Genomic DNA, 230,686 nt, shown 5'->3' with positions numbered 1-230,686 from the left:
CGAGGATCGGGTGCCCTGGTAGGTAATAGTGATCGGTGAGGTCACTCCACCGTCCGGGCATGAGTAGGTGAGCCTGTGGTCACGGCGAATGGTCGTTGTGAGCGGGTCGGTGCCGATGGCCCGTTGGTGTACGTTGCCGAAGTTTATGTCGATCGGGTTGTTATTGTTGATCGTGCACGTTGATGGGGAAATGGAGAAGTTGTTGGCCGCCGTGTACGTCAGGGCCAGCGTTGAGCTGTTGGGACTATTGTTGTTGGTCTGAAGGAGGTTCAGCCTACCGAGCGTGTCCCCTATTCGAATGTCGATAGGGTTGGTCGGGCTGTTGCGAACCAAAATATAGGGGGTTACATCGACCGGAACACCAATGGCGTTATCGGGCATGGTAGACACCCGAATATTATCGGGAACCGGGGTATTTCGGTACGTTCCGTTTATTCGTAAGCCCGTACCTTCGCGGACGAATTTGGGGCCTGGCACCCACGCTGGGCCGACCCTTAACGACGTTGACCAATAGTCTTCCCACGGAGATGGCGTGAAATCGCCGGGGGTGAACCGGCATTCCAACCTCACGCCTTCGAGCATGATTCGGGTTCTGTCCGCACCCAGTTGAACATTGACAGGGACTTGCAAGTTAAGCGTCCCGCCTGCACCTACAAATATCCAACCGCCGCCATTCACACGGCAATCAGTTGCCTTCGCGGTCGTTGTAAAACCAATCAAGACAAGAAGCACCATGGCTCCATAAAGTCGTTTCATTTTGTTCTCTCATTGCGCATCTACCCAGGCCTTGCCCTGCGGGCAGCCTGGATAGAGTTGAGGTTTGTCTGAGGCGCTTACGGATAATCCAGCGTAAACGTGGAGGTCACCGTATAGGTGCCGTGCCCGATGGTCTGATCACTGATGGCTTGCGGCTCACCCTGCACATAGGCCTTTAGCTCAATCACGTTGCTGCCATTGCTCAATACTTGCTCATCGCTGACCGAATTCACGGGTAATGGCTTATTGCTTGGCGTCTCCAAACCGACCCCGATACCCGAGGCGCCACTGCCACCATCGAGCGCGAAAAGCCCTGGCAGCGCGGAGTTTTCCCTGCCGCCGAACTGGATGGTGACCGTGTTGCCAATCGTGGTGTCGCAGTCCTCCAGGTGCAGTTTGAAACCTTTGCCCGGCGTGCGCGTGTTGATGTAGAGGTGCTTGCTGGTCACGTCCCAGAGTTCCAACGTGATAGCCTCGTCACCGGGGCGGATTGTGCAGGCTTCTTCCACCAGATTGCCTTGCAAACGCAGGTTGTCCGCCGCCTGCCCATTGGGCATCAGGCCGCAGGTCAGCAGTAACGCCAGCCCGGCACATGACCAAGCCTTACGAACCGTTTTATGTCGCATAAGCTCAGCTCCTACTCGTATTCGGCCAACAGTGTGGCCACCGCTGTAAACCGTGCGGGGGCCAGAACGGCACCTGGCTGTTTGACGGGTACAACTTCCAATACCGGCGGTGACGGCAGGGTGATGTCCAATGGTGTATTGAGCGCAAACGGCACGTTGTTCTGATACACCCGAATGCCCAACGCAGGCACATTGGTCTGCACCGCGGCACCGTCAAATGTCGTGGGGGTGCCATTAACACTCAGCTTCAGTTCCCACGGCAGCGTGGCCGGGCCGCAGCTGATGGTGTACGCGAGCCCGCGGCGATATTTCACGCCATCGACGCGCTTGACCCCGACATCGCCGAAATCCACTTCAATCGTGTTACCCGCGTCGATCGTGCAGGGCGGTGGCTCGTTCAGCGTACCGCTAAAGGTGAGGTTGGCCGACGCTGCACTGCACAGGCCGATGGAACACAAGGCGAGCAACGCTCGTGGCTGCCAAAAGGTCATTGATCATTCCTCGTCATTGATAGTCGACCACCAGGGTGGCGGTCGCATCAAAGAGCCCTCCCGTCAGTGTGCTGCCGGCACGTTTAACGGGCACCGCCTGCACCACCGGAAAGTTTGGATAGGTAAAATTCACTGCGGTGTTGAGCGGCCAGTCGGCACCATTCATGAACAGCTTTACCCCGAGGTCCGGCTTGCGGGTCACGAGCACGCGGTTATCGAACGACGCCCCTGTGCCCCTGAGCTCCAGGATCAAGGCGTTGCTGAAGGGCGAATCACAGGTGACGGTATAAGGCACGCCTCGACGGTAATTCACCCCGTCGACCCGTGACGTCAGCAGGTCATTGCCAAACGGCACATCGAGCGTGGTGCCGTTGTTGATGACGCACGGCGGCGGCGCGATGATGACCGCGCGGATGGTCAGGCTGGTTTCAGCCTGCACGCCCTGGCAGACAGCCCACAACACGCCGCCGCCGATAAACATGGCCCATGGGCCGGTTAACGTTGCCATCGTTCTGCCCTTACTCATAATTGAGCCTGAAATCCACCACGGCCCGAAACGCCCCGCTGGTCAACGGTGCGGCGGTGCGTGTGGGCTGCACCAGCCACGTCTGGGTGTTACTGCCCAGAGGCAAAAACACCGGTTCGCCCCGTGAGCCCAGCTGTACGTCCCGCCCCAGCGCATCGGTCAATTGCAGGCCCATCCCACTGACGCCTTGCACTTGCACCAGCCGTGGGTCATCGGGATCGGCAGGCGCGAAAAACGCCACCGACAACACGGGTTGAAAGGCACTCCAGGTGAGGTTGCCCGTGCGTTCACTGCGGATGCTGCCAGCCGTGCGCTGGCAATCGGTAAACCGCAGTTGAAACGACATGGGTTTTGCCTGATCACCAGGCCGTTGCAACTGGCTGGCCGACACCGCACCCAGGTCAATGGTTTGGTGCAGCGATGTCATCTCCAGGCTGCAAGGGGTTTCATGCATGGACCCTGTTATGTTCAGCAGCCCATTCATGCCCTCGATATCCTCGGCGTGCGCGCTCCTGACCAAAGCCAGTAACAGACCGCCCAAGACCTTCACAGTGTGCGACTTCATGAGGTTCTCCAGCAGCAGGCGCTACTTGTCAGGCGATACTTGCGCGCTCACGGTGCAAGCGCTGCCGGTGCAGGTGAAGGCCAGCAGCGGGCGGCCACCGTAATCGTTCACGTAGGCAAGATGAGGCGTTGCGCCGAGCGCCTTGGCCGTTGGCCCCAAGGTGAGCGAGCCTTTGGGCGGCACCATCAGTGGCTCAAAGCCCGACACGGTTTTGCCGTCTTTGCTACTGCGCGCATCCACCAGGGTCACGTAATAAGGCGTCGGGTTGTTCACCTGATAACGTTCGCCTTCGACGGTAAGCGTGAGCTTTTCCTGCCAGGGGTTGGACAAGTCTTGCTGGCTCGGCGCAATGGCTTGCGGCCGGTAGAACAATTTGATCCGGGTTTGCAGCGCAATTTGCAGGGTGTTGGCCTTGTCGCTGCGCGGCGGTATTTCCCTCAGGTTGAAGTAGAAGACGCTTTCACGATCCTGCGGCAATGACTTGGCCGCCGGCAGCGCCTGCACTTTCACCTGGCTCTGCTTCCCAGGCTCCAAACGCTGAACCGGCGGCAGCACGATCAAGGGCGAGGTGATTTTCTTGCCCTCCTCGTCCTCGATCCAACCCTGGGCCAAGTACGGTAACTGGGTGTTGTTGTTGGTGATATTCACGCTGGTGGCTTCTTTGCCGCCATCAAAAATCACTCGGGTACGATCCAGGCCGACAGCGGCATTGGCGCTCTGGCTCAAGCCCAGAGCCAACAGCATGAAAGCCTGGAGGGTGAGACGCGTATTGAGCATCATGAGGATGTGTTCTCCGTATCGGTACGCTGCCCGGTCAGCGAGGCTGGCTCGGGCGATGATTGATCGTTGGCTACCACTTGGCAGCCCAGTTGCAGGGCATCGGTCAAGCCATCCGCAGGCAAGACGTCGGGGAGCGTAAGGACGCAGCGCTCGAACCCGCCCCAACTGACGGTCATCGCTTCGCCGGCCTGGATACCGCTCAGGTAGACCTGCCCGCCGTCATTCACAATCCCGGTGTCTTGCTGCTTGATGTTCTTCACCACCGCGCCGAAGGGCGGTGAACTGCCGTCCGGCAGTCGCAGTACCACCATGGCCTTCTCACCGGCAATCACGTCCAGGGATCGATAACCGATAGCCCCTTCGGTGAGCGTCAGTTGCGTGACCGATTGGGTGGCCTCGACGTTGCCCGGCAAACTTTCCAGATCGACACTGGCCGCCGTACGCTGATAACTGCCGACATCGGAAATGACCGCCTTGCCGAACACGTTGCTGCGGGTCGGCGTGCCGTAACCGCGAACAGGCACATCGGGCACCCCACCGGTGTCCACCATCAAGCGAGTTCCGCCAGTACTGTTGGTACGGTGCAGGGCTGCACCGTGTTGCGTTAGCGTGCCACCGCCACGAGCAGACACACTGAGGCTGGTGTAGTTACCTTCCTGCTGGCTTGCGGCAAGGTCGATGTCGATGTCGGCATAATCACCGACGTGACTCAGGTAACCACTGGCCGCTTTGTTGCTCGCATTGAGCTGGTAACTGTTGCGCTCATCAAAGCGATCGCTGTAGCGCGTTGAGTAACGGTTTTCGCCTGCGGCCCTGTTGGCGTCCAGCGACAGTGTGCCGGTGCGCCCCAATGGCAGGCTGACCGTCAGTGCCATGCCGTTGTCCTTGTAGTTGTAATCCAGCGTGCGATACAGGTTCAGGGACAGGCTCAGGTTCTTGACGGTGCCCACATTGAAGTAGCGTGACACCGACACGTTCCAACGCTGAGTGGCCGGCCGCTCCCAATAGGTTTGTTTGTTGTAGCTTGCGTAAACGGTGGCGCCCAGATCACGGAACTGCTTGTTGACCGTGGCCGTGTACAGGGCCTTGCTGCCACCGATGGGTTTCCAACTGCCGTTCTCGTCGATCCCGGCGAGTTCGCCGTTGCGCCCGTAATGGCGCGCATCAAGGTACTCGCTCATGCTCAGGTAGTTCTTCTCGGAAAACCGATAACCGGCGAAGGTGACCTGGCTGTCGTACTCTTCAAAGTGCTTGGAGTATTGAAGGCGGTAGGACTTGCCCGAGAGCGTCTCATCCCACACCCGGGCGTTGGACTGAGTGGCATCGAGCGATACAGCACCAAACGCCAACAGGTCACGACCCACGCCGACCGATAACGCACGGTAGTTGTTATCCGTGATAGCGCCGCCAAACAGCGACCAGCCGTTACTGACACCCCACGAGAACTCGCCACTGCCGAAATAGTTTCCATCGGCGCCGTACTGAAGATTGGACGGGCGCCCCGTCGCCAGTTTGTAACGAACCTGCCCGGGGCGCGTCAGGTAAGGAACGCCTGCGGTATCGACCTGGGAGGTATGTACCGTACCGTCCTGTTCTTCTATGCGCACATCCAGCCTGCCGGAGACGGCGTCGTTAAGGTCCTGGATACGAAATGGCCCTGCCGCCACCAGCGTTTCATACAACACACGGCCCTGCTGGCTGATGATGACCCTGGCATTGGTCTTGGCGACCCCGACCACTTCCGGTGCATAACCGCGCAAGTTGGGCGGCAATTGGCTTTCATCGGAATTGAGGGCCGCACCGGTGAAACGGAAGCTGTCAAACAGGTCCGAATACAGGTAATTCTCGCCCACCACCAAGCGCGCCTTCAGCGAAGGGATAGCGCGGTAAGCGTAGTAACGGCTCCACTCCAGCGTCGAACGCCTGGACGGCTGATCGCGGTCCTGGTCGACGCGCCCCTGCCAATCAGCCCGCAAGCGCCAGGCCCCGGCATTGGCGCCCAGGGTTCCGTTACCACTGACGTTATTGCGTGTCCCGTCATTTTTCTGGTAGCTCGATTGTGCTGTCATGTTGTAGTCAACCAACAACCCAGGCACTCCGTCGTCCCAACGAGAGGGCGGGTCCCAGTTGATCGTGCTGTATTCAAGGTAGGCTTGGGGCAAGCTGATGTTCAGCGTGGACGTCGCCAGGTCTCCACTGACCTCCATACCGGGCAGGCCTTGAATATCCAGACACTCCCCGCCTTTCCACCAAGTAAGCTTGTCAGCACCGGACGCTTTTAACCCCAACTGTTCCACAATACTTTGTGATAAACAGGCTTTACTTCCTTTGGGGTCATCATCGGGCGGATAAAACGCCACCGATTGCTCAGCAACAACTTGGCTATTGATCTGCACCACCATCGAATAAGTGCCAGGCAGAATGAACCCACTGCGGGCAAACTGAGACAAATCAATATTGGTGCGATCACTGAGATCAAGAACGTCGGTATTAAACTCGATATCCCCTGCACCCCATGCAGTGCCTGCCAAGGACATCAACCCAACCACTAGACCCGGGCGCAGCGTTTTTTTGATCTTCGACGCATTCAACATGAAAGCAACCCATCAATGTTCAAAAGTATTCCAACTTGAACCGCACTGCGGCTGCGTGAGCCCCAGGCGCCAACGGCAATCCGTTACCTACCAGTCGAAGCGTGTAGTGAAGGGTCATGTCACCTTCAGCCAACGGGCGCAGCGCCATCGGCTCACCCGGAACGCTCTCCTCACCCGCCGAATCCCAGATATGCAAGGCAACGCCCTGGGAATCACCAAAGGCTGCAAAAGAGCGCCCTCCCCTGTCGGCAGCACCGTCAAACGTCACGCGCAGGTGCTCCCAATCCGGCAAGTTGACGCCTGGGCGCAATGGGTCAGGGCGGGTCAATGAGCAATTGACCAGACGCAATTGGAAGGGGTGCGGGGCTCCCAGCGTGTTTCGCAGAAGCCGGCCAATGGGTTCGGGCGTCATATCGATGGTTTGATCAGCACTGGCCAGTTCCAACCCGCACGCTGAGTCCATAACCTGCCCCCCCAGCATGACGATCCCATCCCCTTGCGGCGACGCCTGTGCGAAAACCCAAGGGCTGACGCACATTGCCGATAAAGAGGTAATAGCGAGGCTTATGAATATTTTCACCTTTATCTCCCGCCAGCTTTCCCCCGCCACCCAAGGTGGCGGGGGAAACGCTTACTGATAAGCCAAGGTGAAATTGGTGACCGCGCTGAAATTGCCAGGGACGATAGTGCCCGTGGCAGCGCCCTGCACATAGGCACCGAACTCCAACGTGTTATCACCGGCGACAATGGCCTGTGGAGTGGTCGGGACACCCAGCTCAACGAGCTTGCCGCCATGGGTCATCATGATGCCCACGCCACCCGCACCACCGACGGTACCAATCGCACCAGGAACAACGGTCGATGGCGCGCCGGTGAAGGTCGTGGTTACGGTGTTATCGGTCAGGCCCGTCAGGTCGCAACCCTCAAGCTCAATACGCACAGGCCGGGCTTCAGACTTGCCACCCGACTGCAATTGATGCTTGGCAATCGCCCCCAGGTGTACTGACTGGTCCACCGATTCAGGCTTGATGGAGCAGGCACCCGAATGGACCGAGCCAATAAACGTCACCGTCCCATCAGCCGCATGAACAACCGATGCCGAACCCACCAGCAGACCTACCGACAACAGCACAGTTTTCATTTTGGTTTTCATTTGCAAGCACTCACATAGTGTTAGAAAAAACCCCGTCGCAGTGCTGCGTAGGGTTTATCAGTTAAGCGACGATCCGGTTGTAGCCCCTGATTAAAAAGCTCAGTTCACAGCGCGATGCGCAAACTGTCTTTCCAACTAATTGCATTGCAAATAGGAACCCGTTCGAAGCGAAGTAAGTGTCGACGTTCAACTTGAGAATGTAAGCCGGGAAATTCAACGCACCGCGTAGCCGCGTTACATCAGGACACATAGGAGATTTATGGCAATTTGCCAAAACTTAAAATACAGCTGTAAGAATTAGGCTACATGCGCCTTAATGAGAATACTTTAGTGCAGACCAGGTATGTAAGAAGCGGATAACATTAACTTAAAAACATTAGTATTCATTGAATGATGAGCAACTAAGGCGTTAAAAAATGTTTGAGCCGCGGCGGACCGCTCGTCGGGAGCGCTTGCGCGCTGCTTAAGATATATCTTACGTTATATCTAGACACACACAGAGGCTCCCACGATGCGAGACCATCCTCACCCACGCGACGGCTTTGACCCTCGCTCTGGCCGCGGTCGCGGCCCCCGGGTATTTGCGCCCGGCGACCTGAAACTCTTGCTGCCGGCGCTGATCGCCGAACAGCCATGCCACGGCTATGACTTGATCCGCCAGATCGAAAGCCTGTTCGACGGCGCCTACACCCCAAGTCCCGGCGTGATCTACCCCACCCTGACCTTCCTGGAAGAAAGCGACTTGATCCAGGGCGATGCCGATGGTGGAAAAAAACGCTACACAATCACCGACGCCGGTCGTCTCTACTTAAGCGAGCAAGCGATTGCCCTGGATGGCGTACGCATGCGCATTGACGTGAGCAAGCGCTCCTTGCGTGGCCAGGACCGCCCACCGCAAATCCACGAGGCCGTGCACAACCTGCGCCATGCCTTGCACTCGCACCACGGGCGCTGGAGCCCGGAAGAAATCGTTCGTGTCGCGGCGCTGCTCAATCGCACCGCCCAAGCCATTGCCGACGGGAAAGACCAATGAATACTCAAACCATTCACCGCGTGACCCACGAAATCAAACGCCGCCGCCTGGACGTGCTGCGGGTGGTCGACATCACCCCACGCATGCGCCGCATCACCCTCGGCGGGCCTGAACTGGCGGGGTTTGTCAGCCTGGGCAGTGACGATCACATCAAGCTGCTGTTCCCGCAGAACGCCGCCGAACAGGCCGCACTGGAAAGCCCGACCTTCAGCATCAAGGGTGACGGCCCGCAACCGGCCATGCGCGACTACACGCCTCGGCATTTCGACCTGAGCATTGGCGAGCTGGACATTGACTTCGTGCTGCACGGCGATGGCCCAGCGTCCACCTGGGCCGACCAGGTTCAAGTCGGCCAGCACCTGTACATCGGCGGGCCACGGGGCTCGATGATCGTGCCGGATATGTTCGACAGCTACCTGCTGATCGGCGATGAAACCGCGCTGCCCGCCATTGCGCGGCGCCTGGAGGAATTGCCCGCTGGGCGCACGGTGCTCGCCGTTATTGAGATCGCCAATGCGGCTGAAAAGCAGGCGCTGCAAAGCGCTGCCAATGTTGAAGTGATCTGGGTGATTCGCGGCCAGGATGATTTGCTGGATACGGTGCAGAAACTGACGCTGCCGAGCGGCTCGCTGTACAGCTTTGTGGCGATGGAAAGCAAACTGTCGCGCCAGGTACGCCGGGTGTTGTTGGATACGCACAAGGTCAACGAGGAATTCCTCAAGGCCGTGGGCTACTGGCGCGCAGAAGGCAGCGAAGAAGGCAGCGAAGAAGCCTAAGGTTTGACTCGGTCAAATGTGGGAGGGGGCTTGCTCCCGATAGCGGTGGTTCAGTCATTAAGGTATTGACTTACACACCGCTATCGGGAGCAAGCCCCCTCCCACATTTTGTCCTGTGTCCACTTCAGGTTCGAGGTGATTTCAGGAGCCTATCCAACCCCACCACCGCCACAGCAACCAGCACAAACCCCGCCAAAATCCCCCCGGCATTCACGAACACCTGTGGGTAACCGAGGGTGCCCACATCAATGAACGGGTATTGATACTGCCCGAGCAAATCCCCCCGCAGCAGCGCATAAGCGAAATACACCAACGGGTAAATCACCCAGGCGCCGATATCTTTAAAGCGCAAATCGCCCTTGGGCACACACCGCCACCAGTAGATAAAAAACAGCACCGGCATCACGTCGTGCAGCAACTCGTCAGCGATAAATTGAAAGCCTTCAGGTTGCCACAAGTGCCGCAGCAGCACGTTGTAGGCCAGGCCTACCACCACGATGCTCACGGCGATGCCACTGCTGATTCGCGGCGCGAGAAAAAACCGCTGCACGGGTGATTCACGCTTTACCAGCGCATAGCTCAACACCACCACCGCCAGGGTGTTGGTGAGTACGGTGAAGAAGCTGAAAAAGTTGATCAGCCCACCCATCAGGCTGGCGCCGGAGGCCCAGCGCGAATAGAAAATCAGGTATTGCTGAATCGCCAGCCCCAGCCAACCCGCCAAGGCGGCCGCTGCGATAAACCGTTTCACAGGCTCAATCCAGCGGGCGTTTGGTGCGCATCAGTTTCACGTACAAACTTTCGACTTTCTCACGCGCCCAAGGGGTCTTACGCAGGAAGGTCAGGCTCGACTTGATGCTCGGGTCACTCTTGAAACAACGCACATCAATGCGCTCGGCCAGACCTTCCCATTCGTAGTGTTCCACCAGGGTGGTGAGGACGTGCTGCAGGGTCACACCGTGGAGTGGGTCGTTGCTTGTCGCGGTCATGCCGGGCCTTTTACAAAAAGTGGAGAGACAGCCGCGCACTTTAGCACGAACAAAAAAGTTCCCGCCCTTGGCAAAAAAGTGATGTTATATTGTAACTATACATATCAAATCTTTTCGTCGTTTTGCCAAGGAATGTCCGATGTCCCTCTCTTCTCTGTGGCGCTTGACCCCGCTTGCCGCCGCCCTGCTGATTTGCTCCGAAGCTCACGCCCTTGAGCTGCAACCCCAAGTCATCACCGGCAACCCGCTGGGCAGCGAACAACTGGCGTCACCCACCACCGTATTGGAAGGCGACGAGCTGACCCTGCAACAAAAAGGCAGCCTGGGCGAAACCCTTAACAAGCAGCCAGGTGTGTCGTCTTCCTACTTTGGCCCGGGTGCCAGCCGGCCCATTATTCGTGGCCAGGATGGCGACCGCATTCGCATCCTGCGCAATGGCGTGGGCGCATTGGATGCCTCGTCACTGTCCTATGACCACGCCGTGCCGCTGGACCCGATCAACGTCGACCGCATCGAAATCGTGCGCGGCCCGGCCGCCTTGCTGTATGGCGGCAGCGCCATTGGTGGCGTGGTCAACACCTTCGACAACCGCATCCCCACCGAAGCCATCGAAGGCATCCACGGCGCCGGCGAACTGCGCTACGGCGGCGCCGACACCACCCGCAGCAGCGCGGGCAAACTGGAAGCCGGCAACGGCACGTTTGCCTTGCACCTGGATGCCAATGCGCGGGAGTTCAACGACCTGAAAATCCCTGGCCAGGCTCGCAGCCGTCATGCGCCAGAGAGCGACGACGCCCCCGGCAAAAACGGCCGCCTGGGTAACAGCGACGGGCGTCAGGACGGTGGTGCAGTCGGCGGTTCCTACACCTGGGACGACGGTTACGCCGGGCTGTCCTACAGCAACTACGACAGCAATTACGGCTCCCCCGCCGAGCAGGCGGTGCGCATCCGCATGCAGCAGGAGCACTACGCGTTCGCGTCCGAAGTACGCAACCTGCAGGGCCCGTTTACCTCGGTAAAAGTCGACGCGGGCTACACCGATTACGAACACCGCGAGATCGAAGACGGCGAAACCGGCACGATCTTCAAGAACAAAGGCTATGAAGCCCGCGTTGAAGCCCGTCACCAGCCGATCGGCCCGTTTAACGGTGTGGTCGGTGCCCAAGTCACGCGCAACGAGTTCTCTGCGTTGGGTGAAGAAGCCTTCGTACCGCAAACCGACACCAACGCCGGCGCGCTGTTTATCCTCGAAGAGATGCAAGCCACCGAGCGCCTCAAGCTCAGCCTCGGCGGGCGCCTGGAACACACCAGCGTCGACCCGAACGCCAAAGGCAACGAACGCTTTGCCGGTGCCGACAAGTCCAACGATTTCACCGCCGGCAGCCTGTCGTCGGGCGCGGTCTACACCCTCACGCCGGTTTGGTCCCTGGCCGCCACGCTGGGCTACACCGAGCGCGCACCGACCTTCTACGAGCTGTACGCCAACGGCGCCCACGTCGCCACCGGCACTTACGAGTTGGGCGATGCCAACCTGAAAAAAGAAAAAGCGGTGTCCAGCGACCTGGCCCTGCGCTTTGACAATGGCACCCACAAGGGCAGCTTCGGCGTGTTCTACAGCCACTTCTCCAACTACATTGGTCTGCTGGGCAGCGGTCGTACGCTGAACGATGAAGGTGAAGAAGATGCGGATGGCATCCCTGAGTACACCTACTCTGGCGTGCGTGCCCGTTTCGCAGGCTTTGAAGCCCAGGACCACTGGAAGCTTGGCGAAAGTGCCTACGGCAAATTTGCGCTGGAACTGTCGGGTGACTACACCCGCGCCACCAACCTCGATACCGGCGAAGCCCTGCCCCGCATCGCCCCGCTGCGTTTGAACAGCGGGCTGTTGTGGGAATTGGACCGTTGGCAGGCCCGCATCGACGTAGAACACGCCGCCGGCCAAGGCCGTATGCCGGATAACGAAAGCGGCACCGATGGCTACACCACACTCGGCGCGAGCGCGGGGTATCGCTTCAACGTAGGCGGCAGCGAATGGCTGGCGTTTGTGAATGGTGAAAACCTGACCAACCAGACCGTGCGGTATGCCAGCTCGATCCTGCGCGACATTGCCCCGGCGCCGGGGCGCAGTGTGCAGTTCGGGATTCGCACCACGTTCTAACCTTCACTGCATAACCAATGTGGGAGGGGGCTTGCCCCCTCCCACACTCATTTTGCAGCGACACTTAGTCACTGTTACCAAATCAGAAATGATGCATATCGCTATTTACCCTTTCTCTCTGCGCCCACTCCCTTTATCCTTGCCGGCAACAATCTGAAACGTTTCACCTCCCGGTCGACCCCATCTTGCCGAATATCTCTTCACGCAAAGACAGCGCTGTCTTACACCCCGCCGCGCCTGGGGATAAATCGCCCGCCTGTGGATAACCACCCTTATCCCCAGAAAAACCAAATAACGCTGAACCAAGCCTGTGCCGAATCGTCATCTACAGTGAAGAAGCATCGGGTTACATAATTCCAACGTAACGGAGAAACACACTATGAGCACTGATGGTGCTTCGAGCCAAAGCCGCCTGCTGCCCAGGCTGCTCGGCGTCTTGCTGCTGATCATGGGCCTGGCCTTGTTGGCCGGGGGTATCAAGCTGACGATGCTCGGCGGGTCGCTGTACTACCTGCTGGCCGGTATCGGCATCGCCTTGACCGGCATTTTGCTGCTGGCCAACCACCGCGCTGCGCTGGGCCTGTACGCAGTGGTGCTGTTCGCCAGCACGGTGTGGGCCTTGTGGGAAGTCGGCCTGGACTGGTGGCAGTTGGTGCCGCGCCTGGCACTGCTGTTCGCCCTGGGCATCGTCATGCTGCTGCCGTGGTTTCGCCGTCCGTTGGTGCGCACCCAGCCTGCTCCAATGGGCACTGGCGCGCTGAGCGTTGCTGTCGTGCTCGCGGGTGTTGCCGCACTGGCCAGCCAATTCACCAACCCAGGTGAAATGGTCAAGACCGGTCAACTGGACCGCGATGCCGTACCAGGCATGGCCAGCGCTGCACCGTCCCAGGCCGATGGCGACTGGAACTCCTATGGCCGTTCGGCCTTCGGTGATCGTTACTCGCCACTGGCGCAGATCACCCCGCAAAACGTCAGCAAGTTGGTGCCAGCCTGGACCTACCGCACCGGCGACATCCCTGGCCCTAACGATCCGGGCGAGACCACGGCGGAAAACACCCCGCTCAAAGTCAACGGCATGCTCTACGTGTGCACCCCGCACAGCCAAGTGATTGCCCTGGACCCGGACACCGGCAAGGAAATCTGGCGTTTCGATCCGAAGATCAGCAGCCAAGGCGCTGAAAACTTCAAGGGTTGGGCCCACATGACCTGCCGTGGCGTGTCGTATCACGATGACGCTGTGTACGCCTCCGAGCAGAGCCCAACCGGCAGCGCCAGCCCGGCCACCGCGCCGACGGCCTGCCCGAAACGCATCTTCGTACCAACCGCCGACACCCGTCTGATCGCCCTGAACGCCGACACCGGCAAGATGTGCGAAGACTTCGGTGACAAAGGCCAGGTCGACCTGCGTGCCAACATTGGCAGCTTCGCCCCAGGCGGTTACTACTCCACCTCGCCACCGGCCGTGACCAAGAACCTGGTCGTGATCGGCGGTCACGTGACCGACAACGTCTCTACCGACGAGCCAAGCGGCGTGATCCGCGCGTTCGACGTGCACACCGGCAAGCTGGTGTGGAACTGGGACAGCGGCAACCCGGACGACACCACCCCGTTGGCCGAAGGCAAGACCTACACCCGCAACTCGCCGAACATGTGGTCCATGTTCTCGGTGGATGAAAAACTCGGCATGCTTTACCTGCCGATGGGTAACCAGATGCCCGACCAGTACGGCGGCGACCGTACCGATGAGTCCGAGAAATACGCAGCGGGCCTCACCGCCCTGGACATCGACACCGGTCACGTGAAATGGACCTTCCAGTTCACTCACCACGACCTGTGGGACATGGACGTAGGCGGCCAGCCATCCCTGATCGACATCAAGACCGCTGACGGCGTGAAGCAAGCGGTGATGGCGTCGACCAAGCAAGGCAGCATCTACGTGCTCGACCGCACCAACGGCCAGCCGGTGGTTCCAGTCAACGAAATACCGGTTCCTCAGGGCGCAGTAGCGGGCGATCGTACCTCCCCTACCCAACCCAAGTCCGACCTGAACTTCATGCCGCCGCCGTTGAAAGAACGCGACATGTGGGGCGTAACGCCGTTTGACCAACTGATCTGCCGGATCGACTTCAAGTCGATGCGCTACGACGGCCCGTTCACCCCGCCGTCGCTGCAAGGCTCGATCGTTTACCCAGGTAACTTCGGTGTGTTCGACTGGGGCGGTATCTCCGTCGACCCGGTTCGCCAGATCGCCTTCGTGAACCCAAGCTACATGGCGTTCAAGTCCAAGCTGATCCCGGCCGCCGACATCGCCAAGCAAGGCCCACGTGTCAGCGAAACCGAAGGCGTGCAGCCGAACAAAGGCGCGCCATACGGCGTGATCCTCGAAGCACTGCTGTCGCCGATGGGCCTGCCGTGCCAGGCACCGGCCTGGGGCTATGTGGCAGCGGTCGACCTGACCACCCACAAAACCATCTGGATGCACAAGAATGGCACCGTGCGCGACAGCTCGCCGGTTCCAGTCCCGCTGACCATGGGCGTGCCTAGCCTGGGCGGTACATTCACCACCGCGGGTGGCGTGGCGTTCCTCAGCGGTACCCTTGACCAGTACCTGCGTGCCTACGACGTGAAAAACGGCAAGCAACTGTGGGAAGGCCGCCTGCCAGCAGGCGCGCAGACTACACCGATGACCTACACCGGCAAGGACGGCAAGCAATATGTGCTGGTCGTGGCGGGGGGTCATGGTTCCCTGGGTACCAAGCAGGGTGACTATGTGATGGCGTTTAAACTGCCGGATTAAGCAATCCCGGTAGCAAAAAAGGCGGCGACCTGTTGAGGGTCGCCGCCTTTTTCATGTCTGGCGAAGATCAAAATGTGGGAGGGGGCTTGCCCCCGATGGCTATGTGTTGGGCGCTAGAGGGGTTTGGGCGGGGTACATATCCGTTATTTGGGTGAAGGCTGATATTGGTTTCGCCCTTACGGCGAGTCACTTTGGAAGAGCCCCAAAGTAACCAAAGGGCTCTTGCCCCACCACTCGGCACCTCGCCTAGGCTCGGTGTGCCCTCACTCCGGCCAGCGTGGTTAACGGGGCGCCTAAGGTCAAGATCAAAAGCCAGAGCCAGAGCCAGAGCCAGAGCCAGAGCCAACCACCCTCTACCTGATGTATGGGGGCAAATGTGGGAGGGGGCTTGCTCCCGATGGCGGTGTGTCAGTCAACAGATGCAGTGACTGACACTCTGTCATCGGGGGCAAGTCGAATCGTCGCACCGCCCCTCCCACATTTAAACCTCATTGCCTGGGGGATCAGTGTTCTATCACTTCTGCGCGCATCACCGCCAATCGGGCAATCAGGCGATTTTGTACGGGCACCGAGATGCCCTCTTGATCCATCGCCTTGATCAAGTCTTCCACCAACGCATTGAAATCACTGCGGCTCACATTCTGGCCCTTGTGACTCTCCGCCATGCTGTCGCCGGTATAGGTGCACGGCCCGCCCGCCTCGACGCAGAACTGCTCGATCAGTTTGTTGCGCAAGCGTTGGATATCGATGCGCCGGAAGCGCTCAACGATGCGTTCGTCCCGTGCAATGTTGAGCAGCATGCCTTCGACAACCCGCGTAATACCCGGCATCGCGCCGAGGTCGCGGTAGAGGCTGTCATCCTTGGGGGGTTGCTGGGCGCAGGCGCTGAGCAACAAGACGAACACCAGGGGTAGTACGCGCATTAGAAACTCCCCTGCACAGACAGGTAGGTGCCGTTCTGGTTATCCAGCGTGGCGATTTCGCCCAAGCGTGCGTAGGCCAACACAAACGACACATGCTTGTTCGGGAAGTAACCGACAAACACATCCGCCCAATCGCTCTCACCAGCAAACGACAGGTTGTCGGGCTTTTCGCGGTATTCCACGCCCAGCGCCCAACGCGGGTTGAACAACAGCGCCACCGAGCCTTCCTTGAGCAGGCTGCGGCTGTCGCGACGGTCGCCGCCAAAACCCAGCAGGCCGGTTTCATTGGCGCGGCTGTAGCGCAGGCTGCCGTTGACCAGCACGTTGTAGCCAAAGGCGGCGCCCATGAACAAGCGGCTGGCGGCGAGGTAGCCTTCGACGTCGCTGTCGCGCTTGGCGCCTACCAGGTTGGGGATATCGAAATTGGTCTGGTGTTTGTATTCCAGGCCCAACGAGACCTGGGGCAAGGTGTCGTAGATCACATCGCCAAACAGCCGCACCTTAAGGCCCAGCACGTCCTGGCCGAGGTTGTCTTCGGGCAGGTTCAGTTTGTGCACGAGGGTGCCAAGGTCGAAGCGTTGGCGGGCGAAAGACAGCTCGACCCGGTTGTCATAGGCCAGCGCCAGCCCGGCCACGTCCAACCGATAGTCCGGCAGGTTGACCGTGGTGGCGAACGCTGTAGCGCCCCACTCACCTTGCTCGCCATAACCGGCCAGCACCGCCCACGGGGTGATCCCGCCGCCCGCCGTGCCTTCGATACTGCTGGCGCCGCCGGTGGCGATCAGGCGGCCGTTATCGGCCCACGCCGCTTGCAGGGTCAGCGCACCAAGGCAACCGATCAAAAAAGAAAAACGCACGTTCATGCCACTCAATGAACCAGGGAAGTTTGTGCACTGAGGGGCAACGCCACCCAGGCTTCGAAAGCGTCGGCGCTCAAGGGCCGACTGATCAGGTAACCCTGGGCCGTGTCGCACTGCCAGCGCTCCAGCAGGCGCAGGCTGTGGGCGTACTCAACGCCCTCGGCGACCACCTTGAGGCCCAGGTTGTGGCTCATCTCGATAGTGGAACGCACGATCACCGCGTCTTCACTGGTTTCATCAAGGTTGCGCACGAACGATTGGTCGATCTTCAGCTCTTGCACCGGCAGGCGCTTGAGGTGCGCCAACGATGAATAGCCGGTGCCGAAGTCATCCACCGACAGGCTGATGCCGCAGTCACGCAGCAGGTGCAGGACTTTCAGGGCCTTTTGCGGCTCGCGCATCACCGCGCTTTCGGTGATCTCGAACAGCAGTTGCTCAGCCGGCAAGTTATAGCGTCGCAACAATGCCGAGACCCGATGAGCCAGCTCATCACCCAGCAAATCGTCTGCCGAGATATTCAGCGAGAGCTGCAAGTACAAGCCGCGCCGGTTCCATTCACAGAGCTGGCGAATGCCCTCTTCGATCACCCAGTGGGTCAGCAATTGAATGCTGCCCGAGCGCTCGGCCAGGGGGATGAATTCAGCCGGCGAGACCATGCCGAACTGCGGGTGCTGCCAACGCAGCAAGGCTTCGGCCTGGCGCACGTGGCCTTGGCGGATATCCAGCTTGGGTTGGTAATGCAGCAGCAGCTGGCCTTGGCTCGGTGCGTGGCGCAGGTCGCGGATCAGGGTGATCTGGCGGCGGTGCGCGAGGTCGCGGCCCTGCTCGTAGATCTGTAGGCGGCCCGGCATTTGCGCGGCGTCTTTCATGGCAATGGCCGCACGTTCAAGCAAGGTGTGTGCGCTTTCGCCATCGGCCGGGTACGCGGCGATGCCCAAGCGGCAATCGAGCGCGAGGTCGTGGCCGTTGATGCGCTGCGGACGCAGCAGCAACTGCTGCAGTTTGTCGGCCATGCCCACCGCTTCATCGCTGCCCGCGCCATCGAGCAGCAAGAGAAATTCGTCGGCAATCAAATGCGCCAGGGTATCTCCGGGGCGCAATACGGCCTCCAGGCGGCGGCTGGTTTGCAGCAACAACTGATCGACCGCATCGAGCCCGGCGGTTTCGCTGGCGGCGCGCAGGTTGTCGATACCCAGGTAGATCAACGCCATCGGCCGTTGCGTGGCGATGGCACTGCCCAGGCGCTCCATGACCAATGCGCGGTTGGGCAACCCGGTGAGACGGTCATGCAGGGCGTTGTGCGCCAGTTGCAACTCGCGCTCGGCGATGCCGCTTTGCATCGAATTGACCGCCAACGCTAAACGCCCCAGCTCATCGCTACGCTCCAGGGTGACAGGCGTGTGATAGTCGCCCTGGCCGATACGTTCTGCCGCCAGCGCCAGGGCCTGAACGGGTCGCGACACCCCACGCGCCAATAACAAGGCACCGATCAATGAGGCAATCAGCGCGATCAAGGCAATGCCCAGAATCTTCTCGTCCAGCGGCACGAACGCCTGCATCGCCGCGTCCAGCGGACTTTGCAGCAACGCCAGAACCTGACCGTCGGCGTTACTGGCCAACACCAGCGATTGGCTGAGAAAACTGTGGTCCTGGTGTTCGGTGGTCGACACGCCGTGGCGGGTGCCTTCCCCCCGCATCAGGCTGGCAATGCTGTCGCGCAGTACCTGAGGCTGAGTGCTGACCAACTCGCCCGGCTGCTGACGATCAATGCTCAGGAACGACACTTCCAGATTGCTCAGCGAGCGCAGTTCTTCGGCGAACGCGGTGTCCATGCGCAGGCCCATGACCACCCGGGCGATTGGCAGCGGCGCCAGCACCGGCGCTTCGACCAACAAGTGCGGCATGCCTTGCAGCGGCACCATCAACATGGCCTGGCGATTGCGCCGGGCATCGCGCAGCGCCTGGTCATAACGAAAGGTCGAGCCCTCGGGTACATCGTCGAGGGTGCTGGCCAGAACGGTGCCGTCCATGCCCAGCAGGATCATGTCGCTGGCATTGATGCGCTTGCCGTGGTTAAGCAACACCGAGCGCATGGTCGCCGAATCGCCGCTGGCCACCGCGTCGCGAAAACCGAAGTCTGCCGCCAACAGTTGCACACCATCGGCCAAGCGCCGACCGCGCACATCGAGCAAGCGCTCGAAGACCCGCGCTCCCACATCCAACTGCGCCTTGGCCTGGCCGCGCACGGCGTCGCTGGTGGCCGCTTTCACGCTGAAGTACAGCGCACCGATCACCACCAGCAACAGCAGGATCAACACACTGGCGACACGCGCCTGGAAACTACTGCGCAGTTTCACGGGCGGCTCGATTGAAGGCATCGCCAAACGCGGTCGGCGTGGGTGCGGGTGGCAAGTCAGCCGACGGCGGCTCCAGGCTCAACTGCACGGTGTGGCTCAGGCCGGTGGCGGGAATGTTCAAGGTGCCACCGTCCAGAGGCTGCATATCAGCCAGTTGCGGGTGCCACAGGGTGACGTGATAGGCACCGGCCGGCAGGTCGCTCAGGCGCACGCGGCCTTGGGCATCGCTGACGCCGAAGCGCGGGTCGTCGGTCACGTAGATGTAGCCGAGCATCCAGTCGTGGATATTGCAGCCCAGTACCACCACGCCAGGTTTGTCGAACAGCAACGGGTCGGTTGGCGTGCCTTCGTACAGGCGCAGTTCAAAGCGCTTGGCGGCGGAGAATGAGTAGACCTGATGGCGAATGTTGTCGCCGTTGGGGAAGCGCACCTGAGTGCCGGTGTGCACCGCCAACACATGGGGGGCGAACTTCTGGTCGCGTTGGTCCATGTCGGCCTTGAGTGTACCGGCGGGCGTGCCCACCGGGCCTTGCAGGGTAATCACGGCGTCGCTGACCGGTGTCTGGTCGGCCTGGCGCATCAACACGTCAAGCGTTGCTGCGCCGGCCACGTCATGGGCGCACAACATCACGGCGGCGAAGGAAAACTGCAGAAAAATTCGATTCATCAAGGGTCCGCACGGCAATAGAAAAAAGACGGCCTGCCTTGGCACACAACGACGGTAACGGCACAGATGATGACGCAAACAAGGCAAATTGCCACCATTGAATTTGCAACGAGCTACGACCGCTGGTCGGTAAAAACCTATGCAAACGGTCAAGCCTTGTAGGAGATATCGGCCCCAGCCAAAAAATCTGTAGGCAATACCAAGGCCTTTTCTAGAGGGGTACCCGCTCGCGACGCATCCACATTTCAAATGCCATGGCGGTCAATGGCCGACTGATCAGGTAGCCCTGGGCGGTGTCGCAGTTCCATAACTTGAGGAGCTTGAGGCTCGGTGCGAACTCCACCCCTTCGGCCACCACCTTGAGCCCCAGGTTGTGGCTCATCTCAATCGTGGAGCGCACGATCACCCCATCGCCGCTGGTGCTGTCGAGGTTGCGCACAAAGGACTGGTCGATCTTCAGTTCCTGCACCGGCAAACGCTGCAATTGCGCGAGCGATGAATAGCCGGTGCCGAAGTCATCCACCGACAGGCTGATGCCACAACCGCGCAGTTGCTCCAGCACGCTGAGGGCTTGCTGCGGGTTATGCATGATCGCGCTTTCGGTGATTTCGAAGATCAATTGCTCCGCCTCCACCTGGTACTGCATCAACAAGGCGGTGACGCGAATCGCCAAGTCATCATCGGCCAGGTCGTCCACCGAGATATTCACCGACAGCTGGATAAGCAGACCGCGCTGCGCCCACTCGGCAATCTGGCGCACGGCTTCTTCGATCACCCACAAGGTCAGGCCGCCCATGCTGCCGGTGCGTTCGGCCAGTGGGATGAATTCGGCCGGCGACACCTGCCCCAGCGTCGGGTGCTGCCAGCGCAACAACGCCTCGGCCTGGCGAACGTGACCGTTCTTGAGGTCGAGTTTTGGCTGGTAGCACAGGAATAATTCGCCCTCCACAACGGCGCGCCGCAGGTCACGGATCAAGGTGATCTGGCGCTGGTGGGCCAGGTCGCGATCCTGTTGGTAGATCTGCAAATGCCCAGGCAGGCTCGCGGCATCATGCCGGGCGATGGCGGCACGGTTGATCAACTCTTCCACCTGTTGGCCGTCAGCCGGGTAAGCGGCAATGCCTATGCTCACCTCGTGGCGCACCTCGTCATTGCCGATGCGCTGGGGTTCGGTGAGCAGCGCGTAGAGGCGGTCGGCACGGGCCACCGCGCGGTCGATCTCGGTGTTTTCCAGTAACACCAGGAACTCACTGCCAGCGATACGTGCCGCCGTGTCACTGGCCAACAGGCTCATGGCCAAACAACGGCTGGCTTCGCGCAGCATCTCTTCAACGCCCTCGGGGCCGAAGCCTTCGTTGATCACTCGGTAGTTCTCGATGCCCAGGTACAGCAACACCACGGGCCGGCGCGCGCTGATCGCACTGCCCAGGCGCTCCATGGCCAGCGCGCGATTGGGCAGGCCGGTCAGTGGGTCATGCAGGGCGTTGTGGGCCAGTTGCCGTTCACGCACGGCGATGCCGCTTTGCATCGCGTTGAAGGCGCGGGCGAGCAAGCCGAATTCATCATTGCTGCGCACCCGCACCGGAGTGCGGTAGTCACCGGCACCAATACGCTCGGCCGCCTCTACCAAGGCCGTGAGCGGGCGCGACACGCGCCGCGCCAAAAACAATGCGCCGGCCAGCGACACCAGCAGCACCGCCAGGGCGATCCCCAAAAATTGCCGGTCGAGCGGCGCAAAGGATTCCAGCGCATGGTCCAGCGGGCTTTGCAGCAGCACCCGCACTTCATCGCCATCGTCGGTATTGGCCAGCGGCAACACTTGGCTGAGTACTCGCTGGCCATAGAACAGGTTGATCTGCGCCTCAGGGTTGATGTGTTTATCACGCAGCAGGCTGATGAGGGTGGCCTGGTAAGCATCCGGCTGGGTGCTGTACAACGGGCCGGGGCGGTCGTTCTGAACGCTGAGGAAGGACACCTCCAGGCTGCTCATGGACCGCAGTTCATCGGCAAACAGTTTGTCCATGGGAAAGCCCATCACGACGCGCGCAATAGGCATCGGGTCGAGCACTTCATCCTGCACCAACAGATACGGGCGCTCGTCCATGGCCACGATGAGCATCTGCAAACCCCTGCGCCGGGCTTGGCGCAGGGCGTCGCCATAGGGGAACAACTGGTCGCGGGCAAACACCGGCAAGGTGCTGGCCACGACCTTGCCATCCAGGCCCAACACAAACACTTCACTGGCCCGAATACCGGTGCCGTGCCGACGCAGGGCCGCCAGGATCGACACGGGGTTGCCCTCGGCCACGGCGTGTTTGAACGGGATATCGACGGTGAGCCAGTCCAGCCCGTATTGCAGGCGGCGCCCACGCAGGTCCAGCAGGCGCTCGAACACCTGGCTACCGGTTTTCAATTGGACTTGTGCCTGGTTTTCCACCGCACGGGTAGTGGCGACCTTGACCGCGAAGTAGGTGGCGGCGACCACCACCAACAGCAACAGCGCCAGCACCCCGGCGATACGGGTCTGGAACGTATGGCGCCATCTCATTGCCGTGCCCCTGGACACCGCTCGCCGCTCTGCGCCACTAGGTCCCTTTGTCATATGCTTTCCTGGCAATCTGACCAACCGTCAAAAAAATATCCATTTGAGTGGAATATTCGGTTAGAGCAGATTAGCTGGGACAAGCCATATGTGCACCCAATAAAACCGGGGATTTTACTGCCATTTTATTGGCGACAATCATCAGCCGCGGGCCCGCATAAAGTCCCCCCAGCGCCGCACTAAATAGTTGTGTTCATCCATCACCGAGTTCCACACCGCGATGTGGCCCATGCGCTGTTCGTACGAACCACCGTCGCGCACTTCGCCGATATCGATCAGCGGCAAACCATCACTGCCCAATAACTCTTCGCGCGCAGGTTTGCCGGCGTACCAATAGTCCCACTCGGCACTGCTGAGGTGGTCACGGCTACGGGCCGGGTTGCCGATGTAGTAACCCTGGCGCGCCATGACCGCGCCGGGCCAACCGGACAGCCACCAATTCAAATAGGCATACGCCGCATCCAGCACCGGGCCTTGAGCATGCCGCGACAGCGACAAGCCGCCAAACCAGGCGCGATAGCCTTCACGCGGCACCGCCAAACGGTATTTGACCCCGGCACGGTGCAGGCGCATCAAGGTCGGCGACCACAGGCTCTGGATATCGATGCTGGGGCTGAGCATCAATTGCGCCGCCTCTTCGTCATCGGACCAGAACGCTGCGAAGTGGCCCTCTTTCTGCTTGCGAACCAGGATGTCGGCGAGCACGTCGATCTCCTCGATGCTCATGTTGCCGATGTCGTTGAACTGCGCCAGCCCCGCGCCCTGCACCGCCAGTGCGGCATCCAGCGCGCCGATGGCGGCGTCACTCTGCAAGGCCGTGCGGGCGCTCCAGGCCGGGTCGAGCAGCCAGCCCCAGCTTTCATTGCCGTGGCAAAAACCTTCGGGCAAACGCTCGGGGCGGTAGGCAAAGCTGTCGGCGTTGTGGGTCAGGGGCAGCATGCTGATGCGCTCGGTCACGGTGCTGGCGAGGCTGCCATCGTGCTGCACGAACAGGCGCTCGCTGGGCACGCTACCGCCGCCAAGGCGGTCACTGGGTGAAAGGCGCCCGCGCTTGGGCAAGTCGTTGATCTCGTGCCACAGCGCAATGCGCCGGGTGTCGATGGGTTGGATCGCCCGCGCCGGCCACACGAAGTCGACATTGTGGAACCACTGGTCGTACAGGTCGTAGCTGTCGGGCTGCATCACCGCAATGCGCTGGGCCTGTTCGACGTCATGCACCTGATACACCAAGCGAATGCCCAGCTCCTGCTCAGCCCGCACACGCAGGCATTCCAACAAAGTCACCGAAGTGCCCAGCACGCGCAAGGTGATCATGCCGCGAACCGCCGCGAGAAGGCTTCAAACGAACGGCGCAGCAGCGCAGGGTCGAGGCCACGCAGGATAAACACCAGGCGCGATTGCCGATCAGTGCCCGGCCATGCAGGCAGGTGCACCGGCGCGTGCAGGCAATGCTGCACACCATGGATGACGATGGGGGCGTTACTGGCGTTCACGTTGAGCAGTCCTTTGACCCGGAGGATTCGTTCGCCGTGGCATCTTAACAGCATCGACAACCACACCCCGAAACCGACCCAGTCCAGTGGCTGGTCGAAGGTCAGGCTGCACACTTGCGCGGCGCCATGGGTGGCCGTGGTGGATCGATGCAGTTGCCAGCGGTTGACCTCGACGGTGGGCTCGGCGCTGCGCAAACCTTCGCCGAGTAACAGTTGGTCGCCGCTGTGGATAGCATGGGTATCGAGGATCGGCGTACCGGCATTCAGCGCCTGCAAGTGCGCGCGCAATGCCGTGCAATCGCCGGCCAGGTCGGTCTTGCTCAGCAGCAGGCGATCTGCCGCTGCGACCTGGGCCAGCCACTCCGGGTGCAGGCGTTCTTGCAAGGCGGCGTGGCTGGCGTCCACCAGGGTGACCACCAGGCCGATATGAAAGCGCCCGCGCAGTTGCACGTCATTGTTCAACGTGGCGAGAATCGGCGCCGGGTCGGCCAGGCCGGTGGTCTCCAGGATCACGCGTTTGAATGCAGGAATTTCACCGCGCTCGCGGCGTTGCAACAGACCGAGCAGCGCGTCTTTCAACTCGCCGCGTATCGAGCAGCAGACGCAGCCGCTGGGCAGCAGCACGGTGTCGGGTGCGACTTCTTCCACCAGCAGATGGTCGATGCCGATGTCGCCGAATTCGTTGATCAGCAGCGCGGTGTCGCCGAGGCTTTCGCCTTGCAGCAGGCGCTTGAGCAAGGTGGTCTTGCCGCTGCCGAGGAAGCCGGTGATGACGTTCAGCGCAATACTCATAGTCGTCTCTCATTGTGGCGAGGGAGCTTGCTCCCGCTGGAGTGCGCAGCGCTCCCAAGCTTTTGGGGCCGCTGCGCAGCCCAGCGGGAGCAAGCTCCCTCGCCACAGTCAGTGTTCAAGATGGTCGAGCAGTTGGGGGTCGAGGGGGTCCAGCGGGCGGCCGAGCATGGTTTCGGCGGCTTGCCAGAGTTGATCCAACCCACTAGCCAGTTCCTGCTTGCCGGTGGCCCCGAGCAACAGGTATGAAGCGCCCTGGAAGTCCTCGACCTTGAGCCGGAACACCGCCAGCACCTGGTTGATCGCCGCTATCCGGCGCAAGCGTTCGCGGCGCCTGGGCAACTCATCGCCCAGGGGGTCGCTCCAGTGCAGGTCTTCGCCGAGCAACCCGCAGAGTCCGCACATGGCTACACCCCGCTCATGGCATGACATCGCCGGAGTTCGGGCCCAAGGTCTGGCCGACAAACAGGTTGCCGCCCGGTTCGCTGGCCAGCAGCACGGCGGTGGGCCCCACTTCATCGGCCAGGCCGAAGCGGCCCAGGGGCAACTCCTTGGCCTTGGCGCGTTTCCAGTCGTCGCTGATGCCGCCCACCAACGGTGTCTCAATGGGGCCTGGGGCGATGGCATTGACCAGCACATTGTCCTTGGCCACTTCCAACGCCAGGGATTTAGTGAAGCCGATCACGCCAGCCTTGGCGGCGGCGTAATGGGTGAGTTCAGCACCGCCCTTGATGCCCAATTGGGACGCCACGTTGATAATCCGCCCCCAACGTTGCGCGAGCATATGGGGCAAAGCGCGCTGGCTAGCGATGAAGACGCTGGTGAGGTCAACGCGCAACATGTCGTTCCACATCTCGAGGGTGAGGTCGACGCAACGCGCCTGAGTGAGCATGCCGGCGTTATTGACCAAAATGTCGATGCCGCCGAAGTGTTCGACGCATTTGTCCACACTGGCCTGGGCGCCTTCAACGGTGCCGACGTCGCCCAGGCATTCGAACACCTCGGCGCCGAGGTTGCGGCAGGTGATCGCGGTTTCGGCGAGGCTGGCGGCGTTGCGGTCGGCCAGCACCAGGCGGGCGCCTTCGACGGCGTAGGCGCGGGCGATGGCGGCACCGATGCCGCTGCCGGCGCCGGTGATGACGGCGCGGCGGTTAATGAGTTGAGGCATATACACATCTCCTACAGCAAACACAGTTCCAATGTGGGAGGGGGCTTGCCCCCGATGGCAGTGTTTCAGATAAAACACCTGTGACTGACACACCGCTATCGGGGGCAAGCCCCCTCCCACATTTGGATGAGGTACACCCGTTAGTCTGGCCAGCGCACGGTCAGGCCGCCATCGATCACGATGCTTTGGCCAGTCAGATAACTCGACGCCTCACTGGTCAAAAACTGCACCAACGACGCCACTTCATCCGCCCGCCCTACCCGGCCCAACGGGATTGCCCGCGCAGCCTTGGCCAAACCTTCCGGCCCCAGCGAATTCTTCGCATCCAACGATTGCGGCGTCTCGATCAACCCCGGAATCACCGCATTGCAGCGAATGCCCTTGGCAGCCAATTCCACCGCCAGCGAGCGGCACAACCCCGGCACACCGGCCTTGGCCGCCGCGTAGTGGCTGTGTTCCTGCCAGCCATACACGCCGCCAGCAATCGACGAGATTGCCACCAGCGCGCCGCCTTCGTGCATATGTCGCGTGGCCGCGCGGAAGGTGCGCATCACCCCCGTCAGGTCGACATTGAGCATCTCGTCCCACAGTGCGTCGGTCATTTCCAGCAGCGGCGCACGGCGTAGCAAACCGGCGTTGGCCACGGCGTAATCAAGGCGACCGAAGTGCTGCACGGCTTGCTCGGCCAGGGCATCCACCGAGGCGGTATTGCCCACGTCCAGCGGCAGCATCAGGCACTCGCCGCCGGCTTCTTCCACCAACGTGACGGTGGTTTGCGGGTCATGGGGATCGGCCGGGTAATACCCGCCGACCACCGCCACACCGTTGCGCGCGTAGGCCACGGCGAGGGCTTGGCCGATGCCGCTGGCGGCACCGGTAATCAAGGCAACTTTACGGCTCATCTAAAACTCCTTACTGAACGGTTTCCGGACGCACATGGCGTGCGGCAAACATCAACATGCCCGACAGGAAGCACGGCACCGCGCCGAACCACAGCGCGGCGGTCTGCCAGTCGCTGCCGGCAGACAACACCTGAGTCGCGCCAAAGCCTGCGACCACGGCACCAATCGGCCCCATCGCGTGGATGATCGCGCCACCGGTGGCACGGATGCTGGTCGGGAAACTCTCGCTGATAAAGAACAACGCCGCCGAGTACGGCCCGATCAGGAAGAACAGGCCCAAGCTGTACAGCCCCACCACCATCGCCATATTGCTCGGGCCAAACAGCATGCCGGCAAACGCCAGGCCGCCAAGCATCCAGCCCAGGCCGATCACATTGCGACGGCCGATCTTGTCACCCATCCAGCCGTGGCTGAGGTAACCGCAGTAACCCACCAGGTTCGACAGCACGAGAATGATCAGCGAGTTCTCGAACGAGATGTGGTGCACGCTGACGATCACCGAGGTGCCCAATACGCTGAACACCTGGATCGCCGCCCAGTTGAGCAACAACGCTGCACCGATCACCAAAGTGGCACGGCGGGCCGGGCCACGGAACGCGGCTTTCAGGCCCGCCTTGCTGTGTTCGTCGTAGTCCACGCCATAGGTCACGGCGACGTTTTGCGCTTCGGTCACCGCGCCGCTTTTGCGCAGTTGGCTGATGCGTTCATGGATCTGGAACTGCGGGCTCTCCTTGAGCTTGCGCGCCATGATCGCGATCACCACCGCCGGGATCGCGGCAAAGATGAAGCAGCCCTGCCAGCCGATGATCGGCAAGAGCAGCGCGGTCAAACCGGCGGCGATCAAAGCACCCACCGGCCAGCCGCCCTGCACCAGGCTGTAGATAAACCCGCGACGCTTGGTCAGGCGCGGGTCTTCGGAGGCGCCATACAGCTCGGTCAAATAGGTGGCGTTGACGGTTTCTTCGGCGTAACCCAGGCCGCCCAGCGAACGGATCAGAATCAGCGGTGACTTGCCCCATGCGCCGCCAATCGCGGTCAACGCCGAACACAGCGCAGAACCGGCCACGGTGAAGATAATCCCTTTGCGACGGCCCAACTTGTCGACGATTGGCCCGATGGCCAGCGCAACGACGGCGGTGCCCACGGCAACCCATGTCGCGATCTCGGCTTGCTCCACTTCACCCCAGCCAAAGTGCCGGCCGATCTCCGGCAGCAAAGTGCCAAAAAGAATGAAGTCATACACCGCAAACACCCAGGCGAAAAACGCGATCCAGGTGGCAAAACGTACCTCCTTGGAGGTCAGTTGCCGGGGTTTCCAGCCAGTCAGGTCAAGCTTGTTGTAGATGGACATGAGTCGCGCCTCGGGGGTGGGGGCTGTTTTTTTAAGGGTCAGGTACGCGGTTGACGGCGGATAAAGTCATCGGCGATTTCGTCAAAGGTGACGAAGCGCACGCCGGCATGGCTCTGGATGTGTTCGATCAAACGCTCAAGCATCAGCAGCACTTGCGGGCGGCCGGAGACATCCGGGTGGATGGTCATGGTGAACACCGCGTGTTCGTGTTCGCGGTAGACCCAGTCGAACTGGTCGCGCCACATTTCTTCGAGGTGACGCGGGTTGACGAAGCCGTGGCTGTTGGGGGCCTTTTTGATGAACATCATTGGCGGCAGGTCGTCCAGGTACCAATTGGCCGGGATCTCCACCAGGTCGGTCTCTTCGCCACGCACCAGGGGTTTCATCCAGGTGTCGGGGTGCTGGCTGTAGTCGATCTTGGTCCAGGTATCACCCTTGCGTACGTAGTAGGGGTGGAAATCGTTGTGCATCAGGCTGTGGTCGTACTTGATGCCTTTTTTCAACAGCAGCTCGTTGGTGACCTTGCTGAATTCCCACCACGGCGCGACGTAGCCCGTTGGGCGCTTGCCGGTAACCTGGGTGATCAGCTCGATGGATTTATCGAGCACGATTTCTTCCTGCTCGGCGGTCATCGCAATCGGGTTTTCGTGGCTGTAGCCGTGCACGCCGATTTCGTGACCCGCGTCGGCCACGGCCTTCATTTGCTCGGGGAAAGTTTCCATCGAGTGACCGGGAATAAACCACGTGGTGCGCAGGCCGTAGCGCTCAAACAACTTGAGCAGGCGCGGCGCGCCGATTTCACCGGCGAACAGGCCGCGGGAGATGTCGTCCGGCGAGTCTTCGCCGCCGTAGGAACCGAGCCAGCCGGCGACGGCGTCAACGTCGACGCCAAATGCACAAAGGATGTCTTTAGCCATGATGTGTCTCCTTAAACGTTAAGTACGGATTCGACGGACAACGCGGCACGCAACAGGCGCGCGTCTTCCCCCGTCGGGGCGCTGAGCAGCAGCCCAGTGGGCAGGCCCTGGGCATCGCGGCCGCTGGGCAGGGTCACGCCGGGCATGTCCAGCAAACTGCCGGGCATGGTCAGGCGCAGGGTGGCGAGGTTGGTTTTGACGAAGAGGTCATCGTCGGCTTCCAGCGGCGCCAAGGCGGGCGCAACGTGGGCGACGGTGGGGGTGATCAGGATCGCGCCGTCGAGGTCGTCCACCAGTTGCTGTTGCAAGCGGCGGCGGGCGTCGATCAGGTGCAGCAGTTGGCTGGCAGGCAACGTGCGCGCCGCTTCGAGGCGGCGGCGTACGCGGGGGTCGAGTTGTGCGGCGTCAGGGCTGTCGAGCAAGCCTTGGTGCAGGGCGAAGGCTTCGAACGAACCGAGCCAGCCGTGCTGACTGATCAGCTCAAGGGCGGCCTGGAACGTTGGGCATTCGCGCTCGTCGATCAGTGCACCCTGGGCCTTCAACTGCTCCACGGCGCGCAGCAGGTTATTGCGCACGGCAGGTTCCACGTCTTGTTGCGCCAACACAAAGCGCTGGCCCTTGAGGCTGCGAGCGCTGTGGGTTTGGCGGCGGCCGTGGAGCAGATCATCGATGGCCAGCGCATCGCGCACGCTGCGGGTGAGCGGGCCGAGGCTGTCGAGGGTATGGGCCAGCGGGAATACGCCGTCGCGGCTGTAGCGCCGGCAACTGCTGCGGTAGCCCACCAGGCCGTTGAGGGCGGCGGGAATGCGGATCGAGCCGGCGGTGTCGGTGCCCATGGCGATGGGCACGATCCCGGCCGCCACCGCCACGGCCGAACCCGAGGACGAGCCGCCCGGGATGCGTGGTTGATCGCTGCCATGGGGGTTGTGGGGCGTGCCGAAATGCAAGTTCAGGCCGAGGCCGGAATAGGCCAGCTCGCTGAGGTTGGTCTTGCCCACGCTGACCATCCCGGCGCGGCACAACAAGCCGACGCTTGGCGCATCGAGCAAGGCGGCGGGCGCGTTGCGACGATAGGCAGCGCCAGCGGTGGTGATGCTGCCGGCGACGTCAAACAGGTCTTTCCAGGCCAAGGGCACGCCATCCAACACACTCAATGGCTGGCCAGCGCGCCAGCGGGCGGCGGCGGCTTCGGCTTCACGGCGGGCACGCTCGGCGGTCAGCGAGATGAAGACGCCTGCCGACTGACCGGCCTGGGCAAGCGCCTGTTCGAGGGCTTGCACCGGGTCGTTGCGGCCGCTGGCGAAATCCTCGGCCATTGAAGTGGCGTCTGACATCAAGATGACCCTCACAAAACGTACATATTAATAAAATGTACATTTAATAAAGGCAGCTTTCGTGCCAGCCTGAATCGATGGCGGTAAACGTAGTTTGGCGATTTCTCCCAGAGCCACGGGATAGATGGTCTTGATCGCTAGAAAAAATTCTTGCCTGAACGCTGAAGAGCGCTTTCAATGAAATAATGTATCTTTTATTAATAAGTACATTTTGGTGCAGAAAAGTAACATTCCTACATTCAGAGCCCCAAAAAAGTGCCACTGATGTGGCGCAAGGTGACAGGCGCAACTTATGAGAGAATCCCCGGCCACCGTCCTACAAGCCCCTGAGAAAGCGATGAAAGCAGTGTCCGCCTCGGCCTCCCGTTACGCGATGATTCACCAGGTATTGCGTGACGCGATTGTCAACGGCACCGCCCGCCACGGCTTGGTTTTACTCGAAGCCCCGCTGGCTGAATTGTTTGGCACCAGCCGCGTGCCGGTGCGCAAGGCGCTGGACCTGCTGCACGCCGAAGGCTTGATCTGCCGCTTTAACGGCCGGGGTTACCTGATCAACCCTGAAGGCCTGGCCATGGAGCCGTTGCGCCTGCCGTTGAGCCACACGCACCTGGGGCTCAACGGTGAAGATGAACTGGTGGACACGCGGCCCTTGGGCGAGCGCATCGTCGAAGAGATCGGCGCGGCGCTGTCTACCTGCATTGCCTTCGGCCATTACCGCCTGGACGAGCAAGCCGCCGCCGACCACTACGGCGTCAGCCGCGCCGTGGTGCGTGAAGCGCTGATGCGCTTGCGCGACCGTGGCCTGGTGGAAAAAGAGCCCTACTCCCAATGGCTGGCCGGCCCGCTAACGGCACGAGAAGTCACCGAAGACTACGAACTGCGCGCCTGCCTCGAACCCGAAGCCCTGCGCCAAAGCGCGCCGAACCTTGACCGCGAGTTGCTCGAAGCCATGTTGCAACGGGTGCTGGACGCCCAGGAGAGCCCCCATTGCAGCCTGGAGGCCATCGAGCAGATCGAAGAGGACTTGCACCAACGCTGCCTCGCCGGGTTACAGAACCGCAAGATCGCCGCGCTGATTCGCCAAGGCCAGAGCCCGATGATCATCAGCCGGATTTTCTACCGGTTGCTGGGGATAGGCGCTGATCCGGCGATGTTGGCCGAACATCGGTTGATTCTGGAGTTATTGCTGCATGGGGCGTTTGATGCGGCGGCGTTGAATTTGCGTGAGCATTTGCAGCGGGCCAGGCAGCGGATGTTGCAGCGGTTGAAGGTGTTGTCGGTTCTACCGGAACAACCACTCCCCTCCTACCTCCACAAAATCAGCTGACTCAACACAATTCAAAATGTGGGAGCGGGCTTGCTCGCGAATACGGTGTGTCAGTAGATACATCTTTGACTGATCCACCGCATTCGCGAGCAAGCCCGCTCCCACATTTGGACCTGCGGCGTTCTTAAAAAATCATGCAATATGTTGCTATCTGCCCCCCACCATTGAAACCACCGCCGCCCTGCCCCATCTAACCTGCATACTTCCTTATGCAGGTGCCCCATGAGCGACCAGCAAGCCTTCCCTGATTACGACTTGAACGACTACGCCGACCCCGAAAACGCTGAAACCCCTTCGTCCAACACTGGCCTGGCCCTCCCCGGGCAAAACCTGCCGGACAAGGTCTATATCATCCCGATCCATAATCGGCCGTTCTTTCCGGCGCAGGTGTTGCCGGTCATCGTCAATGAAGAGCCGTGGGCCGAGACCCTGGAGCTGGTGAGCAAGTCCGACCACCACTCCCTTGCCCTGTTCTTCATGGAAACACCACCTGAAGACCCACGGCACTTCGACACCTCCGCCCTGCCGCTGTATGGCACCCTGGTAAAGGTGCACCACGCCAGCCGCGAGAACGGCAAACTGCAATTCGTCGCCCAGGGCCTGACCCGCGTACGCATCAAGACCTGGCTCAAACATCATCGCCCGCCGTACCTGGTGGAAGTCGAATACCCACACCAGCCCACCCAGCCGACCGACGAGGTCAAGGCCTACGGCATGGCGCTGATCAATGCGATCAAGGAACTGCTGCCGCTCAACCCGCTGTACAGCGAAGAGTTGAAGAACTACCTCAACCGCTTCAGCCCCAACGACCCCTCACCCCTCACCGACTTCGCCGCTGCGTTGACCTCGGCCACCGGTAACGAGTTGCAGGAAGTGCTGGACTGCGTGCCCATGCTCAAACGCATGGAAAAGGTATTGCCGATGCTGCGCAAAGAAGTTGAAGTCGCGCGCCTGCAAAAAGAACTGTCGGCCGAGGTGAACCGCAAGATCGGCGAGCACCAGCGCGAGTTTTTCCTCAAGGAACAGCTCAAGGTCATCCAGCAAGAGCTGGGTTTGACCAAGGACGACCGCAGCGCCGATGTGGAACAGTTCGAGCAACGCCTGGAAGGCAAAGTGCTGCCGCCCCAGGCGCAAAAACGCATCGATGAAGAACTGAACAAGCTGTCGATCCTCGAAACCGGCTCGCCGGAATACGCGGTCACACGCAACTATTTGGACTGGGCCACCTCGGTGCCCTGGGGCGTGTACGGCGAGGACAAACTCGACCTCAAACACGCCCGCAAGGTGTTGGATAAACACCATGCCGGGCTGGACGACATCAAGAGCCGTATCCTCGAGTTCCTGGCGGTGGGCGCCTACAAAGGCGAAGTCGCCGGCTCCATCGTGCTGCTGGTGGGCCCGCCGGGCGTGGGCAAGACCAGCGTGGGTAAATCCATCGCTGAGTCGCTGGGGCGGCCGTTCTATCGGTTCAGCGTCGGCGGCATGCGCGACGAGGCTGAGATCAAAGGCCATCGCCGCACCTACATCGGCGCCCTGCCGGGCAAGCTGGTGCAGGCGCTCAAAGATGTTGAAGTGATGAACCCGGTGATCATGCTCGACGAGATCGACAAGATGGGCCAGAGCTTCCAGGGCGACCCGGCGTCGGCCTTGCTGGAAACCCTGGACCCGGAGCAGAACGTCGAATTCCTCGACCACTACCTCGACCTGCGCCTGGACCTGTCCAAAGTGCTGTTCGTGTGCACCGCCAACACCCTGGACTCGATCCCCGGCCCGTTGTTGGACCGCATGGAAGTGATTCGCCTGTCGGGCTATATCACCGAAGAAAAAGTCGCCATCGCCAAACGCCACCTGTGGCCAAAACAGCTGGAAAAAGCCGGCGTGGCCAAAACCAGCCTGAGCATCAGCGATGGCGCCCTGCGTGCATTGATCGACGGTTATGCCCGTGAAGCCGGGGTACGCCAGTTGGAGAAACAGCTGGGCAAGCTCGTGCGCAAGGCGGTGGTCAAGTTGCTCGATGAGCCAGACTCGGTGATCAAGATCGGCAACAAAGACCTGGAAAGTTCCTTGGGCATGCCGGTGTTTCGCAATGAGCAGGTGCTTTCAGGTACCGGTGTGATCACCGGTCTGGCCTGGACCAGCATGGGCGGCGCGACCTTGCCAATCGAGGCGACGCGCATCCATACGCTCAACCGTGGCTTCAAGCTCACCGGGCAGTTGGGTGAGGTGATGAAGGAGTCTGCCGAAATTGCCTACAGCTACATCAGCTCGAACCTGAAGTCGTTTGGCGGTGACCCGAAGTTCTTCGACGAAGCCTTCGTACACTTGCACGTGCCGGAAGGCGCCACGCCCAAAGACGGCCCGAGTGCCGGGGTGACCATGGCCAGTGCGTTGCTTTCACTGGCGCGTAACCAGGCGCCGAAAAAAGGCGTGGCCATGACCGGCGAACTGACGCTGACCGGGCACGTACTGCCGATTGGCGGGGTGCGTGAGAAGGTGATTGCGGCGCGGCGCCAGAAGATTCATGAGCTGATCCTGCCAGAGCCGAATCGGGGCAGTTATGAAGAGTTGCCGGAGTATTTGAAAGAAGGCATGACCGTGCACTTTGCCAAGCGGTTTGCGGATGTGGCCAAGGTGCTGTTCTGACAGTTATGTAGCGCCTGGGCTGGCCTCATCGGGGGCAAGCCCCCTCCCACAGTTGACCGTGTTGTCATGAACAACACCGATCCCTGTGGGAGCCGGGCTTGCCCGCGATGGCGTCAGCCGCCATAACGCAACTCCCTCCTGTCACACCTTGTCTCATCTTCGGTTATGCTCGCCCTTCGTCGTGAATGAACGGAGCCCCCATGACCGCTGCCCGTCTGCTTCTCCCCTTGAGCCTTGCCCTGCTGGCCGCGTGCGCCAGTGCGCCGAAGCAAAACGTCACCGTGGACAGCCAGAGCGCCTGCCCACTCCAGCTGAAATCGGGCCAAAACCTGACCCTCACCCTACCCAGCAACCCCACCACCGGCTACCGCTGGGCTATTCAGGATTCCGCCGGCGGCGTGCTGCGCGCACTGAGCCCCGAGGTCTACAGCAGTTCGGAGTCCGGTGTGATCGGTGGTGGCGGCCAGTCCACCTGGCGCTTCCAGGCCTTCGCCGCAGGCCAGGGTCGCTTGCGCCTGACCTCCCAACAACCTTGGGAGCCCGAAGCCGAACCCGCCGACACCTTCGACTGCGCTATCACGGTGAACTGATATGCCATGGCTGATTCTTGCATTGATGGGCGCCGGCACTTTTATCTACGGCCTGGCCACTCATGCCACATTGCTGTGCCTGCTGGTCAAGCCGTTACCGGTGCTGGCACTGCTGGGTTGGCTGCATGACGCGCCGCCCACCGACTATCGACGCTGGATCAGCCTGGGGCTGATTTTTTCTGTGGTGGGCGACGTGCTGCTCGCCTGGCCGGGCGACCTGTTTATCTTCGGGCTCGGCGCTTTCTTGTTTGCGCACCTGGCGTACTTGAAGGCCTATTTGAGTGACTGCCGTCGGTTGGCACTCTTGCCATTGGTATTGGCGCTGGGCGTGGGCGCGATCCTGTTGAGCATTCTGATCTCCCACGGCCTGGGTGACTTGCTGATTCCGGTGGTGGTGTATGCACTGGTGATCAGCGCCATGCTGTGGCGGGCGTTGGCACGACTGGGCAGCGACGTATCGAAGCGCTCGGCCGTATTGGCGGCGGCGGGTGCGGCATCGTTCGTATTTTCCGACACGCTCATAGGCATCAATCGGTTCGTGGTAGCGTTCGATGCGGCGCCATATTGGCTGATTACCACTTACTGGCTCGGCCAATGGGGTATTACTGCATCGGCCTTTGCATCGCAGCAGGTCTTGAAGATGCAGAATAAGAGATAACCCAAAAACTGTAATATCCAATCCTTCTAAAACACTGTCATTTATGACAGTTCACCGCTCAAATCCATCTGTAGTGTAATTGCTGCTCCCGACACATACACGCAAGGAATGGCCATGAGCACTACAGAGCAGGAAGAGGCAGATTATAAAGTTTCTCTGTCAGCTAAAACGAACTTCACCACGCCCCACGCGGCGAAGTTCAAAAGTAGCCATATCGAACTGCACTCACTCTTCGGTCAGCTAGATTTCGTCATCGACCTCAACAAAAGCTCCCCTCAAAGTCATAGAAGTCTTGAGCTGTCGTTTAGCAAAGATATCCCGACAGGTACCTATTCGGCGGACGGATCGGACGGCTTGTTTTACCAATTGTTGTACAGGGAGTACCGCGGGCGAGCTGACGATTCAGAGGGCACGGACTTTCTTGCAAAAAGCGGCAAGGTCCGTATTGAGACCACTTGGTCTGGGTACTCCACGCGTTTCATACTTCGTTACGACGTCATCACAAAAAGCGCGGAAGGAAAATCGATCAGCCTCAAAGGGAAGACCGTTATTTACGCCGAGTTCTTTCCATAACGGCTAACCAGACCATTCCACGTGGTAATCCTGTGCGATTTATCACGTGACTGATCTGACAACCCGCGCACGCGAGGGCCAACTTGGCTAAAATGCCGGTCTTTCCCCTTCGTCGCCGGAACAACCGTGAGCAAAGAACCCGATCGCCTATTCGCCCAGCCCCTGCCCCAGGTGCCGGACTTCGCCTTTAACGAGGACGTGGTGCGGGTGTTCCCCGACATGATCAAGCGCTCGGTGCCGGGTTACCCGACCATCGTCGAAAACCTCGGTGTATTGGCGGCGCAGTTTGCCCAGCCCAATAGCGTGCTGTACGACCTGGGTTCGTCCCTTGGCGCCGTCACCCAGGCGTTGCGCCGCCATGTGCGCACCGACGGTTGCCGAGTGATCGCTGTGGATAACTCGGCCGCGATGGTTGAGCGCTGCCGAGAGTACCTCAACGGCCAGGACTCGATGTTTCAGGAGTTGCTGCCGGTCGAGGTCATCGAAGGCGATATCCTCGCCTTGCAATTTGCACCGGCCTCGGTAGTGGCGTTGAACTTCACCCTGCAATTTATCGCCCCCGATGAGCGCCTGGCGTTGCTCTCGCGCATCCGCCAGTCGCTGCTACCAGGCGGTGCGCTGATTCTCTCGGAGAAGCTGCGCTTCAATGATCCCGAAGAACATGCGCTGCTCACCGATTTACATATCGCGTTCAAACGCGCCAACGGCTACAGCGAACTGGAAATCGCCCAGAAGCGCAGCGCCATCGAAAACGTCATGAAGCCCGACAGCCTCGAAGAACACCGCGAACGCCTGCTGGCGGCCGGGTTCTCGACAGTCGTGCCGTGGTTCCAGTGTCTTAACTTTGCCTCGTTGATTGCCTTGCCATGATTGATCTCTCCCCCCTCGCCCGCCATTTGGTCGGCACTCCTTTGGCCGTGTGGGCCCAGGGCCTGCAAGCGCAACTCGATAGCAAGATGGAAAAAGGCCATGGCGACCTGGAGCGTTGGCAGAGTGCCTTGGATGCGCTGCCGGCCATCCAGCCCAGTGAAGTAGACCTGTTGAACGGCCTGGTGCTGGACACCGACTGCGACGACGCCACCCGCGCGCAGATGCACACCGCACTGATGGGCCTGAGCCCTTGGCGCAAAGGCCCGTTCCACCTGTTTGGCGTGCACGTGGACACCGAATGGCGTTCGGACTGGAAGTGGTCCCGCGTTGCGCCGCATTTGAATTTGAAGGGTAAGCGCATCCTCGATGTGGGCTGCGGTAACGGTTATTACATGTGGCGCATGCTGGGTGCGGGCGCCGACAGTGTGATTGGCGTGGACCCAAATTGGTTGTTTTTCTGCCAGTTCCAGGCAGTGCAGCGTTACTTGTCCGAGCCTAAAGCGTGGCACTTACCGTTCCCGTTTGAAGACCTGCCGGCGAATCTGGAAGGCTTCGATACGGTGTTTTCCATGGGGGTTTTCTACCACCGGCGCTCGCCCATCGAGCATTTGCTGGCGTTGAAAGACACCCTGGTCAAGGGCGGCGAGTTGGTATTGGAAACCTTGGTCGTCGAAGGCGATCAACAGCAAGTGTTGGTGCCGGAAGATCGCTACGCGCAGATGCGTAACGTGTGGTTCCTGCCCTCGGTGCCGGCGCTGATGCTGTGGCTGCGGCGTGCGGGGTTCAGTGAGATACGGTGTGTGGACGTGAGCGTGACCACCGTCGAGGAACAGCGGGGTACGGAGTGGATGAAGTATCAATCCCTCAGCGATTTCCTCGACCCAGAAGACCACAGCAAAACCATCGAAGGCCTGCCGGCGCCGATGCGGGCAGTGATCATCGCTCGCAAATAACCGTGCGGTTTCTCTGAATAAATAGAGATCAAAACTGTGGGAGCTGGCTTGCCTGCGATAGCTATCTGTTAGTCACTGATGTGTTGACTGACAGATAGCTATCGCAGGCAAGCCAGCTCCCACATTGGTTTGTGCAGATTAGTTAGATTGTGGCTTGGCCCGGCGGGCTTTGAAGAACTCACTCAGCACCGCGCCGCACTCTTCGGCCAACACCCCACCTTCAAACAACACCCGATGATTCAAAAAACCCTGGGTAAAAAACTGCCCCTGGCTCTGCACAATCCCAGCCTTGGGCTCAAGCGCGCCATACACCACCCGCGCGACCCGCGAATGCACGATCAAGCCGGCGCACATGCTGCACGGTTCCAGCGTCACATACAGCGTGCTGCCCACCAGGCGATAGTTGCTGATGGCCTGGGCGGCATTGCGGATGGCGACCATCTCGGCATGGGCGCTGGGGTCGTTGCCGCTGATGGGGCAGTTGAAGCCGCGGCCGACGATTTCACCGTTTTGCACCAGCACAGCGCCTACAGGGACTTCACCCAAGGCAGCGCCTTGGGCGGCGAGCGCCAGGGCTTCGCGCATGAAGTCCTGGTCGCGGCTGCGGTCGATGATGGAAGCGGGGCGAATCTGGCGCATCACGCCACCTCGATAGCGGCCATCAGGCCGGTTTCCATGTGGTCGATCACGTGGCAATGGAACATCCACACCCCCGGGTTATCCGCCACCAACGCCACGCGGGCGCGTTCGTTCTTGCCCAACAGGTAGGTGTCGGTGAAATACGGAATCACCTTGTGGCGGTTCGAGGCGATCACCTTGAAGCTCATGCCGTGCAGGTGAATCGGGTGTTGATACTGGGTCATGTTCTTCAATTCAAAAATGTAGCTCTTGCCCTTCTCAAGCTTGGCGATGGGACGGTCGGCGCAGGTCTTGTCGGTAATGTCCCAAGCCTGGCCGTTGATCTGCCACAGGCTCGGGGGCCGGCCATCGTCCACGGAGACCGTGCCGACCCACTCGAAATTGAAGTTGAGTTTCTCGGCATTGGCCAGGTCGGGTTCGGCAATCGGGTTGGCGGGCAATGCGGGTGGCCATTCGGTGGGCGCATCAGTGCTGGCCACGGAGCGGAAAGTGCCCAGGCGTACCGGGCCGTTGCGGATCGACAGCTCTTCGCCAACCGGCGGCGCCTTGATCGCCAGGCAAATACGCATGCCGGGGCCCAACCAGTATTCCTTGCCCAATGGGCGCGGCTCCACCGGGTTGCCATCGAGTGCGTAGATTTGCGCTTCGGCGTCGGGGATGTTGATGCGATAGGTCAGGGTGTTGTCGAGGTTGAGCAGGCGCACGCGGGTGATCTGCCCGGCTGGCAGGTCGATCACTGCCTGGGACACGCCGTTGATGGTCGACAAGCGCCCGGCGGTACCGCCACGCGCCGCTTCACGGGGGATGCTGAACGCAACAAAGGCACCCTCCTCGTCCACGTGCCAACTCTTCAGACTCAGGGTGCGTTCGTGCTTGAAACCGGTAGGCTCGCGCTCTTCGATGATCAACGGGCCGACCAGGCCACGGCCAAGTTCTTCGCTGCTGTTCACATGGGGGTGATACCAGTAGCTGCCGGCGTCGGGCACGCGGAATTTATAGTCGAAATATTCGCCAGGCAGTACCGGCAATTGGGAGACGTAGGGCACGCCGTCCATTTCCAACGGCAGGCGGATGCCGTGCCAGTGGATGGTGGTGGCGACCGGCAGGTGGTTGATAAAGCGCACCCGCAGCCATTCGCCCTGGCGTACGCGCAACTCAGTGCCCGGCGCCGACGGGCCAAACGCCCAGGCCTCGGTTTTGTGACCGGGTACCAGCTCTACGTCAAGCGGTGCGGCGATCAACTCGTAATCGTGCCCAGCCTCGGCCTCGGCGACTTTCCCTAGCCAGTAGCGGTAGGCGCCACCGGCACCAACGCCTACGACGGCTAGGCCTGCAAGACCACCCAGGATTTGTCGACGGGAAAAGGATCGGGACACAACAACCTCACGTATCTGCCGCAGGCCCAGGGCCTGCAAAGGGCAGATACGATACACCTGCATCGGCTAAACAGTAAGGCTTCGCATTGCCGCACGGCTGAATTCAGCGGGTTTAGCTAGGTGGTCACAGCTATGAATACACCACAGATCAACTGTGGGAGGGGGCTTGCTCCCGATTGCGGTGGGTCAGTTAGTAAATAGGTGACTGACCCACCGCTATCGGGAGCAAGCCCCCTCCCACATTTTGAACTTCAGTGATTTTTAGAGCGTGTTCGCTTAGGCCTTGGCAGCCGCCAGGATGAGGGCTTTCATCTCGGCAACCGCGCCTTTGAAACCGACGAACAGCGCGTGGGCCACCAGCGCGTGGCCGATGTTCAGCTCGTTGATGCCCTTGATCGCAGCCACGGCTTCAACGTTGTGGTAGTGCAGGCCGTGGCCGGCGTTGACGATCAGGCCTTCACGCAAGCCCACCGCAACACCGTCGATAATGCGTTGCAGCTCATCCGCCACTTCGGTCGGCGTGGTGGCATCGGCATAACGCCCGGTGTGCAGTTCGATGGCGGGCGCGCCAACGCGGCGGGAGGCTTCGATCTGGCGCTCGTCAGCGTCGATGAACAGCGAGACTTCGCTGCCGATCTGCGACAGGCGATCCACCGCGGCCTTGATCCGCGCTTCCTGGCCAGCCACGTCGAGGCCGCCTTCGGTGGTGAGTTCCTGGCGGGTTTCCGGCACCAGGCAGATATGCGCCGGGCGGATGCGTTCGGCGAACGCCATCATTTCTTCGGTGACGCCCATTTCGAAGTTCATGCGGGTTTGCAGCACGTCCTTGAGCAACAGTACGTCGCGCTCCTGGATGTGCCGGCGGTCTTCGCGCAGGTGCACGGTGATGCCGTCGGCGCCCGCTTCTTCGGCGTCCAGCGCGGCCTTGACCGGGTCGGGGTAACGGGTGCCCCGGGCCTGGCGCAGGGTAGCGACGTGGTCGATGTTGACGCCAAGAAGAATGCGATTACTGGTGCTCACGGAAGCGCTCCTGAATAGGGAAAGAAACGCTGCACAGCATACACGGGGTTGTCAGGGCTTTCGAAACAACTCGCGACTGACCAGTGGCCGCCCGCCCAAGTGCACGGCCAGGGCCTGGCGCATTAAACGCTTGGCAGCAGACAAGGCACCGGGGGCACTCCAGTCGGCTTCGCTCATGGCGAGCAATTCGGTGCCTTGGAACAGGCCCGGTTGCAGCAGGTAGACGCGCTCAAGGCCGGCGTCCACTTGCAGGCGGTACATGCCGTCGGCGGCGACGGGCTCGCCGTGCAGGTCATTGGCCAGTTCGAAACCGTAGCCCAGGTCGTCTAGCAGGCGCCATTCAAAGGCACGCAGCAAGGGTTCCAGCGGTCGGCCTTCGGCGAGGGCGAGCAACGTGGCGGCGTAATGATCGAATACCGCCGGGTGCGGGTCTTCGGCGGGGAGAAGGCGGATCAGCAGTTCATTGAGGTACAGACCGCTGAACAGCGCTTCGCCATTGAGCCAAGCGGAGGTGCCGACGCTTTCCAGGCGGCCGACGTTTTTCAGCTCGCCCTTGCCGCGAAATTCCACATCCAATGCCACGAATGGCCGCGCCTGTGTGCCGGCCTTGCCCCGCGCACTGCGCAAGACTGCGCGCAGGCGGCCTTGGGGCGTGAGGAAGTCCACCAACGCGCTGGTCTCGCGGTAGGCGCGACTGTGCAGGACGTAGGCGGGTTGGCTGAGGGGTTGGGACATGGGGTCTCACTGCTGGAATGCATTGTTGAAAACTACACAAACCGAATGTGGGAGGGGGCTTGCCCCCGATGGCAGTGTGTCAGTCACTTATATGTCAACTGAACCACCGCTATCGGGGGCAAGCCCCCTCCCACATGTGTACTGCGGTGCGCTTAGAGGTCGCCGTAGCCCAGGGAACGCAGTGCACGCTCATCATCCGACCAACCACCCTTAACCTTCACCCACAGGTTGAGCATGATCTTGGAATCGAACAGCAACTCCATGTCCTTGCGCGCTTCGGTGCCGATGCGCTTGATGCGCTCGCCCTTGTCGCCAATGATGATTTTTTTCTGGCCATCACGCTCGACGAGAATCAGCGCATGAATGTGCAAGGTCTTGCCCTGCTGCTTGAACTCTTCGATCTCGACGGTGATCTGGTACGGCAGCTCGGCGCCCATCTGGCGCATGATTTTCTCGCGCACCAGTTCGGCGGCAAGGAAGCGGCTGCTGCGATCGGTGATCTGGTCTTCCGGGAAGAAGTGCTCGTTCTCCGGCAGGTAACCGGCGATCACGCGCTCCAGCGCCTCTAGGTTGTGACCGTGCTGGGCCGAAATCGGCATGATCTGGGCGTTCGGCAGTTGTTCCTGCAACCAGGTCAGGTGCGGCATCAGCTCGGCTTTGTCTTCGATGCGGTCGGTCTTGTTCAGCGCGACGATCAAAGGGCCAGTGACGTACTGCACACGCTCCAGAACCATCTGGTCTTCGTCGGTCCACTTGGTGCGGTCGACCACGAAGATCACCACGTCGACGTCTTTCAACGCCGCTGAAGCGGTCTTGTTCATGTAGCGGTTAAGGGCTTTCTCGCCGCCTTTGTGCATGCCTGGGGTATCAACGTAGACCGCTTGCACGTTGCCTTCGGTCTTGATGCCCAGCATGTTGTGGCGGGTGGTCTGCGGCTTGCGCGAGGTAATCGCGAGCTTCTGCCCCAGAATGTGGTTCAGCAGCGTGGACTTGCCCACGTTCGGGCGGCCGACGATGGCAACATAGCCACAGCGTGTTGCGGTTGAATCAGTCATGGCCATTCTCCACGCCCAGGGCAATCAGTGCTGCAGCGGCCGCTACCTGTTCGGCAATACGACGGCTCACACCCTGACCTCGGCTTTTTTCGTTCAATAAGGTGATTTCACATTCCACGAAAAACACGCGGCAATGGGGCTCACCCTGGATGTCCACCACTTCGTAGCGTGGCAGTTCGCAACCACGGGACTGCAGGAATTCCTGCAGGCGGGTCTTGGGATCTTTGTTGGTATCGACCAGCGTCAGGCTTTCGATCTCGGAGTTCAGCCAGGCAGTCACCCGCTCTTTGGCCGCTTCCATGCCGGCATCCAGGTAGATCGCACCGATCAACGCTTCGAGGGCGTCGGCCAGGATCGATTCACGCCGAAAACCGCCGCTCTTCAACTCGCCGGAACCCAGGCGCAGGTACTCGCCCAAGCCAAAACCGCGGGCCAGTACGGCCAGGGTCTCACCCTTTACCAGGCGTGCACGCAGGCGCGACAGCTGGCCTTCACGGGCTTGAGGGAAACGCTCGAACAGCGCTTCACCGGCGACGAAATTGAGGATGGCATCACCGAGGAATTCCAGGCGTTCGTTATTGCGCCCTGCAAAGCTGCGGTGTGTGAGGGCAAGGACCATCAGTTCCTGATCCTTGAAGGTGTAGCCGAGCTGGCGCTCGAGACGTGCTAGAGAAACGGTCACGGTTTATCCATATCTAGTTGGTGGCACCGGCGGCCATCGACGATTGACGCAGTGTTCAAATTCAAATCCTGGTTGGTGCTGCATGAGACCGGAAAATGTCCAAGCCCCAGAAAAGCATTCGGCGCTGTGTGAACAGCGCCGCTTGTATTACTTGATCAGCCCGACCCGCGAGAAGTTCGGCAGGTGGCTGAGCTTGGGCTCCGGCCAACTCATCCAAACTGCAAAGGCCTTGCCGACGATGTTTTCGTCGGGAACCATGCCCAGCAGGTCCTTTGGAATGGAAGGGTCATTCCAGTACCGGCTGTCATTGGAGTTGTCGCGGTTGTCGCCCATCATGAAATAGTGCCCGGCTGGCACTTTCCACTCACCGCCAGGCTGGCGGTAGCGCGACATTTCCTTGCGGATCTCGTGCTCTACCGCGCCAAGTTTCTCCTGGTACAGCTCGGCGCTGCCCAGTGAGTTCGGCTCGGAACCAATCAACTTCTCGGCCACCGACTCACCGTTGATGAGCAGGCGCTTGTCACCGGTGTAGGTGATCACGTCGCCCGGCAGGCCAACCACACGCTTGATGTAGTTGACGTTCGGGTCGCTTGGGTAGCGGAACACCATCACATCGCCACGCTGCGGGTCACCGACTTCGATGACTTTCTTGTCGATCACCGGCAAGCGAATCCCGTAGGAAAACTTGTTCACCAAGATGAAGTCGCCCACGTCCAGAGTAGGCTTCATCGACCCCGACGGGATCTGGAAAGGCTCCACCAGGAACGAACGCAGCACCAACACGATGAACAACACCGGGAAGAACGACTTGCCGTATTCAACCAGCAAAGGCTCTTTGTTGAGCTTCTCGACGACCACGGCATCGGGCTGGCTGACGCTGCCCTGATAGGACGCGATAGCCGCCCGACGACGCGGGGCGAAGAACACCAGATCGAGCAACGCCAACAGACCGCAAACGGCGACGGCAATGACCAGCAACAGCGGGAAATTTAGTGACATAGGACCTAACTATCCAACCTGAGCACCGCAAGGAAGGCTTCTTGTGGAATTTCCACGTTGCCCACTTGCTTCATGCGTTTTTTACCGGCCTTTTGCTTCTCAAGCAGCTTGCGCTTACGGCTTACGTCACCGCCGTAGCATTTGGCCAGTACGTTCTTTCTGAGTGCCTTGACGGAGGTCCGTGCAATGATCTGCCCGCCAATGGCGGCCTGGATCGCGACGTCGAACATCTGGCGCGGAATCAGTTCTTTCATCTTTTCGGTCAGCTGGCGACCTTTGTAATGCGCGTTGTCCTTGTGCACGATGAGTGCCAGGGCATCGACCTTGTCGCCGTTGATCAGCACATCCAGTTTCACCAGATTAGCCGATTGGTAACGATCGAAATGGTAGTCCAGCGAAGCATAGCCGCGACTGGTGGATTTGAGACGGTCGAAGAAGTCGAGCACCACTTCGTTCATCGGCAAATCGTAAGTCACTTGCACCTGGGTACCGAGGAACAACATGTCGTGCTGCACGCCACGCTTTTCGATACACAAGGTAATCACGTTGCCCAGATGCTCCTGCGGTACCAGGATATTGGCCCGCACGATCGGCTCGCGCATGTCTTCGATGGAGGACAGATCTGGAAGCTTGGACGGGTTATCGACGTAAATCGTTTCACCGGTTTTCAGCGCCAGCTCAAAAATAACGGTCGGCGCGGTGGTGATCAGATCCAGGTCGTATTCGCGCTCAAGGCGCTCCTGGATGATCTCCATGTGCAGCATGCCCAGGAACCCGCAGCGGAAGCCGAAGCCCAAGGCGTCGGAGCTTTCTGGGGTGTACTGCAACGACGAGTCGTTGAGGGTCAGCTTTTGCAGCGCTTCGCGGAAATCTTCGAAATCGTCGGAGCTGACCGGGAACAGACCGGCATAGACCTGCGGCTGGATGCGTTTGAAGCCCGGCAGCACGTCGACATCGGGGGTGCTGCTCAAGGTCAGGGTGTCACCTACTGGTGCACCGTGAATGTCCTTGATACCGGCAATGATGAAGCCTACTTCACCGGCCTTCAGGTCAGTGGTAGCCGTATGTTTCGGGTTGAATACACCGACGCTGTCCACCAAGTGGATCTTGCCGGTGGACTTGACCAGGATCTTGTCGCCCTTCTTCACACGGCCGTGGCGCACGCGTACCAGGGAGACAACGCCCAGGTAGTTGTCGAACCAGGAGTCGATGATCAACGCTTGCAGCGGATCTTCGTAGTTACCGGTAGGCGCGGGGATAGTCTTGACCAGGCGCTCAAGCACTTCGTCGACGCCCAGGCCGGTCTTGGCGCTGCACTCGACGGCGTCGGTGGCGTCAATGCCAATGATTTTTTCGATTTCTTCTTTGACGCGGTCCGGGTCGGCCTGTGGCAGGTCGATCTTGTTCAGCACCGGCATCACTTCCAGGCCTTGCTCAATCGCGGTGTAGCAGTTGGCGACGGACTGGGCTTCTACGCCCTGGCCGGCGTCCACAACCAGCAAGGCGCCTTCGCAGGCGGCCAGCGAGCGACTGACTTCGTAGGTGAAGTCAACGTGGCCTGGGGTGTCAATGAAGTTGAGCTGGTACTTGATACCGTCTTTTGCGGTGTAGTACAGGGTAACGCTATGGGCCTTGATGGTGATGCCGCGCTCACGCTCGAGGTCCATGGAGTCCAGTACCTGGGCTTCCATTTCACGCTCGGCAAGGCCACCGCACATTTGAATGAACCGGTCGGCCAGCGTCGACTTGCCATGGTCAATGTGGGCGATGATGGAGAAATTGCGGATATGACTCAAATCACTCACGGATCAACACTCAAAAAGGCTGCAGGCAGATTGCCCGCTGAAAAATAGCCGGGAATTGTACCTGAAGGTCGGCCCGGACGTCATCTTTGCTGACCAGAACAAAAATGCCCCGATCGCTCGACCGGGGCATTTTTTGAACATAAGCGCGGTATCAGCCGGCTCGGCGCAACAGCCAGAACCCGGCCAGGGCGCAGATGGCGGTGGGTACCAGCACCGCAAACAGCGGTGAGAAACCAAACACCAAGCTCGATGGGCCAAGCAGATCCTGGGCGATACGGAAGGTGAACCCCACCAATACCCCTGTAAATACGCGCTGACCCAGGGTCACGGAGCGCAACGGGCCGAAGATGAACGAGATTGCCATCAACACCAACGCGGCGGTCACCACCGGCTGCAACACCTTGACCCAAAAAGCCAGCCAGTAACGACCGTTGTTCAGACCCTGTTCCTTCAGGTAGTGGATATAACCCCACAGGCCGGAGATCGGCAGGCTTTCAGGGATCATCACCACCGTACTGAGCAATTGCGGCTTGAGGGCGATATCCCACTCTTCGCTCGGCGCATTGATGACTTCGGTGCTGGCCTTGGTGCCCTGGCCGATGTTGCGGAAGTAGGTGGTGGTGATATCGCTCAGTTGCCATTTTTCGCCACTGTACTGCGCACGTTTGGCGAAGCTGGACGACAGCAGGTGACGTTCTTTATCAAAGGTGTAGCGCGTCACACCAATCAACAGGCCACCCGGCTGCACGGCGTTGATGTGAATGAACTCGTCACCCTGGCGGTGCCACAGACCGTGCTTGGAGCTTTGCGCATCGCCCGAACCCTGAGCCAAGGCGCGGTTGGCCTGGGCGGTGGTTTCAGCCGGTGGCGCGACGTACTCGCCGATCAATACGCTGCACGCCATCAGCAGCAACATCGGCTTCATGACCGCCCAGACGATACGACCGATAGAAACACCGGCGGCACGCATGATGGTCAGTTCGCTGTTGCTGGCCAGGCTGCCCAGGCCGATCAGGCAGCCGATCAGGGCGGCCATTGGCATCATGTCGTACAGGCGACGCGGTGCGGTGAGGGCCACGTAGCTCAGCACGTTCCACACGGTGTAGCTGTCGGTGACGTTGCCCACCTCATCGATGAAGGCAAACAACGACGCAAGCCCCAGGATGATGCCCAATACCGCCAGGATGGCGATCAGTACGCTGCTACCAATGTAGCGATCGAGCTTAGCCACGAGCCAACTCCTTCTGGCCACGACGGCTCATCATTTTCAAACGGATCGGTTCCCAATAGAGCAGCCCCAGGCCGATCATCAGGAAGATCCCGTGCACCCACCACAGGCCCAGGGTCGGCGACAGCTTGCCCTTCTCCAGGGAGCCACGGGCAGAAATCAGGATGGTCAGGTAAGCCATGTACAGCAGGATCGCCGGCAACAGCTTGAGGAATCGGCCCTGGCGCGGGTTGACGCGCGACAGTGGCACCGCCATCAGGGTCACGATGAACACTAGCAGCGGAAGGGAGATGCGCCATTGCAGCTCGGCGATGGAGCGCCGGTCGTCACTGCCCAGCAGCTGCGATGTCGGGATGGCGTCACGGTCAGTGACTTCGTTACTCACGTCCGGGCGAGCCAGCAGCACGCCGTAGGTGTCGTACTGGATAGCACGGTAGTCGGCCTGGCCAGGGCTGCCGTCATAGCGGTAGCCGTTTTCGAGGATCAGGTAGCGGCTGCCGTCCGGGCGTACTTCCTGGCGGCCTGAATTGGCTACCAGCACGGAAATGCCACGGTCTTTCTTGTCCTGGCCCAGGCGCTTCTCGGAGATAAACACGCCACCGAGATTGGCGCGGTCTTCGGTCAGGGTCTCGGTGTAGGTTACCCGCGTGCCGTCATTGAGGGCCTGGAAGCGGCCCGGTTCGAGGGTGTCGAACTCGGTCATCGCGTCCTGCTTGTTCAGCACCAGTTGAAACTGCATGGCACCCTGCGGCGCCAGGCTCAGGCTCAACCAGGCCACGATCAGCGCGACGCCAGCGGCCGGGATCATGGTCATGCCCAGCAAGCGTTGCTGGCTCATGCCGGTGGCCGAGAGCACGGTCATTTCGCTTTCCAGATACAGGCGGCCGTAGGCCAGCAGGATCCCGAGGAACAGGCCCAGCGGCAAAATCAGCTGCAAGAAGCCCGGCAGGCGAAAGCCCATGATCAGGAACAGCGAGCCTGGGTCGAGGGCGCCGGAGGCAGCCTGCGCCAGGTATTTGACGAAACGACCACTCATGATGATGACCAGCAGCACCGCACTCACGGCACTCAGGGTCAACAGGACTTCGCGGGACAGATAACGGAAGACAATCAAACCAGACACTCCAGGGTTGTCAGGCTAAGGCGGCCAAACAAGCAAGCTTACCGAGTCAGCCCGTTTGAAGGGGCCGGCTAAAAAGATGGCGCATTATCCTGTGATTGGCCGTGCCTGTCACGGAGCTTGCTCATACACGCGTACAAAGCGTGCACCAAGGGTTGTCAGGCTCCGCCGCCGAGGTTCAAACTGCGGCCTTTGTCGCGGGCGGCTTACACCGCTGCCCTGCATTAAAGCCTGCGTACAGACGCATCGCTATCAGACCTTTATAAGGGACCCGAAAATGGAATTGGTTGTAAAAAGCGTTAGCCCCGAAACGTTGAAAACCGCCACCCTCGTGGTCGCCATCGGCGAAGGCCGCAAACTCGGCGTGGCCGCCAAGCAACTCGACGAACTGAGCGGCGGCGCGATCAGCGCGGTCCTCAAGCGCGGCGACCTGGCTGGCAAAGTCGGCCAGAGCCTGCTGCTGCAAAGCCTGCCAAACCTCAAGGCCGACCGCGTATTGCTGGTGGGCGTGGGCAAGGACGCCGAATTGGGCGACCGCCCGTTCCGCAAAATCATCAGCAGCATCCTCAGCACCCTCAAGGGCCTGGGCGGCAGCGATGCAACGCTGGCGCTGGATGAAATCGTTGTAAAAGGCCGCGACAGCTACGGCAAGACCCGCCTGCTGGCCGAAACCCTGGTGGACGGCGGCTACATCTTCGACCAATTCAAGAGCACCAAGGCCGAACCCCGCGCCCTGAAGAAAATCACCCTGCTGACCATCAAGGCCGCCCAGGCTGAAGTGCAGCGCGCCGCCACCCACGCCACCGCCATCGCCAACGGCATGTCGTTTACCCGCGACCTGGGCAACCTGCCGCCGAACATCTGCCACCCAACCTACCTGGGCGAACAGGCCAAGGCGCTGGGCAAGGAGTTCAAGGGCCTCAAGGTTGAAGTCCTGGATGAGAAGAAGATCAAAGAACTGGGCATGGGCTCGTTCTACGCCGTGGGCCAGGGCAGCGACCAGCCGCCACGCTTGATCGTGATGCAATACAACGGCGGCAAAAAAGCCGAGAAACCTTACGCCCTGGTGGGTAAAGGCATCACCTTCGACACCGGCGGCATCAGCCTCAAGCCGGGTGCGGGCATGGATGAGATGAAATACGACATGGGCGGCGCCGCCAGCGTGTTCGGCACCCTGCGTGCCGTGCTGGAGCTCAAGCTGCCGATCAACCTGGTGTGCATCCTGGCGTGCGCCGAGAACATGCCGAGCGGCGGCGCGGCGCGTCCGGGCGACATCGTCACCACCATGAGCGGCCAGACCGTCGAGATCCTCAACACCGACGCCGAAGGCCGCCTGGTGCTGTGCGATGCCCTGACCTACGCCGAACGTTTCAAGCCGCAAGCCGTGATCGACATCGCCACCCTGACCGGTGCCTGCATCGTTGCCTTGGGCTCCCACACCTCGGGCCTGCTGGGCAACAGCGATGAGCTGATCGAGCAACTGCTCAGCGCCGGCAAGGCGGCCGACGACCGCGCCTGGCAACTGCCGCTGTTCGATGAGTACCAGGAGCAGTTGGACAGCCCGTTCGCCGACATCGCCAACATCGGCGGCCCGAAAGCCGGCACCATCACCGCCGCCTGCTTCCTATCGCGCTTTGCCAAGAACTTCAACTGGGCTCACCTGGACATCGCCGGCACGGCCTGGACCAGCGGCGGCAAAGACAAGGGCGCCACCGGCCGTCCGGTGCCCCTGCTGACCCAGTACCTGCTGGATCGCGCCAAGGCCTGAAACTGAAGATGCCGGGGCGGCCGCTGTGCCGCCCCGGCCTCAGGAACCGCAATGACCCAAGTCGACTTCTATATATTGCCCAGCGCCGACCCGCTCGCGCGCCTGGACTTTGCCTGCAAGCTCACCGAAAAAGCCTGGCGCATGGGCCACCGTATCTACCTGCATTGCAGCGATACTGCCCAACGCGACGAGCTCGATGCCCGCCTGTGGCGCTTCAAGGGTGAAAGCTTTGTACCTCACGGCCCTGCCGAATCTGAACCCGAAGGCCTGGTCGTACTGGGCGTGGGCGACAGTTGCGGCGACCACCACGACCTGCTGGTCAACCTGGACCTGAAAGTGCCGCCCTTTGCCAAGGCATTTGCCCGTGTGGCAGAGGTAGTAGTAGAGGACCCGGCTATTCGTCAGGCCGCGCGGGAGAGTTTCCGTTTCTATCGCGAACAGGGCTATCCTTTGCAGGATCACCGGCTACAACGACTTTGAGTAAATGATGGACACTCCCAACCTTAAAAAAGACGACCACCTGCTGGATGACCTTGAGTCGATCCGTCAGTTGCTCGGTGATGATGATTTGCAACCGCCGCTGCTGACCGAAACGGTCGAGGCCGAGCCGCAGATCCCGATGTTGTTCGATTTGGCGGATGGAAAACCCGCTGCACCAGAGCCCGCGGCTGTCGAAAAAGGCCCCGACGCACTGCTGCTGCACCTGGACAACGAGCTGCGCGCCGCTGCGCAGTTGATCATGCAAGACGTGATCGACGACTTTGCCCCGCATATCGAAACCGAGATCAAGCGGCGGATGGATGCACGGATGGAGCGGTTGCTCAGCCAGTATCAATCCTGAGCCTTGCATAGATTCCCTGTGGGAGCTGGCTTGCCTGCGATAGCGGTTGCTCAGTCAACATCTTCACTAACTGAGGCTCCGCAATCGCAGGCAAGCCAGCTCCCACATTGGTTTTGCATCGACCTTTAGCCTGTCTTCAACTCGCCCTCCTCGTCCTCCCCCGTTATACTTGCCGGCTTTCCTGAATTAATGCCAACTAGGGTCCCGCCGCGCATGGATAAGACCTACCAGCCGCACGCCATCGAAACTTCCTGGTACAACACCTGGGAATCCGAGAATTATTTCGCCCCGCAAGGCGCGGGCGAGTCCTACACCATCATGATTCCGCCACCGAACGTCACTGGCAGCCTGCACATGGGCCATGGCTTCAACAATGCGATCATGGATGCGTTGATTCGTTTCCGCCGCATGCAGGGCCGCAACACCCTGTGGCAACCGGGTACCGACCACGCCGGTATCGCCACCCAGATGCTGGTGGAACGCCAACTCGAAGCCACCGGCCAAAACCGTCATGACCTGGGCCGCGAGAAATTCCTGGAGAAAATCTGGGAATGGAAGGACCAGTCCGGCGGCAATATCAGCCGTCAGATCCGTCGCCTGGGTTCGTCCGTCGATTGGAGCCGCGAGCGCTTCACCATGGACGACGGCCTGTCGGAATCGGTGAAAGAAGCCTTCGTGCGCCTGCATGAAGACGGCCTGATCTACCGCGGCAAGCGCCTGGTCAACTGGGACACCAAGTTGCACACGGCGATTTCCGACCTCGAAGTGGAAAACCACGACGAAAAAGGCTTCCTGTGGAACCTCAAGTATCCGCTCGCCGACGGTGCCAAGACCGCTGAAGGCAACGACTACCTGATCGTCGCCACCACCCGTCCGGAAACCATGCTCGGCGACGCCGCCGTAGCGGTTAACCCGAACGATGAACGCTACCAGGCCCTGATCGGCAAATTCGTCGAGCTGCCGCTGGTTGGCCGTCGCATCCCGATTATCGCGGACGACTACTGCGACCCTGAATTCGGCACCGGCTGCGTGAAAATCACCCCGGCCCACGACTTCAACGACTACGAAGTCGGCAAGCGCCACAACCTGCCGCTGCTGAACATCTTCGACAAGAACGCGGCCGTATTGCCGGCCTGCCAGGTGTTCAACCTGGACGGCACGCTGAACGAAAGCATCGATGGTAAGATCCCGGCCGAATACGCCGGCCTCGACCGCTTCGAAGCGCGCAAGCAGATCGTTGCCGCCTTTGACGCTGCCGGCCTGCTGGTCAGCGTTGACGACCACGGCCTGAAAGTACCGAAAGGCGACCGCTCCGGCACCATCATCGAGCCGTGGCTGACCGACCAATGGTACGTGTCCACCAAGCCGCTAGCAGAACCTGCCATCGCTGCCGTGGAAGACGGCCGTATCCAGTTCGTGCCAAAACAGTACGAAAACATGTACTTCTCGTGGATGCGCGACATCCAGGACTGGTGCATCAGCCGTCAGCTGTGGTGGGGCCACCGTATTCCGGCCTGGTACGACGAGTCGGGCAAGGTCTACGTAGGCCGCGACGAAGCCGAAGTGCGCGCCAAGCACAACCTCGGTGCCGACATCGCGCTGCAGCAGGACAACGACGTACTGGACACCTGGTTCAGCTCGGGCCTGTGGACCTTCTCCACCCTGGGCTGGCCGCAGCAGACCGAATTCCTGAAGAAATTCCACTCCACCGACGTGCTGGTCACCGGCTTCGACATCATTTTCTTCTGGGTTGCCCGGATGATCATGTTGACCATGCACTTGGTGAAGAACGAGGACGGCACGCCGCAGGTACCGTTCAAGACCGTGTACGTGCACGGCCTGGTGCGTGATGGCCAGGGCCAGAAGATGTCCAAGTCCAAGGGCAACGTGTTGGACCCGCTGGACATCATCGACGGCATCGACCTGGAAACCCTGGTGCAGAAACGCACCTCGGGCCTGATGCAGCCAAAACTGGCGAAGAAGATCGAGAAGCAGACCCGCGACGAATTCGCCGACGGCATCGCCAGCTACGGCACCGACGCCCTGCGCTTCACGTTCTGCTCGCTGGCGTCCACCGGTCGCGACATCAAGTTCGACATGGGCCGCGTCGAAGGCTATCGCAACTTCTGCAACAAGATCTGGAACGCGGCGCGCTACGTGCTGGATAAGGGCGAAGACTGCGGCCAGAACGGCGAAGCCTATGAGCTGAGCCTGGCGGATCGCTGGATCATCTCGCAGCTGCAACGCACCGAAGCCGAAGTGACCCGCCAACTCGACCAGTTCCGTTTCGACCTGGCTGCACAGGCCTTGTACGAGTTCATCTGGAACCAGTATTGCGACTGGTACCTGGAACTGTCCAAGCCCGTGCTGTGGGACGAAAACGCGCCGGTCGAACGCCAGCGCGGCACCCGTCGCACCCTGGTACGCGTGCTGGAAGTGGCTCTGCGCCTGGCCCACCCGTTCATGCCGTTCATCACCGAAGAAATCTGGCAGCGCCTCGCGCCGCTGGCCGGTATCGAAGGCAAGACCATCATGTTGCAACCTTGGCCAGTGGCCAATGAAGCACGCATCGATGAGGCGGCCGAAAGCGATATCGAATGGCTCAAGACCCTGATGCTCGGCACGCGCAACATCCGCGCCGAGATGAACATCGGGCCGGGCAAGCCTTTGGCAGTGTTTGTGAAGAACGCCAGTGCCGAAGACCAGCGTCGTCTCACTGAGAACGATGCGCTGCTCAAGAAGCTGGCGAAGCTGGAGTCGATCACCGTATTGGCTGACGGCGCCGAAGCACCGCTGTCTGCCACCGCACTGGTGGGTGATATGGAAGTGCTGGTGCCAATGGCCGGCCTGATCGACAAGGGCGCCGAACTGGCCCGTCTCGACAAAGAGATCGCACGCCTGCAAGGCGAAGTGCAGCGGGTGGGCGGCAAGCTCTCCAACGCGGCGTTCGTCGACAAGGCGCCGGCTGAAGTGATCGAGAAAGAACGCGCCAAGTTGGCCGAGGCCGAACAGGCCTTGGGCAAGCTGGCGGAGCAACATGCGCGGATTTCCAGCCTGTAAGCTGCAATCTGTGTAGAAAAGAGACCTTCGGGTCTCTTTTTTTTGCCCAAAATACCCCGGTGCCAGGCTGGCAATACAGTCAATGTGGGAGGGGGCTTGCTCCCGATAGCGGTGTGTCAGCAACCTACAAATTGGCTGATACACCGCCATCGGGGGCAAGCCCCCTCCCACAGTTGACCGAGTTGCCTCCAAGATGTGTGACAATACCCGCCACATTGAGCCAACCCCAGAATCATCATGACCACCCCCAGCACGCCCAAGCCTCCACGCAAGAAGCCTAAAACCGCCGCCACGGCCAAGCCCGTCGCGCCGCGCAAAGAGGCGACCCTGCACCCACGCAACCGCCACACAGGCCGTTACGACTTCCCGGCGCTGATCAAGACCACGCCGGAACTGGCGAAATTCGTGATCCTCAACCCTTACGGCAAAGAGAGCATCGACTTCGCCAGCCCGGATGCTGTGCGCGTGTTCAACCGGGCGCTGCTCAAGTCGTTCTATGGCATCCAGCATTGGGACATCCCGGCGGATTACCTGTGCCCACCGGTGCCTGGGCGTGCGGACTACGTGCACTTCCTCGCCGACATACTGGCCAGCGTCAACGACGGCAAGGTCCCGCGTGGCTCCATCGTCAAGGTGCTGGATATCGGCATGGGCGCCAACTGCGTCTACCCGCTGATTGGCTATATGGAATACCGCTGGAACTTCCTCGGCTCCGAAGTCGACCCAATCGCCGTGGCGGCGGCCAAGGCCATCGTGCAGTCCAATGACCTGAGCAAGGTTATTCAGCTGCGCCAGCAAACCAACCCCAAGCAGATCCTGCTGGGCCTGTTGGAGCCGGGTGAGCGCTTTGACCTGACCATGTGCAACCCGCCTTTCCATGCGTCCATGGATGAAGCGACCAAGGGCAGCGAGCGCAAATGGCGCGCCTTGGGCAAGGCAGATCCGAAGCGCAAATTGCCGGTACTGAACTTCGGCGGCCAGTCGGCTGAACTGTGGTGTGAAGGCGGTGAAGCGCGTTTTGTCACGCAGTTGATCGCCGAGAGCGCGCACTTTGCCCACAAGGTGTTGTGGTTCAGCACCTTGGTGTCAAAAGCGTCGAACTTGCCTGCGATCGAGACGGCCCTGAAAAAGGCTGGTGTGTTGGAAAGCCAGGTGGTGGAAATGTCCCAAGGGCAGAAACAAAGCCGCTTCGTGGCCTGGACCTTCCAGACCAAGAACGAACAGCAGATCTGGCGCCAGCGCTGGGTTCGCGACTGACTCACTGTTGTGAGCGGGCTTTCTGTGGTGAGCGGGCTTGCCCCGCGCGGGGCTGCGAAGCAGCCCCACTCGGAGCACCGCGTTTCTCCAACCTAACCTCATTGCCGGTTTGGGGCGGCTTCGCCACCCCGCGCGGGGCAAGCCCGCTCACCACAACCAAGCCTGCGCAGGCAAATCGCAGGCAACAAAAAACCGTGCCCGGATCGCTCCGGAGCACGGTTTTTTTTGCTGCGTCTTACTTGTTAACAGCGTCGGTCAGGCCTTTGGCCACAACCAGCTTGATAACTTTCTTGGCAGCGATTTCGATGGCAGCGCCAGTCGAAGGGTTACGGCCAGTACGGGCAGGACGCTCGGTCACTTTCAGTTTGCCAACGCCTGGCAGAGTGATTTCGCCGCCGTTTTCCAGCTGATCAGCAACAACTTGAGCCAGTTGGTCCAGCAGAGCGCGCACGGTAGTTTTCGGTGCGTCTACTGCTTCAGCCAGGTCAGCGATCAGTTGGTCTTTAGTAATAGCCATTGTGGTGTTCCTTCCCTATCAAATTCATATGGATTGCAGAGTGCAGTGTCAGCCATCGAGCCCGACCATCAAGGCCTGGCACCCCAGGCCTACAACCACGGAGATCGGGGTTATAGATGCTTGAAACGGGGATTGGTTCGACCTGACAGATGCTGAATGCACGCTTAACGCCGAGACTTGGCGTAAGACGGGGCAAAACTAGCACAGAGACGGGGAAATATCCGCCTCTACCTACCCTTTTGGTCAGCTTTATCGCTCTAAACCGTGAAAAAAAGGCATATGGCCCGTCGGAGAGCGTCCAAAATGCCCTACAACACGTGTCTTGGCCAATGGGTGCGGTACACTGGGCGACTTTTCGGGGAGGCCAACCGCTCCCCTTCAACCAGCCGAGAAGCCCATGCCGATCCGTCATTGCATCGTCCACCTGATCGACAAAAAACCCGACGGCACACCCGCAGTTCTTCATGCCCGCGATTCAGAGCTGTCCGAATCCGCCGCCATCGAGAACATGCTTGCCGACCTCAACGAGAGCTACAACGCCAAACAAGGCAAGGCCTGGGGTTTCTTCCATGCCGAGTCTGGCGCGCACCCGTTCAGCGGCTGGTTGAAGGAGTATTTCGACGGTGGTCAGGATTTCACCACCTTCAGTCGCACGGCGGTCGAGCACCTGCAGAAGCTGATGGAAGAGTCCAACCTCTCCACCGGCGGCCACGTGTTGTTCGCCCACTACCAACAAGGCATGACCGACTACCTGGCCATCGCACTGCTGCACCACAGCGAAGGCGTGGCGGTGACCGATGAGCTGGACGTGACCCCTTCACGCCACCTGGACCTGGGCCAGTTGCACCTGGCGGCGCGCATCAACGTCTCCGAGTGGCAGAACAACAAGCAGTCCAAGCAGTACATCTCGTTCATCAAGGGCAAGAATGGCAAGAAGGTCTCGGAATACTTCCGCGACTTCATCGGCTGCCAGGAAGGCGTCGACGGCCCAGGCGAGACCCGCACCCTGCTCAAGGCCTTCAGTGACTTCGTTGAAAGCGAAGACCTGCCGGACGAGTCCGCCCGCGAAAAAACCAAGACCCTGGTGGACTACGCCAGCAGCCAGGCCAAGCTCGGTGAGCCCATGGGCCTGGAAGAACTGTCGGGGTTGATCGATGAAGATCGGCCTAAAGCGTTCTACGACCATATCCGCAACAAGGACTACGGCCTGTCACCGGAGATCCCGGCAGATAAACGCACCCTCAACCAGTTCCGCCGCTTCACCGGTCGCGCCGAGGGTTTGTCCATCAGCTTTGAAGCGCACTTGCTGGGCGACAAGATCGAGTATGACGAAGCGGCCGGCACCTTGATCATCAAGGGTTTGCCTACCCAACTGACTGACCAGCTCAAGCGCCGTAACTGATGCTCGGCGGGGTTTTAAAGAAAGTCCTGCTGGTGTTGTTGGTCGTCGTGGTGATCCAGAACTGGGGCAAGATCGAGCGGGTGTTTAACCCGTCGCAGGTGGTTTCGGAACAAACCCGGGCTTCGGCGCGGGTGGTGCTGTATGCCACCGAGTGGTGCGGGTACTGCAAGCAGATCCGCCGCTTCCTGGACCAGAAGGGCATCCCTTACCAGGCGTTTGATATCGAGAAAGACGCCCAGGCGCGCAAGGCGTATGAGGCATTGGGCGGCGGTGGAATTCCGTTTGTGGACGTCAACGGCACGCTGATTCGCGATTACAACCCCGAAAGGATCATGGCCGCGCTGAAGTAATCAGCGCACCACGATCATCCGCCCGAGCACATTGTGCTGCTCGAAACCCAGCACGGCCTGCAACGCATTCAGCACCGCCTGCGGGTCTTTGCTCGGAAAGCTGCCACTCACGCGCTTGGCGCCCATTTCGTCGTTGAGCAACAAAATGCGGCCGGGGTAGTAACGCTCCAGGTCCTTGACCACATCGGCCAGCGGCGCCTTGTAGTAGTTAAGCCAACCGTCGCGCCAAGCCAGGCGTGATTCACTGTCGACCGGGTGCATCGGATCGGCGATGCCATCGGCGTAGGCCACTTGCTGGCCTGCCGTCAGAATCTGCTGCTGGCCGCTCTTGGAGGGTGTTACCCCAACGCGTCCAGACAATACCGTCACCTGCGCACCTGCCGGTTGCAGGCGCACTTCAAACTGAGTGCCCAGCACCCGCGCTTCCCCCGTGCCCGCTTGTACTACAAAGGATTGGCCCGTGTGGGTCACGCTAAAAAACCCCGCGCCACGACGCAATTGGATATGTCGCTCGCCGTGGCTGAAATCCACAGCAATCGCGCTGTCGGCGTCGAGGGTGACCAGGGATTGATCGGCCAGGGTGACGGTTTTCACTTCCCCCGGCGCAGTCACGTAGTCGGCGCCAAAGTCATCGACCCAGCGTAAAGGTTGCCAACCCGCGCCCAACGACACCATCAGCAGCAAGCACGCGGCCATCGCCAAGGCACCAGACCAACGCACCACCCGCGAACGCCTGGAGGTGTTCATCGCATTGAGGTAGCCCTGTAATGCCAGCGCGTCTTCGTCTGCCAGTTTACGTGCCGGTATTTCGCTCAACTCCCACAGCACCTGGGCCTGTGAATAAGCTTCTATGTGCGCGGGGTCGGCCCGCAGCCACCGGCTGAACGTGGCTTGGTCACCGCTGCTGGGCTGATCGTGCAGCAGGCTCAGCCAGGCCAGGGCGGCGTGTTCCTGGTCGGGCGTGGGGGTGCGGTTCACGGTGCTTTCCCTGGCGTGCGTGGGGGTGAGGGTCCACGAAGGCTGGCCTTGCAGGCTTCGAGGGCACGCATCATATGTTTTTCCACGGCACTTTGGGATAAACCCATGGCCTTGGCGATTTCGGCGTACTTGCGGCCATGAATGCGGTTGAGCAGGAAGATCTGCCGAGTGCGTTCCGGCAAACTGCGCAGCGCGGCTTCGACATGGCGCAGGTCATTGCCTGCTTCAAGCGCGGCCTGGGGTTCACAGCTTTGGTTATGTTGCTGCTCGGGCATCCAACTTTCGCTGTTGCGCGCGCGTGCGCCTTCACTGCGCAGATGGTCGATGGCAATGTTGCCAGCGCAGCGCAGCAGGTAGGTGCTGAGTTCTTCGACCTGCACCAACGGCCGACGCCAGAAGCGCAGGAATAAATCCTGCACCAGGTCCGCCGCCGTGGCGCGACAGCCCACACGCCGGCTGACCAGGGCTTCCATCTGCGAACGCTGGGAGAGGAACACTTGCAGAAAGTGCGCACGCCCGCCCGCCACATCAGCCTGCTGGCTGTCTTGGGATTCGGGCGGGGTGCTGATCATCATGAAGGGGCGCTCAGAGGGTGGCGAAAGCCGCAACAGGGCTGGCCAGCAGGCCGACGCCCGCCAACATCAAGGCCAGCCTTGGCCGATACGGCAATAACAGCACCAGTAGCAATGCGCTGAGCATCAACACCGCGCACCACTCCACCAGGCCCCGGCTCCAGCCAGCGATGGTGACGGCTGGCCAGATCGAAGCGGTCAGCAGCAACCAACCGACGGCACGTAGCCCCAGGCGCCGACGGGGCGACGGCTTGCTGTGCAGCAGCTCGCCATGATGACGGTCGGTGGCCAGGCACAACGCGGTAAACCCCGCGTAACACATCAAGAGTGCGAGGAGCATTCAGTTCGCCTCCTGCTTGAAAGCCAATGGGCGTGCGCGTTCGGCCTTGGGTTGCGCGGCGGTACGATGCTGCATCTTCCAGGCCGCCCAGCCGAGGAATACACCGCTGGTCAGGCACGTCAGGTCGAAACCGGCCATGGCCCAGTCGCCCGTCGCCAGAGAAACACCCAGATGATGCGAGGTTGTAAGTGCATTGAGCACGGGAATCGCCACAAACAGCAGCGCGCCGCAGCTCAGTTGCTCGACCCAACCCTGGCGACCGCGACGCACAATCGCGTGCAACAGGCTTACGCCCCAGGCAATAAAGAAGGTTTGCACTTCCCAATCAGAGCGCTCGGCAACACTCACCGGCAGCAGGCGATTGGCCCAGAAGAACGCAGCGATGGCGATCATCAGCCCGGACATGCTGGCGATGTTCAGCACCTCCACCAGGCGCAATTCAAATGGCATCACGCCGGTCTTGGCGTGCTTGAGCTGACGTTTGCCCAGCCAGATCACCAGGCCGGTGCCAATCATCGCGGTGCCCGCCAGGCCGCAGATAAAATACAACCAGCGCAGCACCGGGCCGGCGAAATGGCCCATGTGCAGGCCGTAGAAACTGCCACCGATCACTGCCGGCAGCGACTGCTCGCCGCTGGCGCGTAACAACTCACCGGTGTTGCCGTTGAACGACACGATACTGTCGAATTCATGCACCACGTTGTCGGAACTGGCGCGATACACATTCACCGAGGCGTTCACATCACCGGGGTTATTGACCCCCAGCCGCCCGACATGGCCACCATCCCATTGCGCCCGTGCTTGCTCGTACATCGGCAACAGCGGCATCAACGTGCCTGGCTGGCCCAGCGCCGGTGCGTTGTTGGTGGCGGGGAACACCTCGTTGAAGAACGCGCGGGTATCGCCACCATATGAGGCCAGGATCGGCGCCGGCATCACCATGCTCATGAAAATCACCAGGCTGCTGTAGGTGATCATCAAGTGGAAAGGCAGCACCAGCACACCCACCGCGTTATGCCCGTCGAGCCAGGAGCGCTGGCCCTTGCGGGGGCGGAAGGTGAAAAAGTCCTTGAAGATTTTTTTGTGGGTGATGATGCCGGTGATCAATGCAACAAACATCACCATCGCGGCGATCGTCGACAGCCAGCGGCCCCAGGGGTGGGGCATTTGCAGTTGAAAGTGGAAGCGATAGAAGAAGTCGCCACCCATGCTTTCGCGGGCCTGCACGTCTTGGCCGGTCACCGGGTCGAGGGTTTTGCGGGTGAAATTGCCGCGCTTGCCGGGGTCGATCTTGTCTTGCCACATCACCGTCAGGGCGGGGTCGCGGCTGTCTGGCAAGTTGATAAACCAACGTGCGGCGCTCGGCGCCACTTGCTGCAGATAGGTCTGCGCAACGTTCAGGCTGCGGGCATCGTCCAGTGGATACGCCTGCATTTCGGGCTGCATCCAATGGCTGATCTCATCCTTGAAATACGACAAGGTGCCCGTCAGGAAAATCGCAAACAGCAGCCAGCCAAAGATCAGCCCGGCCCACGTGTGCAACCAGGCCATCGCCTGGCGAAAGCCCTCTTTCATGTGCGCACCATCCACAGCCCTACGCCTGCCAGGGTGGCAAACGCGGCGCTGGGCAGCATCACGCCAAACCAGGCACGCCATGCCGTACGGCAGGCAAAGCACCAGAGCACCGCCAGCAGATAGAACACAAACGAGCTCATCATCCCGGTGATCACCGCATCGGCGCGGGACGTGGGCATCCATAACGCCAGGCAGATGGCGGCCAGCGAGGCCATCAGGTAGCCACCGACCACCGCTGCGAGCACGCGCGAAGTGACAGCCAAACGGTAACGTGCGGGAAGTGAGGTTTTGCTTTTCATGCAGGAGGCGCCAGGTTCATCAGCCAGCAATATTAATGATAAATATTCTCATAAGCAAAACAGAACAGATGAAACACCTGCGCTGACGCATTGCCGAACCCCACCCAGCCGCCTACAATGCGAACAATTCTTGTTCTCTAACGTATGCCGATACGTGTGGAGTATTCCCGTTGCAGCCGTCCAACACCGTCGAAGTTCTGTACAACGACCATCACCACTGGCTCACCGGCTGGTTGCGACGCAAGCTCGGCTGCCCGCAAAGCGCCGCAGACCTGGCACAAGACACCTTTATTCGTGTGCTCACCGCCCGTGAAACACCCACACTGATCGAACCCCGCGCCTTCCTCACCACGGTGGCCAAGCGCGTGCTGTTCAACTTCTACCGCCGCCAAGACCTGGAACGCGCCTACCTCGACGCCCTGGCACAAATGCCTGAGCACGTGGCGCCGTCAGAAGAAGAACGCGCAATTATCCTGCAGACCCTGGTCGAGCTGGATCAACTGCTCGATGGCCTGCCCGTCCAGGTCAAGCGTGCGTTCCTGTTGGCCCAGCTCGATGGCCTCACCTATGCGCAAATTGGCGCGCAATTGGGTATCTCCATCGCCACCGTCAAACGCCACCTGACCAAGGCGGCCATGCGCTGCTATTTCGCCCTATGAATTTCTCGACCCAAGTCGCCGAACAAGCCGTGAATTGGCTGATGCAAATGCAGCAAGGCGCACTTAACCCGCGCCAGCAAGCGGCCTGGCAGCAATGGCTCAATGCCCACAGCGAACACCAGCGTGCCTGGGACCACATGCAGCGCGTCAACCAACGCCTACGCGGCATGCCCTCGCCCCTGGCCCACGCCGCCTTGAACGCGCCGACCTCCACCAGCCGTCGCCAGGCGCTCAAGCTGCTGTTGATCCTGGGGGCCGGTTCTGCCGCCGCGTGGAGCCTGCGCCAGCACCATATCCTGCCGCCACTGACCGCCGATTACCGCAGCCCGGTGGGCCAACGCCGCAAGGTGCAATTGGCGGATGGCAGCCAGTTGCAGCTCAATACCGGCAGTGCGGTGGATGTGCATTTCGATGGCCAGCAGCGGCTGATCCGCCTGCTTGAAGGCGAAATACTGCTGACCGGCGCCAAAGGCAGCACACCGCTCAACGTATTGACCGGCCAAGGCCTGCTCACCAGCCAGACGGCGCGGTTCAACGTGCGCCAATTCAACGACCACGCCCAACTGGCAGTGCTCGACGGCCAGGTCGAGGTGATGCCCAACACCTACAGCGGGCTGCCGCTGACGGTGCAGGCCGCGCACCAAGTCAACTTCACCCGCAAGGGCTGGGACACCCCGCGCCCTACTGATGCCAACAGCGGCGCCTGGGCCGACGGCATGCTAGTGGCTGCCCACATGCGCCTGGAAGATTTCCTCGGCGAACTGGGCCGTTATCGCCGGGGCCAGGTTAACTGCGACCCGCAGGTAGCCAACCTGCTCATCTCGGGCAGCTACCCACTGGACGACAGCGAGCGCATTCTCGACCTGCTGGAAGTCAGCCTGCCGGTCAAGGTGCGGCGCTTTACCCGCTATTGGGTCACCGTGCAGGCACGGGTTTAAATTCATTTGATAAAAGTGTGAGCCGTTTTCCACACCTCGCGTGACAGAGAAGGAAAGCCACCTTGATCCTTCCTTCTCAGGACCGCTCTTCATGCCCCAGCAACCGACGTTTCTTGCCCGTACTGTGCGCCAACTCCTACTCGGCGCCAGCCTGAGTCTTACTGTGCTGCCCGCAGCAATGGCCGCTGACGCCAAGCCCTATCACATCGCACCGTCGTCGCTGGAAGCCGCGCTGAATCAATTTGGCCGCGAAGCCGGCGTGTTGATTTCCTTCGGTTCCGAGGTGACTGCGGGCATGCAGAGCCGTGGTCTGTCGGGCAATTTCAGCACCGCCGAAGGCCTGCAAAAACTGCTGGAAGGCACCGGCCTGCAAGCCCGCGCCGAAGGCGACAATGCCTACAGCCTGCAACCGGCCAACGCTCCCGCGACCATCGAGTTGGGCACCTCCAGCGTGGTCGGCGACTGGCTCGGCGACGCCGCGCAGACCAATGTGTTCGAACACCCCGGCGCCCGTGATGTGATCCGCCGTGAAGAGTTCGAACGCCAGGGCGCCACCCAGGCCCGCGATGTGCTCAACCGCATCCCCGGCGTCAACGCCCCGGAAAACAACGGCACCGGCAGCCACGACATGGCGCTGAACTTCGGCATTCGCGGCCTCAACCCGCGCCTGGCGTCGCGCTCCACGGTGTTGATGGACGGCATTCCGGTGCCCTTCGCGCCCTACGGCCAACCGCAGCTGTCGTTTGCGCCCATCAGCATGGGCAATATGGACGCCGTGGACGTGGTTCGCGGCGGCGGCGCGGTGCGCTACGGCCCGCAAAACGTCGGCGGCGTGGTCAACTTCGTAACCCGGGCGATCCCGGATGCACCCACGGTCAAAGGTGGTTTCCAGACTGAAACCAGCCCGTCCTCCAGCCACGATGGCTTCAAGACCACCGCCAACCTGCTGGCCGGCGGCACCGCCGACAACGGCCTGGGCGGCGCGATTTTGTACTCCGGCACCCGTGGCGGCGACTGGCGTGAAAACAGCAACACGCGCATCGACGACCTGATTCTCAAGGGCAACTACCAACTGGACGAAGCCAACAGCTTCAACGCCATGGCCCAGTACTACGAAGGCCAGGCCGATATGCCTGGGGGTTTGAACGTGGCGGACTATAAGGCTGACCCGTATCAGTCCACCCGCCCCTACGACAAATTCTGGGGCCGCCGTACGATGTTTAACGCCGGTTACCGCTACGAAGAAGACCGCCGCGAATTCACCGTGAGCACCTTCTTCACCACCACCTTGCGCAACGGCTACCTCGACCAGACCCGCTTCCTGTCACTGTCACCTCGCGAATACTGGGTGCGCGGCCTCGAAACCCGCTTCGCCCAAGGCTTCGACCTTGGCAATACCAGTCACGAAGTGGGCGTGGGCTATCGCTACATCAACGAAGCCGGCCACGAGCTGCGCTACACCACGCCGATCGCGGCCGAGCAGCAAATCCCCAACACCGGCAGCAAGAACGACCGTGACACCCGTGGCAGCACCGAAGCCAACGCGTTCTTCATTGATGACCGGATTGATATCGGCAAGTGGACCATCACCCCGGGCATCCGCTACGAAATGATCAAGTCGCAGCAGACCGACCACATCAACAACCTCAATTACAAAGGCGACTACAGCACCGCGTTGCCGGCATTGAACGTGCTCTACCACCTCACCGACAGCTGGAACCTCTACGCCAACACCGAAGGCTCGTTCGGCAGCGTGCAGTACAGCCAGATGGCCAAGCGCGTGCCCAGTGGGCAAGTCAAACCGGAAAAGGCCCGCACCTGGGAAATCGGCACGCGCTATGACGACGGCACCCTGCGTGCAGAAATCGGCGCCTTCCTGATCAACTTCGACAACCAATATGAAAGCAACCAGACCGACGACTCGGTGATCGCCCGTGGCGAGACTCGCCACCAAGGTATCGAAACCAGCGTCAACTACGCCCTCGACGGTTTGAGCCCGGCACTGGCAGGGTTTGATGTGTACGCCAGCTACGCCTACGTCGATGCCACCATCCGCGAAGACGGCCCAAACAAAGGCAACCGCGTGCCCTTCTCGTCCAAGCACAAAGGCACGATGGGTGTGGGTTACACCGAAGGCCGTTGGAAACTCAATGTGGACAGCAGCTTCCAGAGCAGCCAATTCGCCGACAACGCCAATACCCAGCAGGAAAGTGCTGACGGCAGCACCGGACGCATCCCTGGCTACATGCTGTTCAGCAGCCGCGCCGCGTACGATTTCGGCCCGCAACTGTCGGATCTGAACGTGGCGGTGGGTGTGAAAAACATCTTCAACACCCAGTACTTCACCCGCTCGTTTGATGACAACAACAAAGGCAAGTACGTGGGTGAGCCGCGTACGGTCTACGTGCAGACCTCTATCGCGTTCTAGCCACACATCAGTTGCCTGCCAGGCAACTGGGGGTGGCCGCTACCAGCGCGTCGATGGCGCAGCGGGTTTTGGCCGGCATATGGGGTGCGGTCGGCCAGAGCACGTGAATCGGCGCAGGCTGTTCGCGGTACTCCGGCAGCACCGCTTCGAGTTGACCGCGCAGCACGTAATGGGCGATCAGCCAACTCGGCAACCACGCCAGGCCAACACCTGCAATGGCGGCATCGGCCACGGCCTGGAGGTCGTCCAGCACCAGCGGCGATTTCATCCGTGAGCGATGAGGGGTGTTGGTTCTGTAGGCAATGCCTCGATGGCCTGTCAGATCATCGCTGGACTTAATTCGACCCACGCGTTGCAGATAGGCCGGTGATGCGGCCAGGCCCATGGCCTGCTCCCCCAGACGGCGTGCGTTCAGGCGATCGGTGTCGGGTAATGAGCCGATGCGCACGGCGATATCGAAGCCTTCCTGCACCAGGTCGGTCATGCGGTCAGAGAATGAAATCTCGATCTCCAACTCTGGAAAACGCTCCATCAACCCCCACAGCGCAGGCGCCGCATAGTGATGCCCGAACGCCAACGGCACGCTGGCCCTCAAGCGTCCCCTTGGCTGTTGCCGACCGCTTTCCAGTACCGATTCGGCAGCTTCGAGTTCTGCCAGTGCGCGTAGGCAATGCTCGTAGTATGCCTGTCCATCTTCGGTCAGATGTTGGCGTCGGGTTGAGCGCTGCAACAGGCGCGTGCCCAAGCGTGCCTCCAACCGCGCCAGGCCTTTGCCGACCGCGGAGCGCGTGAGGTTCAGCCGCTCGGCGGCCTCCGTCAGGTTGCCGCTTTCCACAATGTGTAGAAACAGTTCAACGCCGTCAAAACGTGGGATGGCCATGGTTGGATTGTCGCCCTTGATTCCCCTATTAACGGAAAACTTATCACGAATAAATCGCTGAATTCCCCTGAAAATAACGGCACGTCATCTTTCAGGAGAATCACATGCCCCCCGCCGCCACGTTATCGGCCCGCAGCACGCCAAGCACCACCAGAAACGGCCTGGCCCTCACCGCCGTCTGCCTGGTGGCCCTGATGTTCGGGCTGGAAATCTCCAGCGTGCCCGTCATCCTGCCCACCCTCGAACAGCAACTGGGCACCGGCTTCCAGGACGCCCAATGGATCATGAATGCCTACACCCTGGCCTGCACCAGCGTGCTGATGGCCGCCGGTACGCTGGCGGATCGCTTTGGCCGCCGGCGCATGCTGGTGCTGTGTTTATGGCTGTTCGGTTTCGCTTCGCTGGCCTGTGGGTTGGCCAGCGATGCTTCTACGCTGATCACGGCACGTTTCGTACAGGGCGTTGGCGCTGGGGCGATGATGATCTGTCAGTTCGCGATTCTGTCGCACCAATTCCGCGAGCCGGCAGCACGAGCGCGGGCCTTTGCGGTGTGGGGCGTGATCGCCGGCATAGGCTTGGGGTTCGGGCCGATGGTCGGCGCGTTGATCTTGGCGGTGGCTGACTGGCGCTGGGTATTTCTCGTCCACTTGCCGCTGACCTTGCTTACATTGGGACTGCTGCATATCAGCGTGCAGGAGTCTCGCGACCCCGCCGGCCATCGCCTCGATATCGCCGGCATGCTCACCCTGACACTGGCGGTGTTCGCCTTGGTGTACTTCATTACCCAGGGCAGCGAGTACGGTTTCGGCACACCGGCCATGCTCGGCTGGGCTGCTTTGTCGTTGGCCGGATTGCTGCTGTTCATCTACGTTGAACGCCGCAGCGCCCACCCGATGTTCGATTTCTCAGTGTTTCGTATCCAGCGTTTCAACGGCGCGTTGATGGGTTCGGTCGGCATGAATTTCAGCTTCTGGCCGTTCATGATCTACCTGCCGCTGTATTTCCAGGCGGGGTTGGGCTACGACACCCTCACCACCGGCGGCGCCCTGCTTGCCTACACCTTGCCCACCTTGCTGGTGCCGCCGCTGGCCGAACGCCTGGCCCTGCGCTACGGCGCCGAACGCATCATCCCCCTCGGCCTGGGCCTGATGGGCGCGGGGTTCTTGAGCATGGCGGTCACCAACAGTACCGCCCAACCGAGCATCGTGCTGGTGCTGCTCAGTTGCATGATTGCCGGGGTTGGCCTCGCCTTGACCAACTCACCCACCACCAACACCACCACCGGTTCAGTCTCGGCCGACCGCGCCGGCATGGCCTCGGGCATCGACCTGAGTGCACGACTGATCACCCTGGCGCTCAACATCGCGCTGATGGGTTTGGTGTTGCTACTGGGGATCAGCCATCAACTGGCCGCCCTGTTGCCCGCAAGCACGGCAATGGATTGGCCGACCATCAGCCAAAATATCGCGGCGGGCAAGTTGGACTTATTGGGCCTGAGCGCTGACGACGCCCGGGTGGCACTGCGCCATGGCGCTGGCTGGGCCATGCTCTTCGCGGGCGTGGGGGCTGCCGGGTTGGCCGTGCTGAGCGGGTATTTTTTCCGACGCGGCCAGTAACGAAAACGGGCCTGCAAATGCAGGCCCGTTCGGTAGGGGATGAAAGAACTGTCAGCTATCAGCTGTTAAACACGGCGCGTTCTTTTTCCAGAAACTCCTGCTCAAGCTCATCTTCATTGACCTTGGTATCCGACAGACTTTTACCGGCAGCGCGTGGCTTGCCTTGCAGTCGACCAAACAAATGCTCCAGCGCGTGATCGAGCTTGGTGGCTGCACCATCGATCGCCTGTTCCAGGGTATCGGCTTTATGCAGTACCGAGAGCGGTTGATGGCCTTTTGGCCGCGCTTCCAGGCGGCAACTCAGATCGTGCGGGCCAGGCTTGTCGCCGTTTTCATCCCGCAGGTAGACCTCCACTCGGGTCAGGTCTTCTTCGTAACGGTCGAGCGTGCTCTCAATGGTAGTTCGTACCCACTCCTCCAGTCGGATGCTGCTTTCAATATGGTTATCGCTATTGACTTGGATTTGCATAGTTCTTCCCTTATTTCAGCTAGCTCGCGAGAGGTCACAACTGCAACACCGATGCGGTGAAACCATGACCTCTTGACTACACAATTGAGCAGTCAGAGAAACAATTCAACCCCTTTGAAAAGATAAATCCCACATTACAAATTAAGTCTGACTACGAGCAAAAACACTGTTAGGGTGGGGAGTTAGTTACATCTTCTTACGCCCAGCCGACTTCATAATTGCCCCTCTCCCAACGGGTGCAATCCGCGAAAAATCTCTGCTTCTTCCACCAGCCAATCATGCACCGCCCGCACGCCCGGATGGCTCAGCGCGCCTGGCGCGTACAGCAGCACGTAGCGTTTGTGATTGGGCACAGCCAGGCCAAACGGCACGATCAAGGTGCCGCGCTCCAGCTCATCATTGAGCAAGGTACGCCGAGCAATGGCCACGCCCATCCCGGCGATGGCCGCTTCGATGGTCAAGTGGTTGCGGTTGAACGTGTGACCACGGCGTACGTCGGCTTCGTGATAGCCGATGGCATTCAGGTAAAACTCCCACTCGGCGTACTCATAACTCCCACGCCAGGCGGTAATGTCGTGTAGCAGCGGAAAATGCACCAGATCGGCCGGGCCATGCAACGGCGGGCGACCGCGCAGCAGGCTCGGGGCGCACACCGGGAAAATTTGCTCATCCAACAGGGCTGTGGATAACAGGCCGGGGTAGCTGCCATCGTTCAGGTCGATGGCCAGGTCGAAGTCACCCTCATGCAACGCGATGCTGCTGTCTTCGGCGACCATGCGCAGTTGAATATCCGGGAAACGTTGCTGCAAGCGCGGCAATCGTGGCGTCAGCCATTTGCCGAGAAACGAAGGGATAGAACGCAGGCGTAACGTGCCGCTGATCATCCCCGCATCCAGCCGCTGCAATTCGGCATCGATGCTGCCGTAAGCCTCCCCTACCGTCGCTGCCAGTCGCTGCCCTTCTGCACTTAGCTCCACGCCCCGCGCGCGCCGATGAAACAAACGAAAACCCAGGCGCTCCTCCAGTTGGCGAATCTGCTGGCTCACCGCCCCCGGCGTGATGTGCAGTTCTTCAGCGCAGCGGGTAAACGACAAATGCCGCGCGGCGCAGGAGAAAACGTGCAACCAGACGTAGGTCTGGCCATGAAGGTGGCGGGTCATAGGGTTTAGTCCTGCTAAAGGGTGTCTTAGGATAATTCGTTGGTCAGTGCCGATCCAGAGGCTCAGTATCGCGCCAATTGCGCTCGTCCTACAAAACATGGCAGCGATTCCTACTCCATTGCTTGTAAGGCTTTAGCATGGCTATCAGTGTTTTCGATCTATTCAAAGTGGGCATCGGCCCATCCAGCTCCCATACCGTCGGCCCCATGCGGGCGGCGGCGACCTTTGCCCAGGCGCTGATCGACCAACAATTGCTGAGCGACACCCGCCGCGTTGAAGTGCGCCTATACGGCTCGCTGTCCGCCACGGGTGTGGGCCATGCCACCGACCGCGCCTGCGTCATGGGCCTGATGGGCGAATGGCCGGACACGGTCGACCCCACTTCGATCAACGGCCGCATTCAACATCTGCGCGAGTCTGGCCGCCTGTTGCTCGCAGGCCAGCAGGACATTGCCTTCAACTGGCACACCGACCTCCTGCTGCTGGATGAAAGCCTGCCCTACCACCCCAACGCCATGTCCCTGCACGCCTATGGCGACAAAGGCTTGTTGAGCGAACAAACCTACTACTCAGTGGGCGGCGGCTTCATCATCGAAGCGGCTGAGGCCGCCTCCGGTATCGCGCCGACCAGCGATGTGGAATTGCCCTACGACTTTTCCAGCGCCGTCGAACTGCTGGCCTTGTGCAACAAGCACGGCCTGCGGGTTTCCGAATTGATGATGGCCAACGAGCTGGCCTGGCGTAGCGATGAACAAATCCGCAGTGGTTTGCTTCATATCTGGTCGGTGATGCGCGAGTGCGTGGAGCAAGGCCTGCGCGATGAAGGCATCTTGCCCGGCGGCCTGGATGTGCCACGCCGTGCGGCGAAATTGCACCGCAGCCTGTTGGAAATCGGCAAACCGAATGTCATCACTTCGACCCTGTCGGCGATGGAGTGGGTGAACCTGTTTGCCCTCGCCGTCAACGAAGAAAACGCCGCCGGCGGGCGCATGGTCACTGCGCCCACCAATGGCGCGGCGGGGATCATCCCGGCGGTGCTGCATTACTACATGAAATTCAACGCCGACGCGTCCGACGACGACGTGGTCAATTTCTTCCTGGCTGCCGCCGCTGTCGGCATCCTGTGCAAGAAAAACGCCTCGATCTCCGGCGCCGAGGTCGGCTGCCAGGGCGAGGTCGGTTCGGCCTGCGCCATGGCCGCCGCCGGGCTCGCCGACATCCTTGGCGCCACCCCCGAGCAACTGGAAAACGCCGCCGAAATCGGCCTGGAACACAACCTCGGCCTCACCTGCGACCCCGTCGGTGGCCTGGTTCAGGTGCCGTGCATCGAGCGCAACGCCATCGCCGCCGTCAAGGCCATCAACGCCACGCAAATGGCCCTGCGCGGTGACGGCAAACACTTCATCTCCCTCGACCGGGTGATCCGCACCATGCGCGATACCGGCGCCGATATGCATGACAAGTACAAAGAAACTTCACGGGGCGGCCTGGCGGTCAGCTGGGTGGAGTGCTGATCGGAGCACTGCTACCCGCCCCAACGTGAGCCCGCGCAAAAATAATAACGAGGCAATAACGATGACCGATGTACGTACACCTGCCGTTGAGAATGCAGTAGACAACACCGTTACAAAGGGCTGGACCAAACACGACACCACTTGGATGCTCGGCCTGTACGGCACCGCCATCGGCGCTGGCACCCTATTTCTGCCGATCAACGCTGGCGTCGGTGGTTTCTGGCCGTTGATCGTGCTAGCGCTGCTGGCCTTCCCGATGACCTTCTTCGCTCACCGTGGGCTGACGCGTTTTGTGTTGTCGGGCAAATCCGGCGACATAACCGAAGTGGTCGAAGAACACTTCGGCGTCGGCGCAGGCAAGCTGATCACCCTGCTGTATTTCTTTGCCATCTTCCCGATCCTGCTGGTGTACAGCGTGGCGCTGACCAACACCCTGGGCAGCTTTATGGAGCACCAACTGCACATCGCCCCGCCGCCTCGGGCGATCCTGTCGCTGGTGCTGATCCTCGGTCTGATGGCGATCGTACGTTGCGGCCAAGGCGTGATCGTCAAGGCCATGAGCGTGCTGGTGTACCCGTTCGTCGCGGCGTTGCTGTTACTGGCACTCAGTCTTATCCCCAACTGGAACGGCGCATTTTTCGCCTCCGCTGGCGAAGGCATGCCGTTGCCACTGTTCTTCAAGACCCTGTGGCTGGCGATCCCGGTGATGGTGTTTTCGTTCAACCATTCGCCGATCATCTCCGCGTTCGCCGTCGACCAAAAACGCGTGTACGGCCCCCAGGCCGAGCGCAAAAGCAGCGGCATTTTGGCCACCGCCCACGGCATGATGGTGTTGACCGTGATGTTCTTCTGCTTCAGCTGCGTACTTGCGCTGTCGCCAGCTGACTTGGCAGCCGCCAAGGCGCAAAACATTTCAATCCTGTCTTACCTGGCCAACCACTTCCAAACCCCGGTGATCGCTTACGCAGCGCCATTGATCGCCTTGGTGGCCATTACCAAATCCTTCCTCGGCCATTACATCGGTGCCAGCGAAGGCTTCCAGGGTTTGATCGTCAAATCCTTGCGCGGGCGTAACCGTTCAATGTCGGCCAAATGGCTGGAGCGCAGCACTGCGCTGTTCATGGTGCTGACCTGCTGGGCCGTGGCGACCTTCAACCCAAGCATCCTGGGCATGATCGAAACCATGGGCGGGCCGATCATCGCGTGCCTGCTGTTCCTGATGCCGATGTACGCGATCCGCCGCGTGCCGTCGCTGCGCCAGTACTCGGGCCAAGTGTCGAACGTGTTTGTGGTGGTAATTGGGCTGATTGCGCTGTCTGCGATCGTTTTTTCGGTACTGCCCTGAAACAGGTCACCGGTCTCAAGCACAACTTGGGTCAAATGTGGGAGGGGGCTTGCCCCCGATAGCGGTGCATCAACCAATGAATACTTGGCTGACACACTGCCATCGGGGGCAAGCCCCCTCCCACATTCAAATCCCACTGCCTGGCAGAACGCCGCACGGCACGCCCTTTGCTGTACAGCTCTTGAGGGAAACGGACTTTAGTGAATGGCCGGTGGTCAGGAAACGCGAACTAATCCCGACACCGGTCGTCAATGACTGCAGGTTCTTATCAGGCGGTACGCACCATGGACAATCCTTTTCAGATCATCACCGACACCTTCACCCCTGAATACCGCGTCAATTTGAGCATCCAGCGGCTGGACGGCAGCATCATGCTCACCCTGTCCAACGAGGCGGGCGTGGTCGCCAAGCGCATGATCAGCGCCGAACAACGCAACGACCCGCAACGGCTCAAGCGCCTGGTGCAAAGCATTCAATTCGGTATTGCCATTGAGCAGGGCCACAGCGCCATGGAGATTTTGGCGGTGATGACTGATGGCGATCACAAGCTGTTGCAGCGCCCGCCAACGCGAGCGCTGCCCTTTAGCGTCGGGCTTTAAAGCTCGCCCTTCTCGGTTTCCAGGCTCGCCTCGCCCTTGCGACGCGGGCCTTCGACTTTCACCGAGGGGAACGCCGACGAGGCGTAGCGCACCACCAGAATCGCGAATGCCAGCAGCAGAATCCCACCGCACAGGTAGATGATGCCTACGTCTGGCGGGTTGTGGTGGGACACGTTGGAGATCAGCAGACGCGTCAGCGCAGTGATAGCCACGTAGATCAAAAAGCGCACCGGCATGTGGTTGGTCTTGAAATAAATCCCGACCATCGCCCCCAATTCCAGGTAGATGAACAGCAGCAAGATGTCATCGATCTTGATGTGCCCATTCTCCAGCATCCCCAGAAATTCCATCACCGCCGCCCAGGCCGTCACCGCACCAATGGCGAACAGCGCCAGGTAATGGAACGACTCGACAAACAGATTGCCCAGCGACTCAGCCAGCTCATGCACATTCTGGCGCAGCCTTTCGGCCCAGTTGATTTTCACGATGATGCTTCCTTAGGTCGGCTCGACCGGATAATGCGGGTTGGACGTGACGGTTGTTCTGCATGCAGAAAAAAGGCCAGGCACTGCAGAGTGAGATGATGGCGGGGTGATATGAGGCACTCCAAACCTGTAAATACGGGCTACATTAAAAAACTGCTACCCAAACCCTTCGGTTTGGCTTACCCTTTTCGCTGTATATAAATACAGTAGTCGTAAAAGACAACTATCGTGAAGGCATGTGAGGTGGTGAATGGCCGTCGAAGTGGTATACCGCAGCAGCCGAGATCTGGAGCGTTTGTTCATGGATAAAGCCGAAGCTGACCGTCATGACAAGATGCTTGAACTCGCTGAGTTGCTGGCAGAAGTGTTGCAAAAGGCCGTGCCGTCGCTGAGCGAGCAGCAGGTCGAAGAAGCCGGGATCTACATGGCGAAGAATCGCGATGTCTTTGCCAAGGCGTTCAAGAGCCAACCAGACGCGCTGTCTGAGTTGCTGAACGCTACGGCGGAATAAAGCCCGAATTGAACAGGCCCTGAATCATTGATTCAGGGCCTTTTTAATGCGCGGGTTATTTGTACAACAGGCGTTCGGCCAATTCGTTCGCGACCCGTGCTGGGCTGCGTTTTTCGGCTTGGGCGTGGGCGAAGATTTCAGTGAGGCGTGTACCGATGTTGGACAGGTGCGCGGTGATGCTGGTCAGTTCCGCGCCGCCGTGCTTGAGCGCGACGTAGATCAAACCGCCAGAGTTGATGACGTAGTCGGGGGCGTAGAGGATGCCGCGCCCTTCCAACTGATCGGCCACCTCCAGGTTGGTCAATTGCGCACTGGCCGAACCGGCCACGGCGGCGCAGCGCAACTGGCCGACACTCTGGCGATTGAACACCGCGCCCAGGCCGCAAGGGGCAAGGATGTCGCAGGGGGTGCTGAGCAAGGCGTCGTTGGCAATCGGGTGTGCGCCCAACTGCTCCATGGCCAATTGCACCTTGCCGTGGTCGATGTCGCTCACCAGCAGTTCGGCGCCGGCGGCATGCAGTTGTTCGGCCAAGGCAAAGCCGACGTTGCCCAGGCCCTGCACCGCCACGCGCAGGCCTTCTAGGTTATCGCTGCCCAAGCGCGCCATGGCGGTGGTGCGAATGCCCGCAAACACACCCATGGCCGTGTGGGACGATGGGTCGCCGGCCGCCGTAGTACTGGTGACGAAGCGGGTTTGTTGGGCGATGCAGTCCATGTCGGCCACTGAGGTGCCGCTGTCGATGGCAATGATGAAGCGGCCGTCGAGTTTTTCGATACAACGGCCAAAGGCTTCAAACAGTGCGGCGCGGCTTTGCACATGCGCGGGGCGCAGGATCACCGCGGTGCCACCGCCCACCGGCAAACCGGCCAGGGCCGCTTTGTAGCTCATGCCTTGGGCCAGGCGCGCGGCATCGGCCACGGCACTTTCGTCGTCGGGGTAGGAGAGATAACGACAGCCGCCAAGAGCGGGGCCAAGGCGGCTGTTATGGATGGCGATAACCGCCTTCAGCCCGGTGGCCGGGTCGACGCTCAGGTGCAGCGATTCAAGGCGGGTGCTGTGCATGAGAGCAAACATCGTCAAGCTCCCGAATCACTTCTGGTAGTGGGCCAAGTATAGGCTTGCGGTAGAAAACTGCCGAAACACGCTGGAATAAGCCGCCTTATTTTGCAGGCCCTGCGACATAAGAGCGTGGGATATTTCTTAAGCCACTGGACGAAAATTCCCAGCAAGGCTAAAACGGGGGCATACGCCGGAGAATGCAATGAATCCCCGCAAAGCCTTTTTCGCCTGCCTGGACCGTTCCCCCCCTGCGCTGTTTGAAGCGGCGCTGTGGATTGCTGCCGAGCATGACGCAACGGTGCAACCGTTGCTGATCCTGCAGGAGCTGGCGCTGCTGCAACAACAGGTCAGCGTGGGCATGCCCATGTTACCGGCCGATGAGTTGGGGCAGCCGTTACTGCGTCGCCTGAATGACCTGGGGTTCGCCCAGGACGACTTCACCCCGCTGCGCCCTGCCGCCGCCCTGCTGGACAAAGTATTGCTGCGCAAACGCGGGCAGCCCCTGGTCATGGGCCTGATCGCCCTTGAACTGGCGCGGCGCCTGCATATCCCAATGGTTGGCGTGAATTTCCCGGGGCACTTCCTGCTGCGAGTACCCGGAGCGGACCATCTGCTCGACCCCTGCGGCGGCCGACGCCTTTACCCCAACGATTGCCGCGAACTGCTACAGCGCCAATACGGCCCCAACCTCAAGTTGCAGGCCGAGCACCTGCACACCGCCGCCCCACGCTCGATCCTGCAACGCCTGTCACGCAACCTGCGCCAGTTGCACCTGGCCAACGACGCCCCGCTCGATGCCCTGGTGGACGCCGAACGTGTATTGGAACTGGGCAACGCCAACGCTGCCGACTACCTCGCGCGGGCCAGCCTGTATCAGCGGCTGGACTGCCCCAACGCCGAACGTTTCGACCTGGAGCATGCGCTACTGCTCAGTGAAGACCCGATCCAGCGACTACGCCTGACCGAGCGATTAGGCCACCTGCCCCCAAACTCAGTCGTGCACTAAATAATGTGGGAGGGGGCTTGCCCCCGATGGCGGTGTGTCAGCCACACAGGTATCAACTGAACCACCGCTATCGGGGGCAAGCCCCCTCCCACATTGAGCGCGTCAGATGATGCAAGGCCTAAGGTGTGTCAGGTTGGTTGGCCGGATGGGCTTTGATGAAGGCCGGATGCTGCGCCGCCAACGCCGCCACCCGCCCAATGCGCGGATACGCCGCCAACGGCACTTTGAAGCGCTCGGCCGCATACAACTGGGGAATCAGAAACGCGTCCGCCATGCCCGGCTGCTCGCCGAAGCAAAACCCCTGCTCCCCAATCAACTGCTCCACCGCTCCCAGCCCCTGGCTGATCCAATGACCAATCCACTCCAGCACCTGCACCTCATCATGCCCCCACTGGCGCAACAGGTTCTGGGTACTGGAGTTGTGCAGCGGGTGAATATCGCAACCGATGATCGATGCCACCGCACGCTCATGGGCCCGGGTCGCCAGGTCTTCGGAGAGCAGCGGCGCCTGTGGATAACGTTCGTCCAGGTACTCAATGATTGCGGGTGACTGAATCAATAGCTCGCCGTCATCGGTACGCAAGGCCGGTACACGCCCTTGCGGGTTGATCGCCAGGTACTCGGGCTGGCGATTGGCGCCGCCCGGCGGCACCAGCAGGTTGACCGGCACCGCGTTGAAAGCCAGGCCTTTAAGCGCCAGCGCAATGCGCACCCGATACGACGAGGTGGAACGGTAGTAGGTATAAAGCTCCATCCCCCTGCCCTCTTAACGCGCCGCGACCACGGTGCCACGGCATTCGCCGAAGCCGATGGAAGCAAAGCCTTCACGACTGCAACGAGCACGCAGGATGATTTCATCACCGTCTTCAAGGAACTTGCGCACTTCGCCGGACGGCAACTCAATCACTTTTTTACCGCCCTCGGTCATCTCCAGCAGACTGCCCAACTGCCCCGCCTGCGGCCCGGACAAAGTGCCCGAACCAAACAGATCGCCCGCCTGCAACTGGCAACCGTTGACGCTGTGGTGTGCCACCAACTGCGCGGCGGTCCAGTACATATGCAGGCTGTTGCTCAACGCCAGGCGATGGGCCGGCAGGTTCTGCTCGCGCATGGCGGCGGTGCTCAACAACACTTCCAGTTCGATATCCAGCGCACCGGCGGCCTGGTCACGCTTGTCGAGCAGGTACGGCAGCGGTTGCGGGTCGCCTTCAGGGCGCGCTGGCTGGGCCTTGCGAAACGGTTCCAGGGCTTCGGCGGTGACCACCCAGGGCGAAATCGTGGTGATAAAGCTTTTGGAGAGGAACGGCCCCAGCGGCTGGTATTCCCAGGCTTGGATGTCCCGTGCCGACCAGTCATTGAGCAGGCAGAAACCGGCGATATGTTCGGCGGCGTCGCCAATGGCAATCGAGTCGCCCATGGCATTGCCCTGGCCGATCCAGATGCCCAGTTCCAGTTCATAGTCCAGCCGGGCGCAGGGGCCGAAGGTTGGCTCAGTGGCGCCGGCCGGCAGGGTCTGGCCTTTAGGGCGGCGCACATCGACACCCGATGGGCGAATAGTCGAGGCGCGGCCGTGATAGCCGATCGGTACGTACTTGTAGTTGGGCAGCAATGGGTTGTCGGGGCGGAACAGTTTGCCGACGTTCTGCGCATGCTCGATGCCCACGTAGAAGTCGGTGTAGTCATTGATCCGCGCCGGTAGATGCATCTGGCAATCGGCAGCGCGGTGCAGCACCTGGGCCTCGCGGGTGTGCAGCTTGCTGCCTTCGGCCAACAGTTCCAGCAGGCGCTCGCGCAGCGCAACACGCGGGCCACGGCCCAACTCGAAAAAGGCGTTGAGTTGGCCGCCGGCAGTGGCCTCGACGGCGCGCCGGGCCTCACCATCGAATTCGTCGATGGCGGCATGCAGGTCGAGGATCGCATCGCCAATCGCCACGCCAGTGCGCGGCGCCGAGCCGTTGATACTGAATACGCCCAAAGGCAGGTTTTGCAGAGGGAAATCCGTATGACCGTTGGCGGAGGTCACCCAGCTTAGGGTGGGGGTTAATTGAGTCATGGCTTATCTCCGATTCGGGTTGAACGTGACGGGCAGCGAGGCCCAGCACGCGTCGTAGGTGGTTTGCAGTTGCGCGCATTCGAGGGCGAACTGCGTGGGGCGCAGCACTTGGCTGGTCTCAAACATAAAGGCCATGGTGTTATCGATCTTGTGCGGCGCCAGCTCGGCGTTGATCGCCTTGGTGCAGGTCTCGCCGTCTGGGCCATGGGCGCTCATGCAGCTGTGCAGCGACGCACCGCCCGGCAGAAAGCCCTCGGCCTTGGCGTCATAGGCGCCCTGGATCAGACCCATGTATTCGTTCATCAGGTTGCGGTGGAACCACGGCGGGCGGAAGGTGTTTTCGGCGACCATCCAGCGTGGTGGGAAGATCACGAAGTCGAGGTTGGCCAGGCCATGCACGCTGGTGGGCGAGGTCAATACGGTGAAGATCGATGGGTCCGGGTGATCGAAACTCACCGTGCCGATGGTGTTGAAACGGCGCAGGTCGTATTTGTACGGCACGTTGTTGCCGTGCCAGGCCACCACGTTGAGCGGGGAATGGTCGAGTTCGCAGGCCCAGAGTTCGCCGAGGAATTTTTGCACCAGGGTTGTCGGTTTTTTCAGGTCTTCGTAGTGGGCCACCGGCGTGAGGAAATCACGCGGATTGGCAAGGCCGTTACTGCCGATAGGGCCGAGGTCGGGCAGGCGCAGAGGCGCGCCGTGGTTCTCGGCGACATAGCCGCGCGCCTGTGCGTCCAACAGTTCGACGCGAAATTTCAGGCCCCGTGGCAATACGACGATTTCCAGCGGCTCCACTTCCAGCACGCCCAACTCGGTGGCGATGCGCAGGCGGCCTTGCTCGGGAACGATCAACAGTTCGCCGTCGGCGTTAAAGAACACCCGCTCCATCGAACGGTTTGCACGGTAGTTATAGATGCTGATGCCTGAGGGTTTTTCCGACCCAGAGTTGGCAACCATGCCCACAAGGCCATCGATAAAATCCGTTGGTTCTGTGGGAACATCCAACGGGTTCCAGCGCAACCGGTTCGGCGTCACCGCCCCCAGCGGCCCACCGGCCAACTGCCGCTCAAGCTTCACAAACGCCGGGTGATTGGCCGACGGCTGAATACGGTACAGCCAGGTACGGCGGGCTTCGCTGCGCACCATGGTGAAGGCCGTGCCGGAGAAGAGCTCGGTGTACAGCCCGTAGGGCGCTTTTTGCGGGGCGTTCTGGCCAACGGGCAGCGCGCCAGGCAGGGCTTCGCTGGCGAATTCATTGCCAAAGCCCGACAGGTATTCGAGGTTCATGAATCATCCTCTACACGGAAGTTGTTTTTATCGTAATCCAGTTACGCATAACGTAATTTGATCACTATCGACCGTCAAGCTATAAAGACGCCCATTCATCTCTCGGATTCCCGCCCCTCCATGGAAAAGCCCCGCGACACCGGTAAACAGAAAGTCCGCTCGGCCGAAGTGGGCACAGATATCCTCAAGGCCCTCGCAGAGCTGTCACCGGCCACCTCGCTGTCGCGCCTGGCCGAGCATGTGCAGATGCCAGCGAGCAAAGTGCATCGCTATCTACAGGCGTTGATCGCCTCAGGCTTTGCCGAGCAGAACGTTGCCACCAACCACTACGGCCTGGGTCGCGAAGCCTTGCGCGTGGGCCTGGCGGCGCTGGGCAGCATGGATGTGTTGAAAGTCGGCGCCCTACCCCTGGCAGAGCTGCGCGATGAATTGAATGAAACCTGCTTTCTGGCGGTATGGGGCAATCAAGGCGCAACGGTGGTGCATATCGAGCCGGCGGTGCGTGCAGTGACCGTGGTGACGCAACTGGGCTCGGTGCTGCCTCTGCTCAGTTCGTCCACCGGCCTGGTGTTCAGCGCCTTCCTGCCCACGCGGGAAACCGTCGAATTACGTGAGCGCGAGGTCCAGGCGGGTATTGCCCACTCGTTGGCGGACGATCAGGCCTACGCCACCACCTGTGAACAGATCCGCAGCCGCGGCCTGCACTTTGTGCATGGGTTGCTGATGCCCGGGGTGGACGCATTGTCGGCGCCGGTGTTCAACGCGGTCGGGCAAGTGGCGGCGGTGATGACCGTGGTGGGCCCCACCTCGTTGTTCCATGCCGATGAAGACGGCCCGGCGGCGCAGCAGTTGCTGGCGGCGAGCCGGGCCGTGAGTTGGCGCATGGGCTATCAGCCCTGAGTCAGTCGTGCCACTGGGTCAGGGCTAACGCCATGCGGTTTTCCAGGGCACGAATGGCCGTGGCGTCACTCAGGTAGTTATTGCTGATCATCGAAAACACCAGACGCCGGCCCTCGGCGTCGGTGATATAGCCGCTCAACGATGACACCCCGGCCATGGAGCCGGTCTTGGCGTGCAGGTTGTTTTCAGCCGCGGTCCCGCGCAATCGGTAGCGCAGGCTCCCGCCGCGCATGCGATCCGCATTGCCGGCAATCGGCAAGGCGTTGTACCAGGCGTCGAACCACGGCTGTTTGGCCGTTGCCAGCAACAAATCAGTGAGGGCTTGCGACGACACCAGGTTGCGCCGCGACAAGCCCGAACCATCTACCTGGCTCAGCGTGGTTGGGTCCAGCCCCTGGCGCCGCATAAACGCCGCCACCGCCAATGCGCCGGCCTGTGCCGTACCCGCATTGGATGTCTTGCGCCCCATGGCCTTGAGCAAGGCTTCGGACATGTTGTTGTTCGACAGTTTGAGCAGCGGCGTGATCAGATCCTGCAACGGTGCAGACTGATGCTCCGCCAACGGCGTGGCTGTCGCCGGGCTGGTACCACCGATCACTCGCCGGCCAAGCACCTCAATGCCTTGCTGCGCCAGCGCCTGCTCGAACAGATTGGCCACCAGTTGCGTCGGCTCCCACACACTCACCCACTGCCGGCTTTGCTTGCCCGGTGCCAATGCGCCGGTCAATTGCAGCACATTGGTACCGTGCTGGCGGGTGATGCCATAGCTGTTACCGGGGCCGCTGATGGCGCGGTTGCTCAGTTGCACGTAATCGGTGGATGGGCTCACCACCACACTCACCGGCTGGCCGACCGCGACGGGAGCCTTGGCGGTAACGAGCAAGGTTCCGGCATCAAAATCGGTATTGGGCGACACGGTCAGCGCCGAAATCTGCGCACCGTAGTAAGTACTTTCATCGTCTTGGGCCCAGTCGACACCCAAGCGTTCGGCGTCAAAGAAGGTGTCGTCGAACACAAGATCGCCCTGCACTTGGCGAACACCCTGGCGCGCCAGTTGCGCGGCCAATGCCTGGTAATCGGCGAACTGCACGGTCGGGTCGCCCAGGCCGCGCAGATAGAGGTTGCCAGTGAGGCGCTCGCCCTGTTGCGTACCGGTGTTCAAGAGTTGAGTCGCGAAGCGGTATTGCGGCCCCAGCACATCCATTGCTGCCGCCGTGGTCAGGAGCTTGAGGTTGGAGGCCGGAATCAAACGCGTACGGGGGTTGTGCTGATAAAGCGTGTTGCCACGATCGTCGCGCACCATCAAGGAGACGGTGGCGCCCTGCAGCGCAGGGTCAGCCAGGAGATGATCCAGGGAGGCCGGGGAGGAGGTCTGCGAAACGCTCGCGCACCCCCCCAGCAGAAACAGCATTGCGCTGGTGACGATCAACTTGGCAAATGGCATCGGTGTTTTGTTTCCGCGAAAAACTGTGCGGCAACGCTACCAGCTCACTCCCTTTGTGGCGAGGGCGCTTGTTGTGGTGAGCGGGCTTGCCCGCACACCACAACAATCCCACTCAACACATACAAGATTCTTCCCAGCCTTAGAACTCCAACGTGCTGGAAACCGACACCTGCCGCGCATCCCCAATCGACACAAACAACCGGCTGGCTGCCGAGGTGTAGTAGGTGCGGTCGAACAGGTTCTTCACGTTGAGCTGAAACTTGACCTTCTGCCCTTCAATCTTGGTGTTGTAGGTGGCGAAGGCATCCGCCACGGTGTAGCCCGGCAGGGTGAAGTCGTTGGCGGCGTCGCCTGCACGTTCGCCGACATAACGTGCGCCAGTGCCCACGCGCAATTGATCACCACCGAAGATGCTGCCGAAGTCATAAGCCACCGACAGCGAGCCGGTGTGCTTGGCCACGTTTTGCAAGCGGTTGCCCTCAAGCGTGGGGTCTTTGTCTTTAGTGTCTTGCGCATCGGTGTAGGCGTAGCTGCCGATGACGCTCCATTGGTCGGTCAACTGGCCGGTGGCGTCCAACTCAAGGCCGCGGGAGCGTACCTGGCCAGCCAGGCTGTAGACCGTGCTTCCACTCACTTCCGACGACACCAACACATTGCGCTTGTCGATGTTGAACAATGCCGCGCTGGCGGTAATACGCCCCGGAATGTCGAGTTTGGCCCCCAGTTCCCACGACTTGGATTTCTCCGGCGTCAGGTCGCCAGTCAGCGTGCTGCCATCGGCCAGTGCGGCAATGGTGGAGTTGGGTTTGAACGATTCGGTGTAGCTGCCATAGAACGACAACTCATCGGTGTAGCGATACACCAAGCCCGCACGCGGTACCCAGGCCTGGCCATTGCCGTCGGTGTTGGCCTTGAACGGCACGCCTTTGCCAGCGTACTGGTCATACATCTGGTAGCGCGCACCGGCGACGAATATCCACTGGTCGGTGAGGTGAATGGCGTCCTGGAAGAACAGCGAGTCGCTGCGCAGCAGGTCAGTCTGGGCGCTGTCGGCGGCGCTCACAGTAGTGCCGGCGACTTCATTGCCGTACACCGGGTTGTTGTAGTTGAAGCTGCTACGGGCTGCCTGACGAATCAGGTCTGCACGGTAGATTTTGCGGTATTCGTCATCCACACCGAACACCAGATCGTTCTGCAGGCCGAACACGTTGACCTTGCCTTCCAGGCTGGCCGTGGTGAAGCGGTCCGTGGTGATCGCACCTTTGGTGCCGTCCATCCTGCGCGTCAGGGTGCCGTTGGCATTCACCGCACTGACGCGCACTTGGCTGGCGTCGTAGGTTTCGCGGTTCCAGCTGTAACCGAAGTGGGCTTTCCAGTCGTCGTTGAGGTCGTGGTCGGCTTCGAAGCGGTACAGGTCGGAGCGGCCTTCCATGTTGTTGAAGGGTTCATCCAGGCGTCGGGTGGACGGGATGTTCAGCGGGTGGTTGGTCTTGGGGTCGATGGCGGTACCCCGGTCGAACGGCGAGAGAAATTCGCGGTGCTCGTAAGCGAGCAACAGCTTGGTGCTGTCGCCATACCAGGCCAGGGATGGCGCCACCAGCGTCTCGCGGTGGGTGCCGAAGTTGCGCCAGTAGTCTTCGTCTTCATGGTCAACGATCAGCCGATACGCAAGGCCCGAATCGCCAATCGGGCCGGTGGTGTCGAGGCTGCCGCCGCTGCCGTTCTTGCCGTCGCCGAAGGTGGAGCCACGTACGGTCAGGGCGGTGGACTGCACCAGTTCGGGCTTTTTACTGACGATGTTCACTACGCCGCCAGGGTCCTGGATGCCGTACAGCAACGACGCGGGGCCCTTGAGCACTTCGACGCGTTCGGCCGTGGCATTCAGCGCGCGGCCCTGCACCACCGGCATACCGTCTCGCATGATCGAGCCGTTACGGTTGTCGCCAAAGCCGCGCAGCATCACCGCGTCCTGGGTGCTGGCGAGGGTGTTGGCCTGGGTGATACCGCTGATGTTGCCGAGCGCGTCATCCAGGTTGCGTGGGGTCTGGTCGCGCAGCACTTGGGCGGGCACGACGTTGACGGTTTGCGGGGTTTCCAGCAACAGGCCGCGGGAGCGCATCACCGAACTGGTGGGGGGCGGTTGGTAGCTGGTGCTGTCCTGGGCCTGCTGGCCAACGCCGCTGATGGTGGTGGCACCGAGGTTCAACGCGCCGTCAGTGGGCACCGGCTCCAGGGCCAGGGTGCGGGCGTCGATCTGGCGGAAGGTAAAGCCGGAGTTGCCCAGCAAGCGTTGCAGGGCCTGGGTGGCGCTCATCTGGCCGCTGACCGCCGGGGCACTGAGGCCGTAGGGCGCTTCATCGGTGTAGATCACGCTGATGCCCGTGACCCGGCTGAAATCGCTCAAGGCCTGGGGCAGCGGTTTGGCTGCCAGGGCAAAGTTGAACTGGGCGCTTTGCTGCTCCTGCGCCTGTGCCACGCACAGGGGCAGCAACGCCAGCCCCGATACCGCCAATACCGAGGCTCCCAGCCACTGTTTAACCAAACCGCCCGCCGTCGACTTCATGCTGTGAGAACCCGTGTAAAAAACGCTGTTAATGCGAATTGATCGCAGTTTCAAAGCACTACACGAGTGGGCCGCCGGTTTACCTCACCTTTCTTTGCAAAATATTTTCTTTATTGCGCCTGGATGCAAAAACCCATGCGCGGGAAGTGCACATGCACAATGCCGGCACGCTCGTCGGTACGGCGAAGAATCAGCTCTTCACGCCCGGCAAACAGCAACTCACCGGCAACCGGGTCGGTGCCGTAGTCGGTGGCCGAAACCGTCACCTGCTGGCCAGCCTTGAAGCCGTTCAAGTCCTCGAAGATTTCTTCCGGCAGCACCGCCGGGGTCCCGTCGCGCGCCACTTCCAGTGCTTGTTCGGCGCTCATCTGGGTGGCAGTGCCATGGCCGAAGCTCAGCACCCGATCCAGCCAGGCCGCGACAGCGGGGTAGGCATCGACCAACGGTGCGGTGACCGAAGACCCTTTGAGGAACCACAACGGGTGAGCCAGGGAGAAATCGGCAATCGACGGCTCGCCAAACAAAAAATCCCCCGCCTGGTGCTGCAATTGTTGATCGATGCGACTGACGATGGCCGGCCATTGATGCAGGGCCTGATCCAGTTGCACGCGAGCAGCCGTGCCACCGCTGAAGAGTTTGCTGCGATCTGCCACCAGCACCTGGATCATTTGCGGCGCCACCTTGGCAAATTTGACCGCCAGGGATTCGGGCTGGAACACCAGCGCCACGGCATGGGCAAACACCACCGAATCGGCCCAGGCGGCGAAACCCTGGGAGACCAGCTCCAGGCCTTGGGGAAACAGCGCCGGTGCGGCTTTTTCCTGCTCCAGGCGGCGAGCGATCAAGGCCGTGTCGCAGTAAATATCAGCGCCCACTTGCAGCACCGGAGTTTTACGATAGCCGCCGGTCAGGGCTGTGAGATCAGGCTTGGGCATCACTGGCGAAATGTGCACCGAGTGCCAGGACAAACCCTTGAAGCCCAGCAACAGCCGGGCTTTTTCAGCGAAGGGGGACTGCGGGTAATGATGGAGGATCAACTCAGACATGCCAGGCTCCGCTCTAGGAATGAGCCGCTAGCTTAGCCTGCAAAAACCCGATCAGGGGCGATGGGAACTTATCAGTCAAATCAATGAGCCACTCGCCGCCAGGCACTCCTTGGCGCTCTTCTTCAACTTCTTGATCAGCCGCTCCTGACGCAGCGCCTCGCCCTTGCTCGCGCATTGCTCGGTGTACACCAGCGCCACCGCCGGGCTGGACAAGAAAAACCGCGCGCCCTTGCCGCTCTGGTGAGAAGCGAAGCGGCGCACTGGGTCATTGCTGATGCCGCAATACAGCGAGCCGTTGGCGGCGCGTACCAGGTAGACGAACCAGGGTTTGGGTTCGGAAGGATCAGTCACGGTTCAGTTCGGCAAGACCAGAAGAGCGCACAGCTTATCAACGACTGGCCTGGAATGCCTTCAAACCGCGCAGTGCCTGGGCACGTACGGCGTTTTTCACCAAAGGTGTCCAGCCCAACAGCAGGCCCTTGGTGCCCAACGCCTGACGCGACCAGCGCCACAGATCGAAGCTGTCGTGGTGTTCGCTGATCTTGCCGTCGCGAAACACAAAGCGTGCCTGGATATCGTTGACCACCGTATTGCCCGTGGCGCTGAACAAATAGGTGGCGACCCAACGCGCACTACCGCTGCGCTCATCGCTGCGCACGCTGTCGTACGTCAGGGAGAAATCCTTGGCCCGGGTGGTGAGCATGCGCCACATGTCCCCGGCATCACGGCCACGCAGTTCACCGAACGCCGGGTCGCTGAACACCACGTCGTCGGTGTAGCAGGCGGCCATGGCGTCGGCGTCCAGGCGTTGGAACGCGCTGTAGAACGTGTTGATCAGGGTGTTATGGGCATCACTCATGGGCAGGCTCCGCAGGGGTTGAAAGAGTAGGCGCACAATAAGCGGCCCGTGTGGCCAAGGCCACTGACATTCGCCACGTAAATAGGCGAACTTACGGCACCATGCCACTACTGCGTGCATAGTCAAACAAATCCACATCGGTGGAGATGCACAAGCGGCTCATGGCCGTGCTCTTCTGCTTGCTGATGGTCGAGATACTGCGATTGACTCGTGCCGCGATCTGACTCACGGTCATACCGCTGGCAAGCATGCGCACCACTTCGCGCTCCTTGCCTGACAACTGCGGCACTGTTTGCTGACCCACCGCGCCCGCCTCAACCAGTTGCTGGCGCAGACACTCGCTGACAAACGTCTGGCCGCCACACACCGCCTTGATCGCTTGCGGCAACTCTCGGGCAGATGCGCTTTTGGCGACGATGGCCCTGGCGCCATGGGCAAATGACTCGCGCAGGGTCGCCACGTTGGCAAACATGGTGACCAGGATCACCGGTACCTGGGGGTATTGCCGATGCAGCAGGCCCAATAGCCCGTAGCCGTCTGCCTGTTGATTGCCCGGCATGGCAAAGTCGGTCACCAGCACATCGCATGGCTGGTGAGCCACCAGCGCCAAGAGTTGATCGGGGCCATCGGCCTCCCCTACCACCTTGCACTTGCCATTGGCCTCGATCACCACTTTTTGCCCGATACGCACAATAGGATGATCGTCAGCAATAATTACACGGAGCATGGGAACCACCTGGATTGCCAGTTGAGTTGGCGCACGTTACCGCTAGTGGCTTTCAGCCACAACCGCCGAAAAACGGGGTTTTCCGCCACGGTCCAGCAATCAATGAGCATCAGGTTAAGGCCCACAAAATAAACAGAACTTGCCTACTCTTAAAGACTACATAAAGATCGGAAACGTCCTGCAAATTTATAGCGAAGACAAGTACCTCACGTAGCTGTGAATGTCTTTGAGCAGCACACCGAGTGAGCGTGCGTGTTGCGCTACCCCTTCTCGCGCCACCGCGTCAATCATCCGTACACCACGGGTTTCCAGCGAGCCGGCCCCTAGAAACGCGACGCTTCCAATCAAACGATGCAAATGCTGTGCGGTGGCACAGGCATCCCGCGTGCGGCGAGCCTCGGTCAGTACGGCGAGGTCCATTTGCGCTTCCCGAACCAGGGTTTGCAACAGTTGCGCCACCGTCGTTGCGCTGCCAAAGGTGTCGAGCAGGCTTGCGCGTGTCGGCCAGTGCGATGGGACCGCAGACTTACAGGGTCGGACACTGGTGGATAACCAATCGGTAAGAACGTCGCGCAGTTGTTCGAAGGTCACGGGCTTGAGTAACCAGGCGTCCATACCGGCTGCCAGGCACCTCTGAATCTGCTCTGGCCCAAGGGTGGCCGTAAAGGCAATGATCGGCACGCGGGCAGTACCGGCCAGACGTTCGTTGCGCCGCACTTGCCGGGTCATGGCGTAGCCGTCCATGACGGGCATCTGGCAATCGGTCAGCACCAGGTCGATGCGCTGGCGCTCCATGACTGCCAACGCTGCCTGGCCGTCGTCCACCACCACAAACCCGAGCGCCAGCCTATGCAGGATCCAACCGAGCAAAATTCGGTAGGCCGGGTGATCCTCCACCACCAGTACCGTCAACCTTTGCCATTTCACAGGCACCACGCGTGACGACGAAGACGCGCGATCGGCATCCTCGTCGGGTGGATTACCCGGCTGCATGTTCACCTCGACTACTCGGTACTACGAACGGAGAGACAGGCTCGCCACCACACCGGGCGCACCTTGCGAGTGCGCAACGCCGACGAATCGTTTGAATGGCTTACTACGCAAAAAACACAATGAAAATAGTTAAATGAATGTTTTTTGACGATACAACAACTACGAAAAAACCCTTTCTCCTACATATCTAAATACTTCTTCTGACGCCTTTCTCAGCCTACGCCGATTGTCGTAATTGTTGTATTTCCAGCAATAGCCGCCCTCGATAAATTGCGCCGCATCCCGAAGCGGGGAGCAGCCAGGATCACGCTGCCAAGTCTATAAACACCACCGCCAATCTCGTGAGGCGGTCGGCATACCTTGTAATGGAATCGTCTGGAATATGGAAATGAAAACGTCTCTCACCGCGCTCTGCGCTGCACTCTTGATTGCCAACTCCTTGCAGGCGCTTGCCGCCAGCAGTGTTGAACTGACTGTCAGCGGCACGATTGTGCCAAGCGCCTGCACGCCTTTGTTGTCGGCGGGTACGGTGGAGCACGGCAAGCTGTCGGCAAAAGACTTGAGCGTCGATCAAGTGACCAAGCTGGCCGACGCAACCCTGCAACTACAGGTCACCTGTGACGCGCCGACCCTGTTTGCATTGCAGGGTGTGGATAACCGAGCAGGTTCCTCCAGCGATATTTCCGGGCAGAGCTACGGGCTCAACCTCATCAATGGCAATCAGAAGCTGGGCTTCTTCCTCCTTCGCCTGCTCAACCCGGTGGCCGACAGCGTAGCCATCACCCCTATTGCCTCGGTGGATAACGGCAACACCTGGACCGAAGCCACTGGCGCCAACTGGCCTCCCCAGCAATTTGCGGGCTTTGGCGACCAGAGCGGTGGGGCCTGGGCGCCGATCCAGATCCAGGAACTGATGACCGAACTGCAGGTGCTGACCTACATCGCCCCCACCCAAGAACTGGACCTTAGCAACGAAGTGCCCATCGATGGTTCAGCAACCCTGGAAGTGAAGTATCTGTAACCCATCCGCGAAGGTATTTGCCCCATGAATCACTGCATCACAGCCCTGATGGCAAGCCTGCTGATGGCCAACGCGACCACTGCACTGGCGGCCAGCAATACCGACCTGAGTGTGACCGGCATGATTACCCCCAATGCCTGCACACCGGGGTTGTCGGATGAGGGCAAAGTCGACCACGGCAAGCTCACCAAGCGCGACCTTCACCCGGACCGGAACACGCTGTTGCCGCGCAATACCTTGCAATTGGAAGTGCGGTGCGAAGGCGCAACCCTGTTTGCCTTGACCACGCTCGACAACCGCGAGGGCTCAGCGGTGATTCCCAACCATCACGGCCTGGGCACCACCCCCAACAACGAAAATATAGGCAGTGTTTCGATGGGGTTGAGCAACCCCGTGGCAGACCTGACGACGCCTGTGCGCACCATTGTGTCCCTGGATGGCGGCGCCAGTTGGTTTGTCGGCACACAGTTGAATCATCTGAGCCTGCTGGCGGTCGCCTCGGTAGACAACCCCACCCAGCCGATGGCGGTGACGAGTTTCGATGCAGACATCACGCTCAACACGCGCATCGCCCGCGCCGACAGCCTCACCCTTACCGATGAAGTCCCCCTCGACGGGCACGTGACCGTCGAGTTGCGTTACCTGTAACACCCGTAAGCCCTGCAAGTCCCGTAAGTCCCTGTAAGCCCTGTATTCCTAGTCCAACAATGGAGCTTTACCCACAATGAAAAAACTACTCTGCACCAGCGTCGCTGGCCTGCTGATCGGCAACGCTTTGCCTGCGTTTGCTGCCTCTACCACTGACCTGACGGTTCAAGGCCTGATTGTGCCGTCGGCGTGCGTACCGAGCCTGTCGAAAAACGCCATCGAACTCGGTCGGATTTCGGTCGCGGACCTCAACGAAGAAACCCGAACCCAGCTGACCTCAAACACTTTGCTATTGAACGTCGATTGCGAGGCCGCGACGCTGTTCGCCATGAAAGCCACTGACAACCGCGTCGAGTCGGCGAGCAACGTCATCGAATTCGGCATCGGCAAAACCGCCAGCGATCAGAACATCGGCGGCTACGTCATGTTTCTAGACAAGGGCATTGCCGACCTGGCGCCCGTTGGAACGATTTTTTCCCTGGACAACGGCTCCACCTGGGGCACCCTTTGGCCGGACGATGGAGTGCAAACCGACTTCCTGGTCTCGATCCGCGATCCTGGCGCTGCACGCACGCCTATCCCCGCCAAAAATACTCAGTTCGAACTCAAGGTAAATCCGTTCATTAATGCAAAAAAAGACGTGACGATCGCCGAAGACACGACCATTGACGGTTCGGTCACGATCGACGTCAGGTACCTGTAACCCCCACCCGATGCCCGTACCACCCGTTCAACATCAGGTATTAATCGCATGAACCCGCTTACCCGTTTGCTGGCCCTGACCGTTGTATTCGCGGCTACGCCCTTGACCTACGCCGCCTCAACCGTGGACTTGGACGTCAAGGGGCTCATCACGCCCCGCGCCTGCACCGTATCGCTGTCGGACAACGGTCTGGTCGATTACCAGGAAATCATGGCGAAGACGCTGCACCCCAGCCAATTCACCGTGCTGCCTGACAAGCAAATGGGCTTCAGCATCGTGTGCGACGCCAAAGTGTTGTTCGCGCTGGCGGGCATCGACAACAAACCGGAGTCATCTCTGGAGCCGGAACGTTTATATGGACTGGGCATGAACATTCATGCCCCCGGCGAGCGCCTGGGCAGGGTCAGCCTGTCGCTGCGCGGGCCGGTGGGCGACATGTTGCCCATGCAAACCCTGGCCTCGCCCGACAAGGGCGAGACCTGGAAGCCGGAGCCTTATGTGTACCCAGGTCTGTATATGGGATTTGCCCGAATGGGCGAGACACTGCCCACGCCCATCGCGCAACTGGTGGCGTCGCTGCGGGTAGACACCTCGATCAGCCCGGCCAACACCTTGACGCTCCAGGAGCGGGTGCCCCTCGATGGCTCGATCACGCTGGACCTGATTTACCTCTGATAACGCGCTGCCCGCGCCCAGGCTAGATACCGGGTCTCGGGCGGCCCATTTGAGAAACCTGTCATGAACCCTACTTTTCCCGTTCTGCGCTGGGGCCTGCACCTCTGCTGTGCCGCCCTGGCAGTGCTGAGCACAACCACCGTACGTGCTGACGGCATGGTGCCGGACACCTCGGTGGTGATCGTCAACGAGGCCGATGGCGAGGCCAGCGTGTCGGTGACCAACACCGACAACACACTGGCCCTGTTGCACGTGAGCCTTGAAAGTATTCCCGAAGACACCGACTCGCTGCTGTTCGTGACCCCGCCGCTGACGCGGGTCGAGCCGTCCAAGAGTCAACTGGTGCGCTTCATTCTGCAAACCAGCGAACCCCTGAAAACCCAGCGCCTTAAACGCGTGATTTTCGAAGGTATGCCCGAGCAGCGCGCGCGCGCCGAAGCCGGGCGTGCGCAAGTAGGGGTCACCGTGCGGCAGAACCTGCCGGTAATCCTTCACCCCAAGGGGCTTGCCCCAAACCGCACCCCGTGGCTGGGCCTCACCTGGACCTTGAAAGCCGACCAGCTCAGCGTCCACAACCCAACGCCCTATGTGGTGCGCATGGCCCAGGAGCTGCTACTGCTGCCTGGCACCGGCACGGCAATGCTGCCGCGCACGTACGTACTGCCCGGTGAAACGCTGACCGTCAGCGCCAGCGGTTCCGGCGCCACTGCCGTGCGTATGCAACCTGCCACCGTCTATGGCTTTGCCGTACCTGCCCACGAAGCGCCCATCACCCTGTGAAGCAACGGCGCCCAGGGACGCACTGGCGCCAATAATAACGAAGTGGCCACCGACGCAAGGCCACCGGGAAGGCGACCTGCCGCGATAGGGAAGCGCGACGGGCACCTCCATCCAGAGAAGAGTGCACTTGTGTGAACACAGTCATGAATAACCGTGACGGCAACGCCGTGCCCGGCGTTTCACCACGCCTGCCACTGATGGTGCTGGCCCTCAGCCAGGGGCTTATGGCAACCCCGGTATGGGCCACCTTTGACTCACAGACCCTGCTCCAGCGCGGGATCGACCCCGAACTTGCCCACCTGCTGATGCAATCACCGCGTTTCAGCCCGGGTCGCCATGCGCTCAACCTGACAGTCAACGGCCAGCGCCGAGGGCGCGTCGATATCAGTTTCGATCGACAAGGCGCACTGTGCTTCGACCCACCGTTGCTGGACGCCGCACAGCTTGTGGTCCCGGCATCCGGCCCTGGGGAGGAAGACAGTTGCTACGACTTCCTCAACGAGTTCCCACAGACGGTGATCGAACCCGACACCGCTAACCTGGGCCTGTCGCTGGTGGTACCCACCCAAGCCCTGCGCCCGGTCAGCCAGGATATTTCCGGGTATCAAACCGGAGGTTTTGCCGCGTTGCTCAATTACGACCTTACCGGTCTGTACAACAACTACGGCGACGACACCAGCCGCTTCGGCTCGGCCAATACCGAGGTGGGTTTCAACGCGGGCGACTGGATCGTACGCAGCCGCCAGGTGCAGACCTGGCAGGACCGCACCTCAAGCACTACACACCTCGACGCCTACGCCCAGCGCACATTCGCCCGCCATCAGGCGGTGCTGCAGGCAGGGCAGATCAACCTCTACAACCCCGTGCTGGCGGGTGCGCAGATCACCGGTGTGCAGGTGCTGACCGAGGAGGCACTGCAAGACCAGAACCAGGGCGCGACCATTGATGGCATCGCCAATGGCCCGGCACAGGTCGAAGTTCGGCAAAACGGCACCTTGATTCACTCCACCGTGGTGCCCGCCGGCCCGTTTACCTTGAGTAATGTGCCGCGCCTCAATGGGCGCTCCGACGTCGAAGTGACGGTCAAGGAGGCCACCGGCGAGGAACGCCGCTTCACCGTACCCGCCGCCATGCTCGGCCTTGGCTTGCCGGCCCCTGGCTACTCGGTGGCTGCCGGGCAAGTACGCAGTATCGGCAACAGTGAGGGCGCCGAGCCCTGGGTGGTGAGTGCCGGCTACAGCGCCGCGCCGCACCCGCAAGTCAGCGTGGGTAGCGGGGTGCTGGCGGCCGAGGCCTATAAATCGGCGGGGCTTAGCCTGGGGTTGTTGCCCTGGCAGGACAGCCAGGTGCAATTGGCGCTGGTGGCCTCCGATGCCACACGGCGCACCCAGGAGCGCGGTGTGCAAACCGACCTGTCGTGGTCGCAGAAATTGACCGAGCGCTGGTCGTTGACGGCCGCCAATTCGTGGCGCACCCAGGGCTACCGCGACCTCACCGAGTCGACCTACACCACCGACACCCGCGAGCAGCAACGTTCGCGCTATCGCGACCAGCAGAGCGCAACCACCTCGTGGTCCCACCCGCAGCTGGGTGCGTTTACGGCAGGTTTTTCCCGCTCGTCGTCATTCCAGGGCGACAACAGCAGCCGTGGCCTGGCCGCCTGGGGGACGCAAGTTGGCGGGCTGTCGGTGTCTGCCACAGCCGAATGGCACATGGGCGGACGACGCTATAACGATGACAGCGTTTACCTGACCGTCAGTGTCCCGCTTGGCAGCAATCGCCGGGGGCGGGCGTGGGTGCGTAACTCCGGTGGCGAGCATCGCACGGGGCTTGGGCTTAACGAACAGCTCAATGATCAATTGGCTTACCGCGTCGGCGTCGAACATGACACACGCGATCGCGAAGTCGAATCATCCCTGGGCGTTTCGGCCCTGCCGTACTACAGCCAACTGGACTTCAACTACACCCGCTCCGATGCCGAGCGTTCGAGCTACCAGGGCGGCGCACGAGGCGCGGTGGTGCTGCACGGTGACGGCGTGACCTTCTCGCCCTACCCGGTGCGCGACACCTTTGCCGTGCTGTCGGTGGGCGACATGGCCGGCATCAAGGTCAACACCCCCAGCGGCCCGGTGTGGACCGACTGGCAAGGCCAGGCCGTAGCCTCGCAACTCAGTGCCTATGGGCGCAGCCCGTTGGAGGTGCAAACCCGCTCGCTGCCACGCAATGCCGACATCAACAACGGCCTGGCTGTGGTCTCGGCCGGGCGCGGCGCAGTGGAGCGCGTCGAGTTCGGGGTAGCCCTGACCCGCCGGGCACTGCTGACCCTGGACAGGCCCGTTCCCAGGGGCTCGACGGTGACCACCGAAGACGGCGAGTTCATCACCCTGGTCCAGGAACACAACCAGGTGTTTCTGCCCGATGTCCTCGACACCCGCACGCTGTGGATCAAAGCCCCCGACCAACCCCGCTGCCATTTGCGCTTCGAGTTGCCCGCCAAGGCCGACCCGCACGTGTACTACGAAACGGCCCCGGCCCGCTGCCAGAACCCTTGAGGAAAAGCCCATGAAGCTTCACCACTGCCTCACCGCCTTGCTGCTCTGCGCCAGCGTGGTACAGGCCCAGGACGAGTGCCGCCTGGACCTCAGCGAATCGCGCCTGGACTTCGGCCTGATGAACCGCGCCGTTGCACCGACCTCGACAGCAGAACGACTGCTCGGCGAACGGCAACTGTCCCTGACGCTGAACTGCCCGCAACCTCAGGACATGAGCCTGTTCTACCGTGCATTGGCCGCCGGCACCGAGCGCCTGCGTTTCACGCAAGGGGGCACTTACCAACTGCAGGTGCGTGACGGCGTGCTGGATGGCCGCGCTGTAGAGCTTGGCTTGCTCGCAGGCCAGGGCCAGGCGCCGAGCCTGGTCGGCGCAAATCTCGGTTGGCGGGCAGACCATGGCGTCGTACCGATGATCGATGGTCAACCCGCCACGGGCCGTAGCTTTTCCGTGCACCTGCAGGTCAGCGCCTGGGCGCGCGAAGAGGCCGTACGGGTGCGTGACGCCGTGACGTGGGAAACCTCAGGGCTGATCGACGCCCCGGCCTCGGGGCGCTCGCGGGAGCTGAGCCTGCAAGCGCGATTCGCACCCGCAGCCTGCGTGCCGAGCCTCTCCAGCAATGGCATCGTGAATTTCGGCAAATTGTCAGTCAGCGACTTGAATCACGACAACCACACCCCCCTGCCGGAACGGCCGCTGAGCCTCACGGTTAACTGCGACGGTCCGGCTCCCTTTGCCCTGGTCATGCATGACAACCGCGACGGCTCCGCCACCGGAGGCCTCGATGAGACCGCCTACGGACTGGGCCTGGATGACCGCGGTCAGAAAATCGGGCGGTATTACCTCCTCGTCGACCCCCCCCAGGCAACCGCCGACAACCTGCCGCAGTTGTATCGCACGGACTCCACCACAGGTGGCACAGCCTGGAGCAGCGCCAGCGCCAACCCACTGCCCCTGGGCGCGCGCAGCCTGCTCGGTTTTACCGCAACGGCCGGCAGCACCGAAGGCCCCCACGCACTGAAAACCCTGCACGCACAACTGAACCTGAAGACCTTTATAGCGCCACTCAACACCCTCGACCTGAGCAGTGAAGTGCGCCTCGACGGTTCGGCGACCCTGGAAATCATCTACTTCTAAGCGCAATCGGAGACTCACATGATGTATCGATACCTGACACTCCTCACCGTGTTGCTCAGCCCCTTGACCAACGCTGCTTCCACCGTCGACCTGAACGTCAACGGCCTGATCACGCCCGCCTCCTGCACGCCGACCCTGTCGGGCAATGGCAGGGTCGAGTTCGGCAAGATCTCCCAACAAGACCTCAACCTCGCAACCGGCACGCGTCTGCCACGCAAATCCCTGAGCCTGACGCTCACTTGCAACGGCCCCGTGCAGTATTCGTTGCGCATGCGCGACAACCGCGACGGCACGGCCCACGTCAACAGCGAGATTTACTATGGATTGGGGCTCGATAACAGCGGCAACAAGATCGGTGTGTATTCGTTGAGCTTCGACCCCAAGCAGACCTCGGCCGATAGCTGGGCGCCGGTCTATGGCACCGAATCCACCACTGGCGGCCTCGCGTGGCGCATGGCCAACCTGAACCCCATCGATGTCGGCGCTAGAAGCCTGCTCGGTTTTACCGATACCGAGGGCAGTACCGCCGGGCCGGCAGCGATCCAGAACCTCACCAGCACCCTCACCCTGGAGGTGGTGATCAACGCCAAGCAGAACCTGGACCTGAGCACCGACATTGTGATGGACGGTTCAGCAACCCTGGAGGTGTTGTATCTCTAGACTTTCTCGCTGCTGACGCCGACGTATTTCGCCCGCCCCGCACCGAGGCCAGCAGCGATGGCGCCCAGGCCAATCACGGCGAACACCCAACCGGTGGCAGCCCAGCCGCCGGTCCAGTCGTGGATCAACCCCACCGCCAACGGGCCGAGAGATGCCAGGGTATAGCCAATACCCTGAGCCATGCTCGATAGATTGGCGGCGACGTGAGCGTCTCGCGAGCGCAGCACGATCAAGGTCAACGCCAAACTGAAAGTACCGCCCTGCCCCAGGCCGAGCAGAATGGCCCAGCCCCATAAACCGTCGATCGGGGCATACAGGCAACCGAACAGGCCGCCGAGGGTCAGCACCATCACCACGACGATGGCCAGGCGCTGGTCCCTGCCGCGCGTGGCCAACCACGGCGCGGTGAGGGCGCTGAGCAGTTGCACGATAATCGAACCAGACAGCGCCAGCCCCGCTTCGGTAGGGCTAAGGCCGCGACTGATCAGAATCGACGGCACCCAGCCAAACACGATGTAGGCCAGGGACGATTGCAGGCCCATGTACAACGTCACTTGCCAGGCCAGCGGGTCACGCAGCAAGCCTTTCACCCGGTAAGCGACGCGATGCGCACCCTGTTTCTGCCCGATTTGTGGTAACCAGAACATCGCCGCCAACAGCGCAGGCGCCACCCAGAAGCCCAGGCCGATGTTCCAGCTGTCACCAAAATAGTGACTGATGGGCACCGTGGCCCCCGCCGCCAGCGCCGCGCCCAGGCACAGCGCCATGGTGTACACACCGGTCATGGTGCCGGCCTGTTTGGCGAAGTCACGCTTGACGATGCCCGGCAGCAGCACGCCGATGATGCCAATGCTCGCACCGGCAATCAGGCTGCCCGCGAACAAACCCACTTCCCCAAATGCACTGCGCAGCAGGATGCCGGCGGCCAGCGTTAGCAGAATCCCGAGCACAACGCGCTCGGCGCCAAAGCGCCGGGCCAGGATCGGCGCCAGGGGCGCAAACAACCCCAGGCACAGCACCGGCAAGGTGGTCAGCAAACCCGCCCTGGCAGCCGAAAGGCCGAGGCTGGTCGATACGTCATTGAGCAGCGGCGACAGGCTCGACAACGCCGGGCGCAGGTTCAACGCCACCAGTACAAGGCCCAACAGCAATAGCCACGGGCGACTCACCAGCGGGTGGTCGTGTTGCACCACGTCGTCGTCGGCTTCGGCGTCGATCAACAGTTCTTCCAGCTCGGGCGTGCGCTGCGGTTTTGGGGCTTGAGAGGTCATTGATCAACTGCCGGCAGAGGGAGAGGCGCTTGCGCTAATTATTCGATGAAATCTCCCACAGCCTATTCGGACGTGCCTACGAGAGCAACGGACTAGGTTTCTTAGGCAGCAAAAGGAGCAGTATTTTCGATTGGTAAAATTACCCTTAGAGGGTAATTATTGAACTCAGGTGTCTTATGGAAAAGTACACACCTCATTACGATTTGGCGGTGATAAAGGCGGATGTGAGGCGGCTGGGGAGAAGCGCCTTTACACAGTCAGCGCAAAAATGCGGCTGGGAAGTGCGCTTCAGCATCGGGCAAATGCAAGACGTCATTTATGAGTTACAAAACTGGATGTTGTACAAATCGATGACCACTTACGGGGACCATCGAGTCTGGCAGGACGTGTACCACACCCACTCGAAAGGCAGGGAGATTTACATCAAGGTGACTTACCGCGTAGACGGTAGGCCACCGGTGATCTCCTTCAAGGAGAAAAACCAATGAAAGAACCCGAGCTTTGCTACATCTGCGGCGCACCCGACGCTCTGCACTATTTCAAGGGCCGCAGTGAAACCATTAGTGTCAAAGGCATGGAGCGCCGGGTGGATAATCTCTCCGGCTGGGAATGTCATGTATGTGGAGACGGCTTTTGGGACCCGGATACAGATAGCGCCGACCGTTTTGGAGAAGCAGGCGATGAACTCGTCGTTGCAGCCCGACAAATGATCGGCACAGAGATGAAACGCATCCGCCGCAAACTGCACCTTACCCAGAAAGAGGCCGTGGAACTGCTCTCCGGTGGCGGCCACAATGCCTTCTCACGTTATGAACGCGGCGAACTGCTAGCCCCCAAAACCTTGGTGTTACTGATGCGCTTGCTGGATCGTCACCCGCATTTGCTGGCGGACGCAAAAGCCTTGGCTGAAGGCGCCGATATGCGCGGCGCCTTTACCTATACCAAACACGATAAAGCTGAAACGCTCAAAGCGTCCTAGCTCCAAAAAATAAACCCGGCACCAGGCCGGGTTTATTTATTCACACATCGATCAATGCAAAATCTGGCTCAAGAACAACTTGGTCCGGTCATTCTGCGGGTTGTCGAAGAAGTCATTCGGCGCCGCCTGCTCGACGATCTCGCCCTTGTCCATGAAGATCACGCGGTTGGCCACGGTGCGCGCAAAGCCCATTTCGTGGGTCACGCACAACATGGTCATGCCGTCTTCGGCCAGGCCGATCATGGTGTCCAAAACTTCTTTCACCATTTCCGGGTCGAGTGCCGAAGTCGGCTCATCGAACAGCATGATTTTCGGCTTCATGCACAAGGCACGGGCAATCGCCACACGCTGTTGCTGACCGCCAGAGAGTTGCCCCGGAAACTTGTGGGCCTGCTCCGGGATACGCACGCGCTCCAGGTAATGCATGGCGATTTCTTCGGCCTTGCGCTTGGGCATCTTGCGCACCCACATCGGTGCCAGCGTGCAGTTTTGCAGGATGGTCAGGTGCGGGAACAGGTTGAAGTGCTGGAACACCATGCCGACTTCGCGGCGGATCGCTTCGATCTGCTTGAGGTCGTTTGTCAGTTCCACGCCATCGACCACGATGCGGCCTTGCTGGTGTTCTTCCAAGCGGTTGAGGCAACGGATGGTGGTGGACTTGCCCGAACCCGACGGGCCGCACAGCACGATACGCTCGCCCTGCTTGACGTTGAGGTTGATGTCTTTCAACACGTGGAACTGGCCGTACCACTTGTTGACGCCCTGCATCTGGATAATGCCTTCAGGGCTCACAGGCTGTTTGATCGCTTCGCTCATAACATCAACTCCTAACGCTTGTGGCCTGTGTCGAGCTTGTGTTCCAAATGAATGGAATAGCGCGACATACCAAAACAGAAAATCCAGAACACCAGGGCCGCGAACACGTAGCCTTCGGTGGCCATGCCCAACCATTTCGGGTCGGCGGCGGCTTGCTTGACGCTGTTGAGCAGGTCGAACAGGCCGATGATGATCACCAGGCTCGTGTCCTTGAACAGCGCAATAAAGGTGTTAACGATGCCAGGGATCACCAGCTTCAGGGCTTGCGGCAGAATCACCAGGCCCATGCTGCGCCAGTAACCCAGGCCCATTGCTGCGGCTGCTTCGTACTGACCCTTGGGAATCGCCTGCAAGCCACCGCGTACCACTTCGGCCACGTAGGCCGACTGGAACAGGATCACGCCGATCAATGCCCGCAGCAATTTGTCGATGCCCATGCCCTCAGGCAGGAACAACGGCAGCATTACCGACGACATGAACAGCACGGTGATCAACGGCACGCCGCGCCAGAACTCGATGAACGTCACGCAGATCACGCGAATCGCCGGCATGTTCGAGCGTCGCCCCAGCGCCAGCACGATGCCCAATGGCAAGGCACCGGCAATACCGACGGTAGCGATCACCAGGGTCAGCATCAGGCCGCCCCATTGGCTGGTCGCCACGTTGGTCAGGCCGAAGATGCCGCCGTGCAGCAGGAAGAACGCGATGATCGGGTACAGCACCAAAAAGCTCAGGCCGTAGATCGCCTTGCGCTGGAAGCGCGAGATAAACAACGGCGCCACGCCGACGATGGCCAGCCACACGGTCAGGTCTACGCGCCAGCGCAGGTCGCCGGGGTAGTAGCCGTACATGAACTGCCCGAAGCGCTGTTGGATAAACACCCAGCACGCGCCTTCCTTGGTGCAGTCGGCGCGGGTAGTGCCCACCCAGTTGGCATCCAGGATCGCCCAATGCAGTATCGGCGGTACCACCAGGTACACCAGGTAGAACGCCAACAGGGTCAGCAGGGTATTGAGCCAACTGGAAAACAGGTTGGCGCGCATCCATGCCACCGGGCCGAAGACTTTGCTCGGCGGCGGCATATCAGGTTTGAAAGTATGCGAACTCATGTGCGTTTCCTCACCGCTCGATCAGCGCAATGCGCTTGTTGTACCAGTTCATCAGCAGGGAAATGCTGATGCTGATCGCCAGGTACACGCTCATGGTGATGGCAATAACCTCGATGGCCTGGCCGGTCTGATTGAGCACCGTGCCGGCAAACAGCGAAACCATTTCCGGGTAACCGATACCGGCGGCCAACGACGAGTTTTTCGCCAGGTTGAGGTATTGGCTGGTCAGCGGCGGAATGATCACCCGCAGGGCCTGCGGGATGATGACCTTGCGCAGCGTCGGCCCAGGCCGCAGGCCCAGGGAGCGCGCGGCTTCGGTCTGGCCGTGGCTGACGGACTTGATGCCCGACCGCACGATCTCGGCAATAAAGGCTGCCGTGTACACGGTAAGCGCCAGGGTCAGTGCCAGCAGTTCGGGGATCAACACCCAGCCGCCAACAAAGTTGAAACCCTTGAGTTCAGGCATTTCCCAGTGAACAGGTGCGCCGAAGATCAAGGTGCACAACGCCGGGATCACGATGAACAACCCCAGGCCCGCCCAAAATTTGTGGAACGGTACGCCAGTCGCTTCAAAGCGTTTGTTGGCCCACCGCGACATCAGCACGATAGCCACGATGGCAATCACGATGCTTACCACAAACGGCCAGAACCCATCAGCAGCAATCGCTGCCGGCATGTTCAGGCCACGGCTGCTGACAAAGAAGGTATCGCCGAAGTTGTGGCTGTTACGCGGCCCCGGCATCGTCAGGAACACCGCGAAATACCAGAACAGGATTTGCAGCAGCGGCGGAATATTGCGGAACACTTCCACATACACGGTCGCCAGCTTGTTGATCATCCAGTTCGGCGACAGCCGTGCCACGCCGATCACGAAACCCAGCAGGGTTGCCAGGATCACGCCGATCACGGTGACCAGTAAGGTGTTGAGCAAACCGATCACAAACACTCGGGCATAGCTGTCCGATTCGGTGTAGTCGATCAAATGCTGCGCGATGCCAAAGCCGGCACTGCGTTCAAGAAAGTCGAAACCCGAGGTAATGCCTCGGTGCTGAAGGTTGGTCTGGGTGTTGTCGAAGAGGTACCAGCCCAGCGAGATCACCGCCACAATCGTGATGATCTGGAAGAGCCACGCACGCACTTTGGGGTCGCTGAAGCTGAGCTTCTGCTTGGGTGCGCCGATTTGTTTTTGCATGAAATGCCCCGAAAATAATGGAACAGAACATCACCCGGCGGTTGGCCCACCGGGTGATAGAACCATCAGCGATCAGCGCACAGGGGGTGCGTATTGAATGCCGCCGGCGTTCCACAGCGCGTTCAGGCCACGGTCGATTTCCAGCGGGGTGCTCTTGCCCAGGTTGCGCTCGAACACTTCGCCGTAGTTACCGACTTGCTTGACGATCTGTACAACCCAGTCTTTCTTCACTTTCAGGTCTTTGCCGTATTCGCCGTCAGCACCGAGCAGACGCGCAACGTCCGGGTTCTTGGTGGACTTGGCTTCAGCTTCGACGTTTTTGGAGGTGATACCGGCTTCTTCAGCGTTGAGCATGGCGTAGCCAACCCAGCGCACGATGGCCAGCCACTCGTCGTCGCCATTACGCACGACCGGGCCCAGCGGCTCCTTGGAGATGGTTTCCGGCAGTACCACGTAGTCTTTCGGCGCGGCCAGCTTGCTGCGCTGGGCGAACAGTTGGGACTTGTCGGAGGTCAGTACGTCGCAACGACCGGATTCCAGCGACTTGGCGCTTTCGTCGGAGGTGTCGAAGGTGATCGGGGTGTATTTGAGGCCGTTGCCACGGAAGTAGTCGGAAACGTTCAGCTCAGTGGTGGTACCGGCCTGGATGCAGATGGTTGCACCGTCCAGTTCCTTGGCACTTTTCACGCCCAGCTTGTTGTTTACCAGGAAGCCGATGCCGTCGTAGTAAGTGATGAAGCCCGGGAATTTCAGGCCCATGCCGGCGTCGCGGGAGCTGGTCATGGTGGTATTACGGGACAGAATGTCGACTTCGCCCGATTGAAGCGCGGTGAAACGCTCCTTGGCGTTCAACTGGCTGAACTTGACCTTGGTCGCGTCGCCGAACACGGCAGCGGCCACAGCGCGGCACACGTCAGCGTCGATCCCCAGGATCTTGCCGCTGGCATCCGGTACCGAGAAACCCGGCAGGCCGTCACTCACGCCACATTGCACGAAGCCTTTCTTCTGCACGGCATCCAGGGTGGCGCCGGCTTGGGCGAAACCGCTGACACCCAGTACAGCCGCCGCAGTCACGATGGCCAGGGTGGATTTCAATACCTTCATTCAAACCTCCAGTTGCTCTTGTTGTGTCGGAGCTCGAACCTCAGCGCACCCTTATGAGGCGGTATTGACCCGTGTTGGCTTTTTTTAGGGTCAAGCAGCTTGAGGCTTTCGCGGTAATTCCAGCTGCTTTCCCACAACGGTAGTCACTGATAGTGTTACCGAATCAGGAAAGCTCTGACATCGAACTACACATAGCAAGGCCCGTACCAGAGTGATGGCTGAGTCGTTTCAGCCCACTATCAAGCGCAAAAGATTCAACCTTGCGACATTCTCTTAACAGATCAGCCTATGGCGCACCGTTGAGTCGCACTTAATCGGAGCGCACGCACATATATGGAGCAGACATGACCGAACCCTTGATTCTTCAGCCCGCCAAGCCCGCAGACGCCTGCGTAATCTGGTTGCATGGCCTGGGTGCCGATCGCTACGACTTTCTGCCGGTGGCCGAAGCGCTGCAAGAAAGCCTGCTGAGCACCCGCTTCGTTTTACCCCAGGCGCCGACTCGCCCGGTGACCATCAATGGCGGCTACGAGATGCCCAGCTGGTACGACATTAAGGCCATGAGTCCGGCCCGCTCCATCAGCCTGGAAGAGCTGGAAGCGTCGGCCAAAATGGTCACTGATTTGATCAAGGAACAAAAAAGCAGCGGGATAGACGCCTCGCGAATTTTCCTCGCTGGGTTTTCCCAGGGCGGCGCGGTGGTTTACCACACCGCGTTTACCAAATGGCAAGGTGCCTTGGGTGGCGTGATCGCCCTCTCGACCTACGCGCCGACGTTTGGCGATGAGCTGGAGTTGTCCGCCAGCCAACAGCGCATTCCAGCCCTGTGCCTGCACGGCCAGTACGATGAAGTGGTACAGAACGCCATGGGGCGCAGTGCCTACGAGCACCTGAAGAGCCGTGGTGTCACCGTGACATGGCAGGAATACCCAATGGGTCACGAAGTGTTACCCGAAGAAATTCGTGATATCGGCACGTGGTTAAGCGCACGCCTGGCCTGAAAACCGGCGTTTATGTAGCCGTATGACAGACACACTACGCCGCGCCCGTTTCTTGCATTACACTGGCCGGCGTACATTCCTTAACCAATTAATGAGATCACCGTGCTCGAAGCACTCAAGAAGATGTTCGGCAAAAGCGAGGCCGAGCCACTCGCGCCTGTTCCCAGTGCTCCTGCCCCGACTGCCGGCAGCCGCAATGACGGTCAACAGCCCGAGCGTGCTGCGCCTGTCGCACAGCCGACGACGCCTACGGTGACCGCGCCTGAACCGGCAAAAGAAGCCGCACCGGCTCCCAAACCGCGCCGCGAACGTGCCCCCAAGCCGCCCGTTATCCCTTGGAAACTCGAAGACTTCGTCGTCGAACCCCAAGAAGGCAAGACCCGCTTCCACGATTTCAAGCTCGCCCCTGAACTGATGCACGCCATTCAAGATTTGGGTTTCCCGTACTGCACGCCGATCCAGGCGCAAGTATTGGGCTTCACCCTGGCGGGCAAAGACGCCATCGGCCGCGCCCAGACCGGCACCGGCAAGACTGCCGCGTTCCTGATCTCGATCATCACCCAGTTGCTGCAGACGCCGCCGCCGAAAGAACGCTACATGGGCGAGCCCCGCGCACTGATCATCGCCCCGACCCGGGAGCTGGTGGTGCAGATCGCCAAGGACGCCGCCGACCTGACCAAGTACACCGGCCTCAACGTGATGACGTTCGTCGGCGGCATGGACTTCGACAAGCAACTCAAGCACCTCGAAGCCCGCCACTGCGACATCCTGGTGGCGACACCGGGCCGCCTGCTGGACTTCAACCAGCGCGGCGACGTGCACCTGGACATGGTCGAAGTGATGGTGCTGGACGAAGCCGACCGCATGCTCGACATGGGCTTTATCCCGCAAGTACGCCAGATCATTCGCCAGACCCCGCCAAAATCCGAACGCCAGACCCTGCTGTTTTCCGCGACCTTCACCGAAGACGTGATGAACCTCGCCAAGCAGTGGACGACTGACCCGTCCATCGTCGAGATCGAAGCGGAAAACGTGGCCAGCGAAAACGTCGAGCAACACATCTACGCCGTAGCCGGTGCCGACAAATACAAACTGCTCTACAACCTGATCAACGACAACGGTTGGGAGCGGGTGATGGTGTTTGCCAACCGCAAGGACGAGGTGCGCCGCATCGAAGAGCGCCTGGTGCGTGATGGTGTGAACGCGGCGCAATTGTCGGGCGATGTACCGCAGCACAAGCGCATCAAGACGCTGGAAGGCTTCCGAGAAGGCAAGATCCGCGTATTGGTGGCCACTGACGTGGCGGGCCGTGGCATTCACATTGATGGCATTAGCCATGTGATCAACTTCACCCTGCCGGAAGTGCCGGACGACTACGTGCACCGTATTGGCCGTACCGGCCGTGCAGGCGCTGCGGGTGTGTCGATCAGTTTTGCCGGGGAAGATGACTCGTATCAGTTGCCATCGATTGAGGCACTGCTGGGTCGTAAGATCAGCTGCGAGACGCCGCCGACGCATTTGTTGCGAGCGGTAGAGCGCAAACGCCCCTAAAGCTGGAATGCGATAAAAATGTGGGAGCTGGCTTGCCTGCGATAGCATCACCTCGGTGCAACTGATACACCGAGGTGTCTGCATCGCAGGCAAGCCAGCTCCCACATTTGGTTTTGTGCTGGGCCTAAGACTTCCAGCGATCTGCGGCAGCGTGATCGCTACTACGCCCTTCCACCCAACGCGGCCCTTCACTGGTGTTTTCTTTCTTCCAAAACGGCGCCCGGGTCTTCAAGTAATCCATCACAAACGCACAGGCATCAAACGCCGCCTGGCGATGGGCACTGGCTACCCCGACAAACACAATCGGCTCTCCCGGCTCCAACGCGCCGATGCGGTGCAGCACTTCCAACTTGAGCAACGGCCAGCGCTGTTGCGCTTCGACAACAATCTTGGCCAAAGCCTTTTCAGTCATGCCGGGATAGTGCTCAAGAAACATCCCCGACACCTCGCGACCATCGTTGAAGTCGCGTACATAGCCGACAAAGCTCACCACCGCCCCCACGCCGACATTGGCCGCGTGCATGGCGTTGACTTCGGCACCGGGGTCAAACGCCTCGATCTGCACCCGAATGGCCATGCTCAGCCTCCCGTTACGGGCGGGAAGAACGCTACTTCATCGCCATCAACGAGGGGCTCGTCCAGCGTACACAGCTCTTCGTTGCGCGCGCACATCAGGCTGGCTTCGTTGAGCACAGCAAAGTCTGCATCATTAGCGAGCGCGAGACGTACAGCATCGACGGTGGCGAAATCGCCCTCCATCTCCAGCGAGTCAAAGCCCACCGCTTCGGCGTAACGCGCAAAAAACAATACGTTGATGCTCATGCCTGGTCCGCCTTGAAGTGCCCGCTCTTGCCGCCCAGCTTTTCCAGCAGGCGAATGCTTTCGATGGTCATGCCTCGATCCACGGCCTTGCACATGTCGTAGATCGTCAGGGCCGCGACGCTGGCAGCAGTAAGGGCTTCCATCTCCACACCGGTCTGGCCGGAGAGCTTGCAGCGCGCCACGATATTCACCGCATCCACGCCATCGGCGCTCAGCTCGACCTTGACGCCGGTGAGCATCAGCGGGTGGCACAGGGGGATCAAGTCACTGGTCTTCTTCGCCGCCTGGATCCCGGCAATACGGGCCACGGCAAACACGTCGCCCTTGGGGTGGGCGCCGTCGACAATCATTTTCAGGGTCTCGGGCAACATACGCACACGGGCTTGCGCCACCGCTTCACGGAACGTCACGGCTTTGTCGGTGACGTCGACCATGTGGGCGCGACCTTGGGAATCGAGATGAGTCAGCACAGGGATACTCCTGATCAGGAGCAGCGATTGTAAACCTATCGCTGATCAAAATGTGGGAGGGGGCTTGCCCCCGATAGCAGTGGCTCAGTCAACAGAGATGTTGAATGTGCCATAGCCATCGGGGGCAAGCCCCCTCCCACATTGACCGCGTTTACAGATGGGACTCTGCGTACTCGGCCAGAATCGAACGTGGAACCCCTTGCAGCGCAATATGCACGCCGTTCGGGAAGTCTTTGAAGCGTTCCGTCAGGTAGGTCAGCCCGGAGCTGGTCGCGGACAGGTAAGGGGTGTCGATCTGTGCCAGGTTGCCCAGGCACACCACTTTGGAACCGGCGCCAGCACGGGTGATGATGGTTTTCATCTGGTGCGGCGTAAGGTTCTGGCATTCATCGATCAAAATCAGACTCTGCTGGAAGCTGCGACCCCGAATGTAGTTGAGGGATTTGAACTGCAACGGCACTTTGCTGAGGATGTAGTCGACGCTGCCATGGGTGTTTTCGTCATCCATGTGCAAGGCTTCGAGGTTGTCGGTGATCGCCCCCAGCCACGGCTCCATTTTTTCCGCCTCGGTGCCGGGAAGGAAGCCGATTTCCTGGTCCAGGCCCTGCACGCTGCGGGTAGCGATGATGCGGCGATAACGCTTGGTCACCATGGTCTGCTCAATCGCAGCCGCCAGGGCGAGGATGGTTTTACCGGAACCGGCAGCCCCCGTCAGGTTGACCAGGTGGATGTCCGGGTCGAGCAGCGCATACAGCGCCAGGCTTTGGTAGATGTCACGCGGTTTCAGGCCCCAGGCTTCCTGGTGCAACAGGGGCTCCTGATGCAGGTCGAGGATCAGCAGCTTGTCGACCTGGATCTCTTTGATCCAGCCCACAAAGCCCTGTTCGTCGATGATGAATTCATTGATATGCACCGCCGGCAGGTTGTCGATCAGTTGTACCTGGTGCCAGGTGCGGCCGTGGTCCTGGCGGGTTTCAACCTTGCTGACCAGGTCCCAGAAGGAGCCGGTCACGGTGTGATAACCGCGGGACAGCATCGAGACGTCGTCGACCAGTTGGTCGGTGCTGTAGTCCTCGGCCGCGATCCCACACGCACGGGCCTTGAGGCGCATGTTGATGTCTTTGGTCACCAGCACCAGGCGCAGGTCCTTGTCGCGCGCATGCAGGTCGATCAATTGGTTGATGATTTTGTTGTCGTTGAGGTTTTCCGGCAGCAGGCTGTTGGGCTCGCTGCGCTTGCTCATCAAAATCGACAGCAAGCCCTTGGGCCCGCTCTTGCCGCGCTGGATCGGCACACCGACTTCAACGTCTTCAGGTGAGGCTTCGCCCAATGTCTTGTCGATCAGGCGGATGGCCTGGCGGCATTCGGCGGCAACGCTGTGGTGCCCGCTTTTGAGTTTGTCGAGTTCCTCAAGCACGATCATCGGGATGGCGACGTGGTGTTCTTCAAAGTTGAGCAGAGCGTTTGGATCGTGGATCAATACGTTGGTATCAAGCACATAAAGGATTGGCTGGTCGGAAGAAGGGGTGCGTCCATGATCATCCATACTCGGTCACCTTTTGTGGGAGCCAGTCGACGCAATACCTGGGCGGTGCTGCGCCTCGATTCGACCACCGAATGCACCTGAGGGACGTCAAGTGCATGCCCACATGAGGAGTCTTGGAAGACGCCACCTGTGGTGCAGGTTCCGGCGATCTGACTTCGTAATACCGCAAAACATGTGACAGGAAAAAGCACTTTGACGCTTTTTTGAAGTTTATTTTTCAGGATGACGAATAGCACTAGCCGAGTGCCATGTACCCCGTTAAAGTCGGAAGTCCGCCTGCATCGATTTGTCGCACAAAATCACCCCAAAAAGACCTTATCCCCAACAGGGCCGGGCACTTGATCTTTTTATCGAAAGGCTTCCCGGCAGTCCTGCCAACCCAGCCCGCTCTGCGCCGTTTGCTGCAATAACATCGGCAGTGCCACCCGCGCCTTGTCCTGGGTGTCGTGAAACACAATCACACCTTTGCGCCACAGCAACATCAGCGTCAGCACCCGTTGCGCCGACTCATCGGGCTTGAGTTTGCCGGGGTCATCCTGGGAATCGATGTCCCACAGCGCCACCTGCAAGCCCTGAGACTGGAAAAAACCCTGGCTGTCGGCGCGGCGCTGGCCGTAGGGCGGGCGGAACAGCGGCACGTAGTTCTCCGGCATCAGGTTCTGCGCCAGCGAGGCCGTGCGAGTGATGGAGCTCTGCCACTCCACCCAATGGCTGTGGGAGCGGTATTGCCAGCCCTGGGTGCCGACACACTGGCCCTGGTACAACGCCTGCACATCGCTGGCCGAACTGCGCTCGACGCGGGTTTGCAGGCTGCTGCCCAACACAAAGAAGGTGGCGTTCATCTTCTGTTTGCGCAGGTAATCGGCGAGCCAGTCGGTATTACCGCTGACCGGCGCGGGGCCGCCGTCGAAGGTCAGCAGGAACATCCGATCGTTAAATTCATCGCCATTGCGCTCATGGTCGCCGAAGCGGGCGACTTCGCTGCTGATCTGCGGAAACAGAGCAGCCTTGCGCAGCAATTCGTCCAGATAACGCTCATGGAAGGTATGGCTCGGCGCGGCCCAGCCTGTATAGAAGGAATTTTCGCTGACCTCGAACTTGCCGGCCTGCTCACGCAGGTCGTCCATGTTCTCTACCAGATAGCAGAAGGAGGCATCTTCCTCGCAGCTCTGCTGGGCAAAGGTGTAGTTCTCCAACAGACGCTGCCAGAGCTGACGACGCAGGTCATCAATAGCGGCCAGGTTGATGATTTTAAGACCCAGGCGTTGCTTGAGCGCCGCTTCATCCTGACTTTCGCTGGCCGAAAGGCTGCGGGCAAACATCAGGATTTCAGCTCGGGAAGCCACATCGAACAGCGCCGGGCTGCCGAGCTTTTCGGGCCAGGTGCCACGGTCCAGGCTGGCGACATCCACCGGGGCCGCCTGGGCATTCAGGCAAAGCAGGCAAGCTGACAACAAAAGCGCTATTCGCACACGGGGTCTCCCTCTCCAGAGTTACCGGCCATCATAACGGATCGTGCCTATCGCCATCATAGGTGGAGTCAAAACGCCCAAGCCCCTAGAATCGCCGCACGATTTAAGGAGACGACTTCATGCTGACGGTGATTTCCCCCGCCAAGACCCTCGATTTCGAGACCGCGCCTGCCACCGAGCGCTTTACCCAGCCGCAGTTCCTGGACCATTCCCAGGAACTGATCGAGCAACTGCGCGAGTTGAGCCCGGCGCAAATCAGCGAGCTGATGCACGTGTCCGACAAGATCGGCGGCCTCAACGCCGCCCGTTTCGGCAGTTGGACCCCGGCATTTACCCCGGCCAACGCCAAGCAGGCGCTGCTGGCGTTCAAGGGCGACGTGTACACCGGCCTCAACGCGCAAACCTTCAGCGAAGCCGACTTCACCTACGCCCAGGACCACCTTCGCATGCTCTCGGGCCTCTACGGCCTGCTGCGCCCGCTGGACCTGATGATGCCGTACCGCCTGGAGATGGGCACCAAGCTGGCCAACGCCCGTGGCAAAGACCTGTATGCCTTCTGGGGCACCCGTATCAGCGAATGGCTGAACGAAGCCTTGGCCGAGCAAGGTGACGACGTGCTGCTTAACCTGGCCTCCAACGAGTACTTCTCGGCGGTCAAGCGCACGGCCCTGAACGCGCGGATCATCAACACCGAGTTCAAGGACTTCAAAAACGGCCAGTACAAGATCATCAGCTTCTACGCCAAGAAGGCCCGAGGCATGATGAGCCGCTTTGTGATCGAAGAGCGCATCAGCGACCCGGCCAAGCTCAAAGCCTTTGATGTGCAGGGTTATCGCTTCAATGCAGAGCAGTCCAAACCGGATAACCTGGTGTTTTTGCGCGATCACGCACCGGAATAAAGCTCTCAGCAGCACAGATGTTCAAATGTGGGAGGGGGCTTGCTCCCGATGGCAGAGTGTCAGTCACCGAATGGGTTACTGATACACCGCTATCGGGAGCAAGCCCCCTCCCACATTTTTGTCTGCATTTCAGCCATGGAAATGACAACTTTTTGACGTCAAAAAATATCTTGTCGCAAACCTAACGTTTCTTTCACTCGACATTTCTGAATTTTTTTCATAGTGGCACCACTTTTTTAAAACACTAGTGGCACAAAACTATCCCCCCGCGCCAACTCCCCATAACTACTGGCCCAAATAGCAAGTGCTATCAATATAATGCCAGTGCCATCTTTCCTAATATTTCAAGAAATTTCCGGAAACAGGATGAGCGGGCTGGAACTTCGTCCAAACGCACGGCTCATACCACCGGTAACGAAATTCTCTGTTTCTGTAGGAGATGACTTACATAAGGGCCAACGGAAGTAGCAAAGTTGTCACATCAAACTTTGACTCATTGGTCACATTACCAACCGATTAGTTAAGAGCGGCGGCAAGGATGATTTGCTTCTCCCTATAAGGCCAAGGCCAAGCTTCCCCTAATGGGTCAGTGAGACAACCCAAGGCATTGATACTTAAAGGCTTACCGCCTCTATCAGCGCCCTGCGGCACTGGCGCCGAGCCCTTCTCCCAGGAAGGCTGGCTGCATTTCAGGGCAAGCCCCAATAACAAGGCCAAGTTGCGCACAACTTGAGTGCAATAGTTAGTCACTCGTTATTAAACATGCCTATACGCGGTAAGTCGGCGTCTATTCGCCTAACTTTCGTGGCATCAGTGACGCTTGCAAACATGAACTCCGGCCATTAATTGGCATGATTAAGAATGAGGTAAATGCGATGCGCATCAGCATATTTGGTTTGGGTTACGTTGGCGCAGTCTGTGCCGGCTGCCTGTCTTCCCGTGGCCACGAAGTGGTTGGCGTAGACATCTCCAAGGAAAAGATTGACCTGATCAATGCCGGCAAATCGCCCATCGTTGAACCAGGCTTGGGCGAGCTGCTGAGCAAGGGGATCGAGACCGGTCGTCTGCGCGGCACCACCAACTTCGCCGAAGCCATCCGCGACACCGACCTGTCGATGATCTGCGTCGGTACGCCGAGCAAGAAAAACGGCGACCTGGAACTCGACTACATCGAAGCCGTGTGCCGCGAAATCGGTTTTGTGCTGCGTGACAAAGCCACCCGCCACACCGTGGTCGTGCGCAGCACCGTGCTGCCAGGCACCGTCGCCAACGTGGTGATCCCGATCCTCGAAGACTGCTCCGGCAAAAAAGCCGGCGTCGACTTCGGTGTGGCGGTCAACCCGGAATTCCTGCGTGAATCCACCGCCATTGCCGACTACGACCTGCCACCGATGACCGTCATCGGCGAGTTCGACAAAGCCTCCGGTGATGTCCTGCAGTCGCTGTACGAAGAGCTCGACGCACCGATCATCCGCAAGGACATCGCCGTTGCCGAAATGATCAAGTACACCTGCAACGTATGGCACGCCACCAAGGTGACCTTCGCCAACGAGATCGGCAACATCGCCAAGGCCGTCGGCGTCGATGGCCGTGAAGTGATGGAAGTCGTCTGCCAGGACAAGACTCTCAACCTGTCCCAGTACTACATGCGCCCAGGTTTCGCTTTCGGCGGTTCGTGCCTGCCCAAAGACGTGCGTGCCCTCACCTACCGCGCCAGCTCCCTGGACGTGGAAGCACCGCTGCTCAACTCGCTGATGCGCAGCAACGAGTCCCAAGTGCAGAACGCCTTCGACATCGTTGCCGGCCACGACAAGCGCAGAGTCGCGCTGCTGGGCCTGAGCTTCAAGGCCGGTACCGACGACCTGCGTGAAAGCCCGCTCGTAGAGCTGGCCGAAATGCTGATCGGCAAGGGTTACGACCTGAGCATCTACGACAGCAACGTCGAGTACGCCCGTGTGCACGGTGCGAACAAGGACTACATCGAAGGCAAGATCCCCCACGTGTCGTCCCTGCTCAACTCGGACTTCGATGATGTGATCAACAACTCCGACGTGATCATCCTCGGCAACCGTGACGAGAAATTCCGTGCCTTGGCGCAGAACGCACCGCACGGCAAGCAAGTGATCGATCTGGTGGGCTTCATGAAAAATGCGACCTGCACCACCGGTCGCACCGAAGGCATCTGCTGGTAACAGCAACGGCAAGTTTCAGGCGGCGCGCGTTTCCATCCCCAGCGCTCGCCGCCTGAAGCCTCCTTCACCTTCGGAAGATGCTTATGTCCAAGTTAAAACACGTCCTACTGCAATCTGCCGGCTGGCTGTTCTTCCTCAGCCTGCTGATGGGACTCGCCCTGCTGCTGCCGGCGAGTACGTTCGACTCCGAGTCGAAGAATTTTATTTTCCTGATTGGCGCCGTGGGTATCTGGCGCTACTCGATGGGTGCTACGCATTTCTTTCGCGGCATGTTGTTTTTGTATGTGGTCTACCCCCACCTGCGCCGCAAAGTGCGCAAGTTGGGCAAGAGCGCCGACCCGTCCCATGTGTTCCTGATGGTCACCAGCTTTCGTATCGACGCGCTGACCACCGCCCAGGTGTACAGCTCGGTGATTCGTGAAGCCATCGAATGCGGCTTCCCTACCACCGTGGTCTGCTCGCTGGTGGAAATGTCCGATGAACTGCTGGTGAAAAGCCTGTGGGAGAAGATGAACCCGCCGGAGCACGTCAAGCTCGACTTCGTGCGCATCGCCGGTACCGGCAAGCGCGACGGCCTGGCCTTTGGTTTCCGCGCCATCTCCCGCCACCTGCCGGATGACCGCGCCGTGGTGGCCGTGATCGATGGCGACACCGTGCTCGCCGAAGGCGTTGTGCGCAAGACCGTGCCGTGGTTCCAGCTGTTTGGCAACGTCGGCGGCCTGACCACCAACGAGTTCTGCGAAGTACGCGGCGGCTACATCATGAGCGAGTGGCACAAGCTGCGCTTCGCCCAGCGCCACATCAACATGTGCTCCATGGCCCTGTCCAAGCGCGTGCTGACCATGACCGGGCGCATGTCGGTGTTCCGTGCCAGCGTCGTTACCGACCCGGGCTTTATCGCCGATGTGGAAAGCGACTCGCTGCAACACTGGCGCCTGGGCCGTTTCAAGTTTTTGACCGGTGATGACAAGTCCAGCTGGTTCAGCCTGATGCGCCTGGGCTACGACACCTTCTACGTGCCGGACGCTGCGATCCACACCGTGGAACACCCGCCGGAAAAGAGCTTTATCAAGGCCAGCCGCAAGCTGATGTTCCGCTGGTACGGCAACAACCTGCGCCAGAACTCCCGCGCCCTGGGCCTGGGTGTGCGTCGCCTCGGCCTGTTCACCAGCATCGTGCTGTTCGACCAGCGTGTGTCGATGTGGACCTCCCTGCTGGGCCTGACGGTCGCGATCATCGCCACCTTCAAGTACGGCGGCGCGTTCATCCTCGCGTACCTGCTGTGGATCGGCCTAACCCGCCTGATCCTCACCCTGTTGCTGTCGTGCTCCGGCCACAAGATCGGCCCGGCTTACCCGGCGATTCTCTATTACAACCAGATCATGGGCGCGCTGGTGAAGATCTACGTGTTCTTCCGCCTTGATCAACAGTCCTGGACCCGCCAGGACACCAAACTGACCCGCGATTTGGCCAGCTTTCAACGTTGGTTCAACACCTGGTCGTCTCGGACCATGACCTTCTCCGCCGGCAGCATCTTCGTCGCCGTGTTGCTGATGATGGTCTGAACCTGCCAAGCCTGAATTAACTAGGAACTACACACCATGAATAGCCAAGCAAACGTCAACGTTGTCCACGAATCCGAAGCCCAACGCCAACACGCACGGGTCAAAATCCCGGCCAAACTGCGCTTCTTCGGCAATGACGGCAAACCCACCGAAGCGCGGGTGATCGATCTCTCGGCCGGCGGCCTGGCATTCACCGCGACCCAGCCGCTGAATATCGGCGAAGTGCACAAAGGCCGCCTGCAGTTTGTGATCGATAACCTGGGCCTGGCGATGGACGTTGAGCTGCAGATCCGCTCCTACGACCGCCAGACCGGCCGCACCGGTTGCCAGTTCCAGAACCTGGAACAACAGGATATTTCCACCCTGCGCCACCTGATCACCTCCCACTTGTCGGGCGATATCGTATCCATGGGCGACGTGCTCGCCACCCTGCAACGTGACAACTTCACCAAGGCGCGCAAGGTCAAGGACAGCGGCAGCAACATGAGCGCCGCCGGCCGCCTGCGCGCCGTCGTGTTCAGCGCCGGTATCTTCATCGTCGGTCTGGCGGCCTTCGGTTTTATCTTCAAGTCGGTGTACGGCATGTACTTCGTCAGCCACGCCCAGGCCGGCCTGGTCAGCGTACCGGGCATGAACGTGACCATGCCGCGCGATGGCACCGTGCAAAGCCTGCTCAAGGGCGACGGCATTGCCGCCAAAGGCGCGCCACTGGCAACGTTCAGCACCAGCATGCTCGATGTACTCAAAGGCCACCTGGACGAAGACCAACTGCAACCGGCCAAGGTTGAAGAACTGTTCGGCAAGCAGATGACCGGCACCCTGACCTCGCCGTGCGATTGCGTAGTGGCCCAGCAAATGGTCGCCGACGGTCAGTACGCCAACAAAGGCGACGTGATCTTCCAACTGGTGCCACGCGGCAGCCTGGCCAATGTTGAAGCGCGCTTCACCTATCGCCAGTTCGCCGATGTTCGCCCAGGCACCCCGGTGAGCTTCCAGGTGGCCGACGAAGAGCAAATTCGCACCGGCACCATCGTCAGCAGCACCAGCCTGAACAGCGCTGACCTGTCCTCTGACATCCGCGTGCAGATCAAGCCCGACGCACCGCTGGACAGCACCTACGCCGGTCGCCCGGTGGAAGTGACCAGCGACCGTGGCCCATCGCTGAACTGGCTGATCGACAAAGCCATGGCCAACGGTCTGTAAGCGAGGACATGCCTGTGATGACTCTTCCGAATACGCCGTTGACCTCTGTGGGAGCCGGGCTTGCCCGCGATGGCGGTGGTGAATCCAACACCGCCATCGCAGGCAATCCAGCTCCCACACAGAGCAGATCGCACTTCGCCTCGGCCTACTGCGCCCTGGCAATGGCAATCTCTTTAGCCGGTTGCGTCGGCCTGCCCGACCAACGCTTGGCTAACGAAGCACTCAAGCGTGGCGACACCGTCACCGCCCAGCAGAACTACCAGCAACTGGCCGACCTGGGCTACAGCGAGGCCCAAGTGGGCCTGGCCGATATCCAGGTAGGCACCCGCGACCCGGCGCAGATCAAACAGGCCGAAGCCACCTACCGTGCAGCGGCAGACACCTCGCCCCGTGCCCAGGCTCGTCTGGGTCGTCTCTTGGTGGCCAAGCCCGGCAGCACCGAAGCCGAGCACCACGAAGCCGAAGGCCTGCTGAAAAAGGCCTTTGCCAATGGCGAAGGCAACACCCTGATCCCGCTGGCGATGCTGTACCTGCAATACCCCCACAGTTTCCCGAACGTGAACGCCCAGCAGCAGATCAGCAAATGGCAAGCCTCGGGTTACCCGGAAGCCGGTCTGGCCCAGGTGCTGCTGTATCGGACCCAAGGCACTTACGACCAGCATTTGGATGATGTGGAGCGCATCTGCAAGGCCGCGCTGAACACCACCGATATCTGCTACGTCGAGCTGGCCACGGTTTACCAGAAGCAAGCCGCGCCCGAGAAACAGGCCGAGTTGCTCAAGCAGATGGAAGCCGGTTACAGCCGTGGCACCGTGACTGCGCAGCGTGTCGACAGCGTGGCCCGCGTACTTGGCGATGCCACCCTCGGCACCCCGGACGAAAAAACCGCCCAGGCCCTGCTGGAAAAAATCGCCCCTGGCTACCCGGCCTCTTGGGTCAGCCTGGCGCAACTGCTCTACGACTTCCCGGAACTGGGCGACGTCGACCAGATGATGAAGTACCTGGACAACGGCCGCGCCGCCGACCAGCCCCGCGCCGAGCTGCTGCTGGGCAAGCTCTACTACGAAGGCAAGTGGGTGCCGGCCGACGCCAAGGCTGCCGAAGCACACTTCGAAAAAGCCCAGGGCAAGGAAGTGGCTGCCGATTACTACCTCGGCCAGATTTACCGCCGTGGCTACTTGGGCCAGGTCTATTCGCAAAAGGCCCTGGACCACTTGCTGACCGCTGCGCGCAACGGCCAGAACAGCGCCGACTTCGCCATCGCTCAATTGTTTTCCCAAGGCAAGGGCACCAAGCCCGACCCATTGAACGCCTATGTCTTCAGCCAGTTGGCTAAAGCCCAGGACACGCCAGAGGCCAACGACTTGGCCGCTCAACTTGAGGCCCCGCTGACACCGGAGCAACGCACCCAAGGCCAACGCCTGGTGCAACAAGAGCTGGCGACCCGCGGCACCCTGGCCCAGAGCACGTTGCAACTGCACGCCCTGGAAGAAGACGACGGTGAGGAATCCCTATGAAGCTCAACCCATTCGTCAAGGCCGGTATCGGCCTGACCTTCGCCCTGCTGTGGTCGTGCCCGACCCTGGCCGCGCTGACCGAAGCCAAGAATTTTGGCCTGGAAGTCAAAGCCACTGCGCAGTCCGAAGATGACCGCGACCTCGGCACCCAGAAAGGCGGCGACGTCAACGGTATCGGCCTGGATGTGCGCCCGTGGGTCTACGGTGAAAGCGGCGCGTGGAGCGCCTACGCCATGGGCCAGGCTGTCGTGTCGAGCGACATCATCGAGACCGACACGCTGCAACAGTCTTCCGATGACGTGAACCAGCAGACCACCAACAACGACCGCAAGGCCAAGAAAAACTACCTGGCCATGCGTGAGTTCTGGGTCGGCTACAGCGGCTTCACGCCCTACCCTGGCGAGATCCTCAAGCTGGGTCGCCAACGCCTGCGCAATGACGACGGCCAATGGCGCGACACCAACATCGAAGCGCTGAACTGGACCTTCGACACCACCTTGCTCAAAGCCAATGTCGGCGTCGCCGAGCGCTTCAGCGAATACCGCACCGACCTCAAGGAACTGTCGCCCGTCGATAAAGACCGCCAGCACCTTTACGCCGACGCCGCCTACCAGTGGACGCCCGGCCAGTGGATCGGCCTGCGCGGCCACCACACCCATGACAACGGCAAGCTCGACTACCCGCAACCGGGCGTGGCCACCGACTCGCTGGACAAGCGCGAGAACGGCGACCTGACCTGGCTCGGCATCGAAGCCAACAGCGACGCCTACAACTGGCGCAACACCAGCACCGTCAACTACTGGGCGAGCATCACCGGTATGCGCGGTGATCGCGACAAGGTCAACGCGCTGAAATCCGACGGCACCCGCCCGGACCAAGCCAAGAACAGCGACGACTTGAGTGGCTGGGCCACCGACATCGGCCTGCGCCTGCGCCTCGACCCGCAGTGGCAAGTGGGTGGGGCCTATGCCCGTGCCAGCGCCGACTACGAGCAGAACGGCCTGCAAAGCAACCGTTCGAACTGGACCGGTACCCAGTCCCGCGTGCACCGTTTCGGCGAAGCGTTTCGCGGCGAGATGAACAACATGCAGTCCATCAGCCTGTTCGGCTCGTGGCAGCTTCGCGAGGACTACGACGCTAGCCTGGTGTACCACAAGTTCTGGCGTGTCGACGGCAACAAGCCGGTCAGCAGCAGCGGTATCGCCGCGCTGGATAACACCACTGACTCGGCCGGCGACATCGTCTCCAGCACCTCGCTGCCCCTGGCCGACGGCAAAAAAGACCTGGGTCAGGAAATGGACCTGGTGGTCACCAAGTACTTCAAAAAAGGCCTGCTCCCGGCAGCCCTCAGCCAGTCCATTGACGAGCCGTCGGCCCTGGTACGTTTGCGTGCCGGCGTGTTCAAGCCGGGCGACGCGTATGGCAGCAAAGTCGATTCCTACATGCACCGCGCATTTGTCGATGTGGTGTGGAAATTCTGATGGGAGCCTGCGCGATGAAATCTCAAAACATGCTCGTTGCCGCGATGCTGATGGCCAGTGCCACAGCCTTCGCCAGCACCGCGCAGCCGGTCAAGGCGCCGACCATCGCCAAAGAGCTGCAACAGGCCAAGACCTACACCATTTCCAGCCCGCCCACCGCGCCGCTGGAAATGGCCAAGCCGGCCCTGCCTGACCTGTCGGGCTACACCGATGCGGCGATAGAAAAGAAGATCGTGCGCAGCAAGCCCGGCAAAATCAGCATCCGCCGCATGATGCAGGAAGACGCCCTCAAGGACTTTATCGGCGGTGACAACAAGATGGCCGAATGGGTGGTGCGCCAGCACGGCATTCCCCAGGCGATCTTCGTGGACGACGGCTACATGAACCTCAAGGACCTGCTGGGCAAGGTGCCCAAGCAGTACCTGAGCGAAACGTCGCCGGGCGTGTTCATCGCCAAACTGCCCATCGTGGTCGGGCGCAAAGGCATCCTGGAAATCGACAAGAAGACCCAGGAGCTGCGCCTATCCCAGGAAGCCGGTTCGTTCCTGATCAACGACGGCCAGTTGTTTGTGCGTGACACCAAGGTCACCGGCTGGAGCGAAAAGGCCAACGGCCCGGCGCTGTTCAAGTCGCCCAAGGAATTTCGCCCATTCCTGTTGGCTTGGGGCGGCACCGAGACCTACATCTCCAAGACCAAGATGGCCAGCTTCGGCTATGCCAACAGTAAGTCGTACGGGGTGAGTATTTCCCAGTACACGCCAAACATGGCCAAGGTACTCAAGCGTTCGGAGCCGACTGGCTGGATCATTGATTCCGAGTTCTCGGACATGTGGTACGGCTTCTACTGCTACGAGACCGAAGGCTTTGTGATCAAGAGCAACACCTACAAAGACAACATCGTCTACGGCATTGACCCCCACGACCGTTCCCACGGCCTGATCATCGCCGACAACACGGTGTACGGCACCAAGAAGAAGCACGGCATCATCATTTCGCGAGAAGTGAACGACAGCTTCATCTTCAACAACCGCAGCTACGACAACAAGCTTTCGGGCCTGGTACTCGACCGTAACAGCGTCAACAACTACGTGGCCGACAACGAGTTCTACCGCAACCACACCGACGGCATCACGCTCTATGAGAGCGGTGACAACCTGCTGTGGGGCAACAAGGTGATTGCCAACCGTCGCCACGGTATCCGCGTGCGTAACAGCGTGAATATCAAGCTGTACGAGAACACCTCGATGGCCAATGGGCTGACCGGCCTGTACGGCCACATCAAGGACTTGACCGACACCGACCGCGACATCGCCCTCGACCCGTTCGACGCCCAGGTGTCGCTGATCGTGGTCGGTGGTGAACTGGCCGGTAACGGCAGCGGGCCGCTGTCCATCGACTCGCCATTGAGCGTGGAGCTGTACCGCGTGTCGATGCTGGCGCCGACCAAATCCAGCGGTATCAGCTTCAACGGCATCCTTGGTGATCGCCAGGAAGAAATTCTCGACCTGCTGGTGCGCCAGCAGAAAGCCGTGCTGATCGACCCTGTCGAACGCCAGACCGAATTGCAGGACTGAGGATGACCCTTATGCACCCACACATGATCAAACTGCTGAGCCTCTCGGGTCTGACCCTCGGCCTGCTCGCGGCCAGCCAGGGCGTACGCGCCGACGAAATCCAGGCGCCAACGTTCACCGCCGAACCGTGCTGCAGCCTGTGCCCGGCAGCCCACGACGCGAAGAACTACACCACGCGCTACCAGCAGAACTTCACCACTCTGGTACAAGCCCAGGGCGACTGGCTGTTCCGTACCCAGGAAGACTTGCGCACCGAATTCGACACCAGCCCCGCCGGCTACAAACGCATGCAGCAACTGCACGATGCGTTCAAGGCCAAGGGCGTCGAGTTGGTGGTGGTGTACCAGCCGACCCGTGGCCTGGTGAACCGCAATAAGCTCAATCCTGAAGAAAAAGCCAAGTTCGATTTCGACAAGGCCCTGGGTAACTACAAGACCATGCTCGGCCGATTCGCCAAGATGGGTTACGTGGTGCCGGACCTGTCGCCGTTGACCAATGAGCAACTGCCGGATGAACTGCCGGCCCACGATTTCTACTTCCGCGGTGACCAACACTGGACCCCCTACGGCGCCCAGCGCACCGCAAAAATCGTCGGCGCCAAAGTGCGTGCCATGCCTGAATTCGCGGATATCCCCAAGCGTGAATTCGAGACCACCCGCTCCGGGCGCATGGGCAAGACCGGCACCCTGCACAACATGGCCGGGCAATTGTGTGGCACCAGCTACGCGATCCAGTACATGGACCAGTTCACCACCGAGCCCAAGGGCGAAGCGGGCGACGGCGACCTGTTCGGCGATTCGGGCAACCCGCAGATCACCCTCGTCGGCACCAGCCACAGCGGCAAGAACTACAACTTCGCGGGCTTCCTGGAACAGGAAATCGGCGCCGACATCCTCAACGTCGCCTTCCCCGGCGGAGGCCTGGAAGGCTCGATGATCCAGTACCTGGGCAGCGATGAGTTCCAGAAGAGCCCGCCAAAGATTTTGATATGGGAATTCTCGCCGCTGTACCGCCTGGATCAAGAGACCATCTACCGCCAGATGATGTCGCTGCTCGACAACGGCTGCGAAGGCAAGACCGCTCAGCTGACAGCCAGCACTTCTTTGAAGCCGGGCAAGAACGAATTGATGGTTAACAGTTCCAACAAAGACCTGCGTAACGCCAATCACCAGGTAGATATCCGCTTCGCCGACCCGTCGGTGAAAACCCTGCAAGCCACCCTCTGGTACATGAACGGGCGCCACGAGGACATCAAAATCGAGAAACCCGAAACATCCGACACAGACGGGCGTTTCGCCTTCGAACTGCGCACCGATGAAGACTGGGCCTCGCAGAACTTGCTGGCCGTGGAAGTGCAGGGTCCAGAAAAGGGCGCGCAGAAGGTTGAAGCGAAAATTTGCACACGCAACGTATTCCCAAGCGGCGGCCAAAAAACCGCCCAACTTGGGCAATGAGGTTACCTATGCAGAAGTTATTGATTCCAACGTTACTGGGCCTTGCGATGTTTGCAGGCTCGGTTAACGCCGCCGCGCCACTGCGTCCGCCCCAGGGTTATTTCGCCCCGGTGGAAGCGTTCAAGACCGGCGACTTCAAGAATGACTGCGACGCCATGCCGGCGCCGTACACCGGCTCGCTGCAATTTCGCAGCAAGTACGAAGGCTCGGACAAGGCCCGTTCCACGCTGAATGTGCAGTCCGAAAAAGCCTTTCGCGACAGCACCGCCGACATCACCAAGCTGGAAAAAGACACCAGCAAACGCGTGATGCAGTTCATGCGCGACGGTCGTCCGGAGCAGTTGGAATGCACGTTGAATTGGCTCACCAGCTGGGCCAAGGCCGATGCGTTGATGTCCAAGGACTTCAACCACACCGGCAAGTCCATGCGCAAATGGGCGTTGGGCAGCATGGCTTCGGCCTATGTGCGCTTGAAGTTTTCCGAGTCTCACCCGTTGGCCAATCACCAGCAGGAAGCGCAGTTGATCGAAGCCTGGTTCAACAAACTGGCCGATCAGGTGGTAAGCGACTGGGACAACCTGCCGCTGGAAAAAACCAACAACCACTCGTACTGGGCCGCCTGGTCGGTAATGGCAACCTCCATCGCCACCAACCGTCGCGACCTGTTTGATTGGTCGGTGAAGGAATACAAGGTCGGCGTGAACCAGGTCGATGACCAGGGCTTCTTGCCAAACGAATTGAAGCGCCAGCAACGGGCCTTGTCGTACCACAACTACGCCCTGCCGCCTCTGTCGATGATCGCCAGTTTTGCCCTGGTCAACGGTGTTGATCTGCGCCAGGAAAACAACAGCGCACTCAAACGCCTGGGAGACAAGGTGCTGGCCGGGGTGAAAGACCCAGAGATCTTCGAGAAGAAGAACGGCAAGGAACAAGACATGAAGGACCTCAAGGAAGACATGAAATATGCCTGGCTTGAACCCTTCTGCACCCTCTACACCTGCGCCCCGGATGTGGTGGAGCGCAAGCACGGGATGCAGCCGTTCAAGACCTTCCGCCTGGGGGGTGACCTGACCAAGGTCTACGACCCGGCGCATGAAAAAGGCAACAAAGGTAGCTGACGAAACGCGGTTAAAAAAATGTGGGAGGGGCGGTGCGACGATTCGACTTGCCCCCGATAGCGGTGCATCAGTGGATGCATCTGGTGACTGACTCACCGCCATCGGGGGCAAGCCCCCTCCCACATTTGAAGCCGGTTTTGGCAGTGGAATTGTTGTACCGCCCTCCTTCGAAATCGTGGGGGGGTTTGGGGGGGCTGCGGCCCTTGACTGTTGGTTAAACATGGAGAGATCGGGATGGTTTTCTCGTCCAATGTGTTCCTGTTTCTGTTCTTGCCGATCTTTCTCGGCTTGTACTACTTGAGCGGGCAACGCTATCGCAACCTGCTGCTGCTGCTGGCCAGCTATGTGTTCTACGCCTGGTGGCGAGTGGACTTTTTGGCGCTGTTCGCCGCCGTGACGCTGTGGAACTACTGGATCGGCCTCAAAGTCGGTGCCGCCGGCGTGCGCACCAAGCCGGCCCAGCGCTGGCTGCTGCTCGGCGTGGCAGTCGACCTGTGCATCCTCGGCTACTTCAAGTACGCCAACTTCGGCGTCGACAGCATCAACGTGATGATGAAGTCGGCGGGCCTGGAGCCGTTCATCCTCACCCACGTGCTGCTGCCGATCGGGATCTCGTTCTACATTTTCGAGTCCATCAGCTACATCATCGACGTGTATCGCGGCGACACCCCTGCAACCCGCAACCTGATCGACTTTGCGGCGTTCGTGGCGATCTTCCCGCACTTGATTGCCGGCCCGGTATTGCGCTTTCGCGACCTGGCCGACCAGTTCAACAACCGCACCCACACCCTCGACAAGTTCTCCGAGGGCTGCACGCGGTTTATGCAAGGTTTCATCAAGAAGGTGTTTATTGCCGACACCCTCGCGGTGGTGGCCGACCATTGCTTCGCCCTGCAAAACCCCACCACGGGCGATGCCTGGCTTGGCGCGCTGGCCTATACCGCGCAACTGTATTTCGACTTCTCCGGCTACAGCGACATGGCCATCGGCTTGGGCTTGATGATGGGTTTCCGCTTTATGGAAAACTTCAAGCAGCCGTACATCAGCCAGTCGATCACCGAGTTCTGGCGCCGCTGGCACATCAGCCTCTCCACCTGGCTGCGTGACTACCTGTACATCACGTTGGGCGGCAACCGCAAAGGCACGCTGACCACCTACCGCAACCTGTTCCTGACCATGCTGCTCGGTGGTCTGTGGCACGGTGCGAACATCACGTACGTCGTGTGGGGCGCCTGGCACGGCATGTGGCTGGCGATTGAAAAAGCCATCGGCCTGAACACCGCACCGCGCAGCTTCAACGTGTTGCGCTGGGCCTTCACCTTCCTGCTGGTGGTGATGGGCTGGGTGATCTTCCGCTCTGAAAACCTGCACGTTGCCGGTCGTATGTACGGCGCCATGTTCAGCTTTGGCGAGTGGTCGCTGTCGGAACTCAACCGCGCCAGCCTCACCGGCCTGCAAGTGGCAACCCTGGTGGTGGCGTACGCAACCTTGGCGTTCTTCGGTCTGCGCGATTTCTACACCAACCGCCCTGCCGAGAAGACCAAGCCAGCCGACCCAAGCCTGATCAAGGCAGTGCCTGGCGACAACCCTGGCAGCATCCACCAGCCCGGTTTCACCGTGGGCCAGGACGCCGCCGTACAACCGGCCTACTGGACCGCTGACTGGCCACGCTACGCCATGCGCGCTGCGGTGCTGCTGCTGTTCGTGGCGTCGATTCTCAAACTGTCGGCGCAGAGTTTCTCGCCGTTCCTTTACTTCCAATTCTGAGGGAGCCGACCATGACCCGTTCATTACGCGTCCTCTATATCGGCCTGTTCCTGGTGGTGCTGCTGGCCCTGGGCGCCTGGTCGCTGCGCAGCTTCCTGGGCTTTAGCACCAACGCCGATGCCACCGTGCTTAACGGTCGCTGGAGCAAAGCCGTCGAGACCCACTACGACGACGAGTTCCCGATCAAGCGCATCGGCACCAACCTCTGGGCGGCGCTGGACTACAAGCTGTTCAACGAAGGCCGCCCTGGCGTGGTGCTGGGCCGCGATCACTGGTTGTACAGCGACGAAGAGTTCAACCCTATCGTCAACGAAGACCAGAACCTGCAAGGCAACTACGCGCTGGTTGAAGGCGTGCGTCAGAAGCTCAAGGCCCAAGGCATTCAGCTGGTGATGGCGATCGTGCCGGCCAAAGTGCGCCTGTACCCGGAACACATCGGTGATGTGAAACCGGCCAGCATCCACGCCAACCTGTATCAGGACTTCCATGCTCGTGTCGCCGCCGACAACATCCCGGCTCCCGATCTGCTGGGCCCGCTGCAACAGGCCAAGCTGAGCGGCAAGCAGGTGTTCCTGCGTACCGACACCCACTGGACCCCAGACGGCGCAGAAATCGCCGCCAAGCAGTTGGCCAAGGGCATTGCCGAGAAAACCCCGCTGAGCGGCGAGCCACAGCGCTTTGTCACCGAGGCCGAGAACACCGCACCGCATAAAGGCGACCTGCGTCTGTTCCTGCCCCTGGACCCGCTGTTTGAAAACCTGATGCCACCCAAGGAACCGCTGGAAAAACGCGTGACGCACCTGGCCGAAACCGGTGGCGACGATGCGTTGTTCAGCAACAGCGAAACTCCGGTTGCATTGGTGGGCACCAGCTACAGCGCCAACCCCAACTGGAACTTCGTCGGCGCACTCAAGCAGGCCCTGCACAGCGACGTCATCAACTACTCCGAAGACGGCCACGGCCCGATCCTGCCGATGCTCAGCTACCTGAAAAGTGACGATTTCAAGAACAGCCCGCCACAAGTGCTGATCTGGGAATTTCCTGAACGCTATCTGCCTGTCAACAACGAAATCGGTGATGCCGACCCGTCGTGGGTTGCGCAACTTAAACAAGCCGGTTCGCGCCAACAAAACATGGCACTGAACACCCCAGTTAAAAACCCAAAATCCGAGACGCCCGACCGGGCGCAAAACTGAAAGAGAGGTAACTCACATGACTTTCACTACAACTCCTCGTCGTCTCGCTAAAACCCTGGCACTCGCAGCCGGCCTGAGCGTGGTTTCCCTGTCGGCCGTTGCCGGTGATGCGGCCCTGTACGGCCCTGTGGCGCCGAAAGGTTCGAGCTTCGTGCGCGTTTACAACGCCTCCAACCAGGAAGTCAGCGCGACCGTTGGCAGCACCAACCTGAGCGAAGTCGCGCCGCTGGCCAGCAGCGACTTCAGCTTCATGCCGGGCGGTGACTACAGCGCCAAGCTGGGCAGCCAGACCGTGCCGGTCAAGCTCGCCGCCGACCACTACTACACCCTGGTCAACAACAGCAGCGGCCAACCGCAACTGATCGAAGAGCCGCCGTTCAAGAACAAGCAAAAATCCCTGGTACGTGTGCAAAACCTGAGTGACAAGGCCCTGACTTTGAAGACTGCCGATGGCAAGACCGATGTGGTCAAGTCGGTGGCCGCCAAGGGCCGTGGCGAGCGCGAAATCAACCCGGTGAAGGTAAGCCTGGCGTTGTATGACGGTGACAAGAAAGTCGGTGATGTGAAGCCAGTGGCCCTGGAGCGCGGTGAGGCAGCGGTGCTGTACGTCACCGGCTCCGGCTCTAGCCTGTCGCCAGTGTGGGTGAAACGCCCAGTGTCGACCCGTTGATTAAATTTTCGAACTGACCTCAATCCCCTGTGGGAGCCGGGCTTGCCCGCGATGGCATCACTTCGGTGCAACTGAAACACCGAGTTGCCCGCATCGCAGGCAAGCCAGCTCCCACAGGGACCGAGCAGGTCAGTTCGAACCGAGACAAAAACAAGAGTGAAACGACAAACCTTCGTAGCTCTGACCCAAATTGATTCAAGGAGAAACACATGATCCCAGTAATCCTTTCCGGTGGTAGCGGCTCACGTCTTTGGCCGCTTTCCCGCAAACAGTTTCCAAAACAATTCCTGGCCCTGACCGGCGAGCACACGCTGTTCCAGCAAACCCTGGAACGCCTGGTATTCGAAGGCATGGACACACCGATTGTGGTCTGCAACAAGGACCATCGCTTTATCGTCAACGAGCAACTGAGCACCCGTAAGCTGGACTGCCAACGCATCCTGATGGAACCCTTCGGCCGTAACACCGCGCCGGCCGTGGCCCTCACCGCGATGATGCTCGTCAACGAAGGCCGCGACGAGCTGATGCTGGTGCTGCCCGCCGACCACGTGATCGACGACCAGAAAGCCCTGCAACGCGCCCTGGCCCTGGCCACCGTGGCCGCCGAGCGTGGCGAGATGGTGCTGTTCGGCGTACCGGCGACCCGTCCGGAAACCGGCTATGGCTACATCAAGTCCACCGCTGACTCGCTGCTGCCGGAAGGCGTGAGCCGCGTCGAGCAGTTCGTGGAAAAACCCAATGAAAAACGCGCCGTCGAGTTCGTCAAAAGCGGCGGTTATTTCTGGAACAGCGGCATGTTCCTGTTCCGCGCCAGTCGCTTCCTCGAAGAGCTGAAAAAGCACGATCCGGACATCTACGACACCTGCCTGCTGACCCTTGAGCGCAGCGAGCAGGATGCCGACACGGTGTCCTTCGACGAAGCGACTTTCGCCTGCTGCCCGGACAACTCCATCGACTACGCCGTGATGGAAAAAACCCAGCGCGCCTGCGTGGTGCCACTGAGCGCCGGTTGGAGCGACGTGGGTTGCTGGGCGTCGCTGTGGGCGGTCAACGATAAAGACGCCAACGGCAACGTCACCAAGGGCGACGTGGTGATCCAGGACAGCAAGAACTGCATGATCCACGGCAACGGCAAGCTGGTGTCGGTGATTGGCCTGGAAAACATCGTCGTGGTAGAAACCAAGGACGCGATGATGATTGCCCACAAAGACAAGGTCCAGGGCGTCAAGCAGATGGTCAACACCCTCAACGAACAGGGCCGCAGCGAGACCCAGAACCACTGCGAAGTCTATCGCCCGTGGGGCTCCTACGACTCGGTGGACATGGGCGGGCGCTTCCAGGTCAAGCACATCTCGGTCAAGCCGGGCGCATGCCTGTCGCTGCAAATGCACCACCACCGCGCCGAACACTGGATCGTGGTCAGCGGCACCGCCGAAGTGACCTGCGACGAGAATGTGTTCCTGCTGTGTGAAAACCAGTCCACCTACATCCCGATCGCCTCGGTGCACCGCCTGCGCAACCCGGGCAAGATCCCGTTGGAGATTATCGAGGTGCAATCGGGCAGCTACCTGGGTGAGGACGATATCGAGCGGTTTGAAGATATCTACGGGCGCTCGACGCCGGTTGAGCGGGGTGTTTCGGTGAAAACTATCGCGCAGTAAAAGAGTCGTACAAGAAGCCCTCGCCCAGCCCATTGCGTCCCCTATCCGCAGTGGGTTGGGTGGGGGCTTTTTTGGCGTACTCAGGTACGTCTATCCATAAGCCTTATACATGCCAAACTTCGCGTCAGTGAATGCCGTGAATAAAGTTCTCAAAAAACTCGGAGAATTTTTTTTATTGTATTTCTTAACGCTCGCATTTCCCGCACCAAAATTTCCGACTTTTTTTGCCCGTACCGGCTCAGGATTTATTCCGTACTCTTGCAGCGCATCACTCATCATCGAGTCAAGCTGGGCTTTTTTCTGCACATCTATGCCACTGGGCGTTTTGCCTGAATCCATCCCCAAGAAATCAAACTTTTCCACATACGCCAACCCTTTATCCACTTGTGCCGTACCAATCTTTATATAACGCCGAACCCCTCTTTGGGTTTTATCCAAAGGAGTTTCATAGAGCAGATTACTTTCATGATGAAGAAAGCGTTGTTCGTGCTCATCGTATCTTGAATCATTTATTCGCTGCGAAATCGTAGCCATTTTCGTGACCACTGATGAGTTTTTGGACTCAAAATATTCTTTCACCAAACCGGTGGCCGAGAAGGCACTCGAACCACTGATGCCTTCGTCAATAACCACTACAGACTGCATTCCAATGGATTTAGCGCCGAACGATTGCTCCAAAAAGTTTAGTCTGTTAGCTTTTTCCTCATCCCCCAAAGCATCCAGCGGAGAAACTTCAACCCCTCCCGCCATACCGGAAATTTGCAAGTTCGCAATTTGAAATCCGCTTTTTTCAATATAGGCACCGAGCACCAGTGGACTACGGCCGACCAAGATAAAAAGCGTTTGGTGAGGGTCAAGACCGTTTTTTTCCAGTCCAGACTTTATCGTAGCGAATATAGATGACATTCCTTCAACATCTTTTTCATCAAACACCTTACGGGTAGCCTGCTTGCCTTCTTTATCGATCCAAACTATCGGATTATTTCTAACCATCCGATAAAGATTAAACCCATCTATGTTTCCATTCGAATCAGGATTGACCCATCGCTGCAACCACGCGATGTAGTACCTGAACCCATAATAATAAAGCCCCGTCGCATCCCGCTCCTTGCCCGAATACCCCAACGTGCGATAAGTCTCCTCACTCGAATCCCCCCGCTCCCAAAACGCCGTACTGCCAAACGGGTGATAACTTTCCCGACTGACCACCCGCGCGTCGGCGTCCAACTCCAACGCGCAAGAGCCCAAGTGATTTTCCAGGGTGTAACGCAATTGATCATTACCCATACGCTTGGGCGGCGCCGTTGCCCAGTGCAGCACCTGCACCGCACCGACGGTGATGAGCTGCAACTCATCACCGTAGACATTGCGTATCTCCAGCCCCGGCAAATAGCGTGTTTCACTGATGACCGCACGGGCATTGGTTTGCGCGGTGCGCACCTTGCGTCGGCGCATGCCGTCGGCGCCGTAGATATAGCGCTCAGTGTCATCGAGCGCTGACTGACGTTCCACCGGCCGAACCTGTGCCAACTGGTTACGCTGATCCCAATGCAGTCTTCGGCCCAATTCCAGTTCGAGCAGATTGCCATTGGCATCAAACGCAGCAGCGATTTCGGCCTCGGTCGGCGGCACGCCATCCCGTTCAGGCAAGCAGCGATTGCTGTAACGGGCAGCCTTCAACACCCGCCCGTGGTTTTGCGGCCCGTGGTGAATCAACTCAAGCAGATTGCCGCCCAGATCAAAGTGGTAGGTCTGGCGGAAGTTGGCGACGGCGCGAGGGTCAGCCTGCTGATTCGGCCCTTTACTCGCACTGCCAGCTTCATAGCCGGTGGCCTTGATCAGTTGGTAGAGGCTGTCGTACCAAAACCAACTGATCGGATCGATACGCTGATTGGCAAAAAAACGCACCGCCAGGGTCGTGTCCTCGATGCTGACAATATTCCCCACCGGGTCGTAACCGTAGTGCAGATCCTGCAAGCGCTCGCCACCGCCGCGATGGCTGTAGAGGCGCAACAAGCGACCATCCTGAGGGCAGTACTCAAATTGGCTGACGACGCCGTTGCCCAGGGTCTTGCGCTCGGTTTTGCCGTGGGCATCGGAGGTAATGGCGCTGACCAGAACCTTGCGCGTTGGCGAGCCTTTGAGCTGTAGCCAGGCTTCACGCAACTGACCATCAACGCTGTAGTGGGAGCCCTGGTGATTGCCAGCCGCGTCGGTTTGTTGCAGCACCTCGCCCTGCGCATTTACGTACGACACGGTACGCGCCCCGGCGCCAGGTTCGAGCAAGTCATCTCGCTGCTGCGCTGGTATTGGCCAGTCCGGCGTGTCCAGTGCTTGCAGAAAATGCTGCACCTGATCCAGCACTGCACCGCCCATGGCGTACTCGTTGAAATGACGGGTGCCCGCCGGGTCATCATGGCGAATGATTTGCCCGCATTGGTTGTGACTGGCTGAGACAGGATCAGCACCCGAATAGGTGAAACGTTCTGTACACAAGCCTTGCTCGAAGACAGCCAGCGGCCGCAGCAAAGCATCAAACTCAACCTCCCGCTGCGTGCCCCGGCCGTCCTGGAAGTACACCCCTTGGCCGGATTCGCCAAAGAGTTGGACACGTAGGCCCGCATCGACACTTTGAGTACTCAAGACGTGGCCGCTCAGGGAGTAAACCGTCGCCAGGTTAGGCGGCACTGTGGGGTCGTCCATATGCAGGTTGTACAAGCGCGGGTCCCATTGGGCAATCGCTCTGCCAGCAACATTGTGGGCAGTGCGATTGACGCACTTGCGCGCCTGCTCACCTGCAACAGATCGCAAGTACGCAACCGACTGGGCTGGCAAACCTCGCGGGTCGGCTACGGAAAGGGTCGGCGTATGGTGATGCAAGGCTGGCATGGCATCTCTCTCCATTTTTGCTGCTGACGTTACCTTAGCGCCTGAGGCTTAGAGCGCTACTGTTAGAAAACACAGTACCTACCAAGCACAGCCCTCATGGTAGCCAATCCCACCTACGCTTAAGTTAGGATGCTCGTTCACATTTCGAGGTGGTCTCCATGTTCTTCGGCGTTCTCCTGATCATCACTTGGCTGATCCTGCTGTTGCGCTACCCTGCCAAGGCCTTGCCTGTGTCACTCGCTGCGGCCGTGGGCCTGGGTTTCGTGGCCATTTGGGTGGTGTGGCTGGACAACCGCGAAGCTTCGCAACTGGCCCGCCTGGAACTGCGCATCAGCTATGCGCCACAGGAATGCCCCGCAGACCGCCCACTGAAACTGACCCTCAACAACGGCAACGACGTGCCCCTCACCGAACTGCGTTGGCGCCTCGCCGCCTATGCTCCCGGTGACACGGTGAACCTGGCCGACAACGTCTACGCCGCCCCCCGCTATCGCGGCCCCGGCGAGTTGCAGGCCGGGGCGACCTGGGAGGATTGCCTGCCGACACCACCATTGCGGCCTGGTTATCGGGCACAAACCCTGGAGTTTCGTGCAGAGCATTTGCAAGGTAGCTTCAGCGATTGACGCTTGATATTTCATGTACGCAATGCCCTATCAAACAAAAGCTGCTCAGTAAGGCATCACCTTTCGCTCCCCATGATGCCCCCTGATTTCTTCGAGCTTGACCAAATACTGGTTTTTGTTAGCCGCGCGTGTACCGACGTTAATCACTCTGAAGTCAGCATGAGGCGAAAATACATGCTCAGACTCGCCCTTCGCTGTCAGTGAAGAGGTCATAGTGGATGCACTGAATCCTTTGATCTCAAACAGTAGTTCCAACTGCCCACCGCCCATGAACTCTTCAGCTACAGCTTTACTCCGAGAGACCGAGAGCAGACTGGGGGAGTAAAAAACGGTATCACTGCCTTTGGCCTCTAAGAAACGGTCCAAACCCTCGTCGGTGATGCTTTGGCCACGGAAAAAGGTGCTGGTGTTCTCGTTGACTTGTTTGTAAAGAGTATTAGCAATGTGCTTTATATCGTTTCGATCGAGCGTATCGGCTGTCGCAATTAAGTTCGCTTTACGCTCCCGCCCCGAGCGCCCCTCGAAATGCTCAGCCCCGTGACGCCTCGACAGTTCTGACACAATTTTCGCTCCCTGCAAGGAGATCGCGGAGTTGTTTCTCATGGCGGTGTTTATTGCAGCTGCGCCTGCGTTAGTCGAGTAGATGTCGAAGAATGTCTTCATATTCTCGTATCGTTCGGCACTTATTTTTTTTTGCGGGGCGCCCAAGCTCATCGCACCTGTGCGTGCGGTTACGTCGGAAACATCTTCTTTCAAACGAGCGCTGACACGCGCCAACGCTTCGGTCACTTGGGCAGATGGGTACCCGCTTTCGAGTAGTGTTTTCTCCATGGAGCGAAGTGCTTTAGCCGGATTTTCTTTAAACTCCTGTAAGAACTCCTTGGACTCGCGCACCTTCCTCACCAGATCTCCGGTCGGGCTCAGCCCATCCGGGTCGTTCAACGTAACGGGATTATTTCTAACCATGCGGTACAGGTTTAACCCGTCAATCGGCCCCGCTGGATCCGAATTGAGCCATCGCTGCAACCACGCGATGTAATACCGCAACCCATAATAATAAAGCCCCGTCGCATCCCGCTCCTTACCCGAATACCCCAACGTGCGATAACTCTCCTCACTCGAATCACCCCGCTCCCAAAACGCTGTACTGCCAAACGGGTGATAACTTTCCCGACTGACCACCCGCGCGTCGGCGTCCAACTCCAACGCGCAAGAGCCCAGATGGTCCTCAAGGGTGTAGCGCAATTGATCATTCGCCATACGCTTGGGCGGCGCCGTTTCCCAGTGCAACACCTGCACGGCGCCGGCGGTGATGACCTGCAACTCATCACCGTAGACATTGCGTATCTCCAGCCCCGGCAAATAGCGTGTTTCACTGATGACTGCGCGGGCGTTGGTCTGTGCAGTGCGCACCTTGCGCTGGCGCATGCCGTCGGCGCCGTAGATATAGCGCTCAGTGTCATCGAGCGCTGACTGACGCTGCACCGGCCGAACCTGAGCCAGTTGATTGCGATGATCCCACTCTAGGGCTCGGCCCATTTCCAGTGCCAACAAGTTGCCATTGGCATCAAACGCAGCAGCAATCTCAGCCTCCGTCGGCGGTACGCCATCCCGTTCAGGCAAGCAGCGATTGCTGTAGCGGGCTGCCTTCAACACCCGCCCGTGGTTTTGCGGCCCGTGGTGAATCAACTCAAGCAGATTGCCGCCCAGGTCATAGCGATAGGTTTGGCGGAAGTTGGCGACGGCGCGAGGGTCCGCCTGCTGATTCGGGCCTTTACCCGCACTGCCCGCTTCATAACCGGTGGCCTCGAACAGTTGGTAGAGGCTGTCGTACCAGAAGCAACTGATGGGGTCGATGCGCTGATTGGCAAAAAAACGCACCGCCAGGGTCTTGTCTTCGATGCTGACAATATTCCCCACCGGGTCGTAAACGTAGTGCAGATCCTGCAAGCGCTCGCCACTGCCGCGATGGCTGCGCAGGTTCATCAAACGACCGTCTTGAGGGCTGTATTCAAACTGGCTGATCACGCCGTTGCCCAGGGTCTTGCGCTCGGTTCTGCCGTGGGCATCGTAGGTAATGGCGCTGACCAGAACCTTGCGCGTTGGCGAGTCTTTGAGCTGTAGCCAGGCTTCACGCAACTGACCATCAACGCTGTAGTGGGAGCCCTGATGATTGCCTGCCGCATCGGTCTGTTGCATGACCTCGCCCAGCGCATTGAGGTACGCCAATGTACGCGCACCGTCGCCAGGTTCTAGCAAATCATCTCGCTGCTGCGTTGGCATTGGCCAATCCGGCGTGTCCAGCGCTTGCAGAAAATGCTGCACCTGATCCAGCACTGCACCGCCCATGGCGTACTCGTTGAAATGACGGGTGCCCGCCGGGTCATCATGGCGAATGATTTGCCTGCATTGGTTGTGACTGGCTGCGATGGGATCAGCACCCGCATAGGTGAAACGCTCTGTACACAAGCCTTGCTCGAAGACAGCTAACGGCCGCAGCAAAGCATCAAACTCAACCTCGCGCTGCGTGCCCCGGCCGTCCTGGAAGTACACCCCTTGGCCGGATTCGCCAAAGAGTTGGACACGCAGGCCCGCATCGACGCTTTGAGTACTCAAGACCTGGCCGGTCAGGGAGTAAACATTCGCCAGGTTAGGCGGCACTGTGGGGTCGTCCATATGCAGGTTGTACAAGCGCGGGTCCCATTGGGCAACTGCCCGACCGGCCTCGTCATATCGCGTCCGGGTAATCCGCCGCTGAGCCAAATCCTGCGTATGGCTACGGCAATAATCGACTGCACAAGCCACTTGGCTGCGCGGGTCGTACACAACCAGGTTCGGTGTGTGCGTGTGAACCACGGCGTTCATGACGTTTTCGCACCTGTCTCAGCCTTGGCGGCCATCACCTCTTCATACGTGTCGTTTTCATCCTCACTGATGGTGTACCAGCAATGATAGGTCTGGCGCCGCAGGTAGCCTTCCTTGGCAAGAACCGTGTGAGTCGGGCGCCCCAAGGGGTCGTAGAACTGTTCGTCGTGGTAGCCGTGCTGGCTGAAACTGGCATCGTTGATATAACGCCAGGCAGCGGCAAAGTAAGGTCGGTACACCCTGACGACCTGGCCTTTATTGTTGTATTCAACGCGTTCGCTAACGCGCCAACGCATCACGTTCTGCAGGGTAATGGGCTCGCCATTCGCCCCCAAAGCCAGGGTGCCGTCTTCCAGTACGTGATAGGCGTAGCCATCTTCGACCTTTTGCTTGCTTTGCAGCGAACGGGCAAAGCCATCCCAACAACTGATTGCCATGCGAATCTGCCGCTCACTGTCATTCGGGTAGCGATCCGCCTGCAGGATCAGCCCGTGCACCGGCTCACGCGACACGGCCTCCAACAGCGCCAACAGACGTTGGCGTGCCGGGGTCAAGTCATCCTTCGCTGTAAGCCTGCGCGCGCTGGCACGAACGTAACCGCTGGGCAGCAGGTCGCCTTGTGCTACGCACTCGTTGAGCCAGCCGAGGTCTCGGCGATCGGCGTCTGGCACGCGGCCCATCCAACTGAACGGGTTTTCAAAATAGGCGGTAGCCGCGCCTTGCAATGCATCGCCCTGGGCCTCAATGGCCTTGGCGGGGCTGTCGTCGTCAGGACGCTGATACTGGGCAATCGGGTCGAAGCCTACGGCCTCACCGCGTTCCCTGCCATAAAAGCTGGTCGCAAGCACCTGACCGAAAGCGCCATGTAACGCTTCCTGGGTATTTTGGTTGGGATCGATGATGCGAGTGGGCTGCAACAGGCGATAGTCGATGCTGTCGACCTTGGTCTGGCAACCATCGGGCAGCGTCACAGACGTATTCAGACAACGGTAAATGTCATACCCCATCAACGTCACACCGTGGCTTTGGGTTTGGCGCACCGAGGTCACCTGATGAAAGTCCGACAGCGACGCGTAGGTGTTAAAACCACGCTTGACCGACCACAAGGGTTTGGCCTCCAAGGCAGGGCCCAGCACCCATGGCATGCGGTGGTAGCCGATCTCAATCAGTTTTTCTTCAAGATCAAACGGCATCGTGCCGTCCTCGTCCTTGAGCAGGTCGTAGGCGGTCAGGGCTTTGTGGTCGAGTTCAGCGATTTCCAGGTAGTCGGGCAAACCCTCGAAATCGGCCTGGCCGTCCGGCCACGTACTGTCGTCCGACAGCTTGCGGTAGCGCTGCAGCGATTGCCCTACCAGTACACGTTGCGCAGTGGGGTTGAGCGGGTTGTCCGCCGTAGCGGCCGTGAAGTGCTCAAAGCTGACGGTCTGAGGCGTCAAGCCTGCCGGGCCATGGCCCTTGCTCAACACCAAGGCGTTGCTGCGTTGCAGGTAGGGCAACCCCAGGCGCCAACCCTGGGGTGCCGTCAGGTGAATGAACTGCGCGAGGGTTTCCGTCAGGTAATAAGACTGCTGTGCCGAATCATGGGCGTCACACCACCAGCGTTTTTGGGGCTCGATAACGCCGGGGTCGAGTGCGCAGGCAGGGTCATCGGCAGCCGTCATGCGGCGGGCATAGTGCACACTGACGCCCCGCGTCAGGTTACCGAACTCATCCCAGGCCAGGCCGAGGGTTTTCTGACACATCGGGTCGGTGGCGTCGCGCTCGTACTGGTAAGCCACCGCCTCCAGGGGCAGTACCTGCATCACCGAATAGGCCGCATGCGTGCCTCCGGTCGGCGGGTCGAGGCGTCGCACGGCATAACGGTTTTCCTCCACGCTGTAGGGCACGCCCAGCGGGTCATCCAGGGGGTAGATTTCGCTGCGCAACATCAGCCCCGACAGCGCGTAGCACATCTGCACGCGCTCAGTCGCATCCGGCTCGACCCACTGGTCGCTCTTGTCTGCCAGGTGATAATGACTGAGTAACGCGCTGCCCAGAGGTACGGCGCTTGGGTCGGCACTGAAGAAATCATCACGTGGCGGGTCGAGGTCTGGCCCCACCTGGAACCAGGTTTTACGCAGCACCGGTGCGGTATAGCCGTCCTCCTGCCCCTCTTGCGCCTGGGCCTCGCAGTCCGTGGCGTACTGCAAACCGAACCCCTGAAATTCCCGCTCGACCGTATCGTAAAAGGCATTGCGATAGGAAAATCGTTGGGTCAATTGGTTACCGGTGATCTCATCCAGCTGGGTCTGGACGCTGACCAACGGCATGGAAAAAGGCAGCAAGCTGATCGCCGATTTGTTTCGTGCCGTCAGTTCGTGCTTTTCATCCAACCACTCCTGGGCCGAACTGCGGTAGACGATGCTCGCGGCGGCCCCCAGGTTGTTGTTGGTGCCACTGAGCAGGTAAGGCTTGGCCTCAAGTGCGTCATAACGCCAATGCCGGGGCGTCATGTGGGGCACCGTCAGTACCAGGCTGGAATACCCCTGCCCTTGCAGGTCGGCAAAACTGACTTGGCAAAACCGATCGTAGGTGACGCCCGTCGGCCACGGCAGGCGCAGGGGCTCATCGTCCAAACCGTTGCCGCAGCGATTCATGTAGATCAGCGCGCAGTCAGGTTCAAGGATCACCAGGTCGGCGGCACCCGAGCCATCGAAGTCAGCGAACATCACCCGCGAGACATCGAACTCTTCATAAGAGAAAGGCAAGGTGCACCACACAAACCCCTTGCCGAAGCGCCCTCTGCCCAGGTTGGGCCAGCATTTGATCCTGTTATGACGCACTTCGATCAGGTGCTGCTGGCCACTGCCCAACACATCGCTGAATGCCACCAAATGCTGACGCGAATGGCTGAATTGAGGCAAGCGGTCATCGTCAACGTTGTGTTCCACCTCTTGAGCGCCTGCATAGCCCTCGGCTCGCAGGCTCGAATACAGGCGCACGCTGCGCGGCCCGATCATCACCAGGTCTTGCAGCCCAGCGCCCATCAGGTCCGCCAATTGCACCTGTGGGTGAAAAAATTCATTGGGGACGGCATTGAGTGGGGCGAAATTGTCCCAGGTGCCGTCTGGCTGACAGGTGAAAAAACCGCTCCAGCCAGGTTGAGACATGACCCAATCCGGATTGCCATCGCCGGTAATGTCCGTCAGAAATTGACGCACCGGCTGCGTGCTGTCGGCGACTGGAATAGGGCCGAGTTCGCGCCACTGGTCATACACCACGTCATCGCGATGGCCAGCCGGTTCTGCCCGCTGGGGAGCACGGTAATACCAGGCCTTATCACTGCGGTACAGAACGCCCGCAATGCCCTCGCCAAGCAGATCGACCAAGTGGTAGCGGTAGCCATCGTTCAGACCCGGCATCGCATCGAACGCTTGCCAGCCGCTCGCGTGCGACGCAGGGGCGAAGGGCTGGTAGGTGAATTCCATGGGGGGGCGGCTGTGTAGCCTGCCGTTACCGTCACACGCCTGGGAATGGGCCGCCACCAGATGGGTGTACCCCAGCGGCGTCGTGCGGTATTCCAACCACAGTCGTTGCACCAGTACCGGCTGCACGCCCAGTTGGGGGAAGCGGTGAAACATTAAGACTTGTCGGCAAAGGCGGCGGATCCTGAGCTCAAAGCCGTAGCGGTAGTCCGAAAACCCATCGTCACGAATGGCCCAAGGCTGAATTTCAGCATAGCCAGGAGCCGCCTCGATCCCGCCAGCGCTCACCGTAGTCAAACACCAGATGAAAATGCCACTGCACCGTGGCCCAACCCTCTGCGCGCCAGGAAAAAAGCTGATCACTGGCCTGGGCGTTACCGTAATAAACCTCCCGCAAATAGCGCTGCGCACGACAGTCGTGCGACTGGCCGGGGGCCACCGGGTCACTGTCGGGTTTGTAGGCGTAGGCTACGTGCTGGCCGTGAGGGTCGAGGCTTTCCTGGATCAGCCAGGCCGCTACCCGTGTCGGGGCGTCAGGGTCGGCGCGGCGTGCTTCGTCAGCCTTGCCGTAGAGATGCAGGTTGCCATCGGGTGTGTGCACCAGCCAGAACATCGTCTGATCGGTACTTGAGGTCCAGCGTTCAATCAACGCAAAGGCGCCTTCGGTGCGCGGCCAATAACGCGTCACCAGGTGGCTGCCCACGCTGAGCCCGCGGTATTGGGTTTCTATGCGGGCAATCAATACGCCGCTACTGCTGTCCCGCTCAGGCATTAACACGCCACCGTCCGGGCCAAGGAAAATATCCTCATCGGTGTAGGTCGGTACGCCCTTGGAGGCGCGCCGGCTGATAGCATCCACCGTCTTGCTCCAGCCTATGCCAAAGGGGCTGTTACCAATGCCGCTGCTGTAACTGAGCGACAGCCCAGGGGCAAAACCGCGCCCCGGTGAAATCGGCAGAGGTAACTCGACACTGGCCGCTCCCCGGGCGCCCACCGCGCCCAAGCCATCACCGATGCTGCGGATCGCGCCACCGCCCTTGGGCAGGCTCGGCAGGTTGACACTCAAAGACTCGTCGTTAGGCATGGTGGCTACTCCTGGCCGGCTTTGGCCGTGTAACTCAGGTGCAGGATAATGTCGGGCAGGGCATTGATTTGCCGCTTGCGAAGATCAAGGTCTTGCTCGGTAAACTCGAGCGCCCAGCGTGAAATCGCGCCAGTGCCTTCAAACGCGTCATAGCGCCCGTCTCCGGCCGGGGTGAATCGCCCGTCATCGTTGTCACCGTGGGACAACACGATTTGCTGGCTGGCTTGCAGGTTTTCCTTGAGCGTGCCGCCTAACTGCACCGCGCTCCAGGTTTGGGTCAGGGTGACGGCCACGTCCTCGTATGGCCCCAGCACCAACGGCAGGCTGACCCCCATGCGTTGGATACGGCGCCGTTCACAGCCTGGGTAATCGTCCTCGAACATCTTTGCACTCAACTCGAACCGGGTTACGCCGTGCTCCAATAAGTCCTCGTGCATGCCTTCCCAGTTTTTATTGATCAGTTCATCGCTGTCGTCCATGGCTTTGAGCTGCCGCAGGGATACGGTCTTGGTGATTTCCAACAGGCGCTCGTCGTTCGTCAGGTGGGCCGAACGCATATTCAACAACTGCAACTTCAACGCCTCACCCGCGCCCAACCCGCGTCGGCTGTCGTTCCAGCCGCCGGTCTGGATAAACCGCCTGGAAAAGTTGGCGGTTTCGTACTGCAAACAGGCCTCGGCTGCCAGGCACAGCGACAAGGTGGCGTCATAGGCTTGGTAGTAAAACGTGGCGAACTGGCCATTGAGCCATTGGTACAGCTGCGCGTTGGTAAAGCGTTTACCTAGAAAGTCGTATGCCGTTTTGGCTTGTTCGAACGCCAGTTCGGCCTGGCGCAATTGAATGGCGGTGGCCTTGGCTTGCTCTTGCAGCACCTTCTCTTGCGCTTCGATTTGCTTGATCTCCAGGCCTGCCTGATCCTTGGCCAGCTTCCATTGCTCATGTCGCTCACGCAGCTGTTCGCTGCGATCCAAAGCAATGGCACTTGCACGGTCCAAACTCGCAATACCAGCGGCTATTGCTGCAACAATCAGGGGCGCGCCTTCCAGACGCCAACCGCCTGCTGAGCCTGCCCCTCCTCCCCCTCCACTTGGGGTTGGCGGTATCCCTATACATACACCTGCGCCCCCCCCGCCACCGCCACCAAAAGCGTTGGGTGGCAATTTCAGAGCTGCGCCTACTGCCTCGGAGATCCAACTGGCTTTATCGGCATTTGCCCCTTCCATATGCTGCGCTGCCGCCTTTGCTTCATCGAGGTAGATTTTCTTCCCACCTTCATCTCCTCCTTCCTCTTCAATCCCCTCCCCGACCCGTTCACTGTAAAATTTCAAACGCCCTTCAATAACGGCCTTGCTGGCACACAACGCCTTAACCTGTTGCTCATCAATAACTTTTGCCTGTTTCTGCAGGTCAATCGCAAACTGCGCCATCGCGAACATCTGCTGCTGTTGCAGCTCTTGAAACTGCGCCTGCTCCTTACGCTCGATCAGCGACCACAAGGTCTGGCCAAACTGGATCAAGGTTTCCACCGCGCTACTGGCCGCACCATGCATCACCGTGAAGCGATACGGCGGCACCGCTTGCGCCAACAAACGCCCTGCCCTGCCGGCGGCTGCGCCCTGGCCGAAGGCGGCCAGCAGTTCACGAGGGTCCAGTGGTGAGGCAAACAGCGACAAGGACAAAGGCTTGCCGTCCAAGGTGCGGTTGTTGCGCAAGTTACTCAGTCGAGACTCGACCAGGTCCCACATCTCCACCAATTTTTCGTTGAACGCCAAGCGCAGGTAACCGGTGTCCAGGGTCTGCAGGGTCAGGTCTGGGGTGAAGGTGCGCAGGCATAACGCCGGCTCGGGGAACGCGTACCGCGACTCGCCATTGCTGGAGATGCTCATCTCCTCGCGTAATTGGTCCTGCGCGATCAGGCGCTGTTCATACTGGCGCAACCCGGGGTTGCTGCTGTCGGCCAGGGTTTTCAGGGTGATGGGCGTCCAATTATCCACCAGCTTCACGTCTGGCCGTGGGCCCAGCAGGTCGAGCAGGCGCACGTACCACAGCTTGGCCTCGCCGAGGCTGTCGGGGGTCAGTTGCCGGTAGGCGTTGTCGCCACGGCTGAGCAACACTTTCAAGTAATGCAGGTACACCGCCTTGCGGTAGCGCACCGGGTGGCTTTCGGCGATGCCGTCCGGGTCGGCGGGGGCGCGGCTGACGGCGTCGAGGTCGGGGTCGTCCATCAATGGCCGTACGTTCCAGTAGTCCGGGCGACCACTTGTACTGCTACCGCGCTTGCGCGCCGGGTCAAATATGAACGCCAGCCAGCGTTCGGCGTCGTCGAACTGTTGCTCTAAAAGCATGCGGTGGCTGACCAGGAACGGCAGGTGCAGGAACAGCTCCCAGAAGTACTTGCCGTTGGCGCCGCGAAAATCCATCCGATCGTCTTCCGATGCGGGGTCCAGGGGCGGTTCGGGCAGCAATTGGGTGCTCCAGTCCAGCAGGCTCTCCAGGGCGATATTGGCTTTGTTGATGAGTTCGCGGGCGAACAGGGTGTTCATACGGATGGGTTGGCGTAGGGCGGTGGTGCTGCCATCGGTTTTTTCGATAGTCGAGCCGCGGAAATCGATGAATTCAGCGACGCCCAGGGTGGGGCTGGGTCGGGTGCTGAGGCGGGGGGCGACCAGTAAATCACCGACCCTTGGGAGAATCTCAAGTTCGACTTCGGTGAGCTTTAAAGCAGCCCCGCCTCCGACACCCTCAGTACGCTCGACCCCAATCCCGTAGATAAGCGGTATTTTTTTTTGGCCGACTGGCCAGCTAACATTCCAATCTGGCAGCAGTGTTTGAACATTGATGGCTATCGAAACAGAATGCGTGTCCGGAGGGTTCCTGACTTCGGACGGACTAGACATAATTAATGCCGCCCTGCCGCCGGTCACATTAGATAAATCTAATGGATGCATAACCCAATGTCGAAACCGATGCACAGCTGGCTCGATGGTAACACTCGAAGAAATTGCATTATAAAATGCATGATCAGTTCCATTTGAAATGGTGTGAAGTTTTAGCTCACTAGGCTGAGCCTTTAGATAGGAGAATGCAGTCGTTGAAAAAATCTTGCCCACAAGATTAACCACCTGCCCCTCGGGCCGTGGCAAAGTACAGGTTTCGTAATTTAGAGTGTCCCGTAAAATACCGCTAAAAAACTGCGAGCCACGAGTCATATTAATAACATTGCTCCCCCAGCCAGTCACAGGACCACCTAAAACGACTTCTATCCTTGAACCTTCCAGAAGCGTTACATATGCTCCCGTGTGAACGCTCGGCACTCTCAGGAAAAGATTCCATTTGCGCACACTATCAGCGCTGGCAAACTGCACGACCAGTTGATCCGCAGCAGGCAGAGAAATATCTTGCATAATCTTTGATTCAAATACCAGCCGTTGCGTCACAGTGTCAAATTTCACCTCCTTATTTTTCACTGGGTCGGCTATTTTATTCTGCCACCAGCCCTTAAAGTTCCAATTCTCATCGGCTGGCAGTGGCGATGAAGTTTCGACACTTTTAACACCAATAGTGACAGCGGGAATCCTAAACTGAAAAGCATGTTTATTATCAAAAGCAAATAAACGGCCAAAACTCAAAACGTGGTACTTTCTAATTTCTTGAGTAACGCCCACCTCGGGCACCACCCCTGCCTCTGGAAAAGCATGCTGAACATTGAAATTTTTATCGATAAACGCAGTTTTTAAAAAAGCATAACTGTCCAGCTCCCCATTATTCGCCGCCCCCTCGGCATAGCCTAAATACATTGCCACAAACATTGTGTCCGGCGAAGTCGAGTTGTCCTGTACTGCAATACTTTCAATCAAATCCACCACACTCTGGCTCTCGAACAACGCCGACTCACTCCACGCCTCAATCAAGGTGTACGGCGCACTCCAACTGTCATCATATTTTTTGTACACCATATTCAAATGCAGCATCGGGTTGGTTTGCACGATCACCTCGGGCAAAGGTATCTGAGGTCCCGGGGGCTGATAAGGCTTACCCACCTCCACCGTCATCGCCTCCCGGCTGCGATCAATCAACTCCACCCAGAACACACACAAGCGGTTATTGAAGTACACCGGGCGAATAGTGCGTTCAATGGCGCTGGCAGAAATCGGCAGATTCGCCTTGTGCCAATCCGACCAGGCACCCGACTGCGGGTTATCGACCTTATCCCCCTCTGGCTGATTGATGTTTTTGGGCGAGCGTTGGGACATGTCCACCGAGCGCCAGTAATACTGGAGTTGTTCGCTCTGGGATTTACCAATGAAGTAATACATGCCGTTCTTGAAGTCATCAGTGGTGATATAACCATTGATCACCGTGAGGTTGGCCACTTCTTCGAAACTGTTCAGGTAATGCTTAACCGCCTCTTGGGCCGTGTCGAAATTGATCCGGTTCTGGTTAATGTCCATTTCCAGTTGTTGAAAGTACTTGGACTTACTCATGCGCAATTGCGGGTCGATATAGTTTTCCGGGTTATAACGCAACTGTTGGTCGGCGGCCCAGGTCGGGTACTGGCACTGGATGGTGCGCCAGTAGGTAATCAGGTGCTCTTGCATGATAAATTTTTCATACCCCGGCTCCATGCCCATCAACGCCGCGTTGATGTACTGCTGCACACTGGCGATGGCCGATGCCACCGGGCTGCTCTGCACCACATGGCTGACCTGGTTGTCGATCAGCAGGTATTGATACAGGTCGTTGGCCGTGATGATTTTGTCGCTCAACCCCGCGTCCACAAACTTCGCCGCCTTGGGCACCACTTCACTCAAGAAGAAGGCCACCAGGGCGTCACGCAGGGTTTCCTGTAACTGGCTGTCGATGGACGTGCTCATGGTCAATCCTTGTGCGCAAAGGACAAGAAACAACGATCAGTGACGGGCGGCCATTACCGCTTCACCGACGGCCTGCCAATCAGAACCGGTACTGCCAACATGCAGCGCCGTTGCCCGCAGCAAATCTCTGGCGGGTAAACCGCTGGCCAGGCTCGTGGCCTGACAACGCCGAATCCAATCCACCTCGGCCATGCTGCAGGCGCGCAGGGATGGCAGTTGGGCGAACAACATGAGGATCTCGTCCTTGCTGCATTTCAGCAGTGACGCCAGCGCGGTGGCTGCTTCCTGGTTGACCGCATTGCGCTGGGCTTTGGTCTTGAGCTGGGCTACAGCGGGGTTGGCGAGGATGAAGTAACCCAACAACGCTTCCTCGGCCTGGCTTTGGCTGCGGAACCACTGGCTGTAGCTGTGCAGCAAATAAAACGTCTTCAAGCTCAGCACCACCCCCTCGCTACTGAGGCCATGCAACCAGCTGGAACGCACCTGGAACACCCGCAAAGCCGCAGTGCTAAGCCCCAGATGCAACGCAGCCTGCCCGTAGCGCAGCACGCGCTGAAGCTGAGTCAACAACGGGTCTGGGTCATCAACCTTGGCGCTGCCTTTGGTGCGTGGGTTCAACAGCGCAGACAAGAGTGCATGCACCGACGTCTGTGCCCAGTAAATAACCACTTGAGCGCGGTCCATGGGCAAATTGATCACTTCCTGTGCCAGCCCTTCAATCAAGCGCAATTGCCGGTCATGGGCGCCCAGCAGGAGGTTGCTGATTTTTTCTACACACTCGCCCCTGACGTCTTGCTCAAGCTCGAGGGCGTTGACCGCAACACGAAGGTGCACTTGAAATTGCGCCAGGGTGTTTTCCACCAGCTCCAGCTCCAGGGGTTTTATCAGCCCTTGGGCATCCAGCAGCGGCAGCAGTACCTCACGCCAGTTGATGGGGGCGCCGACGGTACGCGACGTTTTGCTCTTGCGCGCTAGTTCATGGGTTGGCAGGTTGAGCGCCAGGATCTGCGCGTCAGTGACCAACGCCCCACGCGTCGCGTCGGCCAGGCCTGTGAAACGGTCGGTCAACCCTTCACGCGGCAGGAAGTCGTCGGGGCTGACGCCCAGCAAGCGCCGTACATCGTTGAGGTTCTGCTTGCTGTCCTTAAGCCAGGTCGTGCACCAATCCAGTTGCATCAGCAGGTCAAGAACGTCGGGGTGTCTTGAACCGTAGGTGTTTTTATCGACAGTGATGACACTAAGCTTACGACTTTCTTGAAGCCCACATCTGACGTTCAGTGACGACACCATGTGAGGGCGTTCAAACAAAACATCCCAGGCGTCTCGGGTGATTTGTTTGCCCGTCAGCAGCCTGATACCTTGCTCTCCTGTTAGGGGCTCAAGGGTTAACACGCTGCCGTCGACGTTTTTAAGGAAACCTTCAAAACCCGGCAGAATCTGCGAGCTGACAAGAGAGAACAGCCGGGTTTCGACCATGCTCACAAAGTCCCACCCCATAAACACCTGCAGGTTGGATCCCGGCAGCAAGCTGATGAGTGGAGCATTTCCGGAGCTATCAACCACCAGGTTCAATACAAGCCTCATGTTCCCAATCAGTAGCGCCTCAAGCGAAACACGCTTCAGCGGCTTGAACGCGGAGTCAGTCAACGCACCGTTACAGAGCAATTTTTGATAATCCCCCCCGCCGAGCAACTCGACCATGTCCAGCCCCTCGTCCACCGGTACCCCCAACATACGAGCCACCCGCGCCTGACGATAAATCGACGACACCGTGCTCAAATCACGCTTAAGCGGGCCTACATGCTTGATGGTCTGCGCCGCCATGCGCAACAGTGACTCGACGCTCACCCCAAGGCCGGCACACAGCTGTGCCAGCGTCCTCAGTGAATTCGCATTCGGGTTATCGATAGTGAACGTTTGCTGGTCGAGCACCAGCGGCTGGTCGAACAACGCAAACTTATTGAACACCTCATCCAACAACGGCAACCGCTCCCCGGTGGAGTAAGGCGCAATGTGATGAAGCAGCGCGGCAAACTCTTCCGGCTCAATGCTGTAGCGGTTATTTAAATAGCGGTACACACCCAACACTCTCAGCGTGTTGGTGTTGAAGTCCAGTGTCAGGTTATTTACCCCTTCACTGCGCATCGCGCTGATCACCAGGGTATCGAGCTTGGCAAAGGGGATGCCCATCCAGCGTTGCAGGCGGATCATGCGTTGCAGGCGGTCGAAGCGATTTAGTGAGGTTTTGGTCAGGTACCAGGCGGTTTTACCTCCCTTGGTTTCCTCTTTGAGGCCCATCGCGTTGTCGTACTTGTCCTTGATAATTGATGCCGCAGTGGCAGGCTCGACCGTGTCGTAGCGGTCGGAGCCATGGCCGTTGACGTAACAGGAGCCGTAGTGCCCGGCGATGCCTCCCTTGGCGACTTGCAAGTTGGTGGTGTGGCAGTTGGGTGATAATCGCGGGTAATGGGTACGCTGCGACAACAGCGCTTCGATCTGGTTGGCGTTGAGTTCGGTTTGTTGCTGGAAGGTGTTGAGTGAAACCAGTGCGTCACTGTGATCAACACCGTAACCGTTGAGAAAGAAAGCGCTTTGCTCAGAGGTCAAGCTGTAGAACTCGTCGAGTACGAGGGTAAAGCTTAAAACGGACTTGAAATGAGGCACAGTGTTGGTGGCGAAGTTCAGGTTGATCGTGCTGCGATAACCATCGCTATCGGCCGGGAAACTCGAAGATCCGATAACCCATGGGGAAATGGTGTACGCATTTCCGAGATGCCCAATATTTAGCCTCCATCTACTGGCCAATTCCGGTACGGAGGATTGGAGAGTAAATCTTATAAGACGTTCGGAGCTGCCGGCCCTTGAGAAACGGATAGTTGCTATGTTGTGCGCGGGTGAGTTCGTCGTTGTTAAACCCTCAGCTGATGGATTAACGTTATCAACAGTCGACTGCGCTAATACCAGATACCCCCCGTTGATCCTGTCATGTGGCAGCAGATAAACAGCCCCCGGCCCTTGCCACCCCGCGCTCAACACCGACTTAGTCAAATAAAACGTCGTAAACAACGAACGCTCAATCAACAACTCCTGCTGCTGCGGACTCAACCCCGACAACAACCGCTGAGCCTCAACCGACATGTGTTGCACCGAGCCATGATCACTCTCAGGTCGCTGGTTGATCGGCAACCGCAAGCTGATCCGATAATTCAACTCCCCCAATTCAGGCTTCTTGCCACCCAGCCCCAACCGGCATTGGTGATGGGCAAAGTTGTAGGGAAACATAAACGGATGGCGACGTTTGGCCAGCAACTCGTAAATCGGCTTGTCTTTATCGGGGTGGTTTGCCTCTATCAGATAATCCTTGATCCCCGCCGACAACACATCGTTGACGATCTCCAACATGGGCCGAGCGGTGTGGGTGCTGTGCTGATCGATCAGTAGGTGCTTAAGGTCAGGGCGCCGCGTGTCCAAAAAAATCTTGTACTCAGTGCCCTCCCCACTTTTTTCCAGGGTATTTGTCGCCAGCCGGTAGATCGACGCCAAATAGGCCACCACCCCAGTCACCGCCGACAGCGCCCCGACGGCGCAAAACTGGTCCCAGTTTTCCTTGAACAGGTTCGGGTAGCTGGGGCCCACCTCTACCATGCCGCGCACCCCCGTCGCCCGGGTCATGTGCTGGTATTGGCCGTTGGACACCAGGTGCTCACGGTAAAGGCTGCCGATCTGCTGGGCGAAACATTGGGCATTTTTATACGCTAGGGCGCCGTCGGCGTCGGACAGTCGGCTCAAGCGTTGTATAAATACCGTCGAAGGCACACGGATGATATCGAACACCGATTTGCAGCCCATCTCAGTCAAGGCGTCGATAAAGTTGAGCCTGCCTTTTTTGGTTTTTTTCGCAGCGGCGTTCGATACCAGGCCACTCAGCAGCCGTTTGCTGGGAACGGGTTCGATCTCGGCTCGAGCAACAGGTTGGGTTGAATCTGAGGAGGTAACACGTTTGGTCTTGGACTTGGGCTCTGGCTTAGCTTTCATGCTCTGATCACCGTAAAGACGAAGTAGCAATGACAACGACCCTAGCCCCTTTTTTTGCGGCGCATACCTGTGAACTCTGACAGGTTCACCCTAAAAACCGACGATCGGTCATCCACTGCCAGGCTGGTTATACTCAGCCGTCGCCTGCGCCAGCTGGCCAACCCGAATAAGGACTCACTCATGCCCAACGTACTGATCACCGGCTGCTCCAGCGGCATCGGCCGTGCCCTGGCTGACGCCTTCAAAGCCGCAGGCTTCAACGTGTGGGCCAGCGCTCGCCGTGCGGAAGACGTCGCCGCGCTCGCTGCCGCGGGCTTTAACGCAGTCGAGTTAGACGTCAACGACAGCGCCGCCCTGCAGCACCTGGCCGAACAACTGGGCGAACTGGATGTGCTGGTCAACAACGCTGGCTACGGCGCAATGGGCCCGCTGCTCGATGGCGGCACCGAAGCGATGCAGCGCCAATTCGAGACCAACGTGTTTTCCATCGTCGGCGTGACCCAGGCGCTGTTTCCGGCACTGCGCCGCAGTAAAGGCTTGGTGGTGAATATCGGCAGTGTTTCAGGGGTGTTGGTGACGCCGTTTGCCGGTGCCTACTGCGCATCAAAGGCCGCCGTGCATGCCTTGAGCGACGCACTGCGCATGGAACTGGCGCCCTTTGGCGTGCGCGTGATGGAAGTGCAGCCGGGCGCTATCGATACAAGCTTTGCGAAAAACGCCGGGGCCCAGGCTGAGTTGCTGATCAGCGAAAAATCCCCATGGTGGCCGTTGCGCGAAGGCATCCGCGCCCGCTCCCAGGCCTCGCAAGACAACCCGACCTCGGCCAGCGAATTTGCTGCGCAGGTGCTCAAGGGTGTGCAGCAAGCAACCCCGCCTCGCCTGTTACGCGCAGGCAATGGCAGCCGGGCGCTGCCGTTGATGGCGGCGCTTTTGCCTAAAGGTTTATTGGAAAGTGTCTTGAAGAAGCGCTTTGGATTAGCAAGGAGTTTGTAATGATCGACTACAGCGACTTTTTCGAAGAAGTCATCCAAACCCACATCGAAATCGAGCAATGGTTTGCCGGTGTCGCGCCCGAAGGCACCTTGCAAAACCTGCTCGCCCGCTTCTCTCCGGAGTTCACGATGGTCGCCCCGGCTACCGGCACACGGGTTAATGCGGCCGGAGTCCATGCGTTGTTCACCCGTTTGGGCGGGATGCGTCCCGGTTTAAAAATAACCTTGAGTGAAATGGCCGGGATCGACCGGCATGCGCGTGGGGCAACGGTAACTTACCGTGAGCGTCAGGTGGATGACAGCGGCACCCAAACCGACCGCCGCGCCACGGTGGTATTCGAGAAACAGGCCAGCGGCGCGCTGCTTTGGCGCCATCTGCATGAAACCTTCATAAAGGCCTGACGCGGTCAACAAATGTGGGAGGGGCGGTGCGACGATTCGGCTTGCCCCCGATAGCGGTGGGTCAGTCAATACATCTGGTGACTGACACTCAGCCATCGGGAGCAAGTCGAATCGTCGCACCGCCCCTCCCACATTTAGTTCTGTGTTTGGTTGACGATGACGGTGCAGGTGATGCCCGCCGCCAACAACACCCCTTGCGGCACTTCATCAATGTGAATCCGCACCGGCACCCGCTGCGCCAACCGCACCCAGTTGAACGTCGGGTTCACATCCGCCACCAGTTCGCGGCTCTCGGGGTTGTCGCGGTCGTAGATGCCGCGCGAGATGCTTTCCACGTGGCCCTTTAACGTCTCGCCGCTCATCAATTGCATGTCGGCTTTATCGCCCACCTTCACATGGGGCAATTTGGTTTCTTCGAAGAAGCCGTAGACCCAGAACGAGTTCATATCCACCACGGCCATCTTCGCCTCGCCGATGCGCGCATAGTCGCCGCGATGCACGTTGAGGTTGGTGACGTAGCCGTCCACCGCTGCCAGCACTTGCGTACGTTTCAGATTCAGCTCAGCCGCTTCCAGTTGCGCCAGCGCATGTTGGTAATCGGCCAGGGCGGAGTCGGCGATGTTGCTGGCGTCGTCGCGGTTCTCTTTGGAGATCACCAGGGCGTCGAGGTCGGCGCGGCGGTGGGCGTTGACCTTGCGCATTTCCCAGGTGGCTTTGCGGGAGGCGACGAGGGACTGCGCCTGTTTGACGGCGATGCGATAGTGCTCGGGGTCGATCTGCATCAGCAGGTCGCCCTTTTTGACTAGCTGGTTGTCGCGTACCGGCACCTCGACCACTTCGCCTGTGACGTCGGCGGCGACGTTGATGATGTCGGCGCGCACGCGGCCGTCGCGGGTCCACGGGGTCTCCATGTAGTGCACCCACAACGTGCGGCCAATCCAGATGGCCAAAGCCAGTACCAGCAAGGTCGCGAGCAGGCTGAAAAACTTTTTCATCGGGGCGTTCTCAACGGTAGACGGTCAGCGCCAGGGCGCCAAACAGGCAAACGAACAGGCTCAGGCGCAGCAGCGCCGGGTGCCAGAAAAAACGGTACAGGTCGAACCCGGCCAGGAAACGGTCCAGCCCCCAGGCCAGCCCCGCCGCGATCAGGAACATCAAGGTCATGGTCGGCATGTATATGCCGTGAAAGGCGATTTCACGCGGCATGCGTAACTCCTTTTAGGGCAGCGAGGGGCGATTGCGGGTCCAGCAACGAGGTGCGAATAAAGTGCAGGTAGCTCTTCACCCGGCGCAGGGCTGAAGTGTCGAAGTGCGGGGCGAAAGGTTCGTCGGTGGCCTGTACGCGGCTGATGGCGTGGTCGACGGCGATCAGGCTGCGCTCCAGGTTGCTCGCGCTGGGTTGCAAAAACAGGCGCACCAGCGAGCGGCCCATCACGCGGATTGCCTGGCGCCACGGCTGGGATTCGACGTAGGCCGGGTGCACCGGCAAAATCGCCTGTTCCTTGCGTAACTCGATGATCGCGTGGCCGACTTCCAGCACCACAAACATCCAGCGCAGCAAATCGCGCTGCACCTGCGGCTGGCCGACCGCCAGGCCATAGGCCTGGTGCAGCAGGTCGCGGGTGCGGCTTTCAAAGCTCGACGCCAGGCCCTTGAGCTTGCCGCTGATCGCATACACCACTTGCTCGCGTAAATCCTGCTCCAGACGGCGCCACAACCAGCGGCTATTGGGCGGCAGGATGATCGCCCCTGCGGCCGCGCAGACGAGCATGCCGATGATCATGGCGATGTAGTCGTTGATAAAGGTATAGGGGTTGTAGACCGTGAGGTTGTCCGGCACCGAGCCCGTGCTGAAGAAGATCAACAGCCCAACACCGACACCTGCGTATTGCGGGCGTGACGCCAGGAACGCGCCGAGGATGATCACCGGTGCGAGCATCACGCACAGCAGCGGGAAGCCGTCGATCCAGGGGAACACGAAGAACATTTCGACAAAGCCCACCAGCGCGCCGATCAAGGTGCCGCAGGCCATCTGGAACGCCATGCGCTTGGGGTTGGGTGTGGCGGCAGACAGGCCGACGGTGGCCGCCGCGATCAAGGTCATGGTGGCACCGCTCGGCCAAGCGGTGGCGACCCAATAGCTGCCAAGCACAATGAGGATGAACGACGCACGAATGCCCGAAGCGGCGCAGGCCAGCCAGTTGGTTTTGGGCGTGTAGGCTTCGTCCCAGTCTTCGCGAGCGTGGCTGTGGTCGGCCAGGGACGCATGGGTCTGCGCGTAGTTGTGCAGGTCGTCGACGAAGCGGTAAAGCAGCTCGTAGGCGGTGTGGAAGTCCAACTGCTCGGCTTCGGTGGGGCTCTCTCCCTGGAAGGTTGCCCGCAAGCTACGCACCTTGGCGGGCAGTTGGTCCTTGTAAGCGCTCAGTTGAGCCACCAGGCGCGCGGCGTCAGGGCTGGTCAGGGCGCGGCCGGAGAAACCGTCGAGCAATTCGGCAAGGTCATGCAGGCCGGGTTTGATTGCTGCCACCACGTGATCCGCTTCATCGCTACGCAGCCGTTCAAGCAACTGATGCAAGGCGTTGAAGCGCGTGGTGATGCTCATGAATTCGCTGTTGAGGCGACTCAGCCGACCGTTACGCCGACGCATGTGCGGGTCTTCAAATACGGTGAGGCTGCGCAGCCCTTCCAGGCCCACAGCTTCGGCGATAAAACGCACGTTGCTGGCCTCGAAACCTTCACGCTGGCTGCGCCCACGCAGGCCGTCGGTGACGAATAGCGCAAACACGCCGAAGCGCTGGTACAAGGCGTTGCGCATGGCGGCACTGCTGGTTTGCGGCAGGATCGCCGCGCTCACCAGCGTGGAACACAGAATGCCCAAGGAGATTTCCAGTACGCGCCACACGGCGGCCATAAACGCGCCGTCCGGATGCGCCAGCGCCGGCAGGCCCACCATCGCAGCGGTATAGCCAGCGAGTACAAAACCATACGCGCGAAAGTTGCGATTACGCGTCGCGCCAGCGGTGCAGATGCCGACCCAGATCGCCAACGCGCCGAGGAACAACTCAGTGTTTTGCGCAAACAACGCGATCAACAACACCATCACCGCCGACCCCGCCAAGGTGCCGAGAAAGCGGTAGAAACTCTTGGCGAACACCTGGCCGCTCTGCGGTTGCATCACGATAAATACGGTGATCATCGCGGTTCGCGGCTGCGGCAGTTCCAGGCGCATGGCCAACCAAAGCGTGAGGAACGCGGCGATCAGCACCTTGAAGATATACACCCAGGTCACGCCGTCGCTGCGTGCCCAGTCAAAGAAACCGCGGCGCCACTCAAGGGCGTGCAACCAACGCAGCGGTGCAGGCAAGGGAGTCATTCAATCCTACTCAGTGATCAAACACGGCGAGGGCCGCCGGGGTCTTGCTTGGGAGGGTCTTGGCGTCTTGGGGCACATCGTTGCCCGCACCCACGCCGCCGCCCAGGGCGGTGACCAGTTCGGCATGGGCAGTCAGGCGTGCGGCCTGGACCTGTTGCTGGATCTGCTGCTGGTGAAACAGCAAGGTCTGGGCGTTGAGCACATTGAGGTAGTCGGTCAGGCCACGCTGGTAGGCGATCATCGCGATGTCGTAGGTTTTTTGCGCCGAAGCCACCGACTGGGCGGCGAAGGTGGACTGCTTGTCCATGGACTCACGGCGAATCAACTGGTCGCTGATGCCCTTGAGCGCGTTGACCAGGGTCTGGTTGTACTTGGCCACGGCGATGTCATAACCGGCGCTGGCTTCGCCCAGTTCGGCACGCAGGCGACCACCGTCGAAGATCGGCAAGGTGATCGCCGGGCCTACGTTGTAGTTGAATTTCTTACCGGCCAAGAATTCCAGCATGCCGCCGCCGGTGGCCATGTAGCCGAGGCTGCCCACCAGATCAACGTTGGGATAGAACCCGGCATGGGCCACATCGATGCCACGGGCTTGGGCAGCGACTTGCCAACGGCTGGCGACTACGTCCGGGCGCTGGCCGAGCAATTGAGCAGGCAGGCTCGATGGGAGTTTCAGCGGTGCGGCCAGGGACAGGCTTGGGCGTTGCAACTGCGCGCCCTCCCCCGGCCCTTTGCCGGCCAACGCGGCAAGCTGGTTGCGGCTCAGGGCGATTTCTTCGTCGAGGGCGTCCAGTTGGCGGTGGGTTTCCGGCAGTGGCGTTTCGGCCTGGCTGACGTCGAAGTGCGTGCCGATACCGGCGTTCAGGCGTTTGTTGGCCAGGTCCAGGATCTGCTGTTGCTGGGCCAGGGTGGCGGCGACGATATCGCGGTTGGCGTAGTGCAACGACAGCTGGATATAGGCGCGCACCACGTTGCTCTGCAATTCGAGTTGGGCCTGGCGTGACTCGGCCACACTCATATGCGCGAGGTCGACGGCACGCTCGGTGGTGTTGCTTTCGCGGCCCCACAGGTCGAGGGCATAGCTCAGGCCCAGGGATGAATTGTTGTCCCAGGTGGTGGCGCCGCTCAATTCGCCGGGGCCGTAGAACTGATCCTTGGGCCAGTTGTGCCGTTTGAGGGTGGTGTCGCTGTTGATCTGCAACGACTCGGCCGACTCGGCCAAACCGGCCATGGCCCGTGCTTCACGCACACGGGCGGCGGCCATGGCCATGCTTGGGCTGTTTTGGGTGGCGAGGTCGACCCAATGGTTGAGCTGGGCGTCGCCATAGGCTTGCCACCATTGCGCGGTGGGCCAATGGGCGTCCTGGGCGGCGCTCTGGATTGCTTCGTCGGTGGCTAGGTTGTTGGCGCTGAGGGCCTGGCCTTGGGGGGCGATTCCTCCGGTTCCGATACAGCCGCTGATTGCTAACGATAAGGCGCAAACACTGAGAGCCTTCAGCCCTCTGTTATTGAGAGTCTTCAGCTCTCTGCTGATGCGACGCGGCACGGCGAACGAATTCCTGAGGTGGTATTGCAGGGTAGGTGGCGCAATTCTAGGCGTCGGCTCAGAGGACGATAAGCTGGCATTCCTGTGAATCTTTGTTACCGTTCAGGCGATAATCCGTTGGTAGGGATCACTGGGCGGCGTAACTTTCTGTCACAATTTGCTATCTCCCTTGAGAACACCCCATGGACACTTTGCAAAACATGCGCGCTTTCAGTTGTGTGGCCGAAGCTGGCAGCTTCACCGCCGCCGCCGTGCAACTGGACACCACCACGGCCAACGTCTCGCGCGCGGTCTCTAATCTTGAGGCCCATCTGCAAACCCGCTTGCTCAACCGCACCACCCGCCGTATTGCCCTCACCGAGGCCGGTAAACGTTATTTGCTGCGCTGTGAACAGATACTGGCGTATGTAGAAGAAGCCGAGGCCGAAGCCAGCGACGCCCACGCGCGCCCCGCCGGGCAATTGAAAGTGCATACCATGACCGGCATCGGCCAGCACTTCGTCATCGACGCGATTGCCCGCTACCGTCGCACCCACCCCGACGTGACCTTCGACCTGACCCTGGCCAACCGCGTGCCCGACCTACTGGACGAGGGCTACGACGTGTCCATCGTGCTGGCCAGCGAACTGCCAGACTCGGGTTTCGTGTCGCAACGTTTGGGCATCACCTACAGCATCGCCTGCGCCTCGCCGGATTACGTCAAGGCCAAGGGCTGTGCCCAACGCCCCCACGACTTGCTCAACCACGCCTGCCTGCGCCTGGTCAGCCCGGTGATCCAGCTGGACAAATGGACGTTCAACGGCCCCGAAGGCCAAGAAAGCGTGGCCATCAATAGCTCGCCGTTCCTGGTGAACTCGGCCGACGCGATGAAGACTGCGATCACCAGCGGCATGGGTGTTGGCCTGTTGCCGGTGTATGCGGCGATTGAAGGGTTGCGCAACGGCACGCTGGTACGGGTAATGCCCAACTACCGCTCCCAGGAGCTGAACCTGTACGCCATCTACCCCTCGCGCCAGTACCTGGATGCGAAGATCAAGACGTGGGTGGAATACCTGCGCGGGTCGTTGCCGGAGATTCTGGCGGCGCACCAGGCGGAGTTGGTGGCGTATGAAGTGAGTGGTGGGTTGGGCGGCGCTCGTTTGGCGAACTGATCTCCATCAGACGATACGGTCAAATGTGGGAGGGGGCTTGCTCCCACATTTTTGAACTGTGTTCACATTGGTTTTGCAGTGTCCTGACAATGCTGGCCAAGAATGTTAGCTTGCTTGGCATTCTTCCGTAGTCGATGAGCCCGCCTGCAATGAAAAAGACTGTCCTCGCCTTCAGCCGTGTCACGCCGCCAATGATCGAACGCCTGCAACAGGACTTCGAGGTGATCGCGCCCAACCCCAAGCTGGGGGACATCAACGCTCAATTCAATGAAGCCCTGCCCCACGCCCACGGCTTGATCGGTGTGGGCCGTAAACTGGGGCGCGAGCAGTTGCAAGGCGCGAGCAAGCTGGAAGTGGTGTCCAGCGTGTCGGTGGGCTACGACAACTACGACGTGCCCTACTTCAATGAACGCGGGATCATGCTCACCAACACCCCCGATGTCCTCACCGAAAGCACCGCCGACCTGGCCTTCGCCCTGCTGATGAGCAGCGCACGCCGCGTGGCCGAGCTGGACGCCTGGACCAAGGCCGGCCAGTGGAAAGCCAGCGTCGGTGCGCCGTTGTTCGGTTGCGATGTGCATGGCAAGACCCTGGGCATCGTCGGCATGGGCAATATCGGCGCCGCCGTGGCCCGTCGTGGGCGCCTGGGGTTCAACATGCCGATCCTGTACAGCGGCAACAGCCGCAAGACCGAGCTGGAACAGGAGCTGGGCGCGCAGTTCCGCAGCCTGGAGCAGTTGCTCGCCGAGTCGGATTTTGTCTGCCTGGTGGTGCCGTTGAGCGACAAGACCCGTCACTTGATCAGCACCCGCGAGCTGGGCCTGATGAAGTCCAGCGCGATCCTGATCAATATTTCCCGTGGCCCGGTGGTGGATGAACCGGCGTTGATCGAAGCGCTGCAAACCGGGCGTATTCGTGGGGCGGGGCTGGATGTGTATGAGCAGGAGCCGCTGAGCGAATCGCCGTTGTTTCAACTGAGCAATGCCGTGACCTTGCCGCATATCGGTTCGGCGACGAATGAAACCCGCGAAGCCATGGCCAACCGCGCCTTGGAGAACCTGCGCAGCGCGCTGCTGGGCCAGCGCCCGCAGAATCTGGTGAACCCGCAGGTGTGGAAGGGCTGACATAGATCCAATGTGGGAGGGGGCTTGCTCCCGATGGCGGTGTATCAGCTACCAGATGTGTTGGCTGACCCACCCTCATCGGGAGCAAGCCCCCTCCCACATTGATCGAGTCCGACATGTAAATCCGGTTAAAGCCTGGCTGCTCCAAGTCGATAACTCTGTATAGATCGTCATCCCTGATCCACAGAAGGTTTTTATGTCCACCACCAAAGCCCGCGCAGATTCACTCTCGCTTCTGCTCTTTACCTTGCGCAGCGGCAAGCTGATGGCGATCAACCTGCTGAAAGTCAGCGAAATCATCCCTTGCCCGCCGCTGACCAAGCTGCCGGAGTCGCACCCCCACGTCAAAGGCATCGCCACGCTGCGCGGCACTTCGCTGTCGGTGATCGACCTCAGCCGTGCCCTGGGGGAAATGCCGCTGCAAGACCCGGACGGCGGCTGCCTGATCGTCACCGACGTGAGCCGCTCCAAGCAGGGCCTGCATGTGCAGGCGGTGAGCAAGATTGTGCACTGCCTGACCACCGACATTCGCCCGCCGCCCTTCGGCGCAGGCGGCAATCGCTCGTTTATCACCGGGGTAACCCAGGTGGAGGGCGGTCTGGTGCAGGTGTTGGATATCGAGAAAGTCATCCACGGCATCGCCCCGGCGCAGATCGAAACCGCGCCCACCGACTTGACCATGGAAGAGGCTGAAGTGCTGGGCAATGCACGCATCCTGGTGGTGGACGACAGCCAAGTCGCCCTGCAACAGTCGGTACACACCCTGCGTAACCTCGGCCTGACCTGCCACACCGCCCGCAGCGCCAAGGAAGCCATCGATGTGCTGTTGGAGCTGCAAGGCACGGCGCAGCAGATCAATGTGGTGGTGTCAGACATCGAAATGTCCGAGATGGACGGCTACGCCCTCACCCGTACCCTGCGCGAAACCCCGGATTTCCAGGAGCTGTACGTGCTGTTGCACACCTCCCTGGACAGTGCGATGAACAGCGAAAAAGCCCGCCTGGCCGGAGCCGACTCGGTGCTCACCAAATTTTCGTCGCCCGAGCTGACCAAGTCCTTGGTGATCGCTGCGCAAACCGTGGCGCAAAAAGGTCTGTGAGCGAATATTTCCAACTGCTGCGCCGCGACCTCACCGGCAGCCTACCCGCCCCGCAATGGCCGGCCGGTACACAGTTGGACCATTACCGCGATGACTTGGCCCCGGCGATCCATGCCGTGTTGCGCATGACCCAGGAGCAAGGCGGCGGCCGCGTGCCCAACCTGGAAACCTGGCAACACCAGTTCACCACCGACGCAGAGTTCGACCCCAGTCTATGCCTGGTAGCCAGTAACGCCGACGGCATCCTCGGCGTGGCCCAGTGCTGGACCAGCGCCTTTATCAAAAACCTTTCTGTACACCCCTGTGCTCAGGGCCAAGGGCTGGGCCGCGCCTTGTTGCTGCACTGTTTCCAGGTGTTCAAGCAGCGCGGCGAACCCTATGTGGACCTCAAGGTACTGGAAAGCAATCTGCGGGCGCGGCAACTGTATGAAAGCGCGGGCATGAGATTTGTCCTACGGGACGTCGCGCAAGAAGACTGATAGGCACTGGCGCACAACTTGCTTCCATCGCAGGTACATCGGTGAACAGAGGCAGAAACCCGTCACCGTCACAGCGTGCCCTCTGACCTTGCCTGGTGACAGATCCGCCATGAACACCCACTTTTCCTGCGTCGGTTGCGGCAAATGCTGCACCGACCATCACGTCCCTCTGACTCTCGACGAAGCCCGTATGTGGGCGACAGATGGCGGTAACGTCATCGTTCTGGTGGAAGGGTTCCTGGGCAACGGCCTTGGCCTGCCCCTTCAACAACGCGAACACGCCGAACGCCGTTCGGTGGTGGTGCCCAGCGGCAACACCGAGGCGTTTGTGGCGATCACCTTTGCCGCCTACAACGCCGGACGCTGCCGGAATCTTGACGAAGACAACCTGTGCCGCATCTATGAACGACGACCGTTGGTGTGCCGTATCTACCCGATGGAGATCAACCCGCATATTCCGTTGAACCCTGCCGCCAAGGATTGCCCGCCGGAGTCCTGGGAGCAGGGCCCGGCGATGATCATCGGCGGCGAGTTGATGGACCGGGAGTTGGCCGATCTGATCCAGCGCTCACGCCAGGCCGACCGTGACGACGTGCAGACCAAGGAAGCGGTCTGCGCCTTGCTGGGTATACACACCACCGCGCTCAAGGGGGATGGGTTTACCGCCTACCTGCCGGACATGGCCGCGTTTGCCCGGGCGATCGAGTTGGCGGTAGATCAGCCGGCAGTGGCCAACGAGTGGGTGTTTCATGTGTCGGGGATGGACATCGCCGAGCAGGTGCTGGAGGCGGGGGCGCAGGTTGCGACTGAGGTGCCGGCCAATTATGCGTTTATCTCGCTGAGGGCGGCGTAGGCCTTACTGGCCTCTTCGCGGGCAAGCCCGCTCCCACATTTTGAATGCATTTCAACGTTGAAGCACCGTCGACTACGGGCTTGCCCGCGATAGCTTCACGCTCTGGCCCATGGTTGGTCATTACGAATTGGAAGGCATTGCATCCAGTTGATAAGGCTGCAGGATTCGCTGGTATTCACCGTTCTGCATCAACTGCTCAAGCGCGAAGTTGAGTTCCTGGAGCAGTGCGGTATCGGGCTTGCGCAGCGCGATTGCGACGCTGGCGCCCAACAGTTCAGCCGAAACAGTAGGGCCAAGAAAACCGAAGTCCCGGCCTTCGGGCGTATCAAGGAGGGCCTCGCGAATTTCGAGGGAGCCTTGCAAGGTCGCATCAATGTCACCTGCCACCAGGCTGCTGACCAATTCGTGATTGAGCCAGAAACTCTTGATGACCACGCCTTTGGGCGCCCACTGGGCCAAGGCGAAGGCCTCACGATTGCTCCCCAGTAGTACGCCTACCCGCTTGCCCTTGAGCGACCGTACCGTCGGCAACAAGCCCGATGCCTTGCGCGCGACCAAGTGGGTGGTGAAGGGATAGAGGTCATCGGTGAAGTTCACCGCTCGCAGCCGCGTCGGGGTAGGGGCTATGCCCATGATGGCATCGAATTGCCTGGCCTCCAGGGCTTTGAAATTCTCTACAAGCACCTGGTCAACCCAAGTGCACCGCACATTCATCTGCTGGCACAGGGCATTACCCAAATCGATATTCAGCCCGACCAGTTGCCCTTGCGGGTTGCGGCTTTGGAAAGGAGGAAACAGCGCGGCAACGGCAAAACGGATCTCACTACGCGGTGGGTCACCGGCCGCTGCCGCATCAACCGACAGCAGTAAGGCAAACGCTACACAGATGTGTATCAGGGCCAAGGGAAGCATCCTTTTTTTCCGGAAAAACCAGCCTCACCACGCCCCACCCTGTTTAAAAACATAGGAAGGAGCGGAGGCTGGGCAAGCTTTCAAGAAACGGATGCTGGCCTACAAGCAGAAATATCAGCGCTAGATGTAAGAAAAAGCCGTCAAATATTACAGAGCTCTATTCTCAGCGTTTACCCATCGAACGACGCGTACCCGGCGGGGCCATGCCCGGAGACTTGGTGTGACCGTTCTTGGCGCCATTCTTGTACCAGGGCTGGGCGGCATTCTTCGCCCCGGCCAATTCACCCGGTTTGAATGGGAACTTGAACGCCGGAATCTCGGTTTTCTCAACACCTTCGGCGCTGGCCGGATCGACGATATCGGTCGCTTCAACAGGGGGTTGTGTCGGGGAAGTCATGGAAGCTCCGGAGCGTGCAAAAAATGGCGCGGGGCCGGCTTGCGGGCCTCGCTGGCGCGCAGTATACCTGCCTGCCTCAGATCTTTAACCACCGCCTGTACGAATGGTCTGGCTTTGCTGACAGCGCTGTCAGTTAACAGTCACCTTGCTGACCGGGTTGGAGGGCTATAAAGACTCTCTACTCATCCAATCCTTTGCCCTGGCGCCTCACCCCATGCAAATTCAACGGAAAACCGCCCTGATCGTGGGTGTCCTTGTGGTGTTGGCTATTGCAGCCTGGGCACTGACCCGGCCGGCCAAGGCGAAACTGGCGGCACCCACTGCAATCCCGGTGCGGGTGGTGAACGTGGCGCAGCAGGATATTGCACGCTATGTCAGCGGGATCGGTTCAGTGTTGTCGTTGCACAGCGTCGTGATTCGCCCTCAAGTGGACGGCATCCTCACCAAGCTGCTGGTCAAGGAAGGCCAGTTGGTCAAGGCCGGTGACCTGCTGGCCAGTATTGACGACCGCTCGATCCGCGCCAGCCTCGACCAGGCCAAGGCACAGCTGGGGGAAAGCCAGGCGCAGTTGCAAGTGGCGCAGGTCAATCTCAAGCGCTACAAAGAACTCAGCGTGGACGACGGCGTGTCCAAGCAGACCTACGACCAGCAGCAAGCACTGGTCAACCAGCTCAAAGCCACCGCCCAGGGCAACCAGGCGGCGATCGATTCGGCGCAAGTTCAGCTTTCATACACGCAAATTCGCTCTCCGGTGACGGGGCGCGTCGGCATACGCACGGTCGATGAAGGTAACTTCCTGCGTACCAGCGATGCCCAGGGCCTGTTCTCCGTGACCCAGATCGACCCGATTGCTGTCGAGTTCTCCCTGCCTCAACAGATGTTGCCGACCCTGCAAGGCTTGATCGCAGCACCGACCAAAGCCAGTGTCGATGCCTACATGGGCGCCGACACCGACAGCCAAACCGGCGACCTGCTCGGTGAAGGCCACTTGAGCCTGATCGACAACCAGATCAGCTCTACCACTGGCACCCTGCGCGTCAAGGCCGAGTTCAGCAACGCCTCGCAGCGCTTGTGGCCGGGCCAACTGGTGACCATCAAGATCCAGACCGCCCTCGATAAAAACGCCTTGGTGGTGCCGCCGACCGTAGTGCAACGCGGCCTGGATTCGCACTTCGTGTACCGGCTCAACGGTGACAAGGTCGAGGTGGTGCCCGTGCAGGTGACCTACCAGGACAGCGACGTGAACATCATCAAAGGCGTACAGGCCGGCGATATGCTGGTCAGCGACGGCCAGTCGCGGCTCAAGGCGGGCGCCCAGGTGGAGGTGCTCAAAGAACCGCCGCAAGTGATCCAGACCGTCGACGCCAAGGTGCAACGATGAGCCGGTCGCCCTCGGTCTGGTGCGTCGACCACCCCGTCGCGACGCTACTGCTGACGTTCGCGCTGGTGCTACTGGGGCTGATCGCCTTCCCACGGCTGGCCATCGCCCCACTGCCGGAAGCGGAGTTTCCGACGATCCAGGTCAGCGCCACCCTGCCCGGCGCCAGCCCGGACACCATGGCGTCGTCCGTGGCCACGCCGCTGGAGGTGCAATTCAGCGCCATCCCCGGCATGACTCAAATGACCTCCAGCAGTGCCTTGGGCTCAAGCTTGCTGACCCTGCAATTCACCCTGGACAAAAGCATCGATACCGCCGCGCAGGAAGTGCAGGCGGCGATCAACACCGCGTCCGGAAAACTCCCCAGCGATATGCCGAGCTTGCCGACCTGGAAGAAGGTCAACCCGGCAGACAGCCCGGTGCTGATCCTCAGCGTCAGCTCCGACAGCATGCCCAGCACCGAGTTGAGCGACTATGTGGAAACCCTGCTGGCCCGCCAGATCAGCCAGATCGACGGCGTCGGCCAGATCAACATCACCGGCCAGCAACGCCCGGCGATTCGGGTGCAAGCCTCCCCGGATAAACTCGCGGCCATTGGCCTGACGCTGGCCGATATCCGCCTGGCCATTCAGCAGTCGAGCCTCAACCTGGCCAAGGGCGCTATCTACGGCGAGAACAGCGTGTCGACCCTCTCGACCAACGACCAGTTGTTCCACCCGGATGAATACGCTCAGTTAATCGTGTCTTACAAAGACGGCGCCCCGGTTCAACTGCGGGACGTCGCCAAAGTTATCAACGGTTCGGAAAACGCCTACGTGCAGGCCTGGTCCGGCGATACGCCGGGGGTCAACCTGGTGATTTCCCGCCAACCCGGCGCGAATATCGTCGAGACCGTCGACCGCATCCAAGCCGAACTTCCGCGCCTGCAAGCCATGCTGCCGGCGTCGGTGCAGGTCAGCGTATTGACCGACCGCACCAAGACCATTCGCGCCTCGTTGCATGAAGTGGAATTGACCCTGCTGATCGCGGTTTTGCTGGTGGTGGCGGTGATGGCGCTGTTCCTGCGCCAGCTGTCGGCGACGCTGATTGTGTCCAGCGTGCTCGGCGTGTCGCTGATTGCCAGTTTTGCGCTGATGTACCTGATGGGCTTCAGTCTCAACAACCTGACGCTGGTGGCGATCGTGATCGCCGTGGGCTTTGTGGTGGACGATGCCATTGTGGTGGTGGAAAACATTCACCGCCACCTGGAAGCCGGGCTCGACAAGCGCGAAGCGGCGATCAAGGGCGCTGGCGAGATTGGCTTTACCGTGGTGTCCATCAGCTTCTCGCTGGTGGCCGCGTTTATTCCGCTGCTGTTCATGGGGGGTGTGGTCGGGCGCTTGTTCAAGGAGTTTGCGTTGACGGCGACATCGACCATCTTGATTTCGGTGGTGGTCTCGCTGACGTTGGCGCCTACCCTGGCCGCACTGTTCATGCGCGCGCCCACCCATCATGCCCACGCCAAACCCGGCTTCAGCGAACGCCTGCTGGCCGGCTACGCACGCAACTTGCGCCGGGCATTGGCCCATCAACGCAGCATGGCCGCGATTTTCGTGGTGACCCTGGCGCTGGCCGTGGTCGGCTATGTGTTTATCCCCAAGGGTTTCTTCCCGGTGCAAGACACCGGTTTTGTGCTGGGCACCAGCGAAGCGGCGGCCGATGTGTCGTACCCGGACATGGTCGCCAAGCACAAGGCCCTGGCCGAGATCGTCAAGGACGACCCGGCGGTGCAGGCGTTTTCCCATTCGGTGGGGGTGACCGGCAGCAACCAGACCATCGCCAATGGCCGCTTCTGGATCGCCTTGAAAGACCGCGGTGACCGCGATGTGTCTGCCAGCCAGTTTATCGATCGCATCCGGCCGAAACTGGCGAAGGTGCCGGGCATCGTGCTGTACCTGCGCGCCGGGCAAGACATCAACTTGAGCTCCGGCCCCAGCCGCGCCCAATATCAATATGTGCTCAAGAGCAACGACGGCCCGACGCTCAACACCTGGACCCAACGCCTCACCGAAAAACTGCGCGCCAACCCGGCTTTTCGCGACCTGTCCAACGACCTGCAACTGGGTGGCAGCATTACCCATATCAGCATCGACCGGCAGGCCGCGGCACGCTTCGGCCTGACCGCCACCGATGTGGACCAGGCGCTGTATGACGCGTTTGGCCAGCGTCAGATCAACGAATTCCAGACCGAGATCAACCAGTACCAGGTGGTGCTGGAACTCGACACCCAGCAACGCGGCAAGGCCGAAAGCCTCAACTTTTTCTACCTGCGTTCGCCGCTGACCAATGAGATGGTGCCTCTGTCGGCGCTGGCCAAGGTCGACCCGCCCACCGTGGGGCCGTTGTCCATCAGCCATGACGGCATGTTCCCGGCCGCCAACCTGTCTTTCAACCTGGCGCCTGGCGTGGCGCTGGGCGACGCGGTGATCATGCTCAACCAGGCCAAGAATGAAATCGGCATGCCGACCACCATCATCGGCAACTTCCAGGGTGCGGCCCAGGCGTTCCAGAGCTCGTTGGCCAGCCAGCCGTGGCTGATCCTGGCGGCGCTGGTGGCGGTCTACATCATCCTCGGTGTGCTGTACGAAAGTTTCGTGCACCCGCTGACGATCATCTCGACCTTGCCGTCGGCGGGTTTGGGCGCGCTGATCATGCTGTCGCTGATGGGCCAGGATTTTTCGATCATGGCGCTGATCGGCCTGGTGCTGTTGATCGGCATCGTGAAGAAAAACGGCATTCTGATGATCGACTTTGCCCTCGATGCCCAGCGCGTGCGCGGGTTGCCGCCTGAAGAGGCGATCTACGAAGCCTGCGTCACGCGCTTTCGCCCGATCATCATGACCACCCTCGCCGCCCTGCTCGGCGCAGTGCCGCTGATGCTCGGCGCCGGCCCGGGTGCCGAGATGCGCCAGCCGCTGGGTATCGCGGTGGTCGGCGGCTTGCTGGTGAGCCAGGCGCTGACGCTGTTCACCACACCGGTCATATACTTGTACCTTGAGAAGTTTTTCCACCGACCCAAACCAACGTCTGAGTTGGCGACCACAGATTGAGGCGGTGACATGCGCGTCCTGATTATTGAAGATGAAGAAAAAACCGCGGACTACCTGCATCGTGGCCTGACAGAGCAGGGCTATACCGTTGATGTGGCCCGCGAAGGTGTCGAGGGCCTGCACCTGGCGCTGGAAAACGACTACGCGGTGATCGTGCTCGACGTGATGCTACCGGGCCTGGACGGCTTCGGCGTGTTGCGCGCCTTGCGTGCGCGCAAGCAGACCCCGGTGATCATGCTCACCGCTCGCGAGCGCGTGGAAGACCGCATTCGCGGTCTGCGTGAAGGCGCCGATGATTATTTGGGCAAGCCGTTTTCGTTCCTCGAACTGGTGGCCCGCCTGCAAGCCCTGACCCGTCGCAGCGGCGGCCATGAGCCGGTGCAGGTGACCGTCGCCGACCTGTGGATCGACCTGATCAGCCGCAAGGCCAGTCGCAACGGCCTGCGCCTGGACCTGACCGCCAAGGAGTTCTCGCTGCTCAGCGTGTTGGCGCGGCGCCAGGGCGAGATCTTGTCCAAGACCGCCATCGCAGAGATGGTCTGGGACATCAATTTCGACAGCGACGCCAACGTGGTGGAAGTGGCAATCAAGCGCCTGCGGGCCAAGCTCGACGGGCCGTTTGAACAAAAACTGCTGCACACCATTCGGGGCATGGGTTATGTGCTGGAGAGCCGCAGTGTCAGCTAACTCGATAGCCCTGCGCCTGAGCGGTATGTTTACCCTGGTGGCGGCACTGATCTTTTTGTTGATCGGCGGCGTGCTGTACCAGCAGGTGGACCGAGGCCTGGGTTTGCTGCCAGGGGCGGAGTTGGATGCGCGGTACAGCGTGCTCGAATCTTCGATAAACCGGTTCGGCACGCCGGACCACTGGGTGAAGATGCAGGCCAAGCTCAAATTGCTCAGCGAGGAAGACACGCGCATTCGCTTCTGGGTGGTGAGCAGCGACCCCAACTACGAGTACGGCAAGCCCGATGCGCAGATCCGTGAGTTTGCCGCCGGGCCCACCGGCAAACGGGACCTGCGCCTGCCAGGGCATGAATACCCGCTCAAGGTGTTGGTCAGTCAATTTGCGGCCAAGGAACAACGCCCACCGCTGCGCTTTCTGATCGCCATCGACACCGAAAACTTTCGCGCCACGCAGCATCATTTGTTGGTGGCGTTGGTCAGCCTGGCATTGATCGGTGTGGTGCTGGCGGCGCTGTTGGGCTTTTGGGTCTCGCGTATTGGCCTCAAGCCGCTGGGCAAACTCTCGGATGAGGCGCAGAAACTGGCACCGCCCAAACTCTCCGGGCGCTTGCAATTATCGCCGCTGCCGCCGGAGCTGAGCCAGTTCGTCAACTCGTTCAACGCCACCCTCGACCGTGTGGAGCAGGCGTATTCGCGCCTGGAGTCGTTCAACGCCGATGTCGCCCACGAACTGCGCTCGCCCCTGACCAACCTGATTGGCCAGACCCAGGTCGCCCTCACCCGCGGGCGCTCGGCCGAGCATTATTTTGAGGTGCTGCAATCGAACCTCGAAGAACTGGAGCGCCTGCGTTCGATCATCAACGACATGCTGTTCCTCGCCAGCGCCGACCAGGGCAGCAAGGCGACCAAACTGATCGAAAGCTCCCTGGCCGATGAAGTGGCGACCACGCTGGACTACCTGGACTTCATTCTTGAAGACGCCCAGGTGCGGGTGCGAGTGCATGGCGACGCCCAAGTGCAGATCGAAAAAGCCCACCTGCGTCGCGCGCTGATCAACCTGTTAAGCAACGCCGTACAACACACCGCGCCTGGGCGGGTGATCGAAGTGAACATTGAGATGCTGGAGCATCAAGTGTTCATTGGCGTCACCAACCCCGGCGAGGCGATTGCCAGTGAGCACCTGCCGCGATTGTTCGAACGTTTTTATCGGGTGGACGCGTCGCGCAGCAACAGCGGGGCCAATCACGGGTTGGGGTTGGCCATCGTCAAGGCGATTGCGCTGATGCATGGGGGGGATGTGTATGTGCGTAGCGAAGCGGGTGGCAATACCTTTGGCATCACTTTGCCCGTCTAAGCCCCCTCCCACATTTGGATTGCGGTGCATCAGATGAACCTTGCGCCTCCAAACTGTTGCGATTTGGGCAACAGTCATTATCTTGTTACACTCTGTATCGTACCGCTCGCCTGCGTTAATTTGACGCATCGATGAGCGCGACGGCAAAGGCAGCCTCCCGCTTACCCGAATTTCCCTCGACTTATTTCCAGGGCTCTACACTGGGAATCTGTCTTAAAGCCGCTGACTTTCAGCGGCTTTTTTTTGCCGTAAAAAAGGCCAGGCACACCCCCACGACATTGGCCGTTTTCGATTGACCCAAGGAGCTTTACCGGTGAAGAACTCGCTGACGTTCACCCCGTTATTCCTCGCGATTGCAGCAACGATTGCCCCTCTTGCCCACGCGGCAGACGCCACCCCCGCCGACGGTTTCGTCGAAGGCTCACACCTCATTATCAACACCCGCAACTACTACATGAACCGCGACCGCCGCGATGTTCACACCGATGACAGCAAGGAATGGGGCCAGGGCTTTCTCGGCACCTTTGAATCCGGCTACACCCAGGGCACCGTCGGTTTCGGCCTGGATGCCCACGCCATGCTCGGCCTGAAACTCGACGGCGGTGGCGGCACCGACGGTTCGAGCATCCTTCCGTACGGCAGCGGCAACGGCAAGGCGCCGGGCTCGTTCTCCACGGCGGGCGGCACCCTGAAAATGCGCGCGTTCGACACCGAATTGAAGGCCGGTGACCTGTTCCTCAATAACCCGGTGATCGCCGGCGGCGCAACGCGCATGCTGCCGCAGACGTTCCGGGGCGTCAGCCTGACCAACCACAGCTTCGACGGCTGGATGTTCGAAGGCGGCCAGGCCAGCTTCACCAAGCTTTACAACCAGAGCGGCCACCAGCGCATCGGCACCAGCTATGGCGCCTTGCCAAGCCATACCGACGCCCAGCACATGAACTGGGCAGGCGTGTCGTTCAGCGGCATTCCCGGGCTGACCAGCAACCTCTACGCCTCCGAACTCAAGGATGTGTGGCACCAGTACTACTACGACCTGGACTACACCTACGCACTCAATGACCTGGTCAGCCTCAACCCGGGCCTGCACTATTACCACAGCCAGGACACCGGCCAGGCGCTGCTGGGGGCTATCGACAACAACACCTACAGCCTGCATTTCACCGTAGGCGTGGGCAACCACAGCGTCACCGCCGCCTACCAACGGGTCAACGGCAACACGCCGTTCGACTACATCGCCCAGGGCGACAGCGTGTACCTGGACAATTCCCAGCAATACTCAGACTTCAACGGCCCCAACGAGCGCTCCTGGAAACTCAAGTACGCCTACGACTTCGCAGGCCTGGGCATGCCTGGCCTGACCTCCGCCGTGTCCTACATCAGCGGCAAGACCGACCTGACCAAGGTCGACCCGCAAAGCCGCGGCTATAGCAACTGGTACAGCGCCGATGGCAAAAACGCCAAGCACTGGGAACGGGATATCGACCTTAAATACGTGGTGCAAGGCGGCAAGGCCAAAGACTTGGCCGTGCGCCTGCAATGGGCGACCAACCGGGGCAGCAACGGTTATTCAGCCGTGGATAACGACGTGGATGAGTACCGTGTGATCGTCGACTACCCGATCAACGTGTTCTGAAGCGCGGATCTTTCTTTTTAACCACCCGTTTAATTTTCATCGCGTAGAACTAAACTGCCAGCATTGCCACAGCTGAAGTCTGCCCGATGAGTCAACCTCATGTTCGAACCCTGCCAGCACGCCCAGAGCTGTTTCTGATTCTGGGCAGTGGGCTCACCGTCGTACTGATCATGGTGATTGTTGCGGCGCTGCTGGTACGCGAGCACGCCAGCACGCTGCAAGCAGCCAAACGCGCGACCACCAACATTACCCAACTGATCAATGCCGATGTCCTGCGTAACGTCGAACTCTATGACTTGGCGCTGCAAGGGCTGATCACCGCGAGCACACGCCGGGATTTGTCCCAGGTGACCCCGGACATTCGGCACTTGGTGCAGTTTGATCAATCCATCGCCGCGCCGTTCAAAGGCGAGGTGCTGTTACTGGACGCCAACGGCGCGGTAGTCGCCGACTCTTCGACCTTATGGCCGGCACCGCGCAACTTTGCTGACCGCGACTACTTCCTGGCCCATAAAAACACGACCCAGGCGGGCCTGTTTATCAGCCGCCCATTCAAGGTCCACTGCGCGTGCGACCAGGTGTGGCGCATTGCATTCAGTCGTCGTATTTCAGGGCCCGATGGCGAGTTTGCCGGGGTGGCCGTGGCCACCATGCGGCTGGCGTACTTCGACCAGCTGTTCAATCGCCTCACCATCGGCAACGGCAGCAGCGTCAACCTGCTGAACACCAAGGGGATTCTCTTGGCCCAGCAGCCGTTGCTGGAGCGCGACATGATCAACAAGGACTTGAGCGAACGCCCCAACTTCAAACGCATGCTGCGCGAAGGCGAAGGCAGCTTCCAGGCGATCTCCGCCATCACCGGCCAGGAGCGCTTGTACACCTTCAGCAATGTCGGTGAACTGCCGCTGATCGTCGTGGTAGCACTGTCGGCCGAAGACGTGTTCGCCCCCTGGAAGCGCGCCGCCCTGCTCACCAGCGGCGCCACAGGTGTGCTGTGTATTGGCCTGTTGTGGCTGACCTGGATGCTGCGCCGGGAACTGCGCCGCCGCTATCGTACTGAGCGGGTGCTGTCAGAACTGGCAGCCACCGACGCCCTCACCGGCCTGGCCAACCGTCGCATACTCGACGAACGCCTGCGCCTGGAGTGGGACCGCGCGCAACGTTCGGCCGACCCGCTGACCGTGTTGATGATTGATGTAGACCACTTCAAGGCCTTCAACGACCGCCATGGCCATCACGGCGGCGACGAGGCCTTGCGCACTGTGGCCCAGGTGATCGGCACTACCATCCGCCGCCCCGCCGACCTCGCGGCCCGTTATGGCGGTGAGGAGTTTGCTGTGGTGCTGCCCCATACCGATGCCAAGGGTGCGTTGGTAATCGCTGAACATATCCGCAGCAGTATTGAGCACCTGCCACGGGTGGCGGGCGATGAGCGGCCGATTACAGTGAGTATTGGCATGAGCACCTGGGACAAGCGCAGCCGTATGTCGCTGGAGGCGTTGTTGTTGAGTGCGGATCAGGCGTTGTATGAGGCCAAGCATACGGGGCGTAATCGGATCGTGGAGGCTGCAACCCTCTGAGTGGTGAATGAGGACCAATGTGGGAGGGGGCTTGCTCCCGAAAGCGGTGGGTCAGCTACAAATGTAGTGACTGAAACACTGCCATCGGGGGCAAGCCCCCTCCCACATTTAAATAGTGGTGTTATCAGAAATAGCAGGCATAAAAAAAGGCCACCCGAAGGCAGCCTTTCAAAACTAAAGAAAGAGAGTTGTTACTTACACCGCCGCAACGGGACGCATGTAAGAGATCGGTGCGGTGCTGGCATCTTCGAAGGTCACGACTTCCCAAGCGTCTGTCTGCTCAATCAACTTGCGCAGCAGCTGGTTGTTAAGGGCGTGGCCCGACTTGAAGCCTTTGAACTCGCCTATCAGGCTATTGCCCAGCAGGTAGAGGTCACCGATTGCATCGAGGATCTTGTGCTTCACGAACTCGTCTTCATAGCGAAGGCCGTCTTCGTTCAGTACACCATCCGCGTCGACCACGATGGCGTTTTCAACGCTGCCGCCGAGTGCGAGGTTGTGCTTGCGCAGGTACTCGATGTCACTCATGAAACCAAAGGTACGGGCGCGGCTGACTTCTTTTACAAACGAAGTGCTGGAAAAATCCACGCTTGCACTTTGGGTGCGGTCACGGAATACCGGGTGATCGAAATCGATCTCAAAGCTCACTTTAAAGCCTTCGAACGGGACGAAGGTGGCGCGCTTGTCGCCGTCTTCAACTGTCACTTCCCGCAGAATGCGAATGAACTTCTTGGCTGCGTCCTGTTCTTCCAGGCCGGCAGATTGAATCAGAAATACGAAGGGTCCAGCGCTGCCATCCATGATGGGGACTTCGGACGCGGAGAGCTCGACGTAGGCGTTATCGATGCCCAGGCCAGCCATGGCCGAGAGCAAGTGCTCCACCGTGTCCACTTTGACGTCACCGTTGACCAATGTGGTCGACATCGTGGTTTCGCCAACGTTTTCCGCGCGAGCAGGAATCTGCACGACAGGGTCCAGGTCGGCACGAACAAACACGATGCCGGTGTCGACAGGTGCAGGTTTGAGGGTCAGGTATACCTTCTCCCCGGAGTGCAGACCTACACCTGTGGCACGGATAATATTCTTCAGGGTGCGTTGTTTAATCATGGCTTGGACCGCTTGAGCGCAAATTGCGAACTGGTATCAACAAAGGCTGGCGATGATAGCAGACCAGACCTTTGCTGAACACCAATCACCTTCATAGCTCTGATACATTCCATCAATCGGCCTGACGACGCAGGAATGCCGGGATGTCCAGGTAGTCCAGATCATCTTGCGGATTCGGGCTACGGGACGCCGCAGCACCGGCCTGAGCCTGGTTGCGCATCACGGTCGGACGGTCCAGATCACGGTAGTTCACCGACGGCAATTCCTGGCGCGAAGGCGCTGGAGCAGCAGCCGCTTGGCTAGCCTGAGTGGTGTGCAGGGTGTTGTCGATGACCTTCACAGGCTTCTCGATTTTGGCACCCAAGCCGGTCGCAACCACGGTCACGTGCAGCTCGTCGCGCATGTCTGGGTCGATAACGGTACCGACTTTGACCATGGCGTGCTCGGAAGCGAAGGCTTCGATGATGCTACCCACGTCGGAGTACTCACCCAGGGACAGGTCAGGGCCGGCGGTGATGTTCACCAGGATGCCGCGTGCACCTTGCAGGTTCACGTCTTCAAGCAACGGGTTGCGGATGGCCGCTTCGGTGGCTTCACGTGCACGGTTCGGACCGCTGGCGCAGCCAGTGCCCATCATCGCCATGCCCATTTCGCTCATCACGGTACGTACGTCGGCAAAGTCGACGTTGATCATGCCTGGGCGCTTGATGATGTCGGAAATACCGCGAACGGCACCGGCCAGTACATCGTCAGCCTTGGCGAATGCGGACAGCAGGCTCGCGTCCTTGCCCAGGATGGTCAGCAGCTTCTCGTTGGGAATAGTGATCAACGAGTCGACGCTTTCAGACAGCAGACGGATACCTTCGTCGGCGATCTGCATGCGCTTGCGACCTTCGAACGGGAACGGACGGGTCACGACTGCGACCGTCAGAATGCCCATTTCCTTGGCCACTTCGGCGATGATCGGCGCAGCACCAGTACCGGTACCGCCGCCCATGCCAGTGGTGATGAACACCATGTTGGTGCCTTGCAGCACTTCAGCAATACGCTCGCGGTCTTCCAGGGCGGCTTGACGGCCGACTTCCGGGTTGGCGCCAGCGCCCAGGCCCTTGGTCACGGCTGTGCCCAATTGCAGGATGGTCCGCGCGCCGATGCTTTTCAGCGCCTGGGCATCAGTGTTGGCGCAGATGAATTCAACGCCTTCAATGTTGCTCTTGACCATATGGTTGACAGCGTTGCCGCCGCCACCGCCGACACCGATCACTTTGATGACCGGGCTTGCGGGGATGTTGTCTACGAGTTCGAACATGTTCCCTCTCCTTTCGTTATCTCTAGTTTTTTCGCCTACTGCTTACAGCGGTGTCGCGGTAAATCTTTAGAAGTTGCCTTTGACCCATGCCTGCAAACGCTCGAACAACGGCGCTTTCGCCTCGTCATCGCTGCGGTAGCTGTCACGGATACTTGGGCCCGACAGGGAAATGCCGTCGGTCTGCTTTTGCAGCCCGTACAACAACAAGCCCACACCGGTGGAATAAATCGGGTTGCGTACCACATCACCCAGGCCTTTGACGCCATGGGGCACGCCCAGGCGCACGGGCATGTGGAAGATTTCTTCGGCGAGTTCGACCGCGCCTTCCATCTTCGAGGTACCACCGGTCAGCACGATGCCGGCCGGGATCAAATCTTCGTAGCCACTGCGGCGCAGTTCAGCCTGGATCAGGGTGAACAGTTCGTCGTAGCGCGGCTCGACCACTTCGGCCAGGGCCTGGCGCGACAGTTCACGCGGAGGACGGTCGCCCACGCTTGGCACCTTGATGGTCTCGCCGGCACCGGCCAGCTTGGCCAGGGCGCAGGCGTAGCGGATCTTGATTTCTTCGGCGTACTGGGTCGGTGTACGCAGCGCCATGGCGATGTCGTTGGTCACCTGGTCGCCCGCAATCGGGATCACGGCGGTGTGACGGATCGCACCCTCGGTGAAGATCGCAATGTCAGTGGTGCCGCCGCCGATGTCCACCAGGCACACGCCCAGTTCTTTTTCGTCGTCGGTCAGTACCGAGTAGGCCGAGGCCAGTTGTTCCAGAATGATGTCGTCGATTTCCAGGCCACAGCGGCGCACGCATTTTTCAATGTTCTGTGCGGCGTTGACGGCGCAGGTCACTACGTGAACCTTGGCTTCCAGACGTACACCCGACATGCCCAGGGGCTCGCGAACGCCTTCCTGATTATCGATCACGTAGTCCTGCGGCAGGGTGTGCAGTACGCGCTGGTCAGCCGGGATCGCCACGGCCTGGGCAGCGTCGAGTACACGCTCGAGGTCGGCCGCGCTGACTTCACGGTCGCGGATCGCCACGATGCCGTGAGAGTTCAGGCTGCGGATATGGTTGCCGGCCACGCCGACGAACGCCGAGTGAATCCGGCAACCGGCCATCAGCTGCGCTTCTTCAATGGCGCGCTGGATCGATTGCACGGTGGACTCGATGTTCACCACCACGCCCTTCTTCAGGCCCCGGGACGGATGCGTGCCAATACCGACGATCTCGATCACGCCGTCTTCACCGACCTCGCCCACCAGCGCCACCACCTTGGAGGTGCCGATATCGAGACCGACGATCATTTTGCCGCTTTGCACGTTTGCCATGGGTCCTGCCTCTTCTTAATTCTTCGCGACAGCGGGTTGCGCTGCCGTGGGCGCAGCCGGTTCACGCCAGCCGACGGCAAGGCCGTTGGCGTAACGCAGGTCGACGCTCGCAATGTTCGTAATCTGTTCTTTCAAGGTCTTGTCATAGATGGCGATGAAGCGGCGCATCTTTTCCACCAAGCGGTCGCGTCCGAGCAACAACTGGATGCCGGGGCCGGAACTGCCTGCACCGGTAGTCAAAAACCAGCTACCCCGTTCACGCAGTTCCAGGCGTGCGATGGAGAAGCCCATTGGTCGCAGCATTTGGCTCAAGGCCTGGTACTGCTGCATCACTTGTTGCTGTGCCCGCTGCGGCCCGAACAGCTGCGGCAGGTGCTCGTAATTGGCCAACTCACGCGGGGTGAACGCCTGACCCTGGTTGTTCAACAGCGCCTCATCACCCCAACGGGCCACGGGCAGTTGTTCTTCCAGGCGGATCGTCACCTGGTCCGGCCAAACACGGCGCACTTCAGCGTGGGCGATCCACGGCATCTGCTCCAACTCGGCGCGCATACCCGCCAGGTCGATGGTAAAGAAGCTCGCTGCCAGGTACGGGCCGATGCGCTGCTGTACCGCTTGCTGGCTGATGTAGCTCAAGTCGCCCTGCACGCTGATCTTGGTGATCGGCCGGTCGGCATAGGGCAACAGACGCTGCGCGCCTTCGTAGGTTCCAAAGCCCAGCACCACCAGCAACACCGGCCAGAACAGCGCCTTGAGAAAGCCAAAGTTGGCTTTGGGCAGACGCGCCGACATCGGCTCTTTAGCCACCATTCGGCTGGCACCTCGTGGCACCGGCTTGCGGCCGGGTGCTGGAGGTTGCGGATGACGAAGCGATGCGCCGTTCATGGTCTTAGCCTCGGGCCTCAATACTTGCTGCGAGGATTGCCAGCACCAACTGCTGGAAATCCAGACCGGCCGCGCGAGCAGCCATCGGTACCAAGCTGTGGTCGGTCATGCCCGGTGCCGTGTTGACTTCCAGGAACCAGAAATTGCCTTGGTCGTCCTGCATCACGTCTGCCCGCGCCCAACCGGCGATACCCAGCGCCTCACAGGCTTTCGCCGTGAGGTCCATCAATTCTTGTTCCTTGGCTGCGTCGAGGCCACACGGGATCCGGTACTGGGTATCGGAAGCCACGTACTTGGCGTCGTAGTCGTAAAAGGTGTGGGGCGTGCCCAATGCGATAGGCGGCAAAACCTGGCCACGCAGGGTGGCGATGGTGTACTCGGGACCCTGGATCCACTGTTCCACCAACACTTGCGAATCGTAGGTACTTGCCGCTTTCCATGCGTCGATCAATTCGGCGGCCGAGTTCACTTTGGCCATGCCGATACTGGAGCCTTCATGGGCAGGTTTGACGATCAAAGGCAGGCCCAGTTCCTTGGCTGCAGAAATACAATCGTCTTCGCTGCACAACACGCTGTGACGCGGGGTTGGAATACCCAGGCTGTGCCACACCTGCTTGGTGCGCAACTTGTCCATGGCCAACGCGGAAGCGAGGATGCCGCTGCCGGTGTAAGGGATGCCAGCACACTCCAGCAAGCCTTGCATGCTGCCGTCTTCACCGCCGCGACCGTGGAGAATGATGAAGGCGCGGTCGATTTTTTCGGCCTGCAGGCGCGCGAGGAAGTCGTCGCCCACGTCGATGCCAAACGCGTTTACGCCAGCACTTTGCAGGGCTTCGAGCACGGCGTTGCCGGACTTGAGCGACACTTCGCGTTCAGCGCTTTTACCGCCGAACAGTACGGCGACGCGACCGAAATCAGCCGGGGCGATTGTGGAAAACAGGGAGGCGTAGTCAGTGATCATTTCGACTTCCCCTTTTCGGCGGCGGCAAACAGCGGGCTCGCCAGCAATTTAGGGGCAAGGCCACCAATGTCACCGGCGCCTTGGCATAGCAAAATGTCACCGGCACGCAGCAGCGGCTTGACGATCGGCGCCAGGTCTACACCACGCTCGATGTAGATCGGGTCCAACTGGCCACGCTGACGGATGCTGTTGCACAGCTTGCGGCTGTCGGCGCCCGGGATCGGCTCTTCACCGGCCGGGTAGACCTCCATCAACAACAGCACGTTGGCATCGGCCAATACATTCACGAAGTCGTCGTACAAATCGCGGGTACGGCTGTAACGGTGCGGCTGGTACACCATCACCAGACGGCGCTCCGGCCAACCACCGCGCACGGCCTTGATCACGGCCGCGACTTCGGTGGGGTGGTGACCATAGTCGTCCACCAGCATCACGTCGCCACCTTCTACCGGCAACTGGCCGTAGACCTGGAAGCGACGGCCCACACCGGCAAAGCCCGACAGGCCAGCGACGATGGCTTCATCGCTGACGCCCTCGTCGGTGGCGATGCAGATAGTCGCCAGGGAGTTGAGAACGTTGTGGTTGCCCGGCATGTTCACCGACACATCCAACGGCTCGCGGTCTGGGCGCAGCACGGTGAAGAAGGTTTGCATGCCCTCTTGGCGAACATTGATGGCACGCACGTCGGCGTCTTCGCTGAAACCGTAGGTGACCGTTGGGCGTTTGACCAGCGGCAGGATTTCGCGCACCACCGGGTCGTCCAGGCACACCACGGCCAAACCGTAGAACGGCAGGTTGTGCAGGAACTCGACGAAAGTTTTCTTCAACTTGTTGAAGTCGCCGTCGTAGGTTGCCATGTGGTCTTCGTCGATGTTGGTGACGACGGCGACCAGCGGTTGCAGGTGCAGGAAGCTGGCATCACTTTCATCGGCTTCGGCGATCAGATAGCGGCTGGTGCCCAGTTGTGCATTGGTGCCAGCTGCATTCAGGCGGCCACCGATCACGAAGGTCGGGTCCAGGCCACCAGCGGCGAACACCGAGGCGATCAGGCTGGTGGTGGTGGTCTTGCCGTGGGTACCGGCGACGGCGATGCCGTGGCGATAACGCATCAGCTCGGCCAGCATCTCGGCACGTGGCACCACGGGAATGCGGCGCTCAAGGGCAGTGGCCACTTCCGGGTTGGAGGTGTTCACGGCACTGGACACCACCAGCACGTCGGCCTCGGCAGCGTTCTCGGCGCGGTGGCCGATAAAGATCTGGGCGCCAAAACTTTTCAGGCGGTCGGTGACCGGCGACTCTTTCAAGTCGGAGCCGGACACTTGGTAGCCCAGGTTCAGCAAGACTTCGGCAATGCCGCACATGCCCACGCCGCCGATACCGACGAAGTGGATGCGACGGATGCGGCGCATTTCCGGGTGTGGCATGGCTTTCTGATTCTCAACCATGGGCCACCTCCAGGCAGATATCGACCACGGTGCGGGTTGCGTCAGGTTTGGCCAGGCGGCTTGCGGTGCTCGCCATGCTGTTGAGTCGTTCCGGTTGCATCAAAACCTCGGTCAGGCGTGCGGCCAAATCGGCGGCGCCAGTCGTTCTTTGCGGCAGCAGGAAGGCAGCGCCCTCCCCGGCCAAATATTCGGCGTTGCGGGTCTGGTGATCGTCGATCGCATGGGGCAAAGGCACCAGCAAGGACGGCAGACCGGCGGCGGCCAGTTCACTGACGGTCAGCGCGCCGGAGCGGCAAACCACCAGGTCGGCCCAGCCGTAGGCTTGGGCCATGTCTTTGATGAAGGGCTGTACGTTCGCCTCGACACCGGCTTCGCGATAGCGCGAGGCGGTGACTTCACCGTGGTGTTTGCCGGCCTGATGGAAGACTTCCGGGCGCAGTTCCACAGGGAGTTGCGCCAGTGCCTCAGGCAGCAATTTATTCAAGGGCTCGGAGCCCAGGCTGCCACCCATGATCAGCAGGTGCGCCTTGCGCCCGGCCAACGCTTCACGGGCGATGTCCATAAACAGTTCGGTGCGCACCGGGTTGCCAGTGGTGCGCAGTTTGTTTGAGGCACCAAAGGTTTTCGGGAACGCCTCGCACACCCGTGCAGCCAACGGCACCAGCAAGCGGTTGGCAGTACCGGCCACGGCGTTCTGCTCATGCACGATCACCGGCACGCCAGCGAGCTTGGCGGCCACTCCACCTGGGCCGGTCACATAACCACCAAAACCGAGCACACACACAGGCTTCACGTCGCGAATTACCTTGCGCGCCTGCCACACCGCCTTGAGCAACACGAACGGCGCCTTGAGCAAGGACAACTTGCTCTTGCCACGCAGGCCGCTGACGTTGATCAGGTGCAGCGGCAAACCGGCACTCGGCACCAATTCGTTTTCGATACCACGCGGCGTGCCCAGCCAATGCACGCTGTAGCCACGGTTCTGGAATTCCCGCGCACACGCCAAGGCCGGGAACACGTGGCCCCCGGTGCCGCCCGCCATGATCAGCACATTAGCGCCCATGGGTTGGCTCCTCGGCAAAGTCACTTTCGCTGAATTCCGTCTCTTCGCTGCCCAGGTGGGTTCGACTCTCCCACTCGATGCGCAGCAACAAGCCCAGGCAGATACAGCAAATGACCAATGAACTGCCGCCGTAACTGAGGAACGGCAGGGTCAGGCCCTTGGTCGGCAGCCGCCCGATATTCACCCCGACGTTAATCAGGAACTGGCCGATCCAAAGAAACGCCAACCCGTAAGCAACGTACGCGGCGAAGAACTGCTTGGCTTTCTCGGCCCACAGGCCTATGTACAAAGCACGCACGCAGACAAATACAAACAGCGCGACGGTGCATAACGAACCCACTACACCAAGCTCTTCGGCAAGTACCGAGAATACGAAGTCAGTGTGGGCTTCCGGCAGGTAAAACTGCTTCTGCACACTGTTCCCCAGCCCCACACCCAACCAGCCGCCGCGACCAAAGGCGATCAGCGCCTGGGTCAACTGGTAGCCGGAGCCGAACTGGTCGGACCAAGGGTCGGTAAAGGTAATCAGACGGGCCATCCGATAGGGTTGCGCCAGAACCAGCAGATAAACCGCCACCACCGCCAACACGACCATCAAGGCAAATCTGAGCAGCCCAACGCCACCGAGGAACAGCATCGCCGCCGCCGCGCCCATCATTACAACCGTGGCACCGAAATCGGGCTCCATCAGCAACAGGCCAGCCATGGGCAGCAGCACGATGAACGGTTTGAAGAAGCCCATCCAGCTTTCGCGCACTTCTTTCTGGCGACGCACCAGATAACCGGCGAGGTAAATCACCACGAACACCTTGGCGATTTCTGACGGCTGCACGTTGAACGCGCCAAAGCCAATCCAGCGCATCGAACCGTTCACCTCACGGCCGATGCCGGGGAGGATCACCATGATCAGCAAGCCGAACGCGCCGATCAGCATCAGCCAGCCCAAGCGCTGCCAAGTGGCGATGGGGATCATCATGGTCACAATGCACGCACCGAGGCCGATCACCAGGTACACCAAGTGACGGATCATCATGTACAGGGTGTTGCCCGACTGCACGGCCGCCACTTCGGACGACGCCGAGGTGATCATCACCAACCCCAGGCCCAGCAGCGCGAGGCAACCGGCGAGCATTGGGAAATCCAGGTCGATGCCGCGCCCGGTAATGATCGGCGACGGGTACGGTTTGATGATGTTTCTGAAATTTATGCTCATGCCAAGCCCTCCACTGCGCGGGCGAACAACTGGCCGCGCTCTTCGTAGTTCTTGAACATGTCGAAGCTGGCACACGCCGGCGACAGCAACACCGCATCACCGGGCTGGGCCAGGGCTTTGCATTGGGCTATGGCATCGTCCAGGGACGTTGCGCGCACTTGCGGCACACCGTCACCGAGGGCCGCGGCGATCAGATCGGAGTCGCGGCCCATCAGCACCACGGCGCGGCAATGCGCGGCCGCCGGACCTTTAAGGTCCTTGAAGTCGGCGCCCTTGCCATCGCCACCGGCGATCAGCACCAGCTTGCCGTCGATATCGGCCCCCAGGCCTTCGATGGCAGCCAGGGCCGCACCGACGTTGGTGGCTTTGGAATCGTTGTAGTAGCCCACGCCGTCAAGGTCGCGCACCCACTGGCAGCGATGCTCAAGGCCACCGAAAGTGCGCAGGGCCGACAGCATGGCGTCGAATGGCAGACCAACAGCATGACCCAGCGCCAAGGCCGCCAGGGCGTTGGACTGGTTATGGGCGCCGCGGATCTTAAGCTCACGCACGGGCATCAGGTTCTGGAATTCGAAGGCCAGGTATTTCTCGCCGTTCTCTTCACGAATGCCAAAGGCTTTGAAGTCTGGCTTGCTCAGGCCGAAGGTCCAGCAAGGCATACCCTCGCCTATCAGCGGACGGCTCAGGGCATCCTGGCGGTTGACCACAAATTGCTTGGCACCGCGGAAGATCCGGTGCTTGGCCAGGTGATAGGCAGGCAGGCCGCTGTAGCGGTCCATGTGGTCTTCACTCACGTTCAGCACGGTTGCCACTTCGGCACCGAGGTCGTGGGTGGTTTCCAGCTGGAAGCTCGACAGCTCCATCACGTACAGCTCGACGTCGTCGCTGAGCAGGTCCAATGCAGGCACACCAAGGTTGCCGCCTACGGCAACACGCTTGCCGGCTGCAGCCGCCATCTCACCGACCAGGGTGGTCACGGTGCTTTTCGCGTTGGAACCGCTGATGGCAATAATCGGTGCTTTCGCGTTACGCGCAAACAGGTCGATATCGCCGGACAACTTCACGCCACGGGCCGCAGCCGCTTGCAGGGCCGGTGTCGCCAGGGCCAGGCCAGGGCTCACGTAAAGCTCATCAGCGCGGCACAGAAACTCGACATCCAGCTCGCCACAACGCACTTCCACGTGCGGGTAGTCACGGCGCAGCGTGACCAGCTCCGGTGGGTTTTCCCGCGTATCGGCCACGGCAAACGGCTTGCCCCGGTTCGCCAGGAAGCGAACCAGGGACATGCCGCTCTTGCCGAGGCCGACAACGATGCGGAAGTGGTCTGAAGCGATCAGGGACACTCGTTTCTACCTCAGTTTCAGGGTGGCAAGGCCAACCAGTACCAGAATCACGGTGATGATCCAGAAGCGCACGATCACGCGCGGCTCAGGCCAGCCCTTGAGTTCAAAGTGGTGGTGAATCGGCGCCATGCGAAACACGCGGCGCCCGGTCAATTTGAAGGAGGCCACCTGGATGACCACCGACAGGGTTTCCATCACGAACACACCGCCCATGATGAACAGCACGATTTCCTGGCGCACGATCACGGCGATGGTGCCCAGGGCAGCGCCCAGCGCCAGTGCGCCGACGTCGCCCATGAAGACTTGCGCCGGGTAGGTGTTGAACCACAGGAAGCCCAGGCCGGCACCGATCAGCGCGCCGCAGAACACAATCAACTCGCCCGCGCCCGGTACGTAAGGGATCAGCAGGTATTCAGCGAATTTCACGTTACCCGACAGGTAGCAGAAGATGCCGAGCGCACCGCCCACCATCACCGTCGGCATGATCGCCAGGCCGTCGAGGCCGTCAGTGAGGTTCACCGCGTTGCTGGAGCCGACGATCACGAAGTAGGTCAGCACCACGAAGCCCACGCCCAGTGGAATGCTCGCGTCCTTGAGCATCGGGATGATCAGGGTGGTTTCTACCGCGCTTGGCGCAGTCATGAACAGGAACACTGCAGCGCCGAGGCCGAACACCGACTGCCAGAAATACTTCCAGCGGCTTGGCAGGCCTTTCGAATTCTTCTCGATCACCTTGCGGTAGTCGTCCACCCAGCCGATGGCGCCGAACAACAGGGTCACCAGCAGCACCGTCCACACGTAGCGGTTGTGCAGGTCAGCCCACAGCAAGGTGCTGATGCCGATGGACGACAGGATCAGCGCGCCGCCCATGGTCGGGGTGCCGGATTTGGACAGGTGCGACTGCGGGCCGTCATTACGAACCGATTGACCAATTTGCAGGTTCTGCAGGGTGCGGATCATCCACGGCCCCAAGAACAGCGACAAAGACAGCGCGGTCAGCACACCCAGAATCCCGCGCAGGGTCAGGTACTGAAAGACCGCGAAGCCTTTGTGGAACTGTTGCAGATACTCAGCCAGCAGCAGCAGCATTAATGTTTCTCCGTACTTGAACCGCACAAGGCCGCGACGACGTTTTCCATCACCGCGCTGCGCGATCCCTTGATCAAAATGGTTGTGTGTTTGTCTTGTTCGGCCGCCGTCAGCGCCTGGATCAGCTCTGCCTGGGTGGCGAAATGTTGTGCGCCGGGGCCGAAGGCGTTGACGGCGTGGGCCATATTCGGGCCGACCGCATAGAGCGCGTCAGCTTTGCCGGTGGCGTAGGCGCCGACTTCACGGTGGGACTGTTCGGCCCAGTCACCCAGCTCGGCGATATCACCCAGCACCAGCACTTTGCGACCTGTGAAGCCTTTGAGCAGGTCAATGGCGGCACAGACCGAGGACTGGTTGGCGTTGTAAGTGTCGTCAATCACGCGCATGCCATTGGTAGCCAGCTGCGCCACGGTACGGCCCTTCACCGGCTGCACCGCGCCGAGGCCCGTGGCGGTACCGAACAGCGACAGGCCCAAGGCGTAGGCCGCAGCGGCAGCCGCCAAGGCATTGGCGACGTTATGGTTGCCCAGCAGGTTCAACTGCACATGCTCACTGCCTTGCGGGGTATGCAAGGTGAAGGACGGGCAACCACGGGCGTCAACGGTAATGTCGGACGCATGAAAATCAGCCGCTGCATTGAGCACGGCAAACGTCAGCACCTTGCGCCCGGCGGCACGTACACGCCAGGTCTCGAAGGCCTTGTCGTCAAGGTTCAGCACAGCAGTGCCCGATGCGTCGAGGCCTTCGAGGATTTCGCCCTTGGCTTCGACGATTTTTTCCGGGCCGCCAAATTCGCCGACATGGGCGGTACCGGCGTTATTGATGATCGCTACGTGGGGCTTGGTCAGCGCCACGGTGTAGGCGATTTCGCCGATGCGCGAGGCACCCAGCTCGATCACTGCCGCCGTGTGTTCCGGGGCCAGTTCGAGCAAGGTCAGCGGAGCGCCGAAATCATTGTTCAGGTTGCCACGGGTGGCGTGCACAGGGCCGCGCGTGCGCAGGATGCCGGCAAGCAGCTCCTTGACCGTGGTCTTGCCGCTGGAGCCGGTGATGGCTGCCACGGGCTTGTCGAAAGCAGCGCGGTTCAACGCACCCAACTGGCCCAGAGCCAATCTGGTATCGGCCACCAGCAATTGCGGCAAGGTGGAGTCCGGCACTTCGCGCTGTACCAGCGCGCCGACAGCACCTTTGGCGGCGACGTCGTTCAGGTAGTCGTGACCATCGAAGCGCGGGCCAGCCAGCGCAACAAACAGGTGCCCTGGCTTGATGTTGCGGCTGTCGATACTGACACCGTCGAAGCTGCAATCGCTCGACAGTACACGGGCCGACAGGGCCTGGGTCAGTTCGCTGAATTTCATCGCTTTAAGCATGGGCAACCTCCCAAGCGGTCAGGGCGTGATCGGCCTCGACCAAATCAGAGAAGGCATGGCGCTCGCCGTTGATTTCCTGGTAGTCCTCGTGGCCTTTGCCGGCCAACACCACCACGTCGTCAGCACTGGCGCTGGCGATCAGTTGGGCGATAGCAGCGCCGCGACCGGCAACAAACGTAGCCTTGGACGCGTCTTTGAAGCCTGCGCGGATGTCATCGAAAATCTGGCTCGGGTCTTCACTGCGTGGGTTGTCGTCTGTGACGAGCACGCCATCGGCCAGGCGCTCGACGATCTCGGCCATCAACGGGCGCTTGCCGCGATCACGATCACCGCCGCAGCCGAACAGGCACAACAACTTACCCTTGGCGTGAGGGCGCAGGGCTTCGAGGACTTTTTCCAGCGCGTCCGGCGTGTGGGCGTAATCGACCACTACCAGCGGCTGCGTGCCGCCACCCAGGCGCTGCATGCGACCGGCGGGGCCTTCGAGTTTGGGCAGCACGCGCAGGATTTCATCCAGGGCGTAATCCAGGCCCAGCAACGCGCCGACAGCGGCAAGCACGTTGCTCAGGTTGAAACGACCGAGCAAGGTGCTGCGCAAATGGTGCTCGCCCTGGGGCGTAACCAACGTGGCGCGAACGCCCTCGTCATTGAATTGGGCTTCGCGGCAATACAGGTAAGCGCTGGAGTCCGTGAGGCTGTAGCTGATCAGGCGCGACTCGCCGTCTTCGGCAGCCAATTGGCGGCCAAATTCGTCGTCCAGGTTCACCACCCGGCACTTGAGGTCATTCCAGGAGAACAGCTTGGCCTTGGCGGCCGCGTAGGCCTCCATGGTGCCGTGGTAGTCCAGGTGATCGCGGGACAAGTTGGTCATCACAGCCACATCAAAGGCCAGCGCAGTGACACGACCCTGGTCCAGACCGTGGGACGACACTTCCATCGCAACCGCCTTGGCACCGGCTTTTTTCAGGTCGGCCAGGGTCGCTTGCACGGCAATCGGGTTCGGTGTGGTGTGCAGGCCGCTTTGCAGCGCGCCATAGAAGCCAGTGCCGAGGGTGCCGACAATGCCGCAGTGCTGGCCCAGCAGGTCAAGGGCTTGGGCGACCAGTTGCGTCACGCTGGTCTTGCCGTTGGTACCCGTGACGCCAACCAGATTGAGGTGGCGGCTCGGGTCGCCATAAAAGCGCCCGGCGATGTCCGACAACTGCTTGGCCAAACCTTTGACCGGAATCAGCGGCACGTCAGTGATCGGCAGCACGGTGGCGCCTTCCACTTCATAAGCCACTGCCGCAGCGCCGCGCTGCAAAGCGTCGGCGATATGCTCACGGCCATCGTACTTGCCGCCCGGTACCGCCAGGAACAAGTCACCGGCGCGCACATTACGGCTGTCCAGGCTCAATTCACGAATCAGCAGATCGCGGCCGGCGTGGGCAAAAATCTTGTTCAGGCTAAGAGACATCAGCCGCGCCCTCCATTGGCTTTTACAGCAGCGGCCGGTGGTCCGGCATTCGCTTGTTCAGTCGGCGGCAGGTTGTCCGGCGTGATGTTCATCAGGCGCAGGGTGCCGGACATCACTTTGCTGAACACCGGCGCCGATACCAGGCCACCGAAGTAGCCTGCTTTACTCGGTTCATCAATCACTACAACGATGGCGTAGCGCGGGTCGCTCATCGGGCCGAAACCGGCGAACAGCGAGCGGTAGGAGTTTTCGGCATAGCCCTTGGTGCCCACCGAGGTCTTACGGGCGGTACCGGACTTGCCAGCCACGTGATACGCCGGCACCTGGGCACGGAATACGCCGCGTGGCGCTTCGATCACTTGTTGCAGCATGCCTTGCATGGTCTTGGCGACGGTTTCCGGGATCACCTGGGTGGCTTTCGGCGCTTCGTCGACGTGGATCAAACTCAGCGGCACCATGCGGCCATTGTTGGCCAGTACGGAGAAGGCGTGGGCCAGTTGGATCGCCGTTACCGACAGGCCGTAGCCATAGGAAAGCGTGGCGGTCTCGGCTTTTTTCCAGTCGCGATAGTTCGGCAGGTTACCCACGCGCTCGCCAGGGAAGTCGAGGCCGGTGGGTTGGCCCAGGCCAATTTTCTGCGCCAGGTGGTAGATGGTTTCGCCGCCGATATCAAAGGCGACCTTACTCATGCCCACGTTACTGGAGTTGATCAGAATACCTGTCAAATCCAACACCGGACCTTCAGTGCGCGATACGTCACGAATGGTGTATTTACCCAACTGCAAAGTACCTGGGTACACCTCGACCTTGTCGCTGGGCTTCCAGCGCCCGGTCTCGAGGGCGGCACTCATGGAGATGGCTTTCATGGTCGAACCCGGCTCGAACACGTCGATCATCGCGCGGTTGCGCATCATCGCCGGTTGCAGGTTGCGACGGTTGTTGGGGTTGTAGGTCGGCTGGTTGACCATCGCCAGGATCTCGCCGGTCTTGACGTCCATGATCACCAGGCTGCCCGCCTTGGCGCCGTTCTCGATGATGGCGTTACGCAGCTCGCGGTTGGCCAGGTATTGCAGACGCAGGTCAATCGACAACGCCAAGGGCTTACCGGCCTTGGCGTTTTTGGTGACTTGGACATCCTTGATCAACCTGCCGCGCCGATCCTTGATGACTTGTCGTTTGCCGGGAACCCCGGCGAGCCATTCATCGTAGGCGAGCTCTACACCTTCGCGACCGTGGTCATCGATATCGGTGAAGCCGACCATATGGGCGGTGGTTTCACCGGCCGGGTAGAAACGACGAAATTCCTCGATGCCGTAGACACCGGGGACTTTAAGGTCGAGCACTTGCTGGCCTTGCTCGGGGGTAAGCCCGCGAACCAGGTAGATGAATTCTTTGTTGGCCTGGGCTTCGAGGCGCTCGGCCAGGGCCTTGGGGTCTTGGCCCAGTGCGGCGGCAAGTTGCGGCCACTTGTCCTTGGCCACCTGCAACTCCTTGGCGTTGGCCCACAGGGTCGTCACCGGGGTGCTGACAGCCAGCGGCTCGCCGTTGCGGTCAGTGATCAGGCCACGGTGCGCAGGAATCGGAATATGACGCAGGCTGCGGGCGTTACCCTCGCCGATCAGGAAGTCGCGATCGATCACTTGCAGGTCGACGATCCGCCAGGCGATCGCACCCACCATCAATGCCAGCAAGCCGAGCATCAGGCGGAAGCGCCAAGGGTAGAGTGCGCCTTCGAGTTTCATCATGGCGCCACCATGCGGACTTCAGCCGCGCCCGGAATGTGCATTTTCAGTTGCTCGGTGGCCAGCACTTCGATACGGCTGTGGGCCGTCCAGGTGCTTTGCTCCAGGATCAACCGGCCCCACTCCGCCTGCGCTTTATCGCGCACGCTCAACTCCCCGTACAGGGTGTTAAGCAGTTGGCGGTTGTAGTGCGCGCTGTAAGACACCGCAATCGCGGACACCAGCACGCCGACGTACAGCAGCATCATGAAGAAGCTGCCGCCCGGGAGGGGCTTGGCGAAAAGCTTGCTCACCGCAGCTTCTCCGCGACACGCATGACGGCGCTACGGGAGCGTGGGTTGGCCTTGAGTTCGGCTTCGGAAGCGAACTGCGCTTTGCCATGGATTTTGATTTTCGGCACAAAAGCTTCGAAACGCACCGGCAGGTTGCGCGGCAGGTTATCGGACTCACCCTTGACCAGACGACGCATGAACAATTTGACGATGCGGTCTTCGAGGGAGTGGAAGCTGATCACCACCAGGCGACCGCCCACTTCCAGTGCCTCAAGGGCGGCTTCGAGGCCGGCCTCCAGGTCACCCAATTCGTTGTTGACGTGAATGCGCAGACCCTGAAATGCACGGGTGGCGGGGTTCTTGCCTTTTTCCCATGCCGGGTTGGCAACCTTGAGCACTTCGGCCAGGTCGGCGGTGCGCTCGAACGGCTGGATTTCACGGCGCTCGACCACGGCGCGGGCCATGCGGCCAGCAAAGCGCTCTTCGCCGTATTCCTTGAATACGCGGGTGATTTCTTCGTGGGGAGCGGTGGCGATGAACTCGGCCGCGCTGATACCCCGAGTCGGGTCCATGCGCATGTCGAGCGGGCCGTCATTCATGAAACTGAAGCCACGCTCAGGGTCATCGAGCTGCGGCGAAGACACGCCCAGATCGAGCAAAACCCCGGCCACCTTGCCGGCCATGCCACGCTCGGCGACTTCGGCACCCAGCTCGGCAAAGCTACGCTGCACAACGACAAAGCGGCCGTCTTCGGCCGCTAGCGCTTGCCCGGTGGCAATCGCTTGGGGGTCTTTGTCAAACCCGAGCAATTTACCGTCGGACCCGAGCTGGCTGAGTATCAACCGGCTGTGCCCGCCCCTGCCGAAGGTGCCATCCAAATAGCAGCCATCCGCGCGTACGGCGAGAGCCTCAACGGCTTCGTCAAGCAGTACGGTGATGTGGTTAAAGCCGCTATCAATAGTCACAGGATCAAATCACGCAGTTCATCAGGCATAGCGCCCGGTTGTTGAATAGCAGCCAGGTCAGCTGCAGAAACAGCATCCCAGGCATCTTCGTCCCACAATTGGAACTTGTTCAGTTGGCCCACCAGCATTGCGCGCTTATCCAGCTTGGCGTACTCGCGCAAACGCGGCGGCACCAGGAAACGACCACTGCCATCGAGCTCGAGGTCGACGGCATTACCGATCAGCAAACGCTGCAACCGGCGGTTTTCTTCACGCAATGAAGGCAGAGCGCGCAACTTGGTTTCAATCAACTCCCACTCATCGAGGGGGTAAACACACAAACAAGGGTCAACGGCATCAATGGTGATGATCAACTGCCCGGAACTTCGCGAAATGAGCTCGTCACGATACCGGCTCGGCATAGCGAGACGGCCTTTTGCATCGAGACTGATAGCGTTAGCTCCGCGAAACACAGATGCGTTTCTCCAAATTTTAGCGTTTTACGTTCAAAAAACCCACTTTGTGCCACTTTCCGCCACTTGCGCACACTATAGGAATGCGCCTACCACACCGTCAAGGCGCGGATTCAAGGAAAAGCCTTACAGAACGGAGATTTAGGAGCGTAAACGGAGGAGAAACCAGAGTTTGGCGATGTTTCTGACCCAACAAGCACAGATAGCTCAAAGAGCTATAGGCGAAAGTTAAAGTGATTTATTAAGAGTAAGATTTTTTTGGTATTACGAAGATGCATCTGCCAATGATTCAGCAGGGAGGGATTCTTGCGTTACTACCGGTTTTCTGTTCGAGATTCGAACAGAAGAAAAAAGGTGGAGAGTCGATCTGTAAGCCGGGTTCTGTCTTGAACAGTCATTCGTCTACGATGGCCATCACTGGACACCTTTAGCAACCTACCCGGTCCCAGCGCGGGCCACGCCTTGGGACCCTATTTGGTCTTGCTCCAAGTGGGGTTTACCTAGCCACGAACTGTTGCCAGTCGTGCGGTGCGCTCTTACCGCACCTTTTCACCCTTACCGGCACCGAAGTGCTTAGGCGGTTATTTTCTGTGGCACTTTCCGTAGGCTCACGCCTCCCAGGCATTACCTGGCACTTCGCCCTATGGAGCCCGGACTTTCCTCCCCCCCCTAATTTTCATAGAGGGCAGCGACTGTCCAATCGACTCTCCGCCGCGCAGGTTAACGGCACGGCGGCCTCAGGACAAGTAATAAAAGTTCAGAATTGCCATCACGTTCAGACGAAATACAGGTTCATCCCCTGAACTATTCGGCTTTCTGTTTATCCAGCGCAACTTGGTACAACACGTTTTTACGCAGGCCAGTGATCTCCGCCGCAAGGGCCGCAGCGCGCTTGAGGGGCATTTCCTTGAGCAACAGATCCAGAATGCGCATCGCCTCGCTATTAACCGCATCTTCACTTTCCGGCGCAGTCCAGCCCGCCACGAGCACTACGCATTCGCCGCGCTGCTGATTGCTGTCGCCTTCGACAAAGGCGCGCAACTCTTCCAGGGGCAAGCCCTTGAGGGTTTCAAAGGTCTTGGTCAACTCACGGGCCAGCAGCGCCAGGCGCTCACCGCCGAACACCAGCTCCATGTCCTGCAAGCATTCAAGGATACGATGAGGCGCTTCGTAAAAGATCAGCGTGCGCGGCTCTTCCTTCAACGCCTGAAGGCGCGCGCGGCGCCCCACGGCCTTGGCCGGCAAAAAACCTTCGAAAATAAACCGGTCAGACGGCAAACCCGCCGCAGACAATGCAGCGATGAGCGCGCACGCGCCCGGAACAGGCACTACATTGATACCAGCGGCCCGCGCCTGACGTACCAAGTGATAACCCGGATCGGAAATCAACGGCGTGCCCGCATCGGAGATCAGCGCCACATCATCGCCGGCCAACAGGCGCACGATAAACCGGCTGCCTTCTTCGCGTTCGTTGTGTTCATGGCAGGCCGCTAATGGCGTGCTGATACCAAAATGCTGCATCAACCGCTGGGAGTGACGCGTATCTTCGGCCGCGATCAATTTGACCTCGCGCAACACCTTCAGCGCGCGAGCACTGATGTCGTCCAGGTTGCCAATGGGCGTCGCCACGACAAAAAGCGAGCCTGCAGTGGAATTCAAAGGACCTGGAGCAGTCAAAACGCACACCTCGATGGTTGGCAAAAGCCGCATTGTAACGCGTAGCAGCCTTGAAAATATGCCATCACGGCCGATGCCTTTTCAGCCGCCGATCGCCAATAGCCACAAATGCACGACCTAAATCGACGGTTTCACGCCAGTAACATCGCGCCTGGGCCAGTGCTTGGGTACAATTCCACGCTAATTTGATCGGTATCAGGAACACTTACATGATCGCTTGCCTGCGGCTGCTCTCCGCCCTCTGCCTTGCTGCCCTGTTGGCCGCTTGCGCCAGCTCGCCCTCGTCCAGCCTTGGCGACCTTCCACGGACCCCGGACGCCAGTATCGAGCAACTGCTCGAACAGGCCACTACCGCCAAGACGCCAGAAAAGGCCGCATTACTGCGCCTGAGTGCGGCAGACATGGCCTACAAGCAGAACAACCCTGGCCGCTCGTCGCAGATTCTTGCGCAAGTGCCAATGGATGCGCTCAAGCCAGCCGCGCAAGTCTTTGCCAACACCCTGGCCGCCGAACTGGCCATGGCGCGTAACCAGCCCAAGGCTGCCCTGACGGCACTGGATCACCCAAGCCTGCAAAGCCTGAAGGACCTGCCGGCTGACCAGCAGATCCGTACCGGCACCGTGCATGCTCGCGCCTATGAAGCTGATGGCCAGACGTTAGCCGCCGCTCGCGAACGTGTCGCAATGGCCCCGCTGCTGACTGGCGATGCCGCCGCCAGCAACCATGAAGCCATCTGGGCACTGATCGCAGCCCTGCCTGCCGACCAGCTGCAAGCCAGCGGCAACCCGACGCTCGATGGCTGGATTACCCTGGCTCAATCCGTAAAAGGTGCCGGCACGCTTGAGCAACAGCAAACGGCCATCGACACTTGGCGCGCCCAGAACCCGGGCCACCCGGCAGCCGTGCAACTGCCGTTGCCGCTGACCAAGCTCAAGGAGCTGGCCAGCCAGCCGCTGAACAAAATCGCCCTGCTGCTGCCACAGGACGGCCCGCTGGCCTCCGTCGGCAAAGCGCTGCGCGAAGGTTTCATGGCCGCGCACTACCAGGCTGAACAAGCCGGGCAGAAACCGCCAGTGATCGAGTTTTATGACAGCTCGCGCCTCAACTCCCTGGATGACTTCTATGCCAAGGCCCAGGCCGCTGGCGTGCAACTGGTGGTCGGCCCGCTGGAAAAACCACTGGTTAAACAGTTGAGCGCACGTGCGCAACTGCCAATCACCACGCTGGGGCTGAACTACAGCGAGACCGATCAAGGCCCGCCGCAGCTGTTCCAATTCGGCCTGGCGGCTGAAGATGAAGCTCGTGAAGTATCGCGCCGTGCCCGCGCCGACGGCCTGCACCGTGCCGCGGCGATGGTGCCGCGTGGTGAATGGGGCGAGCGCGTCTACAAAGCTTTCCGCCAGGATTGGGAAGCCAATGGCGGCACAGTGCTCGGCGTCGAGTACGTTGACCAGCCAGTTGCCCTGGCCCAGCAGATCGCCGACCTGTTCCAACTGCGCAAAAGCGAAGGTCGCGCCAAGAGCCTGCAAAGCACCGTGGGCACCGACGTAGCGGCACAGCCGTCGCGTCGCCAGGACATCGAGTTCATCTTCCTGGCGGTGACCCCACAACTGGCCCAGCAAATCAAGCCAACCCTGAACTTCCAATACGCTGGCGATGTGCCGGTGTACGCAACGTCCCACGTGTTCAGCGCCAGCGGTGACAAGAACCAGTACCTGGACATGACCAACGTGATGTTCTGCGAAACCCCTTGGCTGCTCAACACCACTGACCCGCTGCGTAACCAGGTTGCCGCGCAATGGCCGCAAGCCAATGGCAGCCTCGGCCGCCTGTATGCGATGGGTGTCGACGCCTATCGCCTGGCGCCGCGCCTAGGGCAACTCAAGGCACTGCCAGACACCCGCGTAGACGGCTTGTCGGGCAGCCTGGGCATCAGCGCCAACCAGCGCGTTGATCGCCAGATGCCTTGGGCCAAGTTTGTCGGCGGCGATATCCAGCGACTGCCAGACACCCCGCGCTGATGCCCGAGCTGTCCAGCGCACAAACCGGCAAGGACGCCGAACTTCAAGCCTTGAAGCACTTGCAACAACAGGGTCTGCGCCTGCTGGCGCAGAACTGGTTGTGTAAACGCGGCGAGCTTGATCTGGTCATGCTTGACGGCGATACAGTAGTATTCGTCGAAGTCCGCTACAGAAAACACGCACAATGGGGTGGCGCGCTCGCCAGTATTGACGGGCGCAAGCGTCAGAAGCTGATACTCGCGGCGCAGTTCTTTTTGCAAAAAGAGCATCGCTGGGCCGACGCCCCCTGCCGTTTCGACGTGGTTGCCATAGAAAGCACACCGTCTGGTCAGGCTGATCTGAACTGGCTGAAAAATGCCTTCGACAGCTGATTCGCCAGGCATCTTCACCACACACTTTTGCTCTTTGCTTTGCGGGCTGCACATTCCTGTGCCAAACAGCCGCGCTACTTAAGGTCACACAGATGGACATGCAATCCCGAATTCGCCAGCTTTTCCAGGCCAGCATCGACACCAAGCAACAGGCGATGGACGTACTTGCACCGCACATCGAGCAAGCCAGTCAGGTCATGGTCAATGCCTTGCTCAACGAAGGCAAAATGCTTTCGTGCGGCAACGGCGGTTCGGCCGGTGATGCGCAGCATTTCTCGTCCGAGCTGCTCAACCGCTTCGAGCGAGAGCGCCCGAGCCTGCCAGCCATCGCCCTGACTACCGACTCGTCGACGATCACCTCGATCGCCAACGACTACAGCTACAACGAAATCTTCTCCAAGCAGATCCGCGCCCTGGGCCAACCGGGCGATGTGCTGCTGGCGATTTCCACCAGCGGCAACTCGGCAAATATTATTCAAGCGATCCAGGCCGCACATGATCGCGAAATGATTGTCGTAGCATTGACCGGTCGCGATGGCGGCGGCATGGCGTCGCTGCTGTTGCCCGAAGACGTGGAGATTCGCGTTCCGGCCAATGTCACTGCACGTATTCAGGAAGTCCACCTGCTGGCGATCCACTGCCTGTGCGATCTGATCGACAGCCAATTGTTTGGGAGTGAAGAATGACCGTTAAACGTCTCAGCCTAGTGGCTATTGCGCTGTGCCTCGGCATCAGCGGTTGCAGCACGGCTATCACCGCGACACGTGACACCCCCATTCAGGACGATAAGGGCACCCGTACCTTCGGTAGCAAGATCGATGACTCGCTGATCGAGACAAAGGTTGAAGTCAACGTTGCCAAGGCCGCCACCGACTTGGGCAATGGTGCATCGCGCATCGTTGTTACCAGCTTCAACGGTGTAGTGCTGCTGGCCGGCCAGACACCGCGTGCAGACCTGAAGGCCCAAGCTGAACAAGCCGCCTCGGCGGTGCAACGGGTGAAGAAGGTCCACAACGAATTGCAGGTGATGGACCCGATCACCCTGCTGGCTATCAGCAATGACGCACTGCTGACCACCAAGATCAAGGCGCAGATGCTCACCGATAACGCGATCCCAGGCTCGCGTATCAAGGTGGTGACTGACAACGGGATCGTTTACCTGATGGGTTTGTTGACCCAGGCGGAAGCGACTCGTGCGGCCAATCTGGTGCAGGGTGTGTCGGGCGTACAGAAGATCGTGAAGGTGTTCGAATACATCGACTGATGTAGACGCAACAAAAAAAGGGCGCCGTGCATTGACTGCACGGCGCCCTTTTTTTGTGGCTGACGCTTATTGGTACTGCGAGTACGGGTTGCCTTGGAACTGGTTGTTTTGCTGTGGTGCTTGCGCGCCTGGCTGGCCGTATTGCTGGCCTGGGATCGGGCCGAGGTTCACTTCCACGCGACGGTTCTGGGCACGGCCGTTGACGTCGGCGTTACTGGCAATCGGGTTATCCGGGCCGGCACCGCGTGCGCTCAGGTTGGCAGCGCTTACGCCTTGGGAGGTCAGGTAGTTGGCCACGCTCTGGGCGCGACGCTGGGACAGGTCCATGTTCAGTTGGCGGGTACCGGTGCTGTCGGTGTAACCAACGATCTGGATGGTGTTCTGGTTGAACTGTTTGAGGGAGTTGGCCAGGTTGTTCAGCGGCTGGTAGAAACTGCTGGAGATGGCGTCCGAGTTGGTAGCGAAGGTGATATTGCCCGGCATGATCAGCTTGATCTGATCACCTTGGCGCTGCACTTCAACACCGGTGTTGGCCATGCTTTCGCGCAGTTTCTTTTCTTGCTGGTCGGCGTAGTAGCCGTAGCCTGCTGCGCCTGCACCGGCCACCACGGCGCCGATCAGCGCGCCCTTGCCACGGTTGTTATGGTCGATGGCCGCACCGGCCAAAGCACCGGCAATGGCTCCGAGGCCACCGTACTTGGCGGTCTTGCTCATGCCGCCAGACTCATTACTTGCCTGTCCCTGGCTGCTGCCGTCATAAGGATTTTGGTTAGCACAGCCGCTTAACAGGGCGACTACGGTGGCGACAACAAGCAGACGACGCGAAGTGAACATGAGGGAAGCTCCTACTTTTGCATTCTATGGTGCAAAGGACATTGGCAATGGACCTGTGCCGAGTTTGGAACGCGACCGGCGGTAAAAATTCCATCGCGGCGCCCCAAGCTGTAACAAAAGATTCGGCAGTTGGCCTGCTACAGAAACCGTAGCAGACACAGGCTGAACGTGACCTGCGTTTTTGCTGCAAACCTTGTAGGTTTTATAGCTCGTCACGCCCGCACAAACGGGTTCTCACGCATCTCATCGCCCAGTCGCGTATCCGGCCCGTGACCGGCTACCACGGTAGCGCCCTCATCCAGCGTGTAGAGCCGCTGCTTGATCGAACGTACGATGGTCGCCTGGTCGCCGCCCCACAGGTCCGTGCGCCCTACTCCGCGTCGAAACAGTGTATCGCCAGCAATCAGCAGCTTGGCATCGGCAAACCAGAAACTCATCGAGCCCGGTGTGTGCCCCGGCGTATGCAGCGCCACGCCACAACCGCAGGCCAGCTCCTCCTCATCTTCAAGCCAGCGATCCGGCGCAGGAACCGGGGTGTAGGGCACGCGAAACATCTGACACTGCATCTCAAGGTTGTCCCACAGGAACTGGTCCTCCTTGTGCAGGTGCAACGTGGCACCGGTCTTCTCCTTCAACTGCCCGGATGCCAGGAAGTGATCGAGGTGAGCATGGGTATGGATGATGCTCACCACCTTGAGGCCCAAGGCGTCGAGCCGCGCCAGGATCAGCTCGTGGTTGCCGCCAGGGTCGACCACGATGGCTTTTTTGGTGATGGGGTCGCCGATGATGGTGCAGTTACACTGCAGGGGGCCGACGGGAAAGGTTTCGCGGATGAGCGTCGGCTTGGCGGTTTCCATTAAGGGGCCTCTCGTGCAAGTGAAATGTCGCTTTCAGGCGTATATCGCCAGCGTAATTGCACTATTAAAACAGACTGAGGCTGCTTCGCCGCGTAACGCGTGCATACACGCTCGCCACCGACTGCCACTCCTTAACCAATCAACCGTAACTCCTGCGCCCGTGCCACCGCTTGCGTACGCCGCTCTACCCCAAGCTTGCTATTGATATGACTGGCATGGGTCTTGACCGTATGCAGGGATATGAACAACTGGTTGCTGATCTCTTGGTTGGAACACCCTTGGGCGATCAATTGCAGCACCGCCAGTTCACGAGTGCTCAGGGCCTCGTGGGTCGATGCAACATCGGCCACCACGACCGCCGGCAACAGCGCCAGCAAGCTCTGGCTCAGCAGGCCGTGTGGATCTTTGCCAAGCTGCTGGCGCATCCAGTCCGGATGGTTTTCCAGTAGGCGCTCGAACGGTTGCAACGCGCCACCAGCGCCTGCCTCAAGCGCTCGAACCATGACCGCACGCGCCTTGGTCTCCTGACCACTGCCCAACAGCAGTTGCGCCTGCTGGGTCAGGGCCATCAGGGCGATCATCTGGCGCCCGTTGTCATGGGCCTGTTGCGCCAGCGCTTCCAAGCGTTGCAGTGCAGCGCCAGGTTGATGCAGCGTGGCATCCAGCGCTGCCTGCTGCAGGCCGATATGCTGGGGCAAATGCGGATGAAACTCCGGTGCGGCAGCGGCGTGTTCACCGTTATAGGTTTGACCCAGGCGACTCAACCAGGCGTCGGCCAGGTCGGTGCGGCCCTGGGCCAACCACAGTTCACATTTGATCAGGGTAATCATCGCCAGGTAGTAGATCGGCGGCACGTCCCAGATATGCATCAGCCGCTCGGCCTCGGCCAGTTCGGCGAAGGCCTTGGCGAAGTCATTGCGCCGGCCTTCGAAGTTGGCGATCACGCAATGCCCGATCAGCACGCTGATGTCGCGGCAGGCGCGGGCTTCGGTCAGGCCGGCGCGCAAACGCGCGAGGCCGGCTTCGGGTTGGCAACGCACCAGCAACAGGAAACCTTCATACAGTGACAACCGCGCACGCACGGCGTACAGCCGCTGTGGTGCCAGACCATGCAGGCGTTGCAAGCCCTGGCGCACTTCGTCGAGCGCACGCAGGATTTCGCCACGCGCTTGCAGTACCCGCGCGCGATCGTAATGGGCCAGCGCCTCGAACAACGGGTTGCCGACACGCTGCGCCAGCTCCAGAGACTCGCGGTTAAGGCCACGGGCGCGCCATAGATCGGCGTCGACAATGGCCAGGTTTGAGAGCGTCGACAAGCACATCAAGCGCTGGCCATAACGTCGTTGCGGCAGGCTTTCCAGGGCTTCGCTGCAATAGCGCTGGGTCAGTTCGCGATCACCCCGGCCCCTGGCGATGATTCCGCTCAGCGCCAACCATTGGGCCAGCATCGATTTCTGCGCAGTCGCCGAGGGTGCCGGCAGAAAGCGACTGAGGTAGCCGGACAATTCTTCCGCCGCATCCAACTGGCAGGCCAAGCCCAACGCCCAGCTGTAGAGCACGATCAGCCGCGGTGTGCTGATCAGCAGGCTGTCGGGCAGGTCCATTTTCCAGCGCAGCAGCATGCCCACATTCTGCTCGGCCAGCAGTTGTTCCTCGGACAGGTTCTGCACCAGGTTGGCCGCCACATCCAGATGGCCAGCGCGCAGCGCCTGTTCCACCGCCTCGTCAATCAACCCCTGGGCGTTGAACCAGCGGCACGCCCGCAGGTGCAGGCTGGCGGCCGGCAGCACATTGCTGCTGGCGCGTCGGGTGCGCAGCAAGTCGGAAAACAGATGGTGATAACGGTACCAGTGCCCCTGCTCGTCCAGCGGCACGAGGAACACTTGGTGAGCTTGCAGATAGCGCAGTATTTCGGCGCTGTCGTGGGCTTCGCGCACGCCATCACACAATTCGCTGCAAAAGCGCTCCAGTGGCGCGGTATCGAACAGGAATGCCTGTACTTCGATCGGCAGGCAGTCGATCACTTCTTCGAGCAGGTAATCACGTATGAGCCCTTCACCGCCGTGCAGGCTTTGAGGTAAGGCCTCTTCATCACCCGCTTCGGAAGCGGCCAGCAACCAGAAGCGCAGGCCCGCCACCCAGCCTTCGCTGCGACGGATCAGGTTATCAAGGGCTTCGCCGCGCAGTGAGTTGCTGTGACGATCCAGCACCGCCAGGGATTCATCATGGGTCATGCGCAGGTCTTGCTCGTGCAGCTCAAGCAGGTGCCGTGACAGTCGCAGCCGCGCCAGATGCCAGTCCGGACGCTGGCGGCTGGTGACCAGCAGCACCAGGCCATCGGGTAGATGATTGAGGAAGAATTGCAGGCAACGGTCCAGTACCGGGCCTTGGGCCAGGTGGTAGTCATCCAGCACCAGCAACAGCGGCGCGCCGATGGACAGGTGCACGGCCAGCTCATCGAGCAGGCCATCGAGCCATTCTTCAAACGCAAAGGGTTGGTGACGCTGACGCATTTTCAGCAGGCCCAACGATTGGGCGCCGAGTTGCGGGAAGTATTGCTGCAAGCCATCGAGCAGGCGTTCGAGGAAGCGTCCGGGGTCGTTGTCCCGCGAGCTCAGGCCCAGCCACAGGCTTTGCCAATGCGCCGGCAAGCTCTGGCAAAACTCCACCGCCAACGAACTCTTGCCAAACCCGGCCGGCGCGCTGACCAGCAGCAAACGCCCTTCCAGACCGGCACTCAGCCGCTCGCACAGCCGCGGTCGCGGCACGTAGCCGTCGGGCAGCGGCGGCCTGTAGAAGCGACCTTCCAGGGTCGGGATTACCGCACTGGCAGGCCCTTGAATTCGGGACAGATCAGTCATCGCCGGGCTCTTGTAGAAGGCTGTGGTCGGCATTGCAGATGTCCGCAGACTAGCGTTAAAAGCAGCAGGTTTGTAGATCTTTGCAACAAATGACTGAAAAAGAACTAAGACAAAAAATATCTTCAAATAAAAAAGCCCCGAACCAGTCGGGGCTTAGCTTACGAGGATGCGGCCTCGGTCAGCAGCTGTTAGCGAACGCCATCCTGGCGCAACGCCGCCGGGGTGAAGTCGCTGGTGGTGGCGGTGAAGCCAAAGTCATACGCCTGCTTCTCTTCGTTCTTCATACCCAGAGCCAGATAGCGGCCGGACTGCAAGTCGTAGAGGGTTTCGAGGGCGTACCACGGCACTTGTTTGTCGTAGTAGTTCTCGGCATGGGCTTCGGCGACGCGCCACAGTTGGCCACGACCGTCGTAGTGGTCGATCACCGCGGCTTGCCAGGTGTCTTCATCAATGAAGAAGTCACGCTTGGCGTAGATGTGACGCTGGCCTTCTTTCAAGGTGGCGACCACGTGCCAGACACGGCGAAGCTCGTAGCGGGTCAGGTCCTGGTTGATGTGGCCGGCCTTGATGATGTCGGCGTACTTGAGCTTGGGATCGTCGATCTTGTAGCTGTTGGAGGCGATGTAGATTTCTTTCTTGCCTTCGAGCTTCCAGTCGTAGCGATCCGGTGCGCCGTTGTACATGTCGAGGTTGTCGGAGGTACGCAGGCCGTCGGCGGCAGTACCCGGGCCGTCATAGGACACTTGCGGCGCCCGGCGCACACGGCGCTGGCCGGCGTTGTAGACCCACGCCGAACGCGGCTCCTTCACTTGGTCCAGGGTTTCGTGCACCAGCAGCACACCACCGGCCAGACGGGCTGGCGCGGTGACTTGCTGCTTGAAGTAGAACAGCACGTTGCCCGGGTTTTTCGGGTCGAAGTCCTTCATCTTGTCGCGGAACACGAACTGGTCTTTGAAGTACACCAAGCTGTAGGAACCGTTGGTTTGCGGCGTGGCCTGGGTTACCAGACGTGTCACGCTGCCGCCGCGATAGCGGGTGATGTGGTTCCAGATCACTTCCACGCCACTTTTGGGAATCGGAAACGGCACGGCGGTTTCAAAGTTTTCCAGGCCGTTGCCGCCAGACACCAGGTTGGTGGTGGTGGCGTTCTTCTTGATGGCTGCGAACACATCCGCCGGCACCGTGGCGCCGCGATGGGTCGGGTAGACCGGCATCTTGAAGGACTCAGGGTAACGCTTGAACATCGCGTACTGCCCCGGCGCAAGCTTGTCTTTGTACTGCTCAACGTTGGCGGCAGTAATGGTGAACTGCGGTTGTTCGCTGGCGTATGGGTTAGCGAGGAACCCACGGGCATCGACGGCGCCAGCGTTGGTTGGCAGCGGCGACCATTTTGGAATGGTGCCGGCTGCGTTACCGGCCATTTCGGCGCCCATCGGGGTCAGGCTCGTGCCCAGCTTGGCAGCTTCATCGGCCGACACTGCCGCCATGACGTTGCTCGCCAGGATCGACAACCCAAGCACACCCACCTGCAACAGATTTTTACTTATTTTCATGTTCTGGTTCTTCCTGAAATGCAGTGTGCTTAGAAGTTCACGCCCATGCTCAGAGCAACGAAGTCGCGGTCATCCACCGTGCTGAATTTGCCACCAAAGAAGTTGGTGTAGTTCAAGCCGACGGTGTAGGTATTTTGATACTCGGCATCCACACCCAAGCTGACGGCCTTGCGACCTTCTTCAAAGTTGGCACCAGGGCCTGGCGAGTAGCCTTTGACGTCGTGAGACCACGCAACGCTAGGCTTGAGGTTGACGCCAGCGAACACGTCCGGGTATTCCCAGATAGCACGGGCGCGATAGCCCCAAGATGTGGCGGTGGTGAAGCCATCATTGTTGCAATTGGTGTTCAGGCTAGACGAATTGGGCAAGCCCCCGCCCACAGCCGTACTGTTGTTCAAGGTACCGCAGAACCCGCCTGGCAACGTACCTGGGCCGAAGACTGGGTCGCGACCATAACGGGCCTCGGATCGGCTCTCCAGCCCGCCCACGTGGGTCACACCGATTTCACCGACGGTGGTCAAGCGGCTGGCGCCCATCACCTGATCGAAGAAGTGCGTGAAGGTGGTCTGGAACTGGGTAACCTCTTTGCGACGGTAGCCATGCAGGTCCTGACCAGCCGAGCCTTTAAGCACCGACGCGTTGCCGTAGCCAGGGATCGGCGTCACACCGGCGTACAGGATATCGGTGGTGCTCAGTTGTACAGGCGCGTTCGGCCGGTAGCTCAACTCACCACTCCAGGCGGTGCCGGTAGGCAACGTGGTAGAAAAGCTCAAGCCGTACAGGCGAATGTCTTCCGGGTACTCGACGAAATAATTGGAGTTGCCCGCGACAATCGCTGGGTTGTTAGTACCGTAGAAAGCCTGAGGCGCACCTTGTGCACTGAAGATCGGCGCCCGGCTGTGGTAGTTCATGAAATACGCGCCGAACTCGGTGTCCAGCGGCTCGAAGTTGTAGTGGAACGCAACGCCGAACTGGCCGCTGTCGCGAGCGTCACGATCGGGACCACGACGAACCAGAACGCCTTCGTTGTTAACGTCCACACCAAACGAGGCCAGGCCCGCCAGTTGGGCTGGGGTCAAAGTACGGCGGCTGTTCAGCACGCGCAGGTTGTCGGTGCAACCATCGGAAATCACGTCCGGCTGCGAGAAGAATGTCCCGCAGTTGTCAGTAACGGTCTGGTCCCATTCCAACTGATAGAACGCTTCGGCCGACAGGTTATCGGTCAGGGTTTGCGAGACATAGAACATGTTGACCGGAATCAAGCCTTCCTTGATCTCGGCACCCGGACGGCGGAACGCCGACACATCGATCGGGTTGATGGAGTTGATGCCGCCGCCGATGAAGGTACTTTCACCCCAGCTCACCACCTGCTTACCAAACCGCACGCTGCCCGGCTGATCGGCAACCGCATAGTTGTGATAAACGAACGCATCGAGAATCTGCCCGCCGGACGACTTGGCGCCTTCTTTGCGGTTGTTGTCGCTGATGTCCTTGAACTGGCGGCTTTCGTCCTTGAGTTCAAAGTCATACCAGTACTTGCCCCGCACAAACACACCGGTATCGCCGTATTTCAGTTCCAGGTCATGAATGCCCTTGAAGATCTTCGAGAAGGTCTCCCCACGCTTGAAGTTCAAGTGGCCGTCATCGGAAGTCTGGGACAAGCCCGTGCCGCCGTTGTTGACGCCGATCAGGTCACGGTTGGCCTTGGACGTACTCCAGCTGGCACCCACCGACAGCGACGAGTCAAAGCTCCCTTCGATTTCACCGATATTGAAACTGACGCCGAATGCAGGCCCGGCGAGCGTAGAGGCGAGGCTGACGGCCAGGGGCAATCTTGCCCGGCGCCAGAACTGGTTTACTGAGGTCATCGACGCTACTCCATGTGCATTATTGTTATGGCAGTGAGTTCTTTCGTTGATGCGTGTAACGGCCGGAATACAACGATTCCAATGCCGCTCGGCAGCCGAGCCCCCATGGCCCGAAGCGGAACATCCTTGAAAAACTCTGGAAGGGACTATAGCCAGCAGGGGGTAGTGCTTGATCCCTCTAAAGTGTGATTTGCATCACCGACCCGTCTGCCTCAACCCTTTCGCCACACCGACGAAGGCCGGCGAGGCAAGGATGGCTGAAAATCGGCAAATCACAAGTAGAGCCGCAAGATAGAGCATTGCCGCGCCCGAATGGGCGCGGCGAAGGGTGCTAGAGGGTGGACAGGAATGTGCTGTTGTTGGCCTGCCATTCGATGATGTCGATGCGGATACGTTTTTTGTCGAGCTTGCCGACACTGGTCTTGGGAATTTCCGTAACAACCGCGATCTGGCTCGGAATCGCCCACTTGCTCAAGTGCCCCAATTCCACGAACGGCTTGAGGTGCTCCTTGAGCTCGCGGGCCCCTATCATATGGCCATCACGCACCACCAACAGCGCAAACGGGCGTTCGCCCCACTGCGGATCGGCAATGCCCACCACCGCTACTTCGCGTACCGCCGGGTGACGGCTGACCAGGTCTTCGAGCGCCAGGGAAGAGACCCACTCGCCGCCGGTCTTGATCACGTCCTTGATGCGGTCGCGAATGTCGATCACGCCGAAGGCATCCAGGGTGGCCACATCGCCGGTGTGCATCCAGCCGCCGGCCCACAGCTCGGCGCCCTTCTGCGGTTCGTTGTAGTAACCCTCGGTCAGCCACGGCGCGCGTAGCACCAGCTCGCCCTGGGACTCGCCATCAGCGGGCAGGAAGTTGCCGTCGCTGTCGATGATTGCCGCCTCCACCAACGGCCCGGGCACGCCGGCCTTGATGCGATAGGTGGTGCGTTCGTCTTCGGTGCCGGCCATCAGCTCTTCATTGAGGTGGGCACACGACACCAGCGGCCCGGTCTCGGACATGCCGTACGCCGCCGTCAGTTGAATCCCACGGGCCTTGGACGCTTCGTACAGTGTGCGGTTGAGCGCACTGCCGCCGATGACGATTTTCCAGCCGCCAAAATCCACATTCTGAGCGGCCTTGGCGTTGAGCACCATTTGCAGGATGGTCGGCACGCAGTGGGAGAAGGTGACCTTTTCCTTGCGCCACAGCTCCACCAGGTATTCGGGGTCGTAACGGCCGGGGTAGACCTGCTTCAGGCCGAGCATGGTCGCCACATAGGGCAAGCCCCAGGCGTGCACGTGGAACATCGGCGTGATCGGCATGTACACGTCGTTGGTGCCCAGCAGGCGCACACTGTCGACGCTGCCCATGATGGTCGCCACGCCCATGGTGTGCAGCACCAACTGGCGATGGGTGAAGTACACGCCCTTGGGGTTGCCGGTGGTGCCTGTGGTGTAGAAGGTGGTCGCGACGGAGTGCTCGTCGAAATCCTGGAAGTCGTATCGGGCGCTGGCGGCGGCCAGCAGGGTTTCGTACTCACCCACCAGGTTCGGCAGTTCGGCGGTCTTGGATTCGCCGTCGGTGAGCAGCAGCGTCTTGTCGACCGTCGTGAGTTGCCCGGCAATCGCCTGGTAGAGCCCGACAAACTCGCTGTTGACCAGCACAAAGCGGTCTTCGGCGTGGTTCATGGTGTAGAGAATCTGCTCCGGCGACAGGCGTACGTTGATGGTGTGGATCACCGCGCCGATCATCGGGATGGCAAACATGCATTCCAGGTAGCGATGGCTGTCCCAGTCCATCACCGCCACGGTATCACCAGCCTTAACGCCGGCGTCGGTGAGCACGTTGGCCAGGCGAGCGACCCGTTCGATCAGGGTTGGATAGGTGTAGCGCAGCTTGTCGCGGTAGACGATTTCGCGGGTTTTCTCGTAGCGAGTGCCCGACAGCAACAGGCGTTTGATCAACAGCGGGCATGAGTACGCGCCTTCGGCGGGCGGGATAATACGGGTCTGCAACATACGAATCCCTTTTTATGACTGCACGGTCTTGGCTGAAAGATCTGCACTGTAGAGCGCTTAGGTTTCAGCCAAATCAGCCAAAGGAATGATTTGCAGGGGGCAATGAATGCTAGCTTTGCGCCAGCATTGAAGCCGTGCGGCAACCCAATGTGGGAGGGGCGGTGCGACGATTCGACTTGCCCCCGATTGCGGTAGGTCAGCCAACTTATCTGTAACTGACCCACCCCTATCGGGGGCAAGCCCCCTCCCACATTTGTTAATGTGCCCGCTCTAGAGCAGCGCTTATTTCATACTGGTGAAGGCCAACTTCACACCAATCGCAATCAACACCGCGCCCATGGTCCGATCAAACCAATGCCCCATCCGCGCAAAACCGGCGCGCACACGCTGCTGGCTGAATAACATCGCCACCAGGCAGAACCACAGCCCTGTCGCGACGGCCAGGTAAACGCCGTAACCCGCCTGGATCGCCAGCGGCGTGTGCGGGTTGATCACCACGGTAAACAGCGACAGGAAAAACAGCGTGGCCTTGGGATTCAACCCATTGGTCACAAAGCCTGAGGTAAATGCCTGACGCGCAGTGCGCTCACCCATCTCGGGGTGCAACTCACCTTCGGCCAAAGGCTTGGCCGGCTGCGCACGCAGGGCCTTGAAGCCGATGTACAGCAGGTACGCCGCGGCCGCCCATTTGAGTGCGTTGAACAACACAATGGACTGGGACACGATCAAGCCGATCCCCAGCAACGAATACCCAACGTGCAGGAAAATCGCCGAACCCACGCCCAGCGCCGCCCAAGTACCGGCGCGTCGGCCATGGGTAACACTTTCGCGCACCACTACGGCGAAATCCGGGCCGGGGCTGGCCACCGCCAACAAGTGGATCAGGACGACGGTAAAAAACTCGGCGAGGTACATGCTCACTCCAATTGAGTAACTGATTATTTCATCTGATAGGCTCGGCAGATTACGCCTACGAACCCTGTCGCAAAAGGTACAGTTGATGACGAACAATCGCCGCGCCGTCTTTCTTGATCATCCGTCCCTGGACCTGGGGGACCTGGACCTCAGCGAACTGCGCAACAGCTTCAGCGACCTGCAGTTGTTTGCGGATACAACACCGCAAAATGTCATCGAACACCTGCAAGGCGCCCAAGTCGCCATCAGCAACAAGATCGCCCTCAACACCGAAACCCTGGCGGCATGCCCCGAGCTCAAGCTGATCCTGGTGTCGGCCACCGGCACCAACAACGTCGACCTCGACGCTGCCCGCGCCCATGGCATTACCGTGAGCAACTGCCAGGGCTATGGCACGCCGTCGGTGGCGCAGCACACGATCATGCTGCTGCTCAACCTGGCCACGCGCCTGAAGGACTATCAACGGGATGTCGCCGCCGGCAAATGGCAGCAGGCCAAGCAGTTCTGCCTGCTGGACCACCCGATTGTCGAGCTGGAAGGCAAGACCCTCGGCCTGCTCGGCCACGGTGAACTGGGCGGCGCCGTGGCGCGCCTGGCCGAAGCCTTTGGCATGCGCGTCGTGCTCGGCGCGATCCCCGGCCGCCCGGCCCGCGCCGACCGCGTGCCGTTGGATGAACTGCTCGCGCAAGTCGATGCGCTGACCCTGCACTGCCCACTCAACGAGCATACCCGCGACTTTATCGGCGCCCGCGAATTGGCGCTGCTCAAGCCTGGCGCGTTTGTGGTCAACACGGCACGCGGTGGTTTGATCAACGAACAGGCGCTGGCAGATGCCTTGCGCAGCGGCCATCTGGGCGGTGCGGCGACCGATGTGTTGAGCGTGGAGCCACCGGTCAATGGCAACCCGCTGCTGGCGGGCGACATCCCTCGGCTGATCGTCACGCCCCATAACGCCTGGGGCAGTCGTGAAGCGCGCCAGCGTATCGTCGGCCAGTTGGCCGAAAACGCCCGGGGCTTCTTCAGCGGCGCACCGCAGCGTGTCGTGAGTTGATAAACTGCGCCCCTTTTCAAGGAGCAGACCATGGATCCGCGCAGTGAAGTACTGCTTCGTCAGGCCGAACTTTTTCAAGGCAACCTGCTGCTGGTAGGTTTACCAGCCGACGATCTGCTGGGTCGCCTGCCCAACGCCCACGGCTGGTGCTGGCATGCCGGCGACCAGGCCGCGCTGGACGCACGCTTCCCCGAGCGCAGCCTGTTCGGTGTGAATGTGCCAGAGCGCACGTTTGGTGCAGCGGTGATCTTCCTGCCCAAGTCCAAGGACCTCACCGACTACCTGCTCAACGCCGTGGCCGCACGCTTGCCCGGCGCCGAGCTGTTTCTGGTGGGCGAGAAGAAAGCCGGTATCGAAAGCGCAGCCAAGCAGCTGACCCCCTTTGGCAAGCCGCGCAAGCTCGACAGCGCACGCCATTGCCAGCTGTGGCAAATCACCGTGGCCAACGCCCCGCAAGCGGTCGAGCTGGAAAGCCTGGCGCAGGTTTTTGACGTGCCACTGGCCGAAGGCCCGCTCAAGGTAGTGAGTTTGCCGGGGGTATTCAGCCATGGTCGCCTCGACCGCGGCACCGAATTGCTGCTGGAGCACCTGGACAAACTGCCCAGCGGCCATTTGCTGGACTTCGGTTGCGGCGCGGGCGTGCTGGGGGCTGCGGTAAAACGCCGCTACCCGCACAACACCGTCACCTTACTGGATGTGGACGCCTTCGCCGCCGCCAGCAGCCGCTTGACCTTGGCTGCCAACGGTCTGGAAGCCGACGTATTGACCGGTGATGGCATCGACGCTGCGCCGATGGGTTTGAACACGATTCTGAGTAACCCACCGTTTCATGTCGGCGTGCACACCGATTATTTCGCCACTGAGAACCTGCTGCGAAAAGCGGCTAAACATCTGGCAAAAGGCGGCGAACTGCGGCTTGTGGCGAATAGTTTCCTGAAGTATCAACCACTGATCGAAGAGCATCTGGGCGTGTGCGCAATCAAGGCCGAGGGCAATGGTTTTCGCATCTACCGTGCCAAGCGCGGCTGACGGGCGTTTGAAAAAGAAGGCTTGCCGAATGGGTTTTGCCTAGGCAGAATCCGCTCCGTCCTAGGGGAGTAGTCTCCCACGAGCGCCACGCTCGTCCGGCATACGTCAACATACTTGGTCAACAGACCATGGCGTATGCGACCCAGGAGTCCGCACAGACGGACCGGGGTTTGACAAGACCTATGACACGCACACCTTACCCGGGGCGGGAAGGCTGTACGTGTCATAGCCGTGTCGACCCGCCCCTGGAAACCTACCTGATGCTGGATTCACTACTCGTACCTACCGCAATCGTTGCCTTGGCCGAAATCGGCGATAAGACGCAACTGCTCGCGCTCATCCTTGCTGCACGCTTTCGCAAACCCTGGCCGATCATCGCCGGCATCGTCGCCGCGACCCTGGCCAACCATGCGGCCGCCGGTGCCGTGGGCGCGTGGTTCGGAAGCTTCTTCTCGGATGCGGTGTTGCACTGGATTCTCGCGGCGAGCTTCTGCGCCACCGCATTGTGGACCTTGGTGCCCGACAAGCTCGACGATGACGAAGCCAGCACCACCCGTAAGTTCGGGCCATTCCTGACCACGCTGATCGCGTTCTTCCTGGCGGAAATCGGTGACAAGACCCAGATCGCCACGGTGATGCTCGCCGCGCAGTATCCGGAGTTGTGGCTGGTGATTATCGGGACGACCGTGGGCATGCTGATTGCCAACGTGCCGGTGGTATTGGCGGGGAATTTCGCGGCGGAGAAACTGCCGTTGACGTTGATTCGACGGTTGGCGGCGACGGCGTTTTTTGTGCTGGCGATTGTGGCTGTGTACAAGGCCATGCAGAGCAGCGGCTGGATCTGAATTTGTAAACCCAATCCAATGTGGGAGGGGGCTTGCCCCCGATAGCTGCTTTTCAGCCAAGTATTCATTAGCTGACACACCGCCATCGGGAGCAAGCCCCCTCCCACATTTGGATCTTCACACTATCTTGAATATCAGGACTTTTTGGCCTGCTGGTAAAGCGGCATCACCTTCGGAATCGCCGCCTGCAACGAAGCGATCCGGCTGTCAGACGCCGGGTGAGTGCTCATAAACTCCGGCGGCGAGCCTTCCGACGCCTTGGCCATCTTGTTCCACAACGTAATGGCCGCATTCGGGTTGTATCCCGCACGGGCCGACAGCTCCAGGCCGATCAGGTCTGCTTCGTTTTCATTGCTGCGGCTGTTAGGCAAGGTCATGCCGTAGTTAGCCACGGTGTCGGCCAGTGCCAGGCTGTCCTGGCCCAGGCCGAACAACGCACCAGCGCCCTGCTTGGCCATCTCGATACCGTAGGCCTTGGACATGGCTTCACGGCCGTGTTCGCGCAAGGCGTGGGCGATTTCATGGCCCATCACCGCTGCCAACTCGTCGTCCGTCAGCTTGAGGTTGTCGATCAGTGCGCTGTACACGAAGATCTTGCCGCCAGGCCCGCAGTTGGCGTTCATCTCGTCGCTCTTGATCAGGTTCACTTCCCACTTCCACTGCGCCGCATCGGGGCGGAAAGTCGGCGCCTGGGCGATCAAGCGCTTGGCAATGGCCTGCACCCGCTTGGCGTTGGCGCTGGTCTTGTCCACCTGGCCTTTGCTGCTGGCTTCGCCCAACGTCTGCTGATAGGACTGGGCATACATCTGGTCGACTTCCTGGCTCGACAGCATGCTGAACATATATTGCTTGCGCTCGACCCCAACGGCGCCGCCGCTGGTGGTGTTGACCGACTGACACCCGGCCAGCAGCAACGCTGCCACCAACCCACTTACCGCCAATGATTTCTTCATAAACACGCTCCCTGAAAACATGGCGGCTATCGTAGGCGCTCATTTGTATCGGCGCCAGATACACCAGACGTTTAACCGCTGATTTTAGGATACATCTCACACGCCCCGGTAACGGCGGCAGGCATTCCGTTTGCGACATCCGACAGTATTTTGTAGGACAAACCCTCATGCCTTTCGCGCCCGTGGCCGATACCAAGAGATCGGCCACCCCCTGCTGCGCCCGGAGCTTCCATGAAATTCAAGTCGATTCAGTTTTCTGTCGCAGCCTTGGCCGGGGCCATCGTGCTGAGCGTGGTTGCGGTGCTGGTGCTCTATGCCTTATTCGCCGGCGCACGCACCCAAGCGATGGTGCAGCAACGCACCCAGGCGCAATTCGAACAAATCATCGAGCAACGCCTCACCACCTTGGCACACACCCAGGCCACTTTGATCCAGCGCGAGCTGGAAGCACCGCTGGTGACCGCCAAGGGCCTGGCCACCACCAACGCCTTGCTCGGCATGACAGACGCCAAAGGCGGGCCAGCCTTGCAGGTCGGCCGTGAACAACTGATCAACCTGTTGCACGAAAGCGTGGTGCGCAACCCAAAAATCCTCGGCGCCTACATCGGCTGGGAACCCAACGCGATTGAGCACAACGACGCTGCCTACGTAGACAGCCCTATCGCTGGCATGGGTGCCGACGGACGCTTCCTGCCGTGGTGGTACCGCAATGCCGATGGCAGCCTGGGCCTGGATAAACTGGCTGACGTGGCCGACCAGAAAATCCTCTCCACCGGCGTGCGCGCCAGCGAGTACTACCTGTGCTCCAAAGAGAGCAAAAAACCCTGCGCCATCGACCCCGCCCCCTACAAGGTAGGCAATGCGATGGTGATGCTGGCGTCGTTTATCGAGCCGATCATCATCGACGGCACCTTCCAGGGCATCGTGGGTGCCGACCTGTCGGTGAACTTCATCCAGGACATGCTCACCGCTGCCGATCAAAAGCTCTACAATGGCGCCGGCGAGCTGGCGCTGATCTCCAGCAACGGCCGCCTGGTGGCTTACACCAAAGACGCCAGCAAGCTCGGTGAAAAAGCCAGCGACCTGCTCGACGGTAACGAAATGAGCAACCTGGCCCAGCTGAAAGTCGGCGAAGTGCGTTATGACATCGACGAGGAACACGGGCATATCGAGTTGTTCCTGCCGTTCAACATCGGCCAGACCGATGCGCGCTGGACCCTGATGCTGCAACTGCCGCTGAGCGCAGTGATGGCTGACTTGCGCACCCTGCAAAGCGATCTGGAGGCTCAGCGCAAGACCGATATCTTCGGCATGGCCATCGCCGGCCTGGTGATTGCCGGCATCGGCCTGCTGGTCATCTGGCTGGTAGGCCACGGCATTGCCCGCCCGCTCAAACAGATGGTGGCCATGCTCAATGACATCGCCCAAGGCGAAGGCGACCTCACACGGCGCCTGAGCAGTGATCGTGCCGATGAATTGGGCGCCATCGCCAGTGGTTTCAACACCTTCCTGATCAAGCTGCAGGCCATGATTACCCAGGTGGTGAGCTCGGTGCAGAAGGTCAGCGACTCGTCGGAACACACCGCTGACATCGCCATTCGCACCAACCAGGGCGTGCATAAACAGATGGTGGAGATCGATCAGGTCGCCACCGCCGTGCATGAGATGACCGCCACCGCGCAAGACGTGGCGCGCAACGCCACCCAGGCCGCGCAAGCCGCCAGCCACGCCGACCAGGCCGCGAGCCAGGGCATGCGCATTGTGCGTGACACTTCCACCTCCATCGGCGCGCTGGCCGAAGAAATCGGCAAGGCCGTCGGCGTGGTGCAGACCCTGGCTAAGGACAGCGAGAACATCAACGCCATCCTGATCGCCATTCGCGGCATCGCCGAGCAGACCAACCTGCTGGCCCTCAACGCGGCCATCGAAGCAGCGCGGGCTGGCGAACAAGGCCGTGGTTTTGCCGTGGTGGCCGACGAGGTGCGCAACCTTGCGCAAAAAACCCAGAAGGCCACCGAAGAAATCCAGACCATGATCCAGCAACTGCAACAGGGCACGCGAGAGGTGGTGCGGGTAATGGAGGATAGTCAGAACCGCACAGATGAAAGCGTGCAGCATGCGGCCAAGGCAGCTCAAGCGCTGGAGACCATCACTCAGGCAGTGTCAGTGATCAACGACATGAACACCCAGATCGCTAGCGCGGCCGAAGAGCAAAGCGCGGTGGCCGAGGACATCAACCGCAATGTGATCAATATCGGCCAGGTGGCCAATGAAGTGGCGGGCGGCGCGGATGAGTCCAGCGCGGCGAGTGCGGATTTGACCAAGTTGGCGGAGCAGCAGCGGCGGTTGATTAATCAGTTCAAGGTTTAGGGTTTGGGGCGGCCTTGAGGCTGCCATCGCAGGCAAGCCAGCTCCCACAGTTGATCGAGTTCCAACATGAGAATGCGGTCAAATGTGGGAGCGGGCTTGCCCGCGAAGAGGCCAGAACAGGCAATAGAGAACCTAAGCCGGTGTCAGGCACTCCGGCCCATTGAGCTTCGGATCATTAACCATATTGGCCAACACGCGCTCACGCAACGCGACGGGCTCACTGGCCAGCAACCCTTGCAACACATGCACCGGTGTCTCTGGATTCAACCAAGCCTCCTGCCCCGCCGCATCCAGAATCAACGGTCGCCGCTGACTCTGCGCGGCCTGGGTGACCACGGCCGTGCTCAGCCACACCTGTTCCTGCACCGGGTATGCTTCCCAGATGGCGGCAAAAAACAACGTGGAGCCCTCCCCCGGCGTCAACCAGTACGGGCGTTTGCGCTGGGTGCCCCGCCACTCGTAGAAGCCATTGGCCGGCAACAGGCAGCGGCGCTGACGGAAGGCTTCACGGAACATCGGCTGTTCGGCCAGGGTTTCGGCGCGGGCATGGGCGGGGGTACGCGAGAGGTCGGTCAGCCAGGGCGGTGTCAGGCCCCAGCGGGCGCGGGCCAGGGTGCGCTGGCCGTCGGTGGCGCGCTGGATCAGCACAGAATCATTCGGAGAAATGTTCCACTGGGCCTGCTGGTCGGCCGGGAAGCCCGGCAAGGCCGCAAAGGTGGGGTTCCAGCGAAACAGGGCATAACGTCCACACATGGGGTAACACGACTCTTGGGGTAAACCGACCGACAGCCTAACAGACCAGCACGTCGGGGAAGCTGTCGGGTTCATCGCCGGGCACCGGTTGCGCGCCGATATAGGCGGTAATCAGCTCACGGGCGTCCGCAGCCCGGTCGTTGTCCACCTCCAGGCCGAGCAGGCCGAAAATCGGCAGCTCGCCGGTGCCACCGAGCAAATGGCGACCCACCAGGTGCGCCTCAATGCCCTCGCTGGCGAGCATCTGCTGCAACAGCTCGCCCTCCATCAGGTTTTCCGGTTCGTAGATCCGTTGCATGGGCGTACCCGTTATTCGTTTTCGCTGCGGGTTTCAAGCATCCACTCATCACCATGGACTTGCAGATAGAAAATGATCGGTCGGCAACACACCTGGCAATCCTCTATATAAGTCTGATCGCCTCCAGACAAATCCACCGTCGTATCGACCTCTTCACCACAATAAGGACAATCGTACGTCGCAGTTTCCAGCATCGCAGCCTCCAAAGTGACTTGTGCGTATAATCGCCGGTCTATTTACAGGGCTATTTCCGGCCGAGCCCATTACTCGGGCCGCCCCCTGGTATTTCCTTTACTTACCCTAGCCGTTTCTAACAAGAGAGCATGATGGGCCAATTCGATACCATCCGACCTTACAACGACAGCGAAGTCCCGGCAGTGCTGGACCGGCTGTTCAGTGACAAGGCGTTTCTGGACATCCTGACCCACTTCCGCTTCCCGCGCTTCGCCGGCCCCCTGGGCTGGTTTCTCAAGCCGATGATCGCCCGCAAGCTGCGCCGTGAATTTGCCGGCGTCACCACCGTGGCCACGCTGCAGGACAAAGTCGAGTATTACGTCGACCACACCATCGACCGGGCGACCGACGGCGTGACCTACACCGGCGTCGAGCAGCTCAAGTCTGGCACCGCCTACCTGTTTTTGGCCAACCACCGCGACATCGTGATGGACCCGGCCTTCGTCAATTACGCCGTGTACCACGCCGGCCTGCCGACGCCGCGCATCGCCATCGGCGACAACCTGCTGCAAAAGCCGTTTGTCAGCGACCTGATGCGCCTGAACAAGAGCTTTATCGTGCACCGCTCGATCACCGGGCGAAAGGAAAAGATGGCGGCGTTCAACCTGCTGTCGGCGTACATCAACCATTCGATCCGCAACGACTGCGAGTCGATCTGGATTGCCCAGGCCGAAGGCCGCGCCAAGGATGGGGACGATCGCACCGAGTCGGCGATCCTCAAGATGTTCCACGTCAGCCGCAAGGACGAGCCGTTTGCCGAGGTGATCCAGTCACTGAACCTGACGCCGGTGTCCATCAGCTACGAGTACGACCCCTGCGATACCGCCAAAGCACGCGAGTTGTACATCCGCGCCACCACGGGCACCTATAGCAAGGCACCGGGCGAGGATGATGTGAGCATTGCCCTGGGCATAACCGGCTATAAAGGCCGCGTGCACATCAACTTCGCACCGCCGATCACCGAGCGCTTCGAAGACACCAAAGTACTGGCCATGGAAATGGACCGGCAGATTCTCGGCGGTTATCGCCTGTTCCCGGTGCACTACCTGGCGTATGCCCAGTGGAGCGACGCCGACCCGCAGTTGCAGGTGCCAATGGCGGCTGAGGTGTTCCCGGCGGATGAGTTGGCCAAGGCGAAGGCCGAGTGGGAACGGCGCTTGAATGAGTGCCCGGCTGAGCACCGGCCGTTTTTGGTGGTTCAGTATGCGACGCCGGTGCGTAACCAGTACCGGGTCAAGGCTGGTATCCCCCTCTAAAGCCAACACTGATCAAAATGTGGGAGGGGGCTTGCCCCCGATAGCGGTGTGTCAGCTTAGTAATACTTGGCTGACACACTGCAATCGGGGGCAAGCCCCCTCCCACATTTTATTTGCAGTGTTGATTAGAGGTGAGTGCTGATCCAAGAAGTCAGCAGTGCCAAACCCAAACAGGCAAACCCTATCCGGTACGCCAAACGATGCGCCCGCTCGGTGCGCACATCCAGAAACAGCATCGGCTGGTCGACCGCACGGTCTTCGCTCTGTGCGGTCAGCTTGGCCATCGCGCGCTGTTCGCGCAGGCGGGTGATGAGCAGCAGCGCCGCGCCCGGACAGGCCACGGCCAAAGCCACACCATTGATCAATACAGCGTACAGCGCCATCACAAACCTCAGAAAAAACAATGACAGGGTATCGGCCCAGATACACACCTGAACAAGAGTGGCCGCCAGCGCCGAAAACGCTCCACCCCCAATGGACGGCCAATGTATCCAGTAATTTACGCCGTCACCTGAACGTCACCTTAACAAGCCACTCTGTTGCCCTTCGAACGTACGGGAGCTTGTCATGCTGCACGCGCACAACCAGGATCGGCTGTATCTGATCGCCCAAAGCGATGAGCAGGAGGCGCTGGTCGGCGGCCTGGCATTCAACGTCCAGGACCGCCACTGGCTGGTGTATTGCGCCCTCGGCGGGCACCAGCATGCCGACTTGCCGGAGGCCGACTTGTTGACCGGGGTAAGCCTGCTGGACTTCTGTATCGACACCGCTGCCTGAAACTGGAGGCGAAAAAAAACCGGGCCCATCGCGGGGCCCGGTTTTTTTTAAAGAATCGGTTATTGCGAGCTGAGCAACGAACCGATGCTTGGGTCTTTGAACAGACGGGTCAAGGCGTCGCTCAATACGTCGCTGACCAGCTTGGTGTTGGTTTCCTGGTTCGGCGACATACCGAAGCGCTGGTTGAGCGATGCGCCGTAGCGGCCGCTGTAGCGACGGGTGCCGGCGGTAACGTCGGACTTGAAGGTCGCGCCAATGGAGGCTTCGGTCACATACAGGCCATCTTTAGGCGACTGGTACTTCAGCTCGGCCAAGGTGATGGTCAGCTGAGGCGCGCCAGGGGAGTTGGCTGGGGTGAAACCCAGCAGACGCACGGCCGCTTCGGCCTGGGCCTGCAGCTTGGGCAACACGTCCTGAGCGTTCACCGACACCAGCGCGGTCTCCGGGTACAGGCCGCCACGAGAACCCAGCGTCGGCGACGGACGACCGTCCACCACCCGCACCGACACCGGCTGGCCATGACCTACCGGAGCCAACTGCGTAGTGAGTTTAGGTTGCGGACTCAGCTGTTGCGGGCTGTTGGCGCAGCCAACCAGGGTCAAGCTGGTCACAGTGATCAAACCGAACAACAGGCGTTGCAACATGCGCTTCTCTCCAGAATTCAGGTACCGACAGGCCGGCAGTATAGCGGGGCGCCCTTGCCGGGAACCAGCGTCACATAAAAGCTGAGACCTGCGGTGGCCGCAACGGTTCGATGTCACCGAGATGTCACAGCCGGTACATCGACTCGTCATCCCGCGAAGGCATGCTTGGCCTCAATCTGAAGGAGGTTGATCACCATGCATTTTCTCTGGTCGCTGTTTACTCGCAAACCCGCGCTTCGCCAGTTCGCCCTGCTCGATGCACAAGGTCGCTGCCAGGCGTTCAAAGAGTGCACTCAACCACCCGCAAGCGCTGGCTGGGTGGAAATCGACGAGATTCGCTTGAACTGGATGCACCGCCCATTGCCGGCTCATGCCCGCGTCAGCCCGCGCCCCGTACGGTCGTCACGCCACCAGCCGCTGGCCGCCTGACCGAACGCCTAATAAAAGTCATAAAACACGCCCATTTCCGTGACGTTCTTCGCTACAATCTCCCCCCGATTATAAGGACGTCTCCTGATCGGGCCCCGCAACATCGTTAATGCCTCGGCATTAACCTCCCAAACGCCCACAGAGAGCCGCCCACACAGATCGAATAGAGCTGGCGTGCTTGCTGTTTTCGTTGCAAACCACCCCTCTTTATATCGAATCTGCCAGAGCTGCCATTGCGCTCGGCCACTTGAGTTGTTTGCCCGTTTTGCCGCGTGTCGGCAAGGTGTCCGGGCCAAGTGCCAGGCTGGGGCAGCCCTTTTTTGAGGTTCACGTCTTCAAAAGAGCGTGAAAAAAACGGGTTTTCACAACTTCACAAGAGTGTGGCGAGCAAATGAATAGTTTGGCGTTTGTACAAGCACCATCAGCGTCTGGAACAGCCCAACCACACAGGACCGAGCACGCCTTAAAAACCGGAGCTTGAGCCTGTCCGCTACGGATTGATTGCACGAATCGCACGCTTTGACCATAAGTCGAATTGCCACAGGCGCTCATGAATGCGTTCATAGGCAGATTAGCCCGGCAGGAAGCGTGTGCTGAAGTTGCAAAGAATTGCGAAACGGACATGGCGATCCTGGCCATGGGTAACCTGGGGCAACACGTGAACCGCCCCGTCACTCCTGGCAGCCATGCCGTCAATTTGGTGCTGCAGATTTTGGAGACGCGTTAAATGGCGCATAACGAAGCAGTCGACGTAGTACTGGTAGGGGCCGGCATCATGAGTGCCACCCTGGCCGTATTGCTCAAAGATCTCGACCCCGGCCTCACGCTGGAAGTCGTTGAGCTGATGGATTCGGGTGCCGCGGAAAGTTCCAACCCGTGGAACAACGCCGGTACCGGCCACGCCGGGCTGTGTGAGCTGAACTACACCCCGCAAGCGGCTGATGGCTCCATCGACATCAAGAAAGCCGTGCACATCAACACCCAGTTCGAGGTGTCGAAGCAGTTCTGGGCGTACCTGACCAAAAAGGGCACCTTTGGCTCGTCCAAGTCCTTCATCAGCCCGGTACCGCATCTGAGCTTTGTGCAAGGCGAAAAGGGCGTGGACTTCCTCAAGAAGCGCTTTGAATCCCTCAGCCAGCACCACGCGTTTTCGGACATGCACTACACCGAAGACCGTAGCGAAATGGCTGAGTGGATGCCGCTGATGATGCCGGGCCGCCCGCTCGACGAAAAAATCGCCGCCACCCGCGTGATGAACGGCACCGACGTCAACTTCGGCGCCCTGACCAACCAGCTGCTGGGTCACCTGACCAGCGCGCCGGATGCCCAGGTCAAGTACAGCAAGCGTGTCACCGGCCTCAAGCGCAACGGCGCGGGCTGGACCGTGAGCATCAAGGACGTCAACAGCGGCAACAGCCGTGAAGTGGATGCCAAGTTCGTGTTCCTCGGCGCCGGTGGTGCGGCCCTGCCGCTGCTGCAAGCCTCGGGCATCGAAGAAAGCAAAGGCTTTGGCGGCTTCCCGGTCAGCGGCCAGTGGCTGCGTTGCGACAACCCGGACGTGGTCAAGCACCACCAGGCCAAGGTCTACAGCCAGGCCGCCGTGGGTTCGCCGCCGATGTCCGTGCCGCACCTGGACACCCGTGTGGTCGACGGCAAGAAATCCCTGCTGTTTGGGCCATACGCCGGCTTCACCACCAAGTTCCTCAAGCACGGCTCGTTCCTCGACCTGCCCATGTCGATTCGCGCCGGCAACATCGGCCCGATGCTGGCCGTGGCCCGGGACAACATGGACCTGACCAAGTACCTGGTCAGCGAAGTGCGCCAGTCCATGGAACAGCGCCTGGAATCCCTGCGCCGCTTCTACCCTGAGGCCAAAGCCGAAGACTGGCGCCTGGAAGTGGCCGGCCAACGGGTGCAGATCATCAAGAAAGACCCGAAGAAAGGCGGCGTGCTGCAATTCGGCACCGAGCTGGTCGCGGCCAAGGACGGCTCGCTGGCCGCCCTGCTGGGCGCGTCCCCAGGTGCTTCGGTGACCGTTTCGATCATGCTGGAGCTGATCGAGAAGTGCTTCCCTGGCAAGGCGGCCGGTGAATGGGCGGCCAAGTTGCAGGAAATTTTCCCGGCACGGGAAAAGGTTCTGGAAACGGACGCCGAGCTGTATCGCAAGATCAACACGCAGAACAACATCAGCCTGGAGCTGGTGGAGCCTGCCGCCGAGACCGAGAGCTACGCTTAAGGCCACAAGGCAATAAAAAACGCCCCGGTCTCGGCATGAGAGCGGGGCGTTTTTTTATGTCTTGGATAATCAGCCGCGAGCGTTGTTGATCAACACGATGTACTCGTCCGCGTTGCGCTGGTCTTTGATCAGGTCGATGAAGGTTTGGCCATGCTCATCCTTGCCGTCGAGGTCCAGACCGGCTTCCTTGAAAAAGCCCAGGAAGCGCTCGAAGTCGTCGATACGCAGGCCACGGTAGGCCTTGATCAGCTTGTGCAGGGACGGGGAAGTCGCGTCGACCGGCTCGAAGTCCAGGAACAACTTGATTTGATCGTCGCCGATCTCGTCACCAATCACCTGTTTCTTATCTTTACGCATTACCGACTCCAGCCTGCAGACATTTACACGGGACTGGAAGTCTACCTGCCAGACGCAAGCTCCGAAAGCAGTGGAGATCCCATGTGGGAGGGGGCTTGCCCCCGATAGCGGTGCACCAGTCGAAGATACTGGGCCTGACACACTGCAATCGGGGGCAAGCCCCCTCCCACATTTGCCTTGTGGTGTTGCGACTACCGGGTACGCACGGCACCGGTGTGCAGATCCGCCCAGATGTGGCCGTTGGCATAACTGAGGAACTGCACATACAGCGTGTCATTGCGCAGCAAGTCGACAATCACCCGATATTGAGCCACCGGATACGACAACGTCAGCGTCTTGCTCTTGTCGTCATACACCGGCTTTTTCAGGCTTTTGCTTTCGGCATCGAAGTTGAGCACCACCTGATTGATCGTCGCGCCTTTATTCAGGGACTTGCCCTTGAGGCGGATCATCAACGGCGAGGTGACGGGGATCGGCTGCTGATTGGATTGACGCTGGTTACCCACCACCACCGCGTATTCGGTGACTTGCAGCAGTTGCTGCTGTTCCGGCGTTTCGGCGCGCAGGGTGAGGTCATCAGGGGGCAGGAATTGGCTGTGCATGGGTGCGGCAGCGAGGGGCAAGCTGAGGGTCAGCGCCAGGGCGGCGCAGGTGCGAATCAACAGGCTCATGGAAGGCTCCAGACACAGGGCCAAGCACTCTAGCATGCCGGCCCCGGCCTGAATGTAGGGCGTTTACATGCCTTTGACGGCGTAAATCCCATTGGCGTTGCGCCAGTAGCCTTTGTAGTCCATGCCGTAACCGAAGATGTAGCGGTCGATGCACGGCAGGCCAACGAAATCGGCTTTCAACTCAGGGCGGGCCTTACGGTCGTGGTCTTTGTCGATCAGCACGGCGGTGTGCACTTTGCGCGCGCCGGCGTGTTTGCAGAAGTCGATGATGGCGCCCAGGGTGTGACCTTCGTCGAGGATGTCGTCGATGATCAGCACGTCGCGGTCGATGAACGACACTTCCGGCTTGGCTTTCCAGAACAAGTCGCCGCCGCTGGTTTCGTTACGATAACGGGTGGCGTGCAGGTAGGAGGCTTCCAGCGGGAATTGCAGGTGGGTCAGCAATTTACCGGCGAAGATCAGGCCACCGTTCATCACACAGAAAACCACCGGGTTGGTGTCGGCCATTTCGCGGGTGATGTGTGCGCCAACCTTGGCGATCGCTTCTTCGACTTGCGCTTCGGTGTACAGGCAATCAGCCTCACGCATGATTTGACGGATATGCTCAAGATCAGCGGACATGGCGCTCTCCAAGGGGGTGCTGTGGCAAGAAAAGCGGGCGAAGGTACGCTTCTCGTGCGCTCCGAGCAAGCCTTTATGGACTAACGTGCTAGATGTCTATAGGACAACACCCTCGGATAGATTAATCTAGGCCGGTTTTTTTGCCCGCCGCCGGAGCCTTTCCCATGCCCACTCGCGAGATCCGCCACCCGCTGATCCAACACAAACTCGGCCTTATGCGCCGCGCCGACATCAGCACGAAGAATTTCCGTGAGCTTGCTCAGGAAGTCGGAGCGTTGCTCACCTACGAAGCCACCAAGGATCTGCCTCTGGAGACCTACGAGATCCCAGGTTGGGCTGGTCCCGTGCAGGTCGAAAAAATCGCCGGCAAGAAGATCACCGTGGTGCCGATTTTGCGCGCCGGCATCGGCATGCTCGAAGGCGTGCTCAGCCTGATCCCGGGCGCCAAGGTCAGCGCCGTGGGCGTAGCCCGCAATGAAGAAACCTTGCAGGCCCACACCTACCTGGAAAAACTCGTCCCGGAAATCGACGAGCGCCTGGCGATGATCATCGACCCGATGCTCGCCACGGGCAGCTCGATGGTTGCCACTATCGACCTGCTGAAAAAAGCCGGCTGCAAAGACATCCGCGCCATGGTGCTGGTGGCGGCGCCCGAAGGCATCGCCGCCGTCGAGAAGGCTCACCCGGATGTGCAGATCTACACCGCTTCCATCGATGAGCGCCTGAACGAACACGGCTACATCATCCCAGGCCTGGGCGATGCCGGTGACAAGATCTTCGGCACCAAACAGAAGGACGCGTGAGCATGCAGGATGAATTCAACGACCCGCTTTGGCGCCAGATCCTGTCTGGCGCACAAATGCTCTTCGTGGCATTTGGCGCGCTGGTGTTGATGCCGCTGATCACAGGTCTTGATCCAAACGTTGCACTGTTCACCGCAGGCCTGGGCACGTTGTTGTTCCAGGTGGTGACAGGGCGGCAGGTGCCGGTGTTCCTGGCATCGAGCTTCGCTTTCATCACCCCGATCATTCTCGCCAAGCAGCAATTCGGCCTGGCGGCGACCATGGGCGGGGTGATGGCAGCCGGTTTCGTCTACACCTTCCTGGGCGCGGCCGTGAAGATCAAGGGCACCGGTTTTATCGACCGGCTGCTGCCGCCGGTGGTCATTGGCCCGGTGATCATCTCCATCGGTCTGGCCATGGCGCCGATTGCGGCGAACATGGCGATGGGCAAGGGCGGTGACGGTGCCGAGTTGATCCCTTACAAAACAGCGATGCTGATCTCGATGCCAGCACTGCTGACCACCTTGATCGTGGCGGTGTTCGGCAAGGGCATTTTCCGCTTGGTGCCGATTATCTCCGGCGTGTTGGTGGGCTTTGCCATGTCGTTCTACTTTGGCGTAGTCGACACCGCAAAAATCGCCGCTGCCCCATGGTTCGCCCTGCCCCACTTCACCGCGCCGGAGTTCAACTGGCAGGCGATCCTGTTTATCGTCCCAGTGGCCCTGGCCCCGGCGATTGAACATATCGGTGGTGTGATAGCAGTGGGCAGCGTGACCGGTCGAGACTACCTGAAAAAACCTGGCCTGCACCGCACCTTGCTGGGTGACGGCATCGCCACCACGGCCGCAGGGATGTTTGGCGGCCCGCCGAATACCACCTACGCAGAAGTGACGGGCGCGGTGATGCTGACCAAGAACTACAACCCGAAGATCATGACCTGGGCGGCGGTGTTTGCCATCAGCCTGGCGTTTATCGGTAAGTTCGGCGCGTTGCTGCAAAGCATCCCGGTGCCGGTAATGGGCGGGATTCTGTGTCTGCTGTTCGGATCGATTGCAGCGGTGGGAATGAACACGCTGATTCGCCACAAGATCGACCTGGGCGAGGCACGCAATCTGGTGATTGTGTCGGTGACGTTGGTGTTCGGGATTGGCGGTGTGCTGGTCGGCACCGGTACTGGCCCGGATGACTTCGGCCTTAAGGGCATCGCGCTGTGTGCGGTGGTGGCGATTGGTTTGAACCTGCTGCTGCCGGGCAATGATGGCTGGAAGAACAAGAAGCCGGATGAGCCGCTGCTCTAACTGCCAACGCAAAACCAATGTGGGAGGGGCGGTGCGACGATTCGACTTGCCCCCGATGGCGGTGTATCAGTCACACATGTAGCGACTGACACACTGCTATCGGGGGCAAGCCCCCTCCCACATTTTTTACGTCTTCAGTGTGGCTTAGAGCTCACCCAAACCATCAATCAACGCCTGGTTCTGCTCCGGCGTACCAATGCTGATCCGCAGGAACTGGGCAATCCGCTCCTGCTTGAAGTGCCGCACGATCACGCCCTGCTCACGCAACTTGGCCGCCAGGCCGGCAGCGTCGTGCTTGGGGTGCCGGGCAAAGATGAAGTTGGCCGCCGATGGCAACACTTCAAAGCCTTTACCTTCCAGTTGAGCAACAACCTGCTCACGACTGTCGATGACCAAACGGCACGTCTTGTCGAAATGCTCGCGGTCTTCGAACGCCGCCGCCGCGCCAACAATCGCCAGGCGATCCAACGGATACGAGTTGAAGCTGTTCTTGACCCGCTCCAGCGCCTCGATCAGGTCTGGATGGCCCACGGCCAGGCCCACCCGCAAACCGGCCAGTGAGCGCGATTTGGACAGGGTCTGGGTAACAAGCAAGTTCGGGTAGCGATCCACCAGGCTAATGGCGGTTTCGCCGCCAAAGTCGATATAGGCTTCATCGACCACCACCACCGAATCCGGGCTGGCCTTGAGGATCTGCTCCACGGCGTCCAGCGCCAGCACGCAGCCAGTCGGCGCGTTCGGGTTGGGGAAGATGATGCCGCCGTTGGGCTTGGCGTAATCGGCCACGCGGATCTGGAACTGCTCATCCAGCGGCACCGGGTCGGACTTGATGCCGTACAGGCCGCAATAAACCGGGTAGAAGCTGTAGCTGATGTCCGGAAACAGCAGCGGCAGGTCGTGCTGGAACAGGCCGTGGAAGATGTGCGCGAGGACTTCGTCGGAACCGTTGCCGAGGAACACTTTACCGGCATCCACCCCGTAATACTTGGCCACGGCCTGCTTGAGTAGGTCGCTGTTGGGGTCGGGGTACAGGCGCAGGTTGTCGTTCAACTCGGCCTGCATCGCGGCCAATGCCTTGGGCGATGGGCCATAGGGGTTTTCGTTGGTGTTGAGCTTAACCAGCTTGGTCAGCTTCGGTTGCTCACCCGGCACGTAAGGCACGAGGGCCTTGACGAAGGGGCTCCAGAATTTGCTCATGCCTTACTCTCCCTTGAGGATGCGATATTCGGCGCTGCGCGCGTGGGCACTCAGCGACTCACCACGGGCCAGTACCGAGGCGGTCTTGCCCAGCTCGGAGGCGCCCTGCGGGGAGCAAAAGATGATCGACGAACGCTTCTGGAAGTCATACACCCCCAGTGGCGACGAGAAACGTGCAGTGCCAGAGGTCGGCAGTACGTGGTTCGGGCCTGCACAGTAGTCGCCCAGGGCTTCGCTGGTGTGGCGACCCATAAAGATCGCACCGGCGTGGCGAATCGATGGCAGCCAAGCCTGTGGGTCGGCCACGGACAACTCCAAGTGCTCCGGCGCGATGCGGTTGGCCACTTCGATGGCCTGTTCCATGTCGCTCACCAGGATCAACGCACCACGACCGTTGATCGACTTCTCGATGATCTCGGCGCGGTCCATGGTTGGCAGCAGTTTGTCGATGCTGGCAGCAACCTTGTCGAGGAACTCGGCATCCGGGCTGACCAGGATCGCCTGGGCGTCTTCGTCGTGCTCGGCCTGGGAGAACAGGTCCATGGCGATCCAGTCCGGGTCGGTCTGGCCATCGCACACCACGAGGATTTCCGAGGGGCCGGCGATCATGTCGATACCCACCTGGCCAAACACGTGGCGCTTGGCGGTGGCGACGTAGATGTTGCCGGGGCCAACCACCTTGTCGACTTTCGGCACGCTTTCGGTGCCATAGGCCAGAGCCGCGACAGCTTGGGCGCCGCCGATGGTGAACACACGGTCCACACCGGCGATGCAGGCGGCGGCCAGCACCAGCTCGTTGATTTCACCGCGCGGGGTCGGCACGACCATGACCACTTCGGTCACGCCAGCCACTTTGGCCGGAATGGCGTTCATCAGCACTGAGGACGGGTACGAAGCTTTACCGCCCGGCACGTACAGACCGGCGCGGTCCAGCGGCGTGACCTTCTGGCCCAGCACGGTGCCGTCGGCCTCGGTGTAGCTCCAGGAGTCCTGCTTCTGTTTTTCGTGGTAGCTGCGCACCCGCGCCGCCGCCACTTCCAGGGCTTCGCGCTGAGGCGCGGTGATGCGCGTCAGGGCCAGCTCCAGGCGTTCGCGGGGCAGGATCAGGTCGGCCATCGACGCGACATCCAGGCCGTCGAATTGACGGGTGAAATCCACCAACGCAGCGTCGCCGCGTTCGCGTACGGCCTTGATGATGTCGAGCACCCGCTGGTTGACCGAGTCGTCGGACACGCTTTCCCAGCTCAGCAGATGATCCAGATGATGGGCGAAATCCGGGTCGGCAGCGTTGAGTCGGGCAATTGCAGTGGACGTGGTCATAGCGAGGGCCTCAATAGAAATGGCAAAAACTCAGGCGCCCTAAATTAGCAGTCGTTTCCGCTTGGGCACCTGAGAATTCTGGCTATGAGGCGGATAGACGGGCGCAGCTTTTCAGCTACGCGGGTAGGTCAACCGCGGTGTCGCGACTCCACTGCCTTGCGCAGGGTGTCGATCAACGCCTGGATACGGGCGTGCTGCATCTTCATCGATGCTTTGTTGACGATCAGGCGGGAGCTGATGTCAGCAATGAATTCCTGTGGCTCAAGACCGTTGGCACGCAGGGTGTTGCCGGTGTCGACCACGTCGATGATCTTGTCGGCCAGGCCGATCAGTGGCGCCAGCTCCATCGAGCCGTACAGCTTGATGATGTCGACCTGACGACCTTGTTCGGCGTAGTAACGCTTGGCGACATTGACGAACTTGGTGGCTACGCGCAGGCGGCCTTTGGGCTCGACATCACCGACACGGCCGGCGGTCATCAGTTTGCACAGGGCGATACGCAGGTCCAGGGGCTCGTACAGGCCCTGGCCGCCGTATTCCATCAGCACGTCTTTACCCGCGACGCCCAGGTCGGCTGCGCCATGTTCAACATAGGTCGGCACGTCGGTAGCCCGCACGATCAACAGGCGAACATCGTCCTGGGTCGTGGGGATGATCAGCTTGCGGCTCTTGTCCGGATTCTCGGTCGGCACGATGCCCGCTTCAGCCAGAAGCGGCAAAGTGTCGTCAAGGATGCGGCCCTTGGACAGTGCGATGGTCAACATGGGAAACGTCAGTCCTTCATCAGGCTATTGCTGTCCGGTCGCAAACGGCGCCAGACACAGATCGAGGCCATTACAGCCTCGATTTTAAACAAATCCTGTGGTGAGAGAGCTTACCCTCTCACCACCATTACAACCCCGGAGACTAGCCCGGTACGCGGCGAATTTTCGCGCCGAGCATCTGCAGTTTTTCTTCGATGCACTCGTAACCACGGTCAATGTGGTAGATGCGGTCGATCAGCGTGTCGCCTTCGGCGATCAACGCCGAGATCACCAGGCTGGCCGAAGCGCGCAGGTCGGTCGCCATCACTGGCGCGCCTTTGAGCTTCTCGGTGCCGGTAACAATGGCGGTGTTGCCTTCAACCTGGATCTTCGCGCCCATGCGGTGCAGTTCATACACGTGCATGAAGCGGTTTTCGAAGATGGTCTCGATCACGGCACCGGTGCCTTCGGCAATCGCGTTCAAGGAGATGAACTGCGCTTGCATGTCGGTTGGGAACGCCGGGTACGGAGCAGTGCGCACGTTGACGGCTTTAGGCCGCTTGCCGTGCATGTTCAGCTCGATCCAGTCTTCGCCGGTGGTGATTTCAGCACCCGCCTCGCGCAGTTTTTCCAGGACCGCTTCCAGGATAGTTGGATCGGTATCCTTGACCTTCACGCGACCGCCAGTGACAGCAGCGGCAACCAGGTAGGTACCGGTCTCGATACGGTCGGGCATAACCTTGTAGGTCGCGGTGTGCAGGCGCTCAACACCATCGATAGTGATGGTGTCGGTGCCGGCGCCGGAAACCTTGGCGCCCATGGCGTTCAGGAAGTTGGCCAGGTCGACCACTTCCGGCTCGCGCGCGGCGTTTTGCAGCACGCTGCGGCCTTTGGCCAGGGCAGCGGCCATCATTATGTTCTCAGTACCGGTCACGCTGACGGTATCAAAGAAGAAGCTGGCGCCACGCAGGCCGCCTTCCGGCGCCTTGGCCTTGATGTAGCCGCCTTCGACGTCGATCACCGCGCCCATGGCTTCGAGGCCACGGATGTGCAGGTCTACCGGACGCGAACCGATGGCGCAACCGCCAGGCAGCGCAACTTCGGCTTCGCCGAAACGGGCAACCATCGGGCCCAGTACCAGGATCGACGCACGCATGGTTTTCACCAGTTCGTACGGGGCGATCAAGGTCTTGATGGTGCGCGGGTCGATTTCGACGGACAGTTTCTCGTCGATCACCGGCTCAATGCCCATACGACCGAACAGCTCGATCATGGTGGTGATGTCGTGCAGGTGCGGCAGGTTGGCCACGGTAACCGGGCCATCGCACAGCAGGGTCGCTGCCAGGATCGGCAAGGCGGAGTTTTTTGCACCAGAGATGCGAATCTCGCCATCAAGGCGGGCACCGCCGGTAATAATCAATTTATCCATAAGAATCTCGACGCCTTGGGGGCTCAGGTGCGCTCGGCCCAGGCCGCGCGGCTGAAAAATTTCATAGTGACCGCATGGATGCTGCCATCGGTGATCCACGGGTTCAAATGGGCATAGATCTGCTGCTGACGCTTGACTGGGCTCAGTGCCGCCAGTTCATCGCTAATCACGTTCAGCTGGAAGTTGCAGCCTTCGCCTTCAACTTCTACGGTCGTATCCGGCAGCTTTCCTTCAAGAAAGCTCTTAACTTCTAGGGCCTGCATGCTCAACCTCTATCGGCGCCCAGTGCGCACGGGTCGCACATCATACAAAAAAGCCCCGCGCCTGCGAACCCCGCATAGCAGGACTCTGACGGGGGGCCTCTCCAATAATGTGTATTAAGGGTGCGCCAACAGCTCGGTCAAGCCGGAAACCTGGGCAATTTCGCGCATGTCTTCGGGTAACGCACGAATGCTGACCGGCTTTTTGGCCGCTTGTGCATCACGCATAAAGCACAACAGCAACGACAAACCGACACTGCTGGACTTGGTCACCGCCGAACAATCCAGCACCACCTCAGGCGCAGCGCTGGACTTGATCAGCGCCTGGCCGTGCTTGCGCAAGGCCGGGCCGCTGCGGTAATCCAGCACGCCGCTGATGTACAGCTGACCAGCGTCGCCGAGACGAACCGCCGACTCGGTCATTGCGCAGGCTTCCCGGCAGCTTTGTCGGTTTCTTCTTTGGCCTTGGCCACTTCACCGGCCCAACCATTGATGGTCTTGTCCAGGTCGTTGCCATTGCGCTGCATGGCGTCGGCGAACTGGTCACGGAACAGCTTGCCGATATTGATGCCGTTGATGATCACGTTGCGCAGCTTCCACTCGCCGTTGATCTTCTCCAGGGTGTACTGCACAGGGTACACGGCGCCGTTGTTGCCCTTGACGCTCATATTGACGCTGGTGCGGTCACCGGACTCGTCGCCCGCCGGCGCCACGGTAATACCTTGGTTGTTGTACTCAAGCAAGGCGTTGCCATAGAACTGGAACAGGCCTTTCTTGAAGTTTTCCTGGAAGGTCTGCATCTGCGCAGGGGTTGCCTTGCGCGAATACTTGACCGTCATGATGCTGCGCGAAATGCCTTCGGCATCGACCACCGGGCCGACAATGGTGTTCAGCGCATCGTAAAACTTGGTTGGGTCTTGCTTGTACTGCTCTTTATTCGCCGTCAGGTCAGCCAACATCTTGCTGGTCGTATCCTGCACCAGTTCGTGCGCAGATCCTGCCGCGTTGGCCATCAACGGTAACGCTGCAAGCAGTACCAGCAGGCCACGTCGCAAGGTAGAGATCATGAACAGATTCCTCATTTGGCGTCTTTATTGACCGTATTGAGCAAAAATTTTCCGATCAGGTCTTCAAGCACCAGCGACGACTGCGTGTCGTGGATGGTCGAGCCATCCTTGAGCAGGGCTGTTTCCCCACCCACGCTGACACCGATGTACTTCTCGCCCAGCAGACCCGCAGTGAGGATAGATGCAGTGGAGTCGGTCGGCAGGTTATCTACCTTCTTGTCCAGTTGCATTGTCACTCGACCGGTGAAGCTGTCGCGATCCAGATCGATTGCCGTGACTTTGCCAATGGTCACACCGGCCATGGTCACTTTAGCTCTGACAGTCAAACCGGCGATATTGTCGAAGTACGCATAAAGTTTATAAGTATCGGCGGTGGGGCTGGCCGAAAGGCCACTGACCCGCAGAGCCAGCAACAGTAAAGCCAGGATGCCAGCCAGCAAGAAAAGGCCGACACCGATTTCCACAGTGCGGTTTTGCATCAGAAATCTCCAAACATCAAGGCGGTCAAAATGAAGTCAAGGCCCAGTACCGCCAGCGAGGCGTACACAACGGTCTTGGTGGTGGCGCGACTGATCCCTTCTGAGGTGGGCTCACAGTCGTAGCCTTGGAATACGGCGATCCAGGTGACGACAAAAGCGAAGACGATGCTCTTTATGATGCCGTTGAGCACGTCGCCAGTGAAGGTCACGCTGTTTTGCATGTTGGCCCAGTAGGAGCCGTCGTAGACGCCCAGCCAGTCCACCGCCACCCACGAACCGCCCCAGATACCGACCACGCTGAAGATCATCGCCAGCAGTGGCAGGGAAATGAAGCCGGCCCACAGGCGCGGGGCAACAATGTATTTGAGCGGGTCGACGCCGATCATTTCCAGGCTGGACAGCTGTTCGGTGGACTTCATGTTGCCGATTTCGGCGGTCAACGCAGAACCCGCGCGCCCGGCGAACAGCAAGGCGGTGACCACCGGCCCCAGTTCACGCAACAAGGTCAGGGCGACCATCTGCCCCACTGCCTGCTCCGAACCGTAGCTGGAGAGGATATTGAAGCCCTGCAACGCCAACACCATGCCGATGAAAACCCCAGAGACCACGATGATCACCAGGGACATCACGCCCACTGCGTGCAGTTGCTTGATCAGCAGGCCGAAGCCGCCGCCGATGCCACCGCGACCGAGCAAGGCATGGAACAGGAAAATCGTCGAACGGCCCAGCACCTCAACAATGTCGATGCCCGAGCGACCGAAAAGGCGAACCTTCTCGATGATGGATGTCTTGCGCATCAACGCTTCCCCAGCAGGTCTGAGCGGTAATCCGTTGCCGGAAAGTGAAACGGCACAGGGCCATCGGGATCGCCGGTCATGAATTGGCGAATGCGCGGGTTATCGGCGTTCATCAGTTCTTCAGGCGTACCCTGCCCCAGCACCTGGCCATCACCGACTACATAAAGGTAATCGGCAATGCTCGCGGTTTCTGCAAGATCATGGGAAACCACGATGCTGGTAATGCCCAACGCGTCGTTGAGCAAGCGGATCAGCCGCACCAGAACGCCCATAGCAATCGGGTCCTGGCCGACGAAAGGCTCGTCGTACATGAGAATCTGGGGGTCGAGGGCAATGGCGCGGGCCAGGGCCACGCGACGTTTCATGCCGCCGGAGAGCTCATCGGGCATCAGGTCGATGGCGCCGCGAAGGCCGACGGCCTGCAGTTTCAGCAACACAATGTCACGAATCATTTCATCGGACAGCTGGGTATGCACCCGCAGCGGGAAGGCGACGTTTTCGAAAACATCGAGGTCGGTGAACAGCGCACCGCTCTGGAACAGCACACCCATGTGCTTGCGCGCGTCGAACAGGTCACTGCGCGACAGGGTCGGCAGGTTCTGCCCGTTGACCCACACTTCGCCGGCGCTGGGGCGCAATTGCATGCCCATCAGGCGCAACAGGGTGGTCTTGCCGCAACCGGAAGGCCCCATGATGCCCGTGACCTTGCCGCGGGGAATGCGAATATCGACGTTATTGAAGATGCTGCGCGTCCCGCGCTTGAAGGTCAGTCCCTTCAGCTCGACCGCGTAGGCGTTATCGGCACTCATCTAAACTCCTTGGGATGCAGCCTCTCACTCAGACACCACGTTTGCGACAAACGTTTGAATGCTTGTGCAATCGCTAGCCACATGGGCTGGGCGGACCGAACTGGCGGCGAACTATATCACTGCTGGTACAACGCGCCCAAGGCCGGAACTGCGCTTGTTCAGATGCGCGACAGCGAAATAACGTTGCTGGCTATGTTACTGGCTTTGTTTCCCGACTAAGGAATCTCACAGGCCTGCCGAATAACTCCTGACGAACTTACGTGAGTGAATTGATCATTACCGCTATAATCGCCGACTTTTCGTCAGGCTATACGATTTCAGACATGAGCCAATCCAGCGACCTTATTCAATCTGCACAACGCACCATTCGCCTCGAACTTGAAGCCGTAGAAGGCTTGCTGGCGCATATCGACGCAGATTTCGTGCGCGCCTGCGAGATGATTCTGGCCAGCAAGGGCCGCGTTGTCGTGGTGGGCATGGGTAAATCAGGCCACGTCGGCAACAAGATAGCCGCGACCCTGGCGAGCACCGGGACCACCGCGTTTTTCGTACACCCGGCCGAAGCCAGCCACGGCGACATGGGCATGATCACCAAGGATGACATCATCCTGGCGCTGTCCAACTCCGGCACCACCAACGAGATCGTGACCCTGCTGCCGCTGATCAAGCGCCTGGGCATCAAGATGATCAGCCTGACCGGTAACCCGGAATCGACGCTGGCCAAGGCCGCCGAGGTGAACCTCAATGTTCACGTGGCCCACGAGGCCTGCCCGCTGAACCTGGCGCCGACCTCCTCCACCACCGCCGCACTGGTCATGGGCGACGCCCTGGCCGTGGCGCTGCTGGACGCCCGCGGCTTTACCGCTGAAGACTTCGCGTTCTCCCATCCCGGTGGCGCACTGGGCCGCCGCCTGCTGCTGAAAGTGGAGAACGTCATGCATTCGGGCGATGAATTGCCCCACGTCTCGCGAGGCACGCTGCTCAAAGACGCGCTCATGGAAATGACCCGCAAGGGCCTGGGCATGACCGTGATCCTGGAAGCCGATGGCACCCTCGCCGGGGTATTCACCGACGGCGACCTGCGCCGCACCCTGGATCGCACCATCGATATCCACACCGCGACCATCGACGCGGTGATGACGCCCCATGGCAAGACTGCACGCCCTGAAATGCTGGCAGCCGAAGCATTGAAGATCATGGAAGACCACAAAATTGGTGCACTGGTGGTGGTAGATAACAATGACCACCCGATTGGCGCCCTGAACATGCACGACTTGCTGCGTGCGGGAGTGATGTAAATGACAGGCGACCTGCTGCAACGCGGCAAAAACATCAAGCTGGCGATTTTCGACGTTGATGGCGTATTGACCGATGGCCGCCTCTACTTCCTCGAAGACGGCAGCGAGTTCAAGACGTTCAACACCCTCGACGGCCAAGGCATCAAGATGCTGATGGCAGCGGGCGTGCAAACAGCCATTATCAGCGGCAGAAAAACCCCCGTTGTGGAACGCCGCGCACAAAACCTGGGGATTCCTCACCTGTATCAGGGCCGCGAGGATAAACTGGCGGTTCTGGACGAGCTTCTTGGCCAACTCAACCTAAGCTATGAGCAAGTTGCCTATTTGGGTGATGATCTGCCCGATTTGCCGGTGATTCGCCGAGTGGGCTTGGGTA

The 230,686-nt window shown here is 60.2% G+C and carries 203 protein-coding genes, 1 other RNA gene, 2 pseudogenes and 1 riboswitch (2 of these 207 cut by a window edge); of the genes and pseudogenes, 84 read left to right on the top strand and 122 right to left on the bottom strand.

The window, feature by feature from the left end:
• The 9 genes from ICY20_RS02110 to ICY20_RS02070 all read right to left on the bottom strand — a co-directional run.
• Positions 1 to 756, bottom strand: the 5' portion of a protein-coding gene (locus ICY20_RS02110; RefSeq protein WP_194936831.1) for a fimbrial protein. It extends 216 nt beyond the left edge of the window; 756 of the gene's 972 nt are visible here — the first part of the coding sequence; its start codon is at positions 754 to 756; the stop codon falls past the left edge of the window.
• Between the two features lie 77 nt (positions 757 to 833).
• Complete coding sequence (locus ICY20_RS02105) at positions 834 to 1,382, bottom strand: fimbrial protein (protein ID WP_194936830.1); 549 nt, start codon at positions 1,380 to 1,382, stop codon at positions 834 to 836.
• Positions 1,383 to 1,393: 11 nt separating this feature from the next.
• Positions 1,394 to 1,873 carry a fimbrial protein gene (locus ICY20_RS02100; RefSeq protein WP_159956835.1) on the bottom strand — a complete coding sequence of 160 codons (480 nt, stop codon included), beginning with the start codon at positions 1,871 to 1,873 and terminating at the stop codon, positions 1,394 to 1,396.
• A gap of 13 nt (positions 1,874 to 1,886) precedes the next feature.
• Complete coding sequence (locus tag ICY20_RS02095) at positions 1,887 to 2,381, bottom strand: fimbrial protein (protein WP_194936829.1); 495 nt, start codon at positions 2,379 to 2,381, stop codon at positions 1,887 to 1,889.
• Positions 2,382 to 2,391: 10 nt separating this feature from the next.
• Complete coding sequence (locus tag ICY20_RS02090) at positions 2,392 to 2,964, bottom strand: fimbrial protein (RefSeq protein ID WP_159956839.1); 573 nt, start codon at positions 2,962 to 2,964, stop codon at positions 2,392 to 2,394.
• Between the two features lie 21 nt (positions 2,965 to 2,985).
• Positions 2,986 to 3,744 carry a fimbria/pilus periplasmic chaperone gene (locus ICY20_RS02085; protein ID WP_159956841.1) on the bottom strand — a complete coding sequence of 253 codons (759 nt, stop codon included), beginning with the start codon at positions 3,742 to 3,744 and terminating at the stop codon, positions 2,986 to 2,988.
• Positions 3,741 to 6,338, bottom strand: coding sequence for an outer membrane usher protein (locus tag ICY20_RS02080; protein WP_194936828.1), 2,598 nt, complete (start codon positions 6,336 to 6,338; stop codon positions 3,741 to 3,743). Before ICY20_RS02080 ends, ICY20_RS02085 begins: the two co-directional genes overlap by 4 nt.
• Before the next feature lie 19 nt (positions 6,339 to 6,357).
• The gene (locus ICY20_RS02075; protein WP_159956843.1) at positions 6,358 to 6,918 is read right to left on the bottom strand and encodes a fimbrial protein; all 561 of its coding nucleotides are present in this window, start codon (positions 6,916 to 6,918) and stop codon (positions 6,358 to 6,360) included.
• A gap of 51 nt (positions 6,919 to 6,969) precedes the next feature.
• The gene (locus ICY20_RS02070) at positions 6,970 to 7,479 is read right to left on the bottom strand and encodes a fimbrial protein (protein WP_159956845.1); all 510 of its coding nucleotides are present in this window, start codon (positions 7,477 to 7,479) and stop codon (positions 6,970 to 6,972) included.
• 523 nt (positions 7,480 to 8,002) lie between these two features.
• Between ICY20_RS02070 and ICY20_RS02065 the strand changes: the two genes are divergently transcribed.
• Together ICY20_RS02065 and ICY20_RS02060 are read left to right on the top strand one after the other, a co-directional pair.
• Positions 8,003 to 8,524, top strand: a complete 522-nt coding sequence (locus ICY20_RS02065; RefSeq protein WP_159956847.1) for a PadR family transcriptional regulator — start codon at positions 8,003 to 8,005, stop codon at positions 8,522 to 8,524.
• Positions 8,521 to 9,300, top strand: coding sequence for a siderophore-interacting protein (locus ICY20_RS02060; protein ID WP_194936826.1), 780 nt, complete (start codon positions 8,521 to 8,523; stop codon positions 9,298 to 9,300). Before ICY20_RS02065 ends, ICY20_RS02060 begins: the two co-directional genes overlap by 4 nt.
• Positions 9,301 to 9,424: 124 nt before the next feature.
• Here ICY20_RS02060 and ICY20_RS02055 read toward each other — a convergent pair whose 3' ends face one another.
• Together ICY20_RS02055 and ICY20_RS02050 are read right to left on the bottom strand one after the other, a co-directional pair.
• Entirely contained in the window at positions 9,425 to 10,051 is a 627-nt protein-coding gene (locus ICY20_RS02055) for a Pr6Pr family membrane protein (protein ID WP_159956851.1), read from the bottom strand.
• Positions 10,052 to 10,055: 4 nt separating this feature from the next.
• On the bottom strand, positions 10,056 to 10,289 hold the full coding sequence (locus ICY20_RS02050) for a VF530 family protein (protein WP_122514516.1): 234 nt from the start codon (positions 10,287 to 10,289) through the stop codon (positions 10,056 to 10,058).
• Between the two features lie 139 nt (positions 10,290 to 10,428).
• On the opposite strand from ICY20_RS02050, the gene ICY20_RS02045 reads away from it, so the two are divergent.
• Positions 10,429 to 12,447: a TonB-dependent receptor gene (locus tag ICY20_RS02045; protein ID WP_194936825.1), complete on the top strand. Its 2,019-nt coding sequence runs from the start codon at positions 10,429 to 10,431 to the stop codon at positions 12,445 to 12,447.
• Positions 12,448 to 12,826: 379 nt separating this feature from the next.
• Positions 12,827 to 15,244, top strand: coding sequence for a glucose/quinate/shikimate family membrane-bound PQQ-dependent dehydrogenase (locus ICY20_RS02040; protein ID WP_194936824.1), 2,418 nt, complete (start codon positions 12,827 to 12,829; stop codon positions 15,242 to 15,244).
• Positions 15,245 to 15,747: 503 nt separating this feature from the next.
• Here the strand turns inward: ICY20_RS02040 and ICY20_RS02035 are convergent.
• From ICY20_RS02035 to ICY20_RS01975, 13 genes are all read right to left on the bottom strand, one after another.
• Positions 15,748 to 16,167, bottom strand: coding sequence for a group I truncated hemoglobin (locus ICY20_RS02035; RefSeq protein ID WP_194936823.1), 420 nt, complete (start codon positions 16,165 to 16,167; stop codon positions 15,748 to 15,750).
• Positions 16,167 to 17,030: a DUF3034 family protein gene (locus ICY20_RS02030; protein WP_194936822.1), complete on the bottom strand. Its 864-nt coding sequence runs from the start codon at positions 17,028 to 17,030 to the stop codon at positions 16,167 to 16,169. The genes ICY20_RS02035 and ICY20_RS02030 overlap by 1 nt, the downstream gene beginning before the upstream one ends.
• Positions 17,031 to 17,035: 5 nt before the next feature.
• Positions 17,036 to 19,384 carry a putative bifunctional diguanylate cyclase/phosphodiesterase gene (locus ICY20_RS02025; RefSeq protein WP_159956863.1) on the bottom strand — a complete coding sequence of 783 codons (2,349 nt, stop codon included), beginning with the start codon at positions 19,382 to 19,384 and terminating at the stop codon, positions 17,036 to 17,038.
• Positions 19,368 to 20,051: a methylamine utilization protein gene (locus ICY20_RS02020; protein WP_159956865.1), complete on the bottom strand. Its 684-nt coding sequence runs from the start codon at positions 20,049 to 20,051 to the stop codon at positions 19,368 to 19,370. The genes ICY20_RS02025 and ICY20_RS02020 overlap by 17 nt, the downstream gene beginning before the upstream one ends.
• Positions 20,052 to 20,262: 211 nt before the next feature.
• On the bottom strand, positions 20,263 to 22,599 hold the full coding sequence (locus ICY20_RS02015; protein WP_159956867.1) for a putative bifunctional diguanylate cyclase/phosphodiesterase: 2,337 nt from the start codon (positions 22,597 to 22,599) through the stop codon (positions 20,263 to 20,265).
• A gap of 195 nt (positions 22,600 to 22,794) precedes the next feature.
• Entirely contained in the window at positions 22,795 to 23,967 is a 1,173-nt protein-coding gene (locus ICY20_RS02010) for an ABC transporter substrate-binding protein (RefSeq protein ID WP_159956869.1), read from the bottom strand.
• Positions 23,964 to 24,938: a CobW family GTP-binding protein gene (locus ICY20_RS02005; protein WP_194936821.1), complete on the bottom strand. Its 975-nt coding sequence runs from the start codon at positions 24,936 to 24,938 to the stop codon at positions 23,964 to 23,966. The genes ICY20_RS02010 and ICY20_RS02005 overlap by 4 nt, the downstream gene beginning before the upstream one ends.
• A 108-nt stretch (positions 24,939 to 25,046) precedes the next feature.
• Complete coding sequence (locus ICY20_RS02000; RefSeq protein WP_105696417.1) at positions 25,047 to 25,340, bottom strand: hypothetical protein; 294 nt, start codon at positions 25,338 to 25,340, stop codon at positions 25,047 to 25,049.
• A 13-nt stretch (positions 25,341 to 25,353) separates the two neighbouring features.
• Complete coding sequence (locus tag ICY20_RS01995; RefSeq protein ID WP_194936820.1) at positions 25,354 to 26,103, bottom strand: SDR family NAD(P)-dependent oxidoreductase; 750 nt, start codon at positions 26,101 to 26,103, stop codon at positions 25,354 to 25,356.
• A 140-nt stretch (positions 26,104 to 26,243) separates the two neighbouring features.
• Positions 26,244 to 27,005, bottom strand: a complete 762-nt coding sequence (locus ICY20_RS01990; protein ID WP_159956877.1) for an SDR family NAD(P)-dependent oxidoreductase — start codon at positions 27,003 to 27,005, stop codon at positions 26,244 to 26,246.
• A 10-nt stretch (positions 27,006 to 27,015) separates the two neighbouring features.
• Positions 27,016 to 28,356 carry an MFS transporter gene (locus ICY20_RS01985; RefSeq protein WP_122487692.1) on the bottom strand — a complete coding sequence of 447 codons (1,341 nt, stop codon included), beginning with the start codon at positions 28,354 to 28,356 and terminating at the stop codon, positions 27,016 to 27,018.
• Positions 28,357 to 28,394: 38 nt separating this feature from the next.
• Positions 28,395 to 29,273 (bottom strand): polysaccharide deacetylase family protein, encoded by an 879-nt coding sequence (locus ICY20_RS01980; protein ID WP_003210406.1) that lies wholly within the window; start codon positions 29,271 to 29,273, stop codon positions 28,395 to 28,397.
• Between the two features lie 11 nt (positions 29,274 to 29,284).
• Positions 29,285 to 30,607, bottom strand: a complete 1,323-nt coding sequence (locus ICY20_RS01975; RefSeq protein ID WP_194936819.1) for an amidase — start codon at positions 30,605 to 30,607, stop codon at positions 29,285 to 29,287.
• Positions 30,608 to 30,944: 337 nt separating this feature from the next.
• On the opposite strand from ICY20_RS01975, the gene ICY20_RS01970 reads away from it, so the two are divergent.
• The 7 genes from ICY20_RS01970 (at position 30,945) to cmoB (ending at position 38,221) form a co-directional block, all read left to right on the top strand.
• Complete coding sequence (locus ICY20_RS01970) at positions 30,945 to 31,934, top strand: GntR family transcriptional regulator (RefSeq protein WP_159956881.1); 990 nt, start codon at positions 30,945 to 30,947, stop codon at positions 31,932 to 31,934.
• 222 nt (positions 31,935 to 32,156) lie between these two features.
• On the top strand, positions 32,157 to 34,577 hold the full coding sequence (gene lon, locus ICY20_RS01965) for an endopeptidase La (protein WP_159956883.1): 2,421 nt from the start codon (positions 32,157 to 32,159) through the stop codon (positions 34,575 to 34,577).
• Positions 34,578 to 34,777: 200 nt separating this feature from the next.
• Positions 34,778 to 35,167, top strand: a complete 390-nt coding sequence (locus tag ICY20_RS01960) for a protease inhibitor I42 family protein (RefSeq protein ID WP_194936818.1) — start codon at positions 34,778 to 34,780, stop codon at positions 35,165 to 35,167.
• A 1-nt stretch (position 35,168) separates the two neighbouring features.
• Positions 35,169 to 35,825, top strand: a complete 657-nt coding sequence (locus tag ICY20_RS01955; protein WP_194936817.1) for a lysoplasmalogenase — start codon at positions 35,169 to 35,171, stop codon at positions 35,823 to 35,825.
• A gap of 114 nt (positions 35,826 to 35,939) precedes the next feature.
• On the top strand, positions 35,940 to 36,398 hold the full coding sequence (locus tag ICY20_RS01950; protein ID WP_194936816.1) for a hypothetical protein: 459 nt from the start codon (positions 35,940 to 35,942) through the stop codon (positions 36,396 to 36,398).
• Between the two features lie 126 nt (positions 36,399 to 36,524).
• Complete coding sequence (gene cmoA / locus ICY20_RS01945; RefSeq protein ID WP_159956889.1) at positions 36,525 to 37,268, top strand: carboxy-S-adenosyl-L-methionine synthase CmoA; 744 nt, start codon at positions 36,525 to 36,527, stop codon at positions 37,266 to 37,268.
• On the top strand, positions 37,265 to 38,221 hold the full coding sequence (gene cmoB / locus ICY20_RS01940) for a tRNA 5-methoxyuridine(34)/uridine 5-oxyacetic acid(34) synthase CmoB (protein WP_194936815.1): 957 nt from the start codon (positions 37,265 to 37,267) through the stop codon (positions 38,219 to 38,221). Before cmoA ends, cmoB begins: the two co-directional genes overlap by 4 nt.
• 138 nt (positions 38,222 to 38,359) lie before the next feature.
• On the opposite strand, the gene tadA is transcribed toward cmoB, so the two are convergent.
• The 10 genes from tadA to lptF all read right to left on the bottom strand — a co-directional run bounded on the left by tadA (position 38,360) and on the right by lptF (position 48,874).
• A complete protein-coding gene (gene tadA, locus ICY20_RS01935; protein ID WP_194936814.1) occupies positions 38,360 to 38,860 on the bottom strand; it encodes a tRNA adenosine(34) deaminase TadA in 501 nt (166 codons plus the stop codon).
• Positions 38,860 to 40,236, bottom strand: a complete 1,377-nt coding sequence (locus tag ICY20_RS01930) for a multicopper oxidase family protein (RefSeq protein ID WP_194936813.1) — start codon at positions 40,234 to 40,236, stop codon at positions 38,860 to 38,862. The genes tadA and ICY20_RS01930 overlap by 1 nt, the downstream gene beginning before the upstream one ends.
• Before the next feature lie 276 nt (positions 40,237 to 40,512).
• Positions 40,513 to 41,256: a pyridoxine 5'-phosphate synthase gene (gene pdxJ / locus ICY20_RS01925; protein WP_105520734.1), complete on the bottom strand. Its 744-nt coding sequence runs from the start codon at positions 41,254 to 41,256 to the stop codon at positions 40,513 to 40,515.
• Between the two features lie 51 nt (positions 41,257 to 41,307).
• Positions 41,308 to 41,991: a DNA repair protein RecO gene (gene recO / locus ICY20_RS01920; RefSeq protein ID WP_159962437.1), complete on the bottom strand. Its 684-nt coding sequence runs from the start codon at positions 41,989 to 41,991 to the stop codon at positions 41,308 to 41,310.
• Between the two features lie 152 nt (positions 41,992 to 42,143).
• Complete coding sequence (gene era, locus ICY20_RS01915; protein ID WP_005785147.1) at positions 42,144 to 43,046, bottom strand: GTPase Era; 903 nt, start codon at positions 43,044 to 43,046, stop codon at positions 42,144 to 42,146.
• Positions 43,039 to 43,728, bottom strand: coding sequence for a ribonuclease III (gene rnc, locus ICY20_RS01910; protein ID WP_159962438.1), 690 nt, complete (start codon positions 43,726 to 43,728; stop codon positions 43,039 to 43,041). Before rnc ends, era begins: the two co-directional genes overlap by 8 nt.
• A gap of 147 nt (positions 43,729 to 43,875) precedes the next feature.
• Entirely contained in the window at positions 43,876 to 44,727 is an 852-nt protein-coding gene (lepB, locus tag ICY20_RS01905) for a signal peptidase I (protein ID WP_159962439.1), read from the bottom strand.
• A 5-nt stretch (positions 44,728 to 44,732) separates the two neighbouring features.
• The gene (gene lepA, locus ICY20_RS01900) at positions 44,733 to 46,532 is read right to left on the bottom strand and encodes a translation elongation factor 4 (protein ID WP_003210439.1); all 1,800 of its coding nucleotides are present in this window, start codon (positions 46,530 to 46,532) and stop codon (positions 44,733 to 44,735) included.
• A 151-nt stretch (positions 46,533 to 46,683) separates the two neighbouring features.
• Complete coding sequence (gene lptG / locus ICY20_RS01895; RefSeq protein WP_159962440.1) at positions 46,684 to 47,763, bottom strand: LPS export ABC transporter permease LptG; 1,080 nt, start codon at positions 47,761 to 47,763, stop codon at positions 46,684 to 46,686.
• Positions 47,756 to 48,874 carry an LPS export ABC transporter permease LptF gene (gene lptF / locus ICY20_RS01890; protein WP_159962441.1) on the bottom strand — a complete coding sequence of 373 codons (1,119 nt, stop codon included), beginning with the start codon at positions 48,872 to 48,874 and terminating at the stop codon, positions 47,756 to 47,758. The genes lptG and lptF overlap by 8 nt, the downstream gene beginning before the upstream one ends.
• A gap of 283 nt (positions 48,875 to 49,157) precedes the next feature.
• Here lptF and ICY20_RS01885 point away from each other — a divergent pair, with 283 nt between their 5' ends.
• From ICY20_RS01885 to rlmF, 5 genes are all read left to right on the top strand, one after another.
• The gene (locus ICY20_RS01885; protein ID WP_194936812.1) at positions 49,158 to 50,648 is read left to right on the top strand and encodes a leucyl aminopeptidase; all 1,491 of its coding nucleotides are present in this window, start codon (positions 49,158 to 49,160) and stop codon (positions 50,646 to 50,648) included.
• Between the two features lie 51 nt (positions 50,649 to 50,699).
• Positions 50,700 to 51,128 (top strand): DNA polymerase III subunit chi, encoded by a 429-nt coding sequence (locus ICY20_RS01880; protein WP_159962443.1) that lies wholly within the window; start codon positions 50,700 to 50,702, stop codon positions 51,126 to 51,128.
• Positions 51,129 to 51,135: 7 nt separating this feature from the next.
• Positions 51,136 to 51,489, top strand: coding sequence for a DNA polymerase III subunit chi (locus tag ICY20_RS01875; protein WP_135287573.1), 354 nt, complete (start codon positions 51,136 to 51,138; stop codon positions 51,487 to 51,489).
• A 213-nt stretch (positions 51,490 to 51,702) separates the two neighbouring features.
• A complete protein-coding gene (locus tag ICY20_RS01870) occupies positions 51,703 to 54,549 on the top strand; it encodes a valine--tRNA ligase (protein WP_159962444.1) in 2,847 nt (948 codons plus the stop codon).
• 237 nt (positions 54,550 to 54,786) lie between these two features.
• The gene (gene rlmF, locus ICY20_RS01865) at positions 54,787 to 55,806 is read left to right on the top strand and encodes a 23S rRNA (adenine(1618)-N(6))-methyltransferase RlmF (RefSeq protein ID WP_159962445.1); all 1,020 of its coding nucleotides are present in this window, start codon (positions 54,787 to 54,789) and stop codon (positions 55,804 to 55,806) included.
• Positions 55,807 to 56,041: 235 nt separating this feature from the next.
• Here the strand turns inward: rlmF and ICY20_RS01860 are convergent, their stop codons facing one another.
• A complete protein-coding gene (locus tag ICY20_RS01860; protein WP_159962446.1) occupies positions 56,042 to 56,323 on the bottom strand; it encodes an HU family DNA-binding protein in 282 nt (93 codons plus the stop codon).
• Positions 56,324 to 56,720: 397 nt separating this feature from the next.
• Between ICY20_RS01860 and yejK the strand changes: the two genes are divergently transcribed.
• Both yejK and ICY20_RS01850 read left to right on the top strand, forming a co-directional pair.
• Positions 56,721 to 57,725: a nucleoid-associated protein YejK gene (yejK, locus tag ICY20_RS01855; RefSeq protein WP_003171997.1), complete on the top strand. Its 1,005-nt coding sequence runs from the start codon at positions 56,721 to 56,723 to the stop codon at positions 57,723 to 57,725.
• Positions 57,725 to 58,075 (top strand): glutaredoxin family protein, encoded by a 351-nt coding sequence (locus ICY20_RS01850; protein WP_159962447.1) that lies wholly within the window; start codon positions 57,725 to 57,727, stop codon positions 58,073 to 58,075. Before yejK ends, ICY20_RS01850 begins: the two co-directional genes overlap by 1 nt.
• Here ICY20_RS01850 and ICY20_RS01845 read toward each other — a convergent pair whose 3' ends face one another.
• Genes ICY20_RS01845 through ICY20_RS01825 form a run of 5 tightly spaced genes read right to left on the bottom strand, consistent with a single transcriptional unit; the run spans position 58,076 to position 61,839 of the window.
• Positions 58,076 to 59,053 carry a FecR family protein gene (locus ICY20_RS01845; protein WP_194936811.1) on the bottom strand — a complete coding sequence of 326 codons (978 nt, stop codon included), beginning with the start codon at positions 59,051 to 59,053 and terminating at the stop codon, positions 58,076 to 58,078.
• On the bottom strand, positions 59,050 to 59,628 hold the full coding sequence (locus ICY20_RS01840; protein ID WP_194936810.1) for an RNA polymerase sigma factor: 579 nt from the start codon (positions 59,626 to 59,628) through the stop codon (positions 59,050 to 59,052). Before ICY20_RS01840 ends, ICY20_RS01845 begins: the two co-directional genes overlap by 4 nt.
• A gap of 10 nt (positions 59,629 to 59,638) precedes the next feature.
• A complete protein-coding gene (locus ICY20_RS01835) occupies positions 59,639 to 59,965 on the bottom strand; it encodes a DUF3325 domain-containing protein (RefSeq protein ID WP_159962450.1) in 327 nt (108 codons plus the stop codon).
• Positions 59,966 to 61,540 (bottom strand): PepSY-associated TM helix domain-containing protein, encoded by a 1,575-nt coding sequence (locus ICY20_RS01830; RefSeq protein ID WP_194936809.1) that lies wholly within the window; start codon positions 61,538 to 61,540, stop codon positions 59,966 to 59,968.
• Positions 61,537 to 61,839, bottom strand: coding sequence for a DUF3649 domain-containing protein (locus ICY20_RS01825; RefSeq protein WP_159962452.1), 303 nt, complete (start codon positions 61,837 to 61,839; stop codon positions 61,537 to 61,539). Before ICY20_RS01825 ends, ICY20_RS01830 begins: the two co-directional genes overlap by 4 nt.
• Before the next feature lie 170 nt (positions 61,840 to 62,009).
• Between ICY20_RS01825 and ICY20_RS01820 the strand changes: the two genes are divergently transcribed.
• From ICY20_RS01820 to fecA, 3 genes are all read left to right on the top strand, one after another.
• Positions 62,010 to 62,498, top strand: coding sequence for a sigma-70 family RNA polymerase sigma factor (locus ICY20_RS01820; RefSeq protein ID WP_159962453.1), 489 nt, complete (start codon positions 62,010 to 62,012; stop codon positions 62,496 to 62,498).
• The gene (locus ICY20_RS01815; protein ID WP_159962454.1) at positions 62,495 to 63,436 is read left to right on the top strand and encodes a FecR domain-containing protein; all 942 of its coding nucleotides are present in this window, start codon (positions 62,495 to 62,497) and stop codon (positions 63,434 to 63,436) included. Before ICY20_RS01820 ends, ICY20_RS01815 begins: the two co-directional genes overlap by 4 nt.
• 91 nt (positions 63,437 to 63,527) lie before the next feature.
• Entirely contained in the window at positions 63,528 to 65,864 is a 2,337-nt protein-coding gene (gene fecA / locus ICY20_RS01810; protein ID WP_194936808.1) for a TonB-dependent Fe(3+) dicitrate receptor FecA, read from the top strand.
• Positions 65,865 to 65,871: 7 nt separating this feature from the next.
• Here fecA and ICY20_RS01805 read toward each other — a convergent pair whose 3' ends face one another.
• Positions 65,872 to 66,744 (bottom strand): LysR family transcriptional regulator, encoded by an 873-nt coding sequence (locus tag ICY20_RS01805; protein ID WP_159962456.1) that lies wholly within the window; start codon positions 66,742 to 66,744, stop codon positions 65,872 to 65,874.
• A gap of 104 nt (positions 66,745 to 66,848) precedes the next feature.
• Between ICY20_RS01805 and ICY20_RS01800 the strand changes: the two genes are divergently transcribed.
• Entirely contained in the window at positions 66,849 to 68,360 is a 1,512-nt protein-coding gene (locus ICY20_RS01800) for an MFS transporter (protein ID WP_194936807.1), read from the top strand.
• Positions 68,361 to 68,418: 58 nt separating this feature from the next.
• On the opposite strand, the gene ICY20_RS01795 is transcribed toward ICY20_RS01800, so the two are convergent.
• Together ICY20_RS01795 and ICY20_RS01790 are read right to left on the bottom strand one after the other, a co-directional pair.
• A complete protein-coding gene (locus ICY20_RS01795; protein ID WP_159962458.1) occupies positions 68,419 to 68,829 on the bottom strand; it encodes an HPF/RaiA family ribosome-associated protein in 411 nt (136 codons plus the stop codon).
• Between the two features lie 212 nt (positions 68,830 to 69,041).
• Complete coding sequence (locus tag ICY20_RS01790) at positions 69,042 to 69,989, bottom strand: LysR substrate-binding domain-containing protein (protein WP_159962459.1); 948 nt, start codon at positions 69,987 to 69,989, stop codon at positions 69,042 to 69,044.
• Positions 69,990 to 70,126: 137 nt separating this feature from the next.
• Between ICY20_RS01790 and ICY20_RS01785 the strand changes: the two genes are divergently transcribed.
• From ICY20_RS01785 to ICY20_RS01775, 3 genes are all read left to right on the top strand, one after another.
• Entirely contained in the window at positions 70,127 to 71,503 is a 1,377-nt protein-coding gene (locus ICY20_RS01785) for an L-serine ammonia-lyase (RefSeq protein ID WP_194936806.1), read from the top strand.
• A 61-nt stretch (positions 71,504 to 71,564) separates the two neighbouring features.
• Positions 71,565 to 72,848, top strand: a complete 1,284-nt coding sequence (locus tag ICY20_RS01780; RefSeq protein WP_194936805.1) for a serine/threonine transporter — start codon at positions 71,565 to 71,567, stop codon at positions 72,846 to 72,848.
• Positions 72,849 to 73,132: 284 nt separating this feature from the next.
• The gene (locus ICY20_RS01775; RefSeq protein WP_159962462.1) at positions 73,133 to 73,447 is read left to right on the top strand and encodes a DUF3509 domain-containing protein; all 315 of its coding nucleotides are present in this window, start codon (positions 73,133 to 73,135) and stop codon (positions 73,445 to 73,447) included.
• On the opposite strand, the gene ICY20_RS01770 is transcribed toward ICY20_RS01775, so the two are convergent.
• Positions 73,444 to 73,932, bottom strand: coding sequence for a phosphate-starvation-inducible protein PsiE (locus tag ICY20_RS01770; protein WP_159962463.1), 489 nt, complete (start codon positions 73,930 to 73,932; stop codon positions 73,444 to 73,446). The genes ICY20_RS01775 and ICY20_RS01770 overlap by 4 nt on opposite strands.
• A gap of 250 nt (positions 73,933 to 74,182) precedes the next feature.
• Here ICY20_RS01770 and ICY20_RS01765 point away from each other — a divergent pair, with 250 nt between their 5' ends.
• Positions 74,183 to 74,443: a YebG family protein gene (locus tag ICY20_RS01765; RefSeq protein WP_122487657.1), complete on the top strand. Its 261-nt coding sequence runs from the start codon at positions 74,183 to 74,185 to the stop codon at positions 74,441 to 74,443.
• A 55-nt stretch (positions 74,444 to 74,498) separates the two neighbouring features.
• On the opposite strand, the gene ICY20_RS01760 is transcribed toward ICY20_RS01765, so the two are convergent.
• On the bottom strand, positions 74,499 to 75,518 hold the full coding sequence (locus tag ICY20_RS01760; protein ID WP_159962464.1) for a Glu/Leu/Phe/Val dehydrogenase family protein: 1,020 nt from the start codon (positions 75,516 to 75,518) through the stop codon (positions 74,499 to 74,501).
• 187 nt (positions 75,519 to 75,705) lie between these two features.
• Here ICY20_RS01760 and ICY20_RS01755 point away from each other — a divergent pair, with 187 nt between their 5' ends.
• On the top strand, positions 75,706 to 76,509 hold the full coding sequence (locus ICY20_RS01755) for a SirB1 family protein (RefSeq protein ID WP_159962465.1): 804 nt from the start codon (positions 75,706 to 75,708) through the stop codon (positions 76,507 to 76,509).
• Between the two features lie 118 nt (positions 76,510 to 76,627).
• On the opposite strand, the gene maiA is transcribed toward ICY20_RS01755, so the two are convergent.
• Genes maiA through hmgA form a run of 3 tightly spaced genes read right to left on the bottom strand, consistent with a single transcriptional unit; the run spans position 76,628 to position 79,849 of the window.
• Positions 76,628 to 77,263: a maleylacetoacetate isomerase gene (maiA, locus tag ICY20_RS01750; RefSeq protein WP_159962466.1), complete on the bottom strand. Its 636-nt coding sequence runs from the start codon at positions 77,261 to 77,263 to the stop codon at positions 76,628 to 76,630.
• Positions 77,264 to 77,275: 12 nt separating this feature from the next.
• A complete protein-coding gene (gene fahA / locus ICY20_RS01745; RefSeq protein WP_194936804.1) occupies positions 77,276 to 78,562 on the bottom strand; it encodes a fumarylacetoacetase in 1,287 nt (428 codons plus the stop codon).
• Between the two features lie 3 nt (positions 78,563 to 78,565).
• On the bottom strand, positions 78,566 to 79,849 hold the full coding sequence (gene hmgA, locus ICY20_RS01740) for a homogentisate 1,2-dioxygenase (protein ID WP_194936803.1): 1,284 nt from the start codon (positions 79,847 to 79,849) through the stop codon (positions 78,566 to 78,568).
• A gap of 120 nt (positions 79,850 to 79,969) precedes the next feature.
• Here hmgA and ICY20_RS01735 point away from each other — a divergent pair, with 120 nt between their 5' ends.
• Positions 79,970 to 80,749: an IclR family transcriptional regulator gene (locus ICY20_RS01735; RefSeq protein WP_194936802.1), complete on the top strand. Its 780-nt coding sequence runs from the start codon at positions 79,970 to 79,972 to the stop codon at positions 80,747 to 80,749.
• A 1-nt stretch (position 80,750) separates the two neighbouring features.
• Here the strand turns inward: ICY20_RS01735 and dacB are convergent, their stop codons facing one another.
• From dacB to ICY20_RS01700, 7 genes are all read right to left on the bottom strand, one after another.
• Positions 80,751 to 82,193 carry a D-alanyl-D-alanine carboxypeptidase/D-alanyl-D-alanine endopeptidase gene (gene dacB, locus ICY20_RS01730; RefSeq protein ID WP_194936801.1) on the bottom strand — a complete coding sequence of 481 codons (1,443 nt, stop codon included), beginning with the start codon at positions 82,191 to 82,193 and terminating at the stop codon, positions 80,751 to 80,753.
• Positions 82,194 to 82,332: 139 nt separating this feature from the next.
• On the bottom strand, positions 82,333 to 84,756 hold the full coding sequence (locus ICY20_RS01725) for a TonB-dependent siderophore receptor (RefSeq protein ID WP_194936800.1): 2,424 nt from the start codon (positions 84,754 to 84,756) through the stop codon (positions 82,333 to 82,335).
• A 110-nt stretch (positions 84,757 to 84,866) separates the two neighbouring features.
• On the bottom strand, positions 84,867 to 85,802 hold the full coding sequence (locus ICY20_RS01720) for a glutathione S-transferase family protein (protein WP_194936799.1): 936 nt from the start codon (positions 85,800 to 85,802) through the stop codon (positions 84,867 to 84,869).
• 75 nt (positions 85,803 to 85,877) lie between these two features.
• Positions 85,878 to 86,153: a GIY-YIG nuclease family protein gene (locus ICY20_RS01715; protein ID WP_016978233.1), complete on the bottom strand. Its 276-nt coding sequence runs from the start codon at positions 86,151 to 86,153 to the stop codon at positions 85,878 to 85,880.
• 37 nt (positions 86,154 to 86,190) lie between these two features.
• The gene (locus ICY20_RS01710; protein WP_159962474.1) at positions 86,191 to 86,661 is read right to left on the bottom strand and encodes a nuclear transport factor 2 family protein; all 471 of its coding nucleotides are present in this window, start codon (positions 86,659 to 86,661) and stop codon (positions 86,191 to 86,193) included.
• 91 nt (positions 86,662 to 86,752) lie between these two features.
• Positions 86,753 to 87,388, bottom strand: a complete 636-nt coding sequence (locus tag ICY20_RS01705; protein ID WP_159962475.1) for a response regulator transcription factor — start codon at positions 87,386 to 87,388, stop codon at positions 86,753 to 86,755.
• 186 nt (positions 87,389 to 87,574) lie between these two features.
• On the bottom strand, positions 87,575 to 88,381 hold the full coding sequence (locus ICY20_RS01700; protein WP_194936798.1) for a response regulator: 807 nt from the start codon (positions 88,379 to 88,381) through the stop codon (positions 87,575 to 87,577).
• 388 nt (positions 88,382 to 88,769) lie between these two features.
• Here ICY20_RS01700 and ICY20_RS01695 point away from each other — a divergent pair, with 388 nt between their 5' ends.
• From ICY20_RS01695 to ICY20_RS01660, 8 genes are all read left to right on the top strand, one after another.
• Positions 88,770 to 89,402, top strand: a complete 633-nt coding sequence (locus ICY20_RS01695; protein ID WP_194936797.1) for a DUF1120 domain-containing protein — start codon at positions 88,770 to 88,772, stop codon at positions 89,400 to 89,402.
• A 24-nt stretch (positions 89,403 to 89,426) separates the two neighbouring features.
• On the top strand, positions 89,427 to 90,050 hold the full coding sequence (locus ICY20_RS01690) for a DUF1120 domain-containing protein (RefSeq protein WP_159962478.1): 624 nt from the start codon (positions 89,427 to 89,429) through the stop codon (positions 90,048 to 90,050).
• Between the two features lie 76 nt (positions 90,051 to 90,126).
• The gene (locus ICY20_RS01685; RefSeq protein ID WP_194936796.1) at positions 90,127 to 90,753 is read left to right on the top strand and encodes a DUF1120 domain-containing protein; all 627 of its coding nucleotides are present in this window, start codon (positions 90,127 to 90,129) and stop codon (positions 90,751 to 90,753) included.
• 48 nt (positions 90,754 to 90,801) lie between these two features.
• A complete protein-coding gene (locus ICY20_RS01680; protein ID WP_159962480.1) occupies positions 90,802 to 91,428 on the top strand; it encodes a DUF1120 domain-containing protein in 627 nt (208 codons plus the stop codon).
• A 63-nt stretch (positions 91,429 to 91,491) separates the two neighbouring features.
• The gene (locus ICY20_RS01675; RefSeq protein WP_159962481.1) at positions 91,492 to 92,208 is read left to right on the top strand and encodes a fimbria/pilus chaperone family protein; all 717 of its coding nucleotides are present in this window, start codon (positions 91,492 to 91,494) and stop codon (positions 92,206 to 92,208) included.
• 143 nt (positions 92,209 to 92,351) lie between these two features.
• Positions 92,352 to 94,760: a fimbria/pilus outer membrane usher protein gene (locus ICY20_RS01670; RefSeq protein ID WP_159962482.1), complete on the top strand. Its 2,409-nt coding sequence runs from the start codon at positions 92,352 to 92,354 to the stop codon at positions 94,758 to 94,760.
• Between the two features lie 10 nt (positions 94,761 to 94,770).
• The gene (locus ICY20_RS01665) at positions 94,771 to 95,895 is read left to right on the top strand and encodes a DUF1120 domain-containing protein (RefSeq protein WP_194936795.1); all 1,125 of its coding nucleotides are present in this window, start codon (positions 94,771 to 94,773) and stop codon (positions 95,893 to 95,895) included.
• A gap of 18 nt (positions 95,896 to 95,913) precedes the next feature.
• Positions 95,914 to 96,555 carry a DUF1120 domain-containing protein gene (locus ICY20_RS01660; protein WP_159962484.1) on the top strand — a complete coding sequence of 214 codons (642 nt, stop codon included), beginning with the start codon at positions 95,914 to 95,916 and terminating at the stop codon, positions 96,553 to 96,555.
• On the opposite strand, the gene ICY20_RS01655 is transcribed toward ICY20_RS01660, so the two are convergent.
• Complete coding sequence (locus tag ICY20_RS01655; protein WP_194936794.1) at positions 96,552 to 97,826, bottom strand: CynX/NimT family MFS transporter; 1,275 nt, start codon at positions 97,824 to 97,826, stop codon at positions 96,552 to 96,554. The genes ICY20_RS01660 and ICY20_RS01655 overlap by 4 nt on opposite strands.
• 176 nt (positions 97,827 to 98,002) lie before the next feature.
• Here ICY20_RS01655 and ICY20_RS01650 point away from each other — a divergent pair, with 176 nt between their 5' ends.
• On the top strand, positions 98,003 to 98,314 hold the full coding sequence (locus ICY20_RS01650; RefSeq protein ID WP_159962486.1) for a type II toxin-antitoxin system MqsR family toxin: 312 nt from the start codon (positions 98,003 to 98,005) through the stop codon (positions 98,312 to 98,314).
• Positions 98,311 to 98,805, top strand: coding sequence for a type II toxin-antitoxin system MqsA family antitoxin (locus tag ICY20_RS01645; protein WP_159962487.1), 495 nt, complete (start codon positions 98,311 to 98,313; stop codon positions 98,803 to 98,805). Before ICY20_RS01650 ends, ICY20_RS01645 begins: the two co-directional genes overlap by 4 nt.
• 51 nt (positions 98,806 to 98,856) lie before the next feature.
• Here ICY20_RS01645 and ICY20_RS01640 read toward each other — a convergent pair whose 3' ends face one another.
• The 4 genes from ICY20_RS01640 to ICY20_RS01625 all read right to left on the bottom strand — a co-directional run bounded on the left by ICY20_RS01640 (position 98,857) and on the right by ICY20_RS01625 (position 103,026).
• Positions 98,857 to 99,621, bottom strand: coding sequence for an amino acid ABC transporter ATP-binding protein (locus tag ICY20_RS01640; RefSeq protein WP_003171943.1), 765 nt, complete (start codon positions 99,619 to 99,621; stop codon positions 98,857 to 98,859).
• Positions 99,622 to 99,632: 11 nt separating this feature from the next.
• Positions 99,633 to 100,730, bottom strand: a complete 1,098-nt coding sequence (locus ICY20_RS01635) for an amino acid ABC transporter permease (RefSeq protein WP_122487630.1) — start codon at positions 100,728 to 100,730, stop codon at positions 99,633 to 99,635.
• Between the two features lie 10 nt (positions 100,731 to 100,740).
• On the bottom strand, positions 100,741 to 101,922 hold the full coding sequence (locus ICY20_RS01630; protein WP_159962488.1) for an amino acid ABC transporter permease: 1,182 nt from the start codon (positions 101,920 to 101,922) through the stop codon (positions 100,741 to 100,743).
• A gap of 72 nt (positions 101,923 to 101,994) precedes the next feature.
• Positions 101,995 to 103,026, bottom strand: a complete 1,032-nt coding sequence (locus ICY20_RS01625; protein ID WP_159962489.1) for an amino acid ABC transporter substrate-binding protein — start codon at positions 103,024 to 103,026, stop codon at positions 101,995 to 101,997.
• A 344-nt stretch (positions 103,027 to 103,370) separates the two neighbouring features.
• Here ICY20_RS01625 and ICY20_RS01620 point away from each other — a divergent pair, with 344 nt between their 5' ends.
• Positions 103,371 to 104,027: an alpha/beta hydrolase gene (locus ICY20_RS01620; protein WP_159962490.1), complete on the top strand. Its 657-nt coding sequence runs from the start codon at positions 103,371 to 103,373 to the stop codon at positions 104,025 to 104,027.
• 96 nt (positions 104,028 to 104,123) lie between these two features.
• Complete coding sequence (rhlB, locus tag ICY20_RS01615; protein WP_324187947.1) at positions 104,124 to 105,578, top strand: ATP-dependent RNA helicase RhlB; 1,455 nt, start codon at positions 104,124 to 104,126, stop codon at positions 105,576 to 105,578.
• Between the two features lie 124 nt (positions 105,579 to 105,702).
• Here the strand turns inward: rhlB and moaE are convergent, their stop codons facing one another.
• The 5 genes from moaE to ICY20_RS01590 form a co-directional block, all read right to left on the bottom strand.
• The gene (gene moaE / locus ICY20_RS01610) at positions 105,703 to 106,155 is read right to left on the bottom strand and encodes a molybdopterin synthase catalytic subunit MoaE (protein ID WP_194936793.1); all 453 of its coding nucleotides are present in this window, start codon (positions 106,153 to 106,155) and stop codon (positions 105,703 to 105,705) included.
• Positions 106,156 to 106,157: 2 nt separating this feature from the next.
• Positions 106,158 to 106,400, bottom strand: coding sequence for a molybdopterin converting factor subunit 1 (gene moaD, locus ICY20_RS01605; protein ID WP_159962493.1), 243 nt, complete (start codon positions 106,398 to 106,400; stop codon positions 106,158 to 106,160).
• The gene (gene moaC / locus ICY20_RS01600) at positions 106,397 to 106,870 is read right to left on the bottom strand and encodes a cyclic pyranopterin monophosphate synthase MoaC (RefSeq protein ID WP_194936792.1); all 474 of its coding nucleotides are present in this window, start codon (positions 106,868 to 106,870) and stop codon (positions 106,397 to 106,399) included. The genes moaD and moaC overlap by 4 nt, the downstream gene beginning before the upstream one ends.
• A 151-nt stretch (positions 106,871 to 107,021) precedes the next feature.
• Positions 107,022 to 108,416: a PhoH family protein gene (locus ICY20_RS01595; protein WP_032886372.1), complete on the bottom strand. Its 1,395-nt coding sequence runs from the start codon at positions 108,414 to 108,416 to the stop codon at positions 107,022 to 107,024.
• Positions 108,417 to 108,763: 347 nt separating this feature from the next.
• Positions 108,764 to 109,888, bottom strand: coding sequence for a polysaccharide deacetylase family protein (locus ICY20_RS01590; RefSeq protein ID WP_159963070.1), 1,125 nt, complete (start codon positions 109,886 to 109,888; stop codon positions 108,764 to 108,766).
• A 119-nt stretch (positions 109,889 to 110,007) separates the two neighbouring features.
• Here ICY20_RS01590 and yaaA point away from each other — a divergent pair, with 119 nt between their 5' ends.
• The 13 genes from yaaA to ICY20_RS01525 all read left to right on the top strand — a co-directional run bounded on the left by yaaA (position 110,008) and on the right by ICY20_RS01525 (position 128,185).
• Positions 110,008 to 110,787, top strand: coding sequence for a peroxide stress protein YaaA (gene yaaA, locus ICY20_RS01585; protein ID WP_159963071.1), 780 nt, complete (start codon positions 110,008 to 110,010; stop codon positions 110,785 to 110,787).
• Between the two features lie 875 nt (positions 110,788 to 111,662).
• Positions 111,663 to 112,979, top strand: coding sequence for a nucleotide sugar dehydrogenase (locus ICY20_RS01580; protein WP_159963072.1), 1,317 nt, complete (start codon positions 111,663 to 111,665; stop codon positions 112,977 to 112,979).
• A gap of 83 nt (positions 112,980 to 113,062) precedes the next feature.
• Positions 113,063 to 114,544, top strand: a complete 1,482-nt coding sequence (gene alg8 / locus ICY20_RS01575) for a mannuronan synthase (RefSeq protein ID WP_159963073.1) — start codon at positions 113,063 to 113,065, stop codon at positions 114,542 to 114,544.
• A gap of 36 nt (positions 114,545 to 114,580) precedes the next feature.
• Positions 114,581 to 115,747 (top strand): alginate biosynthesis protein Alg44, encoded by a 1,167-nt coding sequence (locus tag ICY20_RS01570; protein ID WP_122487619.1) that lies wholly within the window; start codon positions 114,581 to 114,583, stop codon positions 115,745 to 115,747.
• Positions 115,748 to 115,764: 17 nt separating this feature from the next.
• Positions 115,765 to 117,264: an alginate biosynthesis TPR repeat lipoprotein AlgK gene (gene algK, locus ICY20_RS01565; RefSeq protein ID WP_194936791.1), complete on the top strand. Its 1,500-nt coding sequence runs from the start codon at positions 115,765 to 115,767 to the stop codon at positions 117,262 to 117,264.
• Positions 117,261 to 118,745: an alginate export family protein gene (locus tag ICY20_RS01560; protein WP_194936790.1), complete on the top strand. Its 1,485-nt coding sequence runs from the start codon at positions 117,261 to 117,263 to the stop codon at positions 118,743 to 118,745. Before algK ends, ICY20_RS01560 begins: the two co-directional genes overlap by 4 nt.
• Entirely contained in the window at positions 118,745 to 120,319 is a 1,575-nt protein-coding gene (gene algG, locus ICY20_RS01555) for a mannuronan 5-epimerase AlgG (RefSeq protein ID WP_159963076.1), read from the top strand. The genes ICY20_RS01560 and algG overlap by 1 nt, the downstream gene beginning before the upstream one ends.
• Before the next feature lie 11 nt (positions 120,320 to 120,330).
• Positions 120,331 to 121,773 (top strand): alginate O-acetyltransferase, encoded by a 1,443-nt coding sequence (locus ICY20_RS01550; RefSeq protein ID WP_159963077.1) that lies wholly within the window; start codon positions 120,331 to 120,333, stop codon positions 121,771 to 121,773.
• A gap of 8 nt (positions 121,774 to 121,781) precedes the next feature.
• Positions 121,782 to 122,891, top strand: a complete 1,110-nt coding sequence (locus tag ICY20_RS01545; protein WP_122487615.1) for a mannuronate-specific alginate lyase — start codon at positions 121,782 to 121,784, stop codon at positions 122,889 to 122,891.
• A 234-nt stretch (positions 122,892 to 123,125) separates the two neighbouring features.
• Positions 123,126 to 124,658: an MBOAT family O-acyltransferase gene (locus ICY20_RS01540; protein ID WP_159963078.1), complete on the top strand. Its 1,533-nt coding sequence runs from the start codon at positions 123,126 to 123,128 to the stop codon at positions 124,656 to 124,658.
• A gap of 11 nt (positions 124,659 to 124,669) precedes the next feature.
• Entirely contained in the window at positions 124,670 to 125,854 is a 1,185-nt protein-coding gene (locus ICY20_RS01535) for an alginate O-acetyltransferase (protein ID WP_159963079.1), read from the top strand.
• Between the two features lie 16 nt (positions 125,855 to 125,870).
• On the top strand, positions 125,871 to 126,524 hold the full coding sequence (locus ICY20_RS01530) for an alginate O-acetyltransferase AlgF (RefSeq protein ID WP_122487612.1): 654 nt from the start codon (positions 125,871 to 125,873) through the stop codon (positions 126,522 to 126,524).
• 209 nt (positions 126,525 to 126,733) lie between these two features.
• Positions 126,734 to 128,185 carry a mannose-1-phosphate guanylyltransferase/mannose-6-phosphate isomerase gene (locus tag ICY20_RS01525; protein ID WP_159963080.1) on the top strand — a complete coding sequence of 484 codons (1,452 nt, stop codon included), beginning with the start codon at positions 126,734 to 126,736 and terminating at the stop codon, positions 128,183 to 128,185.
• 90 nt (positions 128,186 to 128,275) lie between these two features.
• On the opposite strand, the gene ICY20_RS01520 is transcribed toward ICY20_RS01525, so the two are convergent.
• Complete coding sequence (locus tag ICY20_RS01520; RefSeq protein WP_194936789.1) at positions 128,276 to 131,074, bottom strand: RHS repeat domain-containing protein; 2,799 nt, start codon at positions 131,072 to 131,074, stop codon at positions 128,276 to 128,278.
• Between the two features lie 158 nt (positions 131,075 to 131,232).
• Here ICY20_RS01520 and ICY20_RS01515 point away from each other — a divergent pair, with 158 nt between their 5' ends.
• Complete coding sequence (locus tag ICY20_RS01515) at positions 131,233 to 131,697, top strand: multidrug transporter (RefSeq protein ID WP_159963082.1); 465 nt, start codon at positions 131,233 to 131,235, stop codon at positions 131,695 to 131,697.
• Positions 131,698 to 131,742: 45 nt separating this feature from the next.
• Here the strand turns inward: ICY20_RS01515 and ICY20_RS01510 are convergent, their stop codons facing one another.
• From ICY20_RS01510 to ICY20_RS01495, 6 genes and pseudogenes are all read right to left on the bottom strand, one after another.
• Complete coding sequence (locus ICY20_RS01510) at positions 131,743 to 134,388, bottom strand: RHS repeat domain-containing protein (RefSeq protein WP_228758252.1); 2,646 nt, start codon at positions 134,386 to 134,388, stop codon at positions 131,743 to 131,745.
• 170 nt (positions 134,389 to 134,558) lie between these two features.
• Positions 134,559 to 138,182 carry a toxin TcdB middle/N-terminal domain-containing protein gene (locus tag ICY20_RS01505; RefSeq protein ID WP_407692613.1) on the bottom strand — a complete coding sequence of 1,208 codons (3,624 nt, stop codon included), beginning with the start codon at positions 138,180 to 138,182 and terminating at the stop codon, positions 134,559 to 134,561.
• Positions 138,183 to 138,227: 45 nt separating this feature from the next.
• A pseudogene (locus ICY20_RS28355) lies at positions 138,228 to 138,314 on the bottom strand (hypothetical protein); the annotation flags it as partial.
• Entirely contained in the window at positions 138,274 to 139,110 is an 837-nt protein-coding gene (locus ICY20_RS28285; protein WP_324187944.1) for a SpvB/TcaC N-terminal domain-containing protein, read from the bottom strand. The gene ICY20_RS28285 and the pseudogene ICY20_RS28355, both read right to left, overlap by 41 nt.
• Positions 139,111 to 139,115: 5 nt before the next feature.
• Positions 139,116 to 143,984 carry a Tc toxin subunit A-related protein gene (locus ICY20_RS01500; RefSeq protein ID WP_194936787.1) on the bottom strand — a complete coding sequence of 1,623 codons (4,869 nt, stop codon included), beginning with the start codon at positions 143,982 to 143,984 and terminating at the stop codon, positions 139,116 to 139,118.
• A 36-nt stretch (positions 143,985 to 144,020) separates the two neighbouring features.
• The gene (locus tag ICY20_RS01495) at positions 144,021 to 148,019 is read right to left on the bottom strand and encodes a Tc toxin subunit A (protein ID WP_194936786.1); all 3,999 of its coding nucleotides are present in this window, start codon (positions 148,017 to 148,019) and stop codon (positions 144,021 to 144,023) included.
• A gap of 180 nt (positions 148,020 to 148,199) precedes the next feature.
• On the opposite strand from ICY20_RS01495, the gene ICY20_RS01490 reads away from it, so the two are divergent.
• Complete coding sequence (locus tag ICY20_RS01490; RefSeq protein WP_159963389.1) at positions 148,200 to 149,012, top strand: SDR family oxidoreductase; 813 nt, start codon at positions 148,200 to 148,202, stop codon at positions 149,010 to 149,012.
• The gene (locus ICY20_RS01485; RefSeq protein ID WP_159963388.1) at positions 149,012 to 149,413 is read left to right on the top strand and encodes a DUF4440 domain-containing protein; all 402 of its coding nucleotides are present in this window, start codon (positions 149,012 to 149,014) and stop codon (positions 149,411 to 149,413) included. Before ICY20_RS01490 ends, ICY20_RS01485 begins: the two co-directional genes overlap by 1 nt.
• Positions 149,414 to 149,547: 134 nt before the next feature.
• On the opposite strand, the gene ICY20_RS01480 is transcribed toward ICY20_RS01485, so the two are convergent.
• The 4 genes from ICY20_RS01480 to ICY20_RS01465 are packed head-to-tail and all read right to left on the bottom strand — an operon-like array spanning position 149,548 to position 154,332.
• Positions 149,548 to 150,408 carry an efflux RND transporter periplasmic adaptor subunit gene (locus ICY20_RS01480; RefSeq protein ID WP_159962589.1) on the bottom strand — a complete coding sequence of 287 codons (861 nt, stop codon included), beginning with the start codon at positions 150,406 to 150,408 and terminating at the stop codon, positions 149,548 to 149,550.
• 10 nt (positions 150,409 to 150,418) lie between these two features.
• The gene (locus ICY20_RS01475; protein WP_159962590.1) at positions 150,419 to 150,619 is read right to left on the bottom strand and encodes a DUF1656 domain-containing protein; all 201 of its coding nucleotides are present in this window, start codon (positions 150,617 to 150,619) and stop codon (positions 150,419 to 150,421) included.
• Complete coding sequence (locus ICY20_RS01470) at positions 150,609 to 152,786, bottom strand: FUSC family protein (protein ID WP_194936785.1); 2,178 nt, start codon at positions 152,784 to 152,786, stop codon at positions 150,609 to 150,611. Before ICY20_RS01470 ends, ICY20_RS01475 begins: the two co-directional genes overlap by 11 nt.
• Before the next feature lie 10 nt (positions 152,787 to 152,796).
• Positions 152,797 to 154,332 carry an efflux transporter outer membrane subunit gene (locus tag ICY20_RS01465; RefSeq protein WP_194936784.1) on the bottom strand — a complete coding sequence of 512 codons (1,536 nt, stop codon included), beginning with the start codon at positions 154,330 to 154,332 and terminating at the stop codon, positions 152,797 to 152,799.
• Between the two features lie 182 nt (positions 154,333 to 154,514).
• Here ICY20_RS01465 and ICY20_RS01460 point away from each other — a divergent pair, with 182 nt between their 5' ends.
• The 5 genes from ICY20_RS01460 to ICY20_RS01440 all read left to right on the top strand — a co-directional run bounded on the left by ICY20_RS01460 (position 154,515) and on the right by ICY20_RS01440 (position 159,038).
• The gene (locus ICY20_RS01460; RefSeq protein ID WP_159962593.1) at positions 154,515 to 155,483 is read left to right on the top strand and encodes a LysR family transcriptional regulator; all 969 of its coding nucleotides are present in this window, start codon (positions 154,515 to 154,517) and stop codon (positions 155,481 to 155,483) included.
• 149 nt (positions 155,484 to 155,632) lie between these two features.
• On the top strand, positions 155,633 to 156,607 hold the full coding sequence (locus ICY20_RS01455) for a 2-hydroxyacid dehydrogenase (protein ID WP_194936783.1): 975 nt from the start codon (positions 155,633 to 155,635) through the stop codon (positions 156,605 to 156,607).
• Between the two features lie 196 nt (positions 156,608 to 156,803).
• Entirely contained in the window at positions 156,804 to 157,706 is a 903-nt protein-coding gene (locus ICY20_RS01450; RefSeq protein ID WP_159962595.1) for a chemotaxis protein CheV, read from the top strand.
• Positions 157,703 to 158,185 carry a GNAT family N-acetyltransferase gene (locus ICY20_RS01445; RefSeq protein WP_159962596.1) on the top strand — a complete coding sequence of 161 codons (483 nt, stop codon included), beginning with the start codon at positions 157,703 to 157,705 and terminating at the stop codon, positions 158,183 to 158,185. The genes ICY20_RS01450 and ICY20_RS01445 overlap by 4 nt, the downstream gene beginning before the upstream one ends.
• Positions 158,186 to 158,294: 109 nt before the next feature.
• Positions 158,295 to 159,038 (top strand): YkgJ family cysteine cluster protein, encoded by a 744-nt coding sequence (locus ICY20_RS01440; RefSeq protein WP_194936782.1) that lies wholly within the window; start codon positions 158,295 to 158,297, stop codon positions 159,036 to 159,038.
• Positions 159,039 to 159,158: 120 nt separating this feature from the next.
• Here ICY20_RS01440 and ICY20_RS01435 read toward each other — a convergent pair whose 3' ends face one another.
• Both ICY20_RS01435 and ICY20_RS01430 read right to left on the bottom strand, forming a co-directional pair.
• Entirely contained in the window at positions 159,159 to 159,941 is a 783-nt protein-coding gene (locus tag ICY20_RS01435; RefSeq protein ID WP_159962598.1) for a transporter substrate-binding domain-containing protein, read from the bottom strand.
• Between the two features lie 172 nt (positions 159,942 to 160,113).
• On the bottom strand, positions 160,114 to 160,347 hold the full coding sequence (locus ICY20_RS01430) for a hypothetical protein (protein ID WP_159962599.1): 234 nt from the start codon (positions 160,345 to 160,347) through the stop codon (positions 160,114 to 160,116).
• 214 nt (positions 160,348 to 160,561) lie between these two features.
• Between ICY20_RS01430 and ICY20_RS01425 the strand changes: the two genes are divergently transcribed.
• From ICY20_RS01425 to ICY20_RS01400, 6 genes are all read left to right on the top strand, one after another.
• Positions 160,562 to 161,728 carry an efflux RND transporter periplasmic adaptor subunit gene (locus ICY20_RS01425; RefSeq protein WP_194936781.1) on the top strand — a complete coding sequence of 389 codons (1,167 nt, stop codon included), beginning with the start codon at positions 160,562 to 160,564 and terminating at the stop codon, positions 161,726 to 161,728.
• Positions 161,725 to 164,814: a multidrug efflux RND transporter permease subunit gene (locus tag ICY20_RS01420; RefSeq protein ID WP_194936780.1), complete on the top strand. Its 3,090-nt coding sequence runs from the start codon at positions 161,725 to 161,727 to the stop codon at positions 164,812 to 164,814. The genes ICY20_RS01425 and ICY20_RS01420 overlap by 4 nt, the downstream gene beginning before the upstream one ends.
• A gap of 9 nt (positions 164,815 to 164,823) precedes the next feature.
• A complete protein-coding gene (locus tag ICY20_RS01415) occupies positions 164,824 to 165,501 on the top strand; it encodes a heavy metal response regulator transcription factor (RefSeq protein WP_078046966.1) in 678 nt (225 codons plus the stop codon).
• A complete protein-coding gene (locus ICY20_RS01410) occupies positions 165,491 to 166,855 on the top strand; it encodes a heavy metal sensor histidine kinase (protein WP_159962602.1) in 1,365 nt (454 codons plus the stop codon). The genes ICY20_RS01415 and ICY20_RS01410 overlap by 11 nt, the downstream gene beginning before the upstream one ends.
• Positions 166,856 to 167,168: 313 nt before the next feature.
• Positions 167,169 to 168,491, top strand: a complete 1,323-nt coding sequence (locus tag ICY20_RS01405) for an OprD family porin (RefSeq protein WP_159962603.1) — start codon at positions 167,169 to 167,171, stop codon at positions 168,489 to 168,491.
• An 86-nt stretch (positions 168,492 to 168,577) separates the two neighbouring features.
• A complete protein-coding gene (locus ICY20_RS01400; protein WP_194936779.1) occupies positions 168,578 to 170,071 on the top strand; it encodes a sensor domain-containing diguanylate cyclase in 1,494 nt (497 codons plus the stop codon).
• 195 nt (positions 170,072 to 170,266) lie between these two features.
• Here the strand turns inward: ICY20_RS01400 and lpxC are convergent, their stop codons facing one another.
• From lpxC to rsmI, 18 genes are all read right to left on the bottom strand, one after another.
• Entirely contained in the window at positions 170,267 to 171,178 is a 912-nt protein-coding gene (gene lpxC, locus ICY20_RS01395; protein WP_003171886.1) for a UDP-3-O-acyl-N-acetylglucosamine deacetylase, read from the bottom strand.
• A gap of 112 nt (positions 171,179 to 171,290) precedes the next feature.
• Positions 171,291 to 172,487 carry a cell division protein FtsZ gene (gene ftsZ, locus ICY20_RS01390; RefSeq protein WP_159962605.1) on the bottom strand — a complete coding sequence of 399 codons (1,197 nt, stop codon included), beginning with the start codon at positions 172,485 to 172,487 and terminating at the stop codon, positions 171,291 to 171,293.
• A gap of 66 nt (positions 172,488 to 172,553) precedes the next feature.
• Positions 172,554 to 173,816, bottom strand: a complete 1,263-nt coding sequence (gene ftsA / locus ICY20_RS01385) for a cell division protein FtsA (RefSeq protein ID WP_017738691.1) — start codon at positions 173,814 to 173,816, stop codon at positions 172,554 to 172,556.
• 15 nt (positions 173,817 to 173,831) lie between these two features.
• On the bottom strand, positions 173,832 to 174,701 hold the full coding sequence (locus tag ICY20_RS01380; RefSeq protein WP_159962606.1) for a cell division protein FtsQ/DivIB: 870 nt from the start codon (positions 174,699 to 174,701) through the stop codon (positions 173,832 to 173,834).
• A gap of 4 nt (positions 174,702 to 174,705) precedes the next feature.
• Positions 174,706 to 175,662: a D-alanine--D-alanine ligase gene (locus ICY20_RS01375; RefSeq protein WP_194936778.1), complete on the bottom strand. Its 957-nt coding sequence runs from the start codon at positions 175,660 to 175,662 to the stop codon at positions 174,706 to 174,708.
• The gene (murC, locus tag ICY20_RS01370; RefSeq protein ID WP_159962608.1) at positions 175,659 to 177,107 is read right to left on the bottom strand and encodes a UDP-N-acetylmuramate--L-alanine ligase; all 1,449 of its coding nucleotides are present in this window, start codon (positions 177,105 to 177,107) and stop codon (positions 175,659 to 175,661) included. Before murC ends, ICY20_RS01375 begins: the two co-directional genes overlap by 4 nt.
• Entirely contained in the window at positions 177,100 to 178,170 is a 1,071-nt protein-coding gene (murG, locus tag ICY20_RS01365) for an undecaprenyldiphospho-muramoylpentapeptide beta-N-acetylglucosaminyltransferase (RefSeq protein ID WP_159962609.1), read from the bottom strand. The genes murC and murG overlap by 8 nt, the downstream gene beginning before the upstream one ends.
• Positions 178,160 to 179,383 carry a putative lipid II flippase FtsW gene (ftsW, locus tag ICY20_RS01360; RefSeq protein ID WP_159962610.1) on the bottom strand — a complete coding sequence of 408 codons (1,224 nt, stop codon included), beginning with the start codon at positions 179,381 to 179,383 and terminating at the stop codon, positions 178,160 to 178,162. The genes murG and ftsW overlap by 11 nt, the downstream gene beginning before the upstream one ends.
• On the bottom strand, positions 179,380 to 180,726 hold the full coding sequence (gene murD, locus ICY20_RS01355) for a UDP-N-acetylmuramoyl-L-alanine--D-glutamate ligase (protein ID WP_159962611.1): 1,347 nt from the start codon (positions 180,724 to 180,726) through the stop codon (positions 179,380 to 179,382). The genes ftsW and murD overlap by 4 nt, the downstream gene beginning before the upstream one ends.
• Before the next feature lie 6 nt (positions 180,727 to 180,732).
• A complete protein-coding gene (gene mraY / locus ICY20_RS01350) occupies positions 180,733 to 181,815 on the bottom strand; it encodes a phospho-N-acetylmuramoyl-pentapeptide-transferase (RefSeq protein ID WP_135287471.1) in 1,083 nt (360 codons plus the stop codon).
• Entirely contained in the window at positions 181,815 to 183,185 is a 1,371-nt protein-coding gene (locus ICY20_RS01345; RefSeq protein ID WP_194936777.1) for a UDP-N-acetylmuramoyl-tripeptide--D-alanyl-D-alanine ligase, read from the bottom strand. The genes mraY and ICY20_RS01345 overlap by 1 nt, the downstream gene beginning before the upstream one ends.
• Complete coding sequence (locus ICY20_RS01340; protein ID WP_194936776.1) at positions 183,178 to 184,641, bottom strand: UDP-N-acetylmuramoyl-L-alanyl-D-glutamate--2,6-diaminopimelate ligase; 1,464 nt, start codon at positions 184,639 to 184,641, stop codon at positions 183,178 to 183,180. Before ICY20_RS01340 ends, ICY20_RS01345 begins: the two co-directional genes overlap by 8 nt.
• Complete coding sequence (locus tag ICY20_RS01335) at positions 184,641 to 186,383, bottom strand: peptidoglycan D,D-transpeptidase FtsI family protein (protein WP_194937091.1); 1,743 nt, start codon at positions 186,381 to 186,383, stop codon at positions 184,641 to 184,643. Before ICY20_RS01335 ends, ICY20_RS01340 begins: the two co-directional genes overlap by 1 nt.
• Complete coding sequence (gene ftsL / locus ICY20_RS01330; protein WP_017738702.1) at positions 186,383 to 186,676, bottom strand: cell division protein FtsL; 294 nt, start codon at positions 186,674 to 186,676, stop codon at positions 186,383 to 186,385. The genes ICY20_RS01335 and ftsL overlap by 1 nt, the downstream gene beginning before the upstream one ends.
• Positions 186,673 to 187,620: a 16S rRNA (cytosine(1402)-N(4))-methyltransferase RsmH gene (gene rsmH / locus ICY20_RS01325; protein ID WP_016974952.1), complete on the bottom strand. Its 948-nt coding sequence runs from the start codon at positions 187,618 to 187,620 to the stop codon at positions 186,673 to 186,675. The genes ftsL and rsmH overlap by 4 nt, the downstream gene beginning before the upstream one ends.
• Entirely contained in the window at positions 187,617 to 188,072 is a 456-nt protein-coding gene (gene mraZ, locus ICY20_RS01320; RefSeq protein WP_003171868.1) for a division/cell wall cluster transcriptional repressor MraZ, read from the bottom strand. The genes rsmH and mraZ overlap by 4 nt, the downstream gene beginning before the upstream one ends.
• A 354-nt stretch (positions 188,073 to 188,426) precedes the next feature.
• An RNA gene (gene rnpB, locus ICY20_RS01315) (RNase P RNA component class A) lies at positions 188,427 to 188,780 on the bottom strand.
• Between the two features lie 96 nt (positions 188,781 to 188,876).
• On the bottom strand, positions 188,877 to 189,782 hold the full coding sequence (gene rsmI, locus ICY20_RS01310) for a 16S rRNA (cytidine(1402)-2'-O)-methyltransferase (protein ID WP_194936775.1): 906 nt from the start codon (positions 189,780 to 189,782) through the stop codon (positions 188,877 to 188,879).
• A 176-nt stretch (positions 189,783 to 189,958) separates the two neighbouring features.
• On the opposite strand from rsmI, the gene ICY20_RS01305 reads away from it, so the two are divergent.
• The 4 genes from ICY20_RS01305 to ICY20_RS01290 all read left to right on the top strand — a co-directional run bounded on the left by ICY20_RS01305 (position 189,959) and on the right by ICY20_RS01290 (position 193,405).
• Complete coding sequence (locus ICY20_RS01305) at positions 189,959 to 191,770, top strand: penicillin-binding protein activator (RefSeq protein ID WP_194936774.1); 1,812 nt, start codon at positions 189,959 to 189,961, stop codon at positions 191,768 to 191,770.
• The gene (locus ICY20_RS01300; RefSeq protein WP_159962617.1) at positions 191,770 to 192,141 is read left to right on the top strand and encodes a YraN family protein; all 372 of its coding nucleotides are present in this window, start codon (positions 191,770 to 191,772) and stop codon (positions 192,139 to 192,141) included. Before ICY20_RS01305 ends, ICY20_RS01300 begins: the two co-directional genes overlap by 1 nt.
• 92 nt (positions 192,142 to 192,233) lie before the next feature.
• The gene (locus tag ICY20_RS01295) at positions 192,234 to 192,827 is read left to right on the top strand and encodes a phosphoheptose isomerase (RefSeq protein WP_007904374.1); all 594 of its coding nucleotides are present in this window, start codon (positions 192,234 to 192,236) and stop codon (positions 192,825 to 192,827) included.
• Positions 192,824 to 193,405 (top strand): BON domain-containing protein, encoded by a 582-nt coding sequence (locus ICY20_RS01290; RefSeq protein ID WP_159962618.1) that lies wholly within the window; start codon positions 192,824 to 192,826, stop codon positions 193,403 to 193,405. Before ICY20_RS01295 ends, ICY20_RS01290 begins: the two co-directional genes overlap by 4 nt.
• 66 nt (positions 193,406 to 193,471) lie before the next feature.
• On the opposite strand, the gene ICY20_RS01285 is transcribed toward ICY20_RS01290, so the two are convergent.
• The 7 genes from ICY20_RS01285 to ICY20_RS01255 all read right to left on the bottom strand — a co-directional run bounded on the left by ICY20_RS01285 (position 193,472) and on the right by ICY20_RS01255 (position 204,307).
• Complete coding sequence (locus ICY20_RS01285) at positions 193,472 to 194,239, bottom strand: OmpA family protein (RefSeq protein ID WP_159962619.1); 768 nt, start codon at positions 194,237 to 194,239, stop codon at positions 193,472 to 193,474.
• Positions 194,240 to 194,451: 212 nt separating this feature from the next.
• A complete protein-coding gene (locus ICY20_RS01280; RefSeq protein WP_159962620.1) occupies positions 194,452 to 195,096 on the bottom strand; it encodes an MBL fold metallo-hydrolase in 645 nt (214 codons plus the stop codon).
• A 131-nt stretch (positions 195,097 to 195,227) separates the two neighbouring features.
• Positions 195,228 to 197,957, bottom strand: coding sequence for a LuxR C-terminal-related transcriptional regulator (locus ICY20_RS01275; protein ID WP_194936773.1), 2,730 nt, complete (start codon positions 197,955 to 197,957; stop codon positions 195,228 to 195,230).
• A gap of 188 nt (positions 197,958 to 198,145) precedes the next feature.
• Positions 198,146 to 199,510: a DUF1329 domain-containing protein gene (locus ICY20_RS01270; RefSeq protein ID WP_159962621.1), complete on the bottom strand. Its 1,365-nt coding sequence runs from the start codon at positions 199,508 to 199,510 to the stop codon at positions 198,146 to 198,148.
• A gap of 29 nt (positions 199,511 to 199,539) precedes the next feature.
• Positions 199,540 to 201,378: a DUF1302 domain-containing protein gene (locus tag ICY20_RS01265; RefSeq protein WP_194936772.1), complete on the bottom strand. Its 1,839-nt coding sequence runs from the start codon at positions 201,376 to 201,378 to the stop codon at positions 199,540 to 199,542.
• Positions 201,379 to 201,709: 331 nt separating this feature from the next.
• Entirely contained in the window at positions 201,710 to 203,392 is a 1,683-nt protein-coding gene (locus ICY20_RS01260) for a fatty acid--CoA ligase (RefSeq protein ID WP_194936771.1), read from the bottom strand.
• Positions 203,393 to 203,674: 282 nt separating this feature from the next.
• Positions 203,675 to 204,307, bottom strand: coding sequence for a LysE family translocator (locus ICY20_RS01255; RefSeq protein ID WP_194936770.1), 633 nt, complete (start codon positions 204,305 to 204,307; stop codon positions 203,675 to 203,677).
• Between the two features lie 85 nt (positions 204,308 to 204,392).
• Here ICY20_RS01255 and ICY20_RS01250 point away from each other — a divergent pair, with 85 nt between their 5' ends.
• The 3 genes from ICY20_RS01250 (at position 204,393) to ICY20_RS01240 (ending at position 207,232) form a co-directional block, all read left to right on the top strand.
• Positions 204,393 to 205,358 carry a 2-hydroxyacid dehydrogenase gene (locus ICY20_RS01250; protein ID WP_194936769.1) on the top strand — a complete coding sequence of 322 codons (966 nt, stop codon included), beginning with the start codon at positions 204,393 to 204,395 and terminating at the stop codon, positions 205,356 to 205,358.
• Positions 205,359 to 205,388: 30 nt separating this feature from the next.
• Positions 205,389 to 206,387 (top strand): class I SAM-dependent methyltransferase, encoded by a 999-nt coding sequence (locus ICY20_RS01245; RefSeq protein ID WP_194936768.1) that lies wholly within the window; start codon positions 205,389 to 205,391, stop codon positions 206,385 to 206,387.
• A gap of 50 nt (positions 206,388 to 206,437) precedes the next feature.
• Positions 206,438 to 206,559: riboswitch (yybP-ykoY riboswitch) on the top strand.
• Positions 206,560 to 206,647: 88 nt separating this feature from the next.
• Positions 206,648 to 207,232, top strand: a complete 585-nt coding sequence (locus tag ICY20_RS01240) for a TMEM165/GDT1 family protein (RefSeq protein WP_025855563.1) — start codon at positions 206,648 to 206,650, stop codon at positions 207,230 to 207,232.
• Positions 207,233 to 207,366: 134 nt separating this feature from the next.
• Here ICY20_RS01240 and ICY20_RS01235 read toward each other — a convergent pair whose 3' ends face one another.
• Positions 207,367 to 208,185 (bottom strand): M48 family metallopeptidase, encoded by an 819-nt coding sequence (locus ICY20_RS01235; RefSeq protein WP_122487564.1) that lies wholly within the window; start codon positions 208,183 to 208,185, stop codon positions 207,367 to 207,369.
• Positions 208,186 to 208,416: 231 nt separating this feature from the next.
• Between ICY20_RS01235 and ICY20_RS28350 the strand changes: the two are divergent.
• A pseudogene (locus ICY20_RS28350) lies at positions 208,417 to 209,697 on the top strand (HAMP domain-containing protein); the annotation flags it as partial.
• Between the two features lie 15 nt (positions 209,698 to 209,712).
• Complete coding sequence (locus tag ICY20_RS28345; protein ID WP_407692612.1) at positions 209,713 to 210,555, top strand: methyl-accepting chemotaxis protein; 843 nt, start codon at positions 209,713 to 209,715, stop codon at positions 210,553 to 210,555.
• Between the two features lie 132 nt (positions 210,556 to 210,687).
• Here the strand turns inward: ICY20_RS28345 and ICY20_RS01225 are convergent, their stop codons facing one another.
• The 3 genes from ICY20_RS01225 to ICY20_RS01215 are packed head-to-tail and all read right to left on the bottom strand — an operon-like array spanning position 210,688 to position 211,800.
• Positions 210,688 to 211,308, bottom strand: a complete 621-nt coding sequence (locus ICY20_RS01225) for an SOS response-associated peptidase (protein ID WP_159962628.1) — start codon at positions 211,306 to 211,308, stop codon at positions 210,688 to 210,690.
• Between the two features lie 37 nt (positions 211,309 to 211,345).
• Positions 211,346 to 211,606, bottom strand: coding sequence for a putative signal transducing protein (locus ICY20_RS01220; RefSeq protein WP_105520858.1), 261 nt, complete (start codon positions 211,604 to 211,606; stop codon positions 211,346 to 211,348).
• 11 nt (positions 211,607 to 211,617) lie between these two features.
• The gene (locus ICY20_RS01215; protein ID WP_159962629.1) at positions 211,618 to 211,800 is read right to left on the bottom strand and encodes a CPXCG motif-containing cysteine-rich protein; all 183 of its coding nucleotides are present in this window, start codon (positions 211,798 to 211,800) and stop codon (positions 211,618 to 211,620) included.
• 132 nt (positions 211,801 to 211,932) lie between these two features.
• Here ICY20_RS01215 and ICY20_RS01210 point away from each other — a divergent pair, with 132 nt between their 5' ends.
• A complete protein-coding gene (locus ICY20_RS01210) occupies positions 211,933 to 213,096 on the top strand; it encodes a 1-acyl-sn-glycerol-3-phosphate acyltransferase (protein ID WP_194936766.1) in 1,164 nt (387 codons plus the stop codon).
• Between the two features lie 125 nt (positions 213,097 to 213,221).
• On the opposite strand, the gene ICY20_RS01205 is transcribed toward ICY20_RS01210, so the two are convergent.
• Entirely contained in the window at positions 213,222 to 213,479 is a 258-nt protein-coding gene (locus tag ICY20_RS01205; RefSeq protein ID WP_159960541.1) for a hypothetical protein, read from the bottom strand.
• A gap of 184 nt (positions 213,480 to 213,663) precedes the next feature.
• Between ICY20_RS01205 and ICY20_RS01200 the strand changes: the two genes are divergently transcribed.
• Positions 213,664 to 213,873, top strand: coding sequence for a hypothetical protein (locus tag ICY20_RS01200; protein WP_105696144.1), 210 nt, complete (start codon positions 213,664 to 213,666; stop codon positions 213,871 to 213,873).
• A gap of 59 nt (positions 213,874 to 213,932) precedes the next feature.
• Here ICY20_RS01200 and ICY20_RS01195 read toward each other — a convergent pair whose 3' ends face one another.
• Positions 213,933 to 214,517 carry a YajG family lipoprotein gene (locus ICY20_RS01195; RefSeq protein ID WP_159960543.1) on the bottom strand — a complete coding sequence of 195 codons (585 nt, stop codon included), beginning with the start codon at positions 214,515 to 214,517 and terminating at the stop codon, positions 213,933 to 213,935.
• A gap of 195 nt (positions 214,518 to 214,712) precedes the next feature.
• Here ICY20_RS01195 and ICY20_RS01190 point away from each other — a divergent pair, with 195 nt between their 5' ends.
• A complete protein-coding gene (locus ICY20_RS01190) occupies positions 214,713 to 214,946 on the top strand; it encodes a hypothetical protein (RefSeq protein WP_159960545.1) in 234 nt (77 codons plus the stop codon).
• Positions 214,947 to 215,673: 727 nt separating this feature from the next.
• Positions 215,674 to 217,182 carry a malate dehydrogenase (quinone) gene (gene mqo / locus ICY20_RS01185; protein ID WP_194936765.1) on the top strand — a complete coding sequence of 503 codons (1,509 nt, stop codon included), beginning with the start codon at positions 215,674 to 215,676 and terminating at the stop codon, positions 217,180 to 217,182.
• 69 nt (positions 217,183 to 217,251) lie between these two features.
• Here mqo and ICY20_RS01180 read toward each other — a convergent pair whose 3' ends face one another.
• The 3 genes from ICY20_RS01180 to ICY20_RS01170 all read right to left on the bottom strand — a co-directional run bounded on the left by ICY20_RS01180 (position 217,252) and on the right by ICY20_RS01170 (position 218,831).
• Positions 217,252 to 217,539 (bottom strand): PA4642 family protein, encoded by a 288-nt coding sequence (locus tag ICY20_RS01180; protein WP_159960549.1) that lies wholly within the window; start codon positions 217,537 to 217,539, stop codon positions 217,252 to 217,254.
• Positions 217,540 to 217,730: 191 nt separating this feature from the next.
• Positions 217,731 to 218,210 (bottom strand): hypothetical protein, encoded by a 480-nt coding sequence (locus ICY20_RS01175; protein WP_194936764.1) that lies wholly within the window; start codon positions 218,208 to 218,210, stop codon positions 217,731 to 217,733.
• Between the two features lie 63 nt (positions 218,211 to 218,273).
• Positions 218,274 to 218,831, bottom strand: a complete 558-nt coding sequence (locus ICY20_RS01170; protein WP_012722254.1) for a hypoxanthine-guanine phosphoribosyltransferase — start codon at positions 218,829 to 218,831, stop codon at positions 218,274 to 218,276.
• A gap of 164 nt (positions 218,832 to 218,995) precedes the next feature.
• On the opposite strand from ICY20_RS01170, the gene upp reads away from it, so the two are divergent.
• Together upp and ICY20_RS01160 are read left to right on the top strand one after the other, a co-directional pair.
• Positions 218,996 to 219,634 (top strand): uracil phosphoribosyltransferase, encoded by a 639-nt coding sequence (gene upp, locus ICY20_RS01165; protein WP_004372055.1) that lies wholly within the window; start codon positions 218,996 to 218,998, stop codon positions 219,632 to 219,634.
• A 2-nt stretch (positions 219,635 to 219,636) separates the two neighbouring features.
• Positions 219,637 to 220,911, top strand: coding sequence for a uracil-xanthine permease family protein (locus ICY20_RS01160; protein WP_194936763.1), 1,275 nt, complete (start codon positions 219,637 to 219,639; stop codon positions 220,909 to 220,911).
• Between the two features lie 144 nt (positions 220,912 to 221,055).
• On the opposite strand, the gene hisC is transcribed toward ICY20_RS01160, so the two are convergent.
• From hisC to ICY20_RS01110, 10 genes are all read right to left on the bottom strand, one after another.
• Positions 221,056 to 222,108: a histidinol-phosphate transaminase gene (gene hisC, locus ICY20_RS01155; RefSeq protein ID WP_159960555.1), complete on the bottom strand. Its 1,053-nt coding sequence runs from the start codon at positions 222,106 to 222,108 to the stop codon at positions 221,056 to 221,058.
• Between the two features lie 3 nt (positions 222,109 to 222,111).
• Positions 222,112 to 223,428: a histidinol dehydrogenase gene (hisD, locus tag ICY20_RS01150; RefSeq protein WP_159960557.1), complete on the bottom strand. Its 1,317-nt coding sequence runs from the start codon at positions 223,426 to 223,428 to the stop codon at positions 222,112 to 222,114.
• Positions 223,429 to 223,556: 128 nt separating this feature from the next.
• Positions 223,557 to 224,192, bottom strand: coding sequence for an ATP phosphoribosyltransferase (gene hisG, locus ICY20_RS01145; RefSeq protein WP_010213102.1), 636 nt, complete (start codon positions 224,190 to 224,192; stop codon positions 223,557 to 223,559).
• Positions 224,193 to 224,334: 142 nt separating this feature from the next.
• Entirely contained in the window at positions 224,335 to 225,600 is a 1,266-nt protein-coding gene (gene murA / locus ICY20_RS01140) for a UDP-N-acetylglucosamine 1-carboxyvinyltransferase (RefSeq protein WP_076951190.1), read from the bottom strand.
• Positions 225,601 to 225,623: 23 nt separating this feature from the next.
• The gene (locus ICY20_RS01135; RefSeq protein WP_032886286.1) at positions 225,624 to 225,863 is read right to left on the bottom strand and encodes a BolA family protein; all 240 of its coding nucleotides are present in this window, start codon (positions 225,861 to 225,863) and stop codon (positions 225,624 to 225,626) included.
• 114 nt (positions 225,864 to 225,977) lie between these two features.
• Positions 225,978 to 226,283 carry an STAS domain-containing protein gene (locus ICY20_RS01130; RefSeq protein WP_159960559.1) on the bottom strand — a complete coding sequence of 102 codons (306 nt, stop codon included), beginning with the start codon at positions 226,281 to 226,283 and terminating at the stop codon, positions 225,978 to 225,980.
• Complete coding sequence (locus tag ICY20_RS01125) at positions 226,280 to 226,927, bottom strand: MlaC/ttg2D family ABC transporter substrate-binding protein (protein WP_159960561.1); 648 nt, start codon at positions 226,925 to 226,927, stop codon at positions 226,280 to 226,282. Before ICY20_RS01125 ends, ICY20_RS01130 begins: the two co-directional genes overlap by 4 nt.
• Before the next feature lie 11 nt (positions 226,928 to 226,938).
• Positions 226,939 to 227,406 carry an outer membrane lipid asymmetry maintenance protein MlaD gene (gene mlaD / locus ICY20_RS01120; protein ID WP_003171814.1) on the bottom strand — a complete coding sequence of 156 codons (468 nt, stop codon included), beginning with the start codon at positions 227,404 to 227,406 and terminating at the stop codon, positions 226,939 to 226,941.
• A complete protein-coding gene (mlaE, locus tag ICY20_RS01115) occupies positions 227,406 to 228,203 on the bottom strand; it encodes a lipid asymmetry maintenance ABC transporter permease subunit MlaE (RefSeq protein ID WP_159960563.1) in 798 nt (265 codons plus the stop codon). Before mlaE ends, mlaD begins: the two co-directional genes overlap by 1 nt.
• Positions 228,203 to 229,012 (bottom strand): ATP-binding cassette domain-containing protein, encoded by an 810-nt coding sequence (locus ICY20_RS01110; RefSeq protein ID WP_122487546.1) that lies wholly within the window; start codon positions 229,010 to 229,012, stop codon positions 228,203 to 228,205. Before ICY20_RS01110 ends, mlaE begins: the two co-directional genes overlap by 1 nt.
• 323 nt (positions 229,013 to 229,335) lie before the next feature.
• Between ICY20_RS01110 and ICY20_RS01105 the strand changes: the two genes are divergently transcribed.
• Both ICY20_RS01105 and ICY20_RS01100 read left to right on the top strand, forming a co-directional pair.
• Positions 229,336 to 230,310, top strand: coding sequence for a KpsF/GutQ family sugar-phosphate isomerase (locus ICY20_RS01105; RefSeq protein WP_159960565.1), 975 nt, complete (start codon positions 229,336 to 229,338; stop codon positions 230,308 to 230,310).
• Positions 230,311 to 230,686: the 5' portion of a KdsC family phosphatase gene (locus ICY20_RS01100; RefSeq protein WP_159960567.1), read on the top strand. Its footprint extends 149 nt past the window's final position; the window shows 376 of its 525 coding nt (coding positions 1–376); its start codon is at positions 230,311 to 230,313; the stop codon falls past the right edge of the window. It begins immediately after the preceding gene.

Origin of the sequence: Pseudomonas pisciculturae (assembly GCF_015461805.1) — a bacterium.
In the GTDB taxonomy this organism is placed as follows: Bacteria; Pseudomonadota; Gammaproteobacteria; order Pseudomonadales; family Pseudomonadaceae; genus Aquipseudomonas; species Aquipseudomonas pisciculturae.
The sequence above is the reverse complement of the archived record's forward strand: the minus strand, read 5'-3'. Positions and strand labels throughout refer to the sequence as shown.

Bases quoted from the DNA above. Each gene is read 5' to 3' on its own strand.
- ICY20_RS02080 (WP_194936828.1), bottom strand. From the start codon at position 6,338: ATGTTGAATGCGTCGAAGATCAAAAAAACGCTGCGCCCGGGTCTAGTG.
- ICY20_RS01780 (WP_194936805.1), top strand. From the start codon at position 71,565: ATGACCGATGTACGTACACCTGCCGTTGAGAATGCAGTAGACAACACC.
- ICY20_RS01765 (WP_122487657.1), top strand. From the start codon at position 74,183: ATGGCCGTCGAAGTGGTATACCGCAGCAGCCGAGATCTGGAGCGTTTG.
- ICY20_RS01685 (WP_194936796.1), top strand. From the start codon at position 90,127: ATGAAAAAACTACTCTGCACCAGCGTCGCTGGCCTGCTGATCGGCAAC.
- ICY20_RS01175 (WP_194936764.1), bottom strand. From the start codon at position 218,210: ATGAGCCTGTTGATTCGCACCTGCGCCGCCCTGGCGCTGACCCTCAGC.
- ICY20_RS01800 (WP_194936807.1), top strand. From the start codon at position 66,849: ATGCCCCCCGCCGCCACGTTATCGGCCCGCAGCACGCCAAGCACCACC.
- ICY20_RS01655 (WP_194936794.1), bottom strand. From the start codon at position 97,826: ATGACCTCTCAAGCCCCAAAACCGCAGCGCACGCCCGAGCTGGAAGAA.
- yaaA (WP_159963071.1), top strand. From the start codon at position 110,008: ATGCTGACGGTGATTTCCCCCGCCAAGACCCTCGATTTCGAGACCGCG.
- hisC (WP_159960555.1), bottom strand. From the start codon at position 222,108: ATGAGCAAATTCTGGAGCCCCTTCGTCAAGGCCCTCGTGCCTTACGTG.
- ICY20_RS01205 (WP_159960541.1), bottom strand. From the start codon at position 213,479: ATGGCGCTGTACGCTGTATTGATCAATGGTGTGGCTTTGGCCGTGGCC.
- ICY20_RS01805 (WP_159962456.1), bottom strand. From the start codon at position 66,744: ATGGCCATCCCACGTTTTGACGGCGTTGAACTGTTTCTACACATTGTG.
- ICY20_RS01490 (WP_159963389.1), top strand. From the start codon at position 148,200: ATGCCCAACGTACTGATCACCGGCTGCTCCAGCGGCATCGGCCGTGCC.
- ICY20_RS01775 (WP_159962462.1), top strand. From the start codon at position 73,133: ATGGACAATCCTTTTCAGATCATCACCGACACCTTCACCCCTGAATAC.
- dacB (WP_194936801.1), bottom strand. From the start codon at position 82,193: ATGCCATTTGCCAAGTTGATCGTCACCAGCGCAATGCTGTTTCTGCTG.
- ICY20_RS02035 (WP_194936823.1), bottom strand. From the start codon at position 16,167: ATGCGCGTACTACCCCTGGTGTTCGTCTTGTTGCTCAGCGCCTGCGCC.
- ICY20_RS01440 (WP_194936782.1), top strand. From the start codon at position 158,295: ATGAACACCCACTTTTCCTGCGTCGGTTGCGGCAAATGCTGCACCGAC.
- ICY20_RS01245 (WP_194936768.1), top strand. From the start codon at position 205,389: ATGGATCCGCGCAGTGAAGTACTGCTTCGTCAGGCCGAACTTTTTCAA.
- ICY20_RS01305 (WP_194936774.1), top strand. From the start codon at position 189,959: ATGATCGCTTGCCTGCGGCTGCTCTCCGCCCTCTGCCTTGCTGCCCTG.
- ICY20_RS02030 (WP_194936822.1), bottom strand. From the start codon at position 17,030: ATGAACGTGCGTTTTTCTTTTTTGATCGGTTGCCTTGGTGCGCTGACC.
- ICY20_RS01505 (WP_407692613.1), bottom strand. From the start codon at position 138,182: ATGTTTCACCGCTTCCCCCAACTGGGCGTGCAGCCGGTACTGGTGCAA.
- ICY20_RS01825 (WP_159962452.1), bottom strand. From the start codon at position 61,839: ATGAAAAGCAAAACCTCACTTCCCGCACGTTACCGTTTGGCTGTCACT.
- ICY20_RS01720 (WP_194936799.1), bottom strand. From the start codon at position 85,802: ATGTCTGAGTTGATCCTCCATCATTACCCGCAGTCCCCCTTCGCTGAA.
- ICY20_RS01975 (WP_194936819.1), bottom strand. From the start codon at position 30,607: ATGTCAGACGCCACTTCAATGGCCGAGGATTTCGCCAGCGGCCGCAAC.
- ICY20_RS01270 (WP_159962621.1), bottom strand. From the start codon at position 199,510: ATGAAAATAAGTAAAAATCTGTTGCAGGTGGGTGTGCTTGGGTTGTCG.
- alg8 (WP_159963073.1), top strand. From the start codon at position 113,063: ATGTCCAAGTTAAAACACGTCCTACTGCAATCTGCCGGCTGGCTGTTC.
- ICY20_RS01690 (WP_159962478.1), top strand. From the start codon at position 89,427: ATGAATCACTGCATCACAGCCCTGATGGCAAGCCTGCTGATGGCCAAC.
- ICY20_RS01380 (WP_159962606.1), bottom strand. From the start codon at position 174,701: ATGAACGGCGCATCGCTTCGTCATCCGCAACCTCCAGCACCCGGCCGC.
- rlmF (WP_159962445.1), top strand. From the start codon at position 54,787: ATGACCACCCCCAGCACGCCCAAGCCTCCACGCAAGAAGCCTAAAACC.
- ICY20_RS02060 (WP_194936826.1), top strand. From the start codon at position 8,521: ATGAATACTCAAACCATTCACCGCGTGACCCACGAAATCAAACGCCGC.
- ICY20_RS01480 (WP_159962589.1), bottom strand. From the start codon at position 150,408: ATGAAAAAGTTTTTCAGCCTGCTCGCGACCTTGCTGGTACTGGCTTTG.
- ICY20_RS01295 (WP_007904374.1), top strand. From the start codon at position 192,234: ATGGACATGCAATCCCGAATTCGCCAGCTTTTCCAGGCCAGCATCGAC.
- ICY20_RS01215 (WP_159962629.1), bottom strand. From the start codon at position 211,800: ATGCTGGAAACTGCGACGTACGATTGTCCTTATTGTGGTGAAGAGGTC.
- yejK (WP_003171997.1), top strand. From the start codon at position 56,721: ATGCCGATCCGTCATTGCATCGTCCACCTGATCGACAAAAAACCCGAC.
- rsmI (WP_194936775.1), bottom strand. From the start codon at position 189,782: ATGCGGCTTTTGCCAACCATCGAGGTGTGCGTTTTGACTGCTCCAGGT.
- ICY20_RS01960 (WP_194936818.1), top strand. From the start codon at position 34,778: ATGACCGCTGCCCGTCTGCTTCTCCCCTTGAGCCTTGCCCTGCTGGCC.
- ICY20_RS01870 (WP_159962444.1), top strand. From the start codon at position 51,703: ATGGATAAGACCTACCAGCCGCACGCCATCGAAACTTCCTGGTACAAC.
- ICY20_RS01950 (WP_194936816.1), top strand. From the start codon at position 35,940: ATGAGCACTACAGAGCAGGAAGAGGCAGATTATAAAGTTTCTCTGTCA.
- ICY20_RS01235 (WP_122487564.1), bottom strand. From the start codon at position 208,185: ATGAAGAAATCATTGGCGGTAAGTGGGTTGGTGGCAGCGTTGCTGCTG.
- algK (WP_194936791.1), top strand. From the start codon at position 115,765: ATGACTCTTCCGAATACGCCGTTGACCTCTGTGGGAGCCGGGCTTGCC.
- ICY20_RS01735 (WP_194936802.1), top strand. From the start codon at position 79,970: ATGGAAAAGCCCCGCGACACCGGTAAACAGAAAGTCCGCTCGGCCGAA.
- ICY20_RS01580 (WP_159963072.1), top strand. From the start codon at position 111,663: ATGCGCATCAGCATATTTGGTTTGGGTTACGTTGGCGCAGTCTGTGCC.
- ICY20_RS01470 (WP_194936785.1), bottom strand. From the start codon at position 152,786: ATGACTCCCTTGCCTGCACCGCTGCGTTGGTTGCACGCCCTTGAGTGG.
- mraY (WP_135287471.1), bottom strand. From the start codon at position 181,815: ATGCTGCTGCTGCTGGCTGAGTATCTGCAACAGTTCCACAAAGGCTTC.
- era (WP_005785147.1), bottom strand. From the start codon at position 43,046: ATGACTGATTCAACCGCAACACGCTGTGGCTATGTTGCCATCGTCGGC.
- ICY20_RS01760 (WP_159962464.1), bottom strand. From the start codon at position 75,518: ATGTTTGCTCTCATGCACAGCACCCGCCTTGAATCGCTGCACCTGAGC.
- ICY20_RS01790 (WP_159962459.1), bottom strand. From the start codon at position 69,989: ATGACCCGCCACCTTCATGGCCAGACCTACGTCTGGTTGCACGTTTTC.
- ICY20_RS01495 (WP_194936786.1), bottom strand. From the start codon at position 148,019: ATGAAAGCTAAGCCAGAGCCCAAGTCCAAGACCAAACGTGTTACCTCC.
- ICY20_RS01420 (WP_194936780.1), top strand. From the start codon at position 161,725: ATGAGCCGGTCGCCCTCGGTCTGGTGCGTCGACCACCCCGTCGCGACG.
- ICY20_RS01220 (WP_105520858.1), bottom strand. From the start codon at position 211,606: ATGCAACGGATCTACGAACCGGAAAACCTGATGGAGGGCGAGCTGTTG.
- ICY20_RS01660 (WP_159962484.1), top strand. From the start codon at position 95,914: ATGATGTATCGATACCTGACACTCCTCACCGTGTTGCTCAGCCCCTTG.
- ICY20_RS01535 (WP_159963079.1), top strand. From the start codon at position 124,670: ATGACCCGTTCATTACGCGTCCTCTATATCGGCCTGTTCCTGGTGGTG.
- ICY20_RS01705 (WP_159962475.1), bottom strand. From the start codon at position 87,388: ATGCTCCGTGTAATTATTGCTGACGATCATCCTATTGTGCGTATCGGG.
- ICY20_RS01680 (WP_159962480.1), top strand. From the start codon at position 90,802: ATGAACCCGCTTACCCGTTTGCTGGCCCTGACCGTTGTATTCGCGGCT.
- ICY20_RS02105 (WP_194936830.1), bottom strand. From the start codon at position 1,382: ATGCGACATAAAACGGTTCGTAAGGCTTGGTCATGTGCCGGGCTGGCG.
- ICY20_RS01345 (WP_194936777.1), bottom strand. From the start codon at position 183,185: ATGCTTAAAGCGATGAAATTCAGCGAACTGACCCAGGCCCTGTCGGCC.
- ICY20_RS01110 (WP_122487546.1), bottom strand. From the start codon at position 229,012: ATGAGTGCCGATAACGCCTACGCGGTCGAGCTGAAGGGACTGACCTTC.
- ICY20_RS01545 (WP_122487615.1), top strand. From the start codon at position 121,782: ATGCAGAAGTTATTGATTCCAACGTTACTGGGCCTTGCGATGTTTGCA.
- fecA (WP_194936808.1), top strand. From the start codon at position 63,528: ATGCCCCAGCAACCGACGTTTCTTGCCCGTACTGTGCGCCAACTCCTA.
- ICY20_RS01500 (WP_194936787.1), bottom strand. From the start codon at position 143,984: ATGAGCACGTCCATCGACAGCCAGTTACAGGAAACCCTGCGTGACGCC.
- ICY20_RS28345 (WP_407692612.1), top strand. From the start codon at position 209,713: ATGATTACCCAGGTGGTGAGCTCGGTGCAGAAGGTCAGCGACTCGTCG.
- ICY20_RS01840 (WP_194936810.1), bottom strand. From the start codon at position 59,628: ATGATGATCAGCACCCCGCCCGAATCCCAAGACAGCCAGCAGGCTGAT.
- ICY20_RS01210 (WP_194936766.1), top strand. From the start codon at position 211,933: ATGGGCCAATTCGATACCATCCGACCTTACAACGACAGCGAAGTCCCG.
- ICY20_RS01300 (WP_159962617.1), top strand. From the start codon at position 191,770: ATGCCCGAGCTGTCCAGCGCACAAACCGGCAAGGACGCCGAACTTCAA.
- ICY20_RS02095 (WP_194936829.1), bottom strand. From the start codon at position 2,381: ATGGCAACGTTAACCGGCCCATGGGCCATGTTTATCGGCGGCGGCGTG.
- ICY20_RS02050 (WP_122514516.1), bottom strand. From the start codon at position 10,289: ATGACCGCGACAAGCAACGACCCACTCCACGGTGTGACCCTGCAGCAC.
- ICY20_RS01135 (WP_032886286.1), bottom strand. From the start codon at position 225,863: ATGCAGGCCCTAGAAGTTAAGAGCTTTCTTGAAGGAAAGCTGCCGGAT.
- ICY20_RS01415 (WP_078046966.1), top strand. From the start codon at position 164,824: ATGCGCGTCCTGATTATTGAAGATGAAGAAAAAACCGCGGACTACCTG.
- ICY20_RS01430 (WP_159962599.1), bottom strand. From the start codon at position 160,347: ATGACTTCCCCGACACAACCCCCTGTTGAAGCGACCGATATCGTCGAT.
- ICY20_RS01625 (WP_159962489.1), bottom strand. From the start codon at position 103,026: ATGAAGGTATTGAAATCCACCCTGGCCATCGTGACTGCGGCGGCTGTA.
- ICY20_RS01265 (WP_194936772.1), bottom strand. From the start codon at position 201,378: ATGACCTCAGTAAACCAGTTCTGGCGCCGGGCAAGATTGCCCCTGGCC.
- ICY20_RS02065 (WP_159956847.1), top strand. From the start codon at position 8,003: ATGCGAGACCATCCTCACCCACGCGACGGCTTTGACCCTCGCTCTGGC.
- murA (WP_076951190.1), bottom strand. From the start codon at position 225,600: ATGGATAAATTGATTATTACCGGCGGTGCCCGCCTTGATGGCGAGATT.
- ICY20_RS01630 (WP_159962488.1), bottom strand. From the start codon at position 101,922: ATGCAAAAACAAATCGGCGCACCCAAGCAGAAGCTCAGCTTCAGCGAC.
- ICY20_RS01400 (WP_194936779.1), top strand. From the start codon at position 168,578: ATGAGTCAACCTCATGTTCGAACCCTGCCAGCACGCCCAGAGCTGTTT.
- ICY20_RS01460 (WP_159962593.1), top strand. From the start codon at position 154,515: ATGGACACTTTGCAAAACATGCGCGCTTTCAGTTGTGTGGCCGAAGCT.
- ICY20_RS02005 (WP_194936821.1), bottom strand. From the start codon at position 24,938: ATGAGTATTGCGCTGAACGTCATCACCGGCTTCCTCGGCAGCGGCAAG.
- ICY20_RS01520 (WP_194936789.1), bottom strand. From the start codon at position 131,074: ATGCCAGCCTTGCATCACCATACGCCGACCCTTTCCGTAGCCGACCCG.
- ICY20_RS01540 (WP_159963078.1), top strand. From the start codon at position 123,126: ATGGTTTTCTCGTCCAATGTGTTCCTGTTTCTGTTCTTGCCGATCTTT.
- ftsW (WP_159962610.1), bottom strand. From the start codon at position 179,383: ATGAGCATAAATTTCAGAAACATCATCAAACCGTACCCGTCGCCGATC.
- murC (WP_159962608.1), bottom strand. From the start codon at position 177,107: ATGGTTGAGAATCAGAAAGCCATGCCACACCCGGAAATGCGCCGCATC.
- ICY20_RS01670 (WP_159962482.1), top strand. From the start codon at position 92,352: ATGAATAACCGTGACGGCAACGCCGTGCCCGGCGTTTCACCACGCCTG.
- ICY20_RS01990 (WP_159956877.1), bottom strand. From the start codon at position 27,005: ATGAGCCGTAAAGTTGCCTTGATTACCGGTGCCGCCAGCGGCATCGGC.
- ICY20_RS01665 (WP_194936795.1), top strand. From the start codon at position 94,771: ATGAAGCTTCACCACTGCCTCACCGCCTTGCTGCTCTGCGCCAGCGTG.
- ICY20_RS01375 (WP_194936778.1), bottom strand. From the start codon at position 175,662: ATGATCACTGACTACGCCTCCCTGTTTTCCACAATCGCCCCGGCTGAT.
- ICY20_RS02090 (WP_159956839.1), bottom strand. From the start codon at position 2,964: ATGAAGTCGCACACTGTGAAGGTCTTGGGCGGTCTGTTACTGGCTTTG.
- ICY20_RS01970 (WP_159956881.1), top strand. From the start codon at position 30,945: ATGAAAGCAGTGTCCGCCTCGGCCTCCCGTTACGCGATGATTCACCAG.
- ICY20_RS01635 (WP_122487630.1), bottom strand. From the start codon at position 100,730: ATGAGTTCGCATACTTTCAAACCTGATATGCCGCCGCCGAGCAAAGTC.
- ICY20_RS01200 (WP_105696144.1), top strand. From the start codon at position 213,664: ATGCTGCACGCGCACAACCAGGATCGGCTGTATCTGATCGCCCAAAGC.
- ICY20_RS01275 (WP_194936773.1), bottom strand. From the start codon at position 197,957: ATGACTGATCTGTCCCGAATTCAAGGGCCTGCCAGTGCGGTAATCCCG.
- ICY20_RS02040 (WP_194936824.1), top strand. From the start codon at position 12,827: ATGAGCACTGATGGTGCTTCGAGCCAAAGCCGCCTGCTGCCCAGGCTG.
- algG (WP_159963076.1), top strand. From the start codon at position 118,745: ATGGGAGCCTGCGCGATGAAATCTCAAAACATGCTCGTTGCCGCGATG.
- ICY20_RS01515 (WP_159963082.1), top strand. From the start codon at position 131,233: ATGTTCTTCGGCGTTCTCCTGATCATCACTTGGCTGATCCTGCTGTTG.
- ICY20_RS01815 (WP_159962454.1), top strand. From the start codon at position 62,495: ATGAATTTCTCGACCCAAGTCGCCGAACAAGCCGTGAATTGGCTGATG.
- ICY20_RS01160 (WP_194936763.1), top strand. From the start codon at position 219,637: ATGCAGGATGAATTCAACGACCCGCTTTGGCGCCAGATCCTGTCTGGC.
- ICY20_RS02020 (WP_159956865.1), bottom strand. From the start codon at position 20,051: ATGAATCGAATTTTTCTGCAGTTTTCCTTCGCCGCCGTGATGTTGTGC.
- ICY20_RS01280 (WP_159962620.1), bottom strand. From the start codon at position 195,096: ATGGAAACCGCCAAGCCGACGCTCATCCGCGAAACCTTTCCCGTCGGC.
- ICY20_RS01105 (WP_159960565.1), top strand. From the start codon at position 229,336: ATGAGCCAATCCAGCGACCTTATTCAATCTGCACAACGCACCATTCGC.
- ICY20_RS01550 (WP_159963077.1), top strand. From the start codon at position 120,331: ATGCACCCACACATGATCAAACTGCTGAGCCTCTCGGGTCTGACCCTC.
- ICY20_RS01455 (WP_194936783.1), top strand. From the start codon at position 155,633: ATGAAAAAGACTGTCCTCGCCTTCAGCCGTGTCACGCCGCCAATGATC.
- ICY20_RS01650 (WP_159962486.1), top strand. From the start codon at position 98,003: ATGGAAAAGTACACACCTCATTACGATTTGGCGGTGATAAAGGCGGAT.
- moaD (WP_159962493.1), bottom strand. From the start codon at position 106,400: ATGAGCATCAACGTATTGTTTTTTGCGCGTTACGCCGAAGCGGTGGGC.
- ICY20_RS02045 (WP_194936825.1), top strand. From the start codon at position 10,429: ATGTCCCTCTCTTCTCTGTGGCGCTTGACCCCGCTTGCCGCCGCCCTG.
- ICY20_RS01255 (WP_194936770.1), bottom strand. From the start codon at position 204,307: ATGTACCTCGCCGAGTTTTTTACCGTCGTCCTGATCCACTTGTTGGCG.
- moaE (WP_194936793.1), bottom strand. From the start codon at position 106,155: ATGGCCATTCGGGTGCAGATCGAGGCGTTTGACCCCGGTGCCGAAGTC.
- ICY20_RS01290 (WP_159962618.1), top strand. From the start codon at position 192,824: ATGACCGTTAAACGTCTCAGCCTAGTGGCTATTGCGCTGTGCCTCGGC.
- ICY20_RS01285 (WP_159962619.1), bottom strand. From the start codon at position 194,239: ATGTTCACTTCGCGTCGTCTGCTTGTTGTCGCCACCGTAGTCGCCCTG.
- fahA (WP_194936804.1), bottom strand. From the start codon at position 78,562: ATGACTCAATTAACCCCCACCCTAAGCTGGGTGACCTCCGCCAACGGT.
- cmoB (WP_194936815.1), top strand. From the start codon at position 37,265: ATGATTGATCTCTCCCCCCTCGCCCGCCATTTGGTCGGCACTCCTTTG.
- lon (WP_159956883.1), top strand. From the start codon at position 32,157: ATGAGCGACCAGCAAGCCTTCCCTGATTACGACTTGAACGACTACGCC.
- ICY20_RS01190 (WP_159960545.1), top strand. From the start codon at position 214,713: ATGCATTTTCTCTGGTCGCTGTTTACTCGCAAACCCGCGCTTCGCCAG.
- ICY20_RS01700 (WP_194936798.1), bottom strand. From the start codon at position 88,381: ATGCAGCCGGGTAATCCACCCGACGAGGATGCCGATCGCGCGTCTTCG.
- ICY20_RS01340 (WP_194936776.1), bottom strand. From the start codon at position 184,641: ATGTCTCTTAGCCTGAACAAGATTTTTGCCCACGCCGGCCGCGATCTG.
- ICY20_RS02070 (WP_159956845.1), bottom strand. From the start codon at position 7,479: ATGAAAACTGTGCTGTTGTCGGTAGGTCTGCTGGTGGGTTCGGCATCG.
- ICY20_RS01885 (WP_194936812.1), top strand. From the start codon at position 49,158: ATGGAATTGGTTGTAAAAAGCGTTAGCCCCGAAACGTTGAAAACCGCC.
- ICY20_RS01170 (WP_012722254.1), bottom strand. From the start codon at position 218,831: ATGTCCGCTGATCTTGAGCATATCCGTCAAATCATGCGTGAGGCTGAT.
- ICY20_RS01475 (WP_159962590.1), bottom strand. From the start codon at position 150,619: ATGCCGCGTGAAATCGCCTTTCACGGCATATACATGCCGACCATGACC.
- ICY20_RS01525 (WP_159963080.1), top strand. From the start codon at position 126,734: ATGATCCCAGTAATCCTTTCCGGTGGTAGCGGCTCACGTCTTTGGCCG.
- ICY20_RS01450 (WP_159962595.1), top strand. From the start codon at position 156,804: ATGTCCACCACCAAAGCCCGCGCAGATTCACTCTCGCTTCTGCTCTTT.
- ICY20_RS01695 (WP_194936797.1), top strand. From the start codon at position 88,770: ATGAAAACGTCTCTCACCGCGCTCTGCGCTGCACTCTTGATTGCCAAC.
- ICY20_RS02000 (WP_105696417.1), bottom strand. From the start codon at position 25,340: ATGTGCGGACTCTGCGGGTTGCTCGGCGAAGACCTGCACTGGAGCGAC.
- ICY20_RS01240 (WP_025855563.1), top strand. From the start codon at position 206,648: ATGCTGGATTCACTACTCGTACCTACCGCAATCGTTGCCTTGGCCGAA.
- ICY20_RS01710 (WP_159962474.1), bottom strand. From the start codon at position 86,661: ATGAGTGATGCCCATAACACCCTGATCAACACGTTCTACAGCGCGTTC.
- ICY20_RS02100 (WP_159956835.1), bottom strand. From the start codon at position 1,873: ATGACCTTTTGGCAGCCACGAGCGTTGCTCGCCTTGTGTTCCATCGGC.
- ICY20_RS01250 (WP_194936769.1), top strand. From the start codon at position 204,393: ATGACGAACAATCGCCGCGCCGTCTTTCTTGATCATCCGTCCCTGGAC.
- ICY20_RS01725 (WP_194936800.1), bottom strand. From the start codon at position 84,756: ATGAAGTCGACGGCGGGCGGTTTGGTTAAACAGTGGCTGGGAGCCTCG.
- ICY20_RS01530 (WP_122487612.1), top strand. From the start codon at position 125,871: ATGACTTTCACTACAACTCCTCGTCGTCTCGCTAAAACCCTGGCACTC.
- ICY20_RS01180 (WP_159960549.1), bottom strand. From the start codon at position 217,539: ATGCGTAAAGATAAGAAACAGGTGATTGGTGACGAGATCGGCGACGAT.
- ICY20_RS01875 (WP_135287573.1), top strand. From the start codon at position 51,136: ATGGACACTCCCAACCTTAAAAAAGACGACCACCTGCTGGATGACCTT.
- ICY20_RS01425 (WP_194936781.1), top strand. From the start codon at position 160,562: ATGCAAATTCAACGGAAAACCGCCCTGATCGTGGGTGTCCTTGTGGTG.
- ICY20_RS01795 (WP_159962458.1), bottom strand. From the start codon at position 68,829: ATGCAAATCCAAGTCAATAGCGATAACCATATTGAAAGCAGCATCCGA.
- ICY20_RS01560 (WP_194936790.1), top strand. From the start codon at position 117,261: ATGAAGCTCAACCCATTCGTCAAGGCCGGTATCGGCCTGACCTTCGCC.
- ICY20_RS01640 (WP_003171943.1), bottom strand. From the start codon at position 99,621: ATGAGCGAAGCGATCAAACAGCCTGTGAGCCCTGAAGGCATTATCCAG.
- ICY20_RS01995 (WP_194936820.1), bottom strand. From the start codon at position 26,103: ATGCCTCAACTCATTAACCGCCGCGCCGTCATCACCGGCGCCGGCAGC.
- ICY20_RS01260 (WP_194936771.1), bottom strand. From the start codon at position 203,392: ATGTTGCAGACCCGTATTATCCCGCCCGCCGAAGGCGCGTACTCATGC.
- ICY20_RS01225 (WP_159962628.1), bottom strand. From the start codon at position 211,308: ATGTGTGGACGTTATGCCCTGTTTCGCTGGAACCCCACCTTTGCGGCC.
- ftsZ (WP_159962605.1), bottom strand. From the start codon at position 172,487: ATGTTCGAACTCGTAGACAACATCCCCGCAAGCCCGGTCATCAAAGTG.
- ICY20_RS01675 (WP_159962481.1), top strand. From the start codon at position 91,492: ATGAACCCTACTTTTCCCGTTCTGCGCTGGGGCCTGCACCTCTGCTGT.
- hmgA (WP_194936803.1), bottom strand. From the start codon at position 79,849: ATGAACCTCGAATACCTGTCGGGCTTTGGCAATGAATTCGCCAGCGAA.
- hisG (WP_010213102.1), bottom strand. From the start codon at position 224,192: ATGTTGACCATCGCACTGTCCAAGGGCCGCATCCTTGACGACACTTTG.
- ICY20_RS01985 (WP_122487692.1), bottom strand. From the start codon at position 28,356: ATGTCCATCTACAACAAGCTTGACCTGACTGGCTGGAAACCCCGGCAA.
- ICY20_RS01980 (WP_003210406.1), bottom strand. From the start codon at position 29,273: ATGGCTAAAGACATCCTTTGTGCATTTGGCGTCGACGTTGACGCCGTC.
- ftsA (WP_017738691.1), bottom strand. From the start codon at position 173,816: ATGGCAAACGTGCAAAGCGGCAAAATGATCGTCGGTCTCGATATCGGC.
- ICY20_RS01570 (WP_122487619.1), top strand. From the start codon at position 114,581: ATGAATAGCCAAGCAAACGTCAACGTTGTCCACGAATCCGAAGCCCAA.
- ICY20_RS01485 (WP_159963388.1), top strand. From the start codon at position 149,012: ATGATCGACTACAGCGACTTTTTCGAAGAAGTCATCCAAACCCACATC.
- maiA (WP_159962466.1), bottom strand. From the start codon at position 77,263: ATGGAGCTTTATACCTACTACCGTTCCACCTCGTCGTATCGGGTGCGC.
- ICY20_RS01125 (WP_159960561.1), bottom strand. From the start codon at position 226,927: ATGATCTCTACCTTGCGACGTGGCCTGCTGGTACTGCTTGCAGCGTTA.
- ICY20_RS01595 (WP_032886372.1), bottom strand. From the start codon at position 108,416: ATGGATGATCATGGACGCACCCCTTCTTCCGACCAGCCAATCCTTTAT.
- ICY20_RS01850 (WP_159962447.1), top strand. From the start codon at position 57,725: ATGCTCGGCGGGGTTTTAAAGAAAGTCCTGCTGGTGTTGTTGGTCGTC.
- mqo (WP_194936765.1), top strand. From the start codon at position 215,674: ATGGCGCATAACGAAGCAGTCGACGTAGTACTGGTAGGGGCCGGCATC.
- ICY20_RS02085 (WP_159956841.1), bottom strand. From the start codon at position 3,744: ATGATGCTCAATACGCGTCTCACCCTCCAGGCTTTCATGCTGTTGGCT.
- ICY20_RS01955 (WP_194936817.1), top strand. From the start codon at position 35,169: ATGCCATGGCTGATTCTTGCATTGATGGGCGCCGGCACTTTTATCTAC.
- ICY20_RS02015 (WP_159956867.1), bottom strand. From the start codon at position 22,599: ATGAGATGGCGCCATACGTTCCAGACCCGTATCGCCGGGGTGCTGGCG.
- ICY20_RS01755 (WP_159962465.1), top strand. From the start codon at position 75,706: ATGAATCCCCGCAAAGCCTTTTTCGCCTGCCTGGACCGTTCCCCCCCT.
- mlaE (WP_159960563.1), bottom strand. From the start codon at position 228,203: ATGCGCAAGACATCCATCATCGAGAAGGTTCGCCTTTTCGGTCGCTCG.
- ICY20_RS01130 (WP_159960559.1), bottom strand. From the start codon at position 226,283: ATGACCGAGTCGGCGGTTCGTCTCGGCGACGCTGGTCAGCTGTACATC.
- ICY20_RS01830 (WP_194936809.1), bottom strand. From the start codon at position 61,540: ATGAAAGAGGGCTTTCGCCAGGCGATGGCCTGGTTGCACACGTGGGCC.
- ICY20_RS01195 (WP_159960543.1), bottom strand. From the start codon at position 214,517: ATGTTGCAACGCCTGTTGTTCGGTTTGATCACTGTGACCAGCTTGACC.
- ICY20_RS28285 (WP_324187944.1), bottom strand. From the start codon at position 139,110: ATGCCTAACGACGAGTCTTTGAGTGTCAACCTGCCGAGCCTGCCCAAG.
- ICY20_RS01620 (WP_159962490.1), top strand. From the start codon at position 103,371: ATGACCGAACCCTTGATTCTTCAGCCCGCCAAGCCCGCAGACGCCTGC.
- lepB (WP_159962439.1), bottom strand. From the start codon at position 44,727: ATGTCACTAAATTTCCCGCTGTTGCTGGTCATTGCCGTCGCCGTTTGC.
- mlaD (WP_003171814.1), bottom strand. From the start codon at position 227,406: ATGCAAAACCGCACTGTGGAAATCGGTGTCGGCCTTTTCTTGCTGGCT.
- ICY20_RS02010 (WP_159956869.1), bottom strand. From the start codon at position 23,967: ATGATCACCTTGCGCGTGCTGGGCACTTCGGTGACTTTGTTGGAATGC.
- ICY20_RS01785 (WP_194936806.1), top strand. From the start codon at position 70,127: ATGGCTATCAGTGTTTTCGATCTATTCAAAGTGGGCATCGGCCCATCC.
- murG (WP_159962609.1), bottom strand. From the start codon at position 178,170: ATGGGCGCTAATGTGCTGATCATGGCGGGCGGCACCGGGGGCCACGTG.
- ICY20_RS01860 (WP_159962446.1), bottom strand. From the start codon at position 56,323: ATGGCTATTACTAAAGACCAACTGATCGCTGACCTGGCTGAAGCAGTA.
- hisD (WP_159960557.1), bottom strand. From the start codon at position 223,428: ATGACCACGTCCACTGCAATTGCCCGACTCAACGCTGCCGACCCGGAT.
- ICY20_RS01645 (WP_159962487.1), top strand. From the start codon at position 98,311: ATGAAAGAACCCGAGCTTTGCTACATCTGCGGCGCACCCGACGCTCTG.
- ICY20_RS01880 (WP_159962443.1), top strand. From the start codon at position 50,700: ATGACCCAAGTCGACTTCTATATATTGCCCAGCGCCGACCCGCTCGCG.
- upp (WP_004372055.1), top strand. From the start codon at position 218,996: ATGCCCACTCGCGAGATCCGCCACCCGCTGATCCAACACAAACTCGGC.
- recO (WP_159962437.1), bottom strand. From the start codon at position 41,991: ATGTCCCAACCCCTCAGCCAACCCGCCTACGTCCTGCACAGTCGCGCC.
- tadA (WP_194936814.1), bottom strand. From the start codon at position 38,860: ATGCGCCAGATTCGCCCCGCTTCCATCATCGACCGCAGCCGCGACCAG.
- ICY20_RS01835 (WP_159962450.1), bottom strand. From the start codon at position 59,965: ATGCTCCTCGCACTCTTGATGTGTTACGCGGGGTTTACCGCGTTGTGC.
- lpxC (WP_003171886.1), bottom strand. From the start codon at position 171,178: ATGATTAAACAACGCACCCTGAAGAATATTATCCGTGCCACAGGTGTA.
- ICY20_RS01335 (WP_194937091.1), bottom strand. From the start codon at position 186,383: ATGAAACTCGAAGGCGCACTCTACCCTTGGCGCTTCCGCCTGATGCTC.